The 230,686-nt window shown below is 52.5% G+C and carries 207 protein-coding genes, 3 other RNA genes and 1 other annotated feature (1 of these 211 only partly in view); of the genes, 116 read left to right on the forward strand and 94 right to left on the reverse strand.

All coding sequences use genetic code 11. The features are described from left to right. Nucleotides 1–119 precede the first annotated feature (119 nt). The 7 genes from fbaA (at nucleotide 120) to ABSH60_RS13985 (ending at nucleotide 9,678) form a co-directional block, all read left to right on the forward strand. Complete coding sequence (fbaA, locus tag ABSH60_RS13955) at nucleotides 120–1,199, forward strand: class II fructose-bisphosphate aldolase (RefSeq protein WP_056773197.1); 1,080 nt, start codon at nucleotides 120–122, stop codon at nucleotides 1,197–1,199. Nucleotides 1,200–1,336: 137 nt separating this feature from the next. Then, nucleotides 1,337–2,419 (forward strand): LacI family DNA-binding transcriptional regulator, encoded by a 1,083-nt coding sequence (locus ABSH60_RS13960; protein WP_390974427.1) that lies wholly within the window; start codon nucleotides 1,337–1,339, stop codon nucleotides 2,417–2,419. 137 nt (nucleotides 2,420–2,556) lie between these two features. Beyond that, nucleotides 2,557–5,655, forward strand: coding sequence for a beta-galactosidase (locus ABSH60_RS13965; protein WP_390974429.1), 3,099 nt, complete (start codon nucleotides 2,557–2,559; stop codon nucleotides 5,653–5,655). 60 nt (nucleotides 5,656–5,715) lie between these two features. Continuing rightward, nucleotides 5,716–6,984, forward strand: a complete 1,269-nt coding sequence (locus ABSH60_RS13970; protein WP_056773190.1) for an MFS transporter — start codon at nucleotides 5,716–5,718, stop codon at nucleotides 6,982–6,984. Between the two features lie 134 nt (nucleotides 6,985–7,118). Beyond that, a complete protein-coding gene (mscS, locus tag ABSH60_RS13975) occupies nucleotides 7,119–8,006 on the forward strand; it encodes a small-conductance mechanosensitive channel MscS (protein ID WP_056773188.1) in 888 nt (295 codons plus the stop codon). A gap of 182 nt (nucleotides 8,007–8,188) precedes the next feature. After that, nucleotides 8,189–8,806 (forward strand): arginine exporter ArgO, encoded by a 618-nt coding sequence (gene argO, locus ABSH60_RS13980; RefSeq protein ID WP_122096068.1) that lies wholly within the window; start codon nucleotides 8,189–8,191, stop codon nucleotides 8,804–8,806. A 116-nt stretch (nucleotides 8,807–8,922) separates the two neighbouring features. Further along, on the forward strand, nucleotides 8,923–9,678 hold the full coding sequence (locus ABSH60_RS13985; RefSeq protein ID WP_390974431.1) for an oxidative stress defense protein: 756 nt from the start codon (nucleotides 8,923–8,925) through the stop codon (nucleotides 9,676–9,678). A 67-nt stretch (nucleotides 9,679–9,745) separates the two neighbouring features. On the opposite strand, the gene ABSH60_RS13990 is transcribed toward ABSH60_RS13985, so the two are convergent. Continuing rightward, nucleotides 9,746–10,648, reverse strand: coding sequence for a LysR family transcriptional regulator ArgP (locus tag ABSH60_RS13990; RefSeq protein ID WP_056773177.1), 903 nt, complete (start codon nucleotides 10,646–10,648; stop codon nucleotides 9,746–9,748). Nucleotides 10,649–10,875: 227 nt separating this feature from the next. On the opposite strand from ABSH60_RS13990, the gene rpiA reads away from it, so the two are divergent. After that, nucleotides 10,876–11,538, forward strand: a complete 663-nt coding sequence (gene rpiA / locus ABSH60_RS13995) for a ribose-5-phosphate isomerase RpiA (protein WP_013576792.1) — start codon at nucleotides 10,876–10,878, stop codon at nucleotides 11,536–11,538. A 349-nt stretch (nucleotides 11,539–11,887) separates the two neighbouring features. Then, nucleotides 11,888–13,126, forward strand: coding sequence for a phosphoglycerate dehydrogenase (gene serA, locus ABSH60_RS14000; RefSeq protein WP_122096066.1), 1,239 nt, complete (start codon nucleotides 11,888–11,890; stop codon nucleotides 13,124–13,126). Nucleotides 13,127–13,428: 302 nt separating this feature from the next. Here the strand turns inward: serA and asr are convergent, their stop codons facing one another. From asr to zapA, 4 genes are all read right to left on the reverse strand, one after another. Continuing rightward, nucleotides 13,429–13,842 carry an acid resistance repetitive basic protein Asr gene (asr, locus tag ABSH60_RS14005; RefSeq protein ID WP_015698458.1) on the reverse strand — a complete coding sequence of 138 codons (414 nt, stop codon included), beginning with the start codon at nucleotides 13,840–13,842 and terminating at the stop codon, nucleotides 13,429–13,431. 258 nt (nucleotides 13,843–14,100) lie between these two features. Further along, a complete protein-coding gene (locus ABSH60_RS14010; RefSeq protein ID WP_390974434.1) occupies nucleotides 14,101–14,697 on the reverse strand; it encodes a 5-formyltetrahydrofolate cyclo-ligase in 597 nt (198 codons plus the stop codon). Between the two features lie 38 nt (nucleotides 14,698–14,735). Continuing rightward, a non-coding RNA gene (gene ssrS, locus ABSH60_RS14015) (6S RNA) lies at nucleotides 14,736–14,919 on the reverse strand. A 47-nt stretch (nucleotides 14,920–14,966) separates the two neighbouring features. Continuing rightward, complete coding sequence (gene zapA, locus ABSH60_RS14020) at nucleotides 14,967–15,296, reverse strand: cell division protein ZapA (RefSeq protein ID WP_013576788.1); 330 nt, start codon at nucleotides 15,294–15,296, stop codon at nucleotides 14,967–14,969. A gap of 253 nt (nucleotides 15,297–15,549) precedes the next feature. Here zapA and ABSH60_RS14025 point away from each other — a divergent pair, with 253 nt between their 5' ends. The 12 genes from ABSH60_RS14025 to ABSH60_RS14080 all read left to right on the forward strand — a co-directional run bounded on the left by ABSH60_RS14025 (nucleotide 15,550) and on the right by ABSH60_RS14080 (nucleotide 29,976). Further along, on the forward strand, nucleotides 15,550–16,122 hold the full coding sequence (locus ABSH60_RS14025; RefSeq protein ID WP_056773168.1) for a YecA family protein: 573 nt from the start codon (nucleotides 15,550–15,552) through the stop codon (nucleotides 16,120–16,122). Nucleotides 16,123–16,180: 58 nt separating this feature from the next. Beyond that, nucleotides 16,181–17,497 carry a Xaa-Pro aminopeptidase gene (pepP, locus tag ABSH60_RS14030; protein ID WP_122096064.1) on the forward strand — a complete coding sequence of 439 codons (1,317 nt, stop codon included), beginning with the start codon at nucleotides 16,181–16,183 and terminating at the stop codon, nucleotides 17,495–17,497. A gap of 1 nt (nucleotide 17,498) precedes the next feature. After that, complete coding sequence (ubiH, locus tag ABSH60_RS14035) at nucleotides 17,499–18,677, forward strand: 2-octaprenyl-6-methoxyphenyl hydroxylase (protein WP_122096063.1); 1,179 nt, start codon at nucleotides 17,499–17,501, stop codon at nucleotides 18,675–18,677. A gap of 17 nt (nucleotides 18,678–18,694) precedes the next feature. Beyond that, nucleotides 18,695–19,921 carry an FAD-dependent 2-octaprenylphenol hydroxylase gene (gene ubiI, locus ABSH60_RS14040; RefSeq protein WP_390974437.1) on the forward strand — a complete coding sequence of 409 codons (1,227 nt, stop codon included), beginning with the start codon at nucleotides 18,695–18,697 and terminating at the stop codon, nucleotides 19,919–19,921. Nucleotides 19,922–20,242: 321 nt separating this feature from the next. Beyond that, entirely contained in the window at nucleotides 20,243–21,340 is a 1,098-nt protein-coding gene (gcvT, locus tag ABSH60_RS14045; RefSeq protein ID WP_390974439.1) for a glycine cleavage system aminomethyltransferase GcvT, read from the forward strand. Between the two features lie 54 nt (nucleotides 21,341–21,394). Then, complete coding sequence (gene gcvH, locus ABSH60_RS14050; protein WP_390974441.1) at nucleotides 21,395–21,781, forward strand: glycine cleavage system protein GcvH; 387 nt, start codon at nucleotides 21,395–21,397, stop codon at nucleotides 21,779–21,781. A 107-nt stretch (nucleotides 21,782–21,888) separates the two neighbouring features. Next, nucleotides 21,889–24,762: an aminomethyl-transferring glycine dehydrogenase gene (gene gcvP, locus ABSH60_RS14055; protein ID WP_136376108.1), complete on the forward strand. Its 2,874-nt coding sequence runs from the start codon at nucleotides 21,889–21,891 to the stop codon at nucleotides 24,760–24,762. Between the two features lie 207 nt (nucleotides 24,763–24,969). Beyond that, nucleotides 24,970–25,842, forward strand: a complete 873-nt coding sequence (locus ABSH60_RS14060) for a carbohydrate ABC transporter permease (protein ID WP_056773152.1) — start codon at nucleotides 24,970–24,972, stop codon at nucleotides 25,840–25,842. Continuing rightward, the gene (locus ABSH60_RS14065; RefSeq protein WP_390974444.1) at nucleotides 25,832–26,731 is read left to right on the forward strand and encodes an ABC transporter permease subunit; all 900 of its coding nucleotides are present in this window, start codon (nucleotides 25,832–25,834) and stop codon (nucleotides 26,729–26,731) included. Before ABSH60_RS14060 ends, ABSH60_RS14065 begins: the two co-directional genes overlap by 11 nt. Nucleotides 26,732–26,742: 11 nt before the next feature. Beyond that, on the forward strand, nucleotides 26,743–27,570 hold the full coding sequence (locus ABSH60_RS14070) for a phosphodiesterase (protein WP_122096057.1): 828 nt from the start codon (nucleotides 26,743–26,745) through the stop codon (nucleotides 27,568–27,570). Next, complete coding sequence (locus ABSH60_RS14075; RefSeq protein WP_200930285.1) at nucleotides 27,570–28,676, forward strand: ABC transporter ATP-binding protein; 1,107 nt, start codon at nucleotides 27,570–27,572, stop codon at nucleotides 28,674–28,676. Before ABSH60_RS14070 ends, ABSH60_RS14075 begins: the two co-directional genes overlap by 1 nt. Further along, the gene (locus ABSH60_RS14080; protein WP_390974446.1) at nucleotides 28,669–29,976 is read left to right on the forward strand and encodes an extracellular solute-binding protein; all 1,308 of its coding nucleotides are present in this window, start codon (nucleotides 28,669–28,671) and stop codon (nucleotides 29,974–29,976) included. The genes ABSH60_RS14075 and ABSH60_RS14080 overlap by 8 nt, the downstream gene beginning before the upstream one ends. A gap of 40 nt (nucleotides 29,977–30,016) precedes the next feature. On the opposite strand, the gene ABSH60_RS14085 is transcribed toward ABSH60_RS14080, so the two are convergent. Continuing rightward, nucleotides 30,017–30,625 (reverse strand): HD family hydrolase, encoded by a 609-nt coding sequence (locus ABSH60_RS14085; protein ID WP_056773134.1) that lies wholly within the window; start codon nucleotides 30,623–30,625, stop codon nucleotides 30,017–30,019. A gap of 335 nt (nucleotides 30,626–30,960) precedes the next feature. Between ABSH60_RS14085 and ABSH60_RS14090 the strand changes: the two genes are divergently transcribed. Next, complete coding sequence (locus tag ABSH60_RS14090) at nucleotides 30,961–31,611, forward strand: hemolysin III family protein (RefSeq protein ID WP_056773133.1); 651 nt, start codon at nucleotides 30,961–30,963, stop codon at nucleotides 31,609–31,611. A 52-nt stretch (nucleotides 31,612–31,663) separates the two neighbouring features. Here ABSH60_RS14090 and ABSH60_RS14095 read toward each other — a convergent pair whose 3' ends face one another. Continuing rightward, a complete protein-coding gene (locus ABSH60_RS14095) occupies nucleotides 31,664–32,944 on the reverse strand; it encodes a SidA/IucD/PvdA family monooxygenase (protein WP_390974448.1) in 1,281 nt (426 codons plus the stop codon). Between the two features lie 153 nt (nucleotides 32,945–33,097). On the opposite strand from ABSH60_RS14095, the gene ABSH60_RS14100 reads away from it, so the two are divergent. From ABSH60_RS14100 to ABSH60_RS14110, 3 genes are all read left to right on the forward strand, one after another. After that, complete coding sequence (locus tag ABSH60_RS14100) at nucleotides 33,098–33,979, forward strand: PhzF family phenazine biosynthesis isomerase (RefSeq protein WP_390974450.1); 882 nt, start codon at nucleotides 33,098–33,100, stop codon at nucleotides 33,977–33,979. Nucleotides 33,980–34,144: 165 nt separating this feature from the next. After that, nucleotides 34,145–35,242, forward strand: a complete 1,098-nt coding sequence (ada, locus tag ABSH60_RS14105; RefSeq protein WP_390974452.1) for a bifunctional DNA-binding transcriptional regulator/O6-methylguanine-DNA methyltransferase Ada — start codon at nucleotides 34,145–34,147, stop codon at nucleotides 35,240–35,242. Nucleotides 35,243–35,299: 57 nt separating this feature from the next. Next, nucleotides 35,300–35,836, forward strand: coding sequence for a GNAT family N-acetyltransferase (locus ABSH60_RS14110; protein ID WP_390974454.1), 537 nt, complete (start codon nucleotides 35,300–35,302; stop codon nucleotides 35,834–35,836). Nucleotides 35,837–35,883: 47 nt separating this feature from the next. Here the strand turns inward: ABSH60_RS14110 and ABSH60_RS14115 are convergent, their stop codons facing one another. The 7 genes from ABSH60_RS14115 to gatZ form a co-directional block, all read right to left on the reverse strand. After that, nucleotides 35,884–36,588 (reverse strand): GNAT family N-acetyltransferase, encoded by a 705-nt coding sequence (locus tag ABSH60_RS14115; protein WP_056773123.1) that lies wholly within the window; start codon nucleotides 36,586–36,588, stop codon nucleotides 35,884–35,886. A gap of 155 nt (nucleotides 36,589–36,743) precedes the next feature. Then, entirely contained in the window at nucleotides 36,744–37,598 is an 855-nt protein-coding gene (locus ABSH60_RS14120) for a tagatose bisphosphate family class II aldolase (protein WP_390974456.1), read from the reverse strand. Nucleotides 37,599–37,602: 4 nt separating this feature from the next. Beyond that, entirely contained in the window at nucleotides 37,603–38,652 is a 1,050-nt protein-coding gene (gene gatD, locus ABSH60_RS14125) for a galactitol-1-phosphate 5-dehydrogenase (RefSeq protein ID WP_390974458.1), read from the reverse strand. Nucleotides 38,653–38,697: 45 nt separating this feature from the next. Further along, nucleotides 38,698–40,062 carry a galactitol-specific PTS transporter subunit IIC gene (locus ABSH60_RS14130; protein WP_390974460.1) on the reverse strand — a complete coding sequence of 455 codons (1,365 nt, stop codon included), beginning with the start codon at nucleotides 40,060–40,062 and terminating at the stop codon, nucleotides 38,698–38,700. Nucleotides 40,063–40,065: 3 nt separating this feature from the next. Continuing rightward, the gene (gene gatB / locus ABSH60_RS14135) at nucleotides 40,066–40,350 is read right to left on the reverse strand and encodes a PTS galactitol transporter subunit IIB (RefSeq protein ID WP_390974462.1); all 285 of its coding nucleotides are present in this window, start codon (nucleotides 40,348–40,350) and stop codon (nucleotides 40,066–40,068) included. Between the two features lie 71 nt (nucleotides 40,351–40,421). Then, the gene (gene gatA / locus ABSH60_RS14140) at nucleotides 40,422–40,898 is read right to left on the reverse strand and encodes a PTS galactitol transporter subunit IIA (protein ID WP_390974464.1); all 477 of its coding nucleotides are present in this window, start codon (nucleotides 40,896–40,898) and stop codon (nucleotides 40,422–40,424) included. After that, entirely contained in the window at nucleotides 40,891–42,186 is a 1,296-nt protein-coding gene (gene gatZ / locus ABSH60_RS14145; protein ID WP_390974465.1) for a tagatose-bisphosphate aldolase subunit GatZ, read from the reverse strand. Before gatZ ends, gatA begins: the two co-directional genes overlap by 8 nt. Before the next feature lie 271 nt (nucleotides 42,187–42,457). On the opposite strand from gatZ, the gene ABSH60_RS14150 reads away from it, so the two are divergent. Both ABSH60_RS14150 and exoX read left to right on the forward strand, forming a co-directional pair. Beyond that, complete coding sequence (locus tag ABSH60_RS14150) at nucleotides 42,458–43,240, forward strand: DeoR/GlpR family DNA-binding transcription regulator (RefSeq protein WP_136376422.1); 783 nt, start codon at nucleotides 42,458–42,460, stop codon at nucleotides 43,238–43,240. A 309-nt stretch (nucleotides 43,241–43,549) separates the two neighbouring features. Continuing rightward, complete coding sequence (exoX, locus tag ABSH60_RS14155; protein ID WP_122096047.1) at nucleotides 43,550–44,212, forward strand: exodeoxyribonuclease X; 663 nt, start codon at nucleotides 43,550–43,552, stop codon at nucleotides 44,210–44,212. 116 nt (nucleotides 44,213–44,328) lie between these two features. Here exoX and ABSH60_RS14160 read toward each other — a convergent pair whose 3' ends face one another. The 9 genes from ABSH60_RS14160 to ABSH60_RS14200 all read right to left on the reverse strand — a co-directional run bounded on the left by ABSH60_RS14160 (nucleotide 44,329) and on the right by ABSH60_RS14200 (nucleotide 51,545). Then, nucleotides 44,329–44,859, reverse strand: a complete 531-nt coding sequence (locus ABSH60_RS14160) for a rhodanese-like domain-containing protein (protein WP_390974468.1) — start codon at nucleotides 44,857–44,859, stop codon at nucleotides 44,329–44,331. Further along, complete coding sequence (locus ABSH60_RS14165; protein WP_183848751.1) at nucleotides 44,856–45,173, reverse strand: metalloregulator ArsR/SmtB family transcription factor; 318 nt, start codon at nucleotides 45,171–45,173, stop codon at nucleotides 44,856–44,858. Before ABSH60_RS14165 ends, ABSH60_RS14160 begins: the two co-directional genes overlap by 4 nt. Before the next feature lie 310 nt (nucleotides 45,174–45,483). Next, nucleotides 45,484–47,307 carry a hypothetical protein gene (locus ABSH60_RS14170; RefSeq protein ID WP_390974470.1) on the reverse strand — a complete coding sequence of 608 codons (1,824 nt, stop codon included), beginning with the start codon at nucleotides 47,305–47,307 and terminating at the stop codon, nucleotides 45,484–45,486. Between the two features lie 272 nt (nucleotides 47,308–47,579). Then, on the reverse strand, nucleotides 47,580–49,910 hold the full coding sequence (locus ABSH60_RS14175; protein WP_390974472.1) for a phage/plasmid primase, P4 family: 2,331 nt from the start codon (nucleotides 49,908–49,910) through the stop codon (nucleotides 47,580–47,582). A gap of 11 nt (nucleotides 49,911–49,921) precedes the next feature. After that, on the reverse strand, nucleotides 49,922–50,263 hold the full coding sequence (locus ABSH60_RS14180) for a DUF5375 family protein (protein ID WP_390974474.1): 342 nt from the start codon (nucleotides 50,261–50,263) through the stop codon (nucleotides 49,922–49,924). Then, entirely contained in the window at nucleotides 50,260–50,523 is a 264-nt protein-coding gene (locus ABSH60_RS14185; RefSeq protein WP_390974476.1) for a hypothetical protein, read from the reverse strand. Before ABSH60_RS14185 ends, ABSH60_RS14180 begins: the two co-directional genes overlap by 4 nt. Next, nucleotides 50,520–51,044 (reverse strand): host cell division inhibitor Icd-like protein, encoded by a 525-nt coding sequence (locus ABSH60_RS14190; RefSeq protein WP_390974478.1) that lies wholly within the window; start codon nucleotides 51,042–51,044, stop codon nucleotides 50,520–50,522. Before ABSH60_RS14190 ends, ABSH60_RS14185 begins: the two co-directional genes overlap by 4 nt. Nucleotides 51,045–51,057: 13 nt before the next feature. Further along, nucleotides 51,058–51,288: a hypothetical protein gene (locus tag ABSH60_RS14195; protein WP_390974480.1), complete on the reverse strand. Its 231-nt coding sequence runs from the start codon at nucleotides 51,286–51,288 to the stop codon at nucleotides 51,058–51,060. Beyond that, nucleotides 51,285–51,545 carry an AlpA family phage regulatory protein gene (locus ABSH60_RS14200; protein ID WP_390974482.1) on the reverse strand — a complete coding sequence of 87 codons (261 nt, stop codon included), beginning with the start codon at nucleotides 51,543–51,545 and terminating at the stop codon, nucleotides 51,285–51,287. The genes ABSH60_RS14195 and ABSH60_RS14200 overlap by 4 nt, the downstream gene beginning before the upstream one ends. 567 nt (nucleotides 51,546–52,112) lie before the next feature. On the opposite strand from ABSH60_RS14200, the gene ABSH60_RS14205 reads away from it, so the two are divergent. Together ABSH60_RS14205 and ABSH60_RS14210 are read left to right on the forward strand one after the other, a co-directional pair. Next, nucleotides 52,113–52,898, forward strand: coding sequence for a capsid protein (locus tag ABSH60_RS14205; RefSeq protein ID WP_390974484.1), 786 nt, complete (start codon nucleotides 52,113–52,115; stop codon nucleotides 52,896–52,898). A 9-nt stretch (nucleotides 52,899–52,907) separates the two neighbouring features. Continuing rightward, nucleotides 52,908–53,081 carry an ogr/Delta-like zinc finger family protein gene (locus tag ABSH60_RS14210; protein WP_390975771.1) on the forward strand — a complete coding sequence of 58 codons (174 nt, stop codon included), beginning with the start codon at nucleotides 52,908–52,910 and terminating at the stop codon, nucleotides 53,079–53,081. A gap of 523 nt (nucleotides 53,082–53,604) precedes the next feature. On the opposite strand, the gene ABSH60_RS14215 is transcribed toward ABSH60_RS14210, so the two are convergent. From ABSH60_RS14215 to smpB, 4 genes are all read right to left on the reverse strand, one after another. Next, nucleotides 53,605–56,112 (reverse strand): NB-ARC domain-containing protein, encoded by a 2,508-nt coding sequence (locus ABSH60_RS14215; RefSeq protein WP_390974486.1) that lies wholly within the window; start codon nucleotides 56,110–56,112, stop codon nucleotides 53,605–53,607. A gap of 1 nt (nucleotide 56,113) precedes the next feature. Beyond that, nucleotides 56,114–57,313 (reverse strand): integrase domain-containing protein, encoded by a 1,200-nt coding sequence (locus tag ABSH60_RS14220; RefSeq protein ID WP_390974488.1) that lies wholly within the window; start codon nucleotides 57,311–57,313, stop codon nucleotides 56,114–56,116. A gap of 192 nt (nucleotides 57,314–57,505) precedes the next feature. Next, nucleotides 57,506–57,869: a transfer-messenger RNA gene (ssrA, locus tag ABSH60_RS14225) on the reverse strand. A gap of 49 nt (nucleotides 57,870–57,918) precedes the next feature. Further along, nucleotides 57,919–58,401, reverse strand: a complete 483-nt coding sequence (gene smpB / locus ABSH60_RS14230) for an SsrA-binding protein SmpB (RefSeq protein WP_015698410.1) — start codon at nucleotides 58,399–58,401, stop codon at nucleotides 57,919–57,921. 154 nt (nucleotides 58,402–58,555) lie between these two features. Between smpB and ABSH60_RS14235 the strand changes: the two genes are divergently transcribed. Both ABSH60_RS14235 and ABSH60_RS14240 read left to right on the forward strand, forming a co-directional pair. Continuing rightward, complete coding sequence (locus ABSH60_RS14235; protein WP_056770801.1) at nucleotides 58,556–58,990, forward strand: type II toxin-antitoxin system RatA family toxin; 435 nt, start codon at nucleotides 58,556–58,558, stop codon at nucleotides 58,988–58,990. Continuing rightward, nucleotides 58,983–59,267, forward strand: a complete 285-nt coding sequence (locus ABSH60_RS14240) for an RnfH family protein (RefSeq protein ID WP_136374701.1) — start codon at nucleotides 58,983–58,985, stop codon at nucleotides 59,265–59,267. Before ABSH60_RS14235 ends, ABSH60_RS14240 begins: the two co-directional genes overlap by 8 nt. Before the next feature lie 75 nt (nucleotides 59,268–59,342). On the opposite strand, the gene bamE is transcribed toward ABSH60_RS14240, so the two are convergent. From bamE to nadK, 3 genes are all read right to left on the reverse strand, one after another. Then, nucleotides 59,343–59,687 carry an outer membrane protein assembly factor BamE gene (bamE, locus tag ABSH60_RS14245; protein WP_056770807.1) on the reverse strand — a complete coding sequence of 115 codons (345 nt, stop codon included), beginning with the start codon at nucleotides 59,685–59,687 and terminating at the stop codon, nucleotides 59,343–59,345. A gap of 112 nt (nucleotides 59,688–59,799) precedes the next feature. Then, nucleotides 59,800–61,461: a DNA repair protein RecN gene (gene recN / locus ABSH60_RS14250; RefSeq protein WP_162997860.1), complete on the reverse strand. Its 1,662-nt coding sequence runs from the start codon at nucleotides 61,459–61,461 to the stop codon at nucleotides 59,800–59,802. A 96-nt stretch (nucleotides 61,462–61,557) separates the two neighbouring features. Beyond that, entirely contained in the window at nucleotides 61,558–62,436 is an 879-nt protein-coding gene (nadK, locus tag ABSH60_RS14255) for an NAD(+) kinase (RefSeq protein WP_056770813.1), read from the reverse strand. Nucleotides 62,437–62,573: 137 nt separating this feature from the next. Between nadK and grpE the strand changes: the two genes are divergently transcribed. Then, nucleotides 62,574–63,161: a nucleotide exchange factor GrpE gene (gene grpE, locus ABSH60_RS14260; protein WP_056770817.1), complete on the forward strand. Its 588-nt coding sequence runs from the start codon at nucleotides 62,574–62,576 to the stop codon at nucleotides 63,159–63,161. A gap of 56 nt (nucleotides 63,162–63,217) precedes the next feature. Here the strand turns inward: grpE and ung are convergent, their stop codons facing one another. Then, on the reverse strand, nucleotides 63,218–63,904 hold the full coding sequence (ung, locus tag ABSH60_RS14265; protein ID WP_390974491.1) for a uracil-DNA glycosylase: 687 nt from the start codon (nucleotides 63,902–63,904) through the stop codon (nucleotides 63,218–63,220). A 340-nt stretch (nucleotides 63,905–64,244) separates the two neighbouring features. Between ung and grcA the strand changes: the two genes are divergently transcribed. Continuing rightward, a complete protein-coding gene (gene grcA / locus ABSH60_RS14270) occupies nucleotides 64,245–64,628 on the forward strand; it encodes an autonomous glycyl radical cofactor GrcA (protein ID WP_056770823.1) in 384 nt (127 codons plus the stop codon). A gap of 87 nt (nucleotides 64,629–64,715) precedes the next feature. On the opposite strand, the gene srmB is transcribed toward grcA, so the two are convergent. Then, nucleotides 64,716–66,044, reverse strand: a complete 1,329-nt coding sequence (gene srmB, locus ABSH60_RS14275) for an ATP-dependent RNA helicase SrmB (protein WP_056770826.1) — start codon at nucleotides 66,042–66,044, stop codon at nucleotides 64,716–64,718. 129 nt (nucleotides 66,045–66,173) lie between these two features. On the opposite strand from srmB, the gene ABSH60_RS14280 reads away from it, so the two are divergent. Continuing rightward, nucleotides 66,174–66,947: a methyltransferase gene (locus ABSH60_RS14280; protein WP_390974494.1), complete on the forward strand. Its 774-nt coding sequence runs from the start codon at nucleotides 66,174–66,176 to the stop codon at nucleotides 66,945–66,947. 56 nt (nucleotides 66,948–67,003) lie between these two features. Here the strand turns inward: ABSH60_RS14280 and nadB are convergent, their stop codons facing one another. Further along, the gene (nadB, locus tag ABSH60_RS14285) at nucleotides 67,004–68,605 is read right to left on the reverse strand and encodes an L-aspartate oxidase (RefSeq protein ID WP_183848757.1); all 1,602 of its coding nucleotides are present in this window, start codon (nucleotides 68,603–68,605) and stop codon (nucleotides 67,004–67,006) included. Between the two features lie 214 nt (nucleotides 68,606–68,819). Between nadB and rpoE the strand changes: the two genes are divergently transcribed. From rpoE to rseC, 4 genes are read left to right on the forward strand one after another with little or no spacing between them, the layout of a single operon-like run. Next, entirely contained in the window at nucleotides 68,820–69,395 is a 576-nt protein-coding gene (rpoE, locus tag ABSH60_RS14290) for an RNA polymerase sigma factor RpoE (protein ID WP_056771962.1), read from the forward strand. A 30-nt stretch (nucleotides 69,396–69,425) separates the two neighbouring features. Then, nucleotides 69,426–70,073, forward strand: a complete 648-nt coding sequence (gene rseA, locus ABSH60_RS14295; RefSeq protein WP_056770831.1) for an anti-sigma-E factor RseA — start codon at nucleotides 69,426–69,428, stop codon at nucleotides 70,071–70,073. Further along, entirely contained in the window at nucleotides 70,073–71,026 is a 954-nt protein-coding gene (rseB, locus tag ABSH60_RS14300) for a sigma-E factor regulatory protein RseB (protein ID WP_183848759.1), read from the forward strand. The genes rseA and rseB overlap by 1 nt, the downstream gene beginning before the upstream one ends. Nucleotides 71,027–71,058: 32 nt before the next feature. Continuing rightward, on the forward strand, nucleotides 71,059–71,541 hold the full coding sequence (gene rseC, locus ABSH60_RS14305; protein WP_056770836.1) for a SoxR-reducing system protein RseC: 483 nt from the start codon (nucleotides 71,059–71,061) through the stop codon (nucleotides 71,539–71,541). Between the two features lie 47 nt (nucleotides 71,542–71,588). Here rseC and ABSH60_RS14310 read toward each other — a convergent pair whose 3' ends face one another. Then, a complete protein-coding gene (locus ABSH60_RS14310; protein WP_390974497.1) occupies nucleotides 71,589–72,407 on the reverse strand; it encodes a hypothetical protein in 819 nt (272 codons plus the stop codon). A gap of 421 nt (nucleotides 72,408–72,828) precedes the next feature. Between ABSH60_RS14310 and lepA the strand changes: the two genes are divergently transcribed. The 7 genes from lepA (at nucleotide 72,829) to acpS (ending at nucleotide 79,454) form a co-directional block, all read left to right on the forward strand. Beyond that, nucleotides 72,829–74,631: a translation elongation factor 4 gene (gene lepA, locus ABSH60_RS14315; RefSeq protein WP_056770843.1), complete on the forward strand. Its 1,803-nt coding sequence runs from the start codon at nucleotides 72,829–72,831 to the stop codon at nucleotides 74,629–74,631. Nucleotides 74,632–74,659: 28 nt separating this feature from the next. Continuing rightward, nucleotides 74,660–75,637: a signal peptidase I gene (gene lepB, locus ABSH60_RS14320; RefSeq protein WP_390974499.1), complete on the forward strand. Its 978-nt coding sequence runs from the start codon at nucleotides 74,660–74,662 to the stop codon at nucleotides 75,635–75,637. Nucleotides 75,638–75,905: 268 nt separating this feature from the next. Then, a complete protein-coding gene (gene rnc, locus ABSH60_RS14325; protein WP_056770851.1) occupies nucleotides 75,906–76,586 on the forward strand; it encodes a ribonuclease III in 681 nt (226 codons plus the stop codon). Next, nucleotides 76,583–77,488, forward strand: a complete 906-nt coding sequence (era, locus tag ABSH60_RS14330) for a GTPase Era (RefSeq protein ID WP_056770854.1) — start codon at nucleotides 76,583–76,585, stop codon at nucleotides 77,486–77,488. Before rnc ends, era begins: the two co-directional genes overlap by 4 nt. A 14-nt stretch (nucleotides 77,489–77,502) precedes the next feature. After that, the gene (gene recO, locus ABSH60_RS14335; RefSeq protein WP_056770858.1) at nucleotides 77,503–78,240 is read left to right on the forward strand and encodes a DNA repair protein RecO; all 738 of its coding nucleotides are present in this window, start codon (nucleotides 77,503–77,505) and stop codon (nucleotides 78,238–78,240) included. A gap of 102 nt (nucleotides 78,241–78,342) precedes the next feature. Next, nucleotides 78,343–79,074 carry a pyridoxine 5'-phosphate synthase gene (pdxJ, locus tag ABSH60_RS14340; protein WP_056770860.1) on the forward strand — a complete coding sequence of 244 codons (732 nt, stop codon included), beginning with the start codon at nucleotides 78,343–78,345 and terminating at the stop codon, nucleotides 79,072–79,074. Next, nucleotides 79,074–79,454, forward strand: coding sequence for a holo-ACP synthase (gene acpS / locus ABSH60_RS14345; protein WP_056770863.1), 381 nt, complete (start codon nucleotides 79,074–79,076; stop codon nucleotides 79,452–79,454). Before pdxJ ends, acpS begins: the two co-directional genes overlap by 1 nt. Here acpS and ABSH60_RS14350 read toward each other — a convergent pair whose 3' ends face one another. Then, a complete protein-coding gene (locus ABSH60_RS14350; protein WP_056770866.1) occupies nucleotides 79,455–79,709 on the reverse strand; it encodes a YfhL family 4Fe-4S dicluster ferredoxin in 255 nt (84 codons plus the stop codon). It abuts the gene before it with no gap. A 99-nt stretch (nucleotides 79,710–79,808) separates the two neighbouring features. Further along, entirely contained in the window at nucleotides 79,809–80,657 is an 849-nt protein-coding gene (locus tag ABSH60_RS14355) for a MurR/RpiR family transcriptional regulator (RefSeq protein ID WP_122096037.1), read from the reverse strand. 154 nt (nucleotides 80,658–80,811) lie between these two features. Between ABSH60_RS14355 and murQ the strand changes: the two genes are divergently transcribed. Genes murQ through yfhb form a run of 3 tightly spaced genes read left to right on the forward strand, consistent with a single transcriptional unit; the run spans nucleotide 80,812 to nucleotide 83,744 of the window. Next, a complete protein-coding gene (murQ, locus tag ABSH60_RS14360; RefSeq protein WP_390975774.1) occupies nucleotides 80,812–81,705 on the forward strand; it encodes an N-acetylmuramic acid 6-phosphate etherase in 894 nt (297 codons plus the stop codon). 28 nt (nucleotides 81,706–81,733) lie between these two features. Continuing rightward, nucleotides 81,734–83,101 (forward strand): PTS transporter subunit EIIC, encoded by a 1,368-nt coding sequence (locus tag ABSH60_RS14365; protein ID WP_122096127.1) that lies wholly within the window; start codon nucleotides 81,734–81,736, stop codon nucleotides 83,099–83,101. Nucleotides 83,102–83,105: 4 nt separating this feature from the next. Further along, nucleotides 83,106–83,744 carry a phosphatidylglycerophosphatase C gene (yfhb, locus tag ABSH60_RS14370; protein WP_056770871.1) on the forward strand — a complete coding sequence of 213 codons (639 nt, stop codon included), beginning with the start codon at nucleotides 83,106–83,108 and terminating at the stop codon, nucleotides 83,742–83,744. Between the two features lie 107 nt (nucleotides 83,745–83,851). Here the strand turns inward: yfhb and yiaY are convergent, their stop codons facing one another. Further along, a complete protein-coding gene (gene yiaY / locus ABSH60_RS14375) occupies nucleotides 83,852–85,003 on the reverse strand; it encodes an L-threonine dehydrogenase (RefSeq protein ID WP_390974504.1) in 1,152 nt (383 codons plus the stop codon). 332 nt (nucleotides 85,004–85,335) lie between these two features. Between yiaY and tadA the strand changes: the two genes are divergently transcribed. After that, a complete protein-coding gene (tadA, locus tag ABSH60_RS14380) occupies nucleotides 85,336–85,854 on the forward strand; it encodes a tRNA adenosine(34) deaminase TadA (protein ID WP_056770878.1) in 519 nt (172 codons plus the stop codon). Between the two features lie 11 nt (nucleotides 85,855–85,865). On the opposite strand, the gene mltF is transcribed toward tadA, so the two are convergent. Next, a complete protein-coding gene (gene mltF / locus ABSH60_RS14385; RefSeq protein WP_183848765.1) occupies nucleotides 85,866–87,326 on the reverse strand; it encodes a membrane-bound lytic murein transglycosylase MltF in 1,461 nt (486 codons plus the stop codon). Between the two features lie 278 nt (nucleotides 87,327–87,604). On the opposite strand from mltF, the gene purL reads away from it, so the two are divergent. The 6 genes from purL to ABSH60_RS14415 all read left to right on the forward strand — a co-directional run bounded on the left by purL (nucleotide 87,605) and on the right by ABSH60_RS14415 (nucleotide 96,661). After that, nucleotides 87,605–91,495 (forward strand): phosphoribosylformylglycinamidine synthase, encoded by a 3,891-nt coding sequence (gene purL / locus ABSH60_RS14390; RefSeq protein ID WP_390974506.1) that lies wholly within the window; start codon nucleotides 87,605–87,607, stop codon nucleotides 91,493–91,495. Nucleotides 91,496–91,771: 276 nt separating this feature from the next. After that, nucleotides 91,772–92,395, forward strand: a complete 624-nt coding sequence (pagP, locus tag ABSH60_RS14395) for a lipid IV(A) palmitoyltransferase PagP (RefSeq protein ID WP_390974508.1) — start codon at nucleotides 91,772–91,774, stop codon at nucleotides 92,393–92,395. Nucleotides 92,396–92,654: 259 nt separating this feature from the next. Beyond that, nucleotides 92,655–93,266: a lipid IV(A) palmitoyltransferase PagP gene (gene pagP / locus ABSH60_RS14400; RefSeq protein ID WP_390974510.1), complete on the forward strand. Its 612-nt coding sequence runs from the start codon at nucleotides 92,655–92,657 to the stop codon at nucleotides 93,264–93,266. A 172-nt stretch (nucleotides 93,267–93,438) separates the two neighbouring features. Next, a complete protein-coding gene (agp, locus tag ABSH60_RS14405) occupies nucleotides 93,439–94,740 on the forward strand; it encodes a bifunctional glucose-1-phosphatase/inositol phosphatase (RefSeq protein WP_390974512.1) in 1,302 nt (433 codons plus the stop codon). A 100-nt stretch (nucleotides 94,741–94,840) separates the two neighbouring features. Continuing rightward, the gene (locus ABSH60_RS14410; protein WP_390974514.1) at nucleotides 94,841–95,848 is read left to right on the forward strand and encodes a fatty acid desaturase; all 1,008 of its coding nucleotides are present in this window, start codon (nucleotides 94,841–94,843) and stop codon (nucleotides 95,846–95,848) included. A 15-nt stretch (nucleotides 95,849–95,863) separates the two neighbouring features. Beyond that, nucleotides 95,864–96,661, forward strand: coding sequence for a PhnD/SsuA/transferrin family substrate-binding protein (locus tag ABSH60_RS14415; RefSeq protein WP_390974516.1), 798 nt, complete (start codon nucleotides 95,864–95,866; stop codon nucleotides 96,659–96,661). 48 nt (nucleotides 96,662–96,709) lie between these two features. On the opposite strand, the gene sseA is transcribed toward ABSH60_RS14415, so the two are convergent. The 3 genes from sseA to ABSH60_RS14430 all read right to left on the reverse strand — a co-directional run bounded on the left by sseA (nucleotide 96,710) and on the right by ABSH60_RS14430 (nucleotide 99,058). Next, the gene (gene sseA, locus ABSH60_RS14420; protein ID WP_056770905.1) at nucleotides 96,710–97,555 is read right to left on the reverse strand and encodes a 3-mercaptopyruvate sulfurtransferase; all 846 of its coding nucleotides are present in this window, start codon (nucleotides 97,553–97,555) and stop codon (nucleotides 96,710–96,712) included. Nucleotides 97,556–97,587: 32 nt separating this feature from the next. Beyond that, a complete protein-coding gene (locus ABSH60_RS14425; RefSeq protein ID WP_056770909.1) occupies nucleotides 97,588–98,136 on the reverse strand; it encodes a GNAT family N-acetyltransferase in 549 nt (182 codons plus the stop codon). Between the two features lie 124 nt (nucleotides 98,137–98,260). Then, a complete protein-coding gene (locus tag ABSH60_RS14430) occupies nucleotides 98,261–99,058 on the reverse strand; it encodes a helix-turn-helix domain-containing protein (protein ID WP_390974518.1) in 798 nt (265 codons plus the stop codon). A 137-nt stretch (nucleotides 99,059–99,195) separates the two neighbouring features. Here ABSH60_RS14430 and ABSH60_RS14435 point away from each other — a divergent pair, with 137 nt between their 5' ends. After that, entirely contained in the window at nucleotides 99,196–99,966 is a 771-nt protein-coding gene (locus ABSH60_RS14435) for a class I SAM-dependent methyltransferase (protein ID WP_122096027.1), read from the forward strand. Nucleotides 99,967–100,212: 246 nt separating this feature from the next. After that, nucleotides 100,213–100,761, forward strand: coding sequence for a DUF1190 domain-containing protein (locus ABSH60_RS14440; RefSeq protein ID WP_390974520.1), 549 nt, complete (start codon nucleotides 100,213–100,215; stop codon nucleotides 100,759–100,761). A gap of 98 nt (nucleotides 100,762–100,859) precedes the next feature. On the opposite strand, the gene ABSH60_RS14445 is transcribed toward ABSH60_RS14440, so the two are convergent. After that, a complete protein-coding gene (locus tag ABSH60_RS14445) occupies nucleotides 100,860–101,777 on the reverse strand; it encodes a DUF808 domain-containing protein (protein ID WP_122096025.1) in 918 nt (305 codons plus the stop codon). 403 nt (nucleotides 101,778–102,180) lie between these two features. Between ABSH60_RS14445 and ABSH60_RS14450 the strand changes: the two genes are divergently transcribed. The 6 genes from ABSH60_RS14450 to ppnP all read left to right on the forward strand — a co-directional run bounded on the left by ABSH60_RS14450 (nucleotide 102,181) and on the right by ppnP (nucleotide 106,788). Next, nucleotides 102,181–102,456 (forward strand): DUF1471 domain-containing protein, encoded by a 276-nt coding sequence (locus tag ABSH60_RS14450; RefSeq protein ID WP_056770926.1) that lies wholly within the window; start codon nucleotides 102,181–102,183, stop codon nucleotides 102,454–102,456. A 213-nt stretch (nucleotides 102,457–102,669) separates the two neighbouring features. Further along, the gene (locus tag ABSH60_RS14455) at nucleotides 102,670–103,248 is read left to right on the forward strand and encodes a class I SAM-dependent methyltransferase (protein WP_122096024.1); all 579 of its coding nucleotides are present in this window, start codon (nucleotides 102,670–102,672) and stop codon (nucleotides 103,246–103,248) included. A 265-nt stretch (nucleotides 103,249–103,513) separates the two neighbouring features. Next, nucleotides 103,514–104,038, forward strand: a complete 525-nt coding sequence (gene aroL / locus ABSH60_RS14460; protein WP_390974523.1) for a shikimate kinase AroL — start codon at nucleotides 103,514–103,516, stop codon at nucleotides 104,036–104,038. A gap of 537 nt (nucleotides 104,039–104,575) precedes the next feature. After that, nucleotides 104,576–105,367 (forward strand): IclR family transcriptional regulator, encoded by a 792-nt coding sequence (locus ABSH60_RS14465; protein WP_056770936.1) that lies wholly within the window; start codon nucleotides 104,576–104,578, stop codon nucleotides 105,365–105,367. Nucleotides 105,368–105,628: 261 nt separating this feature from the next. Beyond that, nucleotides 105,629–106,306 carry an AroM family protein gene (locus ABSH60_RS14470; RefSeq protein WP_056770939.1) on the forward strand — a complete coding sequence of 226 codons (678 nt, stop codon included), beginning with the start codon at nucleotides 105,629–105,631 and terminating at the stop codon, nucleotides 106,304–106,306. Nucleotides 106,307–106,497: 191 nt separating this feature from the next. Continuing rightward, a complete protein-coding gene (gene ppnP, locus ABSH60_RS14475) occupies nucleotides 106,498–106,788 on the forward strand; it encodes a pyrimidine/purine nucleoside phosphorylase (protein WP_056770943.1) in 291 nt (96 codons plus the stop codon). 68 nt (nucleotides 106,789–106,856) lie between these two features. Here ppnP and rdgC read toward each other — a convergent pair whose 3' ends face one another. Further along, a complete protein-coding gene (gene rdgC / locus ABSH60_RS14480; protein ID WP_056770946.1) occupies nucleotides 106,857–107,771 on the reverse strand; it encodes a recombination-associated protein RdgC in 915 nt (304 codons plus the stop codon). A gap of 209 nt (nucleotides 107,772–107,980) precedes the next feature. Between rdgC and mak the strand changes: the two genes are divergently transcribed. Beyond that, on the forward strand, nucleotides 107,981–108,901 hold the full coding sequence (gene mak / locus ABSH60_RS14485; RefSeq protein ID WP_056770951.1) for a fructokinase: 921 nt from the start codon (nucleotides 107,981–107,983) through the stop codon (nucleotides 108,899–108,901). A 61-nt stretch (nucleotides 108,902–108,962) separates the two neighbouring features. Here the strand turns inward: mak and ABSH60_RS14490 are convergent, their stop codons facing one another. The 5 genes from ABSH60_RS14490 to sbcD all read right to left on the reverse strand — a co-directional run bounded on the left by ABSH60_RS14490 (nucleotide 108,963) and on the right by sbcD (nucleotide 116,298). Continuing rightward, nucleotides 108,963–109,784, reverse strand: coding sequence for an ABC transporter ATP-binding protein (locus ABSH60_RS14490; protein WP_056770953.1), 822 nt, complete (start codon nucleotides 109,782–109,784; stop codon nucleotides 108,963–108,965). Further along, nucleotides 109,781–110,545 carry an ABC transporter permease gene (locus ABSH60_RS14495; RefSeq protein ID WP_056770957.1) on the reverse strand — a complete coding sequence of 255 codons (765 nt, stop codon included), beginning with the start codon at nucleotides 110,543–110,545 and terminating at the stop codon, nucleotides 109,781–109,783. Before ABSH60_RS14495 ends, ABSH60_RS14490 begins: the two co-directional genes overlap by 4 nt. Before the next feature lie 11 nt (nucleotides 110,546–110,556). After that, the gene (locus ABSH60_RS14500) at nucleotides 110,557–111,579 is read right to left on the reverse strand and encodes an ABC transporter substrate-binding protein (protein ID WP_122096022.1); all 1,023 of its coding nucleotides are present in this window, start codon (nucleotides 111,577–111,579) and stop codon (nucleotides 110,557–110,559) included. Nucleotides 111,580–111,814: 235 nt separating this feature from the next. After that, entirely contained in the window at nucleotides 111,815–115,063 is a 3,249-nt protein-coding gene (sbcC, locus tag ABSH60_RS14505) for an exonuclease subunit SbcC (protein ID WP_390974527.1), read from the reverse strand. Then, nucleotides 115,060–116,298 (reverse strand): exonuclease subunit SbcD, encoded by a 1,239-nt coding sequence (sbcD, locus tag ABSH60_RS14510; RefSeq protein WP_390974529.1) that lies wholly within the window; start codon nucleotides 116,296–116,298, stop codon nucleotides 115,060–115,062. Before sbcD ends, sbcC begins: the two co-directional genes overlap by 4 nt. 216 nt (nucleotides 116,299–116,514) lie before the next feature. On the opposite strand from sbcD, the gene phoB reads away from it, so the two are divergent. The 5 genes from phoB (at nucleotide 116,515) to proY (ending at nucleotide 123,246) form a co-directional block, all read left to right on the forward strand. Continuing rightward, complete coding sequence (gene phoB, locus ABSH60_RS14515; RefSeq protein WP_056770970.1) at nucleotides 116,515–117,204, forward strand: phosphate response regulator transcription factor PhoB; 690 nt, start codon at nucleotides 116,515–116,517, stop codon at nucleotides 117,202–117,204. 21 nt (nucleotides 117,205–117,225) lie between these two features. Then, nucleotides 117,226–118,545 (forward strand): phosphate regulon sensor histidine kinase PhoR, encoded by a 1,320-nt coding sequence (gene phoR, locus ABSH60_RS14520; protein ID WP_183848784.1) that lies wholly within the window; start codon nucleotides 117,226–117,228, stop codon nucleotides 118,543–118,545. 267 nt (nucleotides 118,546–118,812) lie between these two features. Continuing rightward, nucleotides 118,813–119,916: a cobalamin-independent methionine synthase II family protein gene (locus tag ABSH60_RS14525; RefSeq protein WP_136374655.1), complete on the forward strand. Its 1,104-nt coding sequence runs from the start codon at nucleotides 118,813–118,815 to the stop codon at nucleotides 119,914–119,916. A 442-nt stretch (nucleotides 119,917–120,358) separates the two neighbouring features. Beyond that, nucleotides 120,359–121,678, forward strand: coding sequence for a branched-chain amino acid transport system II carrier protein (gene brnQ / locus ABSH60_RS14530; protein ID WP_056770977.1), 1,320 nt, complete (start codon nucleotides 120,359–120,361; stop codon nucleotides 121,676–121,678). 149 nt (nucleotides 121,679–121,827) lie between these two features. Then, nucleotides 121,828–123,246: a proline-specific permease ProY gene (gene proY / locus ABSH60_RS14535; protein WP_136374656.1), complete on the forward strand. Its 1,419-nt coding sequence runs from the start codon at nucleotides 121,828–121,830 to the stop codon at nucleotides 123,244–123,246. Between the two features lie 70 nt (nucleotides 123,247–123,316). Here proY and ggt read toward each other — a convergent pair whose 3' ends face one another. The 3 genes from ggt to ABSH60_RS14550 all read right to left on the reverse strand — a co-directional run bounded on the left by ggt (nucleotide 123,317) and on the right by ABSH60_RS14550 (nucleotide 126,742). Continuing rightward, a complete protein-coding gene (gene ggt, locus ABSH60_RS14540) occupies nucleotides 123,317–125,068 on the reverse strand; it encodes a gamma-glutamyltransferase (protein WP_390974532.1) in 1,752 nt (583 codons plus the stop codon). Nucleotides 125,069–125,334: 266 nt separating this feature from the next. Further along, the gene (locus ABSH60_RS14545) at nucleotides 125,335–125,937 is read right to left on the reverse strand and encodes a peroxiredoxin C (RefSeq protein ID WP_013576674.1); all 603 of its coding nucleotides are present in this window, start codon (nucleotides 125,935–125,937) and stop codon (nucleotides 125,335–125,337) included. A 223-nt stretch (nucleotides 125,938–126,160) separates the two neighbouring features. Then, nucleotides 126,161–126,742 carry an ACP phosphodiesterase gene (locus ABSH60_RS14550; protein ID WP_183848792.1) on the reverse strand — a complete coding sequence of 194 codons (582 nt, stop codon included), beginning with the start codon at nucleotides 126,740–126,742 and terminating at the stop codon, nucleotides 126,161–126,163. 132 nt (nucleotides 126,743–126,874) lie between these two features. On the opposite strand from ABSH60_RS14550, the gene queA reads away from it, so the two are divergent. The 5 genes from queA (at nucleotide 126,875) to secF (ending at nucleotide 132,537) form a co-directional block, all read left to right on the forward strand. After that, on the forward strand, nucleotides 126,875–127,945 hold the full coding sequence (gene queA, locus ABSH60_RS14555) for a tRNA preQ1(34) S-adenosylmethionine ribosyltransferase-isomerase QueA (protein WP_390974535.1): 1,071 nt from the start codon (nucleotides 126,875–126,877) through the stop codon (nucleotides 127,943–127,945). 111 nt (nucleotides 127,946–128,056) lie between these two features. Then, on the forward strand, nucleotides 128,057–129,181 hold the full coding sequence (gene tgt, locus ABSH60_RS14560; protein ID WP_056770989.1) for a tRNA guanosine(34) transglycosylase Tgt: 1,125 nt from the start codon (nucleotides 128,057–128,059) through the stop codon (nucleotides 129,179–129,181). Nucleotides 129,182–129,347: 166 nt separating this feature from the next. Further along, nucleotides 129,348–129,680 (forward strand): preprotein translocase subunit YajC, encoded by a 333-nt coding sequence (gene yajC / locus ABSH60_RS14565; RefSeq protein ID WP_056770992.1) that lies wholly within the window; start codon nucleotides 129,348–129,350, stop codon nucleotides 129,678–129,680. Between the two features lie 27 nt (nucleotides 129,681–129,707). Next, the gene (secD, locus tag ABSH60_RS14570; RefSeq protein ID WP_072158037.1) at nucleotides 129,708–131,555 is read left to right on the forward strand and encodes a protein translocase subunit SecD; all 1,848 of its coding nucleotides are present in this window, start codon (nucleotides 129,708–129,710) and stop codon (nucleotides 131,553–131,555) included. Nucleotides 131,556–131,565: 10 nt separating this feature from the next. After that, the gene (secF, locus tag ABSH60_RS14575; RefSeq protein ID WP_056770996.1) at nucleotides 131,566–132,537 is read left to right on the forward strand and encodes a protein translocase subunit SecF; all 972 of its coding nucleotides are present in this window, start codon (nucleotides 131,566–131,568) and stop codon (nucleotides 132,535–132,537) included. 67 nt (nucleotides 132,538–132,604) lie between these two features. Here secF and ABSH60_RS14580 read toward each other — a convergent pair whose 3' ends face one another. Then, nucleotides 132,605–133,171 carry a DUF3251 domain-containing protein gene (locus ABSH60_RS14580; protein WP_390974538.1) on the reverse strand — a complete coding sequence of 189 codons (567 nt, stop codon included), beginning with the start codon at nucleotides 133,169–133,171 and terminating at the stop codon, nucleotides 132,605–132,607. Between the two features lie 158 nt (nucleotides 133,172–133,329). Here ABSH60_RS14580 and nrdR point away from each other — a divergent pair, with 158 nt between their 5' ends. The 5 genes from nrdR (at nucleotide 133,330) to thiL (ending at nucleotide 137,104) form a co-directional block, all read left to right on the forward strand. Next, a complete protein-coding gene (gene nrdR / locus ABSH60_RS14585; RefSeq protein WP_056771003.1) occupies nucleotides 133,330–133,779 on the forward strand; it encodes a transcriptional regulator NrdR in 450 nt (149 codons plus the stop codon). A 9-nt stretch (nucleotides 133,780–133,788) separates the two neighbouring features. Further along, nucleotides 133,789–134,937, forward strand: coding sequence for a bifunctional diaminohydroxyphosphoribosylaminopyrimidine deaminase/5-amino-6-(5-phosphoribosylamino)uracil reductase RibD (gene ribD, locus ABSH60_RS14590; protein WP_390974540.1), 1,149 nt, complete (start codon nucleotides 133,789–133,791; stop codon nucleotides 134,935–134,937). A 126-nt stretch (nucleotides 134,938–135,063) separates the two neighbouring features. Continuing rightward, nucleotides 135,064–135,534: a 6,7-dimethyl-8-ribityllumazine synthase gene (ribE, locus tag ABSH60_RS14595; RefSeq protein ID WP_056771010.1), complete on the forward strand. Its 471-nt coding sequence runs from the start codon at nucleotides 135,064–135,066 to the stop codon at nucleotides 135,532–135,534. A gap of 20 nt (nucleotides 135,535–135,554) precedes the next feature. Then, nucleotides 135,555–135,968 carry a transcription antitermination factor NusB gene (nusB, locus tag ABSH60_RS14600; RefSeq protein WP_013576663.1) on the forward strand — a complete coding sequence of 138 codons (414 nt, stop codon included), beginning with the start codon at nucleotides 135,555–135,557 and terminating at the stop codon, nucleotides 135,966–135,968. Nucleotides 135,969–136,132: 164 nt separating this feature from the next. Next, nucleotides 136,133–137,104 (forward strand): thiamine-phosphate kinase, encoded by a 972-nt coding sequence (gene thiL / locus ABSH60_RS14605; protein ID WP_122096015.1) that lies wholly within the window; start codon nucleotides 136,133–136,135, stop codon nucleotides 137,102–137,104. A gap of 97 nt (nucleotides 137,105–137,201) precedes the next feature. Here thiL and ABSH60_RS14610 read toward each other — a convergent pair whose 3' ends face one another. The 4 genes from ABSH60_RS14610 to xseB all read right to left on the reverse strand — a co-directional run bounded on the left by ABSH60_RS14610 (nucleotide 137,202) and on the right by xseB (nucleotide 141,386). Further along, nucleotides 137,202–138,176, reverse strand: a complete 975-nt coding sequence (locus tag ABSH60_RS14610; RefSeq protein WP_390974543.1) for an aldo/keto reductase — start codon at nucleotides 138,174–138,176, stop codon at nucleotides 137,202–137,204. A 149-nt stretch (nucleotides 138,177–138,325) separates the two neighbouring features. After that, entirely contained in the window at nucleotides 138,326–140,188 is a 1,863-nt protein-coding gene (gene dxs / locus ABSH60_RS14615; protein ID WP_056771021.1) for a 1-deoxy-D-xylulose-5-phosphate synthase, read from the reverse strand. A gap of 19 nt (nucleotides 140,189–140,207) precedes the next feature. After that, nucleotides 140,208–141,137, reverse strand: a complete 930-nt coding sequence (gene ispA, locus ABSH60_RS14620) for a (2E,6E)-farnesyl diphosphate synthase (RefSeq protein ID WP_056771026.1) — start codon at nucleotides 141,135–141,137, stop codon at nucleotides 140,208–140,210. A 6-nt stretch (nucleotides 141,138–141,143) separates the two neighbouring features. Next, nucleotides 141,144–141,386 carry an exodeoxyribonuclease VII small subunit gene (gene xseB / locus ABSH60_RS14625; protein WP_056771029.1) on the reverse strand — a complete coding sequence of 81 codons (243 nt, stop codon included), beginning with the start codon at nucleotides 141,384–141,386 and terminating at the stop codon, nucleotides 141,144–141,146. 290 nt (nucleotides 141,387–141,676) lie between these two features. Here xseB and thiI point away from each other — a divergent pair, with 290 nt between their 5' ends. Further along, nucleotides 141,677–143,125, forward strand: a complete 1,449-nt coding sequence (gene thiI, locus ABSH60_RS14630) for a tRNA uracil 4-sulfurtransferase ThiI (RefSeq protein ID WP_056771033.1) — start codon at nucleotides 141,677–141,679, stop codon at nucleotides 143,123–143,125. 67 nt (nucleotides 143,126–143,192) lie between these two features. Here the strand turns inward: thiI and yajL are convergent, their stop codons facing one another. After that, nucleotides 143,193–143,801: a protein deglycase YajL gene (gene yajL / locus ABSH60_RS14635; protein ID WP_122096012.1), complete on the reverse strand. Its 609-nt coding sequence runs from the start codon at nucleotides 143,799–143,801 to the stop codon at nucleotides 143,193–143,195. Next, complete coding sequence (gene panE, locus ABSH60_RS14640) at nucleotides 143,764–144,675, reverse strand: 2-dehydropantoate 2-reductase (protein WP_056771038.1); 912 nt, start codon at nucleotides 144,673–144,675, stop codon at nucleotides 143,764–143,766. Before panE ends, yajL begins: the two co-directional genes overlap by 38 nt. Before the next feature lie 241 nt (nucleotides 144,676–144,916). Here panE and ABSH60_RS14645 point away from each other — a divergent pair, with 241 nt between their 5' ends. After that, complete coding sequence (locus ABSH60_RS14645) at nucleotides 144,917–145,408, forward strand: YajQ family cyclic di-GMP-binding protein (protein WP_056771041.1); 492 nt, start codon at nucleotides 144,917–144,919, stop codon at nucleotides 145,406–145,408. Nucleotides 145,409–145,471: 63 nt separating this feature from the next. Here ABSH60_RS14645 and ABSH60_RS14650 read toward each other — a convergent pair whose 3' ends face one another. From ABSH60_RS14650 to ABSH60_RS14690, 9 genes are all read right to left on the reverse strand, one after another. Then, nucleotides 145,472–146,770, reverse strand: coding sequence for a Gfo/Idh/MocA family oxidoreductase (locus ABSH60_RS14650; protein ID WP_390974546.1), 1,299 nt, complete (start codon nucleotides 146,768–146,770; stop codon nucleotides 145,472–145,474). A 153-nt stretch (nucleotides 146,771–146,923) separates the two neighbouring features. Further along, on the reverse strand, nucleotides 146,924–148,288 hold the full coding sequence (locus tag ABSH60_RS14655) for an MFS transporter (protein WP_162997858.1): 1,365 nt from the start codon (nucleotides 148,286–148,288) through the stop codon (nucleotides 146,924–146,926). Nucleotides 148,289–148,475: 187 nt separating this feature from the next. After that, nucleotides 148,476–149,360: a heme o synthase gene (gene cyoE / locus ABSH60_RS14660; protein ID WP_056771048.1), complete on the reverse strand. Its 885-nt coding sequence runs from the start codon at nucleotides 149,358–149,360 to the stop codon at nucleotides 148,476–148,478. An 18-nt stretch (nucleotides 149,361–149,378) separates the two neighbouring features. After that, nucleotides 149,379–149,711, reverse strand: a complete 333-nt coding sequence (locus tag ABSH60_RS14665) for a cytochrome o ubiquinol oxidase subunit IV (RefSeq protein ID WP_056771051.1) — start codon at nucleotides 149,709–149,711, stop codon at nucleotides 149,379–149,381. Beyond that, complete coding sequence (locus tag ABSH60_RS14670; protein ID WP_056771054.1) at nucleotides 149,708–150,325, reverse strand: cytochrome o ubiquinol oxidase subunit III; 618 nt, start codon at nucleotides 150,323–150,325, stop codon at nucleotides 149,708–149,710. Before ABSH60_RS14670 ends, ABSH60_RS14665 begins: the two co-directional genes overlap by 4 nt. After that, on the reverse strand, nucleotides 150,315–152,306 hold the full coding sequence (gene cyoB, locus ABSH60_RS14675) for a cytochrome o ubiquinol oxidase subunit I (protein ID WP_056771058.1): 1,992 nt from the start codon (nucleotides 152,304–152,306) through the stop codon (nucleotides 150,315–150,317). Before cyoB ends, ABSH60_RS14670 begins: the two co-directional genes overlap by 11 nt. A gap of 3 nt (nucleotides 152,307–152,309) precedes the next feature. After that, a complete protein-coding gene (gene cyoA / locus ABSH60_RS14680) occupies nucleotides 152,310–153,269 on the reverse strand; it encodes a cytochrome o ubiquinol oxidase subunit II (RefSeq protein WP_390974549.1) in 960 nt (319 codons plus the stop codon). 436 nt (nucleotides 153,270–153,705) lie between these two features. Further along, nucleotides 153,706–155,184 (reverse strand): muropeptide MFS transporter AmpG, encoded by a 1,479-nt coding sequence (gene ampG / locus ABSH60_RS14685; RefSeq protein ID WP_390974551.1) that lies wholly within the window; start codon nucleotides 155,182–155,184, stop codon nucleotides 153,706–153,708. A 149-nt stretch (nucleotides 155,185–155,333) separates the two neighbouring features. Then, nucleotides 155,334–155,912 carry a lipoprotein gene (locus tag ABSH60_RS14690; protein ID WP_056771066.1) on the reverse strand — a complete coding sequence of 193 codons (579 nt, stop codon included), beginning with the start codon at nucleotides 155,910–155,912 and terminating at the stop codon, nucleotides 155,334–155,336. Nucleotides 155,913–156,254: 342 nt separating this feature from the next. Here ABSH60_RS14690 and bolA point away from each other — a divergent pair, with 342 nt between their 5' ends. The 9 genes from bolA (at nucleotide 156,255) to ABSH60_RS14735 (ending at nucleotide 166,996) form a co-directional block, all read left to right on the forward strand. Beyond that, a complete protein-coding gene (bolA, locus tag ABSH60_RS14695) occupies nucleotides 156,255–156,569 on the forward strand; it encodes a transcriptional regulator BolA (RefSeq protein ID WP_056771073.1) in 315 nt (104 codons plus the stop codon). Nucleotides 156,570–157,005: 436 nt separating this feature from the next. Continuing rightward, on the forward strand, nucleotides 157,006–158,310 hold the full coding sequence (tig, locus tag ABSH60_RS14700) for a trigger factor (RefSeq protein WP_217151326.1): 1,305 nt from the start codon (nucleotides 157,006–157,008) through the stop codon (nucleotides 158,308–158,310). A gap of 416 nt (nucleotides 158,311–158,726) precedes the next feature. Continuing rightward, nucleotides 158,727–159,350 (forward strand): ATP-dependent Clp endopeptidase proteolytic subunit ClpP, encoded by a 624-nt coding sequence (clpP, locus tag ABSH60_RS14705; protein ID WP_056771081.1) that lies wholly within the window; start codon nucleotides 158,727–158,729, stop codon nucleotides 159,348–159,350. A 231-nt stretch (nucleotides 159,351–159,581) separates the two neighbouring features. After that, on the forward strand, nucleotides 159,582–160,856 hold the full coding sequence (gene clpX / locus ABSH60_RS14710) for an ATP-dependent protease ATP-binding subunit ClpX (protein ID WP_056771083.1): 1,275 nt from the start codon (nucleotides 159,582–159,584) through the stop codon (nucleotides 160,854–160,856). Between the two features lie 191 nt (nucleotides 160,857–161,047). Further along, complete coding sequence (gene lon / locus ABSH60_RS14715; RefSeq protein ID WP_056771086.1) at nucleotides 161,048–163,402, forward strand: endopeptidase La; 2,355 nt, start codon at nucleotides 161,048–161,050, stop codon at nucleotides 163,400–163,402. A 215-nt stretch (nucleotides 163,403–163,617) separates the two neighbouring features. After that, nucleotides 163,618–163,893, forward strand: a complete 276-nt coding sequence (gene hupB, locus ABSH60_RS14720; RefSeq protein WP_056771982.1) for a nucleoid-associated protein HU-beta — start codon at nucleotides 163,618–163,620, stop codon at nucleotides 163,891–163,893. A 166-nt stretch (nucleotides 163,894–164,059) separates the two neighbouring features. After that, the gene (gene ppiD / locus ABSH60_RS14725; protein WP_390974555.1) at nucleotides 164,060–165,940 is read left to right on the forward strand and encodes a peptidylprolyl isomerase; all 1,881 of its coding nucleotides are present in this window, start codon (nucleotides 164,060–164,062) and stop codon (nucleotides 165,938–165,940) included. Nucleotides 165,941–166,078: 138 nt separating this feature from the next. Next, the gene (locus ABSH60_RS14730; protein ID WP_183848806.1) at nucleotides 166,079–166,462 is read left to right on the forward strand and encodes a helix-hairpin-helix domain-containing protein; all 384 of its coding nucleotides are present in this window, start codon (nucleotides 166,079–166,081) and stop codon (nucleotides 166,460–166,462) included. 117 nt (nucleotides 166,463–166,579) lie between these two features. After that, nucleotides 166,580–166,996: a YbgC/FadM family acyl-CoA thioesterase gene (locus ABSH60_RS14735; RefSeq protein ID WP_122096008.1), complete on the forward strand. Its 417-nt coding sequence runs from the start codon at nucleotides 166,580–166,582 to the stop codon at nucleotides 166,994–166,996. 53 nt (nucleotides 166,997–167,049) lie between these two features. On the opposite strand, the gene queC is transcribed toward ABSH60_RS14735, so the two are convergent. Further along, the gene (gene queC / locus ABSH60_RS14740; protein ID WP_122096122.1) at nucleotides 167,050–167,748 is read right to left on the reverse strand and encodes a 7-cyano-7-deazaguanine synthase QueC; all 699 of its coding nucleotides are present in this window, start codon (nucleotides 167,746–167,748) and stop codon (nucleotides 167,050–167,052) included. Between the two features lie 96 nt (nucleotides 167,749–167,844). Next, nucleotides 167,845–169,557 (reverse strand): SgrR family transcriptional regulator, encoded by a 1,713-nt coding sequence (locus ABSH60_RS14745; protein ID WP_390974559.1) that lies wholly within the window; start codon nucleotides 169,555–169,557, stop codon nucleotides 167,845–167,847. A 192-nt stretch (nucleotides 169,558–169,749) separates the two neighbouring features. Between ABSH60_RS14745 and cof the strand changes: the two genes are divergently transcribed. Beyond that, on the forward strand, nucleotides 169,750–170,571 hold the full coding sequence (cof, locus tag ABSH60_RS14750) for an HMP-PP phosphatase (RefSeq protein WP_390974561.1): 822 nt from the start codon (nucleotides 169,750–169,752) through the stop codon (nucleotides 170,569–170,571). A gap of 67 nt (nucleotides 170,572–170,638) precedes the next feature. Here cof and ABSH60_RS14755 read toward each other — a convergent pair whose 3' ends face one another. Then, complete coding sequence (locus ABSH60_RS14755) at nucleotides 170,639–171,682, reverse strand: pyridoxal-phosphate dependent enzyme (protein ID WP_390974563.1); 1,044 nt, start codon at nucleotides 171,680–171,682, stop codon at nucleotides 170,639–170,641. A 120-nt stretch (nucleotides 171,683–171,802) separates the two neighbouring features. Here ABSH60_RS14755 and ABSH60_RS14760 point away from each other — a divergent pair, with 120 nt between their 5' ends. From ABSH60_RS14760 to amtB, 5 genes are all read left to right on the forward strand, one after another. After that, nucleotides 171,803–172,258: an Lrp/AsnC family transcriptional regulator gene (locus ABSH60_RS14760; RefSeq protein WP_056771107.1), complete on the forward strand. Its 456-nt coding sequence runs from the start codon at nucleotides 171,803–171,805 to the stop codon at nucleotides 172,256–172,258. 137 nt (nucleotides 172,259–172,395) lie between these two features. Next, complete coding sequence (locus ABSH60_RS14765) at nucleotides 172,396–174,168, forward strand: SmdA family multidrug ABC transporter permease/ATP-binding protein (protein ID WP_390974565.1); 1,773 nt, start codon at nucleotides 172,396–172,398, stop codon at nucleotides 174,166–174,168. Beyond that, nucleotides 174,131–175,960, forward strand: a complete 1,830-nt coding sequence (locus tag ABSH60_RS14770) for a SmdB family multidrug efflux ABC transporter permease/ATP-binding protein (RefSeq protein ID WP_390975776.1) — start codon at nucleotides 174,131–174,133, stop codon at nucleotides 175,958–175,960. Before ABSH60_RS14765 ends, ABSH60_RS14770 begins: the two co-directional genes overlap by 38 nt. Before the next feature lie 339 nt (nucleotides 175,961–176,299). Further along, a complete protein-coding gene (gene glnK, locus ABSH60_RS14775) occupies nucleotides 176,300–176,638 on the forward strand; it encodes a P-II family nitrogen regulator (protein WP_009639071.1) in 339 nt (112 codons plus the stop codon). An 80-nt stretch (nucleotides 176,639–176,718) separates the two neighbouring features. Further along, nucleotides 176,719–178,008, forward strand: coding sequence for an ammonium transporter AmtB (gene amtB, locus ABSH60_RS14780; protein ID WP_056771114.1), 1,290 nt, complete (start codon nucleotides 176,719–176,721; stop codon nucleotides 178,006–178,008). Nucleotides 178,009–178,148: 140 nt separating this feature from the next. Here the strand turns inward: amtB and tesB are convergent, their stop codons facing one another. Continuing rightward, nucleotides 178,149–179,015 carry an acyl-CoA thioesterase II gene (gene tesB, locus ABSH60_RS14785; RefSeq protein ID WP_056771119.1) on the reverse strand — a complete coding sequence of 289 codons (867 nt, stop codon included), beginning with the start codon at nucleotides 179,013–179,015 and terminating at the stop codon, nucleotides 178,149–178,151. 246 nt (nucleotides 179,016–179,261) lie between these two features. On the opposite strand from tesB, the gene ABSH60_RS14790 reads away from it, so the two are divergent. Then, entirely contained in the window at nucleotides 179,262–179,843 is a 582-nt protein-coding gene (locus ABSH60_RS14790; protein WP_122096003.1) for a YbaY family lipoprotein, read from the forward strand. A gap of 52 nt (nucleotides 179,844–179,895) precedes the next feature. Here the strand turns inward: ABSH60_RS14790 and ABSH60_RS14795 are convergent, their stop codons facing one another. After that, the gene (locus ABSH60_RS14795; protein WP_217204989.1) at nucleotides 179,896–180,204 is read right to left on the reverse strand and encodes an MGMT family protein; all 309 of its coding nucleotides are present in this window, start codon (nucleotides 180,202–180,204) and stop codon (nucleotides 179,896–179,898) included. A gap of 193 nt (nucleotides 180,205–180,397) precedes the next feature. Between ABSH60_RS14795 and ffs the strand changes: the two genes are divergently transcribed. Then, nucleotides 180,398–180,494, forward strand: an RNA gene (gene ffs, locus ABSH60_RS14800) — signal recognition particle sRNA small type. Nucleotides 180,495–180,571: 77 nt separating this feature from the next. On the opposite strand, the gene ABSH60_RS14805 is transcribed toward ffs, so the two are convergent. Next, nucleotides 180,572–181,921 carry a solute carrier family 23 protein gene (locus ABSH60_RS14805; RefSeq protein WP_390974569.1) on the reverse strand — a complete coding sequence of 450 codons (1,350 nt, stop codon included), beginning with the start codon at nucleotides 181,919–181,921 and terminating at the stop codon, nucleotides 180,572–180,574. Between the two features lie 70 nt (nucleotides 181,922–181,991). Then, nucleotides 181,992–183,779, reverse strand: coding sequence for an adenine deaminase C-terminal domain-containing protein (locus ABSH60_RS14810; RefSeq protein WP_390974571.1), 1,788 nt, complete (start codon nucleotides 183,777–183,779; stop codon nucleotides 181,992–181,994). A gap of 140 nt (nucleotides 183,780–183,919) precedes the next feature. Between ABSH60_RS14810 and ABSH60_RS14815 the strand changes: the two genes are divergently transcribed. Beyond that, nucleotides 183,920–184,867: a LysR family transcriptional regulator gene (locus ABSH60_RS14815; RefSeq protein WP_056771135.1), complete on the forward strand. Its 948-nt coding sequence runs from the start codon at nucleotides 183,920–183,922 to the stop codon at nucleotides 184,865–184,867. An 83-nt stretch (nucleotides 184,868–184,950) separates the two neighbouring features. Here ABSH60_RS14815 and ABSH60_RS14820 read toward each other — a convergent pair whose 3' ends face one another. From ABSH60_RS14820 to ABSH60_RS14830, 3 genes are all read right to left on the reverse strand, one after another. Further along, nucleotides 184,951–185,154 (reverse strand): HHA domain-containing protein, encoded by a 204-nt coding sequence (locus ABSH60_RS14820; protein WP_056771138.1) that lies wholly within the window; start codon nucleotides 185,152–185,154, stop codon nucleotides 184,951–184,953. A gap of 45 nt (nucleotides 185,155–185,199) precedes the next feature. Next, nucleotides 185,200–185,568 (reverse strand): Hha toxicity modulator TomB, encoded by a 369-nt coding sequence (tomB, locus tag ABSH60_RS14825; protein WP_056771141.1) that lies wholly within the window; start codon nucleotides 185,566–185,568, stop codon nucleotides 185,200–185,202. A gap of 242 nt (nucleotides 185,569–185,810) precedes the next feature. Then, a complete protein-coding gene (locus ABSH60_RS14830; protein WP_056771146.1) occupies nucleotides 185,811–186,164 on the reverse strand; it encodes a hypothetical protein in 354 nt (117 codons plus the stop codon). Nucleotides 186,165–186,520: 356 nt separating this feature from the next. Between ABSH60_RS14830 and ABSH60_RS14835 the strand changes: the two genes are divergently transcribed. From ABSH60_RS14835 to ABSH60_RS14845, 3 genes are read left to right on the forward strand one after another with little or no spacing between them, the layout of a single operon-like run. Next, nucleotides 186,521–187,249, forward strand: a complete 729-nt coding sequence (locus ABSH60_RS14835) for an ATP-binding cassette domain-containing protein (protein WP_390974574.1) — start codon at nucleotides 186,521–186,523, stop codon at nucleotides 187,247–187,249. Next, a complete protein-coding gene (locus ABSH60_RS14840) occupies nucleotides 187,246–188,103 on the forward strand; it encodes a metal ABC transporter permease (protein ID WP_390974576.1) in 858 nt (285 codons plus the stop codon). The genes ABSH60_RS14835 and ABSH60_RS14840 overlap by 4 nt, the downstream gene beginning before the upstream one ends. A 43-nt stretch (nucleotides 188,104–188,146) precedes the next feature. Further along, nucleotides 188,147–189,025 carry a metal ABC transporter solute-binding protein, Zn/Mn family gene (locus tag ABSH60_RS14845; protein WP_390974578.1) on the forward strand — a complete coding sequence of 293 codons (879 nt, stop codon included), beginning with the start codon at nucleotides 188,147–188,149 and terminating at the stop codon, nucleotides 189,023–189,025. A gap of 123 nt (nucleotides 189,026–189,148) precedes the next feature. Here ABSH60_RS14845 and ykgO read toward each other — a convergent pair whose 3' ends face one another. The 4 genes from ykgO to ABSH60_RS14865 all read right to left on the reverse strand — a co-directional run bounded on the left by ykgO (nucleotide 189,149) and on the right by ABSH60_RS14865 (nucleotide 194,031). Beyond that, nucleotides 189,149–189,289 (reverse strand): type B 50S ribosomal protein L36, encoded by a 141-nt coding sequence (ykgO, locus tag ABSH60_RS14850; protein ID WP_015698299.1) that lies wholly within the window; start codon nucleotides 189,287–189,289, stop codon nucleotides 189,149–189,151. A 21-nt stretch (nucleotides 189,290–189,310) separates the two neighbouring features. After that, complete coding sequence (locus ABSH60_RS14855; protein ID WP_390974580.1) at nucleotides 189,311–189,565, reverse strand: type B 50S ribosomal protein L31; 255 nt, start codon at nucleotides 189,563–189,565, stop codon at nucleotides 189,311–189,313. A gap of 121 nt (nucleotides 189,566–189,686) precedes the next feature. Further along, nucleotides 189,687–192,839 (reverse strand): multidrug efflux RND transporter permease subunit AcrB, encoded by a 3,153-nt coding sequence (gene acrB / locus ABSH60_RS14860; RefSeq protein ID WP_056771158.1) that lies wholly within the window; start codon nucleotides 192,837–192,839, stop codon nucleotides 189,687–189,689. A 16-nt stretch (nucleotides 192,840–192,855) separates the two neighbouring features. After that, nucleotides 192,856–194,031: an efflux RND transporter periplasmic adaptor subunit gene (locus ABSH60_RS14865; RefSeq protein ID WP_056771160.1), complete on the reverse strand. Its 1,176-nt coding sequence runs from the start codon at nucleotides 194,029–194,031 to the stop codon at nucleotides 192,856–192,858. Between the two features lie 141 nt (nucleotides 194,032–194,172). On the opposite strand from ABSH60_RS14865, the gene acrR reads away from it, so the two are divergent. Continuing rightward, nucleotides 194,173–194,820, forward strand: coding sequence for a multidrug efflux transporter transcriptional repressor AcrR (gene acrR, locus ABSH60_RS14870; protein ID WP_056771163.1), 648 nt, complete (start codon nucleotides 194,173–194,175; stop codon nucleotides 194,818–194,820). Nucleotides 194,821–194,985: 165 nt separating this feature from the next. Beyond that, nucleotides 194,986–198,381, forward strand: a complete 3,396-nt coding sequence (mscK, locus tag ABSH60_RS14875) for a mechanosensitive channel MscK (RefSeq protein ID WP_390974583.1) — start codon at nucleotides 194,986–194,988, stop codon at nucleotides 198,379–198,381. A 75-nt stretch (nucleotides 198,382–198,456) separates the two neighbouring features. On the opposite strand, the gene rsmS is transcribed toward mscK, so the two are convergent. Further along, a complete protein-coding gene (gene rsmS, locus ABSH60_RS14880; protein WP_072158052.1) occupies nucleotides 198,457–198,630 on the reverse strand; it encodes a pleiotropic regulatory protein RsmS in 174 nt (57 codons plus the stop codon). 95 nt (nucleotides 198,631–198,725) lie between these two features. Beyond that, complete coding sequence (gene priC, locus ABSH60_RS14885) at nucleotides 198,726–199,262, reverse strand: primosomal replication protein PriC (protein ID WP_056771173.1); 537 nt, start codon at nucleotides 199,260–199,262, stop codon at nucleotides 198,726–198,728. 104 nt (nucleotides 199,263–199,366) lie between these two features. Between priC and ABSH60_RS14890 the strand changes: the two genes are divergently transcribed. Then, nucleotides 199,367–199,735, forward strand: a complete 369-nt coding sequence (locus ABSH60_RS14890) for a DUF454 family protein (protein WP_390974587.1) — start codon at nucleotides 199,367–199,369, stop codon at nucleotides 199,733–199,735. Nucleotides 199,736–199,919: 184 nt separating this feature from the next. Next, nucleotides 199,920–200,471, forward strand: coding sequence for an adenine phosphoribosyltransferase (gene apt, locus ABSH60_RS14895; protein WP_056771179.1), 552 nt, complete (start codon nucleotides 199,920–199,922; stop codon nucleotides 200,469–200,471). Between the two features lie 62 nt (nucleotides 200,472–200,533). Here the strand turns inward: apt and ABSH60_RS14900 are convergent, their stop codons facing one another. Then, nucleotides 200,534–202,597: an alpha-amylase gene (locus tag ABSH60_RS14900; protein ID WP_390974589.1), complete on the reverse strand. Its 2,064-nt coding sequence runs from the start codon at nucleotides 202,595–202,597 to the stop codon at nucleotides 200,534–200,536. A 321-nt stretch (nucleotides 202,598–202,918) separates the two neighbouring features. On the opposite strand from ABSH60_RS14900, the gene dnaX reads away from it, so the two are divergent. From dnaX to ABSH60_RS14935, 7 genes are all read left to right on the forward strand, one after another. Beyond that, nucleotides 202,919–204,874, forward strand: coding sequence for a DNA polymerase III subunit gamma/tau (gene dnaX, locus ABSH60_RS14905; protein WP_390974591.1), 1,956 nt, complete (start codon nucleotides 202,919–202,921; stop codon nucleotides 204,872–204,874). Continuing rightward, nucleotides 204,207–204,271, forward strand: a sequence feature (DnaX frameshifting element). (Overlaps the previous gene by 65 nt.) Before the next feature lie 41 nt (nucleotides 204,875–204,915). After that, complete coding sequence (locus ABSH60_RS14910; RefSeq protein ID WP_056771195.1) at nucleotides 204,916–205,245, forward strand: YbaB/EbfC family nucleoid-associated protein; 330 nt, start codon at nucleotides 204,916–204,918, stop codon at nucleotides 205,243–205,245. Then, the gene (gene recR / locus ABSH60_RS14915; protein WP_056771197.1) at nucleotides 205,245–205,850 is read left to right on the forward strand and encodes a recombination mediator RecR; all 606 of its coding nucleotides are present in this window, start codon (nucleotides 205,245–205,247) and stop codon (nucleotides 205,848–205,850) included. Before ABSH60_RS14910 ends, recR begins: the two co-directional genes overlap by 1 nt. A gap of 171 nt (nucleotides 205,851–206,021) precedes the next feature. Then, nucleotides 206,022–207,887, forward strand: coding sequence for a molecular chaperone HtpG (gene htpG, locus ABSH60_RS14920; protein WP_056771993.1), 1,866 nt, complete (start codon nucleotides 206,022–206,024; stop codon nucleotides 207,885–207,887). Nucleotides 207,888–208,070: 183 nt separating this feature from the next. Continuing rightward, entirely contained in the window at nucleotides 208,071–208,715 is a 645-nt protein-coding gene (adk, locus tag ABSH60_RS14925) for an adenylate kinase (RefSeq protein WP_056771200.1), read from the forward strand. Between the two features lie 225 nt (nucleotides 208,716–208,940). After that, nucleotides 208,941–209,903, forward strand: coding sequence for a ferrochelatase (gene hemH / locus ABSH60_RS14930; protein ID WP_056771203.1), 963 nt, complete (start codon nucleotides 208,941–208,943; stop codon nucleotides 209,901–209,903). A gap of 38 nt (nucleotides 209,904–209,941) precedes the next feature. Next, nucleotides 209,942–211,261 (forward strand): inosine/guanosine kinase, encoded by a 1,320-nt coding sequence (locus ABSH60_RS14935; RefSeq protein WP_390974594.1) that lies wholly within the window; start codon nucleotides 209,942–209,944, stop codon nucleotides 211,259–211,261. A 37-nt stretch (nucleotides 211,262–211,298) separates the two neighbouring features. Here ABSH60_RS14935 and ABSH60_RS14940 read toward each other — a convergent pair whose 3' ends face one another. The 6 genes from ABSH60_RS14940 to copA form a co-directional block, all read right to left on the reverse strand. Next, entirely contained in the window at nucleotides 211,299–212,534 is a 1,236-nt protein-coding gene (locus ABSH60_RS14940; RefSeq protein WP_390974596.1) for a diguanylate cyclase, read from the reverse strand. A gap of 158 nt (nucleotides 212,535–212,692) precedes the next feature. Then, nucleotides 212,693–214,384 carry a YbaL family putative K(+) efflux transporter gene (gene ybaL, locus ABSH60_RS14945; protein WP_056771213.1) on the reverse strand — a complete coding sequence of 564 codons (1,692 nt, stop codon included), beginning with the start codon at nucleotides 214,382–214,384 and terminating at the stop codon, nucleotides 212,693–212,695. 230 nt (nucleotides 214,385–214,614) lie between these two features. Then, nucleotides 214,615–215,832 carry an MFS transporter gene (locus ABSH60_RS14950; protein WP_056771217.1) on the reverse strand — a complete coding sequence of 406 codons (1,218 nt, stop codon included), beginning with the start codon at nucleotides 215,830–215,832 and terminating at the stop codon, nucleotides 214,615–214,617. A 42-nt stretch (nucleotides 215,833–215,874) separates the two neighbouring features. Then, the gene (ybaK, locus tag ABSH60_RS14955; protein ID WP_390974599.1) at nucleotides 215,875–216,354 is read right to left on the reverse strand and encodes a Cys-tRNA(Pro)/Cys-tRNA(Cys) deacylase YbaK; all 480 of its coding nucleotides are present in this window, start codon (nucleotides 216,352–216,354) and stop codon (nucleotides 215,875–215,877) included. 248 nt (nucleotides 216,355–216,602) lie between these two features. After that, nucleotides 216,603–217,403: a TraB/GumN family protein gene (locus ABSH60_RS14960; protein WP_056771223.1), complete on the reverse strand. Its 801-nt coding sequence runs from the start codon at nucleotides 217,401–217,403 to the stop codon at nucleotides 216,603–216,605. 77 nt (nucleotides 217,404–217,480) lie between these two features. Then, nucleotides 217,481–219,988, reverse strand: coding sequence for a copper-exporting P-type ATPase CopA (copA, locus tag ABSH60_RS14965; RefSeq protein WP_390974602.1), 2,508 nt, complete (start codon nucleotides 219,986–219,988; stop codon nucleotides 217,481–217,483). Between the two features lie 184 nt (nucleotides 219,989–220,172). Here copA and ABSH60_RS14970 point away from each other — a divergent pair, with 184 nt between their 5' ends. The 3 genes from ABSH60_RS14970 (at nucleotide 220,173) to cueR (ending at nucleotide 222,324) form a co-directional block, all read left to right on the forward strand. Then, complete coding sequence (locus ABSH60_RS14970) at nucleotides 220,173–221,093, forward strand: extracellular solute-binding protein (protein ID WP_390974604.1); 921 nt, start codon at nucleotides 220,173–220,175, stop codon at nucleotides 221,091–221,093. Beyond that, on the forward strand, nucleotides 221,065–221,850 hold the full coding sequence (locus tag ABSH60_RS14975; protein WP_390974605.1) for an ABC transporter permease subunit: 786 nt from the start codon (nucleotides 221,065–221,067) through the stop codon (nucleotides 221,848–221,850). Before ABSH60_RS14970 ends, ABSH60_RS14975 begins: the two co-directional genes overlap by 29 nt. Before the next feature lie 72 nt (nucleotides 221,851–221,922). Then, the gene (gene cueR / locus ABSH60_RS14980; protein ID WP_056771234.1) at nucleotides 221,923–222,324 is read left to right on the forward strand and encodes a Cu(I)-responsive transcriptional regulator; all 402 of its coding nucleotides are present in this window, start codon (nucleotides 221,923–221,925) and stop codon (nucleotides 222,322–222,324) included. On the opposite strand, the gene ABSH60_RS14985 is transcribed toward cueR, so the two are convergent. The 4 genes from ABSH60_RS14985 to ABSH60_RS15000 form a co-directional block, all read right to left on the reverse strand. Beyond that, nucleotides 222,321–222,776, reverse strand: a complete 456-nt coding sequence (locus ABSH60_RS14985) for an NfeD family protein (RefSeq protein WP_056771236.1) — start codon at nucleotides 222,774–222,776, stop codon at nucleotides 222,321–222,323. The two genes, cueR and ABSH60_RS14985, sit on opposite strands and share 4 nt — an antisense overlap. Then, entirely contained in the window at nucleotides 222,776–223,696 is a 921-nt protein-coding gene (locus ABSH60_RS14990) for an SPFH domain-containing protein (protein WP_056771239.1), read from the reverse strand. The genes ABSH60_RS14985 and ABSH60_RS14990 overlap by 1 nt, the downstream gene beginning before the upstream one ends. A 239-nt stretch (nucleotides 223,697–223,935) precedes the next feature. Next, nucleotides 223,936–229,953: a S6 family peptidase gene (locus ABSH60_RS14995; protein WP_390974608.1), complete on the reverse strand. Its 6,018-nt coding sequence runs from the start codon at nucleotides 229,951–229,953 to the stop codon at nucleotides 223,936–223,938. Between the two features lie 330 nt (nucleotides 229,954–230,283). Further along, nucleotides 230,284–230,686: the end of a co-chaperone YbbN gene (locus ABSH60_RS15000; RefSeq protein WP_136374687.1), read on the reverse strand. It continues 455 nt past the right edge of the window; only the last 403 of its 858 coding nucleotides appear in the window; its start codon lies off the right edge, out of view; the stop codon is at nucleotides 230,284–230,286.

Consider the following 230,686-nt stretch of genomic DNA (forward strand, 5'->3'; position numbering starts at 1 on the left):
ACAGGAAGCATAGGGTTTCCTGTTCTTCTTTGCCGCGCGAGGGGCTGCACAGTGGAACTCGCGCGACATAGCAAACCGATTCAATCCATCTACGGCCGACGAATACAGGACAAAGAACTATGTCTAAAATTTTTGATTTCGTAAAACCAGGCGTTATCACTGGTGATGATGTACAGAAAGTTTTCGCTATCGCTAAAGAAAACAAATTTGCTCTGCCAGCGGTTAACTGCGTAGGCACCGACTCTATCAACGCCGTTCTCGAAGCTGCTGCGAAAGTCCGTTCCCCGGTTATCGTTCAGTTCTCTAACGGTGGCGCTGCGTTCATCGCAGGTAAAGGCCTGAAAACTGACGTGCCACAAGGCGCGGCAATCCTGGGCGCAATCTCTGGCGCGCACCACGTGCACCAGATGGCAGAACATTACGGCGTGCCAGTTATTCTGCACACCGACCACTGCGCGAAAAAACTGCTGCCATGGATCGACGGTCTGCTGGACGCGGGTGAAGCTCACTTTGCTAAAACCGGCAAACCACTGTTCTCTTCTCACATGATCGACCTGTCTGAAGAATCTCTGGAAGAAAACATCGAAATTTGCAGCAAGTATTTAGCTCGCATGGCAAAACTCGATATGACTCTGGAAATCGAACTGGGTTGTACCGGTGGTGAAGAAGATGGCGTGGACAACAGCCATATGGATGCATCTGCACTGTACACTCAGCCACAAGACGTTGATTACGCATACGAAAAACTGAACGCAATCAGCCCGCGTTTCACTATCGCTGCGTCATTCGGTAACGTACACGGTGTTTACAAACCAGGTAACGTGAAACTGACTCCAACGATCCTGCGTGATTCTCAGGAATACGTGTGCAAGAAACACAACCTGCCACACAACAGCCTGAACTTCGTGTTCCACGGCGGTTCCGGTTCTACTGCAGCAGAAATCAAAGAATCTGTAGGCTACGGTGTTATCAAAATGAACATCGATACCGACACCCAGTGGGCTAACTGGGACGGCATCCTGCAGTTCTACAAGAAAAACGAAGCTTACCTGCAAGGTCAGTTGGGTAACCCGGAAGGCGCGGACAAACCTAACAAGAAATTCTATGACCCACGCGTATGGCTGCGTTCTGCACAGTCTTCCATGGTGACGCGCCTGGAACTGGCATTCAAAGAACTGAACGCAATCGACGTACTGTAATTCTTACGCTTCCGGTGCTTGACCACCGGAATGTGAGGATCCTAACCAAAGGGGCTTCGGCCCCTTTTTTATTGTCTGCTTTCCGGCCACAATAGCCCGTTATACACAATCCCGCCTGAATCCCCGAAGAGAGAGCCATGAAGCCAAAATCTGTCACCCTGGATGATGTTGCGCGCCACGCCGGTGTTTCCTATCAGACCGTTTCGCGCGTGCTCAATCAGGCGGCGCATGTCTCGTCAAAGACCCGCGATAAAGTCGAGAAGGCGATGGCGGCGCTGAACTATGTGCCGAACCGTGTTGCACAGCAGCTGGCCGGTAAACAAAGTTATACGCTGGGGCTGGCGACCACTGAACTGGCGCTGCATGCTCCGTCGCAGATTGCGTCTGCGGTCAAGACCCGCGCGAATCAGTTAGGGTTTAACGTGGTGATTTCGATGACCGACAACCTGAGCCTTGCCGCCTGCCGGACGGCGGTGAGCGAGCTGATGTCACAGCGCGTCGATGGCGTCCTGATCAACGTGCCCTTGTCGAACGACAGTGCTGATGCCATTGCGCAGATGTGCGGCACCTTGCCGGCGCTGTTTCTGGATGTGGATCCCCAGGCGGATGTGTTTAAAATTCTCTTCGATCCGCATTGCGGCGCAGAGCAGGGCGTTGAGCATCTGCTGGCGCTCGGGCATCAGCAAATTGCCGTGCTGACCGGCCCGCTGGAGTCTGTTTCTGCGCGGCTGCGCTATGAAGGCTGGCTGGAGACGCTGAAAAAGCATCAGGTGACGCCCTGTGCGGTTCAGCACGGCGACTGGAGCGCGGCATCCGGCTACCAGCAGGCATTGTTATTGCTGAACCAGCCTGCGCGGCCTACCGCGATTCTGGTGGCTAACGATCAGATGGCATTGGGCGTACTGCGCGCGGTGCACGAATTCGGCCTGCGCGTACCGGAGCATATTTCGGTTATCGGCTATGACGATACCGAAGACAGCGCTTTTTTCTTCCCGCCGCTCAGTACCATCAAACAGGATTTCCGCCTGCTGGGGCATGAAAGCGTCAACCGCCTGGTTGATCACCTGCATACCCATGGCGACAGCCGCCGTTCATCGCTGTTGCTGCCGACATCGCTGGTTGAACGCCACACCACGGCACCTGTCGGCGAAGCGAGTGTTTCTCAGGAAGCGTTATCGCAGGAGCTGATCCGCATCGCACGTCAGCTCAGCGCGCTGTAATTCTCAAAATCTGAACGACCCGACGCGGAATCTGTGATCCGCGTCCCTTTCCTGCACCCCTCTGCTTTACTTACTGCGCCATGTTACGCATGTTGACTTATATTGTGAGCGCATAACAATTTTGCAGAGGATTAATGATGAGTACATCAGCGGACGAAAAACTGTCATCACTGGCCGCCGTTCTGGCCCGTCGTGACTGGGAAAAACCGGCATCCACGCAGTACAACCGCCTTGCGGCGCACCCGCCATTCAACAGCTGGCGGGATGAAGCCCAGGCCGGTCAGGGCAGTGCATCGCCGAATATCTGCCCGCTGAACGGTGAGTGGACCTTCAGCTATTTCACCCGCCCCGAAGCGGTGCCTGAACACTGGCTGAAGCAGGATCTGGCGGGAGCCGACCGCGTGCAGGTGCCGTCTAACTGGCAACTTGACGGGTATGACGCGCCGATTTACACCAACGTTCAGTATCCCATCCCGGTCAATCCGCCGTTTGTGCCCGAAGAAAATCCTACCGGTTGTTACTCGCTCACAGTTTCTGTGGATAATGCCTGGCTGAACAGTGGCCAGACGCGCATCGTGTTCAACGGCGTCAATTCTGCCTTCTATTTATGGTGTAACGGCCAGTGGATCGGGTATTCGCAGGACAGCCGTTTACCGGCGGAGTTCGATCTCAGCGGCGTATTGCAGGCGGGTGAAAATCGTCTGGCGGTGATGGTGCTGCGCTGGAGCGACGGCAGCTATCTGGAAGATCAGGACATGTGGCGCATGAGCGGGATCTTCCGTGACGTCAGTTTGCTGCATAAACCCTTTGAACAGATTACGGATTACCAGGTGCGCACGCATCTGTTCCACGGCTTTACGCAGGCCGAACTGGAAGTGCAGGTCAGCGCCGCCGTGCCGCAGGAAAACGCGGGTGATTATCAGGTGCGCGTGCAGCTCTGGCAGGGCGATAAATCGATCGCAGAACATCAGCAACCGCTCGGCAGCGACATCATTGATGAACGCGGGGCGGCGTATGACCGCACCACGTTGCGTCTGCCGATCAGCCAGCCAGCATTGTGGAGCGCGGAACAACCTGCGCTTTACCGCGCGGTGGTGTCCCTGATTTCTCCGCAGGGTCAGCTTATTGAAGCCGAAGCCTGCGACGTCGGATTCCGTCAGGTGGAAATCAGCAACGGGCTGCTGAAAGTGAACGGCCAGCCGGTGCTGATCCGCGGCACTAACCGCCACGAACATCATCCTGAAAACGGTCAGGTGATGGATGAGGCGACCATGCGTCGCGACATCGTGCTGATGAAACAGCACAATTTCAACGCCGTGCGCTGTTCGCATTATCCCAACCATCCGTTGTGGTACAGACTTTGTGACGAATACGGCCTGTATGTGGTCGATGAAGCCAATATTGAAACTCACGGCATGCAGCCGATGAACCGTCTGTCGGACGATCCGGTGTGGTTTAACGCCTTCAGCGAACGCGTCACGCGCATGGTTCAGCGAGATCGCAACCATCCGTGCATCATCATCTGGTCACTGGGCAACGAATCCGGCCATGGCGCAAACCATGACGCGATGTACCGCTGGATCAAATCTGTCGATCCGACCCGCCCGGTGCAGTACGAAGGCGGCGGCGCCAACAGCGCGGCAACCGACATTATCTGCCCGATGTATTCCCGCGTTGAGCAGGACCAGCCGTTCCCGGCGGTACCTAAATGGTCCATCAAAAAATGGATCAGCATGCCCGACGAAACGCGTCCGCTGATCCTTTGCGAATATGCCCATGCCATGGGTAACAGTTTTGGCGGCTTCGACAAATACTGGAAAGCGTTCCGCCAGTTCCCGCGTCTGCAGGGCGGTTTCGTCTGGGACTGGGTCGATCAAAGTCTGCTGCGCACCGGCGAAGACGGCGAGCGTTATATGGCTTACGGCGGTGATTTTGGCGATACGCCAAACGATCGTCAGTTCTGCATGAACGGTCTGGTATTCGCCGATCGCACGCCGCATCCTTCCTTGTTCGAAGCGCAGCGCGCCCAGCAGTTCTTCCAGTTCACGCTGACCGGCACCTCGCCGCTGACGGTGGATATTCAGAGCGAATATCTGTTCCGCCACAGCGATAACGAGCAGCTGGTCTGGCGGATTGAACGTGACGGCGAAGTGGTGTCGCAGGGCGAAGCCGTGCTCAATATTGCGCCGAACGGCAAGCAAACTCTGAATCTGGGGGATATTCCGCAGGCGGAAGGGGATTTGTGGCTGAACGTCGCGGTGCATCAGCCGCAGGCGACCGCGTGGTCAGAAGCCGGATATCGCACCGCATGGGATCAGTGGCAACTTCCGCTGGCGCTCAGCCTGCCGGTGCCGGAGAAAATCTCCTCCGCTGCGCCGGTTCTGAATCAGCAGGGCGATGTGATTTCTGTGGTACACGGCGCGCAGCGCTGGCAGTTCAGTCAGCAAAGCGGTTTGCTGGAACAATGGTTTGATGGCGAAACGCCGCGCCTGCTTTCTGCGCTGCGTGATCAGTTTGTCCGTGCGCCGGTGGATAACGACATCGGCGTCAGCGAAGTCACGCGAATCGATCCGAATGCCTGGGTGGAGCGCTGGAAAGCCGCCGGAATGTATCAGCTGGAATCGCGTCTGCTGAATATCTCCGCCGATCAGTTGCAGGACGGCGTGGCTATCGTCACCACCCACGCTTTCCTGGCGGGAGAGGAAACGCGCCTGTTAAGCCGCAAAACGTACCGCATCGACAATCAGGGCGAACTGCATATCAGTGTGGATGTGCGCGTGGCGTCGAACGTCCCGTCACCGGGGCGTATCGGGCTGACCTGTCAGCTGGCAGACACCGCCGAAAAAGCGAGCTGGCTGGGCCTCGGGCCACATGAAAACTACCCGGACCGCCGTCTGGCTGCCCTGCACGGGCGCTGGACGCTGCCGCTCGGCGATCTGTACACACCTTACGTCTTCCCGACGGAAAGTGGTTTACGCCAGAACACCCGTGAGCTGGACTACGCCGGCTGGCAGTTGCGCGGCAATTTCCACTTTGGCCTGAGCCGCTACAGCCTGCAACAGCTGATGGACACCAGCCATCGCCACCTGTTGCGTGAAGAGCAGGGCACCTGGCTGAACATCGACGGCTTCCATATGGGGGTCGGCGGCGATGATTCGTGGAGCCCGAGCGTCAGCCCGGATTTCCTGCTGACCGCCGGTCAGTACCATTACGCCTTCACCTGGAAACGCATCTGACATCCCGCGCCGTGGCGTTAATACGCTGCGGCGCAGCATTCAGTCGCAAGGAAACTGCAAATGAATTACATGAAAAATACCAATTTCTGGATGTTCGGGCTGTTCTTCTTTTTCTACTTTTTCATCATGGGGGCCTATTTCCCGTTCTTCCCGATCTGGCTGCATGACATCAATCAGATCAGTAAAAGTGACACCGGCATTATCTTCGCCAGCATCTCGCTGTTCTCATTATTGTTCCAGCCGGTGTTCGGTTTACTCTCAGATAAACTGGGGCTGAAAAAGCATCTGTTGTGGATCATTACCGGCATGCTGGTGTTGTTTGCGCCGTTCTTTATCTACGTGTTCGGCCCGCTGCTGAAAGTGAATATTTATCTCGGATCGGTGGTCGGCGGCATCTATCTCGGGCTGATTTACAATGCCGGTGCGCCCGCCATTGAAGCCTACATTGAGAAAGTCAGCCGTCGCAGCAGCTTCGAATTTGGTCGTGCGCGGATGTTCGGGTGTGTCGGATGGGCGCTGTGCGCGTCGGTGGTTGGCATTATGTTTACCATCAACAATGAGTTTGTGTTCTGGCTTGGCTCCGGCTGTGCGGTGATCCTCGCGATTCTGTTACTGATCGCCAAACCGGAAGTCACCTCCAGCGCCCGCGTCGCTAACGATCTGGGCGCGAATACCAAACCGTTCAGCCTGAAGATTGCCCTTGAACTGCTCAAGGACCGCAAACTGTGGTTCCTGGCGCTGTATGTTATTGGCGTCTCCTGCACTTATGACGTGTTCGATCAGCAGTTTGCTAACTTCTTTACCTCGTTCTTTGCGTCTTCATCAGAAGGAACACGGGTCTTCGGTTATGTCACCACCATGGGCGAACTGCTGAATGCCTGCATCATGTTCTTCGCGCCGCTTATCGTGAACCGCATCGGGGGCAAAAATGCGCTGTTGCTGGCGGGGATGATTATGTCGGTGCGCATCATCGGTTCCTCCTTTGCCTCTTCGCCGGTTGAAGTGGTGGTGCTGAAAACCCTGCACATGTTTGAAGTGCCGTTCCTGATTGTCGGCTGCTTCAAATACATTACGTCGGTGTTTGAAGTGCGTTTCTCTGCGACGATTTATCTGGTGACCTTCTGCTTCTTCAAGCAGGTGGCGATCATGTTTATGTCAGTATTCGCCGGCAACATGTATGACCGTATCGGTTTCCACGGGACTTATCTGATCCTCGGTCTGGTGGCGCTGACGTTCACCGTCATTTCAGCCTTTACGCTCACCGGACGCGGTCCGTTGCAGGCGTTCAAAACGCCGGAGCCGTTGAAAAATCACCCTGCAAATTCCTAATTTCACGGGGTTATTGCCCCGGAAATTGGCACTTCATCGCATTGTTAGTTAACCTTAAAGTACAGTTGCTGCCCGTTAATCGGGCAGCTTTGGTTTCTTAAAACCCGTCAGGGTATTTTTTTGGGGTACTTTAAATGGATGATTTGAACGTTGTGGGCAGCATTAACAATGCGGGAAACTGGCTGGTGAGAAATCAGGCTTTACTGCTGCATTACGCCGTCAACATCGTCGCGGCAATCTTTATTCTGATTGTGGGGATGATTGTCGCCCGCATCGTTTCCGGTGCCGTCAGCCGGGTCTTAAAAGTTCGTGGCATTGATATCACGGTTTCCGATTTCCTTTCCGCCATGGTGCGCTACGCGATTATCGCGTTCACGCTGATTGCGGTGCTGGGACGGATTGGCGTGCAAACCACGTCCGTGATCGCGGTCATCGGTGCCGCCGGTCTGGCCGTCGGCCTGGCATTGCAGGGTTCGCTGTCTAACTTTGCGGCGGGCGTTCTGCTGGTGATTTTCCGTCCGTTCCGCGCCGGTGAATATGTCGATCTCGGCGGTGTGGCGGGTACGGTGACTCAGGTACAGATTTTCTCGACCACCCTGCGCACACCGGACAACAAAATCATTGTGGTGCCAAACGGTAAAATCATCGCCGGTAACATCATCAACAATTCACGCGAACCGACCAGCCGTATCGACCTGACCATCGGCGTGGGTTATGACTCTGACGTTGATCTGGTGAAGAAGATCCTGTCCGATATTGTGACCGCCGACCCGCGTGTTTTGAAAGATAAAGACGTTGTGGTTCGCCTGAACGAAATGGCGGCTTCAACCCTGAATTTCATCGTGTACGCCTGGACCAGTAACGGTGATGCGCAGAGCGTGAAATGGGATCTGCTGGAATCGTTCAAACGCGCGCTGGATGAAAACAACATCAATATTGCTTACCCGCAGATGGATGTTCACCTTTATCAGGTGGCGAAAGCGGCAACCCAGCCGCAGGAAGAACGACGCACTTTCGACTAACCAATCCTTCCCGGATTCGGATTTTTACAGGCGCCTGCGGGCGCCTTTTTCATGCCTGAAATATCCCCAGGTTGATGATAAGCCGTTCTAATGGGTGATTAGAATTATCCATTTCCTCTTATGGCTGCAAAGCCCTTACACTGCGCGCATTCTCTGTTAATGACTGTTTGAAGGATAACAACGTGCTGGCAATTTTCCTGCAAGGACTGGCGATGAGCGCCGCGATGATTTTACCGATCGGCCCGCAGAATGCGTTTGTGATGAACCAGGGCATCCGCCGTCAGTATCACCTGATGATTGCCGGATTATGCGCCCTGAGCGACATTGCGCTGATTTGCGGTGGCATCTTTGGCGGCAGCGCGCTGCTGAGTCAATCCCCGACATTGCTGTTGCTGGTGAGCTGGGGCGGCGTGGCATTTTTGCTGTGGTATGGCTGGGGCGCATTTCGTACGGCATTCAGCAAAAATCCTGAACTGGCGCAGGCGGAAGTGGCGAAGCAAAGCCGTTGGAAAATTGTGGTCAGCATGATGGCTGTCACCTGGCTCAATCCGCACGTTTATCTCGATACGTTTGTGGTGCTAGGCAGTCTGGGCGGCAGCCTGAACGCAGATGAACGTTCGTGGTTTGCACTCGGCGCAGTCAGCGCATCCATTATCTGGTTCTTCGGGCTGGCGATCCTCGCGGCCATGCTCGCCCCCTGGCTTAACACCGGTAAAGTACAGCGGGTGATTAACGCGGTTGTCGGCACCATCATGTGGGGAATCGCTATTCAGCTGGCGCGCCAGACCGGGATCTTTTAAGTTTTATGACAGAGTAAGTTTTTGTCACTAATCTTAGTTTCTGTTGTAACGGATTATGCTACGGTTTCGCAGTTAATACGTTTATTGCCATATCTTTGATGATTAATGGAGGCACTGTGAAACTGAAAGCATTGACTATTGCAGCGATGTTGGGATTAGGGACATTACCACTGGCGTTGCAGGCGGCAGAATTACCTGCCGGGCCGCACGTCGTGACCTCAGGAACGGCGAGCGTTGACGCCACGCCGGATATCGCCACGCTGGCGATTGAAGTGAACGTCTCTGCGAAAGATGCCGCCAGCGCCAAGAAACAGGCTGATGAGCGAGTGGCAGAGTACTTTGCTTTCCTGCAGAAAAACGGCATTGAGAAGAAAGACATCAATGCAGCGAATTTACGTACTCAGCCGGAGTATGACTACCTGAAAGACGGAACATCACAGCTGAAAGGCTACCGCGCCGTGCGTCAGGTTCAGGTCACCTTGCGTCAGCTGGATAAACTGAATGAACTGCTGGATGGCGCGTTGAAATCGGGCCTGAATGAAGTGCGTGCCGTTGAGCTGGGCGTGGCGAATCCGGATCGTTTCCGCGATGAAGCGCGTCAGAAAGCCATTGATAACGCCACGCAGCAGGCAAAATCGCTGGCCGAAGGTTTCCACACCACGCTGGGGCCGGTCTACAGCATCCGTTATCACGTGGCTAACTACCAGCCGATGCCGGTGGCGCGCATGTATAAAACCGCCGAAGCCGCAGGGCAGAGCGATGTCGCGCAAACCTACGAGCAGCAAAGCATTCACTTCGACGATCAGGTCGATGTGGTGTTCGAATTGCAGCCTCAGGCACCCGCAGCACCCGCACCTGCACCTGCTCAGTAAGAATGATTCTGTAGAAATGAAAAAACCCGCTCAGGCGGGTTTTTTCATTTTTGGTTGAGCAGGAAGGTCAGTCCTGGCGCAGAACCTGATGCCCGTGGGCCAGCAGCGCGTCGGTGACTTTACGCATCATGCGGCTTTCCGGCGCAAAACGGTGCCAGTAAAGCATACGGCGCTGGAACAGGCCCGGCGTCAGGTCGATCAGTTCGCCGCTCTCCAGTTCTTTCTCGATTTGCAGATGCGGGATCATGCAACAGGTAGTGCCCTGACGCGCCAGCTGCACGAAGGCTTCCGACGAGTTAACGATATGGCACGGCACACTGCCCGGCGACAAATCGAAGTTCTGTTGCAGGAAGGCCTGATGCATATCGTCGAGGTGGTCAAACGCCACCGCAGGCGCTTTCAGCAAGGCGGAGCGGGTGACGCCGTTCGGGAAGTAGCGATCGGCAAAGGGTTTGGAACCGACAAACAGATAGTCCAGCGCGCCCAGTTGATCGACCAGACAGCTCGGCAGCGGCTGTGGCTGAATACTCACCGCACCGACCACTTCACCGCGACGCAGACGTTCCTGTGTGCGTGTTTCATCTTCGACCTGCAAATTCAGGCGGATAGGGGAGTCGACCAGCACCGATTTCAGCGCCGGTAACAGCCAGGTCGCCAGACTGTCGGCGTTGACCGCCAGCGAAAGCAGCAGTGGCGTATCATTACTGTCGCTGTTGCTGTCACTGCCCAGCCACTCTTCTTCCAGCAATTCCACCTGATGCAGCAAGGCCAGTAATTTCTGTCCCTGCTCGGTCGGGCGGGGTGGAACGGTACGCACCAGCAGCGGTTGGCCGAATAAATTTTCCAGTTGCTTAATACGCTGAGAGACGGCCGATTGTGTGATGCATAGCTTCTGTGCGGCGCGTTCAAAACCGCGCTCACGGATGACCGCGTCCAGTGCCTGCAACGTTCTATAGTCCGGGCGTTTCATCGGAGTTCTGTCCCTTGGGTTCAATATTATCCGGACACTATGCCACAGTTTGTCAGTTTTTGTGGTGAGGAAAATCTTGGTGTTTGCAGCGCAATTGCACTTAATAAGTGTGAGCTGGTCACGCTCTTGGCTGCCCAATCTGCCGGGACATGCTTTATAATCACCGGCACAATTCGTTTCACCGAACTATTCACGCCACTTTCGGGTTATCAGACAGAGAAGCCATTATGACGCAGGAAGAATTGAAGAAAGCAGTCGGCTGGGCCGCACTGGATTACGTTACGCCGGGCACCATTGTCGGTGTTGGTACCGGATCCACCGCCGCGCATTTCATTGATGCACTGGGGTCCATCAAAGGCCAAATCGAAGGCGCAGTCTCCAGCTCCGACGCGTCTACCGCAAAACTGAAAAGCCTTGGCATCCATGTTTTCGACAGTAACGAAGTCGATTCGCTGGATGTGTATGTCGACGGCGCAGATGAAATCAACGGTTCAATGCAAATGATCAAAGGCGGCGGCGCAGCGCTGACCCGCGAAAAAATCATTGCGGCGATTGCCAAAAAATTCATCTGTATTGTGGATGCCTCCAAACAGGTCGATGTGCTGGGTAAATTCCCGCTGCCGGTGGAAGTGATCCCGATGGCGCGCTCCTATGTTGCACGTGAGCTGGTGAAACTCGGCGGCCTGCCGGAATACCGTCAGAATGTGCTGACAGATAACGGTAACGTGATCCTCGATGTGCATAACCTGAACATTCTGGATGCCGTCGCGATGGAAAATAAGATCAACAGCATTGCCGGTGTGGTGACCGTTGGCCTGTTCGCAAACCGTGGCGCAGACGTGGCGCTGGTCGGGACTTCCGAAGGCGTGAAAACCGTTAAACTGAAGTAATGACGATATAAGCAGAAGATCTGGCTGCTTTTCCCCAAAGCAGCCAGCCTCCGCCTTGTCATCCCGCTGTCATAACGCAATGTTATGAAGATGATAATTTTCTGGTTGAATCATCTTTTCTTCAAAGGCTTTAATTTGGTGACTTATGTCACATTTCAGTATTTCTCCTCCTGAACGTCTGGCGCTGTAAAATCTAACCAGCATGAAATGCTAAAAACCAACAGGCACGGTGAGCCTTCTGCTGCCTGGCAGGCAATCGTTTGTATTGATGATGGCGGATTTTTTGTTATGTTGGCTGTGAGCAATCACCTCGCAGTTCGAATTCAGCCAGAAAATATAGGGTCGGGAAATGGCAAAAGTATCACTTGAGAAAGACAAGATTAAATTTTTGTTAGTGGAAGGCGTCCACCAAAGTGCGGTTGATACACTCCGTGCCGCGGGTTACACCAATATTGAATTTCACAAAGGTGCTTTAGATACAGAATCGCTGAAAGAGTCGATTCGTGATGCGCACTTTGTTGGACTCCGATCGCGTACTCAGCTGACCGAAGAAGTGTTCCAGGCAGCAGAAAAACTGGTGGCTGTTGGGTGTTTCTGTATCGGGACCAATCAGGTTGATCTGAAAGCCGCCACGCGTCGCGGTGTTCCGGTGTTCAACGCACCGTTTTCTAACACCCGCTCAGTAGCCGAAATGGTGCTGGGTGAAATGTTGCTGATGATGCGCGGTATTCCTGAAGCGAATGCGAAAGCGCACCGTGGTATCTGGAACAAGCTGGCCGTCGGTTCATTTGAAGCACGCGGCAAACGTCTGGGTATCATTGGTTACGGCCATATCGGTACGCAGCTGGGCATCCTGGCAGAAAGCCTCGGGATGCGCGTGTTCTACTACGACATCGAAAGCAAATTGCCGTTGGGTAATGCGCAGCCTATTGCTTCGTTGCAGGAACTGCTCAATACCAGCGACGTCGTGACGCTGCATGTGCCCGAAACCGCCGGGACAAAAGACATGATTTCTGAAGTGCAGCTGGCGCAGATGAAGCCGGGCGCGCTGCTGATCAACGCCTCGCGCGGAACGGTCATCGACATTCCTGCTCTGTGCAATGCACTGCGCAGCAAACATCTTTCCGGTGCGGCGATCGACGTCTTCCCGGAAGAGCCAGCGACCAACAGCGATCCTTTCAATTCTCCGCTGTGTGAATTCGACAACGTGCTGCTGACGCCGCACATTGGCGGTTCGACCATGGAAGCGCAGGAAGGTATCGGCCTCGAAGTGGCAGGCAAACTGGCGAAATACTCTGACAACGGTTCAACACTGTCAGCGGTTAACTTCCCCGAAGCCTCTTTGCCAGCACACACTGAGAAAGCCAGCCGTCTGTTGCATATCCACGAAAACCGTCCGGGCGTGCTGACCAGCATCAACCAGATTTTTGCGGAGCAGGGCATCAACATCGCCGCGCAGTATCTGCAAACCAGCCCGGAAATTGGTTATGTGGTTATCGATGCGGAAACAGATATCGCGACGCTGACTACCGCGTTACAGCTGATGAAAGCGATACCGGGAACCATTCGTGCCCGTTTGCTCTACTGATCGTATCAGCCATAAATGACAAAGCCGCCGAAAGGCGGTTTTTTTGTGTCTGCATAAAATGGGGTGTCAGGCGTTTAAGCGTCCTGGAAGGCGCTTCACGTTTCAGAAGTAAAAGGAGAGGGTGATCAATCCGCAGAGGATCATGGATGAAAAGGTGATTTCGAACAGGTAGCGGCGCAGCATCATCTGTCAGTACCTCCGGATAGACACTGGAGAAAAAAACACCCGGCGAACCGGGTGTTAAATTATTCAGTCTTGATAAATGTGAGCAGATGCGTTCACAAAGACTTCTGGTTTACTTCTTATGCTGCTGGTGTTGCTTTTGCAGCCGGAGCAGCTTTCTTAGCATGTTTCACGTGTTTCTTGGCAGCCTGGGCTTTCTGAGCAACCGGAGCCGCTTTCTTAGCGTGTTTCACGTGTTTCTTGGCAGCCTGGGCTTTCTGAGCAACCGGAGCTGCTTTCTTAGCGTGCTTCACGTGTTTTTTAGCCGCTTGTGCTTTCTGAGCCACTGGCGCTTTTTTGGCTGCTTTTTTGTGTTTCTTGGCTGCCTGAGCTTTCTGAACAGGTTTCTTGTGGGCTTTATGCTTGGTGGCATGAGCCGGAGCTGCCGTTGTTGTGGTCGCAGCAGGCGCCGGAGTTGCTGTAGTTTCAGCAGCGAAAGCGACAGAAGACAGGCCCATTGCAGCGGCTACAACCAGAGCTAATACTTTTTTCATCGTTTATTCCTCAAGAATTTTGGTTTGTGTGTCTACCCCACTGCGGGGCCGATGAGAGAATAGTATGCGTGTCGGCTCAGGTTGTCCGTGAGTGAATGGTTTCGGCGTGTAACGCTATGTATAAATGAAAAATAACATGTATTTCAATGCGTTGATTGGGTTGTATGTATTGTGGCTGGTTTTTTAGAGACTTAGTTACAACATACTGAAGAGGGTGGTACGCTGTCATGTGCAGGCATCAGGATCCGGGACGGTTTTTTACCACGTCCATATTTTTCCGGGTGTAATGACTTCCGGCAAAGGTACGTCCCAGTGCTCGGCTGGCAACGCATCGACCTGCTGACAGTCATGCGCTAACCCAATCGGATAGGGCCCGCCATCCTGCCAGTGCTCCAGCGTGCGGTCATAAAAACCTCCGCCCATACCCAGGCGCTGCCCGTGATTGTCGAACGCAACCAGCGGCGTCAGGATAATATCCAGTCGTGAGAGTGGAATCACCTGCGTGACATCCAGACCTGGTTCGAGGATCTTCAGACGATTGCGAACCAGCGGTGTATCCGGCGCATAGCGCAGAAACAATAAATGATGAGGCGAAAACGGATGCAGAACCGGCAGGCAAAGTTGTTTGCCTTCCTGCCATAAACGCGCAATCAACGGGGCGGTATCCAGCTCACCGTCAAAAGACAGAAACACAGATACTGTTTTAGCTGCCTGAATTTTGGGATGCGAAACGATACGTTCTGCCGCCTGAAGGGCGAAATCAGCTTGCTGCTCGGGTGTCAGGTTTTTTCTGCGTTGGCGTATTTCGGTGCGAAGGTGTTGTCTTGCTGAAGCGTACTGGGGTGTGTGCGACATAGATACATTGACCAGGATGGGATGTACCGAAAGAAAGGGGAATCTCCGAGATGCCGTCGCAGGCTGTAACCCTTGAACCCATGGTTCAAGGTGAACGTGCTGTCGCAATCTTTAGGCTTCTCGGACGGACCGAGCATGCGCACCGATTACGGATCATCACATTCTGTTGGTACTAATTATCGGCTCAGGGGACGGGCCCGCTGGCGAACATCTCAGAGAAATTTTTTACCGTTTCTGACGACCTGTGACCAGTCAGTCAGCAACGCGTGTTATTCGAAAGGCGCCCCTTCACGTTCAGAGATCCGGCCTTGTTCGAGCAGTGCCTGCTCGATGGTTTGTTGCAGCATCCGGATACGTTGTTCCATATTGGATGCGTAATCGCGAGTTTTCAACCTTTCCTGAGCAAGTTCGTGACATACGTTCAATGCCGCGATGAAAACCAGTTGCTCTGTATTGGTGACTCTAGTGCGAACTTTCAGATCTTGCAACCGCTGATTAAGATCTTCAGCTGCCAGATTCAGTGCTTCCTGTTGTTCTGGCGGACAATTCACTCGTAAAGAGCGACCAAAAATTTGAATATCTACCGGTTGTGCAGACATGCCACCTTCCTGCTAATTTATTCGTCCGCCCCAACGTGACCACTACGACCTGGCGCAGGATGTTGGAAGCGGGCGCCACTATAACTATCTCAATACCAGGTTACAACCCCATGGCTGGCTGACTGCTGCCCGATTGTTCAGAGCAGGTCATTCATACCTTAGTACGCCCAATCACAGGCTGCTAATCTGGTACTACGACAGACCTTGGTGGTAGCATAACACGAACTTATCCAGCCAACGATGGCGAATGCGCATGTCTATTGAGAATACTTACCCTACTTACGATTCGTTGGATCAAAACCTGAAACAACAATCGGTTGCTTTAACAGCGGCAGAAATGCACGGGCTGATTAGTGGTTTACTGTGCGGTGGCAACCGCGACGGTAGCTGGTTGACTCTGGTGCATGATCTTACCAACGAAGGCATGGCCTTCCCACATACGCTGGCCGATTTGCTGCAGCAATTGCGTAAAGTGACGTCTGATACGCTGGAAGACGACAGTTTCGAATTCAAAATCATGATGCCTGACGATGAAAAAAGCATCTTCGAACGCGCGGATGCGCTGGCCGGCTGGGTCAACCATTTCCTGCTTGGCCTGGGCATGATGCAACCTAAACTCGCCAAAGTGAAAGGCGAAGTCGGTGAAGCCATCGACGATTTGCGCAGCATCGCGCAATTAGGTTACGACGAAGATGAAGATCAGGAGCAATTAGCGCAGTCTTTAGAAGAAGTCGTGGAATACGTCCGCGTGGCGGCCATTCTGTGCTTTGGCGAATTTGGCCACAGCCTGCCGACCGCCCCGGAAAGTCCGCGTACATTGCATTAAGTTTTTCATGAATTGTTTCATAACAACACATTAAAACGATTTCAGGAGAGCAGGTGAGATGACTCAGCAAGAATTTGAGAATCGTCGTCAGGCGCTTTTAGCAAGGATGGCTCCGGGCAGCGCAGCAGTGATTTTTTCCGCCCCCGAAGCACCGCGCAGTGCTGACAGTGAATACCCGTATCGTCAGAGCAGTGATTTCTGGTATTTCACCGGTTTCAACGAGCCGGAAGCGGTACTGATTCTGGTCAAAAGTGATGAAAATCATAACCACAGCGTGCTGTTCAACCGCGTGCGCGATCTCACTGCTGAAATCTGGTTCGGGCGCCGTCTGGGGCAGGATGCTGCACCGGCGAAGCTTGGTGTCACCAAAGCGCTGCCTTTTGATGATATCAATGACCAGTTGCATCTGCTGCTCAACGGCCTCGATGTGGTTTACCACGCGCAGGGCGATTACGCTTATGCCGATGAAATCGTTAACCGTGCCATGGAAAAACTGCGCAAAGGCTTCCGTCAGAACTTGTCTGCACCGGCCACCGTCACTGACTGGCGTCCGTGGGTGCATGACATGCGTTTGTTCAAGTCTGTTGAAGAAATCAGCGTGATGCGCCGCGCAGGGCAGATCACCGCCCTGGCTCATACCCGTGCGATGGAAAAATGTCGCCCTGGCATGTTTGAATACCAGCTTGAAGGCGAAATTCATCACGAGTTTACCCGTCACGGTGCGCGTTATCCTTCCTACAACACCATCGTAGGCGGCGGCGAAAACGCCTGCATCCTGCATTACACCGAAAACGAATGCGAACTGCGCGACGGCGATTTAGTGCTGATCGACGCAGGTTGTGAGTACAAAGGCTACGCAGGTGACATCACCCGCACCTTCCCGGTAAACGGCAAGTTCAGCAAAGCACAGCGCGAAATCTACGACATTGTGCTGGCATCTGAATACAAAGCCCTCGACGTGTTAGGGCCCGGCAGCAGTATTCAGGCCGCCACCGAAGCCGCTGTTCGCGTGATGATTGAAGGTTTGGTCAAACTCGGCGTAATGAAAGGCGACGTTGAGACGCTGTTCGCAGAGCAGGCACATCGCCAGTTCTTCATGCACGGTTTATCTCACTGGCTGGGGCTGGACGTTCATGACGTCGGCCACTACGGCTCTGTTGACCGCAGCCGTACCCTGGAACCGGGCATGGTGCTGACCGTTGAACCGGGGCTGTATATCGCGCCGGATGCGGACGTACCGGAAGCGTACCGCGGCATCGGTATCCGTATTGAAGACGACATTCTGATCACCGCCACCGGCATTGAAATCCTGACCGGCGATGTAGTGAAAGAAGCCGATGATATTGAAGCATTAATGGCGGCGGCACAGAAATAATATGAGCATCGTAATTGTTGGCGGCGGAATGACCGGTGCCACATTGGCGCTGGCGATTTCCTCGCTGACGCAGGGGCGTTTGCCGGTGCATCTGGTGGAAGCCACTGCGCCGGAAAACCACGGGCATCCGGGGTTCGATGCCCGCTCGATCGCACTGGCGCAGGGAACCTGTCAGCAACTGGCTCGCGTGGGCATCTGGCCTGCGCTGGCGAAAATTGCCACGCCAATCCGTGATATTCACGTCAGCGATCGCGGCCATGCGGCTTTTGTGCATCTCAATGCCGCCCATTACGGCGTCGAAGCGCTGGGGCAGGTGGTTGAGCTGCATGAAGTCGGCAAACGTCTGTTTACCTTACTGAAAAATGCGCCCGGCGTGACGTTGCACTGTCCGGCGAAAGTGACCGATGTCGCGCGTTCGCAGGACTCCGCCAGCGTCACGCTCGACAGCGGAGAAACGCTGACAGCGCAATTGCTGGTGGCCGCCGACGGTTCGCACTCTTCGCTGGCAAAAGCCTGCAACATTGGCTGGCAGCGTGAGGATTATGGTCAGGTTGCCGTCATCGCCAACGTGGCAACCAGCGAACCGCACAACCATCGTGCTTTCGAGCGTTTCACCCAGCACGGGCCGTTGGCGCTGCTGCCAATGTCTGATGGCCGCAGTTCGCTGGTCTGGTGTCACCCGCGCGAAGCGAAAGAAGAAATCGATAACTGGAGCGAAGCGCAGTTCCTCAGCGAGCTGCAAAAAGCCTTCGGCTGGCGTCTCGGCACCATGAAACAGGCCGGAAAACGTTTCAGTTATCCGCTGCAATTACAGAAAGCCAACAGCCATATCAGCCACCGTCTGGCGCTGGTGGGCAACGCGGCACAAACGCTGCACCCGATTGCCGGGCAGGGCTTTAACCTCGGCCTGCGCGACGTCATGACGCTGGCGGAAACGCTGGCCAATGCGGCGATGACGGGCTCTGACGTCGGCAGTTACCGCGTACTGAGCGATTATCAGCAGCGCCGTCAGCCCGATCAGCAGGCAACCGTCGGTGTGACCGATGGCCTGATCCACCTCTTTGCCAACCGCTGGCTGCCATTAATGGTCGGACGCAATCTCGGTTTACTGGCGATGGAAGGCATTACGCCGCTACGCGATGCGTTCACCCGCCGGACTTTAGGTTGGGTAGACCGTTAAGCCTTACAGGAAAAATTATGCAATCTTTTGATGTGGTTATCGCCGGTGGCGGAATGGTCGGTCTGGCGCTGGCATGTGGTTTACAGGGCAGCGGTTTACGCGTTGCTGTGCTGGAAAATCAGCAACCGGATCTCGATTCACCGTTGCCGGAACAGCCGGGTTTACGGGTTTCGGCGATCAACGCTGCCAGTGAACGCCTGCTGAAATATATCGCCGTATGGGACAGCATCATTGCTCAGCGTGCCAATGCCTATCAGGGGATGGAAGTCTGGGATCGTGACAGCTTCGGTAAAATTGCATTTCGTGGCGAAGAATACGGTTTCAGTCATCTCGGTCACATCATTGAAAATCAGGTGATCCACCGCGCTTTATGGCAACGTGCGGAAAAATCTTCCGACATCACCCTGCTGGCACCGGCAACCCTGAAAAATGTGGCGTGGGGCGAAAACGAGGCATTCATTACCCTCAATGACGATCGCCAGCTCACCGCGCGCTTAGTGGTCGGCGCAGATGGCGCACAGTCGTGGCTGCGTCAGCACGCCGACATCCCTTTGACCTTCTGGGACTACCGTCATCATGCACTGGTGGCGACCATCCGCACGGAAGAACCGCACCAGTCTGTTGCACGCCAGGTCTTCCACGGCGACGGCATTCTGGCTTTTCTGCCGCTGGCAGATGCGCATTTGTCTTCCATCGTCTGGTCAGTATCGCCGGAGGAAGCACAGCGACTGAGCGCGCTGGCGCCGGAAGAGTTCAACAAAATTCTCGCCAGCACCTTTGACCTGCGCCTGGGTGTTTGCGCAGTAGAAAGTGAGCGCGTGACCTTCCCGCTGACCGGCCGTTATGCCCGCAGCTTTGCCGGTCAGCGTCTGGCGCTGGTCGGCGATGCGGCGCACACCGTGCATCCGCTGGCCGGTCAGGGCGTGAACTTAGGCTTTATGGATGCCGCTGAACTGGCGTCTGAAATCAAACGCCTGCAAAAAGAAGGCAAAGATTTCGGCCAGCACATGTACCTGCGCCGTTACGAGCGCCGCCGCAAACACAGCGCAGCGTTGATGCTTGCCGGGATGCAGGGGTTCCGCGAACTGTTTGCCGGGGATAATCCGGCCAAAAAACTCCTGCGCGATATTGGCCTGACGCTGGCGGATTCGCTGCCGGGGGTGAAACCGAAACTGGTCCGTCAGGCGATGGGGTTGAATGATTTACCAGAGTGGTTACAGGACGATTCGCTTCGATTGAAATAATCTAATTTCAGCCAGGTTTTTCCATTACATTTTCTAATCCGGGGCCGGATTTCTCATTCTGCAAATGGTGAGAAATCCGGCCTTGTCGTTATATAACATCGATACTTTTGATGTTTATTTGTAGATTTTGCGCCACAAACCCCAGTTTGCCAGTCAAAAACTCTGCACAATGCCCTTGTGAAATCACTGACATTCCTCCTGCTCCACCTATTTTAACTTATGGTTAGTGAGCTTATTCAGTGGTAAGTTCGAACAAAGGGTATCGTTTGCGCTCCCTGTCATTTTCAACTTTCAGGCAGCCTTTTCGTCATGAGGAATAAGATGGTTAAGCAGACTCAGCTTTATGAACAACATGTTGCATGCGGCGCGCGTATGGTCGATTTCCACGGCTGGATGATGCCTTTGCATTACGGCTCCCAGCTGGATGAACACCACGTTGTGCGTCAGGATGCCGGTATGTTTGACGTCTCTCACATGACCATTGTTGACCTCCACGGTGCCCGTACCCGTGAATTCCTCCGTTACCTGCTGGCGAACGATGTCGCCAAACTCACCGTACCGGGCAAAGCGCTTTACACCGGCATGCTCAATGCGTCCGGCGGCGTGATCGATGATCTGATTGTTTACTTCCTTACTGAAGATTATTTCCGCCTGGTGGTCAACTCCGCCACCCGTGACAAAGATCTGGCATGGATTTCGCAGCATGCAGAACCTTACGGCGTTGAACTGACCGTGCGTGACGATCTGGCGCTGGTTGCCGTGCAGGGGCCGCAGGCGAAAGAAAAAGCAGAAACCTTGTTTAGCGCCGAACAAAAAAACGCTGTCGCGGCCATGAAACCTTTCTTCGGCGTACAGGCGGGCGATCTCTTCATCGCCACCACCGGTTATACCGGCGAAGCGGGTTATGAAATCGCGCTGCCGCAAGAGCAGGTGGCGGATTTCTGGCAGAAACTGCTGGCGGCAGGCGTGAAACCGGCCGGTCTGGGCGCACGCGATACGCTGCGTCTGGAAGCCGGCATGAATCTTTACGGTCAGGAAATGGACGAAGGCGTATCACCGCTGGCGGCCAACATGGGCTGGACCATCGCCTGGGCACCGGAAGACCGCAACTTTATTGGCCGTGACGCACTGGAAAGACAGCGCGAGCAGGGCACCGAACAGCTTGTAGGACTGGTTCTGACCGAAAAAGGTGTATTGCGTAACGAGATGCCGGTGCATTTCACCGACGCCGCAGGCAACACGCATCAGGGCGCGATCACCAGCGGTTCTTTCTCTCCGACGCTGGGCTACAGTATTGCACTGGCGCGCGTTCCGGCAGGCATTGGCGAACAGGCCATTGTACAGATCCGCAATCGCGAAATGCCGGTAAAAGTCACCAAACCAGGGTTTGTCCGTAACGGCAAACCGCTGGTGCAGTAACGTATTTAATTGAGCAGAAATAGAAAAATTTAAAACGTTTTCAGGAGATTATCGATGAGCAATGTCCCGTCAGATTTGAAATACGCGTCATCCCACGAGTGGGTACGTTCAGAAGGTAACGGCGTTTACACCGTAGGCATCACCGAACACGCTCAGGAATTACTGGGCGACATGGTTTTCGTTGATCTGCCTGAAGTTGGCCGTGAAGTCGCCGCAGGCGAAGACTGCGCCGTGGCGGAATCCGTTAAAGCCGCTTCAGACATTTACTCGCCAATCAGCGGCGAAATCGTTGCAGTTAACGCTGAACTGGAAGGTTCCCCGGAGCTGGTCAACAGCGAGCCCTACGGCACCGGTTTCCTGTTCCAGATTAAAGCGTCAGACGAAAGCGAACTGGCTAACCTGCTTGATGCAGAAGCCTATGCCGCCTCTGTCGAAGAATAATCAAGACTGCACGACCGCCCCGTAACCCGCTTGCGGGGCAAATCAAAACCCGTAGCTTTTGTCAGTATCCCAAGACACCTCCAGCAGATTCCAGGAATGCGTAGCAAATGACTCAGACTCTCAGCCAACTCGAACACAGCGAAGCCTTTATTGGCCGCCATATCGGCCCGTCTTCTCAGCAGCAGCAACAGATGCTGGAAGCGGTCGGCGCGGATTCCTTAAACGCGCTGATCCAGCAGATCGTTCCGGTCGATATCCAGTTGCCGGGGCCACCGGCCGTCGGCGACGCCGTAACGGAACATCAGGCGCTGGCTGAGCTGAAAGCCATTGCCAGCCAGAACCAGCGTTATAAATCCTACATCGGTATGGGTTACAGCGCGGTGCTGACACCGCCGGTTATCCTGCGCAACATGCTGGAAAATCCGGGCTGGTATACCGCGTACACCCCTTATCAGCCGGAAGTGTCTCAGGGCCGTCTTGAAGCGTTGCTCAACTTCCAGCAACTGACGCTGGATCTGACCGGTCTGGATCTGGCTTCTGCCTCGTTGCTCGACGAAGCGACTGCCGCCGCCGAAGCCATGGCGCTGGCAAAACGTGCCAGCAAACTGAAAGACGCTAACCGTTTCTTCGTGGCTGACGACGTGCATCCGCAAACGCTGGACGTGGTGCGCACCCGTGCAGAAACCTTCGGTTTTGACATCATCGTCGATAAAGCCGAAAAAGTGCTCGAGCTGGAAGGCGTGTTCGGCGTGCTGTTACAGCAGGTGGGCACCACCGGCGAAGTGCACGATTACACCGCGCTGCTGGGCGAACTGAAATCCCGCAAAATCATTACCAGCGTCGCCGCTGACATTATGGCGCTGGTGCTTCTGGCCGCACCGGGCAAGCAGGGCGCAGACGTGGTCTTTGGTTCCGCGCAACGCTTTGGTGTGCCGATGGGCTACGGCGGTCCGCACGCGGCTTTCTTCGCCTGTGTAGACGAATTCAAACGTTCCATGCCGGGCCGTATCATCGGGGTTTCCCGTGATGCTGCGGGCAAAACGGCACTGCGTATGGCGATGCAGACCCGCGAGCAACATATCCGCCGCGAAAAAGCCAACTCCAACATTTGTACCTCACAGGTGTTACTGGCCAACATTGCCAGCCTGTATGCGGTGTTCCACGGCCCTGAAGGCCTGAAACGCATTGCCTCACGCATTCACCGTCTGACCGACATTCTGGCCACTGGCCTGAAACAGGGCGGCCTGACGCTGCGCCACAACACCTGGTTCGATACGCTGACCGTGGAAGTGAAAGACAAGGCCGCCGTGCTGGAACGCGCGCTGAGCTTCGGCCTGAACCTGCGTACCGACATTCACGGCGCAGTGGGTATCACTCTCGACGAAGCGACTTCCCGTGAAGATGTGCAAATCCTGTTTGCCGCCCTGCTGGGTGACGACAACGGTCTGGATATCGATAAGCTGGACAAAGCGGTATCCACCGACAGCAACTCGATTCCTGCGGCGATGCTGCGTGTGGACCCGATCCTGACCCATCCGGTCTTCAATCAGTACCACAGCGAAACCGAGATGATGCGTTATATGCACCGTCTGGAGAAAAAGGATCTGGCGCTGAATCAGGCGATGATCCCGCTGGGTTCCTGCACCATGAAACTGAATGCTGCAGCCGAAATGATCCCGATTACCTGGCCGGAATTCGCTGAACTGCACCCGTTCTGCCCGACAGAACAGGCTGGCGGTTATCAGCAAATGATTGGTCAGTTGTCACAATGGCTGGTTCAGCTCACCGGTTACGACGCGGTGTGTATGCAGCCAAACTCGGGTGCGCAGGGCGAATATGCCGGTTTGCTGGCGATTCGTCGCTACCACGAAAGCCGTAACGAAAGCAGCCGCCATATCTGTCTGATCCCAAGCTCCGCGCACGGGACCAACCCGGCATCCGCGCAGATGGCGAGCATGACAGTGGTGGTGGTGGCTTGTGACAAACAGGGCAACATCGACCTGAGTGACCTGCGTGAGAAAGCCGCGAAAGCGGGCGATGAGCTCTCTTGTATCATGGTGACGTACCCGTCAACGCACGGCGTTTACGAAGAAACCATCCGCGAAGTTTGCCAGATTGTGCATCAGTACGGCGGTCAGGTTTACCTCGACGGCGCGAACATGAACGCACAGGTCGGCATCACCACGCCGGGTTACATCGGCGCGGACGTTTCGCACCTTAACCTGCATAAAACCTTCTGTATCCCGCACGGCGGCGGCGGCCCAGGCATGGGTCCGATTGGTGTGAAATCGCATCTGGCTCCGTTTGTTCCGGGTCACAGCGTGGTGCAGATTGACGGCGTACTGACGCAAAACGGCGCGGTTTCTGCGGCTCCGTTCGGCAGCGCGTCCATCCTGCCTATCAGCTGGATGTACATCCGCATGATGGGCGCGGAAGGTCTGAAACAAGCCAGCCAGGTTGCTATCCTGAATGCGAACTACATCGCCACCCGTCTGAAAGACGCGTATCCGGTGCTATATACCGGCCGTGATGGCCGTGTGGCGCACGAATGTATTCTGGATATTCGTCCGCTGAAAGAAACCACCGGCATCAGCGAAATGGATATCGCCAAACGCCTGATCGACTACGGATTCCACGCCCCGACCATGTCCTTCCCGGTGGCCGGTACGCTGATGGTTGAGCCAACCGAATCTGAAAGCAAAGTGGAACTGGATCGCTTTATCGATGCGCTGCTGGCAATCCGCAGCGAAATCGACCGCGTGGCGAAAGGCGAATGGCCGCTGGAAGACAACCCGCTGGTGAACGCACCGCACGTGCAGAACGAGCTGGTCAGCGACTGGAACCACCCGTACACCCGCGAAGTGGCGGTATTCCCGGCCGGTTACGACAACAAATACTGGCCGACCGTGAAACGTCTTGATGACGTGTACGGGGACAGAAACCTGTTCTGTTCCTGCGTACCGATGTCAGATTACGAGTAAGATTTCCGTCGGCTCTCTCCCTTTCACGGGGAGGGAGCCGATTGCATTCCTGGTCCTCGTTTTTGCCATTCTGGCAGCACACCCCGCTCAATTTTGTTCAGTAACATTCGCTTATTTTTCATTCAAATAACCATCACATTCCCGCCATGTGACTGACATAAATTCAGGACAGGATAGGCACCTTAACTCGCTGACCGGTATCCTGTAATGCGCCGCATGTTGTTCCCCTACCTGATTTTGCTGCCCACGCTGATTTTTCTGTTTTTATTCACCTATTACCCCTTATTTCAGTCAGCGACGGACAGCCTGTTTGACAGCCGTCTGTCGTCGGATGCCCCGCCGTTTGTCGGCCTGCAAAACTATCTGCGTCTGATTCAGGATTCGGTATTCTGGCGTGCGCTGCTTAATAACCTCGCCTACATCCTGATGACCGTCGTGCCCGGTATTGTGCTGGCGCTGCTGCTGGCGGTGGCGCTGTGGGAAAACACTTCGCTGAACCGCTGGCTGCGTACCGCATTTTTCTTCCCGATGATTATCCCGCTGGTCAGCGCCGCCACGCTATGGCTGTTCATTTTCATGCCCGGCATGGGGCTGCTGGATTACACCCTGGCGAAAGTGTTCGGGCCGATGAATAACAATTATCTCGGCATGAGCAACAGCGCGCTGATTGCGCTGAGCGTGATTGGCGTGTGGAAATTCGCCGGTTATTACATGCTGTTTTTCCTCGCCGGATTGCAGTCAATCCCGGCCTCAGCCCGCGAAGCTGCGCTGATGGAAGGGGCGTCGCGTCCGCAGGTTTTCTTCTACATTACGCTGCCGCTGCTGCGCCCGACCATCAGCTTTGTGGTCACCATCGCGCTGATTTATTCCATTACGCAGATCGACCACGTCGCGGTGATGACGCAGGGCGGACCGAATAACGCCACCACCGTGCTGCTGTATTACATCCAGAGCCTGGCCAATGACACCCACGATTTAGGCAAAGCCTCGGCGGCGACCTTCCTGACGCTGGTGTTGCTGTTTGGTTTTTCGATGCTGAACCTGCGGGTGCTGGAAAGAGGGGCGCACTATGAGCGTTGAAACGTCTGAAGCGCCGGTGATGACCGGCAAAAAATCGCGGGAGGCTGCACGTTCGCCGTCGATGTTATTGCGCGGTGCGCGTCGTTCGACGCTGCCGGTTTTACTGCTGTGCGCGGCCTTTTTATGGATGGCGCCTTTCCTGTGGATGTTGTCTTCGGCGTTCAGCGAAAGCAGTTTTTCGCCGGATATGGCTTCGCTGCTGCCGCGCTTCCCGCTGACGCTGCAAAACTTCCGCGATGCGTGGGACAGCGCCGACTGGCTGCGGCTTTACGCCAACACGATCTTCTTTTCCTTCGGCACCTTTCTGGTTCAGCTGGTGACCATCACCACCGCCGGTTACGTGTTCGCATATCACGAATTTCGCGGCAAACAGACGCTGTTCTACCTGCTGCTGATCCAGCTGATGATCATGCCGGTCATCATGATGGTGCCGAACATGATGATCCTCAAACAGTTCGGCCTGCTCAACACATTGACCGGCGTGATGATGCCGTACTTCGCGTCGGCGTTTGGCGTGTTTCTGATGCGTCAGGCGTTTCTCAGTATTCCCCGTGAAATCGAAGAAGCCGCGCTGATGGAAGGTTGCCGCTGGTGGCAGGTGGTGTTCCGCGTACTGATCCCGATGTCGTGGCCCGCCATTCTCGCCTTTGCCACCGTCAGCATTACCTATCACTGGAATGAATATCTCTGGCCGCTGATGGTGCTTAACGATCCGGACAAACAGGTGCTGACCGTCGGGCTGGTGTCTTTTGCGATGGGCGCGGAATCGGGCGGGCAGTGGGGCTTAATCACCGCCGGAACGCTGATGGTGTGCCTGCCGCTGATGCTGGCGTTCATTATTTTTCAGAAACAGTTCCTGAAAAGTTTCGGCTTTTCCGGGATCAAATAAAGGAGTCATCCATGTTTTTAGCTCAGATTTCTGACATGCACTTTCGCAGCCAAGGCCGCAAACTGTATGACTTTATCGATGTGAACGGCTGTAACGCCGAAGTCGTCAGCCAGCTGAATGCGCTGGAAGAACAACCGGATGCGGTGGTGATCACCGGCGATATCGTCAACTGCGGTCTGCCGCAGGAATACGAGGTGGCGCGCCGCACGCTGGGTAATCTGCGTTATCCGCTGTTTATCATTCCCGGCAACCACGACGACAAAGCCCAGTTTCTGGAAGCGCTGCATCCGTTGTGCCCGCAGCTCGGCACCGACCCGCAGAATATGCGTTACGCCATCGATGATTTCGCGATGCGTCTGCTGTTTGTCGATTCCAGCCTGGCGGGAGAATCGAAAGGATTCCTGACGCTGGAAACGCTGGCGTGGCTGGAAGGTCAGCTGGAGCAGGGCGGTGATAAACCGACGGCGGTGTTTATGCACCATCCGCCGGTGAAAGTCGGTTCGGCGCAGATGGACGCCATTTCCTGCGAAAACGGCGACCAGCTGCTGGCGCTGATCGACCGCTTCCCGTCGCTGGTTCGCGTGTTCTGCGGCCACACGCACCGCCTGATTTTCACCCAGTACAAACAGGCAATCATCACCACCATTCCCGGCACGGTGCATCAGGTGCCGTATTACCACCACAATCCGGCGCCGTTTTATAACCTCGAACCGGCGGCCTGCGTGATGCACCGTCTGGTGGATCAAACCGGGCTGGTCAGCTATCTGCACCCACTGTCGCAGTATCCGGGGCCGTATCTTTACGACGCGCAAATCAGTTGCCCGGTGGATGATCAATGATGTCTGGCATTCGTCTGGAAAATATCACCAAACAGTTTGAAGGCAGCACGGCGGTGAATCAGTTGTCGCTGGAGATCGCCGACGGCGAATTTCTGGTGCTGGTCGGGCCGTCGGGTTGCGGAAAAAGCACCCTGCTGCGTCTGCTGGCGGGGCTGGAAGAGGTCAGCGACGGGCGCATTATGCTCGACGGCAATGACATCTCTGCGCTGCCGCCGCGCGAACGTAATTTCTCAATGATCTTCCAGAACTACGCGCTGTTCCCGCACATGACCGTCGAGCAAAACATCACGTTCGGTATGCGCATGCGCAACGAACCGAAAGATCAGCATCAGGCGCGTGTGGATCGCGTGGCCGGGCTCTTGCAGCTGGAGCCGCTGCTTAAACGCAAACCGGGCAAACTCTCCGGCGGGCAGCGCCAGCGTGTGGCGATGGCGCGCGCCATTGTGCGTGATCCCAAGCTGTTTCTGATGGATGAACCGCTGTCCAATCTCGATGCACGGCTGCGTACGGAAGTGCGCGACGGCATCATGCAGCTGCACCAGCAGCTGAAAACCAGCACCGTTTACGTCACGCACGATCAGATGGAAGCCATGACTATGGCGGACAGGATCGCCGTGCTGGATAAAGGCCATTTGCAACAAATCGGCGCACCGGAAACGCTGTACGCGCATCCGGCCAACCTGTTTGTCGCTGGATTTATCGGCACGCCGTCAATGAATCTGTTTTTGCTGCCGTGCGCCGCTGGCGTGCTGACAGTCGAAAACCAGCCGGTACGTCTGCCGCAGACGGAACATGCGCAGGCGCTTGCTGACGTGTATCTGGGCATCAGACCCGAACACATCAGCGACCGGCCGGTGGAAGGCGAAAGTCTGCAATTGCAGGCGACGCTGACCTATCGCGAACTGCTCGGCGCGGAGTATCTGTGCCACGCCGACACGTCGCTTGGCAAAATTCGTTATGTTCGTAAAAACCAGCTGCGGGAAAACAGCCGGGACATTCCGCAACCCGGCGACCGCATCACCTTGTATTTCTCTTTGCACGACCTTCATCTTTTTTCAGGCCAAAACCAGCAGAATCTGCACCAGGAGAATCACCTTCATGCGTAAAACTCATGCGCTGGCGCTCGCCATCGGCTTCATTGCCGCAGGCACGGCGTCCGCCAAGGAAAATATCGATTTCATGTTCCCTGCGCCGGTTGACGGCAAGCTGACCATGGAAATGACCCGCGTTATCAAAGAGTTCAACCAGTCACAAACGGATATCGAGGTGCGCGGGATTTTCACCGGCAACTACGACACCACCAAAGTCAAAGCCGAAGCGGCGGCTAAATCCGGTCAGCCTCCGGCACTGGTGATCATGTCCGCCAACTTCACGGCGGATCTGGCGATCAAAAACGAAATTCTGCCGATGGACGAACTGTTCCGATTCGGCGATCAGAAAGCCACGCCGTTCCTGACGCAAAACTTCTGGCCCGCCATGCGCCAGAACGCCCAGCTTAACGGCGTGACGTACGCGATCCCGTTCCATAACTCGACGCCAATCCTCTATTACAACAAAGACATGTTCGCCAAAGCGGGTATTACCGCGCCGCCGAAAGACTGGGATGAATTACTGGAAGATTCGAAAAAGCTGACGGATGCGGCAAAAGGGCAGTGGGGCATCATGTTGCCATCGACTAACGATGACTACGGCGCCTGGATTTTATCTGCACTGACCCGTGCCAACGGCGGCCAGTATTACAACGCCGATTATCCGGGCGAAGTGTATTACGACAAGCCGTCCACGCTGGGCGCGCTGCACTTCTGGCAGAATCTGGTGTATCGCGACAAAGTGATGCCGTCGGGCGTGCTCAATTCTAAACAAATCAGCGCGGCGTTCTTCTCCGGTAAACTCGGCATGACCATGCTCAGCACCGGGGCGCTGGGCTTTATGCGTGAAAACACCAAAAATTTCGAACTGGGCGTGGCGATGATGCCCGCTAAAGTGCGCAACGGCGTGACCATCGGCGGAGCGAGTCTGGTGAGCTTTAAAGGCATTTCTGACGGGCAGAAAAAAGCGGCTTACACCTTCCTGCAATATCTGGTCAGCCCGAAAGTGAACGGCGCCTGGAGCCGATTTACGGGCTATTTTTCACCGCGCATGGCGTCTTATGACACACCGGAAATGAAGGACTATCTGGCGAAAGACCCGCGAGCGGCGATTGCGCTGGAACAGCTGAAATACGCCTATCCGTGGTATTCGACCTATGAAACCGTGGCAGTGCGTCAGGCGATGGAAAATCAGCTGGCGGCACTGGTGAATGACGAGAAAGTCACGCCGGAAGCCGCAGCGGTACAGGCACAGAAAGACGCCGACACTCTCATGAAACCTTACGTGGAATCGACGTCGCTGGCCGTGCCGAAGTAGTTGGTCTTGCGCCTTCCCCTCTCACTAGGGGAAGGTTTTATTACTTCAGCCAGCCCTGCTGATGGGCGTTATCGAGATGGCCGCGGATGTGCTGCCACAGTTCAGGATGGATATCGGCGATAAAGGCATTACGCGCTAACACCTGCTCCAGACGGATATTATTTTCCACCCAGCTCTGGCCCTGATTACTCAGGTTCATGACCATCGGCATCACGCGGTCGATCACCAGCGCAAAGCGCGCTTCTGCGGTTTCGCCCGCTTCGTATTCATTCCATAACGCCAGGAACTGCGTATTCAGCGGCGCAGGCAGCAGGCCGAACAGGCGTTTTGCGGCAATGATTTCCTGATCGTGAACCGCCGCACGGGCAGCGAGATCGTAAACCAGCACATCACCGGCATCGATTTCGACGATATCGTGGATCAATGCCATACGAATGACCTTGTTAATATCAACGTCTTGTGGCGCATAAGGCGCCAGAGACATCGCTGCCACGGCGAAATGCCAGCTGTGTTCCGCGGAGTTTTCCTGACGATCGGTGCCTAACACTTTGGTGCGACGCTGCACGCTTTTCAGCTTGTCGATTTCCATCAGGAACTGAAAAACGTCGGTCATGGCGCCGAAATTCAGCGGGGAAGTTGCTACAGACATGGTCAAACCTTAGTCATATTGACGGCATTGTTAATGGCGTTATCAGAGATTTCCGGTACACCTTAATCCCTTGATGACAAAAAATCATGTTTTTGGGTGCGGAATAATCCGTCATCTGAAGAATGTAATAGGGAGGGATTATAAACAAAGTGAATGAATTGAAGGGGCTCCGGTGATGAGCCTCCTGAAATGAGGATCCTGCTAAGAGCCTGTTACAGGGGGAAATACTCCATTTTAGCGTACAGGTGTACACTGGAATCATTCTCAGCTACTCTGCGGGTCAGGATATTTTATAACCTGCCATTTTATTGTTATGCCTCGAGGGTTTTCATCGTATGGGTAAGACGTCTCCATCACCACAGGGATATCCGTGGGCTGAAGAGATTGCCAACAGCCTGAGTCACGGCGTTGGTTTGGTTTTCGGGATTGTCGGGCTGGTGCTTTTGCTGGCTCAGGCTCTGGCTGATAACGCCAGCGCCGTCGCAATCACCAGTTACAGCGTGTACGGCGGCAGCATGATTTTGCTGTTTTTAGCCTCCACGCTCTATCACGCCATTCCGCATCAGAAAGCGAAATACTGGCTGAAAAAGCTGGATCACTGCGCCATTTACCTGCTGATTGCCGGAACTTATACGCCGTTCCTGCTGGTCGGCTTAAATTCCCCACTGGCGAAAGGGATGATGGCGGTGATCTGGGGGCTGGCGCTATTTGGCGTGATTTTCAAACTGGTATTCGCCCACCGGTTTGAAGTGCTTTCATTGATCACCTACCTGACCATGGGCTGGTTGTCGCTGGTGGTGATTTATCAGCTGGCGATGAAACTGCAGCCTGGCGGCGTCTGGTTGCTGGCGATTGGCGGCGTGGTGTACACGCTGGGCGTGATTTTCTATGCCTCGGAAAGGATCCGCTACGGTCACGCCATCTGGCACGGATTTGTGCTCGGCGGGAGCGCCTGTCACTTTCTGGCGATCTATTTCTACGTGTAGCGTTTAAGCCGCAAGAGAGAAGCGGAGCCGTGGCTCCGCTTTTTTGTGCCTGCTATTTACCTGCCCACCACTGCACCAGCGAAGGCACCGGTTGCAAATCGTAATGTGCTTCCCCCAGCAGATGATTGAGGATTTTCGCCGAGCGCCAGGCGGTCAGCGTCAGTTGCCCTTCCGCGCTGCCATGGCTGTGAATACCGGCATTAACCGCGTAAATGCGGTTCTGTTCAGGGCCGTCCCAGCGCAGATTGAAATTCGGCTGCAGCGGCAAATGCTGCTCACGATCGTAAGGGATCCTCCCGAGCATGGGCGCAAGATACTCCGGCAAACCGGGGCGATAGCCGGTCGCCAGGATCACAATATCGGCACTGAAATGTTCTTCGCAGTTTTCCAGCCCGTGTCTTGCCTGCAAACTGAAATCTCCTGCGGCATTGCGCGCGATATGATCGAGCGCGCGGTGCGGCAGTAAACGTACATTGCGCGGCTGATGCAGGACGTCAAAACGGTGATAAAGCTGCTTATAGATATCTTCCAGCGTGTGGTAGCTGATGCCGTCGGAAGGCAGTTTTTGCGTGGCAATCTCCCGCTCGCGCACCTCTTCGGGCAGGGTATAAAAATAATTCACATATTCAGGCGTGAAGTATTCATTGGTGAAAATCGATTCATCCAGCGGCTGAAAATTCGGGCGTCTCGACAGCCAGCTCAGCTCGGCGAATTCGCCCCAGTGGCCGCTTAGCGCATTGAGAATGATATCGGCACCACTTTGCCCGCCACCGACGACGGCAATACGTTTACCGGTGAAATCGGGTTCACGCAGTTCAATTTCAGCGGCATGAAAACAATTCTCCCCCAGCGCCGCGCGGGCCGCTTTGGGGATCCACGGCGCATGACCGGTGCCGAGGCAAATATTGCGCGCGCGGTGCTCGCCTTTTTCACTCTGCACCACAAACTCCTGCCGCTTATCGTCGAAATTGATACTTTCTACCGGCGCAGAAAAATGCAAATCGGGGATGCGGTCGCACGCCCAGCGCAGGTAGTCGGAAAACTCATCGCGGCTGATGATCAGCTGTTCCGTTGCCAGAAAGCGGTAAATTTTCTTCTGTTCCACCAGATAATTGATGAAGGAAAATTCGCTGCGTGGGGCGACGGTGGTCACCAGATCTTGTAAGACATAGGTCTGCATGGTGGCGGTTGGCAACAACATGCCAGGGTGCCAGCTGAATTCCGGGTTTGCATCAAAGAAGGCGGTGTTGAGTTTCTCCGTATCTTTTGCCATCGCGGCCAGGCTCAAATTGAAGGGGCCGATGCCAATACCTATCAAATCCTTCGCGGGCATCTTTCTGTTCCTTGTGTTTTATAAAATGTTTTGGAAAGTGCCTTAAGCATAGATCAGCCATTGGCGACTGACATTTTTCTCGATAACTTATCGAAATATTCCTAAACTCAGTCACTTCGCTATTTATTCCTCAATGATTAAAAAGGATTAGCTATGACCCGCCTGCGCCGTTTTAAACAAGTTGATGTGTTCACCGCCGAGCCGCTCAAAGGCAATGCGCTGGCTGTGATCCTGGATGCCGAAGGTCTGACAGACGACGACATGTTCGCCATGGCCCGCTGGACCAACCTTGCGGAAACGGCATTTGTGCTCACACCTACGTCACCGGAAGCTGATTACCGCGTGCGGATTTTCACCACCGATAAAGAACTGCCATTCGCCGGGCATCCGACTCTCGGCACGGCGTATGCGCTGTTGCAAAGCGGGTTGAAACCAAAGCATTCAGGATATCTGGTGCAGGAGTGCGGTGTCGGGCTGGTGCAGGTGAAACAGCTGGCAGAAGGCGGACAGGCATTTTCCGCGCCTCCGGCGGTTTTCAAACCGCTGGAAGAAGAGCACTTCGCCTTGCTGGCGACCGCACTGCGCGGGGGCAAAATCCAGGCCGATGTGACGCCGGTTGCGGTCGACATGGGCATCATCTGGCTGGTGGTGCGGATGGAAAGCGCGCAGGATTGCCTGAATATTTCTGCCGATGCAGCAGCCGTCAGTCAGCTCCAAAAACAGCTGGGAGTTAATGGCATCGCGGTTTACGGTTTGCACGACGACAGCGTTGCGGCAGATTATGAAGTGCGGGCGATTATTGATGAGGACGGTGTGCTGAAAGAGGACCCGGTCACCGGCAGCGCCAATGCCTGTCTGGCAAGGGTTCTGAAAGCGGCAAACTTCCCGGATGGCGCACACATGGCAGATACGTACCGCGTACGGCAGGGCACAAAACTTCAGCGCGAGGGCCGTGTGACGGTCACTTTCGTTGACGGCGAACCCTGGATCGGAGGGGATTCCGTTACCCTGATCGACGGCACGTTAGACCTGTAATCCGCCGTCAGTCTGGCGTCGCACGGCGACTGCTCACGCATGACGGGCCAGGAGCGTCATGCGTGTTCGCCGGCATGGCTGAATGAGAAAGCAAGAGCCGGAGGGCAGGCGGCAGATCCCCGGTTTATGCTGATGTTTATCCAGTCAGTCAATGTGAGGCAAAAAATGTCAGGCAAAACTGAAATCCTTCCCCGGTCAGTAACGATCAACAATGACAGCATCCAGAGTGAGGATCCGCGCTGGCTGGCGGTGATTAACTGCGATGCCAGCGCAGATGGCAAATTTGTATACGCGGTAAAAACCACCGGTATTTACTGCGCGCCTTCCTGCCCGTCGCGACAACCTAAAGCGGAAAATATTGTCTATTTCGACAGTGCTGAAGATGCCGAGCAGGCAGGCTTCAGGCCATGTAAACGCTGTCGCCAGGGGCTGATTTCACTGGCGCAATTTCACGCGCAGCGTGTGGCGCAAGCCTGCCGTCTGCTGGAAGCATCGACGGACGTACTGACGCTGGATCAGCTGGCCGGCACTGTTGGCATCAGCGCTTACCATTTCCACCGTCTCTTCAAAGCCCACACTGGGGTGACGCCGAAAGAGTATCAGCAGGCGCAGCGTGCGCGCCGTGTACGCGAAAAGCTGCCGGATACCGCCACGGTCACCGAGGCCATTCACGCGGCCGGATATCCTTCCGACGGGCGTTTTTATGAGGCGTCCGCGGCGACGCTGGGCATGACGCCGCAGGCTTTCCGCTCGGGTGGGCGTGATGTGCGCGTCTGGTTTGCGATTGCAGAATCTTCGCTCGGCGCGATCCTGATCGCTGAAAGCCAGCGGGGGATTTGCGCGATCTTACTCGGCGATGACCCGGCGGCATTGATTATTGAGCTGCAAAATCGCTTTCCGCAGGCTGAATTGCTGGGCGGCGACCCGGACTTTGAACAGCGTATCGCTTCGGTCATTGGTTTCATCGAAGCGCCGCAGTTGGGGCTGGATCTGCCGCTGGATATTCGCGGCACGGCATTTCAACAGCGAGTCTGGCAGGCATTGCGCGAGATCCCGGTCGGCTCCACTGCCAGTTACGCGGATATTGCCCGCAAAATTGGCGCACCCAAGTCAGTTCGCGCCGTGGCCGGAGCCTGTGCCGCAAACGTGCTGGCGGTGGCGATCCCTTGCCATCGGGTGGTAAAAACCGACGGTCATATTTCTGGTTATCGCTGGGGCGTCGAGCGCAAGCGTAGTTTGCTGGCGCGCGAGGAAAAAAGCTGACTATACTGGCCTGAGCGTTATTTTTCCGATACTTACCCAGATAAAGTGAGGGATCCTGTGCCTGTTTTAACATTCCGCTTTGCGCAGCCAGCCGATATTGATGCGCTGGCTGCATTACACGTTGCTATCTGGCGTGATACCTATCGCTCTCTGGCACCCGCAGAGGCGTTTTCCGCGCTCGACGTGCCGCGTCGTAAAATTTTCTGGCAGGACAAGTTTGAACATCCCGCCGAATCACAATGCATTTTACTGGCCGAGGCTGACGGGAAGCTGGCGGGATTTTGTCTGGCGTCTGCTTCATCCAATCCTGAATTTGGGGAAATGGCTGAAATTAAATTCCTGTATGTTTCTGGTGATTTTAAACGTCAGGGCATAGGCAAGCGTTTAATCAGCGACGCTGCCCGATATCTCGCGGCAGCGGGCTATCGCGCTGCCGGGCTGGGCGTGGTAGAGGGCAACGAATCCGCCATCCGTTTTTATGCCGCTCTGGGTGGCCGGGAAGTGGGACGCTATACCGATGCCGGGCCACTATGGCGTTCACGCAATATCATTTACGCCTGGCCAGATATTACAGTGCTTTCCGCCAGGCAATAATCTTTTGCTAAAACATGTCCCGCGTCAGTGAAAATGCGGGACCTGTTTTACTTTCTCAGTGCTTCCAGTCGCTGTTTCTGCTGGCCTTCAGGTGTGAAATTCTCCGCGCTCAACCACTGTTCAAACATGCTTTTTGACGCCGGCCATTCATGATCGAGCAGCGAGAACCAGAGAGTGTCGCGATTGCGACCTTTGTTGACCAGCGCTTGTCTGAATGTTCCTTCGTATTGGAACCCAAAACGCTCTGCGGCCAGTTTTGACGGTTCATTCAGGCTGTGACATTTCCACTCACAGCGGCGATATTTAAGGGTTTCAAACAGATAGCGTTGCAACAGGTAAATAGCTTCCGTGCCAAAACGTGAGCGTTTCATCAGCGGCGACCAGTTTACCCAACCAATTTCCGCAACGCCGTGGACGGCATCGATACGCATCAAAGCAACGCTGCCGATTGCCCGCTGTGTGGCGAGGTCGATGACGGCGAAAAACAGCGGATCCTGGCTTTTCTCCTGCTGAGCAATAAACGCATCACAATCTGACTGCGTGGCAGGGCGATCCACCGAGAAATAAGTCCAGTCACGGTTGTCATCAATGCTATGCCAGGCGTTAAACAAATCCTGACTGTGGCGTTCACTTTTCAATGGCTCAAGGCGGCACCAGAGGCCATCAAGCTGGACGTGCGTCGGTTTTTCTCGCGGTTGCCAGTCGGGCAGGGCATCTCCGATGGGCTGACCAAAGTGGTTGAGCGTTGTCATAGCGGTTTCCATTCACTTTCGAAGAACACCCATAAAATCAGAACGTATTGATGACCGCAACCGGCGCGATAATAAAAGTCTGGTAAGCGGAGAAATCTCTCCGCTTTGTTTCCTTATCCCGCTCGCTGAGTGAGCCGGTTTATAAACGCTGGCATTTATAATCGCCCGGCACTGCCGCAAATTCTGATCTTCTCCTCGACCACTTTCTGCATGGCACGTTTTCCCGGCACAATATATTTACGCGGATCGTTGGCGTCAGGATGTTCAGAAAAATACCCTTTCACCGCATCGGCAAAGGCGATCTTCAGCTCCGTGGCAACATTGACTTTACAGATCCCCAATTCAATCGCCTGATGGATCATATGCTCCGGGATCCCCGAGGCACCGTGTAACACCAGAGGAATATCGACCTGCTGGCGAATTTGCCCCAGCCGGGTGAAATCCAGTTTGGGCTCTCCCTGATACAAGCCGTGAGCAGAACCGATCGCGACGGCGAGCGAGTCAATACGGGTCGCTTCCACAAAGTGTTTTGCCACAACCGGATCGGTGAAAAAGCTGTCGCCGTCTTCCACCACCAGATCGTCTTCCTGCCCGCCAAGACGCCCGAGCTCAGCCTCTACGCTGGCGTCAAATGCGTGACAAAAGCGTACCGTCTGGCAGACCTTTTCGATGTTTTGCGCCAGGGGTAGGTGTGAAGCATCGACCATGACGGAGCGGATCCCCGCGCGGACTTTTGTCTCTATATCGGTCTGTTCTTCATGGTGATCCAGATGCAGCGCCAGCGGAATGCCGTATTGGCGTGCCGCTTCCTGACATATCGACAGCAGATAATCGGTTCCCGCATAGCTAAATGTTCCCGGTGTCCCCGCCAGAATCACTGGCGAGCTCATGGCCGCTGCGGTTTCTGCCACGACCTGAACGGTTTCGAGATTGTGGACGTTAAAGGCTGGCACCGCATAACCTTCGCGTTGTGCCGCCAGCAGCATTTCCCTGTTTGAAATGAGATACATTGCTTCAGCTCCCTGTCATATCCAGCAGAATTTTTCCGGTCATGGGTTTGCCCGCCAGCGCAGTCACATCCGCAACGAACTCCTGCGGATTGCCAACGCTCGCGATAAGCGGCTCAAGGTTCAATTTGTTTTCGGCAAACAGCTGCGTTGCCTGCTGCCATTCACTGCCTGGCCACGGCGCAGAGTAATTCATCCAACTGCCCAGCAACGTCAGCTCTTTGCGCAGGATATGGCTGAAGGTGGCGACGTTAAGCGTCAGTTCCTTATGCAAGGTACCGACCAGAACGACCTGCGCTTTGGGCCCGGCTATATCCAGCGAGAGTGCCACGGTCTGCGGGGTACCGGCGGTTTCAATGATCAACTGGTCAAAGCGACGTTCGTGGTTATGCTGACGGATTTCTTCAGCATTCATTTCAGCGCTGTTGCAGGCATGGCTGGCACCGGTTCTCAGTGCCAGATCCAGGCGTTGCTGATTGATATCAATCGCTGTCACGGATTTTGCGCCTGATGCCGCAGCCGCCTGGATGATCAACTGGCCAATAGTACCCGCTCCAATCACGATCACCTCTTTACCCTCACATCCCCCCGCGAGTTTTAATGCGTGCAGGCCGACGGTAATGGGCTCCAAAAATGCGCCCTGAATAAGTGAAGAACTTTCGGGAAGCCGGAATAAATTTTTACGGGAAACCACGACAAACTCTGCGTGGCCGCCGTCGCGGCGTGACCCAATAAACTGATAGTGCTTACACTGTGAGTAAGCCTCTTTACGGCATTTTTCACACTTAAAACAGGGTAATAACGGCACGCAAGCCACAGCATCACCTTCCTGAATATCATCAACATCTTTTCCGATACTGACCACGTGGCCGCTGAATTCATGTCCCAGCGTAATGGGATAAAAATGTGCACCCTGGGAGAAAATACGTGGAATGTCGGATCCACAGAGGCCGGAATAGGCAATGCGCACCAGCACATCATCCGGGGCGTTCAGCACAGGCATCGGGCGTTCTTCCACGGCCATCGCCCCGCCAGCATTTACAACGACAGATTTCATAGTCGATTTCCTTATGGCGGGGGAATTCCCCCGCCGGATGAAGATTTACGTGTTAGCCTGAGCTGCGGCCAGTTTTTCAGTTTTGGTGAAGTTGTTGGCACGACGCCATGTGAGGAATACTCCAATGGCATAAAGCGTGCCGATGATGCTCAGCCCGGCAACGTTTTTCAGTGTGCAAAGTTGAATCAACAGATAGGTGACAGGTGACCCGCCCTGATCCATCGACGCCACTCTGCCGCCTGCGCTTAGCGCACCGGCATTTGCAGCCAGCTGGGTGTGCAAATCGATAGTTTGCGTGGCAATCCACAACGTGATGCTCATGATGATGCAGCCTGAGATCAGCGTGCGGAACAGGTTGCCCTGATGTACAGCAACGGCGATGGCGACAAAGAAACCGATGGTGGCGAGGTCCCCAAACGGAAGCACCTGATTTCCCGGAACCAGCACGGCGATCAAAATTGTCAGCGGGATAAAGATCAGGCTGGCTGAGACGACGGCGGTATGACCGAGTAACAGCGCCGGATCCAGACCAATCAGGAACTCTTGTCCTCCAAAGCGCGCCTGCAGGCGGGTACGGGCATGGCGTGCAATCGGCGTTAAACCGTCCATGATGGGTTTGATCACCCGTGGCATCAGCAACATAACCGCCGCCGTTTTAACGGCCAGCTGTAATACGCCCTTGATGTCATATCCGGCGAGATAACCGATGATCAGGCCCATCACAAAACCGACAGTGACCGGCTCGCCAAACGGACCAAAGCGTTTCTGAACATCATCTGCGCTGAAGTGGATCTTGTTCAGCCCTGGGATTTTATCAATGAGAGTATCTACCAGCACGGCGATCGGGCCGAGATAGGCCGAGGAGCCGTGAGGAATAGCGATACCTTCGAGATTGAAGAAGTCCCGCGTATCTTTGGCAAACCAGTCACCCAGCTTGTAGATAAACGCCGCATGAACCACCACCCCCATGATCCCCAGCCAGTACGAGCCCGTCGCGAGATGCAACATTGCGCCGGTGAAGGTCATATGCCAGATGTTCCAGATATCCACGTTGACCACGCGCGTCATGCGGGTCAGCAACATAATGATGTTCACACCGATAGCAATCGGAATAGCAACCAGAGCAATTTGGGATGCCCAGGTCATCGGTGACGATCCCGGCCAGCCGATATCCACGACTTGTAAATTGATTTCAAAATGCTCAGCCATCGCTTTCGCTGCAGGCCCGATGGAATCCAGCATCAGACCAATGACCAGCCCGATACCCACAAACCCAATGCCAATGTGAATGGCAGATTTAAACGAATCGCCTAATTTCATCCCTAATATCAGCGAGAAAATGATGATTACGCCGGGCAACATGACGGTTGGCCCGAGATCGAGGATGTAGCGCATTATTTCGGTAAACATGGCTCACTCCTGCAGCAGGGTCAGTATTTGTTCGCGCAAAGCTTCCATACCGACGCCGGAAATAAACGGCATGCCATGTACGACGGGAATACTGCCGAACGTGCGGTCAACTTTGGCCGTGGTACAAATCAGGTGGACGCCGTCCATGTAGGTTTCAATTTCCGTCACGCGGCACTGCACGAGATCCACTTTGATGCCGTGTGCTTCGCATAACTCTTTGATTTCTTCTGCCGCCAAGGTTGAGGTGGCAACGGCTCCGCCACAGGCAACAATAATTTTTCGTTTCACGGTAAGGCTCCTTGATGGTCTGTTTTTTGGTGTTATTTTTTTGTAAGGCTTTGGGTACAGGGGATTCAGGTTTACACGGCGGCAGCTTTCTCCTGCGCCGGGACAAAAACGTGTTGTTTGAACAGTTCTGCCAGCTGGTCTTCAGGCACAGTGAGCAGGCTTTCGTAAAACGTAGGTTCCTGCAGCTGGCTGAATAATTTGCGCAATAACACCAACTGCTCAGAGGGATGGGTGACGATCAACGCAATAATCAGCGAAGCCGCGACAGTGCCTTCATCATCAGCCTGGAAAAACTCCACTGGTGCGTCCGGACGGATCAGATAAATGGACGGGGTTCGGGCGTGCATGGCTTCGCAATGCGGAATAGCCACCGCATGGTGTTCGAGCTGAATACCGGTTGGAAATTCCGCTTCACGAATCAATAACGCCTGCGGATAGCTGGTTTGTACAACGCCCGCATGCACCATAGATTCACCGATGTGCGTCAGTGCTTCGTGGTAATCCTCGAAGGCGATGCCTGTTTTTACAAACACCCGGCAGTTATGCATGGTTGCATTCTCCACAGGCCGTCACTTGTGGCGTGCAGCCGAAGTGATAGGCACGTAATACATCCTGGATTTTGTCGATGATCAGTTCATGAGGATGGCTGGCAAGTTCACCGGACATCACCCGTTCGAACTGAGCTGGCAGGTACTGACTCAGTAAACCAAGCGGGATATCAAGTGACTGGAGATTGCCGATCAGGACTTCCATCGCGCGATTAATACGGGCGTGTGGCCAGTAGTAGCGAATGCGGTCGGAAAGGCTGAAGTGCAGGTCGATAAGTGACAGGCTGAACGTCGGATTGTAATACTTCTTCCAGTAGCCAGGCTCATCAAGCATCACGCCGTCGATCACTGTGAGGATCTGGCTGCGGGATTCAGGCGCAACCAGGACTTGTTCGATATTGGCCAGCGCGAATACAGCCTCACGCAGCGCGAACGTCAGTGCCGGACCCACTTTGAGGATCGCGTAATGGTCTTTTACCAGATGTCGGTATGAATCACGGGTCTGGTAATCGGTAGAGTGCGCTTCATAAACCAGCGGGGTGTCATCGATAAAAGCTGATAAATCCTCTGCCAGAGTGGGCTGATAATGGATCACCCGGCTATGGTCAAATTCAACTCCTGGCTGAACTACGACGGCGATAATCCGATCAATGGCGCTTTCCAGCCCTGCTTCACGGAATGCCTGATAGTGCATATCCAGCGTCGCTTTGGCATCTTTGGCTTCGGTCACATGAACATGCTTGATAGCGGACGCTTCGCCACCGGGTACCGGAACTTCTGTCCCGATAACGTACGTCAGCACCTGTTTCTGCTGTGGTGTCGCGACTTTTTCCGCGACCTTGCATAAACGGGCTGCGCGCTGAGCCACAACGAGAGGATCAAGCGGGACAGGATCGTCCGCACAGGACATCGAGGCATCGAGATGGATCTTGCTGAATCCGGCTTCGACGTACCGTGCGATCAGGACTTCCGCTTTGCTCATTGCACTTTCAGCATTTTCACTCTGCCAGCAGTTTGGCCCGAGATGGTCACCTCCCAAAATAAGACGCTGAACCGGAAACCCCAATTTCTCCGCTATTGCGAGAACGAAATCGCGAAAATCAATCGGCAGCATACCGGTGTAACCGCCGTACTGATTAACCTGATTAGATGTAGCTTCAATCAGCACCTTACATTCACTGTGCAGATCTTCTCTTAGCGCGGCCTCGATCACTAAAGGATGAGCTGAGCAGACTGAGCATATCCCGATACTTTCGCCACTCTTATGCTTCCTGATTATTTCTTTCATTTTTCCTCCGTTTGTTTTCGAAGATATTCGTGTCTTTTCGAAAGTCTAACAATAGCGTTGTTTGTGTTTCGTGATGATGATCGTAATATTTCGTAAGTCATTTCATTCGTTTTCTTTCATTTTGGATTGAGTGGCGAGAGAGGGGGATGCTTTCTGGCGAGGCCGGCGGCAAGCTAAGCGTGCTGTATTTCACATCCCCGTTAATTTTTTATCCTCACTTCGATATCTTTTGTTTACACTGTGCGAAATAGGACGTTTTGGACTAAACAGGATGAATACTTACGATCGTCGCAATAAAATTGTTGAATTAGTGAATCAGAAAGGCACCGTTCAGGTTGCTGAGCTTTCGAATGCTTTCGGTGTGTCTGAGGTGACTGTTCGTGCGGATCTGACCCTGCTGGGTCAAAAAGGCGAACTCACCCGGTTTCATGGCGGCGCGGCAAAGCGTGAAGACAAGGCAAGTGACGGGCAGGATAAGCCGCAGGACGAATTGATTCTCGAAGAGCGTTATCTTCAGGCCAGCGATCCTAAAAAGCGCATTGCGCAGGCTGCGGCAGGCATGGTGAAGCCCGGCGATACGGTGATCCTTGATAGCGGCAGCACCACTATGTTGCTGGCTGAGGAACTGGTGAAATCCGGCGATATCACGGTCATTACTAATAACTTACCGGCGGCTTTTGTATTGTCTGAGAACCCGGATATCACGCTGGTTGTTTGTGGCGGAACACTGAGGCACAAAACGCGTTCATTGCATGGCAATATCACGGAGTATGCCTTGCAGGGCATCGTGGCTAACCTGATGTTCGTGGGAGCCGATGGTCTGGATGCGGCGACCGGAATCACGACGTTTAATGAGGGCTACAGCATCAGCGGGATTATGGCCGATGCCGCTCAGCGCGTTGTCGTCGTCACCGATTCCACTAAATTTGGTCGTCGCGGGTATAACCTGGTGCTGCCGATGGAAAAAATCGACACCATCATTACGGACACGGATATCAGCGATGAGGCCCAAAAGGCTCTCAGAGACACAGCGATAGACCTCATTCTTGTTTAACTCCTTTCAGGTTGCAGACGTCTTCCTGGTGATGAATGTAATCCACCCGGAGAATCTGGGGAACGGGCAGTTTCAGACGCTGCGTTGAGTATCGAAAACAATGTGAGTCGTTGCAGTAGCAGGCAGATTAATTTGAGAGATAAATTCAGGAAAGGGTGGTCGGCGCGTTGTTTCTGTGCGGTCGTTCCTGGATTTAGCAGTGAACGATGGCCACGGTTTACTTTTCAATGATTCAGCGGTTGGCAGAGTGAGTTCATTCCTTTACGCTTACATTTTTAGTCGGCGTTTGCTGGTCATCTGGAGTGGAATATGTTGCGCGTTATCGATACGGAAACCTGTGGATTGCAAGGTGGTGTGGTTGAAGTTGCTTCTGTCGATATCGTAGATGGACAGATCGTCAATCCGATGAGCGATCTGGTGCGTCCCGACCGTCCTATTAGCTATCAGGCGATGGCAATTCATAAAATAACTGAAGCCATGGTGGCCGATAAACCCTGGATAGAGGACATCATTCCTCGTTACCACGGCAGCCCATATTATGTTGCCCATAACGCCAGCTTTGACCAGCGTATGCTCCCTGAGATGTCAGGTGAATGGATTTGTACTGTCAAACTTGCGCGACGTTTATGGCCCGGCATCAAGTACAGCAACATGGGGTTATACAAATCCCTCAAGCTGCAAGTGGAAACGCCTGCGGAGCTTCATCATCACCGTGCGCTTTTTGACTGCTATATCACGGCGGCGTTATTGATTCGGATTATGGATGAGTCAGGCTGGACACCTGAACAGATGGTGACGATCACCGGGCGTCCTGCGCTGGTGAGCACAATGATGTTCGGTAAGTATCGTGGTAAAAAAATTGAGGAAATCGCGCAAGATGATCCGGCATATTTGCGCTGGATGCTTAATAACATCAAAGAATTAACGCCAGATTTGCGAATGACGCTCAAGCACTATTTAGAAGCACAGTAAATGCTCTGCCAATCTGCTTCTTCCGCAACGAAGGACAGATGTAAAAAGAATTACTGGCAATAACTGCACAGAAAGCCGCACATCTCACGGGCTGCGGCTTTTTAAAAACCCCATACTTATTTTTTAATCTTGTTCCACGGCATGTTGGAAAGCAGGATCGCCATTCCACACCAGCCGCTGATACCCGCAAAAAGAAGGCCCGCACCGATGAATCCGGACAAAAGAAATAAGCTTGTATCGATTGTGTATCCCATCAGGATCCCGATAAGGATAAGCGTTCCGGCTGCGATTTGAACTTGTCGCATGATCGGAAGCGGCTGTTTTTTATCCTCTACGGTTGGAAGATTTGCGCTTTTCCAGGCGTTAATTCCTCCTGAAAGCAACAGTACGGGGACGGGTGCCGCAGCTCTGACAAGTGCCTCGGCATTTTGAGTTGTCCGGGATCCTGCTAAACAGTGAAAAATGACCGGATGTTGTATCGGAAGATTTTTAATGCTTTTTCCCAATACGATGTCAGACAGCGGGAAAGAGTGTGCTCCGGGAACGTGTTCACGCAAAAATTCTGCAGGTTCACGGATATCGATCAATGTGCTGCCATTGTTCATAAGCTCTTGTGCTTCAGATGGACTTACGGTCTTCACGATCATTTCACATCCTCAGGGCAGTAAATGTCCTTTAACGTTGCGATAACTTTTCGAATCGATTCATTTTTGATGAAGTAATTCCTTCTTTGCTCATCTCTGGAACATTCAATCAAATCCTCTTCCTTCATCCTTGCCAGATGCTGGGAGGTCGCGGAAGGACTCAACCCGGTCAGCCTGCTCAGATCGCCCGCAGAAGTGCCTGGCGAGTCAATGAGCATGCAAAGAATCATTAATCGATTGGTGTTACTCATGGACTTAAGAAGTTGCGCCGCCTGAGCCGCGCCTTCTTGCAGAAAACGGATTTCGGTATTTTTCATTTTTTAATTTAGAGTTTACTAATTTAAGTAAATTCTAAATTAGCCGGGGAGATAGATCAATGAAATTTTTTGGGGCGTAAGAGGTACACAAATGCGGTTTGATAACGGGCAATAAAAAAGCCGCAAACCCTTGCGGGCTGCGGCTTTCTTTGCGGTAACGGTCTTATCTGGTAATAACCGAAACCTTGTTTGGTGGGCTGGGGGAAGTTGAGATAAAAAGCTAACTTAATGTTTTAAATGGTTAATTATGAATTCAGGTTTTTGGTGTATACCTAAACGTATACCAATCTTATCATTCAGCTTTGTTTCATTAGGTTATCTTAACCGATTTGCGACTAGTATCATCATGACCGATTATATAAAATTCGGCTCCAGATGCTCTTATTGCTGATTCAGCGCTTACTAAGAGGACGTCTAATTGCTTTTTGATGTTTGATTGGGCGTTTTTAGTGTAGTAACTTTTCATTGTGTGAGGTTGTACAATTATTACTCTAAATTGAATCTTGCTTTCTCGCTCAATTGATTCTATCGCATCTATAAATAAACTATGCTCACTAGTTATATTATCTTTCCAGCAATACTTGGATTCTGCTTTATCGGCACGTTCTTTTAAGTCTGTAGCTAATTTTTTTCTATTAATATATCTAAGGTTTTTAATTGCTTGGTTTAGTACAATGTCGTGCGCTCCGACTGAAATTCTTCTGTCAGTGCTATTAGTATTGGCGGCTTTTATGTGAATTAGAGAAATGTAAGTTTTATCATTGTGTTGATCAATATGTATAAAATCAGCTTTTTCCCCTGCACCATCGTCACAAAAAAGCCAGCCAGTTGGTCTGTCTGTTGTCAGAAAATTTTCACCAGAATCCCAAAGTCCACTCCAATGATGCTTAATCCAGCAAAAGAGTGATTTTTGACAACCTATTTTATCAAGTGCAACGTTACCATCGAGTTCAGGTTTTTCTTTTAATATATCAAAATCCTCAAAATCCGCCCAGATGAATTTATTATAGGAAACATCTCGATATTCTGTTTTGAATGCTCTACTATTAACAATAGCATGGCCAGATTCATACCAGCATTTTATTAGTTCTGGATACTTAAAAACATTGTAGAAATACTCCAGCTCTTTACTCGCGCCTCGTTTAGGGTGTACCTCTATTAATTCAAATTGGATTTCATAATCGTTGACTTTGGGAAGTATGATTATATCTCCAATATTTTCTTTGTATTTTGATACTTCTAGTTTTATTAGTGGGGAGTTAAGAGTGTCCATTATTTTATAAGTGAAATCACTATGAATTTTACGTAGCCTGTCAATTTTGCTCTCGCTCAATCCATGGCTATAAAATTCTGGCTCTAAGAATGACAAGTCATAAATTCCTTGTATTCCTTTCATATCAGCAACAGGTGTGGCTAGAATGCTTATTGGATTTTCAACCTCGTCTTTGTTTTTGTCTATTTTATCTATTATCTCAAGCACTCTGTTTTCAAATGTCTCCCAATCTTTACATGGTCCTCTCCATAAAGAGGATTTGTATGGATTTAGGCCAATTGTTGTCTCTGTCCCTTCAAGTGACGTACGAACTGCTGACATAGTGAAAGATTGGTCTTCAAGAGGGTTTAAAGTCTCGGCGACACTTTCTCCACCTAAAACTTTTGAATCGGCTTTAAAACTTTCTCTGCCATGTATTCCTAGAAGCCATAGCATTTTTATTTTATCTTCATTAATAAAAAGATAATTTAGATGGCTAATATTAATTACTTTTATATCTGGTAATCGCGAAGTGAAAAAATATGTTCTTACCTCATCTTTCATACCTTTTTCAGACATGTAAAAAGCAAATGTATTGTTAAGATTGAAAGTTATGAATATGTGATTCTCAACATCAGTTAAGTTATTCCCTGCGAACCAGCTAGGATTTTTTAAAACTTCATAATGAGAATAATAGATTAAAGATTCACCCGCATCGTCGTGTTTTGTAGGGTGCATTTCTACAATTTGCTCTTTACGGCCCTCTTTCTCAATGATTTCTGCTATGGCTGCATGAATTTCTCCAGCATCAGTAGTTGCTTGGCTTGAACCTAAAAGGATTGAAAGAAAGGGCTTTATTTGCAGCTTATCAATTCCGTCCATAAGAATCTTCCTGCTTTGTTAGTTGATTTTTTTTAATGTAACCTACATAAGGTTAAGTGATCAAACAATGATCAGAATCTAAATCTAGAAATAAAAAAATGATTGTTTGAAAAAGTGTTCACACTGTTCACTTTTTTGATTTAAATGTTATTTTTCAAGTTTTTAGGTGGTGGTTAGATTATCCTTAACTGTCCATAACTAATCACTTTTAAGTGTTCAGTAGGTGTTTCCTATATGAAAAAACCGGCTGGAGCCGGTTTTCATGTGAACGTTTAAGGTGTTTCGCACTTAGGCAGCCAATCCACTTCGCAGTCTTCACTTAAGATCAGATTGGTTTGCACACCCTGATTGGTCTTTTTCTTCAAGAATTCAATTTCATACTCTTTCAGCGTTTGCGGTACAGCCCGACCAAAGGCAGTCAGATTCATTGTTCGTTGATGTCCCCGTGCCTCCATAAATGATAAATAGGCATGGTAAAGATACCTACGTGGATTCGACGGATGAATATTCGCATTACCGATAAAGAGGCCGTTAGGTGAACTGACTGCCAGCAGGTAACCGCAAAAATCCACCAACGGATCAGCACTGCGTTTTATCTCCAGTGCTTCATCGGAATTCTGCTGTGCCTGTAACAGCTCGCGTGCGTCCCTGTGAACGGCAAAGCGTTGCATCAGGTGGCGAACAATGACGGCCAGCTCCTGACCTATTTTCTCTATCAGCTGTGGGTCTCGTTCATTGGCCTGTATCACCTCGGGGAACGTGATGATCACTCGCCTGCGCGATACACCGCCGCTTCGGTCACTGAACTGCATCGGGTTGTTGTTCACCGCAAGGATCACCGCCGGAATATGTGCTGAATAAGCATCACGGTATTTCGGGTCAATCGCTACTGCATCGCCGCCAGTGATCGCTTTAATTCCTGCGCCGTCACCGCTCCATTTCTCCTGGTCGGGTAAGATAATCAGCGAATATCCCACCAGGGAAGCCCGTTCGCGGGAAGACTCCAGCGTTTCGATGCTGGCAGAAGTGGTATTGTCATTCCCTGCAAGCATGCGTGCTATGGCTGCCATGACGCTTTTACCACTGCCGCCTGGTCCTGTCACCTCAAGGAACAATTGCCAGTCATACCGGTTTGCCAGAACCATGAAAAGCGCCGCGAGAATGCGTTCTTGCTTTTCGCTTTGCTGGTTTGCCGCCCGCGTTAGCCATTGCCAGAAGTGAGGAGCATGCTCGGCAAGATTTTCCCCAGGCTTGGCCTGCGAATAATCCACACTGTTGACGGTACGCAACCAGTTATCTTTGCGGTGAGAGCTAAAAATTCCGGTGCGGGTGTCAAAAACGCCATTGCGAAAACCAATTAAGTGACGTGCGGGCTTGCTCATTTCAGGCACCATGAGCTTTAGGGTTTCGATCATGCCGCTAATGAGGGGCGCTGAAAAAGGCGCTTGTGCTTTCTGAAATAGAGCGGCAATTTCACGGCTGAGGATCCTGTGCGGCAATACCTGCCAAGCCCCATTCTCATAGCGGCAAAGATCTTCCCCCACCGGCGGCATAGCCAGACTGTGTTCATAATGGACTATCAGCAGTTCACACTTCTCACTCTGGCTCATGGCCTTGAGATCGGCATCACTGACCGTTTCAAAGGGGCTCTTAGGAGATTGCTGAGTAAAAGCGCGGAGCTGTTCTAGCGCTTTGTCACGACCTTGCTGCATATATACATCGTTCCAGTCACCGGCGATTAAGGGGAGCGCAACCTTCCCACTGACCAGATTTGCGGCTTCTTTCGCTTTCTTCTGTCCTGTGCCGTTCTCATCATTATCTGCCGCCATAATCAGCACGGCATCAGGGTATTTCTCCCGAAGGCACACAGCCAGATGAGGGAAGTTATTGGCACTCAGTGCCACATACACGGTTTCGCCCGTCAGCGCATGTATTGTCATACCGGTTGCATAACCTTCTGCCACCCAGATAACGGCGTTGTCTTTCCCTTCAAAATGATGAGCGGTGCCGGTAACCTGTCCACCCGCAAGCATGCGTTTAGCTCCCGATCCGTTAATGAGCTGGGCGTTGACCAGGTTGCCTGACAAATCATAAAGCGGAATGACCAGGTCACCCGCCGCGAAATCTACGCCGCCCACGCGCAGGCCGTTGCCCTGTAAGGTCAGTGCCTCCTTATCCGCCCAGCCTTTTTTCTCCAGATAGGCACTGCCTGCCGCTTTGCGGGCGGCATTCTCCAACATTTTCGCCTGCACGGCTGCCTTCTGGCGGGCATCGTCTTTTTGCTGCTGTACTGCGGCCTCGTCGTGATGAACCGCAAGAGGCTGAGTCTCTCCCAGAATTTCAGCCACCTTCACGGCGGCCTCTTTCGTGGTGATATCCAGCGTTTTCGCAACCAGATTTAATCCGTCACCGGCACCGCAGTGGTTACATATCCAGGTTCCTCTTCCTGCCTGATTATCGAAGCGAAAGCGGTCTTTCCCCCCGCAAACGGGGCAGGCTGAATGATGCCCGTGAGGGGGAACGTTTATACCCAGCGCGGGCAGAAGCTGAGGCCAGCGCCCTGTCGCGGCGCTCACGGTGTTTTTTACAATCATTTGTGTCATATGCGCCTCTGTCAGTGCAGCGTGGTTTCAGGAGTGGTGTGAAGAAAAGGCCGGAACAGTTCATCCATCATGGATTCTCCCAGCGGTGTCAGGCGGGGCTTTGCCACCAGAATATCGGGCTGCACCATGTCGCGGAGCATTGCGCAGGCGATGTCCATACCCAGCTTTGTACCGTGCTGACGGACGTAGTAGCTTTCGACTTCCTTCGCGATGGTCATTTGCAATTCATCAAGCGTGTAGCCGGTTTCAACGCCATAGGCGGTACAGGCGTCGAGGTAGGCCTGTGCCAGGGCGCGCCGGTAGAGGGCGGTGAGCACTTCAACCGGCAGGCAGGATTGCTGAGTCATATTCATTCGTAGACATCCTCCATTTGCGTTTTTATGACGGTTTCGCAGGTATCTACTACTTTGCCGAGCTGATCTGTGAGCATTGCAACCACAGAGGCCATGGAATTCAGCTGATCCCCGCTGGGCACGTGCCCTAATGAGTCCTGCGTATCAAGCATGTCGAGGAACAATATGCCGACGTTGTGCGCATGTTGCAGGCGCAGGAAATCAGCATGCGGGATAGGATAATGGGTGTTGGGGAAATAGAAGGAAGCGAGCTTGTTCATGCGGCCTCCTGAGCGGGCAGGCGACCGGCAAAGCACAGCACATAGTCACGGGCAAACTGGCGACGGGCAGAATGTTCATTGTCGGCGGCGTAACGAAGCATACAAACCGGCGCTTTAGGTTCAGCACGGCGCACGGCGGCGAACAGGAACGTAAATTTAGGATGTGGGGTGGTGAGGGTTGTAGCCATGGTGGCAGCCTCCAATAAGTATTGGTTATTGCTACCACCGAAGTTTCCACGCTTATGGGTGGTAGCCCAGACGGGGGTGGAAATACCGGCCTTATTGGAAACCGGCCTGACCGAGGTCAGCCCCACCTGAGCCACCATTGCTTGATAAGCACAGCGGTTAAGTAACCACTGAGCAAATAACAGGTGCGCTAAGGCATCGACATAAAAAAACACGCCAGGCGCGTGTTGTGTCGCCAATAAGTAACTCGGGTTTCCACGCCCGGCTGCCGATTTTGCGGCAGCACAAAAACTATAGAGCAGGGGCTCGCCAGAGAAAAGCCTTTTTTGAAGCATTGGCCGTTTCTCCTTAGCAATCGGTCAGGACTTGATCGGACTGCTGCGGATTTGATCGGAAGTGTGAATCATCCCCTGAACTAACGTTTTCGGCTGTTACGGATAACACGCCCAGGGTAATGCTGGTAAATGCAGGCAAGGAATTTTTTCTGCCGCAGGCGGCAGCCATCAGGCCTTCAGCCAGATAGGCCGCCTCTTGTATATTGAGCTGGATATTATGATGACCGACAGACAGAGAAATCATTGCATGGTCTCCTGAGCGCGTGCGGCGATGCGGTCATTCATCCAGCCCTCTATTTCGGAAGCCAGCCAGGCCACGTTCTTGCCGCCGAGAGAAATCTGGGCGGGAAATTGCTGACGACTGATTAAGTCGTAAAGGGTGGAGCGGGAGAGGCCGGTAGTGTGGATCACTTCCGGCAGTCGCATAAAGCGATCGCGCGGGTACGCCGGTGGCATCACAGGGGCAGAGGAAGGGGACGTATTTTGAGCGGCGGAGAGCATGGTGCTACCTCATATTTGTATCCGGCTGGACACGTCCAGTACCGGCTGTTTCGTTAAGGAGCCCCCTATTGTGAGAATATTTTTGCTTTTAGCAACAAGTGGTTGCCGCCAAAAACTTTGAAGGAGAGTGCATGATTTTTATCTGGTGACACCCGACGAAATGCCAATTAATGCCAATTAGTGCCAACTAATGCCATTGCTGCTTGATGGGTTATTTAATGAATACATAGAAAGCCATTCTAACGATTGAAATGAAATTATTAATAGGTATAAACATCCATTTATTTTGGGCTAGCCAGAAAAAGGCGTTTGAAGACAGTGAATAGTAGTGAACAGTGAGTGAATACCTTTAGGTAAGGTGTTCACTGATTAACTTAATGATTTAATGAAATTTTATTTTAGAGTGAACAGTGGTGAATAGTATTTATAGAAATATAAACCCTCTCCACTTTCCTGGCTTACGTTTCACTCCGTTGTACCAGCGCTGAGCAAACGCTATCAGATAGAAATGTTGTGCCAGCCTCCCCACAATATCCTCACATTGACAACACATTGCTGAGGTATGCCATGAAACCCGATTCAACCAAAATCGTCGAAGCCGTTATCCAGGACTTTCTTCAGGTCAAAGCCGGTCACAACGAAAAACCATCATCAGGAAACGCGGAAGGTGCTATCCAACACTTTGAGCAGGCCAAAGTGGCGTTTGCGGAGAAAAAGCAGGCACTTGATGAAATTGAAAGTTCGATTGCGCGATGCGCCCAGGAAAAAGAAACGGCGAACAGCGAAATCAAAGAGAACGAAGAGAGCTGGCGTTCGCGTTTTCGCAAGTCACGCGGGGTTATGACTGACGAACTCAAGAACGCGCACAGTCAGCGGGCTATTCAGCAGGGATTAGTTAAAGAGTTCGATGACCTGATTGAAGAATTGAATGTCGAGAAACAGTCGGCGATGTTGCATTGTGCTAATGCTGGTGGAGCGTTGATTAGCGCCCACCGCAGAGCACTGAATGCCTATGCTGATACACAGTGGCGTATGGCCATCAACCATCTCAGTCCGGCGCTTGTGCGTGCTGTAAAACTTAAACTTCTGGCGTTATCCACCGTAAGTTATCAGGAAACACAATCCGGTCATTATGTAGAGCCCGCCAAAATTATCAGCGTTGAAATTGGCAACGCGTTAGTCGGTGCGGCACACATCGGTCAGTTCAACATGGATGCAGAACCTATGTTGGAGAAAATCGGGATGCATTCTCCTGCGCTGCCTGGTGTCGATATGAAGCTATTGCAAAGCCCGATAAAAAGGCAATTACTGGCACAAAAACTCTCCAAGAGAGTCGATTCAAACAAGGAGTAACAGCAAATGATGCGCTGCCCGCTTTGCAGCTCTGTTTCTCACATTCGCACAAGCCGTTATATCACCGAACAGACAAAGGAGTCTTATTATCAGTGCACCAGGTTGGCATGCTCATGTGCATTTAAAACAAATGAAAGTGTCAGTAAAATCGTTAAAAGAGAAAGTCTAAAGCAGAAAATATAAATTTCGGCTTGTCTCAACCCCCCAAAAAATAATCTCAAATGCCGCTTAGAAATAAGACGGCATTTTTCGTTAATTCGGTGCAAAGCCGTCCCTCCTGACAGTTTTTTCTCTGGCTAGCCCGTCCTTGTGAGCTCTGCATGCATAGGATGCATGGTTTTGCATGCAATCTGGAATGCTCTAAATGGCTCAAAACCCTTGCTATACTGGCTTTCAGAGACTTTTCTTCATGCATCAAAACCAGTGAGCTAAGTCAGCAGCGGGCAGGCGGGGATAATTGCGCGCGCAGGTGTTTAATGGGGTTAATGTTTAACTAAAAGTAGAAGGGATTGGAGTGGGAGTATTGCGTGCAGACAAGTAAAAAGTGTTTATAACACCCATCAAATTGTTAAAGTATTATACCTTCATGCTTTTTGAATAAATGTCCCGGTCTTGAAGTGTTTATATTAATCTTTTTTATAGGCTAGATTGTTAGCGCGAAAGTTTAATAAAAATAAACAGACGCGCCATTCGAACTTCTATTGATTCACTCATTAATCTCGAAAGATAAATCTTTCAAGGATGCATTGGGTTTTCTAAGTGATTTTATAGATTTGTTAAATCTATCTTTTAGTTTTATGACTTGCAACTTAGCTCTTTGTGTTTTAGCTTCACTTTCAGCCTCAAGAATGCACCTGTGAGCATTTTTGAATATAAATGCCCTGATGTCGCCATGATCTACTAATTCCATCATGAAGTTATAAGACTGAACCCAGCTAATTGACATGTCATTTTCTAAATTCTTCCAAATAAGATTGTGTATCTCATTTGATTCTGATTTGTGCTCGTCTTTATTTTTATTTTGTGGGTCTTTTATAGCTTTTGATAAATAGATGCTTGCATCAGTTAAATCAGTTATTTTATCAACGCCAGTGCGAAGTGATGACCGAAAAACTAAACTTTTAGCTAAATAATAAGACCATTTGTATATTTTGAATTTATCTATACTTAGAGCGATTTTTGAAACCTCAATTTCACCAGCTGTTGATCCTAAGATATTTTCACAGTTATACCAAAAATCAAAAAGCATTTCTTTATCTTGACCATTATCGTAGGCGCTTCTTAATATTTTTCTTGCCTCTTCATAATCTGGTTTCCTCGATTGAATAATGCATCTAGCATGTGCTAGTAATAAGTCAGAGTTCTGAGGTTGCCTTTGCAGTTCTGTGGTAATAGTTTTTATCGCTTCGGGTTCTCTATCTTCTTTCATAAGTGCGATTGCTTGGCTAATTGCTAATCCAATACGTTTAGTATTCCCTTTCTTACCAGTAGTATTTAGACCAAGTCTTGATTTTTGAATATTTGATTTTAGTTTGGCATGGTCAGTTGCTAGTTTTTCTTGAATTCCTTTTATAATTAATTTTGTTGTTGTTGAAATGGAAAATCTATCTTCATTGTCAATGAATTTTGGTGCATTCACGAGAAACAAAGAATGAAGTTCCATAAGTACATCATTTAATCTTAACTTGCCAAATCCACATGCTTGCTGTAATTCAGTTTTAGAACAGCTATCAAAGTAGAAGATGCATAATATAACTCTCTTGGAATCAAAACTTAACCCCATTATTTCTCTTTGTAAGGCTGCGCTTCGTGCATCTTCACCAGCCTGTCCTTTCCATTCAGTAACGGCGGAATCAAAACTATCTCCAAGCCTACACAGTCTAAGAATAGATTGAGTTAGTAAAGGTGAACCATCAGTAGCGGAATATATGTTTTGTGCTTGTCTATTTGTAGGTTTTTGGAGATTGTATTTTATAACATTTGAATCCAAAAACTCTTCATAATCATCTTTTTCAAGGCCTCGAATTTCAATGCATGAATCGTCTGAGTAAGAAAATCTGTTGCGTGTTGTGATCAAAAATCGAATGTTATTTTGACCGAACTGTCTGCAAGCATCAACAATTTGTAATTGTTCTTTTTGCTCAAGAGAGTCAACGTTATCGACTATTATCAGGCTGGGGAATATTGGTAAAGCACTTCTAAGTTTTATTTTTATATTCTGAATCGAAGTTGATTCGAGCTCATCTGTATCAAGTGCACAATACTCTGCAAGAGCTAATAAAAAGCTATTATAATCTGAAAAATCCACTTGCCTTAATTCGTAAAAGCTATCATCTATACCAGAGAATTGTTTATCCTTGGCACTTAACCATACTATTCGTTCAAAACCAATAGGTGTTGATTCTAAGAAGTCTTGGCAAAATCTATAAGCGATGGATGTTTTACCTTTGCCACCATCACCAGCTAGTATTTTTGTGTATTCAAATGGATCGGATAACCATTCCCATAGTTGGGAAAGAGTATCCTTTCTTCCGACGAAGTCTGAGAAAATCATTTTTTTGTCTGGGAGGTTATGATCTATAGTTATATTTATTTGCTTGGTTTTTAATAGAGTTAGTTCCCTACTAGAGAACAAAAACTGCCAATCCTCAGAGTATACTGCTTTTTTACATTCATCGAGTTTTCTAAAATAAACATCATTCTCATTAAAAATTAATTTTTTATCCGGTGTGGATTGATTGTTCTTTGAATTTTTTATCATTTTAGCTGGAGATCTATCCTCTTTATCCCTTTTAGGAATATGGATGACTCCAATATTGAACTCATTACTTCCAATTGAAATTGTTGTTTCAGTATAAGAAAAATCAACAGTTTTATCCAGATAGTTACTCAATAGGCTCCGTATCTGTGCAATGTTTATTTTCTCCAAATCAATCGAGACAGGTATGAATTTTTTATCTTTTACTATCTCTTGGACTCCATAGATAAGGTATCCCCCATGGCTATTGTAAAAGCTACTTATCTGCTTTATCACTTTTGAGAGAGATGCATCATCATTTTCAAGTTCATATTTATAGTCCCACAAAGCAGACTCTTTACTGACAAATTGATTGCCTAAAAATAGTAATGACATTATCTCAGGAGCTGAGGCGCCTTTCTTGATACATTCATATATACTACTTTTAATTTCGCTAATGCTATATTCCGTATTCATTTCAGCTCATTTTATAATTTTTAATTAATAATGCCCACCAATCCATCAACTCTTTACGTTGCTCTAGATAAACTGAGCGATTGTAGGCTCGTCTTACTTCGTTTCTATCATAATGGGCTAGGGATGCTTCAATTACATCAGCATTTAAACCAGCTTCATTCATTGCTGTACTAGCAATAGAACGTAGACCATGTGCGACTAATTTTCCACCATAACCAATACGTTTCAAAGCGGCATTTGCCGTTTGGCTATTCATTGGCTTGCGCGGATCATTACGGCTAGGGAATACGTACTGATGATTGCCACTGATTGGGCGCATGATTTCCAGCAGCTCTAAAGCTTGTTCTGATAAGGGAACGATATGCTCGCGCTTTGCCTTCATCCGTTCTGCCGGAATACACCACTGCTTGTTCTCTATATCGATCTCTGCCCAAGCTGTTGCTGAAGCTTCAGCGGGGCGTATGAGCGTCAGTAACTGCCACTCAAGCAGACAGCGAGTTGGTACTGATAAATTACTCATAGCTATTGTGCGCATTAGCTTGGGCAGTTCTTCAGGCCGTATGGTCGGCATATGCTGCTTCTTCGGGCGCTCGAAAGCATTACCAATACCTGAAGCTGGGTTTGCCTCAATCAGTCCAACATTCACCGCATAAATCATTATCTCGTTGATGCGCTGAACCAACCGCCTGACCGTCTCTAATGCTCCGCGTGCTTTGATTGGTTCCAACACTTGGATCAAAGTGCGTGCTTTCAGCTCCTGAACAGGAACATATTCAATACTTGGCAGGATGTCTTTCTCAATGGAACGCCAGATATCTTTAGCGTGGTCTGCGCTAACGTGACTTTGCTTCAGCTCGAACCACTTACGGGCAACATTTACGAAAATGCTTTCCTGAGCGATTTGCAGCTTCTCAGCTTCTTCCCCAGCTCTTGCTTGTGGATCAATTCCTTTGACTAACATCGCAAGCTTTTCTGCACGCACTTCTCTGGCATCAGCAAGTGAAAGGGCAGGATAAGCGCCGAGGCTAATCATTGTGCGTTTTGAAGTGCCAGGCACCTGATAGCGAAAGCGCCAAATTTTCTTACCGGTGGTTTTGACCAGGAGAAAGAGTCCGTCACCGTCATGCAAGGTGAGGTCTTTATCGGTGGCTTTGGCTTTTTGTACTTCGGTGTGGGTGAGGGGGCGTGTAGTCCGCGCCATGCAAGGATCTTCCCTAATTGGTATACGTTTATTGGTATATATCTTAGCGTATACCAATTCGTATACCAATAGACGCCGGTTTCGGGCGGATCTTCTCGGACTTCTACAGACACAAAAAAGCCCGCAAACCTAGAAGGGATGCGGGCTTTCAGGACTTCTCCGGACTTATCTGGTAATACCCGGATCATTATTTGGTGGAGCTGGGGGGATTTGAACCCCCGTCCAGAATTACTACACCGTCGGCACTACATGCTTAGTCCAATCTTTACATTCGCCGGTTAGCTGCGGATGGACACGCCACTAACAAACTATCCTGATTGGGTTTAACGCTTTCACCCCAGGCAAGGTGTCCACGCGATCTCTTTTGGGTTTGACCTCTCTTGATCCCCGTCCTAAGAGCGGAGGCTAGGGAGAGAGGGCTCTAAGCAGGGTATTAAGCTGCTAGGGCGTAGTTTTCGTCGTTTGCGACTATTTTTTTGCGGCTTTTTACGAGGCCAACCGCCCCTCGGCATGCTCCTTGGGCTTCGCAAATCCTGTCGAATCCAGAATCAGCCCCAAGTACTATTTCGCAGTATACCAGCAAAACACCAAGCTAAGCCAGAGACTTAGCGATTTGCGTGCTTCATGATACGTGCTTTGTCTACTTTCCACTCACGATCTTTAATGTCATCGCGCTTGTCGTGCTCTTTCTTACCTTTAGCCAGACCGATTTTCACTTTCGACCAGGCATTTTTCCAGTACATGGAAAGTGCGACGACGGTGTAGCCATCGCGACTGACTTTACCGAACAGCGTTTCAAGTTCACGTTTGTTCAGCAGTAATTTTCTTGTACGTGTAGGGTCGCAGACGATATGACTCGACGCCACATTAAGAGGTTGAATGGTTGCGCCAAACAAAAAGGCTTCACCGTCGCGGAATGTGACGTAGCTGTCAGTGATGTTTGCCTTACCAGCGCGCATCGATTTGACTTCCCATCCCTGCAAAGCAAGCCCCGCCTCGAATTCATCTTCGATGATATATTCATGGCGAGCGCGTTTGTTCATCGCGATAGTCGCGGAACCGGGTTTATGTGCTTTTTTCTTTGTCATAGTGATACTTATTATACTGTAAGCGTTGCCGAATGAAATCCCCACGCGTCTGAGACTGTGGTTTTTCCTGTTTTGGCTCACTGTGCTTCGTAGTTTTTATTACCGGGCGGATAAATGGTATTATCTGTACGTTTTATGACACCTGGAAAATGATATGCCACAGATAAGTCGTTCTGCGCTTGTGCCGTTTAGCGTGGAGCAGATGTACACGTTAGTGAATGATGTTGATGCTTACCCGCAGTTTCTGCCGGGTTGCACTGGTAGCCGTATTTTGGATAACAGTGATACGTCGATGACCGCCGCTGTTGACGTCTCGAAGGCGGGTATCAGCAAAACCTTTACGACGAAGAATACGTTAATCAGTAATAAGCGTATTGATATGCAACTGGTTGATGGTCCATTTCGTAAGCTTACCGGGGGCTGGGATTTTATCGAGCTTAGCCCGGAAGCCTGTAAAGTGCAGCTCAGCCTTGATTTTGAGTTTACGAATAAACTGATCGAATTAGCATTCGGTAAAATCTTTAAGGAACTTGCTGGCAGTATGGTTCAGGCATTCACCCTGAGGGCAAAAGAGGTCTACAGTGTCTGAGATCCGTGTTGAAGTGGTGTACGCGTTACCGGAGCGTCAGTATCTGAGAACCGTTAAGCTGGAAGAGGGGTGTAATGTTGAACATGCGCTGCAGGCCTCGGGCTTACTTGAATTACGCAAAGATATAGACCTGAAAAAGAACAAATTCGGTATCTACAGTCGCCCGGTGAAACTGACGGATATCGTCAATGATGGCGACCGTATCGAAATTTACAGGCCGCTGATTGCTGACCCGAAAGAGTTACGGCGCATTCGCGCAGAACGCTCCAAAAAATAAGGCGCCTCAGGCGCCTTATTTTTTTACCCTGAAAGATGATGTTTGGTGATTACCAACGACCATCACACCGGGCGATTATTTTTGGTCGGACAATGTCGGTTTGTTATCGATATTAGTCAGCGTGCCTGATGCGTTAAAGGTCAGAGTCAGGGTTTGCTGAGTGACGCCTTCATGGCCCGGTTCCTGACGGAACACGTAGAACCAGACATCGCTGCCAAACGGGTCGTGCAGCATCGGTGTGCCAAGAACATAAGCCACCTGCTGCTTAGTCATACCGGTGTGAATTTTTTGAACATCAGCAGGAGACAGGTAATTCCCCTGGTTAATGTCAGGCCGATAAACCACCTTTTCCAGAGTGGAACAGCCCGCAGTAAGCATTACAAGAGCTACAGCGGCGGCAGTTAGCGTTTTACAGCGCATAGTCATTACATTCCTTTAGGGCATAAGATGCCGATGATAATAGACCTTTCATCAGTTTGAAACCTTTGCGGGGCACCTGTATGACCGCTGAACTGTAAAAAAGTTGAGCTTTTTACGCTGCGAGCAACTCTTTTGCATTAGCCAGGGTGTTTCGGGTGACTTCACTTCCGCCCAGAAGACGCGCCAGTTCCTGCAAACGCGCCTTTTTATCCAGGCGATTCATTTGCGTTTCTGTCACTTCGCCGTCGGTTTCTTTGCTAACAAAATAATGCTGATGACCACAACCTGCAACCTGCGGTAAGTGCGTCACGCACATCACCTGTGTTGATTCACCTAACTGACGCAGTAAGCGACCTACAATGGCAGCCGTAGGACCACTGATACCCACATCTACTTCATCAAAAATCAATGCCGGCGTTTCCATTTTTTGCGCGGTGATCACCTGAATAGCCAGCGCGATACGTGAAAGCTCGCCGCCGGATGCCACTTTGGCTAAAGCCTGCAATGGCTGACCCGGATTGGTAGTGACCTGGAACTCAAGGCGATCAGCACCTTCCATATTTAAATGCTCAGGCTCGAACTGGACCTGAATTTTAAATTTACCGTGCGGCATGGACAATGCCTGCATGCTTTGCGTGATCAGGTGCGTTAACTCATCAGCAAAATACTGACGTTTTTCGTGCAACTGCCCGGCAATCGCGATGGCCTGCTGATAATGATGTTGGACAGCCTCACTCAGTTCTGCCTGATTGGTTTCCTGATCATCAAGCGCCTGCTGTTCTTCGAGTAACTGGCGGTGATGCTCGGGTAACTCCTCTGGGCGGACATGATGTTTGCGCGCTAAATTCATCTGGCGGGATAAGCGCTGTTCAAGTTCAAACAAGCGGTTTGGATCCATATCCAGACGTTCACTGTAGTGGCGAAGTTCGTCGCTGGCCTCGCTGATTTGAATCGAGGCATCATCCAGCATGACGATCAGCTCATTCATTTTGCTGTCGAGCTCGGCCAGTTCGGCGAGTTGATGACGAGCGGTGTAAAGCAGGCTGACAATATTCTGGTCTTCGCCATCCGCCAGTAAGTACAGCGCACTCTGACTGAGTGAGAGAAGCTGCCCACTGTTTGCCAGGCGTTTGTACTCTTCATCGATTTGCTCGTATTCACCCGCTTGTGGTGAGAACTCATTGAGCTCTTTCAGCTGATATTGTAATAACTGACGGCGGGATTCACGTTCGTTGATTTGTTGCTGATACAGCGCCAGCTGGCGGCAACTCTGATGCCAGTTGTGATATGCCTGACGCATTTCAGCCAATAGCAAAGGTTGATCGGCGTAGGCGTCCAGCAGATGTTTTTGATGCTCGGGTTTGAGCAGAAGCTGATGAGCATGCTGGCCATGGATTTGAATCAGGTGCTGACCCAGCTCACGCAACTGTGACAGGGGCACCGGTGTACCATTGATAAAACCACGCGAGCGTCCGTCATTACTGATTGTACGGCGCAGCAGGCAATCATGCCCTTCATCAAGCTGATTTTCTGCCAGCCAGACTTTAGCGGAAGGGGTGTCGGCAAGGGTAAAGCGCGCGCAGATATCTGCGCGGCTTGCGCCAAGGCGTACCATACTGCCGTCGGCGCGATTCCCCAGACAAAGTCCGAGCGCGTCAATAGCAATGGACTTACCAGCACCGGTTTCCCCGGTGATTGCCGTCATCCCTGCATGAAAATCGATTTCTAACTCACGGACAATAGCAAAGTTACTGATAGTTAATTGCGCCAGCATGATCACCTTCCTGTACATAACAACAGACCTGTAATTACATACAGTATAAACTGGTTTTATATACAGTAAAGGGGCTGGCGAATTATTTTTTAGGGATCAGAACAATTTTTTCGACCATCCGAGTTTAGTGCTCAATGTATTGAAATAGCTATAATCTTTCGGATGAATCAGGTTTAAATGGAACTCACTGCGGCGGATCACCACTTCTTCGCCTGGTTGAATTGGCAACGCGATTTGGCTGTCACAACTGATTTCCAGGTCGGTGCTCATGTGCGAGAAGCGCAGGCAAATCGTGCTGTTGCTGTTGATCACCAGCGGTCGGGCTGAGAGCGTATGCGGGAACATGGGCACCAGCGCTATCGCTTCGAGAGTCGGGGTCAGGATTGGCCCGCCGCCGGACAGCGAATACGCGGTCGAACCGGTCGGTGTTGAAATAATCAGCCCGTCCGAACGTTGTGAAAACGCGAATTTGTCGTCGATATAGACTTCAAATTCAATCATGTGTGCGACTTTTCCGGGGTGCAGAACCACTTCGTTGATGGCCGTGCTCACACGACATTGCTGATCTTTGCAGCGCACCATCGCTTCGAGCAGGAAGCGTTGCTCGCTGATATATTCGCCCTGCAGAACGTCATCCAGTTGCTGTAACGCGTTATCGGGATCCAGATCGGTCAAAAATCCCAGATTGCCGCGGTTGATGCCGATAACTTTGATGTCGTAACGCGCCAGCACGCGGGCTGCGCCCAGCATATTGCCGTCGCCGCCCACCACCACGGCCAGATCTGCTAATTTGCCGATTTCTGCCAGACTACCGGTTTGTGCGCCTTCAAGAGCTAAATCTTGCGCCACCTGCCGCTCGACAATCACCTGATAATTTTTTGAAATTAGCCAGTGATAGAGCATTTCGTGGGTGGCAAGTGCGGAAGGATGGCGAGGGTGTCCGACGATCCCAATGCACTTAAATTTTTTATTCATCGCTGTGGTTATCCTCAGCAGGGTGTGATGACTCCTGCATTATGACCGGTTTCATTCAAAACCAAACCTTGAAACCCCGGTTTTGATCCCCATAATAAGCCAACTAGCAAGATTAATGCTAAAACGCGGAGATATTCATGAGTAGTAAAGAACATAAGACACCTGACGAGCAAGTCTCTGAAGAACTGAATCAGGAACAAGAGCTGCATGCGGAAGCGGAAACTCAGGCGGCAGATGTCGTTGACCCGCGCGATGAACGCATTGCTGAATTAGAAGCACAGCTGAAAGAAGTCCAGCAGCGTGAGCGTGACAGCCTGCTGCGTGCTAAAGCGGAAGTGGAAAACGTCCGTCGCCGCACCGAGCTGGATATTGAGAAAGCACATAAATTCGCCCTGGAAAAATTTTCCGGCGAATTGCTGCCAGTGATTGATAACCTGGAACGTGCGATCGATTTGGCTGATAAATCTAACCCTGAGCTGACCGGTCTGATTGAGGGGGTAGAACTGACCCTGAAATCAATGCTGGATGCGGTTCGTAAGTTCGGTATGGAAGTGGTGGGTGATATTCACGTGCCATTCAACCCTGAACTGCACCAGGCGATGACGATGATGGAATCCGAAGAGCTGGAACCTAATCACGTTATCATGGTGATGCAGAAGGGTTATACGCTGAATGGGCGTCTGTTACGTCCTGCGATGGTTGCGGTGTCTAAAGCCAAAGCCTGATTCTGTTTTCAACAGACTGATTTAATGAGAGAGGCACCTTTGCGGGTGCCTCTTTTTTATGCCTGATCGGGTAATACCGGCGTCCAGTTAATCGGCGCGAGGTCTTGTTGTTCGAGTAAAGCATTTGCCTGTGAAAAATGCCTACATCCCAGAAACCCCCGGTGTGCAGAAAGTGGGGAAGGGTGTGGCGCTTTCAACACATGATGACGGTTTCGGTCGATAATATTGCCCTTCTTCTGCGCGTGAGAACCCCAGAGTAAAAAGACAATCCCTTCGCGATTTTCATTCAGCGCCGCAATGACCCGATCGGTGAACGTTTCCCAACCCAGCTTGGCATGTGAATGTGCCTGTCCGCCTTCCACGGTTAATACCGTGTTGAGCAGCAGCACGCCCTGATCGGCCCAGCTCTGTAAGTAGCCGTGACCAGGGCGCTCAAACCCCGGAATATCGGTCACCAGCTCTTTATACATATTCACCAGCGAAGGAGGAGCAGGAATGCCGGGACGCACTGAAAATGACAGTCCATGAGCCTGATTCGGACCGTGGTAAGGATCCTGCCCGAGAATGACGACTTTCACATCCGCCAGTTCCGCTGAACGGAATGCATTAAACACATCCTGTTGCGGTGGATAAATGGTCTTGCCCGCAGCCCGTTCCGCTGCGACAAACTTCAATGTATCAATGAAGTAAGGTTTTTCTTTTTCCTGACCAATCACGTCATGCCAGGTGAGAGTGGTGGACATTGACGCTCTCCTTTTTAAGGTTATTTTGATGGGCGTAGCTTACCTGCTCGTTCATCACAGTGAAACCCGCACCTCCCTTTACCCATAGTTATCTGCGGCTTGAGGATTTGTATGCAAATTTTATTGATAATTTACAAAAATAATTTAAGCGAAAGGCTTGGAAAAATTGATGTAAAACATAAATATGCCGTGATGAGGAAATGACCACACTGAAAAGATTGATATTAGTCAAAGATTGCGGGGTGTAGTGCTGTTATATCTGAGAGCAGGAACAACAGGTTGCTGTAAGAATCTGATACCCATCAATTAACAGTATCGTAGCCAATTATGGAGGCAATATATGATCACCGGGATCCAAATTACCAAAACCAACAACGAAGCACTGAAAAACTCTTTCTGGTTGCTGGATGATGAAAAAGCGGAAGCTCGCTGCGTATGTGCGAAAGCAGGTTATGCGGAAGACCAGATCGTGGCTGTAAGCGAACTGGGCCAGTTTGAATACCGTGAAGTGCCAATGGAAATTCAACCGACTGTACGCGTGGAAGGGGGGCAACACCTGAACGTAAACGTACTGCGTCGCGAGACTCTGGAAGATGCTGTGAAGCATCCTGAAAAATACCCACAGCTGACTATCCGCGTTTCCGGCTATGCGGTACGTTTCAACTCACTGACTGCAGAACAGCAGCGTGACGTTATCACCCGTACCTTCACAGAAAGCCTGTAATTAAAGAGTTTTCCGGGTGTGATGCCCATAAAAAAACCGCCTGAAAAGGCGGTTTTTTTTCATCAGTATCAGTTAATTAACGGATACTTATTTTGACGTGTCTTTCGCAGCATCAGGTTTTACGCGGCGTTTGCCGACGTTTTTACTGTCGCGATGGCGAACTTTGACTTTCACTTTCGATTTTTCCTGCGACGCTTTCTGCTTCTCTTTGCGCTTCGCCAACACTTTCTTCGATGGCTTACCGGTAGTCTTCTCGCTTGGCGCTTTCGTTTTCGGGCGAAGTTCATCAATCACGCGGGCTTTCAATGGCTCGTTCAAATAACGCCCAATTTTGCCCAGCAGCAGATGGTCATGCGCTTCGACGAATGAAATGGCTGTGCCTTTACGGCCCGCACGGCCGGTACGGCCAATACGGTGCAGATAGATATCCGCAGTCAGTGGCAGGTCGAAGTTAAAGACGTGGCTGATGTCATTGATATCCAAACCGCGCGCGGCGATATCGGTGGCAACGAGCACGTTCACGCGGTCTTCAACCATGCGCTTAACGGCTTCAGTACGCTTGACCTGAACCATCTCGCCTTCCAGATAGCAGGAGTTGATCCCTGCTTCACGCAGCCATGCAACCAGCTCGTGTACACGTTCACGCTTACGCACGAAGATCACTGATTTAGTGACATCTTCCTGTTTGAGCAGGTGGATCAACATCTGTGTTTTGTGTGGCACATCATCGACGCGGTAATACCATTGCAGGATCTTCTTGCGCTCGCGACGTGACGGATCGGCTTCGATCTCGACCGGCTCGGTCAGGATACGTTCGGCGAATTCACGGATGGCTTCCCCTTCAAGCGTTGCGGAGAACAGCAACGTCTGTTTACGCCAGCGTGCTTCGGCTGAAATCGTTTCGATATCCTGAGCAAAACCCATGTCCAGCATGCGATCGGCTTCATCAAGGATCAGCGTTTCAATGGCGCGGCAATCGAAGTTTTCTTCTTTGATGTATTGCAGCAAACGGCCGGTCGTCGCAACGACGATGTCCTGGTTTTCACTGAAGACTTCAGCGTGGTTCATATAAGCCACACCGCCGGTGATCGTTGCGATATCCAGATCGGTATGCTTAGCCAGTTCGCGAGCCTGATCGGCAACCTGCATGGCCAGTTCACGCGTTGGCGTGAGGATCAGAATACGTGGCGGACCAGATTTCTTACGCGGGAAATCCAGCAAATGCTGCAATGCAGGCAACAGGAATGCCGCTGTTTTGCCGGTGCCGGTAGGAGCCGAACCCAACACATCGCGTCCGTCCATTGCAGGCGGAATTGCCTCTGCCTGAATGACAGTCGGGCGGGTATAGCCTTTTTCGCCTAAGGCGTCTAACAGGCGTTCATCGAGTTCGAGTTCGGAAAAATTCGTTACAGTCATGGTCTACCTCTACTTGGGGCGCCGATTATAGACGTGTTAGACGCGATCTTCACCTATTTAAGCGGTTTGTGTGCCTTTTCCTCTGCATCTCTTTGCCCTATGCTACGTCAGTTTTCGTTCACAGGCCTGATGGCAGGCGCAATTACGGTGAAATTAGTGACAAAAGAAGCCAGTTCCACTCAGCCTTTACGACGTAATGGATTTACCTTTAAACAGTTCTTTGTCGCCCATGACCGTTGTGCGATGAAAGTGGGTACAGACGGTGTCCTGCTGGGCGCTACAGCTCCTGTGACGCAGGCACGACGTATTCTGGATATCGGCTGCGGCAGCGGTCTTATTGCGTTGATGCTGGCACAGCGTAGCGGCCCGCAAACGCAAATTGATGCGGTTGAACTGGAATCCGCAGCCGCCGGACAGGCCGCTGAGAATTTCCATGAGTCTTGCTGGGCGAAAAGGCTGGCTGTGTTTGAGCAGGATATCAATCTCTTTGCAGAAGCACACCCCGCAACCTATGACCTGATCGTCAGCAATCCGCCGTATTTTGAGTCGGCAGTGGCCTGCCGCGATGGGGCCCGTAATGCGGCGCGCTATACCGAAACGCTGACTCACGATGCTCTGCTTGAGTGCGCCGCAAAGCTCATCACGCCTGACGGTGTGTTCAGCGTTGTGCTGCCTTATGAGATTGGTATGGCATTTGAAACCATGGCCCATCAGAAAGGCTGGTTCAGCCACTGGCGGATGGCCGTACGGGATCGTCCGGGTAAACCTTTAAACCGGCTGCTGCTCACGCTCTCAAAGCAACCCGCAGAATTGCGGGATCAAGAACTGGCACTGCGAAAATCTGAAGGGATCTACAGCGAAGAATTTTGCGCATTGATCACGGATTTTTATCTGAATTACTGAGAAGAGTGCAATAAAGGCAAAAATGAGAAAAGTGCGTTCCTTCGCACTTCGCGCCATCAGGGCTGGAGGATGGTTGGCTGTGGATTTTCCTGTAAATCAGGATAATCCAGGGTGTAGTGCAGCCCGCGGCTTTCCTTACGTTCCATGGCGCTACGCACAATCAGTTCGGCGACTAACACCAGATTGCGCAACTCGAGCAGGTTATTTGAAATGCGGAAGTTTGCATAATACTCATCAATTTCCTGTTGCAGGGTCATGATGCGACGCAGCGCGCGTTCGAGGCGTTTCGTGGTACGCACGATCCCGACATAATCCCACATAAACAAGCGCAACTCATGCCAGTTATGCTGGATCACGACCTGTTCATCGGAGTTGTCCACACGGCTTTCGTCCCATTGCGGCAGGTTTTTCGCCAGTTTGACGTGAGGCAGGCGCTTGATGATATCTTCAGCCGCTGACCAGCCGTAAACCACGCATTCCAGTAAGGAGTTCGAGGCCAGACGGTTTGCGCCATGCAAACCGGTGTAACTGACTTCACCGATAGCGTAGAGGCCGTCAAGATCAGTTCGCCCATGCTGATCAACCATTACGCCGCCACAGGTGTAGTGCGCTGCAGGAACAATCGGAATCGCTTCTTTGGTCAAATCAATGCCCAGTGAGCTCAGTTTTTCATCAATCATCGGAAAGTGATGTTTGATGAATTCCGGTGGGCGGTGGCTGATATCCAGATACATACAATCTGCGCCGAGACGCTTCATTTCATGGTCGATAGCTCTGGCAACCACATCGCGCGGAGCCAGTTCGCCACGTGCATCAAAGTCCGGCATAAAGCGTGAGCCGTCGGGGCGTTTAAGCACGGCACCTTCGCCGCGCAAGGCTTCAGTCAGAAGGAAATTGCGTGCCTGAGGATGATAGAGGCAGGTCGGATGAAACTGGTTGAATTCGAGATTAGCAACACGACAGCCCGCGCGCCAGGCCATGGCAACGCCATCGCCGGAGGAAATATCCGGATTGGTGGTGTACTGATACACTTTTGCTGCACCGCCCGTTGCCAGAACGACGGCTTTGGCTCGCAGCGTCTCGACATGCTCTTTATCACGGTTCCAGACGTACGCGCCCACCACCCGCTGAGTACCGGCTAATCCAACTTTGCTGGAGGTAATTAAATCCACCGCATTATAGCGTTCCTTAACACAAATATTGGGGTGCGCTCTTGCTTTACTTACCAGCGTAGTTTCTACTTCTTTACCTGTTGCATCAGCAGCATGCAGGATCCTGCGGTGGCTGTGGCCACCTTCCCGGGTCAGGTGATAACGCTCTTCTGAGCTGGCGTTCGTTTCGGTATCAAACAGGACTCCCTGGTCGATTAACCATTGAACACAATGGCGAGCATTGCTGGCGATAAACTCAACAGCTTCTTTATCGCATAAACCAGCGCCAGCAATTAATGTGTCTTCGACGTGTGAGGCAATGCTGTCTGCTTCATCGAAAACGGCGGCGATACCACCCTGAGCGTAAAATGTGGAACCTTCGTTGAGGGGGCCTTTACTGAGAACAGTAACGTGACAGTGGTCTGCAAGTCGCAAAGCCAAAGAAAGGCCCGCAGCACCACTTCCGATTATCAATACATCGCTAACAAATTCAGATGAAGGTTGCATAACGTATGATGTTTGCAGAAGAAGAGGGAAATTCATGTTAGCCTAAACCTCCGTGCAAAAGCCACGGGCATGAGACTTCAATAGAAAAAACAATGGCGATGTGGAACTTAAGGTTCCATGTGAACTCCAAGCAGTACTTGCTCAGGAATATAATGATGAAAGCTGGCAGTACGACTTTATGCGCGGAGATAGTTTTGGGGAGATTTTACCTCGGATGAGCGAGCAGTTAGCCGATCAAGTTCTGGTTGAGCGGGTCCAGAAGGGTGATCAAAAATCGTTCAATTTACTGGTTATCCGTTACCAGCATAAGGTAGCGAGCCTGGTATCCCGCTACGTGCCACAGGGCGATGTGCCTGATGTGGTTCAGGAATCTTTCATTAAAGCCTATCGTGCACTGGAATCTTTCCGTGGCGACAGTGCTTTTTATACCTGGCTGTATCGAATTGCAGTCAATACAGCGAAAAATTATTTAGTCGCTCAGGGACGGCGTCCACCATCGAGTGATGTGGATGCAAACGAAGCCGAAAATTTCGAAAGTGGCGGCGCCCTGAAAGAAATATCGAACCCTGAGAACTTGATGTTGTCAGAAGAGTTACGGCAAATAGTTTTCCGTACTATTGAAGCACTCCCGGAAGATCTTCGCATGGCGATTACTCTGAGGGAGCTGGATGGATTAAGCTACGAAGAGATAGCGACCATCATGGACTGTCCGGTGGGTACGGTACGATCCCGAATATTCCGTGCCCGGGAAGCAATTGATAACAAAGTTCAACCGCTCATCCAGCGTTAGAGATGACGGACACAGGAAGGGTACTTAGGCATGCAGAAAGAAAAGCTTTCCGCTCTGATGGATGGTGAAGCCATTGATTCCGAACTGTTAAGTTCGTTATCAACAGACCGTGCGCTTCAACAAAACTGGCAGAGTTATCATTTGATACGCGATACCTTGCGTGGTGATATTGGGAATGTGGTGCATCTGGATATCGCAGATCGTGTGGCCGCTGCGCTGGCAAACGAACCGGTTAAACTGGTGCCTGGCTCTGCAACCGAATCGCAACCTCAACCTCATACCTGGCAAAAAATGCCGTTCTGGCAGAAGGTGCGCCCTTGGGCAAGCCAGCTGACTCAGGTCGGTGTCGCAGCCTGTGTGTCGCTGGCGGTGATTGTCGGTGTTCAGCACTACAATCAGCCTGACGCTACCGGTGCTTCGCCAGAAACCCCGGCGTTCAATACCCTGCCTATGATGGGCAAAGCTTCCCCTGTCAGCTTCGGTGTACCAAGCGAAGGTAACTCGGCCAGCGGGCAACAGAACGTGCAGGAACAACGCAAGCGTATCAACGCTATGTTGCAGGACTACGAATTGCAGCGCCGCTTGCACTCTGAGCAGCTACAACTTGAGCCTGTTACTCCACAGCAAGCCGCTGTTCAGGTCCCTGGAAATCAGTCTTTAGGAACGCAAACGCAGTAATGAAGCAAATTTGGTTTGCCGTTTGTTTAGTGACAGGCGGCCTGCTTTCTTCTGGTATCGCCTCGGCTGAATCACCTACCGAGGCTTTATTACAAGAGATGGGCAAGGCCAGCCAGTCGCTGAATTATGAAATGGGTTTCATCAACATCACGAAGCAAGGAATTGATTCCTATCGCTATCGTCATGCTATATCTAACCGAAGCTCTCTGGCTCAGTTAGTGTTGATGGATGGTCCGCGCCGTGAAATTGTCCAGCGTGGAAAAGACATCAGCTACTTTGAAACCGGGTTACAACCCTTCACCCTGGATGGCGATCATATCGTTGATTCGCTGCCTTCAATTGTTTTCAGTGATTTCTCCCTGCTCTCAAAATATTACGATTTTATCGCCGTAGGACGTGCGCGTGCCGCTGACCGTTTGAGTCAGGTCATCCGCGTCGTTTCTCGCGATGGAACTCGTTTTAGCTATGTGATTTGGGTGGATGAAGAAACGAAATTGCCGATGCGCGTTGATCTGTTGGATCGCGATGGTGAAACGCTCGAACAATTCCGGGTCATCAGTTTCAGCGACGCTGATAAACAAGTCATCACCTCCTTAGGCGATCTCGAGAAAGCAAATCTGCCTCCTGTGCTTTCCTTACCTGCTTCCGAGCAGGTGAAATTTGCATGGCAGGTTAAATGGCTTCCGGCGGGTGTCACCGAAGTGGCGAGCAGTCGCAGAACCTTGCCAAATATGCCGGTGACGATAGAGTCTCGTTTGTATACTGATGGGCTTTTCAGTTTCTCTGTTAACGTCAGTGCAACCACCAATGGCCCTTCTGAGCAGTTGATCAGGCAGGGGCGAAGAACAGTGCAAACAGAAATACGTAATGGAAATGAAATCACGGTTGTGGGTGAATTACCGCCTTCAACGGCCAAACGTGTTGCTGACAGCATAGTCTTCGCTGCAAAATAACGCTTTCTACTAAAGAATTTTCGGGTGATCACATGATGAAAGAATGGGCCACGGTGGTTTCGTGGCAAGACGGCATTGCTACACTGCGTTGCGAAACGCAGGCGGGGTGCAGTAGTTGCCATTCACGGTCAGGCTGTGGTGCCCGTGTGCTCAACGAATTAGGGCCGCAAACTGAACATAATTTGCAGGTCAACATCTCTGAACGCCTTGAGCCAGGGCAAAAAGTCGAACTGGGTATTCCTGAAGGAAGTCTGCTGCGTTCTGCTTTTCTGGTGTATATGACGCCGCTGTTTGGTGTGATACTGGGTGGCGGTGTGCTGCAGTCACTGATGAACGCGGATGTTTACGCAGTGGTTGGGGCGGTACTTGGCGGCGGGCTTGGTTTTTTGATTGCTAAAACCCTGGCAGCTAAAGTCGATGGCAAGTCAGGTTATCAGCCCGTTATTTTGCAGGTGGGTCTTCCCCCCAATGCATTCCGTTATGCCACAGATCACGATCAGCAACTTCCTTCCTGATTTGAGGCTGTTATATCGGGTGATATAACGGCCTTTATATTCTCACTCTAATGCCTGACCGGGATCCGGTTCTGAATCATATGTTCGATCAGTGCGATAAAAAGATCGGCGCTGGACAATGATGTGTAGGGCACGGAGAACAAAATTCTGCCATGTTTATCGAGCAGTCTGACCAGCGGACTGTTGCTGCCACCACTGATAAACTGAATATCCTCTATCGGTACTGTTTTACCGCCATCTGCATTGAGTGCCAGCGCGCTAAGTCTGATTTTTTTCTCATTCATCATCATAAGCTTATTACTGAAAAACTGTTTTAAGCCGCAGTGTGAATGGGTCATGCTGGTGAAATGGATATCCCCGCCCTGAGCCAGAGTATTTAATGCCCACGGGCCCCGAAAAATCAGTTGTTCGGTTTTAATGATCTCGATTAACCGTTCTGAGTTCGCAATATTTGGGGTGATACGGTGCCAGATTCTGCTATTTTCTTCGCGAAACAGCATGGTATTTAAAATCCGTCGCGTATATTTTCCCGTCCTGAAACGATATATATCCATAATCCTTTCAAAAGGGATGAACCTGTTTTTCTTATCTTCCTGACTTATAACCAAAATGCCATTTTCATGTAGCTGATATATTTGCTGAGGCCTGATCAGGCGTCGTAAAAAGATCAGCACAACGCCCAGCGCAATACTCAGCAGTGCAGTAAAGAAAACGCTGTAGAGACTGTTAGTTGAGTGATCAACGGTCAGCAGTAAGGCAAGTTGCACTGCTCCGGCGACCAGTAAGAGAATTGACAGGACCAGAGTGATCCACGAGTTGGCTTTGGCAAAGCCATGCTGACTGAGCAGCCGCCCTTCATTGATCATGATGATAACCTTGTGACCGGATTGAGTTAAAAAATAAAAGATGCTTAAGGAAGAATGGGGCAGTTGAATGATATTTTTGAAATCATATTTTCTTTTTATAACAACATATTAGGTTTTAATAATGCATTTTGTATATGGGCATTTTCCTAAAGCGTATGTTGTCTTAGCGTGATGCGCAGAGGTTCGCAGTAAAATCGTGAGGTCCCTTTCAGGGAAGCTGGCAGGAGGGATCCGCTGTCAATGTGAGTTCAGCCTGTTGGCAAAGCTTGCATAATCTGGACTTAGGGGATGTCGAGACTAGGTTTTCACAGTGCTGGCATGTAGAATGCTGCGACTCAGGCGAAAGACAGCCAACCTACAAACCGTCGCTGTATGTTCATGGCGAATGATCCAGAAATACCAAGGCAGAAAAACTTTTATAATGAAGCATATACGAAATTTCTCCATTATTGCCCACATTGACCACGGTAAGTCGACGCTGTCCGACCGTATTATTCAAATTTGCGGTGGGTTGTCCGACCGTGAAATGGAATCGCAGGTCCTCGACTCGATGGATCTGGAGCGCGAGCGTGGCATCACCATCAAAGCCCAAAGCGTGACCCTCGATTACAAAGCGAAAGATGGTCAGGTCTATCACCTGAACTTTATCGACACGCCGGGCCACGTTGACTTCTCTTATGAAGTTTCCCGTTCACTGGCGGCGTGTGAAGGCGCGTTGCTGGTCGTGGATGCAGGGCAGGGCGTAGAGGCTCAGACCCTGGCTAACTGCTACACCGCGATGGAAATGGATCTGGAAGTCGTTCCTGTTCTGAACAAAATCGACCTGCCAGCCGCCGATCCCGATCGTGCTGCTCAGGAAATCGAAGATATCGTGGGTATCGATGCGACGGATGCGGTGCGTTGTTCCGCAAAAACCGGTGTTGGTGTCCCTGAAGTGCTCGAACGTCTGGTGCGTGATGTTCCCCCGCCAGAGGGCGACCCTGACGCGCCTTTACAGGCTCTGATCATCGACTCCTGGTTCGATAACTATCTTGGTGTCGTCTCTCTGGTGCGTATCAAAAACGGCACCATGAAAAAAGGCGACAAGATTAAAGTGATGAGTACCGGACAGGTCTATAACGCCGACCGTCTGGGTATTTTCACGCCAAAACGTGTTGATAAAGATATTCTTAATTGTGGTGAAGTGGGCTGGCTGGTATGTGCGATTAAAGACATCCTCGGCGCACCGGTGGGCGATACTCTGACACTGCAACGTAATCCTGCGGATAAAGTCCTGCCTGGTTTTAAGAAAGTGAAGCCACAGGTTTATGCCGGTCTGTTCCCGGTCAGCTCCGACGATTATGAAAACTTCCGTGACGCGCTGGGCAAACTCAGCCTGAACGATGCTTCTCTGTTCTATGAACCAGAAAGTTCTACAGCGTTAGGCTTCGGCTTCCGTATTGGTTTCCTGGGTCTTCTGCACATGGAAATCATTCAGGAACGTCTCGAACGTGAATACGATTTAGACCTGATCACCACGGCTCCGACGGTAGTTTACGAAGTGGTGACCACAAGTAACGAAACCATTTACGTGGACAGCCCGTCTAAACTTCCAGCGCTGAATAATATTCAGGAACTGCGTGAACCTATTGCTGAATGCCACATGCTGATGCCTCAGGAATATCTGGGTAGCGTCATTACGCTGTGCATTGAGAAACGTGGTGTTCAGACCAACATGGTTTACCACGGCAACCAGGTTGCGCTGACCTACGAGATCCCTATGGCGGAAGTGGTTCTTGATTTCTTTGACCGTCTGAAATCAACGTCCCGCGGTTATGCTTCACTTGATTACAATTTCAAACGTTTTCAGGCTTCTGACATGGTACGTGTTGATGTTCTAATCAACGGCGAACGTGTGGATGCCCTGGCGCTGATTACTCACCGTGGTAACTCACAAGGTCGCGGTCGCCAGTTGGTTGAGAAAATGCAGGAGCTCATCCCGCGTCAGCAGTTTGATATTGCTATCCAGGCGGCGATTGGTGCACATATCATCGCCCGCTCAACGGTTAAACAGTTACGTAAAAACGTTTTGGCTAAGTGCTACGGCGGTGACGTAAGTCGTAAGAAAAAACTGTTGCAGAAACAGAAAGATGGTAAGAAACGCATGAAGCAAGTGGGTAACGTCGAGTTGCCTCAGGAAGCGTTCCTGGCCATTCTCCATGTGGGCAAAGACGGCAATAAATAAATCCTTAATTGAGTTGTAGGGAGTATGCATGGCTAACATGTTTGCCCTGGTTCTGGCGATTGCAACGCTGGTGTCAGGGATTATTTGGTGCCTTGATCGTTTTAAACTGGCACCCGCTCGTCGGGCTAAAATTGCGAAAATTAAGGCCGAAACCGGCGGTGCCGTTGACGATACAACGCTGAACAAGGTGGCGAAGCAGCCAGGTTGGGTAGAAACCTGTGCTTCAGTATTCCCGGTTTTGCTCGTCGTGTTTGTGGTGCGTTCATTCATTTATGAACCCTTCCAGATCCCGTCAGGCTCCATGATGCCTACGCTGTTGATCGGCGATTTCATCGTGGTAGAAAAATATGCCTACGGTCTGAAAGATCCTATTACTCAGACTAAACTTATCGAAACGGGCGAGCCGAAACGTGGCGACGTGGTGGTGTTCAAATATCCGCTGAATACCAAGGTGGACTATATTAAACGTCTGGTGGGCTTGCCGGGTGATCGTGTGACTTACGATCCTTTCAGTAAGCAAGTGACTATTCAGCCAGCCTGTCAGAGCGGCAGTAATTGTAATACCGCGCTGGCCGTGACTTACGACACCGGCGTTGCCAGTGATTTCGTTCAGACATTTGGGCAGTCTTCGGGTGGCGAAGCAAGCAGTGGCTTCTTTGAAACACCGCCAACGGCGAATGTTCCTCAGGACGGCGTCCGTTTGGTGCAGTTCAATGAAACACTGGGAAATGTGACGCACCATATTCTGACTGTGCCTGGCGCACGTGACCAGTTGGGTGCTTATTACCGCCAACCAGGGCAGCCAATGGGCACCTGGGTTGTCCCTGCCGGCCATTATTTCATGATGGGCGATAACCGTGATAACAGCGCAGACAGCCGTTATTGGGGCTTTGTGCCAGAAAAGAATTTAGTGGGTAAAGCGTCTGCTATTTGGATGAGCTTTAAAAAACAGGAAGGTGAATGGCCTACCGGCGTTCGTTTAAGCCGTATCGGTGGAATTCATTAACGCGTGTTGCTGCCCCTGAGTTATTCGAGTTGCAGGAGGATAATACCCCTGCAACTTCAGTGATCGCGGGCACATTAGCGCAGCATTAAATGTCCACACGTTGTAGAATAACCCTTCGGGCGATAAAAGTTGGCTCTCCTGATTTTAATTTTTTATTAAAAAGCACTGAGAGCCACTGCAAACGAAACAGCTTTGGATTGGCTTAGGGCGAAGCAGGCCTGTTCCGTATGCTGAAGTTTTTGACGCATTCTTGATCTATTGGTAACTCATGAATCCCATCGTAATAAACAGGCTTCAGCGGAAGCTGGGCTACACTTTTCAACAGCAGGAACTTCTATTGCAGGCACTGACTCACCGCAGCGCAAGCAGTAAACACAATGAGCGTTTAGAGTTCCTGGGTGATTCCATTCTTAGTTATGTGATTGCTAACGCGTTGTACCAACGTTTTCCTCGTGTTGACGAGGGCGATATGAGTCGTATGCGAGCCACGCTGGTTCGTGGAAATACGTTAGCTGAAATGGCACGTGAATTCGATCTCGGTGAATGCTTGCGTTTAGGGCCGGGCGAATTAAAAAGTGGTGGTTTCCGCCGTGAGTCAATTCTTGCGGATACGGTGGAGGCACTCATTGGCGGCGTGTTCCTGGACAGTGATATCCAGAACGTCGAAAAGCTGATTCTCGATTGGTACCGTAGTCGTTTAGACGAAATCAGTCCCGGTGATAAGCAGAAAGACCCAAAAACCCGTTTACAGGAGTTTTTGCAAGGTCGTCATCTGCCGTTGCCTTCTTATCTGGTTGTGCAGGTTCGCGGTGAAGCGCACGACCAAGAGTTTACCATCCACTGCCAGGTCAGTGGCTTGAGCCAACCGGTTGTAGGAACCGGCTCAAGTCGCAGAAAAGCCGAGCAGGCGGCAGCGGAACAAGCGCTGATACAGCTGGAGCTTGAATGAGCGAAGAAAAGAATTACTGTGGTTTTATAGCCATTGTTGGCCGACCAAACGTCGGCAAATCAACCTTGCTGAACGAATTACTGGGGCAGAAAATCTCCATTACTTCGCGTAAACCGCAAACCACCCGTCACCGTATCATGGGGATCCACACTGAAGGCCCATATCAGGCCATCTATGTTGATACCCCGGGGCTGCACATGGAAGAAAAGCGGGCGATTAACCGCCTGATGAACCGTGCTGCGAGCAGTTCCATCGGTGATGTTGAGTTGGTTATTTTTGTTGTTGAAGGCACCCATTGGACGCCTGACGACGAAATGGTCGTGAACAAACTGCGCGATATCAAAGCGCCGGTGCTGCTGGCGATCAACAAAATCGATAATGTCACTGACAAATCGAAGCTGTTGCCGCACCTGCAGTTCCTCAGCGAGCAGATGAACTTCATCGATATCGTCCCAATGTCGGCGGAAAAACGTATCAACGTGGATACCATTGCCAGCATTGTTCGTAAGCGTCTGCCGGAAGCGATTCATCACTTCCCTGAAGATTACATTACTGACCGTTCACAGCGCTTTATGGCTTCTGAAATCATCCGTGAAAAACTGATGCGTTTCCTCGGCGAAGAGCTGCCTTACTCAGTGACCGTTGAAATTGAACGTTTCGTGAGTAACGAGCGTGGCGGTTACGATATCAATGGCCTGATTCTGGTAGAACGTGAAGGCCAGAAAAAAATGGTTATTGGTAATAAAGGCTCAAAAATCAAGACGATCGGTATCGAGTCACGCCAGGACATGGAAAACATGTTTGAAGCGAAGGTTCATCTTGAATTGTGGGTTAAGGTCAAATCCGGCTGGGCAGATGATGAACGTGCGCTGCGTAGCCTGGGTTATGTAGACGACTTATAATAAGGTCCGCGCCTATGGAAGGCTGGCAACGCGCATTTGTTTTGCATGGGCGACCTTACAGTGAAACCAGTCTCATGCTGGATTTATTCACTGAGGGACAAGGGCGGGTGCGCATACTGGCTAAAGGTGCGCGTGGCCGCCGGTCCAATCTGAAAGGCTGCCTGCAGCCTTTTACGCCATTACTGGTTCGCTGGAGCGGGCGGGGAGAAGTGAAAACCCTGCGTAACGCCGAGCCGGTGTCTCTCGCACTTCCTCTGTCTGGTTTGATGCTTTACAGCGGCCTCTATGTCAATGAGCTGGTTTCCCGTGTTCTTGAGCAGGAAGCTAACTACTCCTCGTTATTCTTCGATTATCTCAATTGTTTGCAAAATCTTGCGGGCGCCACGGGCTCTCCGGAATATGCCTTGCGGCAGTTTGAACTCGCGCTATTGCACCATCTTGGCTATGGCGTCGATTTCCTGCATTGTGCAGGCAGCGGCGAAGAAGTCACTGATACCATGACCTACCGTTATCGCGAAGAGAAAGGGTTTATCGCCAGCCTGGTTATCGATAATACCAGTTTCACCGGCAAAGACCTGAAGGCGCTTGCCAGCCGTGATTTCCCCGACGTCGCTACCTTGCGTGCCGCCAAACGTTTTACGCGCATCGCATTGAAGCCGTATCTCGGCGGTAAGCCACTGAAAAGCCGTGAGCTGTTTCGCCAGTTTCAGGTTAAAAAACCCGTTGCACCTTCTGACAATTCTGCCAGCTAATTTACCCCCCGCACTACACGCCGTAGCGTTCAAGGGTGTAAACTGCGGGAATGGTTTTTTGATCCACCCGTAAATTAATCCATTCTAAAATCTGGAGTTGTTATGGCCGAGTTGCTGTTGGGCGTTAACATTGATCATGTCGCGACACTGCGTAATGCACGCGGTACGGCTTACCCTGATCCCGTTCAGGCTGCGTTTATTGCAGAACAAGCGGGTGCTGATGGCATCACCGTTCACCTGCGCGAAGACCGCCGCCACATCACCGATCGCGATGTGCGCCTGCTGCGTCAGACTATTCAGACCCGCATGAATCTCGAAATGGCAGTGACGGATGAGATGGTTGGCATTGCCTGTGAAATCCTTCCTCACTTCTGCTGTCTTGTGCCGGAAAAGCGTGAAGAAGTGACCACGGAAGGCGGTCTGGACGTTGCAGGACAGATCGATAAAATGACCGTCGCCGTGTCGCGACTGAGTGAGGCCGGTATTCTGGTTTCTCTGTTTATTGATGCGGATTTACGTCAGATCGATGCCGCGGTTGCCGTCGGTGCCCCTTATATCGAAATTCATACCGGCGCTTACGCAGAAGCGAAGACGGATCTTGAGCGTGAGGCAGAACTTCATCGCATCAAACAAGGTGCTGCGTACGCCGCAGGTAAAGGGCTGAAAGTGAATGCCGGCCACGGGCTGACATATCACAACGTACAGCCGATCGCCGCGATGCCGGAAATGCACGAACTGAACATTGGTCATGCGATTATTGGTCAGGCCGTGATTGATGGTTTGTCAGGTGCAGTGCGCGAGATGAAAAATCTGATGCGGGAAGCACGTCGTTAATGACTATTTTAGGTTTAGGTACGGATATTGTTGAGATAACCCGTATCGAAGCAGTGATTGAACGCAGTGGCGACCGGCTGGCAAAACGTATTTTATGCGCCAGCGAATGGGCTGTTTATCAGCAGCATCAGCAGCCGGTTCGCTTCCTGGCAAAACGTTTTGCCGTGAAGGAAGCCGCCGCCAAAGCGCTGGGAACGGGGATCCGTAACGGTCTGGCGTTTGAGCAGTTCGAAGTGGTAAACGACGTGCTGGGAAAACCGGGGCTGATTTTTCACGCCCGCGCGGCGGAAATGGCGGCGGAACTCGGGGTAAAAGCCGTACACGTGACGCTGGCCGATGAACGCCGTTATGCCTGTGCTACCGTGATTATCGAAAACTGATTACACGGCGTGATGCAGCACCACAAATTTATCCCACAGCTGCTCGTTGGATTCGGTGTGTTGCGGATTGATGATAATCGTATTATCGATCGGGCAGACACTCTGGCAGGTCGGCTTATCGTAATGGCCGACACATTCTGTACAGCGATCGCTGTCAATTTCGTAAATCTCGTTGCCCATCGAGATCGCCTGATTCGGACACTCCGGTTCGCACATGTCGCAATTAATGCATTTGTGTGTGATCAGCAGGGCCATAATGTGTCTCATCTCTCAATAATCAGGGCGCGCATTATATCAGAATTGCGCTGGCGTAGGTTCCACGCCAGCGCCTATCCTTGTCTGAACTGATCCTGATCAAATCAGCTTCTTTACCAACTCTTCGCTGTGGCGGATACGCTCCGGCGCATGCTCGGTATCCTGCTGAACCAGCGCCACAAACAGCAAATCGGTCAGGGAATATTGCGCTGTCGTGGCAGAGAGCGCGGCACCACGGGTCGCCGGCAATTCGGCAACGGTGTACAGGCAGTGATCGGCCTGTTGTTGCAGCGTATTCGGCGTAAAACCGGTGATCGCCAGCACTTTAGCCCCACTTTCTCTGGCCACCCGCGCCGCCAGATTAATCTCGCTGCGCTCGCCGCTGGAGGAAATCGCCAGCAGTAAATCTTTTTTAGACAGTGCCTGAACCGTCGCGATAAGCACATGGGTGTCTGATTCGGCGATGGCCGTTACGCCAATTTTCAGCAGCTTATAGGCCAGATCTTTCGCCACCAGACCTGATGCGCCGATCCCCGTCAGCACGATTTTTCTGGCCTCGCTCAGCATCGACAATCCGATTTGCAACCGTGGCTCGCCGTTGATATCCAGCGTGGCGCGCAACGCCGCCTGTTTTTCCGCCAGCAGTTTCTCTCCGACCACCTGCAGACTGTCGGTGCTCAGGATCTGATTATGTACCGTGACCGGTGGGCTGTTTTTAGGCGATGCCAGAGATTCGCTCATCGCCAGCTTCAGCGCCGGAAAACCTTTATATCCCAATTTCTGCGCGAATTTCACCACGCCTGACTGGCTGACGCCTGCCATCTCAGCCAGCTTCTGTGAACTCAGATGGCGCGCTTCTTCCGGCTGATCCAGTAAAAAATCAGCCAGCTTGCGATCATTTTGTGCCAGCGATGGGTAAAGCTGGCGGATCCGAATCATACAACTCATGGTGGGTTATCCCCGTGCCTCAAAATACCAACATCACGTTTTACTGATTATGTTATCTAAAGTAGCAAATATTCCTCGCATTGATGAATAAAATATTCAAGTATTGGATGATTATTTTGAATTAAAAATTCAGGAGTGTGCCATGAGCAATGCCATGAACTTAGGTTCCCTTATCTCAGAAAGCCGTAATCCGGAAACAATGAATCTGGATGAGATGTCCACGCTGGAGCTGGTGACCTGCTTTAATCACCAGGATCGCAAAGTGCCCGAGGCGATAAGCCTCGTTCTGCCAGCCATTGCTCAGGCCGTTGACCACGCCGCGGCCTCTTTGACTGCCGGGGGGCGCCTGATTTATCTCGGTGCAGGCACCAGCGGTCGTCTGGGCGTGCTGGATGCGTCAGAGTGTCCGCCGACGTTTGGCGTAACGCATGGCGTGGTTGTCGGGCTGATAGCCGGTGGGCCCGGCGCCATGCTCAAAGCGGTAGAAGGCGCTGAAGACGATGAAAATCTGGGCATTGAAGATTTAAAAAATCTAAACCTGACGGCGAAAGATACGGTTGTCGGACTGGCGGCCAGCGGACGCACGCCGTATGTGATTGGCGCGCTGCGTTATGCCACCGCGCTGGGGTGTGCGACGGTGGCGATTTCCTGTAACCCGGACTCACCGATTGCCCGCGAAGCCAATATCGCCATTTCTCCGGTGGTTGGCCCGGAGGCGCTGACCGGCTCCACCCGTCTGAAATCCGGTACCGCACAGAAACTGGTACTCAATATGATTTCAACCGGTGCCATGGTGAAAACGGGCAAGGTTTATCAGAACCTGATGGTGGATGTGAAAGCGACCAACGTCAAACTGGTGGATCGTGCCTGCCGGATTGTGGTGGAGGCCACCGGCGCGGAACGAACTGCTGCAGAACAGGCGCTCGCGCAAACTGATTTTGAAGTAAAACCGGCGATTCTGATGCTGTTGGCGGGCATTGATGCGCAACAGGCGCAAGCACGCCTGACCAGACATAACGGATTCCTGCGTCTGGCTCTGGCTGATTAAGCATAAGGGGATAAGTATGGCGACGGAGATGAATAAAACTCACCTGCTGGCTTCCAGAATTTTGCAGGGTGTGGGCGGCGAAGCAAACATCAGCAAGCTGGAAAACTGCATGACGCGCGTGCGTGTGGAAGTGCTGGATGAGCAGCTTTTAGATCTGACCAGCCTGAAAACGCTCGACGGCATTAAGGGCTATCTTAAGCAGGGCGATCAGCATCAGTTTATTGTCGGGCCGGGAGCGGCGGCAAAAGTCGTCGATGCCATGCGCTTACAGCTGACGCCTGCCCGCCAAAACGGCGGTGGTGAAACGGATATTGCCCGTAACAAGGCGAATGCAAAAGCCAAATACTCCGCGCCGATGAGCGGGGCGCTGCGAAAGCTTGCCGACGTCTTTATTCCGCTTATCCCCGCATTCATTGCTTCCGGTCTGATCATGGGCATCATCAACCTGCTCAAGCGCCCCGACATCGCCGGATCGATTGCCACCGATTATCCGAATATTCTTGGATTACTGGCCGTGTTCGGCGGGGCCGTTTTTGCCATCATGAACATTCTGGTCGGCGTCAATGCGGCGCGGGTGTTTGGAGGTTCGCAGGCGATGGGCGGCGTAATGGCCGGTATTCTCTCCAGCCCTGCGCTGGCGCAGATCACCTTATTCGGCGAAACGTTGCAGCCCGGTCGCGGCGGGGTAATTGCCGTACTGCTGGTGGTGGCGCTGATGTGCTGGCTGGAAAAACGTCTGCGTGAGGGGTTACCGGAGTCCGTGGAGCTTATCCTCAACCCGCTTATCACCACGCTTATCACCGCGACACTGGCGATTATTATCCTGCAACCGCTCGGGGGGTACATCTCGGACGGCATTGCGCACGGTGTCAATATTGCTATCGATAAAGGCGGTTTACTGGTCGGCGCCATTCTGGCCGGGGCATTTTTGCCGCTGGTACTGTCAGGTTTGCATCAGGGATTAGTGCCGATCCACGTAGAACTGATTCAGGCTCACGGTTCCAATCCTTTGCTGCCGATTCTGGCAATGGCGGGTGTCGGGCAGGTTGGCGCGGCGATCGCTGTTTATATGAAAACCCGTAATGCCCGTCTGAAAAAAGTGATTAAAGGTGCGTTACCGGTCGGGATCCTGGGGATTGGCGAACCGTTGATTTTTGGTGTCACGCTGCCGCTCGGGCGGCCTTTCATCGGCGCCTGTCTGGGCGGTGCCGTCGGCGGCGCACTCATCTGTTACTGGAAAGTCGCCACGGTGATCACCTTCGGGATTTCAGGATTGCCGCTGGCACTGACGATCGTTTCTGGAAAAGTGATGTTGTATCTGGCAGGTTTAGTCATTACGGTATTAGCTGGTTTTATATTTACCTGGATGATGGGGTTCAACGATCCCGAGGAGTAACGGATTGACTACGAAGCCTGACCAACGGGTAGTTTTTTTTGATCTTGATGGCACATTGCATCAGCAGGATATGTTTGGTTCCTTTCTGCGCTTCCTGCTTTGGCGTATGCCGCAAAATTTGATTCTGGTGGTGCCCTTATTGCCGCTGATTGGGCTGGGGCTATTTTTTCAGGGGCGCGCCGCGCGCTGGCCTATGAGCCTGCTGCTGTGGGCAATCACTTTCGGGCACAGCGAGGCGCGTTTAAAGGCGCTGGAATTACAGTTTGTTAACGCCTTCCGCCAGAAGGTGGTGGAGTTCCCGGTTGTGCAGCGGCGCCTGCGCGAATATCTCGAGAGTGATGACACTGAGGTCTGGCTGATTACCGGCTCGCCGGAAAATCTGGTGCGACAGGTTTATGACACGTCGCTGTTTCTGCCGCAGGTAAAACTGGTAGGCAGCCGGATCGCCCGTGCGAAAGGGGGATGGGTGTTGCCGTTACGTTGTCTGGGAGAAGAGAAGGTCGTGCAACTGGAAAGCCGGATCGGTTCGCCGCTGAAACTCTACAGCGGCTACAGCGACAGCAAACAGGACAATCCGTTGCTGTTCTTTTGTGAACACCGCTTTCGTGTCAGCAAGCAGGGGGAATTACAACAGCTGGAGTAAAGCGTGACGTTCTGTTTCGCGCAAAAAGAAAAGGCCGGTTATCCGGCCTTTTCTGCACTTTCTTTTCCTCAACGCCCCCGTCAAGTTCGAGAAATTCTTTCAGTGAATCACATTGCCGCTTTAAAAATACCGACAATGTCCTGATGTGTCCCCTGAATCGGGTTAGTCAGTGCACAGGCATCGTTGAGGGCATTGGTCGCCAGCGTAGTAAAATCTTCCTCTTTCACCTTCAAATCGCGCAACCCCGCTGGGATCCCCACGTCGCGCGCCAGCTGGCGGATGGCATCGATACAGGCTTTGGCACCTTGCTCATCACTCATGTCCGCCACATCGATATGCATCGCCGCGGCCACTTCTTTCAGGCGCGGGCTGGCGACGCGGGCATTGTATTCCTGCACGAACGGCAGCAGCACAGCGTTACAAACACCGTGTGGCAGGTTATAGAAACCGCCAAGCTGATGCGCCATGGCATGCACGTAGCCGAGTGACGCATTGTTAAAGGCCATTCCGGCGAGGAACTGCGCGTAAGCCATGTTCTCACGGGCCTGCATATTGGCGCCGTCTTCCACGGCGGTACGCAGTGACTCTGCAATCATGGTGACGGCTTTCAGCGCGCAGGCATCCGTTATCGGGTTCGCCGCGCTGGAGACGTAAGCTTCAATGGCATGAGTCAGGGCATCCATCCCGGTGGCAGCCGTCAGCCCTTTAGGCATTCCGACCATCAGATGAGGATCGTTGACGGACATCAGCGGTGTGACGTTTTTATCGACGATAGCCATTTTGATGTGGCGTTCTTCATCAGTGATGATGCAAAAACGGGTCATTTCTGATGCAGTACCGGCTGTGGTGTTAATGGAAATCAGCGGCAACTGAGGTTTTGCCGAGCGGTCTACGCCCTCATAATCTTTAATGTCACCGCCATTGGTGGCGAGCAGCGCAATGCCTTTAGCACAGTCATGCGGAGAACCGCCGCCGAGTGAAATCACGCAGTCACAGCCATCGCGTTGCAGAACGTCCAGGCCTTCGCGCACATTGCGGGTGGTTGGGTTAGGGTGCGTGCCGTGGTAGACGCTGCTTTGTACATCGCTTTGCGCCAGTAATTCCTGAACCTGTTTAACGACGCCGATATCGAATAACACTTTATCGGTAACGATCAATGCATGATGAAAACCGTGTTGGGAGATGGCGGTGGCCGCCTCGTTGAGTGCGCCGGAACCGATGACATTGACAGAAGGGATAAAGAAAGTTGCAGTAGCCATAATGTATTTCCTTATTGTTAATTCTTAGTGGGTACAAGGAAATCTTATGATTGTTACCGGTAACACGATTTGATCTGACGCAATATTTGCTGTTTTTTATCGCAAAAAACCAGTGCTAATCCTCATGAATATTAAGGTTATTATCTGTTTCGCTCAGTGTTTTTCAAAGGGAGTCCGCGATGCGGCATCAGGTAAACTCCATCAGAGATATTACTCATTCATCAGATCAATTTGTTTGGCTGAATACACCTGGCTGCCGTGGGCGGGGCGGCTGAACAAAGGTATAATGACCGCAGGAAATATTGGCTGAGGTTGAAGTGACAGAGACAGTGATGAACGAGACAAAGGGTGACGAAGAATGGATGCAATATGCCATGACTCTGGCTCTGAAAGCGCAGGATGAAGGCGAAGTGCCGGTGGGCGCTGTATTGGTTTTGGATAACCGGGTCATTGGCGAAGGCTGGAACCGTTCCATCGGGCATCACGATCCGACTGCACATGCCGAAATTATGGCGCTGCGCCAGGGCGGCTGCGCGGTGCAAAACTATCGCCTGATTGATGCCACGCTGTATGTCACTCTTGAGCCTTGCGTGATGTGTGCCGGCGCGATGATTCACAGCCGGATCCGCCGTGTGGTGTATGGCGCGGCAGATGCTAAAACCGGTGCCGCCGGATCACTGCTCGACGTGCTGCGCCATCCGGGCATGAATCATCAGATAGAGATTACCTCCGGCGTTCTGGCGCAGGCGTGTTCGGAACAGCTGAGCGCTTTTTTCCGTTATCGCCGCAGTCAGAAAAAAGCCCTCAGACTGGCGCAACGCGCTGCTGAACAAGGCGCAGAACCCGAATAACCCCGCCTGCCTTACTCTGCCAGCGCTTCCTTCGCTTCCACCGCCGGATAGCCCTGGCCTAACTGGGCCTGCAATGCCGCCTGCTGTGCCAGCTGTTTCTCTTTTTCCGTCAGATATCCCACCAGGCTGAGCTGATAGCGGCGGATATTTTCCACGTAATTATAAGCCTGCGTCCCGCGCGCATACCCGTAGGTGGTGCGGCCCGCGTAGCGTTTCTGATTAAGCATAGGCAGACGCTGCTTCACATCCGCCCAGCTGTCGGGGTTGCCTTTCTGCTGCGCCGTCAGTTTGCGGGCATCCAGCATGTGGCCGTAACCCATGTTATAGGCCGCAAGGGCAAACCAGATTTTCTCGTCCTGCGGAATGCTGTCCGGCATTTTCTCCATCAGTCGCGACAGATAGAGCGCGCCGCCACGGATACTTTGCTCGGCGTCGGTCCGGTCATCCACGTCCAGCCCCGAGGCGGTGGCACGGGTTAGCATCATCACACCGCGCACGCCGGTGGGTGATTTGGCCTGCGGATCCCAGTGTGATTCCTGATACGCGATGGCGGCGAGTAAGCGCCAGTCGATATCCTGCGCGTATTTTTCGAACAATGGCTGCAAGTCAGGCAGCGTTTTGTCGATGGCGTTCAGGAAAGTGCGTGTATCGACGTAATCGAAATCGCCGACGTGGCCGAGGTATTTCTCCTCGAGCTTTTGCAGAGTGCCGTCGTCGGCAATCTGGCTGAAAAAGTCGAGCATAGCGGCGGAGAGGCTGTCGTCGTCGGGCTGCTTGCGGTAATACCAGGTGACGGGTTCATCTTCGGTAACGTCAAACGCGACGGCAAGGCGTGGATAGACACGCTGCATCAGCGCGATGGTCACTGAATCGCCCAGCGTGTAATCCAGTTTGCCATTTTCCACCTGCTGCAGAAGGTCGCGTGGCGACATCTTGTCAGTGGTGCTCCACGTCAGGTTGGGGAATTTTTTGCCTGCGGCTTCCAGTGTCGGGATGTGCGCGGTTCCGGCGGAAACCACCAGAGTGCCTTTAATGTCGGCAAAACTTTTTGGCCGGGCGGAGCCCTGCCGGTAAACCAGTTGCTGGGAGATGGAATAGTATTCCGGCCCGGCGCGGTAGTTTTTCAGCCGTTCATTGTTGTAGACCAGACCGGACGCCAGCATGTCGGCTTTATCGTGATCGAGTTCGTTGAACATCGCGTCGACGGTGGTGTGCTGAGAGACGACGAGCTTCACCCCCAGATAATCTGCGAAGCGTTTTGCCAGTTCGTAATCGAAGCCGAGATTACCTTCCGGTGAGTCCATAAAAGTCAGTGGAGAATTGAGCGTGCTGACGCGCAATTCTCCACGGGATTTTATTTGATCCAGCTGGTCACCTTCACCCCGATGCCACGGCACGGCAGGCCATAAGGCCAGCGCCAGCAACAGGGCGGCAATTCCCATGAGGAAATAATTAAATTTTAGTCGCTTCAAATAGTTATCTCGCTGCGGCGCTCTTGTTTTTTTACGATATGCTGTGCAGTTTGTATGGTTATATCCCCAGTGCTGACGCATTTTGCTCAACAAAACGACAGTCTGCAACTTTATTCATAATACCCGCACGAAATGCCTGCCTATAAATGAATATCAATATTCACTGCGCAAACGGTTTCGTCAGGCGAAGGCTTTCTTTATAATAGGCCGCGTTTTCCCCCTGTTGCGCCCAATGAAGCACTGTGGTCAGTGTCTTCGAAGACGAGAGATCTGTGATTATGGAAATACTGCGTGGTTCGCCCGCTTTGTCGGCTTTTCGCATTAACAAATTGTTGTCCCGCTGTCAGGATGCCCGCCTTCCGGTCAGCGATATCTACGCCGAATATGTACACTTTGCCGATGTCAGCGCGCCGCTGAGTTCGGACGAACAAACCAAGTTACAACGCCTCCTGAAATACGGTCCTTCTCTCGCTGAACACGCTCCAACCGGTCGTTTACTGCTGGTCACGCCACGCCCTGGCACCATTTCTCCCTGGTCTTCCAAAGCCACTGACATTGCACACAACTGCGGTTTGTCGCAGGTTCTGCGTCTGGAGCGCGGTCTGGCCTTCTACGTGCAGGCTCCGCAGCTGAGCGAAGCGCAGTGGGCACAGCTGGGCGCTTTATTGCATGACCGGATGATGGAAACGCTCTTCGGCAATCTGGAAGACGCCAGTGCGCTGTTTGCACAGCATCAGCCTGCGCCGGTGCAGCACGTTGATATTCTCGGCGAAGGCCGCAGCGCGCTGGAAACGGCCAACATCAAACTGGGTCTGGCGCTGGCGCAGGACGAAATTGATTACCTGATGGAAGCCTTCACGTCGTTGGGGCGCAACCCGACTGACATCGAGCTGTATATGTTCGCGCAGGCTAACTCCGAACACTGCCGTCATAAAATCTTCAACGCTGACTGGATTATTGACGGCGAAACGCAGCCGAAATCCTTGTTCAAGATGATCAAGAACACCTTCGAACAGACGCCCGATCACGTGCTGTCCGCGTATAAAGACAACGCCGCCGTGATGGAAGGTTCACAGGTCGGCCGTTTTTACGCCGATGCGAAAGACGGTCTGTACGATTTCCATCAGGAGCAGGCGCACATTCTGATGAAGGTCGAAACGCATAACCACCCGACGGCGATCTCTCCCTGGCCGGGTGCGGCAACCGGCTCCGGCGGTGAAATCCGTGACGAAGGCGCAACCGGTCGCGGTGCAAAACCGAAAGCCGGTCTGGTCGGTTTCTCCGTTTCCAACCTGCGTATTCCGGGCTTTGAACAGCCGTGGGAAGAAGATTTCGGTAAGCCGGATCGTATCGTGACCGCGCTGGATATCATGACCGACGGCCCGCTGGGCGGCGCTGCGTTCAACAACGAATTCGGTCGTCCGGCACTGCTGGGCTACTTCCGTACTTATGAAGAAAACGTCAACAGCCACAACGGCCCTGAACTGCGCGGTTACCACAAGCCGATCATGCTGGCCGGGGGTATCGGCAACATCCGTGCCGATCACGTGCAGAAAGGTGAAATCACCGTTGGCGCGAAACTGATTGTGCTCGGCGGCCCGGCGATGAATATCGGTTTGGGCGGCGGTGCGGCTTCTTCGATGGCCTCAGGTCAGTCGGATGCGGATCTGGATTTTGCTTCCGTACAGCGCGATAACCCGGAAATGGAACGTCGTTGCCAGGAAGTGATCGACCGCTGCTGGCAGCTCGGCGAAGACAACCCGATTCTGTTTATCCATGACGTCGGTGCCGGTGGTTTGTCCAACGCCATGCCGGAACTGGTGAGCGATGGTAACCGTGGCGGTCGTTTCCAGCTGCGCGACATCCTCAACGACGAACCGGGCATGAGCCCGCTGGAAGTCTGGTGTAACGAATCTCAGGAACGTTATGTCATGGCCGTCGCACCAGCACAGCTGGCGCAGTTTGATGCCATCTGTAAACGTGAGCGCGCACCTTACGCGGTGATCGGTGAAGCCACTGAAGAAATGCATCTGACTCTGGAAGATAGCCATTTCGACAACCAGCCGATTGATATGCCGCTCGACGTTCTGCTGGGTAAAACGCCGAAAATGACCCGCGACGTCACCACGCTGAAAGCCAACGGCGACGACCTGAATGCGGAAAATATTCAGATTGCTGAAGCGGTAAACCGCGTTCTGCATCTGCCGGCGGTTGCCGAGAAAACCTTCCTGATCACCATCGGCGACCGTACCGTCACCGGTATGGTGGCGCGCGACCAGATGGTGGGGCCGTGGCAAATCCCGGTTGCTGACTGCGCGGTCACGACCGCCAGCCTCGACAGCTACCACGGTGAAGCGATGTCACTGGGCGAACGTGCGCCAATCGCCTTACTGGACTTCGCCGCCTCGGGTCGTATGGCCGTGGGCGAAGCGCTGACCAACATCGCCGCTGTCGAAATCGGCAGCCTGAAACGCGTTAAGCTTTCAGCGAACTGGATGTCTGCCGCCGGTCACCCTGGCGAAGATGCCGGATTATATGCCGCGGTGAAAGCGGTGGGTGAAGAGCTTTGTCCGGCGCTGGGCATCACCATTCCGGTGGGCAAAGACTCCATGTCGATGAAAACCCGCTGGCAGGAAGGCAATGAACAACGCGAAATGACCTCACCTCTTTCTCTGGTGATTACGGCATTTGCCCGCGTTGAAGACGTGCGCCACACCGTGACGCCGCAACTGCGCACGGATAAAGGTGACACCGCGCTGCTGCTGGTGGATCTGGGTGCCGGCCATAACGCACTGGGTGCGACGGCGCTGGCGCAGGTTTACCGTCAGCTCGGCAACACGCCTGCCGATGTGCGCAGCGCAGAGCAACTGGGTGGCTTCTTCAACGCCATGCAGGCGCTGGTGTCTGAGCAAAAATTACTGGCTTACCATGACCGTTCCGACGGTGGTCTGCTGGTGACGCTGGCTGAAATGGCCTTCGCCGGGCATTGCGGCCTGACTGCCGATATCGCGGCGCTGGGTAACGATTCGCTGGCAGCCTTGTTCAACGAAGAACTGGGCGCGGTGATCCAGGTGCGTGCATCAGACCGTGAAGCGGTTGAGAAAACGCTGGCTGATTTTGGTCTGGCGGATTGCACACATTATCTCGGCACCGCAGAAACCGGCGATCGCTTCATCATTTCTTCCGGCAGCAAGCCGGTGTACAGCGAAAGCCGTACCACGCTGCGTACCTGGTGGGCAGAAACCACCTGGCAGATGCAGCGTCTGCGCGATAACCCGGAATGTGCCGATCAGGAACATCAGGCCAAAACTCAGGATCTCGATCCGGGTCTGAACGTCAAACTGACATTTGCTCCTGACGAAGACGTGGCGGCGCCGTACATCGCGAAGGGCGCGCGTCCGAAAGTGGCGGTACTGCGCGAGCAGGGCGTTAACTCCCACGTTGAAATGGCTGCCGCTTTCCACCGTGCAGGTTTTGATGCGGTTGATGTGCACATGAGCGATTTGCTGGCCGGTCGCCGTGATTTGCAGGATTTCCACACGCTGGTGGCGTGCGGCGGGTTCTCTTACGGTGACGTGCTGGGCGCGGGTGAAGGCTGGGCGAAATCAGTTCTGTTCAACGACCGCGTGCGTGAAGAGTTCGAAGAGTTCTTCCACCGTCCGCAAACGCTGGCGCTGGGCGTATGTAACGGCTGCCAGATGATGTCGAACCTGAAAGAGCTGATCCCGGGGGCTGAACACTGGCCGCGCTTTGTGCGTAACCTGTCTGATCGCTTTGAAGCACGCTTCAGCCTGGTGGAAGTGACCGCCAGCTCGTCGATGTTCATGCAGGGCATGGCCGGTTCACGTATGCCAATCGCTGTTTCCCACGGTGAAGGCCACGTGGAAGTGCGTGATGCGGCGCATCTGGCACAAATCGAGCACAGCAACCTGGTGGCGCTGCGTTTTGTGGATAACAACGGTCAGGCGACGGAAGCCTATCCGGCGAACCCGAACGGCTCTCCGAACGGGATTACGGCGGTGACCAACCTGTCAGGCCGCGTCACCGTTATGATGCCGCACCCTGAGCGCGTATTCCGTACTGTCAGCAACTCCTGGCATCCGGAAGAGTGGGGCGAAGACAGCCCGTGGATGCGCATGTTCCGCAATGCGCGTAAACAGCTCGGTTGATGCTTAACCGGTGTCAGTAATAAAAATCCGCAGTGCGAAAGCCTGCGGATTTTTTTATGTCAGGGCATCTCTGAAAGAAAGCAGTCATCTGTCAGCGCCACCAGACGGAACTCATTTTTCTGCGTTCAGCCGATCATCATCGTTCTAAGGTGCTGTTTTTTAACGGCATAAAAAGATCTATTTATTCGATTTATGTTTTCTTAATATATCATTCAGTATTCATATTTATTTGACGTCATATAATGTCCTGGTCAACTCAACAGGGCAATAACGCCAATGAAAAATAATCATTTCGTGAATATTCGCGCAGTAGTTTCATATTCTTTTTTCACCCTTTCGTTATTAGGTGCCGGTTATGTTCAGGCCGGTGAAAGTCATATTATCCCCCCCGCTCAGGCAGTCTCCGGGCAGGAAAATAACGACGGATTGTGGTCAACATTTAAAAATAATATTGCTGAAACCTGGAAAGCACCCCAGCAGCAAGATCTGTTTCTTCCGGTATTAACCCGCCATAACCGGCACACGCACAGTAAAAAACAAATTGATGGTTATAATGAGCATCCCTGGGGCGGTGGATACGGGGTGTCACGTTATGACGAAAAAGGAAACTGGCATGCACTTTATGCCATGGCATTTAAAGATTCTTTTAATAAATGGGAGCCCGTAGCCGGTTACGGTTATGAAAAAATATGGCAACCCCTGAGTGATAAAGAGTTTCGTTTAGGTGCCGGGTATGTTGCCGCTGTATCGGCGCGTGATAATTATGATTACGTTCCTTTCCCGATGGTGCTGCCTTTGGTGTCAGCAGGCTACTCAAGGCTGACCTTCCAGGCCACTTATGTGCCCGGCGGCAACAGTAAGGGGAACGTATTGTTTGGCTGGTTCCGCTTTCAGTTCTAAAACTTTCTTCAATTAACTATACAGTACATTAAGATTATTCCTGATGTGTTTTATGATTCCTGTTTTGCTGAATCAGCTCACATAAGACGTTTATCTAAACGAGGCCTAAATAAATTACGGATAAATCTGATAATAGAAATCTTAAATGCTGTAAATTCATCGAATTGAAAATGTGCAGATGTTTTTGTTATACCTTCGTTTAATTTATTGAGCCATGATTTGTTTATGATGCACCCCTAAACAGGGAGTTATTGTGAATATGTCTATCAACAAATTAATCTGTTATATGGGTGTTGTATTATCGCTGGGATTGAGTTCACCGGTTTGGGCAACCAACAGCGGTGTTAATCCGACGAGCACACCCAATTGGGATGGAAAGGAATCTATTTTTCCAGGCATGTGGGATACGTTCAAAGAAAACGTGGCCGAAACCTGGAACGCGCCTGAGGCGCAGGACGTTTATCTGCCGGTGATTACCTGGCATAACCGTCTTACCTACGATAAAGAAAAAACCGACAAATATAATGAGCGCCCGTGGGGCGGCGGTTATGGTATTTCCCGGTACGATGATAAAGGGAACTGGCACGGCATTTATTTCATGGCGTTTAAAGACTCGCATAATAAATGGGAACCGATTGGCGGTTACGGTTGGGAAAAAATATGGACGCCCGCAGAAGACAAAAATTTTCGGGTAGGTCTGGGCTATACCGCGGCGGTGACGGCGCGGGATGATTACGAATATATCCCCATTCCCATCGTGTTGCCGCTGGCCTCCGTCGGCTATAACAAACTGACCTTTCAGGCGACCTATATTCCGGGCACCTACAATAACGGCAATGTTTTCTTTGCCTGGCTTCGCTATCAGTTCTGATCCGGTTTCTTTGTGACTGAACAATACACAGGGCGCAGGTTGTGAACCTGATCCCCCACTTCTGATGAATATTCCACTATGCTGAAAATTCACCGCAGGAATCAATCCGTTGGTTTCTGCGGTGTTTTTGTTTTCAGGGAATCTGTAAAACTATTCATTAAGAGGATCACTCGTGAAAAAAGCATCCCGTTATCTTGCGTTGTCAGCCTTTGCCTGCGTTTTACCGCTCATCTTACCGGCCGCTCAGGCTGCACAGTCTGATAATCTCGAACTGCAACAAGTGCTGGTGCTCAGCCGCCACGGCATCCGCGCGCCGCTGGTGAATTATGGTGATGTGCTTGCCGAATCCACCACGCACACCTGGCCGGTGTGGAAAACCGAAGGCGGATTACTGACGCCAAAAGGCGGCCAGATTTCTGAACACATGGGGCATTATTTCCGCGCCTGGCTGGCAAAGGACAAACTGCTGCCCGCCACCGGATGCCCGGAAAATGCACAGGTCTTTACCTACGCCAACAGCCTGCCGCGCACCATTGATACCGCGAAGCATTTCACCACCGGGGCTTTCCCTGGCTGTGATGTCACGGTACTTAACCGCGTTGAAGTCGGCAAAATGGATCCGGTGTTTAACCCGATCATTACCGCAGAAGTGAACGATACCTTTAAAACCGGCGCACTGAATTCCATTAACCAGCACGCAGGCGAGGGCGGTCTGACGGGGTTGAATCAGCGCCTCAAGCCAAACTACCAGTTGCTGGAAAGCATCCTCGATTACAAAAACAGCAAGATCTGTAAAGAGAAGCAGCAGTGCGATCTGGCTTCTCAGCCATCGGAAGTGGTGCTGACGCAGGGCAAAGAGCCGGGAATTACCGGGCCTCTGCGAATGGCGACCGGCGCGACCGATGCGTTCATGTTGCAGTATTACGAAGGTTTCCCGATGAAGGATATTGCCTGGGGAAAAATCAGTACGCCTGAGCAATGGACACAGCTGGAAAATATCAAAAATCTGTATCACGAGACGCTGTTTGGCTCTCCGGCCATTGCTGCGAACGCGGCTAAACCGCTGCTGACCTTTATTGCCGGTGCACTGGATCCACAACACGCCAATACCGCCGATGAGAAAGCGGCTCAGCAGGCAAAACTGGCGGTGCTGGTCGGGCATGATTCCAATATCGCTTCTCTGCTCGCCGCACTGAAAACGCAGGATTACCAGTTGCCTGGCCAGTACGAACGTACGCCGATCAGCGGCACCGTGGTCTTCCAGCGCTGGCATGACAAGCAGGCCAATAAAGATCTGATGAAAATCGAATACGTTTATCCGACGGCGAAGCAGATCCGTAACAATGTGGCACTGAGCCTTAAAAATCCGCCTCAGCGTGTGACGTTGCAAATCGACGGCTGTACTGTCGATAAACAAGGTTTCTGCCCGATGGAGGAATTTACTCAGGCATTGCAAAAAGATATACAGGGCTGAGTGCTTTAGCCGCTGGCTGGCAATAGATAGTGTTTTAAGTTAGTTAGCGGCGTCTTCCGGCTGCCCGATAATGTGTCAGGTCTTTTTACTCTGGCACATTATGGCGTCCTCTTCGTTTTACCTCAGCGCCCGTCAGCGGGCCGACATCGCCTCCCGCTCCCGCCATGTCTGGTGGCGGCTGGAAATTCCCACCTGGCTGCTGATTGTCTCAGTCTACGGCGGCTGGTTTGCGACGGTGTTTTACTGGCATCAACTCGGGCCATGGTTGGGCACGCCGCTGCTTCTCTGGTTCACCACCTGGTATATGTCGCTGCAACATGAACTCATCCACGGGCATCCGACCCGCAAACCCTGGCTGAACCAGCTGTTTGGCACCTTGCCGCTGGCGGTCTGGTATCCCTACGGCCTGTATCGCGATACGCATTTACAACATCACCGCAATGAACATCTCACGCTGCCCGGCGATGACCCGGAGGGCTATTATTTCAGCCGCGCCAGCTGGGAAAATCTGTCGCCCGCCATGAAAGGGGTTGTCCGCCTGCGCAATACCTTGCCGGGAAGGATGCTGCTCGGCCCGCTGTCAGATATTGTGAGTACGCTGACCGGGGCGCTGCTGGCTGTACTGCGCGGAGAGTGGCGCCCGGTGATTATGTGGCTGGTGCATGGCGCGATGCTGGCGGTGTTACTTGGCTGGATGGCGCAGCGCGGGCTGTCGCCGCTGTATTTTGTTCTGGCCGTAAGTTATCCGGCATTGAGCCTGACCAAAGTCCGGTCCTTCTTTGAGCACCGCGCAGAACATGCACCGCAAGCGAGATCGACACTGAATGAAGCGGGTTTTGTGTGGCGTCTGCTGTTTCTCAATCTGAACTATCACCTGGTGCATCACGATTTGCCGGGGGTGCCGTGGTTTGCGCTGCGTCAGGTTTATTTTTCCGACCGCGAAGCGTACAAAGCGCGCAGCGAGGGGTTTGTGGTGAAAGGTTACCGGCAGTGGTTTCGCGACCACACGCGTTCGCCGGTAAAAGTGGAAAGCCATCCTTTTGCGCCGGATGCAATAGCGGCGCAACCGCAGCGCAGCGACTATGATTATCAGCAGGAAACCCTCTGACGGAGTCGCCGGATAATGCTGATGTCCTTACCGATGTACGCCATTTCACCTGCCGACGTGGAGGCCTTCGCCAGCGTTTTGCGCGATAAACTCCGGCGGCTTGGCCTGTCTGATACCCCCGATACCCTGAGCTGGCCGCAGGATTTACTGGCTCACTGGCAAATGCCTGATTTACTGCTCAGCCAGACCTGCGGATTTCCGCTGGTAGAAAGCCTGCCAGAGGTGCAACTGGTCGGCACATTCAGCTATCTCGCACCGGGCTGTGATGGTTTTCGCTATCGAAGTTTTTTAGTCGCGCGCGAGGACGATCAGGGGCGCCATCTCGCCGATTTCCGCCACCGGCGTCTGGCCTTTAACAGCACTGATTCTCAGTCTGGCTACAACAGCCTGCGTGCGCTGGTTGCGCCGCTGGCACACACCGGGCAATTCTTTTCTGCCGCCAGCGCCACCGGCAGCCACCGGGAGTCGCTGCACGTAGTTCAGCAGAATAAAGCGGATATCGCGGCGGTGGATTGCGTCACCATGGCGTTGCTGCAGCGCTCAGAACCGGACGCGCTTCGCGGCCTGATTGTGGTCGGACAAACGGCGGCCGTTCCCGGCCTGCCGCTTATCACTTCGCCACACACCTCCCCCGGACATCTGCTCCTGTTGCGGCAGGCGCTGCGTGAAATCGCGCAGGAACCGGTCAGCCAGCCGCTGCTGATCGAGGCGTTCACGGAAGTCCCGAGGCGGGCTTACGGCGTGATCACCCTGATGAAAGAGATTGCTCAGTCGTTTGGCGTGAGCGAGCTCACCCTGCAAAAAACGGCGTAAAAAAGCCGGGCTTCTCAGCCCGGCGAGGGTGTACGCGCTTCACCGGTTTCAGTGCGTTTCAATAGGGTAATCTTCGTTTACGTCACCCCATTCCGCCCAGGAACCGTCGTACAACGACACCTCTTTCACACCCAGCGCATCCAGCCCGAATGCCAGTGCGGCGGCAGTCACACCCGATCCGCAACTGGTGATCACCGGTTTATGCAGATCCACGCCCAGACGTTCAAAGGTTGCTTTCAGCGCATCCGGCGCTTTCAGGTGCCCGTCCTGCGTCAGCTCAGTAAAAGGCACGCTGATACTGCCGGGGATATGGCCGCCGTGCAGACCCGGACGCGGTTCCGGCGCTTCAGCTTTAAAGCGTGCCAGCGAACGGGCGTCGATGATTTGCACCTTGCCGAGTGACGCTTTGACCTGCTGCGCGTCGACCACCACCGGACGTACCAGTTTTGCGTTAAACGTTGAAGGCACACGGGTGTGTTCGCCGCTTTGTGTCGGTTTGCCTTCGGCAATCCAGGCATTCAGCCCCCCGTCCAGCACGCGTACACTTTTCGCGCCGAAGCTGGTCAGCATCCACCAGACGCGCGGTGCGGAGAACAAATCGCCTTCATCATAAAGCACGATAGTTTGCGTGTCGGCCACGCCTAAACGGCTCATCGACGCGGAGAACGCCTCCGCCGTCGGCATCATATGCGGCAGGCCGGTTGAGCAGTCGGAGATGGCGTCCACTTCCACGTAAATGGCGTTGGGAATGTGCGCTTCGAGATATTTTCCATGGAAATCAATCGGCGGCGTAATGCCGGGCTTGGATTTACGACAATCGATAATGACGACGTCCGGTGAATTCAGATTCTTCGCCAGCCAGTCGGTAGATACGGTATGGGTAGAAAAAGTCATGTTCAGTGCCTTATCTTTTTTGTGAAGCCAGCTCAGAGATCGCCTGGGATCAGGGAATAGACCCAGGCGTCGCGCGGCTGACCATGATAATAAAGCCGGTTGCGGTGCAGGCCTTCGGAAGTGGCACCTGCTTTTTCCGCCACGCGGCGGCTGCGGGCATTGCCCTCCATCGCCACAATTTCCAGTCGCGTCAGTTCGAGTTCGGTAAAGGCGAAACGTGCCGCGGCTCTGACCGCCAGCGTTGCCAGACCGCGCCCGGTGTAACCGGTGCGGATCCAATAGCCGAGATTGGCGAACTTATATTCATGAACGATGCGGTTGAGGCTCACGCTGCCAATCAGATTACCGCTGGCGCGCTCAAACAAACAGAAATTGAACTCAGCGCCGCGATGGCGTTTCAGTTCACTGTCTGCGAGATATTTGCGGCTGTCATCCGCCGTGTAGCTTTCGGTGCACCAGGTTTCCCAGGCGCCAATTTCATTGACCGAATCCTGAATCGCCGCAACGTGCAGCACGGCCTCAAGTTCGGTCGCCACACGAATCTCGATGTCGTCATCCTGATAAATCTGGCGTGTCATCATGATCATTATCCGTCAGTGGAGAAATAATACGGGGAATCAATCGAATCAGCCTCACACATACGGCAATGATATGTCAATTGCCGGCAACGCCGATTTAGTGAGGTAAAACAGGGCTGTCAGCCCGTCAGTTATCCCCTTCAGGCACCAGCATAACCAGCTTACATTCGGCATATCCCGCCGGGAAAAAGGTCTGCTGGCGGTAACTTTTTCCCCCTTCACGTGGATGATTAAAATGCCGCTCGCCGCCTTCGCGCGCCAGCACCTCCTGCTGCGTCCACCACTGATCAAACCCGGCGCTGCGTTCACGCAGGCTGATAACGGTCTGACGCACCGCATCTGAATGCGCGTAATGGCTGGTTTCGGCGCGAAATTCAGCGACCACCCGCTTGGCGCGCTCCGCCCAGTCGGTGACCAGCTGACGTGCTAAGGGATTGAGAAACATAAAATCCAGCAGATTAGGCTGAGGATCCACATCCAGCCAGCCGCTGAACAGGGCACCGGCTGGCGGATTCCACGCCAGCACGTTCCAGCTGCTGTCGAGCAGGTAGGCAGGGCATGTCAGCTGATTGACGCAGTTTTTCAGGCCAACGCCCGGTGCCGTGGGCGAGGGCACCGCCTGCGGGTCTTTCATCGAGGCTAAACTGAACAGATAGTCACGGGCGGCCGGTTCCATCCGTAATGCTTTGGCGAGACTGTCGAGCGTAGTGGCAGAGATTGACACATCGCGCCCCTGTTCAATCCAGGTGTACCAGGTGGCGCTGATACCGCTGATTTGTGCCAGCTCCTCGCGGCGCAGTCCGCTGGTCCGGCGGCGCGAGGACCCCGGCAGGCCGACCATTTCGGGCGTGGTACGTTCGCGGTGCGTGCGCAAAAATAAACCCAGCGCCTTCGGGCCGCTGAGCGACTCTGTATTATCCATCATTGTTTTCTCAGACAGGAATCAACTCATACCAGTATAAACGCTCATATTGTACCCGTATAGAACAATGCCTATAGTGATTTTGAGGTCACGCGAAACCCGAATTCCTGTGACAAAAAACAAGACAGACAGGAGCAATGATGAACATGAAAAATACCCACAGTCAGGCGGTTGATAAGCAATTTGGTTCACAGGCGCAGGATTATCTGACCAGCGCGGTTCACTCGCAGGGCAAAGATTTGCAACGTCTGGCGACGCTGCTGGCGCCATATAAAGAGGCACAGGTGATCGATTTAGGCTGTGGCGCAGGCCATGCCAGTTTTGTTGCCGCAGGTGCGGTGAAAAATGTGATTGCCTATGATTTATCCGCGCAAATGCTGGATGTGGTCGCGCAGGCGGCCAGCGACAAACAGCTGAATAACATCACGGTAAGGCAGGGCGTGGCGGAATCGCTGCCGTTCGACGACCACAGCGCGGATGTGATAATCAGCCGTTATTCTGCACACCACTGGCATGATGTCGGACAGGCGCTGCGTGAAGTGGCGCGTGTGCTGAAACCGGGCGGAAAATTCATCATGATGGACGTCGTGTCGCCGGGGCATCCGCTGCTGGATATTTACCTGCAAACCGTCGAGGTGCTGCGCGACACTTCGCATGTCCGCAATTATTCGCCGGGTGAATGGCTGAAGATGGCGTCTGAGGCTGGTCTGATCGCCGGCGAGGTCACAACCGACCGCCTGCCGCTGGAGTACACCAGCTGGATCGCAAGGATGCGCACCCCGGAACACTTCGCTGTGGCTATCCGTGAGCTGCAAAAAGTGATGTCAGATGACGTGGTAAAACATTACGAGATACAGCCCGACGGCACCTTTACCAGCGATATTATGATGCTGGTGGCCTCGAAGAACTGAAATCAGTGACGCTTGCTCATTGTCTTTCCTGACCGGCAGGGGCAATGAGTTTAAGCAGGTTTTGATATTGTTATTGTGAAATATTCATGAGGAATATATATAACGGATTGTGGGGTAATTACTATATAAATAAATTATGGTTTAATAAATAACACGGCCAGTGAATAAATTGGCAGTGAACTCTTCCCCGAAAGCTTATAAACTCCATGGGTTTTTTATACCTCATGTGTTTATAAGGATATTTCCATGGTTTTTAATTACTTTATCGAACTGTATGGTCGTGTTATTAACAGGTTTACACGTGAGAGTGCTGTCTGTTTTATTATGACTTTAGCAATACTGGCTTATTTTTACATTCCTGTTGGAAATAGGATCCCCATCTATATAAGTGCTAAAGATTGCGAGTCATCCAGCAGGCCACTGGCTCTTTGTCAGGTCGCTGAGTCTTCGGCTTACGATGATATTTATAAAAATACACGAACTTTCAAAACATTAGAGGAATGTAAAAAAGTCTACCGTTATGGAGGATGTACTGATTATAGTGGGGGCTGGAGTTATCCGAGGTACAAGCCAGTTTTGGCTGGCTTTTCTGTGACCCTGGAAGAGCCCGAAGCGAATGATCATTCATGGGGGACAGTTAAAGGCAGTAAATATGAAGCGTACTATATTCGTGCCTATTACCCTGATGGTTCCAGAACGTATCGTTCACCCCATTCAGAAAAAAGTTTCAAACGCATTGGGGAATTGCCTGCCCGTCACTCACATTACCGCAGCAGTTCTCATCTTTTACACTAACCGTTGTCAATATTTTCACGAAAAAATATGGTTAAGTGAAAATAACCTCTGCAGGTTCATCATCTTCGCTGCAGAGGTATTATCGAAATATGGCGATTTTATTTCTTACCAAACATTTTCTGCCCAATCATTACCAGCGCCAGTACGGCCGCGCCGACAATCAGACCGACAACTAAATCCGTTGCACCGGTAATCAGCGTATTGACCCAGCTTTCATGGCCGTGCGTCAGAGGCTCAATCAGGCTGTGCATAAACGGCAGCCCGTGGCTGATAATGCTGCCACCGACCAGGAACATGGCGACAGTCCCCACCACTGACAGCGTTTTCATCAGCCACGGGGCGAGATTCACGATGCCGCGCCCAAATGCGCGTACGCCGTTCATGACGCTACTTTCGCCGGACAGTTTGCTCAGGTATAAACCGGCATCGTCGATTTTCACAATCGCCCCCACCAGACCGTACACGCCAATGGTCATCGCGACGGCGATCAGCACCATGACAGTGACCTGATTGATGAACGGTGCGGCGGAGACGATACCGAGAGAAATCACAATGATTTCGGCTGACAAAATGAAGTCAGTCCGGACGGCGCCTTTTACTTTCTCTTTTTCGAGCTTTTTAGCGTCGGCTTCATTTTTTACCTGCTCAGCCGCCGGTTTTTCTTCTTCATGATGCTTGCCGGGCATCAGTTTATGCGCGATTTTTTCGAACCCTTCGTAACACAGGTACGCGCCCCCAATCATCAGCAGCGGCGTAATTGCCCAGGGAATAAAGGCGCTGATAAGCAAAGCCAGTGGCACCAGAATGGCCTTATTCAGCATGGACCCTTTAGCCACCGCCCAGACGATGGGCAGCTCCCGGTCAGCCTTAACCCCCGTGACCTGCTGCGCATTGAGCGCTAAGTCGTCTCCCAGTACGCTGGCCGTTTTCTTGGCCGCGACTTTACTCATCGCCGCTACGTCATCAAGAATTGATGCAATGTCATCGATCAAAGCCAGAAGGCTACCACCTGCCATAATTTATGCTCTCCATAAAAGCGTTTTACGTTTCTTGTTAAAATGAGTTCCGCCCGCGCGGAAACCCGAATCTGCGTTCCTGACTGTGCAGGTGATCAAGGAAGCAGAAAATTCATAAAAAATAATCATATCAGTGATTGCACTCCGCCGTCGATTCGTGCGAATGTTGTGCCGGTCCTAAATAACTTTGAAAACTCTTCATCATTTCTCCATAAAATATCTTTGATTCTCCTCAGCTTATCAGTGTCTACATATTTACTTTCATTCCCTCCTTATTTTTACCACAAAGGTTAAACTTCTTTACGTTGCATTACGCCTGCTTTCATTCGTTAAGCGATAATTATTTCAACGGATTGCTTCCGCTCCATTAATTAACGAAACTAACGAAAGAAAGGTGCGTAATATGAAACTCTTACCTGCAATTACTGCTGTTGCCATTACTGTTGCTTCATTCTCTGCGCTGGCCGCTTCCCCAATCACTGCACAGCAGGCTGAAAGTGGGACTTATCAGTCACTGGGTATGGTTTCTGTCAGTGCCCCAAGCACCGTCCCAGGCAGCATGACGGATGCGCTGAACCAGATCGCCAGCGATAAAGGCGCAACACATTACCGCGTTGTCGGTGCCGGTACGCCGGGTGACTCCAGCCTGAACCGTGCAAATGTTGAGTTGTATAAATAACATCTGACTGACTTCAGAGAGTGTGTGAGAAGGCCAATGTCACCTGACATTGGCCTTTTTATTTGTGCACGGACCTGCGCATGCCTCATTTTTTGGGAGTTATCCCATGTGATTTGTTTTTAATTGTTCCTCCTGACGTTTATTCCCCTTAATAATCATTTCTTAAGAATTTTTCTGTTATATAAGGGTCTATGTTTTCAGGAGGTGGTTAATATGTTGAATGCCGCGAGAATGACGATTAAGAACACCGGTCTTTCGATCCAGAATCAATTTTTTTATTTGCAGAATTTTATTAGTTCACCACGGACCATGGGAACGCTGATGCCGTCGTCTCCCTGGTTGTGCCATGCCATGCTCAACCAGATCGACTGGACAACATCCTTACATATCGCGGAGTTAGGGGCTGCTGATGGCGTACTGACCCGACGTATTTTGAACCGTATGCGTGCTGATGCCCGGCTTGATGCCTTTGAGATCCAGCCTGCGTTTATCCGTAAACTGAATCTGATCGACGACCCGCGTCTGCAGGTTATGGCGCATTCTGCGGAACATCTCACGGGCGGCTACGACGCCGTGTTTTCCTGCCTGCCTCTGCTCTCAATACCCACGCGGATCAGCATGAGAATTTTGCAAAGAACGCAGCAGCAACTGAAGGAGAAGGACGGGGTGCTGGTGCTGTTCCAGTACAGTCATCTTTCTGAAAAAATGCTCTCACGCTACTTCACCTGGAAAAAAATTCGTGTGGTGAAGAATTTCCCGCCGGCTCTGGTCTATATTTGTAAACCACACTGATACAGCACTTTACCGCCTGACCCTGCTGAGAATATTGCGCTGCAAGGATTTATCAGTATCATGCCAGGGGTGGCGTAAATAAAACGCTACAGAAGCTTCACCGGCAGGTGACAAAAACCTGCCAGTGAGGCTTTTTTGTTGTACTATTTCGCGAGTACACCGCGTCGGCATTTCAACGTACGATTTTTGACATTTATCCTTCAGGTCAGTGATGGATTTTCATCAGATGAGCAACGAGGCTCCCAGGGAATTAAGGACAGCGTTAATGACACAACCCATTTTCATGGTAGGCGCGCGTGGCGCGGGCAAAACGACGGTTGGAAGTGCTCTGGCCAATGCGCTGGGCTATAAATTTTCCGACACCGATCTGCATTTGCTGCGCACCTCTGGCCTCAGTGTGGCTGATATCGTTGACCGTGAAGGCTGGCAGGGTTTTCGCCGCCGTGAAACCGAGACGCTGAAAACGATCAGCTCACCGCTCACCGTGGTGGCGACCGGCGGAGGCGTGGTGCTCTCTGCCGAAAATCGTGAGTTTATGCGTCAGGCCGGCACCGTGATTTATCTGCGTTCACCGGCCTCTACGCTTGCCAACCGTCTGGAAGATGCGCCGATGGAAGACCAGCGTCCGACGCTGACGGGCAAGCCGATTACTGAGGAAATGATGCAGGTGCTGAATGAGCGTGAAGCGTTGTATCAGCAGGCCGCTCATCATGTCGTGGACGGCACGCAGGATCCCGCACAGGTCGTCAATGCCATCATGGATGCTCTGGCCTTACAGATGGCGCGCTGAACGCCTGGCGTGGACATAAAAAAACGAGCTCTGATGGCTCGTTTTTTTATGCGCGGACAGCCAGGATTTTGGCAGGCGTAAACAAAACGGGCCACCAGATGTGCGGTGCGTCACGACCGGGCGATATTGCTCTGATGAATGCATAGGCGTAAAGTAATAACTCAGGTGATTACTTTACACTTCCACAACGGATCCCATGATGAAACCCCTGATGTCATTCTTTCACCAGCATAGCAAAGCGATGCCCGCTATCTGGTCGATCACAATTATCCTCGTTGAAGCCTCTATTGCGCTGTATATTTTGCGTAATCTTTAATCGCTACATTCTGCTGGGTTTTACATCCGTCACCTCATAAATACTCGGCATTATTCCCCCTCCTTCTCTTTATTAAATGGTCTTAGGATTATCTTTAAGCATATTCCTTAACCGCAATTTCATTTGCGCAAAAATAAACGCCTTGACGCTGACACGTATCAGCACTATTTTTCAAACAACTTAACAGGAACCTTGTTCCACATATCGGAACTTCTCTCTTTATGAGCACATTAGAGAATGCGACGTCAGTGCTGAAGTTATTTTCCCGGCAGGGTGTCAGTCAGGGGCATCCGGGTTTGTCATTCAGTGATGTGGTGAGCAGTTTACAATTGCCAAAAAGTACGGTTTCCCGGTTATTAATGACGATGGAAACGCAAGGGCTGTTAGAGCGTGATCCGGACAGCCGTTTATATCGCATAGGAAAATTATTACTGGCGGTATCCAGCCATTATCTTTCGACGCCGCTGGTGGATGCGACATCACCTTATATGACGCAACTGAGCCAGCTGACCCAGTGCACCGGATACGTGTCGATACTGGAAGGGCGCGACATTATGGTCATGCGCATGTTTCCCGGCAGGACGTATCTGCAGGTGATGACACCGGCGGGCAGCCTGCTGCCTGCGCATGAAACGGCCATTGGCCGGGCGATCCTGGCCCGCTACAGCGACGAAGAAGTGCGCGAGCGTTACAAGGGTATTTATCACGTGAACTCGGCGAATTCGCCGAAAAGCATCGATTTATTATTAGTGCGCCTGGCTGAAATCCGGCAGACCGGTTTGTCTTTTGCCAACAACGAAACGTTGCAGGGCATCAGTTCTTTAGCCACCAGCATTTTTAATAAACACCGCAATGAAATTGTTGGATTAGGTTTGTCGTTCTCTTCACCTTCTGAAGGAAAGGGCATACCGGACGGAATAAAAGACGGTTTGATTGCCGTTACCCGAAAAATTGCTGAGAAACTCGGTGATGATGACTGGGGAAATAATCTGAAGTTGTCCGATTTGCAGTAAATACGTCAGGCGTGACTGCTGACGTTAAAAGTAAAGCGAGTACCAGACCGACACCAGGGCTTATTTTTAGCCAGTACGACACAATGACTGTTCCAATGATGAACAGCGTTCGTAACCGTTTTAGCTCGTGCGCGTTTGCGCCGGTTACGTGTTTTAAGAGGATTTTGTGATGAGTTTAGCCAACACATTGACGATATCTGAGTTTCTCCGTTCACTGCGTCTTTCAGGGCTGTATGGCCTGAAAGATGGGAAATCACGCTTATGATGACTTCTTTTGCGACCCTGACCATTGGACAGGCACCGCGCAGCGATATTATGCCGCTGCTGACGGCGCATCTGCCGGACGAACCCGTGACACACTTCGGGTTACTGGACGGCCTAAGCAGGGAGCAAATAGAGCAGCGTTATGCGCCGCAAGAGGGCGATGCAGTGCTGGTCGCCGTTTTGCTGGATGGTTCGCAGATTTTACTGTCTGCGGCCAACGCCGAACGCGGATTGCAGGAAAAAATCGATCAGCTGGAAGCGCAGGGATGTACCACGATTTTGCTGCTGTGCGGTGGCGAGTTTGGTCAGTTACACGCAAGCAGTGCATTGCTGATCGAGCCTGAACGCATGATCCCTCCGTTGATCGGTGCGATGGTGGGGACGCATCGCGCAGGAATCGTGGTGCCGGTGGAATCGCAGATTGGCTGGCAGGCCAACAAATGGCGAAAACTGGAAAAACCACCGTGCTTTGCGGTGGCCAGCCCGTATTTAACGGACGATCAGGCACTGACGGAAGCGGCCAAACGCTTTGCTGAGCAGGGGGCGGAAGTGGTGGTGCTCGATTGTATCGGCTACAACCATCATCACGTTAAAGTGCTTGAGCAACATCTCGATGTGCCGGTGCTGCTGGCGAATGTGCTGATGGTGCAACTGGCGGCAGAACTGGTGGCGTAAGCGGTGACGGGCTGCGGTGATTGCAGAAAGCTGACTCCCCACAATGGCACTGTGCAGGCGTAAAATCAAATCAGTGATGACGCTTTGCGGGCGGTGTCGTCTGGTGCGGATAAACCTGTAATAATCAGTGACAGCCGCGGGTTTTTGCCCCTAATATGGAAGCTCTTAAATTTATCGCAAAGGGCCAATCAATGTTGAAAAATAATGAGTATTTTGACGGGAAAGTAAAATCGATTGGTTTTGACAGCGAAAGTACGGGTGCCGCCAGCGTTGGCGTGATGGCCGTCGGTGAATACACATTTGGCACAGCAAAACCGGAAGAAATGACGGTCATCAGTGGCTCGCTGAAAGTGCTGATCCCTGGCTCTCCGGACTGGCAGGTGTTTAAGCCAGGCGAAACCTTCTACATTCCGGGCAAAAGTGAATTCAACTTGCAGGTGGGTGAAACCACCTCATACCTGTGTAAATACCTGACCAAGTAATTCCTTCAGACACAATAAATGTAAAAAAGGCGCCCAATGAGCGCCTTTTCTGCATTTGGCATGCGGTGTTAGCGTTGCGCTTCGCCGCCCAGCGCTTCGATCAGATTCTGAATCAGCGCCGCCAGTTCTCCGGTCATCAGCACGAAATCAGCGTCAAAGCGGCCTGCGAAATCTTCGCGGTCGATATCTTCGTTTTGATCACGGATAACGTCACTGAATTTCAGACGCTTGATGCTGCCGTCATCGGCCAGTACCACGGCGATGCGTTCCTGCCAGTCTACCGCCAGCTTGGTCACCAGTTTGCCGTTCTCAATGTGGGTGGCGATTTCATCGCTGACCAGCGCCTGTTTCTTACAGCGGATCACGCCGCCTTCTTCCAAAATCGCTTTCAGCTCGGCTTCGTCCTGCAAAGTAAAACCGGCCGGCGTGTCGCCGGAACGCACCCATTCCGTCAGCGTCAGTTCGATCGGGCTTTCCATCGTTAATGGCACGACCGGCAGTGAACCGAGGCTTTTGCGCAGCAGCGCCAGCATGTCTTCGGCTTTTTTGGCGCTGGCGGCATCGACCATGATCAGGCCGTTCACGGTATCGATCCACATGAACGTCTGGCTGTAGCGGCTGAATGCGCGCGGCATCAGGCTGTGCAGCACTTCATCTTTGAGGGAATCTTTTTCGGTTTTCTTCAGCTTACGGTGTTGTTCACCTTCGAGCTGGTCGATCTTGGCCTGTAACTCCTGCTTGATCACCGGAGAAGGCAGGATTTTTTCTTCTTTACGGGCGCAGATCAGGATCTGGCCGCCGTTGACGTGAGTCAGCGCGTCGCCACCGTGAGAACCCATCGGCGAAACCCAGCCGGTTTTTGCCATGTCCTGGCTGCCGCACGGGGTAAAGGTGAAAGCGCTGAGCTGTTTTTCCATTTCGTCAGCAGATAACGAAACTTCACGGCTCAAACGGTAAACCAACAAATTCTTAAACCATAACATGGCGTTATCCCTGTTCCGGCGCACTCGTGGTACGCTGAATAAATGAATGCAGGGCGGCATGATAACCAATTGAGAGTCCGTCGTCGTTAAGAAATCACCGCGCCCTGTAACATTGCATAACAGCTTATTCTGGTGACGGACGCCCCTGGCTTCTAAACTGAATAAACACAAAAAAACTGACCCTGCAAAGTGTAAAAGGAGAACAACACGTGCGAATTGGCATTGATTTAGGCGGCACAAAAATAGAAGTCATTGCGTTATCTGATGAAGGTAAAGAGCTGTTTCGCAAACGGGTCGATACGCCGAGAAATGACTACGAACGCACGCTGAAAGCGATCGAAGGGCTGGTGCTGGACGCCGAGAAAGCCACCGGTCAGCGCGGCAGCGTGGGGCTTGGCATTCCCGGCACGCTTTCTCCGTTTACCGGGAAAGTGAAGAACTCAAACTCCGTGTGGCTGAACGGACAACAGCTGGATGAAGATCTGGCGCTGCTGCTCAACCGTGAGGTGCATATTGCCAACGACGCCAATTGCCTGGCGGTGTCTGAAGCCACCGACGGCGCAGGCGCGGGCCGTCAGACCGTGTTTGCCGTGATCATCGGCACCGGCTGCGGTTCCGGCGTGGCGCTGCACGGCGTGGCGCACGCAGGCGGCAACGGTAATGCAGGCGAATGGGGGCACAATCCGCTGCCGTGGCAGGATGAAGAAGAAATCCAGTTCGCCCGCGAAGTGCCGTGTTACTGCGGGAAATCCGGCTGCGTCGAGACGTTTGTTTCCGGTACCGGTTTTGCCGAGGACTACTTCCGTCTCTCAGGCCAGCGTCTCAAAGGTGCAGAGATTATTGCGCTGGTGGAGCAGGGCGACGAAACCGCTGAACTGGCACTTGGCCGCTACGAACGTCGTCTGGCAAAAGCGCTGGCGAACGTGGTGAATATTCTCGACCCGGATGTGATTGTGTTCGGCGGCGGCATGAGTAACGTCGATCGTTTGTATCAGACCGTTCCTCTGCTGGTGAAGCAGTGGGTATTCGGGGGGGAATGCGAAACCCCTATCCTCAAAGCCGTTCACGGCGATTCCAGCGGCGTGCGCGGTGCCGCCTGGTTGTGGCCGCAGTCTCGTTTTGCGTTGTAAGCCATCATCAGCTTTCAGGGGCGCAGAATTTGCGCCCCTGATTTCATTCATCACTCCCCAGTCAAAGCGCCATCTCCCGTTTAAAGACGTCCAGCGTATGCGCTTTCACACGGATAAACTCCGGGTGGCTCATGATTTCTGAACCGCGCGGGCGGGGAAGATCGAAGGGTACGATTTCCGCAATCTGCGTTGGCCGTCGCGTCAGCAGTAAGATTTCATCCGCCAGAAATACCGCATCTTCCAGATCGTGAGAGACAATCAGCATGGTGACGCCGGTTGCCAGCTGCACTTCCTGCAATTTATCGCGGATAAACAGCGTCATTTCGAAATCCAGCGCCGAGAAAGGCTCGTCGAGGAACATCACTTCCGGGCGTGTCGCCAGCGCGCGCATGATGCACACGGTTTGCTGCTGGCCGCCGGAAAGCTCGTACGGATAGCGTTTCAGGTCGAAGCGGATATCAAACATCTGCGTCAGTTCTTCAACCCGCGCGTTGACCTCGGCCTTACTCATGCCGTGGCGCACCAGCGGATAGGCGATGTTGGCGCGCGCGCTCATCCACGGAAACAGCGCGTCGCGGTAGTTCTGAAACACATAGCCGATGGTGGTCTGCGCCAGCGTCTTGCCGTCAAACAGAATGTCGCCTTTATCAACCGGAATCAGCCCGGCAATCATGTTCATTAACGTTGATTTACCGCAGCCGTTCGGGCCGAAGATCGAGACGATTTTTCCGCGCGGCAAATCCAGATTGAGATCGGTATACAGCGGCTGTCCGGCAAAGGCTTTGGTCAGGCCGCGAATGGTCACATGGGTATCCGGTCGCGTGGCGTATTGCGGCAGCTGCGGGCCTTTGTAACCGGGGTTCAGCGAGAGAGGTTGCGTCATGCTTTGCTACTCCAGTGGACAGTTTTTTTCTCGATCAGCAAAAAGGCCAGGTTCAGTAAATAGCCCAGCGCACCGGTGATCAGGATCGAGGCGTACATGTCTTTGATGTTGAAGACCTGCTGGGCATCAATGATCCGATGGCCGAGACCGGTTTCCGAACCGATAAACATTTCGGCGACAATCACGATCACCAGCGCAATCGACACACCGGTACGCAGACCCACGAACGTCTGGGCCAGGCTTTCCATCAGCAAAATGTCTTTGAAAATGTGCCAGCGGGAAATCCCCATTACCCTGGCTGCCATCAGACGGGTTTTCTTGGCGTTCATCACGCCGTAGGCGCTGTTAAACAGAATGACCAGCACGGCGGCAAAGGCGGCGATGGCAATTTTGTTGGCATCCGTGATGCCGAAAATCAGCATGAACAGCGGGATCAGCGCGGATGAGGGCGTGGAGCGGAAGAAGTCGATCAGAAATTCCAGGCTGCGATAGACCTTTTCGTTACTGCCCAAAATCACGCCGAGCGGGACGCCAATGACTGCGGCGAAGCCGAACGCCACCAGCGTGCGGTATAACGTCGCGCCGATGTCGGTGCGCATGGAGACATCCGAAAACGACTGAAACATAAAGCCCAGCGTGTCGACGGGAGAAGGCAGCAGTACCGGATTCAGCCATTTGGCGCTCACCGCCAGTTGCCAGAACAGAAACAGCAGGACAGGGCCGATCAGTGGCAACAATCTTGAAGACCATGGTGATGTCATCATTTTTCCCCTTATCCCTGATAGATCAGCGAAGCGACATCCACCGGTTTGCTGAAGATTTTTCTTTCGGTAAAGACGTCATAAAATTTTTGGAACCATTGCAGATTCTCGCCTTTTAACCCCGGATACATCACGAAGCCCGGCAGCGGCACTTCTTTCACCAGCGCCGGTTCGATGCTGGTGTAACCGGCGACGTTTTCACGGGCTTTATCAGGATGCGCCGCAATGAATTCCACCGCTTTCTGATAAGCGGCAATAAACTTTTTCGTCTCTTCAGGTTTGCTGGCGATAAAGCTGGAGTTCAGCGCCGCCGCGCCGCCAAACCACGGGGCGTCCGCATTGCCGAGCACGTATTTCGAAATCACGCCGGTTTCCAGCGTGCGGGAGAGGTTTTTCATGCGTCCGACGGTGCCGGTGGGTTCGAGCGTATACACACCGTCGATTTGTCCGGCGGCCAGCGCAGGCGCGTGTTGCCCGACCGGCAGTTCAATCACGGAAGGATTGGTGAATCCATTTTTCTCCAGAATGATCTTCGCCATGGTGACGTTCTGGATCCCCGGACCGCAGGCGATCTTTTTGCCTTTCAGATCGCTGATTGCTTTCGCCGTGCTGTTCAGCGGCACCAGAAATTCATCCAGCACCAGCTGATGATTGGACGGGTTCGAGCAGATGATTTTGAACAGATCCGGCGAGGTGATCGCCCCCAGCCCGAGTGCGCCGGTGGCCGTACCGTTGGCGCAGCCGTGGATCCTGCCGGTGATCATCCCTTCAACAATTTGCTGCGCGCTGGCAAATTTAACGCCTTTCACGTTCAGCCCGGCCTCTTTGAAGAACCCTTGTTCGAGAGCGACATAGAGAGGCAAACCGCCGACGATAGGCCAGTAGCCGATGCGAATTTCATCATCATCAGCGGCGAAAACGGTGGTCGGGATCATCCCGCCGAGTGTCATGACACCGCCGGTAATCGCCAGCCATTTCATCATCTGGCGGCGTTGTGTATTGACCGGAAGGTTTTCAGGTTTGTCGTTTTTCATCGGCGTTCCCCTTGGCTGTTTTGCAGGCAGTGCAGCTTGTACTGCAACTTGTATACATAACAGTAAGCACAGGGCGTGCCAGATCGTTACCCGAAGGAAATAACCGATAATTCAGCAGGTTGACAGGTTGTGACGCACCGCAACGGTGCGATTATTGTGCGGATGTGCAGAGAGGGGATCCACCGCAGGGCAACCGGTAGCAAGATTGCTAGCGGGATGGCCTGCGGGTTGACGTTCAGACTTTAAATTCGTTGCTCAGGCGGCTGACACCCAGCCCGTTCACTTTGGTGACTTTGATTTGCACCGGAATGCGATCTTTCATGGCTTCCACATGGCTGATCACACCGATGGTTTTACCTGAGGCATTCAGGCTGTCGAGGGCGTCGAGCGCGGTGTCCAGCGTGTCGGCATCGAGCGTGCCGAAACCTTCGTCAAGGAATAGCGAATCGATACGGGTTTTATCGCTCACCAGATCGGAGAGCGCCAGCGCCAGTGCCAGACTGACCAGGAAACTTTCGCCGCCGGAGAGCGTGCGGGTATCGCGCACCGCATCGGCCTGCCAGGTATCGACCACCTGCAACTCCAGCGCATCGCTGGTTTTGCGCTGCAACAGATAACGGCCATGCAGTTTTTCCAGCTGACGGTTCGCCAGATACACCAGGTGATCGAGCGTCAGACCTTGCGCGAATTTACGGAATTTCGCGCCGTCGCTGGAGCCAATCATCTGATTCAGATAGCCCCAGTCGTCACACGTCAGCTGTGCCTGCGCAATCTGAGCGATCAGCGCCTGTTGGTTGCCGCTTCGCGCTTTATCGTCGTTGAGTTTATTGGTTATTTCGCCCAGACGTTGCTGTAAAGCTTTCAGCTGTTGCGCCAGTTCCGCCTGCTGCGCCGTCAGGGCTTCGAGATCGTTTTCTGTTTCACTCAGATGTGCAGGGCGGGCAAGGCGATGTTTTTCCCGCTGTGCTTTGGCATCGCTCAGCAATGCGTTCGCCTGCGCCAGCTGTTGTTGCAGATGTTCTTTGCGCTGCTGAAGTTGCTGACGCAGTGCATCGTCGAGCAGGGCCAGTGTCACCGCGGCTTCATCGTTAAATCCGCTGGCGCTCAGCGCTTGTTGCCACACCTGTTCCGCCCGCTTCAATTGTTCCGTAGCCTGCAACTGTTGCTGCTGCGTACTCGCCAGCTGACCGGCCAGCTGATCGCGCAGTTCCTGCGCTTTTTGCAGCGCGCCCTGTGCGTCACTGACCGCTTTTTCCGCCGCCTGTTGTTGCTGATGTAAGTGCTCGCGAACCTGCGCCACCTGGCGGTCACCGAACAGTTCAAGGCGTTTGGCATTCAGTTCTGAAAGAGATTTCTCACCTTCCGTGAACAGCTTTTGCAGCCGCGCAAAGTCCTGCTGAGTTTTCGCCTGCGTCTCTTCCAGTCGGGTAATGCGTTCGGTCAGCAACACGCTTTGCTGCTGCACTTTCTGCTGCGCGTTCAGCGCGTCATTCAGGGCATCTTTCGCCTGCTGCAACGCCCGCGCCAGCTGTTCGTGCTGGTTAATCAGATCCTGTGACTGCTGTTCTTCTTCGTCGCGTTCCGCCAGCCACTGCTGAATGGCCAGGGTATCCTGCAATCCGAATGTCAGATTCAGCGGCGCGCTGAGCCGCTGCCAGTTTTCGGTATGCGCATTCAGTTGCTGGCTTTCCTGCTCCAGCTGGGTTTGCACGCGTGTTTGCTGTTCTTTCAGACTTTTGATTTTCGCTGCCAGCTCAATGCCGCTGGCTTTTGCCGCATCGAATTCCAGCTGCATTTTCTCGACGCGTTGCGCCGTTTCAGAAGGTTTAACCTCCTGATAGTGTTCAATGGCCGGATGGGATGTGGAACCGCACAGCGGGCAGGGTTTGCCGCTTTGCAGATTGGCTCGTTCAGCTTCAAGGCTGACGATCAGCATTTCTTGTTTATGTAGCGCTTTAACATCGTTCAGATGTTCGAGCTGTTTCTGACATTGCTGGCGGATCGCGCCCAGACGCTGTTCTTCTTCGGCCAGCTGCGTCTGATATTGCACCAAATCTTTTTGCTGTTGCTGCACACGCTGGTTCAGCTGCGGGTAAATCTGCGCGAGTGAATACAGCTGTTGCCGCACCGGACGCAGCTGCGCCAGCTCTGTTTGCCGTTTCTGCCATGCTGCCAGCGGATGCTGTTTTTCCAGCTCAGCCTGACGCTGTTGTGCGGCGTTCAGCGCCTCGGTCAGCGCGGTCTGGCGGGTCTGATGCTGGCGGCTTTCTTCGTCCAGTTTCTGACGTTCGGCGGTCATTTGCACCCGCGTCGCGTTATGCTCACTGACCAGTTTCTGCACGTCACTGACTGACTGCTGCGTGTCGGCCAGTGATTTACGCCACTGGATAATTTCGCCATCCAGCGGCAGGATTTTTTCTTCAATCAGCGTCTGCGTCTGACGCTGCTCTTCCGCCTGTTTCAGGCGTGCCGTTTGCGCCTGATCCACCGCCAGAGTCAGCGGCGTCATCTGTGCAATTTGCTGTTCCTTTTGCTGCGTGAGCTGCGCCAGTTGCTGCACAAGTCGTTGCGATTCATCCTGACAACGCTGGCGATCATTGAGTAACGGACGCAGTTTTTCTGCCGGTTCGCTGCGTGCCAGTTGCTGCAATTGCGGCGCGGCAGCCAAATTTTCCTGCTCTGCGGCGGTCAGTTGCTGCTGAGACTGCTGAAGTTTTTGCTGTACCTGCTGCCACTGTTGCAGCCAGTTAAGATCCTGCTGGCGCTGCTGCGCCTGCCGGCTGAGGCTGATTTCCTGTGCGTTCAGCTCAGTCAGTTCTGTTTCCAGCGCCTGGCGCTGTTCTTCGCTAAGCAGTTCGATACCGGCCATGCGTTGATGCAAACCGTCCAGGGTGACGCGTGCCTCTTTATGCTGTTCAAATACGCGTTCTGACAGCAGACCGTAGATTTCGGTGCCGGTGAGTTCTTCCAGCAGCTCGGCGCGGTCGTTGGCGTCGGCATTCAGAAACGCCGCGAACTGGCCCTGCGACAACATCATCGATTTGGTGAAACGGCCAAAATCCAGTCCGGTCAGTTCGGCGATGGCATCGAGTTTATCGCGCACTTTATCTGCCAGAATTTTGCCGTCGGCCAGCAAGGCCAGCTCGACTTTTGGCGCCTGTAAATTGCCGTCCGGTGAGTTTTTCGCGCGGCGCTGGCTCCAGAATGCGCGATAGCCGATGCCTTTCACTTCAAACTCCACTTCGGCCAGTGACTCGGCGGTATGGCGGGTCATCAGTTCATTCTGACTTGGCGTGACGTTCAGGCGTGGCGTCTGATGATATAGCGCCAGACAAATGGCATCGAGCAGGGTGGTTTTCCCCGCGCCGGTCGGGCCGGTGATGGCGAATAAACCGTTGCTGGCGAACGGCTCGGCGGTGAAATCAATTTTCCATTCGCCTGCCAGCGAGTTCAGGTTTTTTAAACGCAGGCTGAGAATTTTCATTGTGCGCTGCCCTCCGTGCTCTGACCGCTGGTGACCTGTTCGACAACCTGGGCGAACAGCGTGCGCATCCGCGTCTGGCGCGGTTCATCCGTATCCGCTTCCAGCGACAATCTGCGTTCAAAAACGTCGCTGACGCTCAGCTCGCTGAGGGTTTCTTTTTCCTGCTGTTCGATGCTGTGAATCCGTTGTTCTTTACTGCGGCGCAGTAACACGACCTCCACCGGCAGTTCGGCGGTCAGCGCCTGAATGCGGCGCTGAATATCGCTGAGATAATCCTGCGTCGCCACTTCAATATCCAGCCAGACCGGTTTTGTAGCATCGCCTCCGGTGAAGTGCGCCAGCTGCTGTTCAATCTCCGCCAGCGAGCCTTTGATGATTTGCATCGGCTGGAAAACGGGGATCTCCAGCGTGTCGATGGCGTTGAGCGTGGCACCGTCGAAATCCAGCAGATAGACGCTTTTGACTTTGCTCAGCTCATCAAAACTGAGCGGAATAGGGGAACCGCTGTAACGGATATGTTCCGTTTTCGCCACGCACTGCGCGCGGTGGATATGGCCGAGCGCCACGTAGTCCACCGGCGGGAACGCCTGCGCCGGAAAGGCGTCAAGAGTCCCTATATAGATGTCGCGCACGGAATCAGAGGTGCTGACGCCAACGGTGGTCAGATGGCCGGTGGCGATGATCGGCAGCGGCAGACCCAGTTGGTCGCGTTTGGCCTGCGCAGCGTGCCACAGCGCATCATAATGCGCGGCAATGGCTTCCTGTAAGGCCAGCTGTTTGTCGCTGCCGGATTGCCCTGCCTGACTGGCGATTAAATCGCGCGGGCGTAAAAAGGGGATCGCGCAGAGTACGGCTCCCGGCGTACCATTGCGCTGATTTAACACCAGCACTTGCTCAGACAGATCTTCGCCGACGGTGGCGATCACCCGGGTATTGAGACAGGAAAGCAGCTCGCGGGACTCATTTAACGTGGCGACGGAATCATGATTACCGGCCAGCACAATCAGCTGACAGCCGGTGCGTTGTAATTCCACCACGAAGCGGTTATACAGTTCGCGGGCATAGCTCGGCGGTGAGCCGGTATCGAAAATGTCACCGGCCACGATCACGGCATCAACCTGATGATTTTCCACCTGTTCCGTCAGCCAGCGCAGAAAGGCCTGGTGCTCGGCGGCGCGGCTTTTGGTAAAGAAATACTGGCCAAGATGCCAGTCTGAGGTGTGGATCAGGCGCATGAAACTCCCTGTGGTTCGCGGTGCGGTAACAATGGCGCAAAGTATAAACGCCGACGGGGGACGATGTCCTGAGAAAATCGGACGTATTTCAGCAAGATGGCTGTTAAATTGCCGGGTAATGAACCATCCTTTCTATTCATAAATCTGTCACAAAACTGACGCATAATGGCGCCCGCAATCAAATAAAAGATCGCTAACCTATTGGCAGGACCTACGATGGCTAGACGTATATTAGTGGTTGAAGACGAAGCTCCTATTCGTGAAATGGTGTGTTTTGTACTGGAACAAAATGGCTATCAGGCTGTTGAAGCTGAAGATTTTGATTCCGCAGTGGCCCAGCTGGTCGAGCCTTATCCTGAGCTTATCCTGCTCGACTGGATGTTACCGGGCGGTTCCGGTATTCAGTTTATTAAGCACCTTAAACGTGAAGCCCTGACCCGCGAAATCCCGGTGATGATGCTGACCGCACGCGGTGAAGAAGAAGATCGGGTGCGCGGCCTCGAAGTGGGTGCCGATGATTACATCACCAAACCGTTTTCTCCGAAAGAACTGGTTGCCCGCATCAAAGCGGTAATGCGCCGCATTTCTCCGATGGCGGTGGAAGAGGTGATCGACATGCAGGGGCTGAGCCTGGATCCTTCCTCTCACCGGGTGATGGCCAACGAGCAGGCGCTCGACATGGGGCCGACCGAATTCAAATTATTACACTTCTTTATGACCCACTCAGAACGTGTTTACAGCCGCGAACAGTTGCTGAATAACGTCTGGGGCACTAACGTTTATGTGGAAGATCGCACCGTGGACGTGCATATTCGTCGTTTACGTAAAGCGCTGGAAACCAGTGGACATGACAGAATGATTCAGACTGTCCGTGGCACGGGATACCGTTTCTCAACGCGTTATTAATCCCCACAGCGGAGAATCTGTGTGTTAGAACGTTTGTCATGGAAACGGCTGGCCGGCGAATTTTTCCTCTTTTGCCTGCCAGCGATCATTCTCGGCATTTTTGTCGGCCATTTTGGCTGGCTTCTCTTTGCGTCGCTGCTGGCGGCGCTGGGCTGGAACTATTACAACCAGCTTAAACTCTCACATTGGCTGTGGCTTGACCGCAGCATCACCCCGCCAAACGGGCGCTGGAGCTGGGAGCCGCTGTTCTACGGGCTGAACCAGATGCAGATGCGTAACCGTCGTCGTCGTCGCGAATTAGGGCAATTGATTAAACGTTTTCGCAGCGGTGCAGAATCGTTACCTGATGCGGTGGTGCTGACCACCGAAGAGGGCAATATTTTCTGGTGTAACGGTCTGGCGCAGGAACTGCTGGGCTTTCGCTGGCCGGAAGACAACGGGCAGCACATCTTTAACCTTTTGCGCTATCCGGAGTTTCGCGCCTGGATCCAGGCCCGGGATTTCAGCCGTGCACTGAATCTTCAGCTGAATAATGAGCATTACGTGGAGTTTCGCGTGATGCCTTATTCTGAAGGGCAATTACTGATGGTGGCGCGGGATGTCACGCAAATGCGTCAGCTCGAAGGCGCGCGACGCAACTTCTTCGCTAACGTCAGCCATGAGCTGCGTACGCCGCTGACCGTTTTGCAGGGCTATCTGGAAATGATGGAAGACGCCAAGCTGGAAGAGCCGTTTCGTTCCAAAGCGCTGGATACCATGCAGGAGCAGACGCGACGCATGGACGGGCTGGTAAAACAGTTGCTGACGCTGTCGAAAATAGAAGCCTCTGCCAATATGGATTTGCACGAGAAAGTCGATATTCCGGTGATGCTCGGCATGCTGGAGCGTGAAGTGCAAACGCTGAGCGGCGGCCAGCATGAGGTTGTATTCCGTATAAACGACAAGCTGAAGGTCTTTGGCAACGAAGATCAACTGCGCAGCGCGGTTTCCAATCTGGTGTACAACGCGGTGAATCACACCCCGGCGGGCACCCGCATTGAAGTCAGCTGGCAGCAAACGCCGCACGGCGCGCAGTTCCAGATAAGCGACAACGGGCCGGGTATTGCGCCTCAGCACCTTCCGCGCCTGACCGAACGTTTCTATCGCGTAGACAAAGCGCGCTCCCGCCAGACCGGTGGCAGCGGGCTGGGCCTGGCGATCGTCAAACATGCCCTGAGCCATCACAACGCCAGGCTGGAAGTCATGAGCGAAGTGGGTGTCGGCACCCGCTTTATGTTTACGCTGGCGCCGCGGTTGATTGTTCCGCAAGACGCCGGTGCGCAAGCTTCCATTAAGCCTTAACCCTCTCAAGCCTGTTATCTGTGGATTTCAGGCTTTCTTACTCTCTTCCAAATGAACATTTCCTCTAAATGAACATTCTTCCCGCTAACGTGAATTTTATTCATGTCTCATGAAGATTCCTCTGTTGCTGATAAGCGTGCTGCATGACACTATCCAATCAAAGACGTTTAGACATCCAGATGTCTATATATAACGCAACGCAATTATTTACTTTGTAAATCATTGGTATTCCGCCATACGCCGCGGGGTGCCTAAAAGGAGTCATGCATGCAACGTACAACCCCTCCATTCCGCGCCGACGTTGTCGGCAGTTTTCTGCGCCCGCTGGCGATTAAAGAAGCGCGTAAACAGTTTCAGGCTGGCGAGATTGATGCCGCTCAGCTGCGCGCTGTGGAAGACACTGAAATTCGTCGCGTGGTGGATTTGCAGCGTGAAGCCGGTCTGCAGGTGGTCACTGACGGCGAATTCCGCCGGGCGTGGTGGCACTTCGATTTCTTCGAAGGGCTGGACGGCGTGGAAGGTTACGACGCGGTGCAGGGGATCCAGTTCAACGGCGTACAAACGAAAGCACGCAGCATTAAAGTGGTGAGTAAACTCGGTTTTGGCGCACACCCGATGCTGGAAGATTTCCGCTTCCTGAAAAGCATCAGTGGCAGCGCGGTGCCAAAAATGACCATTCCAAGTCCGAGTGTGATGCATTTTCGCGGTGGCCGTGACGCCATCAGCAAAGAGGTTTACCCCGACCTGAAGGAGTATTTTGACGATCTGGCACAGGTTTACCGTGACGCCATCAGGGCGTTTTACGATGCCGGTTGCCGTTATCTGCAACTCGACGATACGGTCTGGGCGTACCTGTGTTCAGAAGATCAGAAGAAGCAAATCCGCGAACGTGGGGATTCTCCGGAAGAGTTAGCACGCACTTACGCAGACGTGCTGAATAAAGCCATCGCCGGGAAACCTGACGATCTGGTGATTGGTCTGCATGTTTGTCGTGGCAACTTCCGCTCCACCTGGATTTCAGAAGGCGGCTATGAGCCGGTCGCGGAGATCCTGTTTGGCGGCGTGAACATCGATGCTTTCTTCCTTGAATATGACAACGAGCGTTCCGGTGGTTTCGAGCCGCTGCGCTTCATCAAAAAAGGCCATCAGCAGGCGGTTCTGGGATTGATCACCACAAAATCCGGCGAACTGGAGCTGGCGAAAACGGTGGAAGCGCGTCTTGCAGAAGCGGCTGAGTATCTGGATATCAACCAGATTTGCCTCAGCCCGCAGTGTGGTTTCGCCTCGACAGAAGAGGGCAACAGCCTGACCGAAGCCCAGCAGTGGGAAAAATTAAAACTGGTCGTGGATATCGCTGCGCGCGTCTGGTAAAGGCGTCGCCGGTTATTTATTGACCTCATTAATCTGCTGGATATCGTGCGTGAAATTGCCCGTTCGTGGTGATTTCACGCACTTTTTGCCTTTTCGGGGCATATCTTGTGCTTACTTCGTTCAAAAATCATACATATCATATTGCGTGTTTGTGGCTGTATTTAGTGATAACCGCTGCTCTCAAGCATTAATCTGGTTGAAGACTCTGCTTTTTGGATCTCGGCTTGCCTTTCTGCGCTATAAACGTTTACCTTAGCCCCCGCTGTCGCTCGATACTCCCTGCATAACAACGTAATCATCTGCATATCATCAGGCGTTTTAGGCTCCTTCCGGCTTCATTTTGGTGCTCTCTGGCTTTGTTCGCCATTCATCCTTCTGACCGAGCAGCACGACGACAGCAACGGACACTTTATTCATTTGAACAGGCAACACGACACCAATCATGAGTACTCGTTTAACAAATAAAGATATTCTGGCGTTAGGTTTCATGACCTTCGCTTTATTCGTCGGGGCCGGAAACATTATTTTCCCGCCAATGGTTGGCCTGCAGGCCGGTCCTGAAGTCTGGTGGGCTGCTGCCGGGTTTATGATCACAGCCGTCGGCCTCCCGGTGATGACCGTCATTGCTCTGGCGCGTGTCGGGGGCGGTGTTGACGCCCTGAGCTCTCCGATTGGCCGTGGTGCCGGTATTTTGCTGGCCACCGTCTGCTATCTGGCCGTGGGCCCGCTGTTTGCTACGCCACGCACCGCGACCGTCTCCTTTGAAGTGGGGATCGCGCCGATGACCGGTGACGGCCCGCTGCCTCTGCTGATTTATAGCGTGATTTATTTTGCGCTGGTGATCGGCATTTCCCTGTATCCGGGCCGTCTGCTCGATACCGTCGGGCATTTCCTCGCGCCGTTGAAAATGGTTGCGCTGGCTGCGCTGGGCGTTGCCGCACTGCTGTGGCCTGCCGGGCAGACAATGCCTGCGGTCGATGCTTATCAAACGGTTCCCTTCTCAAGTGGCTTCGTAAACGGGTATCTGACGATGGATACGCTGGGAGCGCTGGTGTTCGGGATTGTGATCGTTAATGCCGCCCGTTCACGCGGTGTGTCTGATGCTAAGTTGCTGACCCGTTACACAATTCTGGCAGGGTTGATCGCCGGTTTAGGTCTGGTGCTGGTCTATCTCAGCCTGTTCAAACTTGGCGAAAACAGTGCATCGCTGGTGCCTGGCGCGACTAACGGCGCGGTGATCCTGCATGCTTATGTGGCACATACCTTTGGTGGCGTCGGCAGCTTCTTCCTCGGCGCGCTGATTTTCATCGCCTGTATGGTGACGGCGGTTGGCCTGACCTGCGCCTGTGCGGAGTTCTTTGCTCAGTACCTGCCGCTGTCTTACAAAACACTGGTGTTCATTCTGGGTCTGTTCTCAATGCTGGTGTCCAACCTCGGCCTGAGCCATCTGATTCAGATTTCAATTCCGGTGCTGACCGCCATTTACCCGCCATGTATCGCGCTGGTGGTCTTGAGCTTCACCCTGCGCTGGTGGAATAATACGACGCGCATCGTGGCGCCGGTCATGCTGGTCAGTCTGGTGTTCGGTATTGTTGATGGCATCAAAACCTCGGCCTTTGCTGATATCATGCCTGCCTGGACTGCGAACCTGCCACTGGCTGCACAAGGTCTTGCCTGGTTACCGCCGTCAGTATTAATGCTGGTACTGGTGGGGATCTATGACAAAATCAGTGGCCCGCGCAGCGTCACGGCGCATCAATAATTATCGGGTGAAAGTTCCACAGTAGTTGAGTGAATTGTTCGCCAATCAGGCCACGGAAACCATTTCCGTGGCTTTTTCATTGGCAGGGTGCAGGTGTTTTTTTTGAATTGGCATTGTGATTTTTAAAATACAGAGACGGGTTAAGGTACATGCAAGAATCAGCTGAACAACCAACCGGGCAGCCAGAAGCGCCGGGCACGAAGCTAAAACGCGGTCTGACAACGCGTCATATTCGCTTTATGGCATTGGGATCAGCCATCGGAACCGGGCTGTTTTATGGATCGGCGGATGCCATCAAACTGGCAGGGCCCAGCGTATTGCTGGCATATCTGGTCGGCGGCATCATCGCCTTTATCATCATGCGCGCACTTGGCGAAATGTCGGTGCATAACCCACAAAGCGGTTCGTTCTCACGTTATGCCCAGGACTACCTCGGGCCAATGGCGGGCTATATCACCGGCTGGACCTACTGTTTCGAAATCCTCATTGTGGCGATCGCCGACGTTACCGCCTTCGGCATATATATGGGCGTCTGGTTCCCGGATGTGCCGCAGTGGACGTGGGTGCTCAGCGTCGTGCTGATCATCGGCGCGATCAATTTAGTCAGTGTGAAGGTGTTCGGCGAGCTGGAGTTCTGGTTCTCCTTCTTCAAAGTGCTGACGATTATCATCATGATCGTGGCGGGTTTTGGCATTATCTTCTGGGGCATCGGCAATGGCGGCCAGGCAACAGGTATCCATAATTTGTGGAGCCACGGCGGATTCTTCAGCCAGGGCATCATGGGGACTATCCTGTCGTTACAGCTGGTGATGTTCGCTTATGGCGGCATTGAAATCATTGGTATTACGGCCGGTGAAGCGGAAGATCCGAAGAAGTCGATTCCGAAAGCCATTAACTCAGTTCCGCTGCGTATTCTGGTGTTTTACGTGGGCACTCTGTTTGTCATCATGTCGATTTTCCCGTGGAATCAGATCGGTACGCAGGGGAGTCCGTTTGTACTGACATTCCAGCATATGGGGATCACCGCCGCGGCAGGTATTCTGAACTTCGTGGTGATCACTGCGTCGCTTTCGGCGATCAACAGCGATGTGTTTGGCGTGGGTCGTATGCTGCACGGAATGGCAAAGCAGGGGCAGGCGCCTAAAATGTTCAGCAAAGTGTCGCGTCTGGGCACACCGTGGGTCACGGTGCTGGTGATGATGGCCGCGTTACTGATTGCGGTTTACCTCAACTACATCATGCCTTCGAATGTGTTTTTGGTGATCGCGTCTCTGGCGACCTTCGCGACCGTCTGGGTGTGGATAATGATCCTGTTCTCCCAGATTGGTTTTCGTCGCAAGCTGAGCAAGCAGCAGGTTAAAGAGCTCGAGTTCCCGCTGCGTGGCGGCGTGTATACCTCGGTGTTCGGTATTATCTTCCTGGTGTTTATCATCGGCCTGATTGGTTACTTCCCGGATACCCGCGTGTCGCTTTACGTCGGTATGGTGTGGGTTGCCGCCCTGCTGATAGGGTACGCCTTCAAGCTGCGTAATGACCGCAAGAAGCAGGCAGTGGCACTGAGCAAGTAAGCAAGCACTTACCTTTCGGTAAAAAAAAGCCCCCGATATCTTCAAGGTATCGGGGGCTTTTTGTTGTCAGTTAATAGCCGATGGCCGCGCCTGCTGGTCGCCGCACATCATTCGCGCCATAGAGATAACCTTCGCGAACCTTGCCTGATACCGCCGAGTCATTACCTGAAGTGGCAGAGGTGACACCTGCCGCCCCCGGTAACCCCACCATAATCAACTCCGTCGCGCCCCAGGGCGTCTGTTCCACCATTTTATAGCCCATCTTCTGCAGGATGTTCAGGCTGTCCGGAGAAACGCCGCGCTGCTCGTAATACACTTCGTCCGGCAGCCATTGGTGGTGGATACGTGGTGCATTCACGGCTTCCTGCGGTGCCATGCCGTGGTCGATGACATTCAGCGCGGACTGCAACGTAATGGTGATGATGCGTGAACCGCCCGGCGATCCCAGAACCATAAAGATTTTACCGTCTTTAGTCACCAGACTCGGGCTCATCGACGATAGTGGGCGCTTACCGGGGGCGATGGAATTTTTAACGCCCTGGACCAGACCGAAGAGGTTTTTCTCACCGACTTTTACCGTGAAATCATCCATCTCGTCGTTGAGGAAAAAACCGGTGCCGGGCGCGATCACCACAGAACCAAACAGACCGTTGATGGTGTAGGTGGTGGAGACGGCGTTACCCATTTTATCGACGATGGAATAGTGCGTCGTTTCCGGTTTTTCGTGCGGTTCCATGCCCGGCTGAACGGCAGTCGATGGGGTGGCTTTATCCGCTTCTATCTTCTTACGGATTTCTTCGGCGTAACTTTTGCTGATCAGACGATCGACAGGGTTTTTCACAAATGCCGGATCGCCGAGGTAAGTATTACGATCCATGTAAGCATGACGCATGGCTTCGGTCATGACGTGAATCGACGCCGCTGAATTGAACCCCATGCTTTTCAGATCATAGCCTTCCACAATGTTGAGGATTTCGCACATTGTGACGCCGCCGGAGCTTGGCGGTGGCGCAGACACGAATTTATAGCCACGGTAGCTGCATGAAACCGGCGTATCTTCGGTGACTTTATAATTTGCGAAATCCGCCGCCGTCAGGATGCCGCCGCCTTTTTTAGAGGCAGCTTCGACCGCCTGCGGGATTTTTCCTTTATAGAAAGCGTCCGGGCCATTTTTCGAGATGGCTTCCAGCGTGTCGGCTAAGTCGGTTTGCACCAGTTTATCGCCGGGCTGCAACGCGGTGCCATCTTTGCGCAGGAAGATGCGCGCTGCTTCAGGATCCTCTTTGAAGCGATCGACCTTGGTGTCGAGAATATCGGTATCGGCGCGGGTCAGTTCGAAACCCTGACGTGCGAGTTTTATGGCCGGTGCCATGACCTGCTGACGTGTCAGCGTCCCGTATTCCTTCTGAACGGTATCCATGCCCAATACCGTGCCCGGCACGCCAGCGGCCAGATAGCCGTAAAGGCTTGCGCCTTTTTTCACATTCCCGTCGGCATCCAGATACATATTGGCGCTGGCGGCCGCAGGTGCCATTTCCCGGAAGTTAATAAAAGTGTCTTTTCCGTCGGCCAGATGCACCGTCATGAAGCCACCGCCGCCAATGTTGCCACAACATGGGTTGACGACGGCCTGCGCGTAACCGACAGCCACGGCGGCATCAATGGCGTTACCGCCCATTTTCAAAATATCGACGCCGACCTGTGAGGCCAGATATTGCGAGGTGACGACCATGCCGTTTTTGGCTTCCACCGCAGGACTGGACGCGGCGTACAGCGGCAGGCTGGTCAGCATGGTGAGTGCGATGAGTGATTTCCGTAACATATAGGCTCCTGTTTTAACCCTGTCTTTTAAGTCATAACCTTCAGGTTATTGTGTGATATCACTTTTTTTATGACGACTGTGTTCCGTTCGCCTGAGGAAATGATGCAAAGCGCACGCCATTGTGAACAAAACATGTCGTTTTCAGCGTAGACGTAAAAGAGGAGCGTAAGGAAAGGAAGGGATAAAAATGTGATCCCGCCGGACGGCAGGCATAAAAAAACGGCCAGCAAAGCTGACCGTTATTGAACGTGAAATCCGTGAAGGGATTACAGGTTTGACGCGTTTTCAGACAGGTATTTAGCCACGCCATCCGGAGATGCGCCCATGCCTTTTTTGCCTTTTTCCCACTGAGCCGGGCACACTTCGCCGTGCTCTTCGTGGAATTGCAGCGCGTCAACCATACGCAGCATTTCGTCGATGTTACGACCCAGTGGCAGATCGTTCACTACCTGGTGACGTACAACGCCTTCTTTGTCGATCAGGAAGGAACCGCGCAGTGCAACGCCAGCGTCCGGATGTTCGATACCGTAAGCTTTCTGAATTTCGCGTTTGATGTCAGCAACCATCGCGTACTTAACAGGACCGATGCCGCCTTTCTCAACAGGGGTGTTACGCCATGCGTTGTGAACGAACTCGGAGTCGAAGGACACGCCTACTACTTCTACGCCACGATTCTGGAATTCTTCGTAACGGTGATCAAACGCGATCAGTTCAGAAGGGCAGACGAAAGTGAAGTCCATTGGCCAGAAGAAGATAACAGTTGGTTTGCCTGCAGTGTGTTTTTTGAAGTTGAAGTTTTCAACTACTTCGCCGCTGCCAAGTACTGCTGCTGCGGTGAAGTCAGGGGCTGGGCGAGTTACCAGAACCATAATATTACTCCTTATGAAACCCAAAAGGGCGTCGTAGGTGAGAGGAAAGGGTGAACAAAACGACTGCCAGTATAGGGGCAAGCCCGAAGTGAATAAACCCCATCGCGCCAATCAATCAGATAGCATCCGGCTATCAGTTTTTGAAGTATGTCCCATCGTTCTTTAACAACAGACACTTAATTGCAAAATATTGTGTTCATTCTCACAAATTCAACGCGGTTTGTCAGATTTGCCGGTCTTTCGCCTGCTGCATCATGACCGGATAAAACTGCCAAAAAAGCTGTTCGAGGGCGTCGTAATTCAGTTCGATATCATGGAATGAGCCGGTCAGTGCACTGAGCTTTGGCCGACGGCTGGCCATGCCGCGTAATACGTCACCTATAAAAGGCAGCGCAGCATAACGTTCCATCCAGCGTTCCGGCCACAGATAAGCATTCAGATTCTGGAAACGCTCAGGCATTTCAGGCAGCTGCGGTTCAATTTCCTGCTGACAATCGTCAAGAAAGTCTTCCAGGGATTGCTGCGGATGAATGCTGGCCCAGTGGCGGGAGAGAAAATGGTCCCACACGACGTCCAGAGTAATGGGTGATACGCGGCGAAAATCATCACGGAAATAGCTGCGCGCAATTCTGACTTCCGGCAGGGAATCGGTGAGGGTATCGACGCGGCGGTGCATGCGGATCCCGCTGACGATGTCATCGGAATATTGCCCTTCAGGGTTGCCGCGAACGAAGTCCGCGAGCAGATTGCCTAACAGGGAGCTGTCGGCCAGAGAGGCCAGATGGAGGTGAGCTAAAAAATTCATTGGCCGAGTATAACGCAGTAAATGTGATCCCTGACAGGGTGGCCGCCTTTATTCGCGCAGAAGCTTGCAGGGGATGCCTCGTCCCACTAGACTAAGCCGCCTGTTTTTGTCGTTAAAGTGAAGTGAAAAACCATGCGTGTTGCCGATTTTTCTTTTGAACTCCCTGAATCCCTGATTGCCCGCTATCCGCAAACCCAGCGCAGCGGCTGTCGTTTGTTGTCTCTGGACGGGCCGGGCGGTGAGTTAACGCACGGCGTGTTCACCGATATTCTCGATAAAATCCTGCCTGGAGATTTGCTGGTATTTAACAATACCCGTGTGATCCCTGCCCGCGTGTTTGGCCGTAAGGTCAGCGGCGGCAAGATTGAAGTGCTGGTCGAGCGGGTGCTCGATTCGCACCGCGTTCTGGCGCACGTTCGCGCGTCCAAATCCCCTAAACCGGGGGCAGAATTGCTGCTCGGTGATAAAGAAGACATTAAAGCCACCATGGTGGCCCGTCACGATACGCTGTTTGAGCTGGAATTTAATGAAGATCGTGATGTCTTTACTCTGCTCAACGAAATCGGCCATATGCCGCTGCCGCCGTATATCGACCGCCCTGATGAAGATGCCGACCGCGAACTGTATCAGACCGTCTACAGCGAACGTCCGGGTGCTGTCGCCGCGCCGACCGCTGGTTTGCATTTCGATGAGCCGCTGATGGATGCGCTGAAAGCCAAAGGCGTGGAGTTTGCTTTTGTGACGCTGCACGTAGGCGCGGGCACCTTCCAGCCGGTGCGCGTGGACACTATCGAAGACCACATTATGCACGCCGAGTATGCTGAAGTGCCGCAGGACGTGGTCGATGCCGTGCTGGCGTGTAAAGCGCGCGGTAATAAAGTCGTGGCCGTGGGCACCACCTCTGTGCGTTCGCTGGAAAGTGCCGCGGAAGCCAGCGAAGATGCGCTGATTGCGCCATTCTTCGGCGATACTAAGATCTTCATCTATCCGGGTTATCACTATCAGGTGATTGATTCCCTGATCACTAACTTCCATCTGCCTGAATCGACGTTGATCATGCTGGTGTCGGCGTTTGCCGGTTATAAAAATACGATGAATGCCTACCATCAGGCTGTCGCAGAGCAGTACCGTTTCTTCAGTTATGGTGATGCAATGTTCATCAACCGTAACCCGCTGGCGCCGCAGGAAGTGGTCGGCCAGTAACGTTTTTGTAACTACCCGCCCGGACGCACTCGGTGTATCCGGGCTTTCTTTTCCGGGCGTCATGCCACGGACTTAACCTCATCAGACTGTTTCTCTGATGCTGGAGGCAATGTGAAGTACGAATTAAGCACTACCGATGGCCGCGCACGTCGCGGACGTCTGGTCTTTGAACGTGGCGTGGTCGAAACCCCGGCATTTATGCCAGTGGGCACTTACGGCACCGTAAAAGGCATGACCCCGGAAGAAGTTAAAGATACCGGCGCACAAATCCTGCTGGGCAACACTTTCCACCTGTGGCTGCGCCCGGGTCAGGAAATCATGAAACTGCATGGCGATCTGCACGATTTCATGAACTGGCACGGCCCGATCCTCACCGATTCCGGCGGCTTTCAGGTGTTCAGCCTGGGGGCGATGCGTAAAATCAAAGAAGAGGGTGTGCATTTCCGCAATCCGATCAACGGCGATCCGGTCTTCCTGAGCCCGGAAAAATCCATGGAGATCCAATACGATCTCGGTTCTGACATCGTGATGATCTTCGACGAATGTACGCCGTATCCTGCTGACTGGGATTACGCAAAACGCTCCATGGAGATGTCTTTGCGCTGGGCAAAACGCAGCCGCGATCGCTTCAACGAATTGAATAATAAGAATGCTTTGTTCGGGATTATTCAGGGCAGCGTTTACGAAGATTTACGAGATGTATCATTAAAAGGGCTGGTAGATATCGGCTTTGATGGTTACGCTGTGGGCGGTTTGGCGGTAGGCGAGCCGAAAGAGGACATGCACCGTATCCTTGAGCACGTTTGCCCGCAAATCCCGGAAGACAAACCTCGTTATCTGATGGGCGTCGGCAAACCGGAAGATTTGGTGGAAGGCGTGCGTCGCGGTGTGGATATGTTTGACTGTGTTATGCCAACGCGTAACGCGCGTAACGGTCACTTATTTGTCACCGATGGCATCGTCAAAATCCGAAATGCCAAGTATAAATCTGATACGACAACGCTGGATGAACACTGTGATTGCTACACATGTCGCAATTATAGCCGCGCCTACTTGCATCATCTCGACCGTTGCAACGAAATTCTGGGTGCCCGTTTGAATACCATCCACAATTTGCGCTATTACCAGCGTTTGATGGCCGGTTTACGCCAGGCTATTGAAGAGGGTAAATTAGAGCTCTTTGTGACAGACTTCTACGAGCGTAAAGGCAAACCGGTTCCGCCTTTAAACTTCTGATTTCTTAGTCGTGTCGGCATCTCCGAAAGGCGGTGCCGATTTTATCATTTGTTGAGCCGTCATAATGGGGTATTGTGCGAGACGTTTCATCGCCAGACTCCATTTTGGAAATACGGTTTTTTTTACAACAACTATTTTGCTTCACAACAACAATGAGGGAATTTAAATGAGTCTTTTCATTTCAGATGCTGTCGCAGCTTCCGGCGCACCGTCACAGGGAAGTCCTTACTCTCTGGTTATTATGCTGGTGGTTTTTGGTCTGATTTTCTATTTCATGATCCTGCGCCCGCAGCAGAAACGTTCTAAAGAACACAAAAAACTGATGGATTCCATCGGTAAAGGTGACGAAGTGATGACCACCGGTGGCCTGATCGGTCGCGTAACGAAAGTGGCTGAAACTGGCTATGTCGTCATCGCACTGAACGACACTAACGAAGTGATGATCAAGCGTGACTTCGTGGCAGCTGTCCTGCCAAAAGGCACGATGAAGTCTATCTAATTTTCGATTTTCCCGAAGGGAACTGCCGTGTTAAACCGTTATCCTGCGTGGAAGTATCTGATGCTGATCGTTGTGGTCATCGTCGGGCTGCTTTATGCACTTCCCAACCTTTATGGTGAGGATCCGGCTGTTCAAATCACTGGTGCTCGGGGTTCCGACGCCAGTGAAGCAACGCTGGACCAAGTCCGTAACGTATTAGATCAAAGCAAAATCCAGATCAAATCAGTTGCTCTGGAGAATGGCGCTATTCTTGCCCGTTTCAAAGACACGGATGTACAGCTTCGTGCACGTGAAGCGCTGACTGAAGCGCTGGGCGACAAGTTTGTTATTGCACTTAACCTGGCACCGGCAACGCCGCGCTGGTTGAGCATGCTGGGCGCCGAGCCGATGAAGCTGGGCCTCGACTTACGTGGTGGTGTGCACTTCCTGATGGAAGTGGATATGGATACTGCGCTGAGTAAGCTGCAAGAGCAGACGATGGACAACATGCGCAGCGATCTGCGCGACAAGAATATTCCTTATGCCACGGTGCGTAAGCTCGACAACTATGGCGTTGAAGTGCGTTTTCGTGATGCTGCCACCCGCGATTCTGCGGTCAGCTACCTGAGCCCACGTCACCGCGATTTAGTGATCACCAACAGCGGCGATAACGCCATTCGCGTGGTGATGACTGATGCTCGCATGAATGAAGCCCGCGAGTATGCCGTTCAGCAAAACATCACCATCCTGCGTAACCGTGTAAACCAACTGGGTGTGGCCGAGCCGCTGGTACAACGTCAGGGTTCTGACCGTATCGTCGTTGAGCTGCCGGGTATTCAGGATACGGCGCGTGCGAAAGAAATTCTGGGCGCCACGGCGACACTGGAATTCCGTCTGGTGAATACCAATGTGGATGCCACTGCTGCAGCGTCTGGCCGCGTGCCGGGTGACAGCGAAGTGAAAAATACCCGTGAAGGCCGCCCGGTTGTCTTGTACAAACGCGTGATCCTGACCGGTGACCATATCACTGACTCCACATCCAGCATGGATGAGTACAATCAGCCGCAGGTTAACATCTCTCTCGACAGCGCTGGCGGTAACGCCATGTCTAACTTCACTAAGGATAACATCGGTAAACCGATGGCTACCCTGTTCGTGGAGTACAAAGACAGCGGTAAGAAAGATGCCAATGGCCGTTCAATTCTGGCGAAACAAGAAGAAGTTATTAACGTGGCGACGATTCAGTCACGTCTGGGTAACAGCTTCCGTATCACCGGTGTAAACGATCCGAATGAAGCCCGTCAGCTGTCTCTGCTGCTGCGCGCCGGTGCGTTGATCGCGCCAATCCAGATTGTTGAAGAACGTACCATCGGCCCGACCTTAGGGATGGAAAATATCAAGCAAGGTCTGGAAGCCTGTCTGGCAGGACTTGTGGTCTCAATTATCTTCATGCTGTTCTTCTATAAGAAGTTCGGTCTGATTGCGACCTCTGCGCTGATTGCTAACCTGGTGCTTATTGTTGGGATCATGTCTCTGATACCTGGGGCAACACTCACGATGCCGGGTATTGCGGGTATCGTATTAACCCTTGCCGTAGCGGTGGATGCCAACGTACTGATCAACGAACGTATTAAGGAAGAACTTAGTAACGGACGTTCAGTGCAGCAGGCCATTGATGAAGGTTACAAAGGCGCGTTCAGCTCCATCTTTGATGCCAACGTCACGACGCTAATCAAGGTCATCATCCTGTATGCCGTCGGCACCGGGGCAATTAAAGGCTTTGCGATTACAACCGGTATTGGTGTAGCGACGTCAATGTTTACCGCAATCGTCGGTACTCGTGCCCTCGTAAATCTGTTGTACGGCGGCAAGCGCATCAAAAAGCTGTCTATCTGAGGAGTGCGTTGTGGCACAGGAATATACTGTTGAACAATTAAACCACGGCCGTAGAGTCTATGACTTTATGCGCTGGGATTACTGGGCTTTCGGTATCTCTGGTTTCCTGTTGATCCTTTCTATCGCCATTATCGGTGTGAAAGGTTTTAACTGGGGTCTGGATTTCACCGGCGGTACGGTTATTGAAATCTCGCTGGAAAAACCTGCGGATTTGGACATGATGCGTGCTTCGCTTGAGAAATCAGGCTTTGCAGAACCGCTGGTACAGAATTTTGGTAGCAGCCGCGACATCATGGTTCGTATGCCACCGACTAAGGGTGAAACAGGCGGCCAGGAACTGGGTGCTAAAGTTCTTAGCGTGATTAACGAAACGACCAGCCAGAATGCCCAGGTGAAACGTATCGAGTTCGTTGGCCCAAGTGTAGGGGCTGATTTGGCGCAAAATGGTGCGATGGCGCTGTTAGTGGCATTGATCGCAATCCTGGTTTACGTCGGTTTCCGCTTCGAGTGGCGTCTGGCAGCAGGTGTTGTTATCGCGCTTGCTCACGACGTTGTGATCACCATGGGCGTGCTCTCGTTGTTCCATATCGAGGTTGACCTGACCATCGTTGCTTCACTGATGTCGGTTATCGGTTACTCGCTTAACGACAGCATCGTCGTATCGGACCGTATTCGTGAGAACTTCCGCAAGATCCGTCGCGGGACATCTTACGAAATCTTTAACGTGTCGTTGACCCAGACGTTGCACAGAACATTGATCACATCCGGTACCACGTTAGTCGTGATCCTGATGCTGTATTTGTTTGGTGGTGCATTGCTGCGTGGTTTCTCACTGACCATGTTGATTGGTGTTTCAATCGGTACGGCTTCATCGATATATGTTGCTTCGGCGCTGGCCCTGAAACTGGGTATGAAGCGTGAACACATGTTGCAGCAAAAAGTGGAAAAAGAAGGTGCAGATCAGCCTTCGATTCTGCCTTAATCTGCTGATGGTTCAGTGATCAAAAAACCCCGCGCTGCGGGGTTTTTTTTGCCTGAAATTCGGGATGTTATGGCTGAACTGTGGCGGCAGAAGGCGGTACCGTGGCGACAATATTGTGCAGATGGACAAAGCCCAGCGTTTCCATCGTGACCTGACTGAATTTCACCTCGAAGGTTTTCACCGGTCCGGGCAGCAAATCCGCTTCCACGTTGATGTTTTGGGTTTGCATATCGACGGTCAGCGGTTTGCCGGTGACCGGATCCAGCTGGCCCCAGCTCAGTGACGCGGTAAATGGCGGCAGCGGATTGCCGGCATCGTTTTTCACTTCTAACACCGCTTGTAACCCGCTGGCATCCGGTGCCACGCGCAGCAACGTCACAGTCAGCTCACCCAGATCACTTTTCAGCAGGGCAGGGCTCTTAGCCGCAGGCAGCAAATAGACGCCATTGCTGGACTGCCGGTTCAGCGTGGTTTGCTGTTCAAGTGCAACCGCCAAATCGGTCAGCCGTTGCAGTTTGTGATTCAGCTGACCCACTTCCGATTTCAATTCCGGCAGCTGTGGATTTTGCTGCGCGCAGCCCTGCAGGCTCAGCAACGTGGCGCCGATAAGCCAAAGGCGAGGGTGTTTCGTCATATCAGAGATTTCCTTTCTTCTGCCCGATGCAACATCCGTCCGGGCACTAATAGAGAGCCTAAGTTTAACCCGATGTCGATGAAAGTAGCGACAGCCTTTGTTGTCTGCACACTTCGGGTTAAACTGATGTCCAATTGAGTTCGCGATCAGGAAGTGCTATGCATTGCCCATTTTGTGCTGCTGTTGATACTAAAGTGATTGATTCCCGCCTGGTGGGTGACGGATCGCAGGTTCGCCGTCGCCGTCAGTGCCTGGTGTGCCATGAACGTTTCACCACTTTTGAAGTGGCGGAACTGGTGATGCCGCGTGTCATTAAAAGCAATGAAGTCCGCGAACCCTTCAACGAAGATAAATTACGCGGCGGCTTACTGAAAGCGCTCGAAAAACGGCCGGTCAGTTCTGACGATGTTGAAACCGCCATCAGCCACATTAAGTCGCAGCTGCGTGCCACCGGCGAGCGTGAAATTCCCGCGAAGATGATCGGCAATCTGGTGATGGATGCCCTGAAAGGGCTGGATAAAGTGGCCTACATTCGTTTCGCATCGGTCTATCGCAGCTTTGAAGATATTCGTGAATTTGGTGAAGAGATCGCCCGTCTTCAGGATTAAGGAAAACTGATGTTCCCCGAACAGCCTGCTGCACCACAATCTGCTGAATTACCCTCCGATGAACGCTATATGGCGCGCGCTTTCGAGCTGGCGCGTCGCGGGCGTTTTACCACCACACCGAATCCCAACGTCGGTTGTGTCATTGTCTCCGGGGGTGAAATCGTCGGTGAAGGCTACCATTTGCGCGCCGGTGAGCCTCATGCCGAAGTCCATGCGCTGCGCATGGCCGGTGAAAAAGCCAGAGGCGCGACCGCCTATGTGACACTCGAGCCGTGCAGCCATCATGGCCGCACGCCGCCTTGTGCCGATGCTTTACTGGCGGCAGGCATCACCCGGGTTGTGGCAGCGATGCAGGATCCTAATCCGGAAGTTGCCGGGCGAGGGTTATACCGTCTGAAGCAAAATGGCGTGGATGTCAGCCATGGGCTGATGCATTCGCAGGCGGAAGCCGTCAATCTTGGCTTTCTGAAACGCATGCGCACCGGTTTCCCTTACGTACAACTGAAAATGGGCGCATCGCTGGATGGCCGAACGGCGATGGCCTCCGGCGAAAGTCAGTGGATCACCTCGGCGGCGGCGCGCGCTGACGTGCAGCGTTTTCGCGCAGAAAGCTCAGCGGTTCTGAGCACCAGCGCCACGGTGCTGGCCGATAATCCGTCGCTGAATGTGCGCTGGCGCGAACTGGGCAGTGATGTGCAGGCCGTTTACCCTGAGCAGAGCCTTCGCCAGCCGCTGAGAATTATCCTCGACAGCCAGAACCGCGTGACGCCACAGCATCAGCTGGTGAATGTACCCGGCGACGTTCTGCTGGCCCGTCTTGAAAAAGATCAGCTGGCCTGGCCTGATTCCGTTGAACAATGGTGCGTTCCGGGACGCGAGAATCGCATCGATCTGGTTCTGCTTATGATGCAACTGGCGAAACGTCAGGTAAATTCCATCTGGGTGGAAGCCGGCGCTCAACTTGCCGGGGCCTTATTACAAGCGGGTCTGGTTGATGAATTAATCGTTTATATGGCACCTAAGTTATTGGGTGATAATGGCCGCGCACTGTGCGAACTGCCCGGATTGCAGCATCTGAAAGATGCGCCGGAATTCGTTTTCAGTGATGTCCGGCAGATTGGCCCGGACCTGCGTTTACGTCTGAAGCCGGTGTACTGAGCATTTTACTCCTCCTCTGTTTGCACGGGTTTGAAAAGCCCGTGTCCAGACAGGGTAATTTTATGATAGAATCCGCCCCCCTGCGGCTGGGGTTGAGAAACTCCTGAACCCACTTTAAGGAAAACTATGAACGTTATTGAAGGTGTTGTAGCCACGCCTAACGCGCGCGTAGCGATCGCGATTGCTCGTTTTAACAATTTCATCAACGACAGCCTGCTTTCCGGTGCTATTGATGCGTTGAAACGTATTGGTCAGGTCAGCGATGACAACATCACCGTAGTCTGGGTCCCGGGCGCATACGAATTGCCTCTGGCAACCCGTGCTCTGGCTGAAAGCGGAAAGTACGACGCCGTTGTTGCGCTCGGTACAGTGATCCGCGGGGGCACAGCCCACTTTGAATTCGTCGCGGGCGAATGCAGCTCTGGCCTGTCCAGCGTTGCCATGAACAGCGAAATCCCGGTTGCCTTTGGTGTGCTGACGACAGAAAGCATCGAACAAGCCATTGAACGCGCAGGGACAAAAGCCGGTAACAAGGGTGCAGAAGCTGCACTGACCGCGCTTGAAATGATTAATGTTATCAAGGCTATTAAGGCCTGAATCTAGTTAAGGGGAAATCCGTGAAACCTGCTGCTCGTCGCCGCGCCCGTGAATGTGCCGTTCAGGCGCTTTACTCCTGGCAGTTGTCGAAAAATGACATCGCCGATGTTGAATTAGAATTCCTGACCGAGCAGGATGTCAAAGATGTAGACATTGCCTATTTCCGCGAACTGCTGGCTGGTGTAGCAAACAGTGCAGAGAAACTCGATGCATTGATGGCGCCATACCTGTCACGTCAGCTGGATGAATTAGGCCAGGTGGAAAGAGCGATCTTGCGTCTGGCTCTGTTTGAGCTGAGCAAGCGCCAGGATGTCCCTTATAAAGTGGCCATCAATGAAGCGATCGAACTGGCGAAAACCTTCGGCGCTGAAGACAGTCACAAATTTGTGAACGGTGTGCTGGACAAAGCGGGCCCGCATATTCGCAAGAAATAATGTCAGCAAGGGTCAGCCCGACGGATAAATGATCACACTCATTTTCACCCGATTACTGACTTCGTTGATACTCTTGTGATGTCACCTCGCTTATCCTTTGTGTGACACCCTTCTTAAGGCCGGTTTTCCGGCCTTAAGTCATTCTAACGATTTGGAATTGTATTATGGCATCCGGCGAATTTGACGTAATCAATCGCTACTTTAACCGGTTCAGAACCGCCAGACAGGATGTTCAGTTAGGCATTGGTGATGATTGTGCCTTACTGACGGTTGGCGAAAAACAACTCCTCGCCGTCAGCACTGATACGCTGGTCGAAGGCATCCATTTCCTGAAAACCATTTCTCCGGCCGATCTCGGCTACAAAGCGCTGGCGGTGAATCTCAGTGATTTAGCGGCAATGGGCGCGGATCCTGCCTGGGTTTCTCTCGCGCTGACGCTGCCCGAGGTCAATGCTGACTGGCTACAGTCTTTCAGTGACAGCTTGTTCGAGCAACTCAATTACTACGGTATGCAACTGATTGGCGGTGATACCACCCGCGGTCCGTTGAGCATGACGTTAACCATTCAGGGGCTGGTGCCGGTCGGTCGCGCATTGACGCGTTCTGGTGCCGGTGTGGGCGACTGGATTTTCGTAACGGGTACGCTGGGCGACAGTGCCGCGGGTCTGGCCGTTGTGCTGGAACAGCTGAACATCACTGATGATAAAACGCGTGAGTTCCTGCTCAAACGCCATCTGCGGCCTTCGCCGCGCGTTCTGCAAGGCCAGGCGTTGCGTGATCTGGCGACGTCGGCGATCGATCTCTCCGACGGGCTGATTTCCGATTTGAAGCACATTCTGAAAGCCAGTGATTGCGGCGCGCGCCTGGATCTGGATGCCATTCCGTTCTCTGATGCCATGAAGTCACTCGGCGATCCGGAACAGGCACTGAAATGGGCACTGACCGGCGGCGAAGATTACGAACTGTGCTTCACCGTGCCGGAAATCAATCGCGGCGCGGTGGACGCGGCGCTGAGTCATCTTGGCGTTGATTTTACCTGCATCGGCCAGATTGCTCCCCTTTCCGAAGGCCTCAAACTGATGCGGGCCGGATCACCGGTGCAACTGGAATGGCAGGGTTTCGACCATTTTGCCTGAGCCGATGTTCTGACGGTGTGTAAGAAGTAAAAAAGGCGCTGCATGTTGATTCTGCAGCGCCTTTTCTGTTTTTTAACCTGAGAGAGATTCGCCCGTTTTACTCAAATCCGACAGCCTGATGCGGCACATAAGCCATTTCAAGTTCGGCGATTTCTTCAATCGATAGTTTGATGTTCAGCGCAGCAATCGCATCGTCGAGATGGGCAGGGCGGGAAGCGCCGATGATAGGGGCGGTGATCACATGTTTGCTGAGGATCCACGCCAGCGCAATCTGCGCGCGCGGAACAACGTGATCTTCCGCGATTTTACCCACACGTTCAGCTATTTTACCGTCGGCTTCATCCGTGGCATCGTACAGCGTGTTGGCAAAACTGTCAGACACCGAACGGGCGGTGGTTTCTCCCCATGGGCGCGTAAGCTTACCCCGCGCCAGCGGACTCCACGGCAGAACCGCGATGTTTTCTTCCAGACACAACGGGTACATTTCTTTCTCTTCTTCACGCTGGATCAGATTGTACTGATCCTGCATCGAGACGAAGCGCGCCCAGCCATTTTGCTGTGAAACATCCAGCGCCTGCTTAAACTGATGGGCATGCATGGAAGAAGCCCCGATAAAACGCGCCTTACCGGCTTTCACCACGTCATTGAGTGCTTCAAGCGTTTCTTCAATTGGCGTGTTGTAATCCCAGCGGTGGATTTGTAGCAGATCGACATACTCCATGCCGAGGCGGCGCAGACTGTCGTCGATAGATTGCATAATCGACGCGCGGGACAATCCGCCTTCCAGGCCGGTAATCGGATAAAACACTTTGGTGGCGACGACGATCTGGTCGCGTTTCGCGAAGTCTTTCAGCGCCCGCCCGACGATCTCTTCGCTGCTGCCATCGGAATAGCTGTTGGCGGTGTCAAAAAAGTTAATGCCTGCATCCAGCGCCTGTTTAATGATTGGGCGACTGCTTTCTTCAGGTAAGGTCCAGGCATGCCTGCCGCGATCCGGTTCGCCATACGTCATACAACCCAGACACAGTTGCGATATTTTCAGACAGGTTTTTCCCAACGTGGTGTATTGCATTGCATCTCTCCGTAAAAGCCTGCGTGATAACCGGCAGGCGTTAAAAAATGATTAGCATGCTTAACTGTAGCTCACAGAATGGCGGGATTGGGGAAGACAGGAGGATGTGGGGAAAGAAACCCCTCTTTCAGGCGAAAGAGGGGAAATGATCAGGCCAGCCAGTCGGTGATTTGACGGTCAATACCTTCGGCATCGAGCCCGACATCATGACGGATTTCGTCTTGTGTGCCCTGTGGCACAAAGTGGTCCGCCAGACCGATATTCAATACCGGCACTAACATGCGTTTTGCCATCAGCAGCTCATTCACACCGCTGCCTGCGCCACCCATGATGGCGTTTTCTTCCAGCGTCACCAGCACTTCATGGCTTGCCGCCAGTTCGAGAATCAATGCTTCGTCGAGCGGTTTAACAAAGCGCATATCCACGACGGTGGCATTACGTTTTTCAGCCGCTTCCAGCGCATCCGGCAGTAACGTACCAAAGTTCAGGATCGCCACTTTTTCACCTTCGCGACGCACAACACCTTTGCCTAACGGCAGGGATGCCAGCGGTTCACAGGTTGCACCAGTGCCGCTGCCGCGCGGATAACGCACGGCCACCGGGCCGCTGTTGTGATGATAGCCGGTATGCAACATCTGGCGGCATTCGTTTTCATCGCTTGGCGTCATGATGATCATATTCGGAATGCAGCGCAGGAATGACAGGTCAAATGCACCCTGATGGGTCTGGCCGTCGGCACCGACGATACCGCCGCGATCGATAGCAAACAGCACCGGAAGATTTTGGATCGCCACATCGTGGATCACCTGATCGTAAGCCCGTTGCAGGAAAGTCGAGTAGATCGCCACGATCGGTTTGTAGCCGCCAATCGCAAGCCCGGCCGCAAACGTCACGGCATGCTGTTCGGCGATGGCAACGTCGAAATACTGCTGCGGATACTCGCGGGAGAAGCGGACCATGCCGGAGCCTTCGCGCATTGCAGGCGTCACGGCCATCAGTTTGCTGTCTTTGGCGGCAGTCTCACACAACCAGTCGCCAAAGATTTTCGAATACGTCGGCAGGCCTTCTTTGCCTTTAGGCAAAATGCCGGAAGCCGGATCGAATTTTGGCACCGCGTGCCAGCCGATCGGATCTTTCTCGGCCGGCGCGTAGCCTTTGCCTTTTTTCGTCATGATGTGCAGCAACTGCGGACCTTTCAGGTCACGCATGTTTTTCAGCGTTTGCACCAGCGCCACTACGTCGTGACCGTCCACCGGCCCGATATAGTTAAAGCCCAGCTCTTCAAACAGCGTGCCCGGCACCATCATGCCTTTCAGATGTTCTTCGGTACGGCGCACCAGTTCTTTGATCGGCGGGATGCCGGAAAGGACTTTCTTGCCGCCTTCGCGCAGATGCGAATACAACTTACCCGACAACAATTGCGCGAGATGATTATTCAGCGCGCCGACGTTTTCTGAAATCGACATTTCATTGTCGTTAAGGATCACCAGCATATCGGGCTTAATATCACCGGCGTGGTTCATGGCTTCGAATGCCATACCGGCGGTGATCGCGCCGTCACCAATCACGCAGACGGTGCGACGGTTTTTACCTTCGCGTTCGGCGGCAACGGCCATGCCCAAACCGGCGCTGATGGAGGTTGAGGAATGTCCGACGGAAAGCGTGTCGTATTCGCTTTCACCGCGCCATGGGAACGGATGCAGACCGCCTTTCTGACGGATGGTGGAAATCCGGTCACGGCGTCCGGTAAGAATTTTGTGAGGATAGGCCTGATGGCCGACATCCCAGACGACGTGATCAAACGGCGTGTTGTAGACATAATGCATGGCGACGGTCAGTTCAACCGTTCCCAGACCGGACGCGAAGTGCCCGCTGGACTGGCTGACGCTGGCCAGTAAATACTGGCGCAGTTCGTCGCAGAGCCTGGGCAGGCTCTCTTTAGGAAGTGAACGGAGATCTTCAGGATTCTCCGCCAGCGCCAGTGTCGGGTATTTGGCTAATTCAAGACTCATCAGTTGCTCATAGTAAGTATTAATTATCGCGCTCAATAACGAAGCTGGCTAACGCGAGAAGTGGCGCTGTGTTGTAAGAAAGCGCAGCGAGCTGGTCCAGTGCGGAAACGGCTTCCTGATACAGGTCCATGGCCTTGGCCTTTGCGCCGTCGAGCCCCAGCAGGGCAGGGTAAGTGCTTTTACCGAGTTGTTGATCTGCGCCCTGGCGTTTACCCAGCGTGGCGGTATCCCCGATGACATCAAGGATGTCGTCCTGAACCTGAAACGCCAGGCCAATCGCCTGTGCATAGGTATCCAGTATAGGCAATACGGCGCGTCCGGTGTCACCGGCGGCCAGAGCACCCATGCGCACCGCGGCGCGGATAAGCGCACCGGTTTTATGACGGTGTATTTTTTCCAGAGCGTCGAGGCTTATCTGTTGGCCTTCTGCGGCCAGATCCAGTGCTTGACCGCCACACATGCCGCTGGCACCGCTGGCGCCAGCCAGCTCGGACACCATCGACAGACGATCTTTGACCGCCACGTCCGCCATTTCCCCGTCGGTTAAGACAGAGAACGCCAGCGTTTGCAGGGCATCGCCTGCCAGAATGGCATTGGCTTCGCCAAACTTGATGTGACAGGTTGGCTGGCCGCGACGCAGATCGTCGTCATCCATTGCGGGCAGATCGTCATGGATCAGCGAATAGGCGTGGATGCATTCTACCGCAGCAGCGGGCGCATCAAGATTTTTCAAATCCAGCCCGAATAGCTGACCGGTGGCATACACCAGATAAGGTCGCATCCGTTTGCCGCCGAGCAGTGCACCGTAGCGCATGGCTTCAACCAGCGGTAAATCAGCCAGCGGCAGGGCGTCAATGTAAGCGGTCAGTACGCCATCCACGCGTTGTTGCATCGCGCGAAGTTCACGTGAAAACTCGCCAGCCGGAGAAAGAGAAATCGCTTCAGACATAAACCGTTACTCTGCTTCCGGTGTGAAAGGTGTCAGCGGTGCATCTTCATCGCTGTCGAGCAGAATTTGTACACGCTGTTCGGCCTGTTGCAGCTTTTGCTGTCCCTGACGCGCCAGCTGGACGCCTTGCTCGAATTCATTCAGCGCCTCTTCTAAAGGCAATTCGCCTGATTCGAGGCGTGAAACGATCTGTTCCAGGTCGGCCAGAGCAGTTTCGAAATTGGCGGGTGGTGCAGATTTTTTCGGCATAATTCTCTTTCAATATCGTTGATCAGAATCGATGACCAGAGTGCTGAGACGGCAGGGTCGGCTCTCAGCTCCGGGAGACATTCCCGTTAAGCATGGCACTGCTGTTTGGTTTTGCGCGCAGAATATCCATTAAAAGTGATATACTCTGCGCCGCTGAGTTTATTGCTAAGCCCAATGTGGCACAAAACTTATGTTTCACAAACAAACATAAGGCTTAGCAATAATAGGATCCTAGATCCTTATTCAGCGACTTACTACCCCGTTTTTTAACCTGCTAATAAAAGACTGCCATGAAGTTTATCATTAAATTGTTCCCTGAAATCACCATCAAGAGCCAATCTGTGCGTTTGCGCTTCATTAAGATCCTCTCAAGCAGCATTCGCAACATTGTGCGACCGCATGATGAGACACTGGCAGTCGTTCGCCACTGGGATCATATCGAAGTTCGCAGCAAAGACGAAAGTAAACACGATCTTATCCAGGAATTGCTTTGCCGCATTCCGGGCATCCGCTATGTCGAAGAAGTGGAAGACCGCCCTTACACAGACGTTCACAATATTTTCGAACAGGCACTCGAAGCCTATCGTTCTGAAGTCGAAGGCAAAACTTTCTGCGTCCGTGTTAAACGTCGCGGCAAGCATGATTTCAGCTCCGGCGACGTAGAACGTTACGTGGGCGGCGGCCTGAACCAACACATCGAATCGGCGCGTGTGAACCTGACCTCGCCGGAAGTGACGGTGAAACTGGAAATTAACGACGATAAACTGGTGCTGGTGAAAAACCGTCTCGAAGGTCAGGGCGGTTATCCTATCGGTACGCAGGAAGACGTGATGTCACTCATTTCCGGCGGTTTCGACTCCGGCGTATCCAGTTATATGCTGATGCGTCGTGGCTGTCGTGTGCATTATTGCTTCTTTAACCTTGGCGGCGCGGCGCATGAAATCGGCGTGAAACAGGTGGCTCATTACCTGTGGAATCGTTTTGGCAGCTCGCACCGCGTGCGTTTTATCGCTATTGATTTTGAGCCGGTGGTCGGTGAGATCCTCGAAAAAATCGAAGACGGCCAGATGGGCGTCGTGCTGAAACGGATGATGGTGCGTGCAGCGTCTTCTATCGCGGAGCGTTATGGCGTTCAGGCGCTGGTGACCGGTGAAGCGCTGGGACAGGTTTCCAGCCAGACGCTGACCAACCTGCGTTTGATCGACAACGTTTCTGATACCCTGATCCTGCGTCCGCTGATTTCGCACGATAAAGAACACATCATCAAGATTGCCCGTGAAATTGGTACTGAAGATTTCGCCAAAACCATGCCGGAATATTGCGGTGTGATTTCAAAAAGCCCGACGGTGAAAGCGGTGAAAGCCAAAATCGAAGCGGAAGAGGCAATGTTCAATTTTGCCATCCTCGATAAAGTGGTCAGTGAAGCGCGTAACTGTGACATCCGTGAAATTGCTGAGCAGGCTGCTCAGGAAGTGCCGGAAGTGGAAACCGTCGCTGAGTTTGTTTCCACGGATATCGTGCTGGACGTTCGCGCACCGGATGAAGTGGATGCGGATCCGCTGGCGCTGGAAAATGTCGAAGTGAAGGCACTGGCCTTCTATAAACTGGCGACGCAGTTTGGCGATTTGGATCAGAGCAAAACCTATTTGCTGTATTGCGACCGCGGCGTGATGAGCCGTTTACAGGCGCTGTATCTGAAAGAACAGGGCTTTAATAATGTGAAAGTGTATCGTCCCTAGTTCAGCATTCATGATGTAAAAAAGGGGTTCAGCATGGCTGAGCCCCTTTTTGTTTGCCGCTATCCGATCAGGATTCCCGTGCGCCTTCGTCGGTGTAATTATACATTCCCGGTGACAGCACCAGCTGCGCGGCGATTTCAGCTGCTTTGGTTTTCCCCAGCAGCAGATCGATAATCTTCAGGGCAAATTCCATCGATGTGCCCGGTCCCTGGCTGGTCAGCAGATTGACACGTGGATCGAAAATCACCCGGCGATCTGACCATTTTATCGGATCAATTTTATCCCGCAGACCGGGGAAACCGGTCATGTTGCCGACCGGGAACAGATCGTGATATTCCAGAACCAACGCGGGCGCCGCGCAGATCGCTGCCACAATGTTTCCGCTGATGTGCATCTGACGAACTTTCTCCACCAGCAGCGGACTTTCGCTGAAACAGGTCGCACCACCGAGGCCACCCGGCAGAACGATCGCGTCAAAATCGTCGTCTGCGACGTCTACCAGCGCAACGTCGGCCAAAATTCTTACCCCGCGCGAGCAGCGAATTTCCAGACTGCCGTCGCCCGCCACGCTGGCGGTTGTTACGTTAATTCCCGCACGAACCAGCAAATCAATGGTGGTTACCGCTTCAATCTCTTCGCTACCAGGTGCCAGGCAGACCAGAACTGATGCGCTCATAGTCGTTTTCCTTTCTTTTAATGTGTTCAAATATCCGGGTGTTTACAGGCAGGCTCAGCCCATGTTTGCGACCGCGGCGCAGCACGTAACCGGTAATGTAATCAATTTCGGTGTGACGCTGATGCTGTATATCCTGCAACATCGAAGAGTGATTGGCCGCCGTGGTGTCGATCACCTGATAAACAAAACTCAGTAACGACTCGCTGTGGATCTCATAACCTTCGATCGCCATGACCTGCGCCACTTCCTGACAGATTTGCTCGATCTGTTGAGGATAACCGATCAAATCGCCGTTGGTGCATTCATGCAGCGCCGTCAGCGGATTGATCACGCAGTTGACTGCCAGCTTATTCCACAGTGATGGCCTGATATTATCGTGCCAGGCGACATCGGGCAGGGCGTCATGTAACGTATCTGCCAGCGAACTCAGCGCTGCACCGCGCGGCGTCACCGGGCCGATGTGCGTCGTTCCCGCCGCAACGTGCATAATCGCATTGCCTTCGTGTCGGGCAGCGTGCGTGGTGGCGCCCTGTAAAATAGCAAAACGATTGGCAGGCAATTCATCCACCGTCCCCATGCCGTTATGCAACAACAGCAGGGTACAATTATCATTGAGCATCGGCATCAGCGCACTGACCGCGCCGGAAACCTGCCAGGCTTTCAGCGTTACCAGCAGCAGTTCGCTTTGTGCCAGATGCTGCGGATCGTTGGTTGGCATGTTGCGGTTAAACGCCGTGCCATCAGGAGAAATGACGTTTACTGCGCAGAAAGGTTGAGGAATGCGGATCCACCCCTGAACGTCGTGACCTTGCTGATAAAGCGCTGATAGCCAAAGTTGTCCCAGTGCACCGCAACCTAATACTGTTATTTTCATTGTGCCTCCTGGGTGATGCGGCGAAATACGCCGTGGTAATCGGTTGTTGAAAGAATATTCTGCTGTCCGGTTATCTTATTAGTATAGACATTCGTGCTGTAGATCACATTTTCACCTGCACTTTTTGACCATCGGGGCATTTTATGTTCGGTGCTGTGCTGTCGTTTGGCATCGACGGTTGAAGGCGGTATTATGCACGCCATATAACGTGCAATACAAAAAACTACAGGGAGAAGCGATTATGCCGTCTTTTGACATTGTTTCCGAAATCGACATGCAGGAAGTGCGCAACGCCGTGGAAAATGCCAGCCGTGAGTTGCAAACCCGCTGGGATTTCCGCAATATTCCTGCCAGCTTTGATCTCAATGAAAAAAACGAGAGCATCAAAGTGGCCAGCGAATCAGATTTTCAGGTAAACCAGCTGGTCGATATTCTGCGTGAGAAGTTAGCCAAACGTGGCATTGAAGGCGGGGCGCTGGAAATTCCTGAGCAAATGGAGCACAGCGGTAAAACGTACAGCGTTGAAGCGAAACTGCATTCCGGAATTGAATCCGCCCTGGCGAAGAAACTCGTCAAACTGATTAAAGACAGCAAGATTAAAGTGCAGGCGCAGGTTCAGGGTGATGAAGTACGTGTCACCGGTAAAGCGCGTGATGACTTGCAGGCCGTTATGGCGCTGGTGCGCAACGGTGATCTCGGGCAACCGTTCCAGTTTAAAAACTTCAGAGATTAATGGCCTTTTTGTACGGGAAAATGAAAAGGGACGCTTGAGTTAAGCGTCCCTTTTTATGATCAGTTACTTGCGCTCACGCAGTCTTTTCACCAGTTCGAAGTCTTTGAAGTAAATCGGTTTGTCATATTGCATCGACAAGTTTCCGGCTATCCCGGTCAGGATCGACATCGCGCCAGCACGGTGATCGGCAGCGCGCTTTAACGGATCCTCTCTGCGTTCGCCGAACAGATCTTCCAGCATGGCATTATCGCCGCCGCCATGGCCGCCTTCGCCCAGCTGGAATTGTGCCTTCCACGGCTCAGCAAATAGCGGGTAAACGGTGATTTCTGCCTTCTCGATACTGCCTTCGTTTTCGCGTTTACCGCCGGCATTGACGTAGGACATCTCAACGATTTTCATTTCGATGCGCCCCTGAGTGCCGTTAAACACAACGTTCAACCCTTCCCATGGCAGATACGCGTTCAGCGCATACGTGAGCTGGACTTTGTTCTGATATTTCACCAGCACCGACAATGTATCTTCAATGTTGATACCGTCACTGAACACGCTTTGATCGCGGAAATAGTGATCTTCATGTTCAGCATCCAGATACAGCGCTTTGAGCTGTTCGTTGTCTTCCATGTGCAGCGCAAAGGGATCGTTCTGCGCCTGCGGATAGCCGTGAGCGCGGGGATAAAATTCTGTCACGCCGCGCTTCTCGGCGTTCTCTTTGCCGTAAAAACGCAGGTCACCCTGGGCATAGACTTTCTCCGGCGTACTGTTGAGCCAGAAATTCATCAGGTCAAAGTGATGCGTAGATTTGTGCACCAGCAGGCCACCGGAATTGCGTTTGTCACGGTGCCAGCGGCGGAAGTAATCGGCGCCGTGTTCGGTGTTGAGCAGCCATTCGAAATGCACAGACAGCACGTCGCCGATGGTGTCCTGCATCAGCAGTTCGCGGATTTTGCTGTGATGCGGCGCGTAGCGGTAGTTAAACGCCACCCGAACCTGATAACCGGTGGCATCGACGGCATCGAGAATGCGCAGCGCACGATTTTCATCAATGGTCATCGGCTTTTCGGTGATCACATCACAACCGGCATGCAGGGCGCGGACAATATAATCATCATGGGTGCGATCCATACTGGTGACAATCACGATGTCAGGTTTGGTTTCCGTGAGCATGTCGCCAAAATCCGCGGCTTTCCAGGTCGGAACCGGCGCGATGTCATTTTGCACCAGTTGCTGATTGGCATAGTCCATGCGGGTCTGGTTGGTGTCACAGAAGGCCACAAACTTTGCGTTGTGGCGGTATTTACCGGTAATCGCTTCAATGTATAAACCCGAGCGTCCGCCGGTGCCAACTAAAGCATAGGTTTTCATGAGATCCTCAAAAGGCCCGAAAGCCGTCATCACTGACAAAATTTTGTTAAGGAATTCTTGAGGATAATGATTGAGGAAAATTTTTAAGTGAGGAAAGTCACAAGGGGGGAAGAAAATGAAACGCTGTGCCATTTTTTAGCACAGCGTTTGATCTCAGGCGGCGCTGACCAGTTGTTCGAGCGCTTTACGGTTGGTCTGTTTGGTATCGACTTTCACGTAAGCGCTGAATTCTTCCGGGACCACAACGGCCTCGGCCACACCAGGCTGGGCCAGAATGCGTGCCTGCAGGGCGGAGTCTTTTACGGCCAGCTCAGAAAGCGTGATACGCAGGCTGCTGACATACGGCGGCTCGGTCATGGTTGCGCTGACCAGCAGCCAGACAACGGCAATAGCCGCACACAGCAGAAATACCGCGTCGGCACCGGCGTTACCATAAACATATCCGCCTAAACTCCCGCCAATCGCCACGCCGATAAACTGGCTGGTGGAATACAGCCCCATCGCCGTACCTTTATACCCGGCCGGAGATTCTTTACTGATAAGCGAGGGCAGAATGGCTTCCATGACATTAAATGCCAGGAAGAACAGCTGGATACCCGCGATGACGACCCATAAATGCAGGCCCGCCGACCACAGTACCAGCTCAGCCAGTAACAATACGGCCACACAGCCCATAAAGACTTGCTTCATATGGCGCTTTTTCTCGGCATAAATAATCACCGGGATCACTGCAACAAACGACGTCAGCATGGTGACCAGATACACCCGCCAATGTTCAGCCGGCGGGAAACCAGCGTGCTCCATCACTTGCGGTAATACCACGAAGCTCGACATCAGCAGGATGTGCAAACACAGAATGCCGAAATTCAGTTTCAGCAGTTTCGGGTTGTTGAGCACTTTGCTGAAGCTGCCTTTCACCATACTCGATTCCCGGTTCAGAATATGGGTGGCAGGGGAGGGGACTACGGCGACAGTGATGAGGATGGCGACCAGCGTCAGACCGGCGATCGCCCAGAATAACGCGTGTAAGCCCCAGGCGTGAGTGATGACAGGCCCGAGAACCATGGCAATCGCAAAGGTCACACCGAAGCTGATGCCGATAAACGCCATCGCTTTGGTGCGGTTCTGCTCGCGGGTCAGATCTGACAATAACGCCATCACGGCGGCGGCGATGGCGCCGGAACCTTGCAGGGCACGACCGATGATCACGCCCCAGATAGAATCGGTGGAAGCAGCCACGATGCTGCCGATACAGAAGATGATTAAACCAAAGACGATCAGTGGTTTACGGCCAACGCGGTCAGACATCAACCCAAACGGGATCTGGAATACGGCTTGTGCCAGACCATAAATACCGATTGCGATGCCGATCAGCGTTTCGCTGGCACCGGATAACGCCATACCGTAGGTGGTCAGGACGGGTAACACCATGAACATGCCAAGCATGCGTAAAGAAAAAACTGTCCCTAGTCCCCATGTTGCCCGACTTTCCTGCGGGGTCATCTGGTTATCGTTCACATTACTACCTCAAAATAACAATCGTGCATTGTAGTGCTTTTGGCGAGTTAGGGTAAAACGATGGATCTTTAGCAGATATTACGGGTTTGCTTTCCGTCAGAATAAAAGAAAAGGCCAGTATCGCTACTGGCCTTTCAGTGTGCTGATTATCGGAATGAATGACAGCGCGTCAGGCTAACAGCTCATGTTACCAAACGTAGGTTAACATCGACGTCGGTGTTGAACTGAAATCCACAGACATCATGAAACTCAGCGACATGATGGTGATGATAGAGAAGCCAAACAGCTTTCTCGCCCAGACCACATCGTTCTCCGCTTTGTAACCTTTTAATGCCATGCCCAGCCACCAGACGCTCACCGCACCGGCGACAATCAGGTATTTATACCCTGCGTAGCCGCTCAGGGTCAGCATCAGCGTGGCAATCATAAACGCCAGAATGTAGACGGTAATATGATGCTTGGCGACGGAAATGCCTTTGACAACCGGCAGAACCGGGATGCCTGCAGCCTGATAATCTTTAAAGCGGAAGATGGCAATCGCGTACGAGTGCGGCATCTGCCACAGGCTGAAAATCAGAAGCAGGATCAACGCACCGGTATCGAACTGGCCGGAAACGGCACAGTAACCAATGACCGGTGGCGCCGCGCCAGACAAGCTGCCAATCAACGTGCCGTAGACCGAATTGCGTTTCATGTACAGGCTGTAAACGCCGACATAAATCACAAAGCCCATCACCGCCAGCCACATGGCCAGCGGGTTGGCACCGATATACAACAACGCAAAGCCCACAATACCCAGAATAGTGGCGTAAACCAGGGTTGTTTTCGGCGGAATAAGTCCTTTTACCAGGGCCCTGTTCTTCGTTCTTTCCATGATCCGGTCGATGTCGCGGTCGATGAAGTTGTTAAATACACAACCCGATGCGACGACCAGCGAAACGCCCACCAAAGTGGCGAGAAAGAGTGGGAAGTCGATGTTGCCTTTGGCAGCAAGGAGAAATCCCCCGATGACAGAAATTAAGTTGCCGAAAATAATTCCTGGTTTCGTTACTTGCAGGTATTGCTTAATCATCACGTGCAGCTCGGCTCTTTAACTGACCATCATATTGAGGTTGAGGTTATACATAATCCACAATGAGCCCACAACGACGATAAAGATAATCACAGCGGTGAACAGAAATGCCACCAGATTCCAGCGCGCTTCCGATGCAGTGCTTAAGTGCAGGAAGAACACCAGATGGACAACGATCTGGATGACCGCGGATGCAACCACGGTGCCAATGATCAGTGAATGCGAAGCAGTATCGCTCATGACCATGGCAAACGGGATAACCGTCAGGATCACTGACAGGATGAAGCCAATCAGGTATGACTTCACGCTGCCGTGGCTTGCGCCGCCGTGGGAAGTGGCAGAATGACTCATGCTAATACCCCCATCAGATAAACAACGGTGAATACACAGATCCAGACAACGTCCAGGAAGTGCCAGAACAGGCTCAGACACATCAGACGGGTTTGGTTAACGGCGTTCAGACCACGACGGCTCACCTGTACCATCATCACGATGATCCAGATAAGACCGCAGGTTACGTGGATCCCGTGGGTGGCGACCAGCGCAAAGAAGGCTGACAGGAAACCACTGCGATCCGGGCCATAACCTTCTTTGATCAGGTGATGGAATTCGTAAACTTCCATGCAGATGAAGCCAAGACCGAACAGGAAGGTCAGGAACAACCAACCATTGACCGCTTTGACGCTGCCCTTGTTCATGCCCAACATCGCCATGCCGTAAGTAATACTACTGAACAGCAGGAAGAAGGTTTCTACCAGAACGAACGGCAGTTCAAAAATATCTTTACCAGTCGGTCCACCCGCAGTCCCGTGCACCAGTACCGCGTAAGTTGCGAACAAGCTCGCAAACAGTACGCAGTCACTCATCAGGTAGATCCAGAAGCCAAAGACTTTGGTCTCGCCCGCATCGTGGTGCCCATGCTCTGCATGGGCTGCGTCGTGGTTAGTCAGGGTATCAGTTGCCATGTTTCACACCTGCTTTACGGATTTGTTCATGATGTAGATTCTCAATACGTTCGACTTCTTCAGCTGATACGTAGTAATCAACATCTTCGTCGAAGCTTTTCACAATCCAGGAAACCACCAGAGCCAGGAAGCTTAATGCTGCCAGCCACCAGATATCCCAGATTAATGCGAAACCGCAAACCAGACTCAACATAGCGATGATGAAGCCTGCGCCGCTGTTACGTGGCATATGAATTTGTTCATATTTTGCAGGTTGCTTGTACGCGTTGCCTTTCTCTTTCATGTCCCAGAACTCATCGCGGTCGTGAATTTGCGGCACGATAGCGAAGTTATAGAACGGAGGAGGAGAAGAGGTTGACCATTCCAGAGTACGTGCATCCCACGGGTCACCGGTCAGATCACGGTTCTGGTCGCGGTCGCGAACGGAAACGAAGATCATGATCAGCTGGCACAGGATACCGATAGCAATCAGCGCCGCACCGCATGCCGCAATAACCAGCAGCGTGTGGAACTCAGGATCGATATTCTGGCTGACACGACGGGTCATACCCATGAAGCCCAGAACGTACAGCGGCATGAATGCAACGAAGAAACCGATGATCCAGAACCAGAATGAACGCACGCCCCATTTCTCATTCAGCGTGAAGCCGAAGGATTTAGGGAACCAGTAAGTCAGACCTGCGAAGCAACCGAAGACCACACCACCGATAATAACGTTGTGGAAGTGAGCAATCAGGAACAGGCTGTTGTGCAACACGAAGTCAGCACCCGGAACCGCCAACAGAACGCCGGTCATACCGCCCACAGAGAAGGTGACGATAAAGCCAACGGTCCACAGCATCGCCGCATTCAGCGTGATACGGCCCTGGTACATGGTGAACAGCCAGTTGAAGATTTTCACCCCGGTAGGGATGGAAATGATCATCGTCATGATGCCGAAGAAGGCATTGACGTTAGCGCCTGAACCCATGGTGAAGAAGTGGTGCAACCAAACGACGAACGACAACACGGTGATGGCGATGGTTGCCCATACCAGTGAGGTGTAACCGAACAGACGTTTTTTGGAGAATGTTGCCGTGACTTCAGAGAACACACCAAATACTGGCAGAACCAAAATGTACACTTCCGGATGGCCCCAGGCCCAAATCAGGTTGATGTACATCATCATGTTGCCGCCCATATCATTCGTGAAGAAATGGGTGCCCAGATAACGGTCCAGCGTCAGCAGTGCAACAGTCACGGTCAGAATCGGGAAGGACACGATAATCAACACGTTGGTGCACAGTGCGGCCCAGGTAAATACCGGCATTTTCATCAGCGGCATACCCGGTGCGCGCATCTTCAGGATGGTCGCAAAGAAGTTAACACCGGTCAGCAAGGTACCAATACCGGATATCTGTAGACTCCATATCCAATAATCGACCCCCACGCCCGGACTGTATTCCTTACCAGACAACGGCGGATAGGCCAACCAACCGGTCTGTGCGAACTCACCGACACCCAGAGAGATGTTGATCAGTACCACAGCGGCAGCGGTGAACCAGAAGCTGACGTTGTTCAGGAACGGGAACGCAACGTCGCGCGCACCGATCTGTAAAGGAACGACTACGTTCATCAAACCGATAACGAAAGGCATCGCCATGAAGAAAATCATGATCACGCCGTGCGCGGTAAAGATTTGGTCGTAGTGGTGAGGAGGCAGGAAGCCAGGTTCTCCCGCAGACGCGAGCACCTGCTGGCTACGCATCATGATGGCATCGGCAAAGCCACGCAACAGCATGACGAAGGCCAGAATGATGTACATGATACCTAATTTTTTGTGGTCGACGGAGGTGATCCACTCGGTCCACAGGTACTTCCACTTGCCGAAATAGGTCAGCGCGGCAACGACTGCCAGACCGCCCAAAATGATTGCGGCAACGGTGACCATGATAATCGGTTCATGATACGGAACCGAATCAAGCGTTAATTTTCCGAACATCGTTTATTCCTCGGCTCCGGCTGCGTGAGACTGTCCACCCATATCCATGCCTTTCATGTCACTGCCGGCAGGCATTGGCATGGTATGACCTTCTGGCGCTGCCTTCATGTCATGCATGGAGTATTTGCCAATGATTTCTTTGAACAGACCCGGTTTTGCTACAGAGAAGTATTCGACCGGGTTGTCGATGCTCTGTGCTGCCAGTTTGTTGAAGTCATCAGTGGTTGCCAGTTGGTTCGGTGCACTTTTCACTTTCGCTACCCAGGTGTCGAAATCGCCACGGGTTGGGGTCGCAATTGTGTTGAACTTCATGCCAGAGAAACCACGGCCACTGAAGTTTGACGAGATGCCTTTGTAGGTACCGGCTTCATTTGCAATCAAATGCAACTGAGTCTGCATACCGGCCATCGCGTAAATCTGTCCGCCTAACTGAGGAATAAAGAACGAGTTCATGACAGAGTCTGAAGTGACTTTGAATTGAACAGGCACGTCTTTCGGGATAACCAGTTCGTTAACAGTGGCGATGCCCTGTTCCGGATAAATGAACAACCATTTCCAGTCCAGAGAAACGACTTCTACCGTCATCGTTTTTTGGTCAGATACGATTGGCTTGAACGGATCAAGCGCATGGGTGGTCTTCCAGGTAATCGTTGCCAGAATGGCAATGATAATAATTGGAACAGTCCAGACGACGGCTTCAATTTTGTTGGAGTGGGACCAGTTAGGACTGTAGGTTGCTTTTGTATTGGAAGCACGGTACTTCCAGGCAAACGCAAACGCCATGATAATAACTGGAATAACAACGATCAGCATTAAACCGATCGCCGTCAAAATCAGCGTTCTCTGTTCAAGTCCAATTGCTCCCTTGGGATCCATCAATGCCGTATTGCAACCGCTTAACATTAACGCGGAGGCAAATAAGGACAACATCCCAATACTTTTATTGTATTTCTTAAGTCTCATCTAACGACCTCAATAACTAGGGCTCTATTGTCGCTTCAGGTGTGCGGGCATTTTACGGGAAGGTTGCAGGACTGTAAACACGCTTAAACAAGTGTCAAAGCGCTGTTGACACTTTATGTTAACGCAGTCACACATGTCACGGATCGTGACAATTCACAGTGGGCAACAATATGTTGCGTATAGATTTTTTTCTATAGTGATGAAAAACAAGGGGTGACGGAATTTGTAAATATTATTCGCACTGATTATCCGGCCATAAGGTTTAATTAATGTTAAATTAATGTAGATTTCAGGTGAAATAAAAAGCATGAAATGCGTGACGGAAAAAATAGAACTGAGAATATTATTTTTTTGGGCGGTAAATTGTTGAGCAATATTTATAGATGGATTGTTAAATCAAATCCGCCATTCATTTTGAAAATGAATAGCGGGAAAATCATGCCCGGGCAGTGCGGCGCAGGGAAAGAAAATCGAGCAGGCTGCCAAGAACAATCCCCACCAGACAGATCAGCGCGCCGCTTTCCAGAAGCAGTATCGTCAGCGATGGCCACGACGCCCAGCCCAGGCTGTTGAGTATCAGCGTTATCAGCCACAAACCCAGCAGCGAACTGCCAACAATCATGCAACGCAACGCCCAGCGATACGGCGTGCCAAAATGGATCCGCGGCAGGAAACTGTCGGTTTTTTGCGTGTATTCCAGCGTGTCGCGGCAGACTGCCAGCAGCAGCAAGCCGGGTACGGCAGCCACGATAGAGAACAGGTAAAACCACGGCCAGCCGTAGGCTTCAACAAACCAGCCGGCAATCGGACCGACATAAACACGGCCCACGGCAGAAAGAGCGGAAAGTAGCGCAAACTGCGTGGCGGAGAAAGAGCGGTTGCACAACGTCATCAGCAAGGCGACGAATGCCGCAGTGCCCATGCCGCCGCACAGATTTTCGAAGAAAATCGCCGCGCCCATTGAATACAGATGCTTATCGGTGACGGCGAGGATCCAGTAACCCGCATTCGAGACGGCCTGTAAAATCCCAAAAAGCATCAGCGCGCGGAACAGGCTCAGACGCTGCATCAGCATTCCGCCTAACAGGGCACCGATGATTGTCGCCAGAAGCCCCAGCGACTTGTTAATAAGCCCGACCTCTCCGGCGTTAAATCCCACGCCGCGGATCAAAAACGTGGTACTCAGGCTGCCTGCAAACGCATCGCCCATTTTGTACATCACGATCAGCAGTAAAATAAGCCAGGCATTGTTACGGCCAAAAAAGTCTTTTAACGGCGCCACCACGGCCATTTCCATGGTGCGCGGTGCGGGCTGTGAATTTTCAGGCTCCGGCGCCATCAGCGTAGCCAATACGCCGCACAGCATCAGGGCGGCCATCAACCAGTACATGTGCTGCCAGCCGAGATAACGATCGGCCAGCCATAATGCCAGCCCGCCGGACACCAGCATCGCAAGCCTGTAGCCCAGCACCGACACCGCCGCACCGTTTCCGCGCTCTTGCGCAGGCAATAAATCCGTCTTATAGGCATCGAAGACGATGTCCTGAGATGCCGAGGCAAAAGCAATCAAAACCGCCAGGGCCGCCAGCCAGAAGAGATCTCTTGAAGGATCCATAAAGCCCATCGCAAAAATGGCGACCACCAGCAGCAGTTGCGTCAGTACCAGCCAGCCGCGCCGACGCCCGAGAAAAGAGGGCGTGTAGCGATCCATCATCGGCGACCACAGGAATTTGAACACGTACGCCTGCCCGACCAGCGAAAAAACACCGATTGTTTTCAGGTCGACATTCTCGACCGTCATCCACGCCTGCAAGGTGCCAGAGGTCAGCGCCAGTGGCAAACCGGAGGCAAAGCCCAGCAGAAGTAAAATGAGGGTATTTCGCTGTGTGAAAATCTTAAAGTACTGACTGATCATGAAAAGTATGTTCCTGCGGACCGGTGAAAGAGTGGCGCATGGGCATAATAAAGGAAGGGATGATTATCGGGGAGTAAATTCACTGACTTTATAAAGCATTCTGCCCGGACTCGCCGGGCAGAATGTATTGCACAGAGATCAACCGAAGCTTAGCGTGCGTTAGCTTTGATGAAATCGCTGATGCTGGTGTCTGACGCCATGTCGCTGATGACATCGCCCAGCGTGGTATTCACCGCGTTGGTGATCTTCGCGTTGGTGGCTGACAGTGCACCCTGAACATTGTACGTCGAGCGGTAGTTCTTCACCTGCTTGCTGCCGTTTTTGGCGGTAGCAATGATGGAGATGTCTGCTTTCGTGGTGATGTTGTAACGCAGGTTGCCTTCCTGCACGTCTGCATACAGGTTGTTCACCACGATTTGCAGATCGACTGCGCCATCAGCACCGATCATGTAACCACGGGCAGTCATTTGTTTTTCCAGAGATTCCTGCAACAGGAAACGCAGATCGCGGGAAGGTGTCAGGGAAATCAGCTGGCCGTCACGGTTCACTTTCGCCAGTGCCTGATCCTGACGCTGGTCAGCGCCGTTGATGCTGATGGTGATGCCCTGAAGCGTTGGATCCTGCGAAGGCAGAACAATTTTCGGCGACACGTCCAGCGTGTTGGTGCTGGTGGCGCAACCTGCCAGCATCAGCATCGCCAGAACGGGAAAAATGATTTTCTTTAACATGTGTGTTTTCTCAATATTTATAAGGGAATAGTGCTCAAAAATATGCCGACATCATAACATTGCCATTTGCGGGTGGAAGTCCCAACAATCTGGAAAAGCGATTTTTTAGCGTTTTTTTTCATCAGGAAAGCGGATTACGAACTTCATGCGTGGCGAAGCCGCGATTTCTTTGACAGACTGAGCGCCGTTTTTATCAATCATTCTTATAAATTTTTTAATGTGATTAACGTGGACGTCGGAAAACAGCCTATTCTTTAAGGGTAGGAAATGAAAGTGAAGGAATGTTACTGAAGGGAACCCGACGGGCGCAGTTCTCTGCTGATGCGGTGTAAGGAGATAGCGATGATTCGTGAGCAAATAGAAGCAAAATTGGCTGAGGCATTCGAGCCCTCGTTTCTGGAAGTGACTGACGAAAGCTATCGTCATAATGTACCGGCAGGCTCAGAAAGCCATTTTAAAGTCGTTATGGTGTCCGATAAATTCCTGGGAGAGCGTTTTCTGGCGCGGCACCGGGCTATTTATGGTCACTTAACCGAAGAACTCGCAGGCAGCGTCCATGCACTGGCATTACACACCTACACCCGTAAAGAATGGGAAGGGTTACAGGACACGGTACCGGCATCGCCGCCGTGTCGTGGTGCCGGAACAATGGCCTGATCGTCGCGATCTGATTCACAAAAGGCATAAATATCGTCGTTTGACGCAGTATCACTGGAACTTTCCTTGTCAGATGCGGTATTAGTAGATGCGAATTTCATGAAACGGCCCGCGGGCCGTTTTTGTTTTTCTTACGACCGGCAGACGATAAGGGCAGTTTTCGCCTCTGCATCGACCGCATTTTTCGAAGGATCGAGTTCCCGTGTGAGTTTCCCTCCCGTGCAACAGACACCGTCCTCGACTCAATGCGTCTGCGTCGCTATAATGTCGCGTCTAATTTTTCCGGAATGGTTTCGGACGCTCTCGAATACAGGGCTACGTTCTGATACAGAACTGTCCCGGTTCTTAGAAGTCGTTTTCAAGGTAAGTTTGCGCTCATCTTGAGAACGACTTCTGGAGTTGACCGAGCACTGTGATTTTTTTTTGAGGTAACAAGATGCAAGTTTCTGTTGAAACCACTCAAGGCCTTGGGCGCCGCGTAACGATTACTGTTCCTGCTGAAAGCATTGAAAAAGCAGTGAGCAGTGAACTGATCAACGTCTCTAAAAAAGTACGTATTGACGGCTTCCGTAAAGGCAAAGTACCAAGCCACATCATCGAACAGCGTTATGGCGCGTCAGTACGTCAGGACGTACTGGGTGATCTGATGCAACGCAACTTTGTTGATGCAATCATCAAAGAAAAAATCAATCCAGCTGGCGCACCTAACTACATCCCGGGTGAGTACAAGCAGGGTGAAGACTTCAACTTCTCCGTAGAATTCGAAGTGTACCCGGAAGTTGAGCTGAAAGATCTGGAAAACATCGAAGTTGAAAAACCTGTTGTTGAAGTTAACGACGCTGATGTTGATACCATGCTGGAAACTCTGCGTAAGCAACAAGCTGACTGGAAAGAAACGGATGCAGCAGTCACCGCTGAAGACCGCGTTACTGTAGATTTCTCCGGTTCTATCGACGGCGAAGATTTCGAAGGCGGCAAAGCCTCTGATTTCGTACTGGCTATGGGCCAGGGCCGCATGATCCCAGGCTTCGAAGAAGGTCTGGTTGGTCACAAAGCCGGTGAAGAATTCACGATCGACGTGAACTTCCCGGAAGATTACCACGCTGAAAATCTGAAAGGTAAAGCGGCTAAGTTCGTTATTACCCTGAAGAAAGTTGAAGAGCGTGAGCTGCCAGAACTGACCCCAGAATTCATCAAACGTTTCGGCGTGGCTGATGGTTCTGTTGAGGGTCTGCGTGCTGAAGTGCGTAAAAATATGGAACGTGAGCTGAAAGGTGCTGTTCGTAACCGCATCAAAACTCAGGCAATCGACGGTCTGGTCAGCGCTAACGAAATCGACGTGCCAGCGGCACTGATCGACGGCGAAGTTGACGTTCTGCGTCGTCAGGCTGCACAGCGTTTTGGTGGCAACGAAAAACAAGCGCTGGAATTGCCACGCGAGTTGTTCGAAGAGCAAGCCAAACGTCGCGTTGTTGTCGGTCTGCTGCTGGGCGAAGTGATCAGCCAGCACGAACTGAAAGCTGACGAAGATCGCGTTAAAGCGCTGATCGAAGAAATGGCTTCTGCGTACGAAGATCCACAGGAAGTTGTTGAGTTCTACAGCAAAAACAAAGAGCTGATGAACAACATGCGTAACGTCGCGCTGGAAGAACAAGCGGTCGAAACTCTGTTGTCTAAAGCGAAAGTGACTGAAAAAGCCACTACCTTTACCGAGCTGATGAACCAGACTCAACCTGCATAATTTTATTGCACGTTGCTGAATCTGTCCGCAGATTCACCTCCTGAAGCCCGCAGTTTTCACTGCGGGCTTTTTATTTGCCAAAAATCAGGTATTTTTGTTTTGACTGTTGTTTTTGCACTATATTTAGCTCTATAAGGCACAACCTACGTAGAAACGTTCGATATTCATCAGCAACAGTGATGTGAACGGCTCAAATTGGGGGAGAAAGAAAAGAATTATCACGGCAGGCTTGAAAAAGGGGCCTAAATCCCCCAATTGATAAACACGAACTTAGGTAAATTTGTAGTCAGAATCTGACTGATAACGACCGTCAGGCGTGTAAATGGCGACTTGGCCGCTTGAGCATAGTCATGTGTGTCTATCTCAAGTAGAATCGGTTTTAAATAGCGCCAAACAGAATCTATTAGGAGACGGTTATGTCATACAGTGGTGAAAGAGAGCAATTTGCACCAAACATGGCGTTGGTACCCATGGTGGTTGAGCAAACTTCACGGGGCGAGCGTTCATACGACATCTTCTCCCGTCTGCTTAAGGAACGCATCATCTTCCTGACCGGCCAGGTCGAAGACCATATGGCTAACCTGATTGTTGCCCAGATGCTGTTTCTGGAAGCAGAAAGCCCGGAAAAAGACATCTACCTTTACATCAACTCACCGGGTGGCGTGATCACTGCCGGGATGTCGATTTATGACACCATGCAGTTCATCAAGCCGGACGTCAGCACAATTTGTATGGGTCAGGCTTGTTCAATGGGCGCGTTCCTGTTGACTGCGGGTGCGGAAGGTAAGCGTTTCTGCCTGCCAAACTCACGCGTGATGATCCACCAGCCACTGGGCGGTTTCCAGGGGCAGGCGACGGATATCGAGATCCATGCGAAAGAAATCCTGAAAGTGAAATCCCGTATGAATGAGCTGATGGCGAAACATACCGGCAAGACACTGGAAGAAATTGAGCGCGATACAGAGCGTGACCGTTTCCTGTCTGCTGATGAGGCTGTACAGTACGGTTTAGTGGATTCCGTATTTACCCATCGCGCCTGACGGCTCAATTGTGCCGGGCTGATGGTCTATAGTTATACTCATACGGAGGTTATCCGGGCGGATATTTTCCCGTGAAGGAAAAAGAGTACATCACTGATGACACTTTTCCGCCCGATGTGAGTCATAACATGAATGAACAGACATCAGCCATCATGCGGCTGTTGTGTAATATGGTCGTGTCGCAGTGTTATTGTAACGCTGCGGGACTGATACTAGAGAAGAGGTTTACTGATGACAGATAAGCGCAAAGACGGTTCAGGAAAGCTGCTGTACTGCTCTTTTTGCGGCAAAAGCCAGCATGAAGTGCGTAAGCTGATTGCTGGGCCGTCAGTGTATATCTGCGATGAATGTGTCGATTTGTGTAATGACATTATTCGCGAAGAGATTAAAGAAGTCGCGCCACACCGCGAACGCAGTGCTTTACCGACGCCGCACGAAATCCGTCAGCACCTTGACGATTACGTTATCGGTCAGGAACCTGCGAAGAAAGTGTTGGCCGTGGCCGTGTATAACCACTACAAACGCTTGCGCAATGGTGACACCAGCAATGGTATCGAATTGGGCAAAAGTAACATTCTGCTGATCGGGCCTACCGGTAGCGGTAAAACGCTGCTGGCTGAAACCCTGGCGCGTTTCCTGGATGTGCCATTCACTATGGCCGATGCCACCACGCTGACAGAAGCCGGTTACGTGGGGGAAGATGTTGAAAACATCATTCAGAAACTGCTGCAGAAATGTGATTACGACGTTCAGAAAGCGCAACGCGGTATTGTTTACATTGACGAAATCGACAAGATTTCCCGCAAGTCTGACAACCCATCGATTACACGTGACGTGTCCGGTGAAGGTGTTCAGCAAGCGTTGCTGAAACTGATTGAAGGTACGGTTGCCGCTGTGCCGCCGCAGGGCGGACGCAAGCACCCACAGCAGGAATTCCTGCAAGTTGATACGTCGAAAATCCTCTTTATCTGTGGTGGTGCGTTTGCCGGCCTGGATAAAGTGATTGGTCAGCGTATCAACACCAGTACCGGTATTGGTTTTGGTGCTGAAGTTAAAGGCAAAGAGCAAAAAGCCACTGAAGGTCAGTTGCTGGCACAGGCTGAACCGGAAGATTTGATCAAGTTTGGTCTGATCCCTGAGTTCATTGGCCGTTTGCCTGTGGTGGCAACCCTGAGTGAACTGAATGAAGAAGCACTGATTCAAATTCTGAAAGAGCCGAAAAATGCCCTGACTAAGCAATATCAGGCGTTATTCAATCTGGAAGGCGTTGAACTGGAATTCCGCGATGAAGCGCTGATTGCGATTGCTAAAAAAGCCATGAACCGTAAAACCGGTGCCCGTGGCCTGCGCTCAATCGTTGAGGCCGCATTGCTGGATACTATGTATGATCTGCCGTCGCTCGACGATGTGGAAAAAGTGGTGATTGATGAATCCGTCATTGCGGGCCAGTCAGAACCTCTGATGATTTATGGCAAACCCGAGGCGCAGCAAGCGTCTGGTGAATAATTAGCCAAACTATCCAGAGAGTTAGCCACAAAATGGGGGATTTAGTCCCCCATTTTTTTTTCGCACATTCTTATCGTTGAATGTCGGACATTCATCCCCATATACTCAGTTAACGACTTGCTGAAACCCGTCTGACTCGTGTTTCACGAGATTTCCTTAACCTGGCGGAAGCTAAACTAAGAGAGAGCTCTATGAACCCTGAGCGTTCTGAACGCATAGAAATCCCCGTATTGCCTCTGCGCGATGTGGTGGTTTATCCGCACATGGTGATCCCGTTGTTTGTTGGCAGGGAAAAATCGATTCGGTGCCTTGAAGCCGCGATGGATCACGACAAAAAAATCATGCTGGTTGCGCAGAAAGAAGCGTCTACCGATGAGCCGGGCGTTAACGATCTCTTCTCCGTAGGTACGGTTGCCTCAATATTACAAATGCTGAAGCTGCCGGATGGCACTGTAAAAGTGCTGGTGGAAGGGTTACAACGCGCACGCATTACCACGCTTTCTGACAGTGGTGAGCATTTTGCTGCCCAAGCAGAATACCTTGAATCTCCTGCCGTGGATGAACGCGAGCAGGAAGTCTTGGTACGCACAGCGATTAATCAGTTTGAAGGCTACATCAAGCTGAACAAAAAAATCCCGCCAGAGGTGCTGACTTCACTCAACAGCATTGAAGATGCTGCACGTCTGGCTGACACCATTGCTGCACATATGCCCCTGAAACTTGCTGACAAACAGTCCGTACTGGAAATGTTTGATATCACCGAGCGTCTTGAGTATTTAATGGCGATGATGGAATCGGAAATCGATCTGTTACAGGTTGAGAAACGCATCCGTAACCGTGTCAAAAAGCAGATGGAAAAGAGCCAGCGCGAGTACTATCTGAATGAGCAAATGAAAGCGATTCAGAAAGAACTTGGCGAAATGGACGACACGCCTGATGAGCATGAGGCGCTGAAACGCAAAATCGAAGCGGCTAAAATGCCGAAAGAAGCGCGTGAAAAAACAGAAGCTGAACTGCAAAAGCTGAAAATGATGTCGCCGATGTCCGCCGAAGCCACCGTTGTTCGTGGTTATATCGACTGGATGCTTCAGGTGCCATGGAATGCCCGCAGTAAAGTGAAAAAAGATCTGCGTAAAGCGCAGGAAGTTCTGGATACCGATCACTTTGGCCTCGAGCGTGTTAAAGATCGCATCCTTGAGTATCTTGCAGTGCAGACGCGCGTCAGCAAAATCAAAGGGCCGATCCTGTGTCTGGTAGGGCCTCCGGGTGTGGGTAAAACGTCACTGGGTCAGTCCATCGCGCGTGCTACAGGGCGTGAATATGTCCGTATGGCGCTGGGTGGGGTGCGTGATGAAGCGGAAATCCGCGGCCATCGCCGTACTTACATTGGTTCCATGCCGGGCAAACTGATCCAGAAAATGGCGAAAGTTGGGGTGAAAAACCCACTGTTCCTGCTCGATGAAATCGACAAAATGTCTTCTGACATGCGTGGCGATCCGGCTTCAGCCCTGCTTGAAGTGCTCGATCCTGAGCAAAACGTCGCGTTCAACGATCACTATCTGGAAGTCGATTATGACCTGTCAGACGTGATGTTTGTCGCAACGTCGAACTCAATGAACATCCCGGCACCGCTGCTTGACCGTATGGAAGTGATCCGTCTTTCCGGTTATACCGAAGATGAAAAACTGAACATCGCCAAACAGCATTTGTTGCCGAAACAGATCGAACGTAATGCACTTAAAAAGAACGAACTGACGGTAGATGACAGTGCGATTATCGGCATCATTCGTTTCTATACCCGTGAAGCGGGCGTGCGTAGTTTAGAACGTGAGTTGTCTAAACTCTGCCGTAAAGCGGTTAAACAATTGCTGATGGATAAAGCCATCAAGCACATTGAAATTAACGGCGATAATCTGAAAGATTTCCTCGGCGTTCAGAAGGTCGATTATGGCCGTGCGGATACCGAAAACCGTGTAGGCCAGGTGACGGGTCTGGCGTGGACCGAAGTGGGCGGCGAGCTGCTGACTATCGAAACGGCCTGCGTACCGGGCAAAGGTAAGCTGACGTATACCGGTTCTCTCGGTGAAGTGATGCAGGAATCCATCCAGGCGGCGCTGACGGTTGTGCGTGCACGCGCTGACAAACTGGGCATCAACCCTGACTTCTACGAAAAACGTGATATTCACGTTCACGTACCTGAAGGGGCGACGCCGAAAGACGGTCCGAGTGCCGGTATTGCAATGTGTACCGCATTGGTGTCTTGTCTGACGGGTAACCCGGTTCGTGCCGACGTGGCGATGACGGGCGAGATCACCTTGCGCGGTCTGGTTCTGCCAATCGGTGGGCTGAAAGAGAAACTGCTGGCTGCACACCGTGGTGGTATCAAAGTGGTGCTGATCCCTGACGATAACAAACGCGATCTGGAAGAAATTCCAGCGAACGTATTGGCAGACCTCGAGATCCATCCGGTTAAGCGCATTGATGATGTTCTGAACTTCGCACTGCAAAATCCAGCTTACGGTGCATTACCGGTAGCGGCAAAATAGTGACGTCGACTTACACAGTTGAATAAAACTCAGGCTGGCAGGTGAAATCTCACTTGCCAGCTTTTTTTTGTGCCGTTAAGTTAGTCAACGGTCAGAAGGTTTCAGGCTGCTTTCAGTCGCTTGCATAGCCCTGACAAGATTGATATAACAGCAGCGCGGTCACGTCCGAAGGGAAATTCGGCGTGATGAGAGAATTTTAAGAGGGGATGAAAAGAGTGAATAAGTCACAATTGATCGACAAAATTGCTGCCGGTGCTGATATTTCTAAAGCCGCAGCGGGACGTGTTTTGGATGCTGTTCTTGCATCTGTGACGGATACCCTGAAAGCTGGGGAAGAAGTCGCTCTGGTAGGTTTTGGTACGTTTTCAGTGCGTGAACGTTCAGCGCGTACCGGCCGTAACCCACAGACCGGTAAAGAAATCAGCATTGCAGCAGCTAAAGTACCTGGCTTCCGTGCAGGTAAAGCGCTGAAAGATGCCGTTAACGGCTAATTACCCGAAGGGCTGACGTCAAATCTGTGTGAAGCGCATCACTGATGCCTGTTTACTCAGGTCTGGTTGTTAAACAATAACCTGACGTCACCGGGCTGGTAAGGTAAGATACAAGGCGCATCGAAAACGGTGCGCTTTTTTTATTACAGCGGAGTGTTGCCTCACTATGATGGACAATTTACGCGCGGCGTCCAATAACGTCGTGCTCAAAATCATTCTGGCCCTGATTATTCTGTCCTTTATTTTGACAGGGGTGGGCAACTACCTGGTCGGCGGTTCAGGCGACTATGCAGCGAAAGTGAATGGTCAGGAAATCGGTCGTGCACAGCTGGAACAAGCAGTGCAAAACCAGCGTAGCCGACTGCAGCAACAGCTTGGAGATCAATTCTCTGCGCTGGCGGGCAGCGATGGTTATATGCAGCAGTTGCGCCAGGAATCCCTGAACAACCTGATTGACGTCACTTTGCTGGATCAGTATTCCAAAAAGCTTGGCATTGCCGTCAGCGATCAGCAGATCAAAGACGCGATTTTTGCGACCCCACAATTCCAGACTAATGGCCGTTTCGACAACGCCAAATACCTGCAAAGCATCCAGAGCATGGGTTACAGCGCAGATAATTTTGCTCAGTTAATGAAACAGCAATTGATCAGCCAGCAGCTCGAACAAGCCTACGGTCAGACCGACTTTATTCTGCCTGTTGAAAGCACAACGCTCGGCGCGTTGATCCTGCAAACCCGTGACGTGCATACGGCAACGCTGGACACAGACACGCTGGCCGCTAAGCAACAAGTCACTGATGCAGAAGTGCAGGCGTTCTACGACCAAAACAAGAATAACTTCTTGTCCCCTGAGCAGGTGAAAGTCAGCTACATCGAAATGGATGCCGCGGCCATGCAGGGTAAAGCCGACGTGAGTGATGCCGACATCAGCGCGTACTACGACCAGCATAAGAACGAGTTTGGCCAGCCTGAACGTCGTCGTTACAGCGTAATCGTCCTGAAAACTCAGGCTGACGCTGATGCGGTCGCTACCCAACTTAAAAGCGGTTCTGATTTCGCAGAACTGGCGAAAACTAAATCCACCGATGCACTGAGTGCGAAGCAGGGTGGGGATTTAGGCTGGATGGAACCTGAAACCACATTGCCAGAATTCAAAAGCGCCAATCTGACCACCAAAGGTCAGGTTTCCGGTGTGATTAAATCGGACAATGGTTTCTTCATCCTGCGTCTTGAAGACATCAAACCTGAACAGGTTAAGCCTCTGACTGAAGTGCGCGCCAGCATCACTGATAAGCTCAAACAAGAGAAATCACTGGATGCTTACTATGCGCTGCAGCAGAAAGTCAGTGAAGCCGCGACAAACGACAACGAGTCTCTGGCTTCGGCTGAAGAAGTTGCCGGTGTGAAAGCGGTACACACTGACTGGTTCACTCAGAATCAAATCCCGGCAGGCATCAATTTCAAACCTGTTGTGCAGGCGATTTTTGAAGGTGGCCTGATTGGTCAGGACGGTGCTCCTGGCAGTAACTCTGACATCATTACTGTTGATGGCGATCGTGCGTTTGTCATTCGTGTCGATGCGCACAAAGCCGAAGGCGTTAAGCCTTTTGCTGAAGTGAAAGATCAGGTGACTACATTGGTTAAACGCCAGAAAGCACAAGATCAGGCACGCATGGAAGGCGAGAAACTGCTGACAGCCCTTAAAGAGGGTAAAGGCGATGACGCAATGAAAGCCGCAGGTCTGAGCTTTGGTGATGTGCAGAAAGTACAGCGCAGCCAGCAGCCTTCTGCTTTCGAAGAAAATGTCTTCGCATTGCCGCATCCACAGAAAGACCAGGCCGTTTACGGCTTGTCTCAGGATCCAAAAGGGAACAGCGTGTTGATTAAACTCACTGCCGTTACCCCGGGTGCTGTGCCGGAAGCGGATGCCGCACGTTTTGCGCAGGAAATGCAACAAACCTCCTCAAACGTGACCTTTGATGCGCTGCTGACAAACCTGCGTCAGGAAGCAAAAATCAAGTTCGGTTCTGCTGCACAAAACCAGTAAACGCCGCAAAGTTTTGCAACGCGTTGCAACAAACAAAGGCCGCTTTCGCGGCCTTTTCCACATCTGAAAGTTGCCCATTGTCCGGTTTTTATTCCTGATGCACTCTCTCCGTGCTGTCAAACACATGGAGGATACAGCATGAAAAAACTAGGCATTACGTCACTCTCTCTCGCTCTGGCTCTTGGGCTTTCAACGTTACCTGTGATGTTACAGGCCGCACCCAATGCGTCCGGTACTGTTGCCACGACATCTGTGGCACCGGCAACAACGGCGGGGAAAGTGGCGGGTCCGCAGGTGAAAAAAGAGCAGGCCGCGGTGGCTGATGACACCACTGTCAGCATTAATACGGCCACAGCGGAAGAATTTGCCAGGGCGATGAACGGTGTAGGGATGAAGAAGGCGCAGGCCATTATCAGCTACCGTGAAGAGCTCGGGCAATTCACTGATATTGAACAGCTTCGCGAAGTGCCGGGTATTGGCGCTGCACTGTTTGAACGTAACAAGGACCGTCTGAAATTGTGACGGATGTCGCGGCGGCGAACCCTTAACGGTTGCCGCCGTTTTCTTCTGCTAATCTCTTAAGACATCTGACCAGTTTGGTTTGTACCTCAGGCGAGACGCAGGAGTTTTTTAATCACTATGCATACGTTTATTAAAGTTCGTGGTTTTCACATCGATGTTTATCAGCATGTTAACAATGCGCGTTATCTGGAATTTCTGGAAACCGCCCGCTGGGAATGGCTCGACAATCAGTCCGGCTTCCAGTGGATGAGCCAAAACAACATTGCTTTCATTGTGGTAAATATAAACATCAATTACCGCAAGCCTGCGGTGCTCGGGGATGTTTTACGCATCGACAGCAGCCTTCAGCAGTTGAATGGTCGCAGTGGAGTCATTGAGCAGGTGGTGACCCGTGAGGGCGATGTCGTGGCGGATGCTACGCTGACCTTCGTGTGTATTGATTTACGCACACAAAAGGCCTTGCCGCTGGAAGGAGAGTTGCTGGAAAGATTACGTGAACTTGAGCTGGAAAATGACGCGGCCAATCATGAATGACTGACATAACCACGGGCAGCGAAATGGCTGCCCGCGGTTATCCGTCAGGTACTTTAACGCAGACCGGTTTTCTTTTTCAGACTGGCCATCACGCCCGCCTGATCTTGCTGATACTGTTGAAGACCGTTGGCGCGCAGGTGGCAGGCGGCACACTCTCCACACCCATCACCGGCGATGCCGTTGTAACAGGTCAGAGTATGATGGCGAACCAGACTGAGCTGCTGATAATAATCTGCCAGCGCCCAGGTTTCGGCTTTGTTCAGCCACATCAACGGGGTTTCAAAACGCACATCGCGCGCCAGACCCAAAGACACTGCATGATTCAGCGCTTTGACAAACTCATCACGACAATCCGGGTAGCCGGAGAAATCGGTTTCGCACACACCGGTAATGACCGCTTCTGCCTGGATCTGATAAGCGTAAATGGCCGCCAGTGTCAGGAACAGAATATTACGACCCGGTACAAATGTGCTGGGTAAACCGCCTTCAGTTTCTTCACCAAAGCCCGGTACGGGAATGTTATCGCGAGTCAGGCTGCTGACCGCCAGTTCATTGAGCAAACCGACATCCAGCACTTTGTGGGCACGCGCGCCCAACTGCACTGACAGTTTTTGCGCGATCTCAATCTCAGCACGATGTCGCTGACCGTAATCGAAAGTGACGCAATGTACTTCGTCATACTCTTTCAAAGCCTGAATCAGACAGGTTGTTGAATCTTGTCCACCGCTAAAAACCACCACTGCTCTTTTCATTCTGATTTCCTGTTTACTGAACTGACCGCGCATCGGGCAGCAAAATCACGCTCATGGTACTTACCTTTGCCGCCGTAGTGTAGCGAAACAGCTGCTTCAGTCATTTTCAGATTGCAACGGCGGCGGAACCCACGCCTGACAGAAATCGAACCAGCCCCATGCCGTCAGCTGAACGCCGCTGATGCGTGGCGGCGCGCTCACCTGATACTGATAGTTGAACAGCGGTGTAATAATGCTGCGCACCATCCACTGATAAAAATGATCGCGCAGTTCTTCAGACCGCCTGTTTTCCTGCGGGATTTGCTGAATATGGCTCAATCGTCCTTGCTGCAAGATAAGATCTTCTTCGCGCAAAATCCCCGGCCACAACGGATCCTGTTGCAGCCAGTTCTCCAGCGTGGCTTCCGGAGATTCACCGATCAGCCGGTCGCCCAGCAGCAGATCTGCCGATTCCAGTAATTCGCCGTCTTCCCACAACCGGCCTGCGTGATAAACCACTTCCAGCGCACAACCTTCTTCCGCCAGCTTTTCCCGCAATGCCTGAGCCACCAGTTCAAACTCTACGGGCGGGTGGTAAAGCAGACGCAGAGTTTCAGGCAACTGAACATCCATATGGTCGTGAACCGGGATCGGCCAGCCGGGCAGCATTTCTTTACTGGCTTTCACCAGATCATGATCGATCGGCAGATTATCCAGCATGCCGCTGCGCTGGATAATTCGGATGACTTTTTGCGCCTGTGCTTCACTGAGCACGCCGCGTCGCAAGTTAGTAGCAATGTAACAAAAACCAAGACTGGTGCTTCGCCGGACGGGTTTTACCTGCGAAAGCTCGTTCTGTTCGCCAAGAATAATTCTGACCGGATGCTGACAACTGACATTGTCCCGCTGAGCAAAAAGTTGTGGAGTGATCCAAAACTCAATAGCGGCCAGATAGGGATGTTGTAAAGGGTAATAGGTGTGTTGCTCGAGGCGGATAAGCTCAGGGGTGAAGGTGGTCAGGCGAAACGGTCCGGCGCCGATATGCGGATCGTCCGGATGAGCCAACAGACAATTGAGGTCGGCAAAACGGTGTGCCAGCCAGTAATCCGGTTTATCCAGATCGAACTGCAAACACAGCGCATGAGGCTGAGATAATGTCACCACTGACGCCAGATTATGTTTACCGCGTGCTGACTCGCGAAGTTGCTGAAAGCGTGCGACCAGTTGCGCGGTTTTTAACGGTTCACCGTTATGCCAGAAAAGCTGACTGCGCAGAAAAAACTGCCAGGTTTTTCCGTCATTACTGACGTGCCAGTGATGCGCCAGATTGGGCTGCGGTGAGGTATCACCGGGGATAAAGCGCGTTAAACCTGCATGTATAGTATGCGCCAGGTGTTGTTCAGCGCGGCCGGTAAGCGTTAGCGGATCTAAAGGCTGGAGAGGGCGATAATAGGGAATGCGCAGCGTCGGCGCATCTTCCTGCCACTGGCCGCCAAGATGCGGCGCGAGCAGGGTATTCAGATGCGAAGGATCCAGCTGGCTCAGTTGCAGCGCGGCAGAATGTTCACCCTTTTTCAGTAATTCCTGTAAATACGTTCCGCGTAACTCTTCCGGTGTTTTGAGGCAGCTTAGCGATGCGCGTTTTCCGCGACCAGCCTGCGACTGCCAGCGGATCCAGCCGGCATTTTGAAAGTGCATCAGTAGCGTTCGGGTGTGGCGTTCGCTGCAACAGAAGATTTCTGCCAGTTCTGCCACGGTAAATTGAGCCGGATGCGATCCGGTTTTCAGGTACAGACGCTGAAACTGATTAAGCCGATTTTGCAGACGCACGGTAAATACGGAACCTCAGGAGTAGGGTGAATTTTTCCTGTTCAGCATATCCCAGCTGACGCGACCAGACCTGAAGTAAAAAACCAAAGTGTGAGCTAAAACCGGAACAGTATTCATAAAGTGTTCACTATTAGTTCCGTAAATATCAGTCCATACTTTGCGGGTGAAAACAACGCCGCTCAGAGAGGAAATATGTACCGTTTAGCTGCATTTGATATGGATGGCACGCTGCTTTTACCTGATCACACGCTGGGCGACAAAACGTTGTCCACGCTGCGGCAGTTAGCTGAAAAGCCGGTAACGCTGACCTTTGCCACCGGGCGTCATTATCTCGAAATGAAAGATATTCTTGCTAACATCGGCCTGGATGGCTATCTCATCACCGGCAACGGTACCCGTATTCATGATCTCAGTGGCCACCGGCTGCACGCCAGCGATTTACCCGAGGATTGCGCGCACGAATTACTGCATACCTCGTGGGACACGCCAGCCAGTGTGCATGTTTTCCGCGATGACGGCTGGTTCACTTCTCTCGACGATCCGGATTTACTCATTCCGCATCAGTTCAGTGGTTTTCGCTATCAGTTACAGGATCTGCGCTTATTACCGGATTCGGGTAACAGCAAAGTGTGTTTCTGCGCCCCGCATAACGTGTTGTTGTCGCTGGTGCCTCAGCTCGAAGCTCACTTTGGCCCGCGCATCGATTTATGTTTCTCTGCGATGGATTGTCTTGATGTGCAGCCCGCAGGCAGCAACAAAGGCAGCGCGCTTGCATTGCTGACGGAAGGACTGGGGATCAACATGTCAGAGTGTATGGCGTTTGGGGATGCCATGAACGACAAGGAAATGCTCGAGGGCGTCGGGATGGGGCTGATTATGGGGAACGCGTTACCTGTTCTGAAAGAGAAGTCACCGCACTTACAAATTATTGGGCATTGCCGTCATCAGGCGGTGTCTCACTTTTTGCAACACTGGCTGCACACACCAAACCTCACCTATTCCCCCGAATATTAAGGTTTTGCAGCAAGCCGGGTCATCTGTCCCGGCTTTTTTCCTTTCTTACGCTGTATTTAACGCGGAGTTAACTTAGCCCTTCCAGCTGCTGTGCGTATCGTGAAATGTCCCCGATGTTCTTCGCTACCCAACTCTCATCGAAGTATGTATTCAGATAACGTTCGCCGCTGTCGCAGAGCAGGGTGATGATGGAGCCGGTTTCCCCTCTCTCACGCATCTGCGTAGCCAGTTGCAGTGCACCCCAGACGTTGGTACCGGTTGAGCCGCCGACCTTACGCCCCAGCACCTTCTCAAGCCAGTGAAGCGTCGCGATGCTGGCCGCATCAGGCACGCGCATCATGTCGTCTATTACACTTGGTATGAACGATGGCTCAGCGCGAGGGCGGCCAATACCCTCAATACGGCTGCTGCATTGTGCAGTGACGCTGGCATCACGCTGTTGATAATAATCGTAAAATACTGAGTTTTCCGGATCGACGACCACCAGTTCCGTATCGTGCCCCTGATAGCGAATATAGCGGCCCAGCGTTGCGGAAGTGCCGCCGGTTCCCGCGCTCATCACCAGATAACGCGGTATCGGATGCGGCTCATGCGACATCTGTCGGAAAATACTGTCAGCAATATTATTGTTCCCGCGCCAGTCGGTTGCCCGCTCTGCGTAGGTAAACTGATCCATGTAGTGCCCGTTCAGTTCACGGGCGAGTTGCTCGGATGCGGCATAGATCTGCCCCGAGTTCTGGACGAAGTGACACCGGCCACCGTAAAACTCAATTTGCTGGATTTTTCTTGGAGCAGTGCAAGAAGGCATCACGGCGATAAAAGGCAATCCCAGCAGGCGTGCGAAATAGGCTTCAGAGATGGCGGTGCTGCCTGAAGAAGCTTCCACAATAGGCGTGTTTTCACGTATCCACCCGTTGCACAAACCGTACAAAAACAGTGAGCGGGCAAGGCGATGTTTCAGGCTGCCGGACGGATGGGTACTTTCATCCTTCAGATACAGTGAAATTCCGGGAAAGTCGTTGAGTGACAGGCGAATCAGGTGTGTATCGGCGGAACGCTGAAAATCGGCATCGATTTCTTTAATAGCGTGACTAACCCAGGAATTGCGCATGATGCAGGCTCATAAAAGTGTCTTGATGCACACAAGAATAACGTAACTCCCGGAGAAATAAGTTACCCTTTAACCCACGAAGATAAGATTTAATAGAAAAATTTCCTCCCGGAGGCCGGTATGGTAGATAAAATTGACCTTAAATTGCTCTCCCTGTTGCAGAAAGATTGCACATTATCTCTGAATGAACTGGCGGATGCGGTCAATCTCACCACCACGCCGTGCTGGAAAAGGATTAAGCGCCTCGAGGATGACGGCATTATTCGCGGGAAAGTGGCCCTGCTGGACGGCGATCGGCTAGGGCTGAGCCTGACGGCGTTTGTGCTCATCAAAACTCAGCATCACAACAGCGAGTGGTACCAGCGCTTTGTTCAGCAGGTTGAGGCATTTCCTGAAGTGCTGGGTTTCTACCGGATGGCCGGTGAATATGACTATTTACTGCAGGTGCAGGTGTCCGATATGAAAAGCTACGATAACTTTTACAAGCGACTTGTGAACGGCATTCCGGGGCTGAATGATGTGACCTCCAGTTTTGCGATGGAACGCATAAAATCCACCACCGCATTGCCGATTTGATGCAAAAGTTACAGTAAAAAGTTTCATCAGAATCGCCAGTTAACTCTGTTATCCTTGTCGCCTGATGAGAAAAAAGTCCTGCTTCGGGCGCTTTTTCTCAATAAAATCATCATTATTATTTGTATGGAAAACACTGCGTGAGATTGTTCGCCCAATTAGGCTGGTACTTCCGACGTGAATGGCGCCGGTATCTGGGTGCCGTTGCCTTGCTGATTATCATTGCCATTCTGCAATTGATACCGCCCAAGCTAGTCGGTGTCATTATTGATGGCGTCACGACCAAAACGATGTCAACCGGCGTACTGTTTGCGTGGCTTGGGCTCATGGTCGCCACGGCAATTGTGGTGTATTTGCTGCGTTACGTCTGGCGCGTGCTGTTGTTCGGTGCGTCCTATCAGCTTGCCGTTGAACTGCGTCAGGATTTCTTCCGGCAGCTCAGCCGTCAGCATCCGGCCTTCTATTTACGCCACCGTACGGGTGATCTTATCGCCCGGGCAACCAATGACGTCGATCGCGTGGTTTTCGCCGCAGGCGAGGGCGTTCTGACGCTGGTTGATTCGCTGGTCATGGGGCTTGCTGTTCTTATCGTGATGGCGACGCAAATCAGTTGGGAGCTGACGCTTCTGTCGCTGGTTCCAATGCCGGTGATGGCCATTATCATTAAACGCTACGGCGACCAACTTCATCATCGCTTTAAAACCGCGCAGGCTGCCTTTTCCTCATTAAACGATCAGGCGCAGGAAAGCCTGACCAGTATTCGCATGATCAAAGCCTTCGGCCTTGAGAACCATCAGTCTTCCCAGTTTGCTGATGTGGCCGCTGATACCGGTGCGAAAAACATGCGTGTAGCGCGTGTTGATGCCCGTTTTGACCCGACTATTTATGTCTCGATTGGCATGGCTAATTTGCTGGCTATCGGCGGTGGTAGCTGGATGGTGGTTAACGGGCATCTGACACTCGGGCAGTTAACCAGTTTTGTCATGTATCTCGGGTTGATGATCTGGCCGATGCTTGCACTGGCCTGGATGTTCAATATCGTTGAACGCGGTAGCGCCGCCTACAGCCGCATCCGCAGCCTGCTTGAGGAAGCGCCAAGTGTCGTGGATGGTACTGCGCCTCTGCCTGCCGGACGTGCTGTACTCGAAGCAAACATTGCGGATTTCCACTATCCCGACACAACGCATCCGGCCTTGTCCTCTGTGAAGTTCTCCCTGCAACCTGGGCAAATGCTCGGTCTGTGCGGCCCGACAGGTTCCGGTAAAAGTACCTTGCTGGCGCTGCTTCAGCGACAGTTTGATGTCACTGAAGGAGATGTGCTTTATCACGGCCTGTCGCTGAAAACGATCCGCCTGGATGACTGGCGCGCACGTCTGGCGATTGTGAGCCAGACCCCTTTCCTGTTCTCTGACACCGTCGCACAAAATATTGCGCTGGGACGTCCGGAGGCCAGCCGGGAAGAGATCGAGGAAGCGGCGCGGCTTGCCAGCGTTCATGACGATATTCTGCGTTTACCCGGCGGCTATGAAACAGAGGTCGGAGAGCGCGGAGTGATGCTTTCTGGCGGGCAGAAGCAACGAATTTCTATTGCCCGTGCTTTATTGCTGAAAGCGGAAATCTTGATCCTCGATGATGCATTGTCTGCGGTTGATGGCAGGACAGAGCATCAGATCCTGCACAACCTGCGTCAGTGGGGCAGCGACCGCACCGTGATCATCAGTGCCCATCGTCTCTCCGCACTGACCGAAGCCAGCGAGATTCTGGTGTTTAACCACGGCTGTATTTCCCAGCGCGGAAGCCATGAGCAACTTGCCGCTGAGTCAGGATGGTATCGCGATATGTTCCGTTATCAGCAGCTGGAAGCCGCACTGGACGATGTACCGCAGGAACAGGAGCCGGAACAACGTGGCTGAGCAAAAAGTGAGTAAAATTCAAAAGATGTGGCCGACGCTGAAGCGCCTGCTGGGCTACGGCAAGCCTTACAGAAAACCTCTTTCTGTCGCGGTGCTGATGTTGTGGATTGCGGCAGCAGCAGAGGTGACCGGGCCGATTCTGATCAGTTTCTTTATCGACCACTATGTCGCCAAAGGCGAAATGCCGTGGGACAAAATCAGTCTGCTGGCATTGTGCTTTATCCTGCTGCAGTTTCTGGCTGCCGGATTGCACTATTTCCAGGCGTTGCTGTTTAACCGGGCCGCAGTGGGCGTGGTTCAGCGTTTGCGTACCGATGTGATGGATGCTGCATTACGCCAGCCGCTGAGTGCGTTTGATACCCAGCCCGTCGGGCAACTGATTTCTCGTGTCACAAATGATACGGAAGTGATCCGCGATCTGTACGTAACCGTCGTCTCGACCGTATTGCGCAGTATTGCGTTGATCGGCGCGATGCTGGTGGCAATGTTCAGCCTCGACTGGCGTCTGGCCTCGGTGGCGATATGCATTTTCCCGGCGGTTTTCGTCGTGATGGGGCTGTACCAGATTTACAGTACCCCGATTGTTCGTAAAGTCCGAAGCTATCTGGCGGACATCAATGACGGTTTTAACGAAGTCATTAACGGCATGAACGTCATCCAGCAGTTCCGCCAGCAAAAACGTTTTGGCGAACGTTTGACCCGTGCCAGTCAGTCGCATTATCTGGCGCGTATGCAAACGCTCCGGCTGGAAGGCTTTCTTCTGCGGCCATTGCTCAGTTTGTTCTCCTCGTTAATTCTGTGCGGATTGTTACTGCTGTTCGGATTCAGCGCAGAAGGTTCAGTCGGCGTCGGTGTTCTCTATGCTTTCATCAATTATCTGGGGCGTCTGAACGAGCCTTTGATCGAGCTGACCTCGCAGCAGTCGATTCTTCAGCAGGCCGTCGTGGCGGGTGAGCGAATTTTTGACCTGATGGACCGAACCCAGCAGCAATACGGGGCTGACGACAAAAGACTTACCGGCGGCGAGATAGACATTAAAGACGTCAGTTTTGCCTATCTGCCGGACAAATGGGTGCTGGAAAATATATCCCTGCACGTGCCATCGCGAGGTTTCGTTGCGCTGGTCGGGCATACGGGTAGCGGCAAAAGTACGCTGGCGAATTTGCTGATGGGATATTACCCGCTCAATAAAGGAGAGATCCGGGTTAATGGCCGTCGCATTTCCGATCTCTCGCACGCCAGCTTACGTAAAGGGATTGCGATGGTTCAGCAGGATCCGGTGGTGCTGGCTGAGTCGGTTTTCGCCAATGTCACGTTAGGGCGCGATATCGATGAAGCACAAGTCTGGCACGCGCTGGATATTGTGCAGCTTTCGCCTCTTATTCGTGAAATGCCAGAAGGTTTAAACACTCGCCTCGGCGAACAGGGAAATAATCTCTCGGTGGGTCAGAAACAGTTGCTGGCCATGGCGCGCGTTTTGGTGCAGGCCCCGGAGATTTTGATCCTTGACGAGGCAACAGCCAATATCGACTCAGGTACTGAACAGGCGATCCAGCGTGCACTTCGGGCCATCCGCCAGCAAACGACGCTGGTGGTGATCGCCCATCGTCTCTCGACGATTGTCGATGCGGATAACATTTTGGTATTGCATCGTGGTCAGGCAGTGGAGCAGGGCAATCATCTGCAACTGCTGGCTGAAAAAGGCCGGTATTATCAGATGTATCAGCTGCAGCTTGCCGGTCAGGAACTTGCCTCAGCGGAGCAGGCCACACCGGCGACGCAAAACGCCTGATACCCGCCCCAACGCAGCATAGCGCACCGCGTTGGGGTGGTTTTTTCTCCCGATTTCCCCCCACCTTTCTTCTGGCCTGCACCTTCATCTGGCATCAAGTCTTTGGGCGTGATGTCACTGCACTAAAAAGCAGCGGTCGGCACCTTATTGGTGCGCGCGTCATGATAATGATGTGAACGGCCAAGTGTGCGCCTCGTCACGAATATTCTGAAAATGCCGTATTACGCGGTAATCAAACGAATCTCTCTGCAATTTCAACTCTGGCACAGCCTTTGCTTTATCCATTTCGTATCGGGCGCGGTTTTTCCGCGGCAAGCCCTTAATTCGAGGAGTGGCAAAATGAAGCTGGTTACTGTGGTGATCAAACCTTTCAAGCTGGAAGACGTGCGCGAAGCGCTGTCTGCTGTTGGAATTCAGGGCCTGACCGTAACGGAAGTTAAAGGTTTCGGCCGTCAGAAAGGTCACGCTGAACTGTATCGCGGTGCAGAGTACAGCGTGAACTTCCTGCCAAAAGTAAAAATCGATATTGCTATCGCTGACGATCAGCTAGATGAAGTGATCGACGTGATCAGCAAAGCGGCCTACACCGGGAAAATTGGTGACGGCAAAATTTTCGTTGCTGAATTGCAACGCGTTATCCGTATTCGTACCGGTGAAACCGACGAAGCAGCACTGTAATTTCAGGTTCATCTCTTTGAATGAAGAGTTGAGATAAAAGAGCTTAGAAAAACAGTTTTGAGAACAGGGGTGGGCTACTAATGAAAAAACTTTTATCCATGATGGGGCTTGGCGCGGTTGCATTGTTGCCTTCGCTTGCCATGGCAGCAGCGCCAGCAGCTGCTAACGGTGCTGACAATGCCTTTATGATGATTTGTACTGCACTGGTGCTGTTTATGACCGTGCCCGGTGTGGCGCTGTTCTACGGCGGCTTACTGCGTTCTAAAAACGTGTTATCTATGCTGACTCAGGTCATCGTGACGTTCGCGCTGGTCTGCGTTCTGTGGATCCTCTACGGTTACAGCCTGGCCTTCAGCGAAGGCAACGCGTTCTTCGGCGGTTTCGGTAATGTGATGATGAAAGGCATCGGCCTTGATTCGGTCACCGGCACCTTCTCGCAGATGATTCACGTGGCGTTCCAGTGTTCATTCGCCTGTATCACCGTGGCGCTGATCGTGGGCGGTATCGCTGAACGTGTACGTTTCTCTGCAGTCTTGATTTTCACTGTGATCTGGCTGACCTTCTCCTACATTCCGATGGCTCACATGGTTTGGGCGGGTGGTTTCCTGGCAGCAGACGGTGCGCTGGACTTTGCCGGCGGTACGGTGGTTCACATTAACGCTGCCATCGCGGGTCTGGTCGGTGCTTACCTGTTGGGTAAACGTGCAGGATTTGGCAAAGAAGCATTCAAGCCACACAACCTGCCAATGGTCTTCACAGGTGCTGCGATCCTTTACGTTGGCTGGTTCGGTTTCAACGCCGGTTCAGCAAGCGCTGCAAGTCCAATTGCGGCTCTGGCTTTCCTCAACACCGTTATCGCAACGGCTGGCGCAATCCTGTCATGGACATTTGTAGAGTGGATGGTTCGCGGTAAACCTTCCCTGCTTGGCGCAAGCTCCGGTGCCATCGCGGGACTGGTTGCCATCACGCCAGCCTGTGGTACGGTCGGCGTGGGTGGTGCGTTGATTATCGGTCTGGTCGGTGGTGCTACCGGTCTGTGGGGTGTGGTTACCCTGAAAAAATGGCTGCGTGTTGATGACACCTGTGACGTATTCGGTGTGCATGGCGTGTGCGGTATCGTAGGCTGCCTGCTGACCGGTGTATTCACTTCCAGCTCACTGGGCGGCGTGGGTTATGCAGAAGGCGTCACCATGGGCCATCAGGTCTGGGTACAGTTCTTCAGCGTCTGCGTTACGCTGGTCTGGTCAGGTGTTGTTGCCTTCATCGCTTATAAAGTAGCTGACATGCTGGTCGGTCTGCGTGTTCCTGAAGAACAGGAACGTGAAGGTCTGGACGTCAACAGCCACGGCGAAAATGCTTACAACCAGTAATCTCAGTCATATACCTTCAGAGAAGGCAGTGCGCTAACGCTTTCTGAACGGCAGTACCAAAACTAAAAATAATGATGAATAGCAAAAGGGGCGATATCACTATCGCCCCTTTTTAATGCCTGATTTTCAGACCGAAAAGCTTATTCTGCCGTTCTCTGACGGATCACACCTTCCTGCACCGTAGTGGCAACCAGCACCCCTTCGCGGGTGTAGAACTGACCGCGTACAAAACCACGGGCACCGGAAGCTGATGTGCTTTCAACCGCGTAAAGAAGCCAGTCGTCCATACGGAATGGCCGGTGAAACCACATCGAATGATCGATGGTCGCGACCTGCATTCCTGGCTCCAGAAAACCAATTCCGTGCGGTTGCAATGCGGTCGGCAGGAAATTGAAGTCTGAAGCATAACCGAGCAGATACTGATGGATGCGCAGATCGTCAGGCATTTCGCCGTTGGCGCGGAACCACACCGCGCGGTGCGGCTCTTCTTTAGTGCCTTTCAGCGGGTTATGGAATTTCACCGGGCGCATTTCAATCGGCCGGTGACGGAGGAATTTATCACGAATTTTTTCAGGGATCAGATGCGCAAGATTTTTGGCAATGTCTGACTCCGAAATCAGTGACTCCGGCGGCGGTACATCAGGCATGGTGTTTTGATGTTCAAAACCCTCTTCATGACTCTGGAAAGAGGCTGTCATGTAGAAAATAGGTTTACCGTTTTGTACCGCTTTCACACGACGGGCACTGAAACTGTTGCCGTCGCGCAAGTTTTCCACGTCATAGATGATCGGTTTACTGCTGTCACCCGGACGTAAAAAGTAACTGTGGAATGAGTGGATCCCGCGATCAACCGGCACCGTCTGTTTGGCTGCGTAGAGTGCCTGCCCGACAACCTGCCCGCCAAAGACCTGGCGCAAGCCCAGATCCTCACTTTGACCACGAAACAGCCCTTCTTCGATTTTTTCCAGATCCAGAAGATCCAGCAGATTTATTAACGCCTGACTCATAGTGGCCTCATGAAAGTTACCGGTTAATTCATGCCTGATGCAGCCCGTAAGCGCAGCAAAAGCACAGGTCTAACCTGTTAATGATAGAGGATCTTACGGGCGCTCAGAAGACCTGTTTAGCCACCGGGAGGAAAAATTCAGATTATTGTGCCATGATTAACAGGTACGCTGGTTAAAGAAACCATTTTCATGTCGGCGTTTATTACAGCTTGTCGACAAGCGAATAATAAAAAGGGAGTACGATCTATGAAACTTTGGCAGATAGTAGGTGGAACCGCGCTGTCTCTGACTCTTGCCGGATGCGCACAGCATCATGAGGCACCCGCGCAGCAGGCTCCGGTGAATACGGCAGCCAGTCCGGCCACCCAACCCGCGATAACGGGGCCAAACGTATCCGGTAGTGTGTTTATCGCTCAGCGTGTGGCGTTGCCGCCTGACGCGGTACTGACCGTGACATTGTCCGATGCCTCTGTTGCTGATGCACCATCGCGTGTGATCTCGCAGAAAGTGGCGAGAACGCAGGGTAAGCAGGCACCATTCACGTTTATCCTGCCGTATAACCCGCAGGACATTCCACCGAACTCACACGTTATCCTGAGTGCGGCGGTGACCATCAATGGTCAGATGACCTTCGTGACCGACTCCATTAAAGAAGTGATTAACAATGGACAGGGTACACGTGCGGATCTGCAACTTGTCCCGGTTGTCTCCGTTCCTGTTGCCACCAAGCCGGGTGCATTAGGGCCACTGAGCAACCCGTCTGAGCCGACAGGATTAGGCACCGCTCCGGCACCGGTCAGCGCAGTCGCTCCGTCGCCTGCTTATTAATGTCTGCTGCCGTTACAATAAACACCGCTTCGGCGGTGTTTTTTTATGCGAATTACCACTTCCAGCCATACTTCTCTAAATCGATTTTGCCTTTTCTAAAGACGACGCCTTCGGCCAGAAGCGCCTGACGCTGGCGCTTAAAATCTTCACCCTGCAATGAAATCTCGCCGTGGCGGTTAATCACGCGGTGCCAGGGAAGGGTGCTGCCTTCGGGCAATTTCTTCAGCACGCCGCCAACCTGACGGGCAGCGCGTGGCGATCCTGCCAGTTGTGCCACATTACCGTACGTTGTGACCTGGCCTGCGGGGATAGCCGCTATAATTTGAAATACGCGCTGACGAAAGTTATCCGGCTCCGACATTACATCCTCCTCAGTGTCTGCCGGACAGTATGACGTAATTTTGCGTCTCAGACAGGCGAGTTTCGGCGCTGTTGTTTAAGAAAACACCGGTTGTCGGCGGTTAACTTGCTTTTGCGGTGGGCATCACTGATAATGCCCACCGCTTCAGTTCTCCCGTAAAGAGAAGTGAAGCCAACAACGACAATGGGGGCCCTGTTGGTTCTCCCGCAACACTAACTTGTTAACTCGGTCAGGTCCGGAAGGAAGCAGCCATAGCAGGTGTCGTGTGTGCCGGGATGTAGCTGGCAGGGCCTCCACCATTTCAGGCCCCGCAAACTTTACGCCTTCTCTTTTCAATTCCAGACCTCATCCTCTTTTTTCTTTTGTTTCAGTGATGCACCAGCGTCGTGAAGTAATACACCAGCGGGATCGCCAGGATATACAGCCCTGTCGGCACTTCGCGCATTTTTCCTGCCACCACGTTGATGATGATGTAAAACAGCAATCCGCCCGCGATGCCCGTACCAAAACTGTTGGAAATCAGGGTAATCATCACCATGAGCAGCACCGGTAAAGCATCGGTGAAATTCGCTAAGTCCACTTTGCGTAAATTACTGAACATATTCAGGCCGATGAGGATCAGCGCCGGTGCGGTCGCTTCTTTGGGGATCATCATTGCCACCGGCGTGAACAGCAGCATCAGCAGGAACATCACCGCCGCCGCCAGCGCCGTCAGACCTGTTTTCCCGCCCGCTTCAGCCGCCGCTGAGGATTCGATTAATGCGGTTGCCGCAGGAATACCGACAACCGGACCCAGCGCCGCAGCAATCGAATCCACCATAAATGGCCGGTTGATGTGCGGCATGTTGCCGTGTTCATCCAGCAGTCCGGCTTCACCGCCCACCGCCAGCGTGGTGCCCATGGTTGAGAAGAATTCTGAGGCGAAAAAGATAAACAGAAATGGCAGGAAGGCGATATTGATGGCGCCAGTCAGGTCGACTTTCCCCCAAAGCGGGGCGAGAGAATGTGGCAAAGCGATCCACTGTTCAGGTAAATGCGTTACGCCAAACGGGATCCCGGCTACCGTTGCCAGCAGAATCGCCCAGAGAATAGCGCCGGGGATTTTACGAGCCTGTAAACCCACCGCCACCAGCAAACCCAGCAAAGCAATCAGCGCACCCGGAGAAGTGAAATCGCCCAGTGCCAGCGCGTGCGTTTTGGCATTGGCCAGCACCAGGCCTGCATTACGAAAACCCAGCAGCGCGACGAAAATACCGATCGACGCCGTCAGACCCAGTTTGATGGATTGCGGAACCGAGCGGGTGACGACTTCACGCAGGCCGAATACCGTCATCACAAAAAATAAGATCCCGGACCAGCAGGCAATGCCCAGCGCGATTGGCCAGGTGATACCGTCTCCGGCCAGCGTGATACCGACCAGTACCGAACCGCCGATGCCAGGGCCAACCATAAACGGCAGATTCGCGTAGAACGCCATCAGTAAAGAGCCCAACACAAAAACCAAAATGACGCCGGTGGTGGCGGCGCCTTTATCCATGCCACCCGCCGCCAGCAGACCGGGGATCACTATCAGCAAATAAGCCGCTGCCAGAAAACCGGTGATCCCGGCCAGACATTCGGTTTTCGCTTTCGTATCCCGCTGACGAAGCTGAAAGCGGCGCTGCAACCAGCTTTCACCCGATGAGGCTGTCACATTTTTCACAGAACTGTCGGTCATAAAATTCCCCTGAATATCGTCATTAATGAGTGGTGCGTGCTGTTTTTTTTGTGTTTCTTATTAATAAAGATCAGATCTCGTCGGGCCAGATTTCCAAAACAGGATCAACAATCTCGCGCAATCCGCCATCCGTCAGCCCTAAATCCGTCAGATGTGGCCCTGCATTACAGGCGAGACAGGTTCCTTCGATCGCTTTAAAGACCCGGTACGGCGGCTCCCAGTCAGCGATCTGCGCGCTAAGCTCGCGAAGGTTTTTAAACTGTGCGGCCAGCACATCTGCGGGTAAATCTGAGAGCATTCCGGCAATCGGCATATCGACACTGGCCAGCAACGTCGCGTTCTGGCTCAGCGCCATACCGCCGCCGCTGGCGGTCAGCTGATTGGCGGCCAGCATCATATCGGCGGGATGACGGCCAATAACCACGAGATTATGTGAGTCATGGGAGTAAGAGGTGGCTATCGCTCCGCGTAATTCTCCCCAGCCTTCCAGCAATGCCATTTTCGGCGTGGCTTCATGACGCCCATGCCGGTGCTGTACCCAAATCAGGCTGAAACCTTCCGGAATTTGTACGACTCCGCTTTTGACTTCCACAATCACTTCGCTCCATTGCGTGAAGCGAGCGCCCTTGATGTTACGTAAGCGCGCCTTACCATTTTTCAGTCCGGGGATTTTTAAATGAAAATCAGCTTCGGCCACTTTTTGCAGACGCATGGTGTCGCGTGGCGGGATAACGTCACTGGCGGCAGCGGGGCTGAATAACATTTTCCCGTGTTCTGCAACGCAGTTTCCGGCGACATACACTTTGCGCGGGTTGAGCGTCTCAAGAGAGTCGAATGCAATAATGTCAGCAGTGCGGCCTGCGGCAATCAGCCCGAGGTCTGAGCGGCGCATACGGATGGCGGCGTTAAATGTTGCCATTCTCAACACGTCTTCAGCACGTAAGCCAAAGGAGATCAGCAGTTTGACCAGCGCGATCAGTCCGCCTTTTTCCAGCAGATGATCCGGTGGCACGTCGTCAGTACACAGCGTAATTTGCGAGGAAAGATGCGGTAAGGCCAGCAGAGCGGCAGCAATATCCGGCAGCAGATAAGGATGAGAACCACGAATTTGCAGAGTCAGGCCTGCGCGCAATTTCTCCAGCGCATCTTCCGCCGAGGTCAGTTCATGATCGGAAGTCACACCTGCCGCCAGATAGGCCTGGAGCTGCTCGTCTTTAAGCCCGCGCGCATGGCCTTCGATCAGTTTGCCGCTGCGTAATCCGGCATCAAGGATTTCCATCATGCGTTCGCTGCCGTTCAGCACGCCATACATATCCATGACTTCCGCGACGCCGGCAACTTCCGGCCAGCTCAGCATGGTTTGCATTTCCTGGCCTTTGAAATCCGCTCCCGACATTTCCAGACCCGGCGTTGAGGGCACGCTGGAAGGCGCCGCGCAAATCACACGTAATGGCAAACCCCGGCTGGCTTTAACGGCGTACTCAACGCCGGCCACGCCCAGCACATTTGCCAGCTCATGAGGATCCCAAAACACGGTTGTCGTCCCCTGAGCGACAACGATCTCCGCATATTTTTCAGGGGGCAGGTGGGAGCTTTCAATGTGAACATGGGTATCGATAAGGCCGGGTGAGAGATAATGACCTGATAAGTCATCAATATTTTCCGACCGGGTAAATTTTCCACGCGGGTGGACACTGGCAATCATGTGACCGACCAGACCCACGTCTGCATCACGGATCTCACCCGTCACCATGTCGACGATCTTTGCGTTGATCAGCAAATGGTCAAAAGGAATTTTCCCTAATGCGGCATCAATCGCCCGCTGGCGTAAGGGCAGGGAAGCGAGGTTCTCGGTCATAGCAGTTTCCGGATTTGCAGAATGATGTGGCTAATGTAGGGAGAGGAAGGGGCTTTGCACAGATGATTTATTTTATCCGATTATAAGATGCGGTTATGCTGGGCAAACGTTTTCTATTTTGACCGGAACCTCTGCACATTATGTCTGAACCCTGGCGTCGTCTGCCTGCGCTGTCTCTCAAGCAAATTCAATATTTTGTGACGCTGGCGCAATTGCGCAGTTTTACTGAAACGGCGAACCGGCTGGCAATCAGCCAACCTGCGTTAAGCAGTGCGCTGCGACAAATTGAATCCGTGTTGGGTGGGAAGTTATTGCACCGGACGGCACAGAACGTCAGTCTCACTGAGCAGGGTGAAGCTGTGCTGCCGTATGCAGAACGCTTATTGAATACTGCTCACAGCGTGTTCGATGATATGCAGCAAATTATGCACCAGGGCGGAGATGGAACTTTACGTATCGGATTAGTGCCTTCAGTCAGCACATTATTATTTCCGGCGGTGCCACAATTATTATCTGAATATTTCCCTGATATGCGTGTGGAATTCCATGACCTGACAAATGACGCATTATTATTGGAACTCGAGAACGGTTCTGTTGATTTTGGTATCGGCGCTACCGACAGTACCGTACCGGAATCGATAGCAATATATCCGCTGCTCGAAGATCCGTTTGTCGTGGTGATCAGGCGTGATGATGCGCTGGCAGAAGGGCATAACATCCCGTGGCGGCAACTGGCAAAAAGAGACATTGCGTTGTTTTCAAAAGGGAATGTGAGCAGGCTGGTGACGGCGATGAATGAGAGTCATCGTCTGAATTTACGCGTCAGTTACCGGGTAGATTTTCAGGAAACGTTATATGGATTGGTGCGGTCGCGCATGGCATTAGCGATTTTACCGGAATTATACACGGCAACGCTGAACGATAATGAATTAACGGTCATTCACTTGCAGCAGCCGATGTTAAGTCGAACGGTCGCTATGATGCGTAAACCGGTTCCATTACGATCGGCAAAAACAGAACAGTGTTTTCAATTTCTCTTAAAGACGTTTCATCAACGAATCAAAGAAAAGAATGAAAGAGTGCTGTGAGGGAAATTGTTTAACAACGCTAACGTAGTATTGCTGAAATAATAAACACTGAGCCGCACGATAATTCGGCTCAGTGCAAGCACTTAGCGTACAAACTTCCATACGGCAACGGGGATTTTATCGTATAGCTTATTCATCGTCAGTTCAGCCAGACGATGGTCAGCTGCCGAGTAAAACAATTCGAGTTCGTCGTCGGAAAGCTCATACTTATTTTTTTCAATAACACGTTCAAGCGTATCAATAGTGGTGCATTTTCTTAAACGCATCAAATAGTCGATTTTGTTCATCGTAGCCTTTTCATTTTGTTCTGATGACAACATATAAATTATTACTCAAGTCTTCATTAGGGTACAGATGTAGTCCCCTGAGAACATTCTGAATAATCGCTTTTTGGTCTTTTGCCATTGGCGTAAATCAGAATCGTTAATTCCATAATTACTGAAGAGGGTGTAGGTATCATCCAGATACTCTTCAACCAGATCACTTAAATGGTTATCGTCGGGGTACTTAATTTTAAAACTCATCACAAAAGATGCAATGTGTTCTATCAGTTCGTTGAGTTGCAGGTTAACAGCTGATGTAGGGTCATTGACCCAACCATGATGACTGTCACCCAGTGTCGCAATCCCTTCATCATACAACATTTCATTCAGGAATCGTAACTGAGCGATATCGTGCCGCTTAGGCGAGTACTCATCCATATCATCCCCTCCGTAATGGTTTATTCGGTGTTGATAACACTCTGTGAGTAAACAACAAAACTTAATGGCTTACAGGAAACAGCTCTCACTACACTTTTTAAGAACTACACATCATGAGTTAAACATCATTAACAATCACAATAAAACGGACTCAGACAGGAGGTTTTACATGGGATAATTCTACAGTCAACGGTTTAAATATAATTCATTTTTAGAACGCTGTGCAAACGTATTACTCAAACTTACAATTCGTCTGAAGTTGTTCCTCTGGACATATCAATAATATCAAACTCAAGCCCTTCAGGGGTGACTGAGAATGTGACATTTTGCGTTGTGAATTCATCAGCATTAATGTCCAGGCATCCATTGAAAATCGTCCATTTGAACCTGTAACTCATTGAATATATGCTTTCGCCTGTTTGAGTTATAGACACGATTTCCATGGAATTCGGCTCATAACGGGCATTTTCAGAAAAATAAGATAAATCGCCAATTAAAGGTTCTTCAATTTCAGATAAAGAACGTTCAATAATCTCTTGTAACGTTTTAAGAGACGGATTTTGCCCATAAATATTACCGGGAATGATTTTCCGCACGCCTTTTATCCTCTAAACCTGTATCTCTTCATTATTACATACTTTGAGTATTCTGTGGATTTAGTGGAAAAAAAAATTTCCAATGCCTTTACGCATAGTCAGTTGATTTTCATCATGTTTAGGATATGTACATTATTTTTTACCCTTTTCTTACAGTTTTGGGGGACTTCACCCCGTTAAGAAACTGAAACAGTTCATGTATTGATAAAAATGCCCTCATGTGATGTTATATTATAACTATTTGGGGGCGCCATGACTAAAACACTCTTTACCATTTCTTCGCCACTACGCTGCATGGGAGTTTTGGCCGTGCTCGTTGTTCTCTGGACCGCAATTTACTGGGCGATTTCGCTACCATGATTCTCGTTAACAACCTTGAAGTCGGCTATGACCGCCGCGCTGTTGCCATGCCGCTAAGTGGACGATTTTTAACGGGTTCGCTGACGGCGGTGATTGGCGCGAACGGTGCCGGTAAATCAACTTTCTTAAAAACAGTGGCAGGCCTGCAACAGGCGATTACGGGAGATTTTACTTTCAGTCAGGGCCAGCGGCCGCGCCTGGTCTACTTACCTCAGCAGACTGAACTGGATCGCGGATTTCCCATCAGCGTTGTGGATCTTGTCGCCATGGGGTGCTGGCCGCAGAGCGGTTTATTTGGGGGTATTAACCGGCAGTCGGCGGCAAATGTTGCGCAGGCGCTGGAAACCGTTGGCATGACCGGAATGGAACATTACCCGGTAGGTTCGCTCTCCGGCGGACAGCTGCAACGCACCTTGTTTGCCCGCTTGCTGGTCCAGCAGGCGCCGCTGATTATGCTTGATGAGCCTTTTACCGGCATTGACAGCCAGACCACCGCGCTGTTGTTAAACGTGATTGCGCAATGGCATCAGGAAGGTAAGACCGTCATCGCGGTTTTGCATGATATTTCTATGGTAGCGCGGCATTTTCCTGACGTGCTCTACCTCAGTGCTCAGCAGAATCTGTGGGGAAGCGCCCGCGAGGTTCTGAGCCATTTCCCCAACCCGTCGCATGCCTGTGTCTCGGTAGAACCTTTCGCCCTGGCGGCGGGAGTCGCAAATTCATGATGCTTTTCCATTTGCTTGCCGACCCGTTTATTGAATTCGGATTCATGCGCCGGGCTTTGATTGCGTGTATTGCGTTATCGATAAGCGCCACGCCTTTGGGTGTTTTCCTTCTGTTACGTCGCATGAGCCTGGTGGGTGACGCGCTTTCTCATGCCGTTTTACCGGGCGCGGCGATCGGTTATCTGATTTCGGGTATATCACTGGTGGCTATGGGCATTGGCGGATTTATTGCCGGGTTGGCGGTCGCGATGTTGTCGGGGCTGGTGAGTCGTAAAACGCAATTGAAAGAAGATGCCAGCTTTGCCGGGTTCTATCTTGGTTCGCTTGCTCTGGGCGTCACCTTGGTGTCGTTGCGGGGGTCGAGCGTTGACCTGCTGCATGTGCTTTTTGGCTCCATTTTGGCCATCGATTCTTCCGCGATGATCATGGTTGGGATCATCAGCAGCGCGTCATTACTGATGCTTGCCTGCATTTATCGCGCACTGGTGATTGAGTCTTTTGACTCGTTATTCTTGCGGGTCAGCGCCGGAAAATGGCTGGCGGTGATCCACGGCATTTTTCTGGCGCTGGTGGTGATCAATCTGGTGGCCGGTTTTCAAATCCTCGGCACGCTGATGTCCGTCGGGTTGATGATGTTACCCGCGGCCAGCGCGCGATTCTGGGCACGGGATTTACCTCACACTCTTCTGAGCGCGATGATTATCGGCATCCTCTCCAGCGTTGTCGGGCTGATCTGGTCTTATTACGCCTCATTGCCCGCCGGACCGGCGATCGTCCTCAGCGCAACGGTGATTTTCTTTATTTCAGTATTATTTGGAAGGCGGGGCGGGATGTTAACGGCCTCGCGTTGTTAGCAGTAAAACAATGAAAATGCAGTACCACAATTAAGGGGACATGATGAAAGTATTACCTGTATCACTCGCAGTAGCTGCCCTGCTGTCGAGCCCGCTGGCGATGGCGAAAACCGTGAATGCGGTCACCAGTTTTTCTATTCTGGGTGACATTGTTCAGGAGGTGGGAGGCGAGCACGTGAAGGTCACTTCGCTGGTGGGACCGGATGGTGATCCGCACAGTTTCGAGCCCTCGCCGAAGGACAGCAAAGCCATCAACGCCTCTGATGTCGTTTTCGTCAGTGGCTTAGGGCTGGAAGGTTGGATCGATCGTCTGGTGACGGCATCGGGCTACAAAGGCCATCTGGTGACCGCATCTGAAGGTGTCAATTCCCGTAAAATGGAAGAAGACGGAAAGCAAATCACGGATCCACATGCCTGGAACAGTATGGCAAATGGTGTGATTTATGCGACTAACGTGATGAATGCGTTGATCAAAGCCGATCCGCAAGATGCTGATTATTTCCGTCAGCGTGGTAAGGCCTACATTGAACAACTGCAAAAACTGGATTCGTGGGCGAAAACCGAGTTCTCCGGTATTCCTCAGTCAAAACGTAAAGTCCTGACAAGCCATGATGCTTTCGGTTATTTCGGCCAGGAATATCATGTGAGTTTTATGGCGCCGGTTGGCTTTTCAACTGAATCGGAAGCCAGCGCCAGCGGTGTGGCGTCTTTGATTAAGCAGATCAAAGATGAGAAGGTAAAAACCTATTTCATCGAGAATCAGACCGATCCGCGCCTGGTGAAGCAGATTGCTGCCGCCAGCGGAGCACAACCGGGTGGGGAGTTGTATCCGGAAGCGCTGTCAGGGCCACAAGGCCCGGCAACGACTTACGTCAAAGCGTTCAAACATAACGTTGAGACCATTGTCGCCAGCATGAAATAAGATCTACCCTCCCCACAGTTTGTACGTGGGGAGATTTACATCATGTCTTAGCATAGAAAAAGCCCCGTCGGGCAAGCGACGGGGCTTTTGTTTTTTCAGGCGTAAGGCCGTATGAGACAGCGCTTAGCGTTTTTTCTTCTTGCCTTGCACGGCTTTAAACCGTGGATTGCTTTTGCAAATCACATAAATCCGTCCTTTACGACGAACAACGCGGCAATCCGGATGACGTTTTTTAGCCGAACGTAGTGAACTCAGAACCTGCATAAAAATTCTCCCTGATGCTGATTACTTCTTACCGAGGAAGCTGCCGAAACGCTGGTTGAAGCGTGCGGTGCTGCCTTCTTTTGAATACTCTTTCTGCTTACCGGTGTAGTACGGATGCGATGCGGAAGACACTTCAATAGTGATATAGGGGAAAGTGACACCTTCCAGATCAATGGTACGGTCAGTCGAGATGGTCGAACCGACTTTGAAGTATTCGTTAGCGCTGGTGTCGTGAAATACAACCGCGCGGTAAGCAGGATGGATAGCGGGTTTCATAATGCCTCTAAATGTTATGTTATACTATAACAATAAGTATGCACCCATCTGTTTTCATGTTCAAGCATCAGACGAAAAAAAAGGCCGCATAAGCGGCCTTTCGTCAGGGTAGGGGATCCGGTTACAGCGTCGGATGCTCTACTTTATGCGTATGTTCAATGTCTTCATTCTTCTTACCGAAGCGGCGGCGAACCACCACGAAGAAGACCGGAACAAAGAAGATCGCCAACAGCGTTGCCGTGATCATCCCGCCCATAACGCCGGTACCTACGGCGTTCTGAGAACCGGAACCTGCGCCGGAGCTGATAACCAGCGGCATTACACCGAGGATGAAGGCCAGTGACGTCATCAGTATCGGACGCAGACGCATACGGACGGCTTCCAGCGTTGACTCGATCAGCCCTTTACCTTCTTTATCCATCAGGTCTTTGGCGAACTCAACAATCAATATGGCGTTCTTCGCTGACAGCCCTATGGTGGTTAACAGACCCACCTGGAAGTAAACGTCGTTGCTCAGACCGCGCATCGTTGCTGCCAGAAGCGCACCCACAACACCGAGTGGAACGACCAGCATGACCGAGAACGGAATCGACCAGCTCTCATACAACGCCGCCAGACACAGGAAGACGACAATCAGCGAGATAGCGTACAACGCCGGAGCCTGGTTACCGGATAAACGTTCCTGATAAGACAGACCCGTCCAGTCATAGCCGATGCCGCTTGGCAGTTTAGAAGCCAGAGACTCCATCATCGCCATGGCATCACCACTACTCTTGCCCGGAGCTGGCTGACCAAGGATTTCCATCGATGGCAAACCGTTATAACGTTCCAGACGCGGTGAACCGTATTCCCATTTCGCGCTGGAGAACGCGGAGAACGGCACCATCTGACCCGCGCTGCCGCGGACGTACAGATTGTTAATGTCCGAAGGCAACATGCGGTACTTGTTTTCAGCCTGCACGTACACTTTCTTCACGCGACCACGGTCGATGAAGTCGTTGACGTAGCTACCACCAATCGAAGCACCTAACGTGGTGTTGATGTCGGAAATAGACACGCCAAGCGCCGTAGCTTTTTCCTGATCAATTTCGATTTTATATTGTGGAGTATCTTCCAGACCGTTCGGACGAACCTGAGTCAGCAAGTCCGGATGCTCAGCAATCATGCCCAGCAACTGGTTACGTGCCTGCGTCAGTTTGTCATGCCCAAGGTTAGCCTGGTCAATCAGCTGGAAGTCGAAGCCTGTCGCCGTACCCAACTCAACAATTGCCGGTAAGTTGAACGGGAACACCAGTGCATCTTTAATGGTGCTGAATGCGCCCATTGCACGGCCTGCAATCGCAGGAACTTTGTTTTCAGCGCCGCTACGCTCAGACCAGTCTTTAAGACTGACGAACGCGATACCGGTGTTCTGACCACGACCCGCGAAACCAAAGCCGTTAACGGTAAACACGGAGTTCACGTTGGCTTTTTCTTTCGTCAGATAGTAATCGCTGACTTCATCGAGCACTTTCTGTGTACGTTCCTGGGTCGCACCTGCAGGCAACTGTGCCATGGTCAGGAATACGCCCTGGTCTTCTTCCGGAAGGAAGGAGGTTGGCAGGCGAATGAACAGGAATGCCATGCCGACAACGATCAGCAGGTAAATCACCAGATAACGACCCGTGCTGCGCAGAATGTTACCCACGCTGTCGGTGTAGTGGTGCGTACTTTGCTCAAATTTCTTGTTAAACCAGCCGAAGAAACCTTTCTTCTCGTGGTGCTCGCCTTTAGCAATCGGCTTAAGCATGGTCGCACAAAGCGCCGGCGTCAGAATCATTGCCACCAGAACCGACAGCACCATGGCAGATACGATGGTGATGGAGAACTGACGATAGATAACCCCGGTCGAACCGCCGAAGAAGGCCATCGGGATGAATACTGCGGACAGCACCATCGCGATCCCCACCAGTGCACCCTGGATTTGCTCCATGGATTTCTTGGTAGCTTCTTTCGGTGGCAGCCCATCTTCAACCATGACGCGCTCGACGTTCTCGACCACGACGATGGCGTCATCGACGAGCAAGCCTATCGCGAGCACCATCCCGAACATCGTCAGGGTGTTTATCGAATAGCCAAACGCAGAAAGGACGGCAAACGTACCGAGCAATACCACCGGAACGGCAATCGTTGGGATCAGCGTTGCGCGGAAGTTTTGCAGGAACAAGAACATCACCAGGAATACCAGGACGATGGCCTCGAACAGTGTTTTACCCACTTCTTTAATCGAGATTTTTACAAACGGCGTGGTGTCATAAGGATAAACAACTTCCAGGCCTGCCGGGAAGAACGGCTGCAGTTTAGCCAGCGTTGCCTTAACCGATGCTGCTGTATCAAGGGCGTTCGCGCCGGTCGCCAGTTTGATACCCAAACCGGAAGCAGGTTGTCCGTTGAAGCGGGCAATAACGTCGTAGTTTTCACCACCCAGTTCAATCTTCGCCACGTCTTTCAGGCGAACCTGAGAGCCGTCCTGATTCACTTTCAGAATGATTTTACCGAACTCATCGGCGGACTTCAGACGTGTCTGCGCCACGATAGAGGAGTTCAGCTGCTGACCAGGAACCGGCGGTGTACCACCGAGCTGACCTGCTGCAATCTGGTTGTTCTGGATTTTAATGGCATTGATGACATCAACCGGCGTCAGCTGGAAGTTGTTCAGTTTGTTTGGATCCATCCAGATACGCATTGCGTACTGAGCACCAAACAGCTGAACGTCACCTACGCCTGATGTACGGCTGACCGGGTCTTTGATGTTCGAACCCACGTAGTCGGCGATATCATCCTGCGTCATTGTGCCGTTATTAGAAATAAAGCCTGCGACCATCAGGAAGCTGCTGCTCGATTTCTCTACGGAAATACCCTGTTGCTGAACTTCCTGCGGCAGCAACGGCGTTGCCAGCTGCAGTTTGTTCTGAACCTGAACCTGTGCGATATCCGCATCGGTACCGGAAGCAAACGTAAGAGTGATCTGGACAGTACCTGAAGAGTCACTGGTCGACGACATGTACATCATGTTGTCGATACCGTTCATGTTCTGTTCAATAACCTGGGTGACCGTATCCTGAACCGTTTGCGCATCGGCGCCCGGATAAGTTGCGGTCAGCTGGATAGCCGGTGGCGCAACCGTTGGATACTGTGCGATAGGCAATTTAAGAATTGCCAATGCCCCTGCCAACATGATGATGATGGCGATCACCCATGCAAAGATGGGACGATCTATAAAAAACTTAGCCATGAATTACCGGCTCCTATTAAGACTTCGTCGCTGTATCGGATGCAGCTGCTTTTTGATCAACTTCCTGTGCAGTAACCTGTACGCCCGGCTTAATTTTTTGCAGACCTGTTACGATGACTTTATCGCCACTTTTCAGGCCATCGGTCACAACCCATTTATCGCCGATTGCTTGTGTGGTCGTCACGGTACGAAGCTCAACTTTGTTGTCAGCACCAATCACCATCGCCGTTGCATCACCACGTGGGTTACGGGTAATACCTTGCTGAGGAACCAGCAGAGCGTTGTTGTTTACGCCTTCATCCAGACGCGCGCGCACAAACATACCTGGCAGTAGTGAGTCCTGTGGATTCGGGAAGATGGCACGCAGCGTAATAGAGCCCGTGGTTTCATCAACAGTCACATCAGAGAATTCTAATGTACCCGCCTGTGAATATTCCTTACCGTTGTCCATCAGCAGTTTGACTTGTGCTTTACCGTTGGCTTGTTTCAGGGAGCCGTCAGCCAGTTCCTGTTTCAGACGCAGGAAATCGTTGCTCGACTGAGTCACGTCAACGTAGATAGGATCGAGTTGTTGCACGGTCGCCAGCGCAGTCGCCTGACCGTTTGACACCAGCGCACCTTCAGTCACAGACGAAATACCGATACGTCCGCTGATAGGGGAGGTGACTTTGGTGTATGCCAGATTGATACGGGCGGTTTCGACGGCCGCTTTAGCACTGACCACGGCAGCATCAGCTTGCGCAGCGGTTGCGACTGCGGTGTCGTAATCTTGCTTACTGATGTAGTTGGTGCCGAGCAGAGGTTTGTAGCGATTCACGGTCACGCGGGAAATCTGTGCGTTGGCCTGAGCTTTAACCAGATCGCCTTTAGCGCTGTCATACGCGGCCTGATAAGTGGCTGGATCAATTTGATATAAAGAGGTGCCAGCTTTGACTTCGCTGCCTTCAACAAAGTTGCGTTTCAGAATGATACCGCCAACTTGCGGACGTACTTCAGCAATGCGGAAAGCAGCAGTACGACCTGGAAGTTCGGTAGTCACATTCAGCGGTTCAGTTTTCAGGGTAACGACGCCAACCTGCGGAGCATGGGGTGCGCCTTGTTGAGCTTCTTTATCGTTACATCCTGTAAGTGCTATGCTTCCGGATAGCATCAGAACTACCGCCAGAGGCGTTAACCCTCTGTTTTTGTTCATAAATAAACCTCAAGTGTCCGATTTCAAATTGTCCAATGGATCACAACATTCCAAATCCATTGCTGCGCTTTTAGTATGTGCATGCTATGTTACATACATTCAAGAATGTATGTAAATCAAACTCCCCTGAAAGATAAACCTATGGCACGAAAAACCAAATCACAGGCGCTGGAAACCAGACAACAGATTCTGGATGCTGCTGTGCGAGAGTTTTCTGCCCGTGGGGTATCGTCGACATCACTGACTGATATTGCGAATGCAGCCGGTGTGACGCGGGGCGCAATTTATTGGCATTTCAGGAACAAAGTAGAACTGTTTAACGCGATTTGGGAAGCCTATGAATCCCGTATAAAAGTGCTCGAAGTAGAGTATCAGACAAAGTTTCCGAATAATCCACTGCGCATTTTGCGCGAAATCTTAATTTACATTCTTGTTTCTACGGTGACCGATACACAACGTAAAGCACTGATGGAGATTATATTCCATAAATGTGAATTTGTTGGGGAGATGACGTCGGTACACGAAGCGCGCAAATCACTTTATATGGAAGGGTACGGTAAAATTGAACGTATTCTGCTGCGCTGCATAGATGAAAAACAGTTGCCCGCCGAACTGGATACCCGCCAGGCGGCCATTATCCTGCGCGCTTACATCACGGGTCTGATGGAAAACTGGTTGTTTATACCGGAAAGCTTTGATTTAGAAGCCAATGCCGGCAGATTCATCGATACCTATCTTGATATGCTTCGCCATTCCTCCTATCTCATTGCAACTAAAACGCCGCATTAATCATTTCTGTTAAAAATAATAAGCCTGCAATCTTTATCCCTTATTCTGTGTAAAATATCGCCCCCTGCATGTTGTATTCTGAAACGCTTTTCCCCTTCCTTTCAGACTGAAGGCTGCTATTGTCGTCACCATCTATTCATTCGGTAAATGAGTTGAAGTTTACGTATGTTGATCCGGTTTCTGACCGCACCTTCTGACCGCACATTAACCCGGAAAAAACACGGGATAATTCGTATTTACTCGCTCATTATGTGCGCAGCACTTTTACTTTTCTCGCTTCCTTCTCTGGCGGCAAGTAACGATGTTCCCTCCCGCAATGAAGTGCAAAACCAGCTCGATACCCTTAACCGGCAAAAAAATCTCACGCCGGTTGATAAATTGTCACAACAGGATTTGATTCACACCCTCGAGTACCTTGATGCGCTGGATCGCGTGAAGCAGGATGCCACGCAATTGCATCAGCAGGTGACCGAAGCGCCGCAGAAATTGCGCGCGGCAATGGACGGGCTCGATCAACTCAAAAACAGCGCGAAAGACGACGTGAATAAAGCGCAGCTTTCTTCTCTGGCCCTGCGTCAGCTGGAAAACCGTCTTAACGATACCCTCGACGATCTCCAGTCTTCACAGGAAGATCTCTCGACGTTCAACACCCAGTTAATCTCGCTGCAAACCCAGCCGGAAAGGGTACAGAACGCCATGTATTCCTATTCCATGGCCATCCAGAAAATCCGCAATCAGCTTAACGGGATGTCGCCAGGGCAGCAGGATTTACGTAATACGCAGCAAACCATGCTGGTGACCCAGCAGGCATTGCTGAATGCGCAGATTGATTTGCAACGTAAAAGTCTTGAAGCCAACACCACGTTGCAAGATTTACTGCAAAAACAACGTGATTACACCAATGCGCATATCAATCAGCTAGAACATACCGCTCAGTTATTACAGGAGGTGGTGAACGGTAAACGCCTGATCCTCTCCGAGCGCACCGCGAAAGAAGCCCAGACGCCGGACGACACCTCCAATATCCAGAACGACCCGCTGGTGGCGCAGGAGCTGGACATCAACCGCAAGCTGAGTGAGCGTCTGATTGCCGCGACCGAAGAGGGCAATCAGCTGGTTCAGAACAACATCACGGTGAAAAACTGGCTGGACCGTTCAGCGCAGGCGGAGCACGACCTGAAAGAACAGATTAACGTGCTAAAGGGCAGCCTCCTGTTGTCGCGCATCCTTTATCAGCAGCAGCAAAATACCATCCCGCCTTCAGGGCTGGTGACCGACATGAGTACGCGTATTGCAGATTTACGCCTCGAACAGTTCAAAATTAACCAGCAGCGTGATGCGCTGTTTCAGGGTGACAGCTACATTCAGGGCGTGGTCAGCAACAGTAAAGAAACCATTAATGAAGATATCAGCGACGCGTTGGACCAGATCGTCGATATGCGCCGTGAATTGCTGGATCAGCTGAATAAACAGCTCGGTAATCAGCTTTCGCTGGCGATTAATTTGCAGATTAATCAGCAGCAGTTGCTCAGCATCAACCAGTCTTTGACGGAAACGCTGACGCAGCAGATTTTCTGGGTAAGCAGTAATAAGCCGATGAACTGGGAGTTCATCAAATCGCTGCCCGGTGACGTCAAAAACCAGCTGAGCAGTCTGAGCATCAGCATTCCCCGTGGCGAGCTGATGCTGGGCGCGATTCACTCGTTGCCGGTCACCGTTCCGTTGCTGGTGGCGAACCTTGTGCTGCTGTGGCGAAGAAAATACATCAATCAGCGGATCGAAAGCCTGAGTAACGATGTCGGGCAGCTCAGGCGCGACAGCCAGATGCACACGCCGCAGGCGCTGTTGCTGATGGTGCTCAACGTGTTGCCGGGCGTATTGCTGATGCTCGGTGTTGGCTACTGGTTTTCGCAGTGCGATATCGCACTCAACGACTTCTTGTGGACGCTCTCGCAGCGGCTGGCCGTTTTCCAGCTGGTGATGGGATTCTGCTATCGCATACTGAAACCCGGTGGAATCAATGAGCGCCACTTCGCGATGCCCGCGACGACGTGTGCGCATTATCGCCGCTCGGTGATCCGCCTGAGTCTGGTGATGTTGCCACTGATTTTCTGGTCGGTACGTGGTGAAAAAGCGCCGCTCGGTCTGGTGGATGACATCATCGGTCAGGTGGTGATTTTCCTGACGCTTATTGCGCTGACGGTGCTGGTCTTTCCGATCGCGCGCGACGGCTGGCGAGATAAAGACTCACACAGCATTCGTCTGGTCATGGTGACGGCCATCGCGCTGGCGCCGGCTTTCCTCGTCGGGCTGGTGGTCACGGGGTATTTTTACACCACACTGCGTCTGGCCGGGCGCTGGCTTGACAGCCTGTATCTGCTGATATTCTGGAACATTATCTACCTTACCGCGCTGCGCGGACTGAGCGTGGCGGCACGGCGTCTGGCGTACCGACGTGCGCTGGCACGGCGTCAGACCACGGCGGTCAAAGACGGCGTGGAAGGAAATGAACCGGTCGAAGAACCTCCCCTGGGGCTGGATCAGATCAACCAGCAGTCATTGCGACTGACCACCATGGTGCTGTTCTTTATTTTCGCCTCGGTGTTCTATTGGATCTGGTCGGATTTACTGACGGTCATCTCGTATCTCGACAGTATTTCGCTGTGGCATTACTCCGGCACGGTCGCGGGCACGGTGACACAGCAAACCGTGACGCTGGGGAATTTACTGCTCGGCTTCCTGGCGGTAATTGTCGCTTATGTGCTCACGCGTAACTTACCGGGCTTGCTTGAAGTGGTGGTTCTCTCGCGGTTGCAACTGCGGCAGGGCACCTCGTACGCAATTACGACGATCCTCACCTATTCGATCACGGTGATCGGTGCCGTGACTGCGCTCGGATCGCTCGGTGTCTCCTGGGACAAATTACAATGGCTGGTGGCCGCGCTGTCGGTCGGTCTTGGTTTCGGCTTACAGGAAATTTTTGCCAACTTCGTCTCCGGCCTGATCATCCTGTTTGAGCGGCCAGTACGTATCGGCGATACCGTGACTATCGGCAGCTTCTCCGGCACGGTCAGCCGGATCCGGATCCGCGCCACCACCATCACTGACTTTGATCGCAAAGAAGTGATTATTCCCAACAAAGCCTTCGTGACCGAAAGGCTGATCAACTGGTCGCTGACAGATACCGTGACCCGCGTGCTGATAAAAATCGGCGTGGCGTACGGGTCAGACCTCGACAAAGTGAAAGAGATTTTATTGCAGGCGGCGCATGAAAACCCGCGGGTAATGAACGATCCTTCGCCGCTGGTATTTTTCCTTAACTTCGGCGCAAGCACGCTGGATCATGAATTGCGCGTGTATGTCCGTGAATTGGGTGACCGCAGTTACACCGTCGATGAGCTGAACCGCAGCATTGATAAACTTTGCCGTGAAAACGGCATCAATATCGCCTTCAATCAGCTCGAAGTGTATCTGCATAATCAGGACGGCAATGAAATTCAGGAAGTGAAGCGGATGATGAGGCAGCCGGGAGATGAACCGGACGCGGTCACGCAAGGTTAGGCAGGAGGTGCAAATCAGGGGAAAGTATCAGATCCCCTGACCAGCCACACGTCGGCGCTCAGCGAGGCTGGCGGTTTACAGATAACTCACTGAAAGCGAACTTTTGCTGTTTTTCAGCTTTTCCTGATAATCGCGCTGCACAATTTCCAGTGCGGCAAGGGCGGTTTCAGGGGCGATTTCATTGCACTCGAGCAGGTAAATCAGATCGACAGCAAGCTGAAGTTCGGGAGGCGCATTTTCTACTGACATATTGGCCAACATTATAATTAGCAGGTTTTGGACTTATCATTATAGATAACAAAAGGCCGGGTTAGCAGGCCGGATTAAAAAAATGTGATAAAGATTCAAAAACCTTTTTCCTGTCTTTCAATCTGACGCTCGATTTTTGCCAGCGCCTGGCGGCAACGCATAAGCCGTCCCTCTAATGCCGCCAGCTCCTTTTGTACGCGTTGCTGATCGCTGAACGTCGACAGTTGTCCCAGCGTCGTTTCCCGGTCCTCAATCATCGCAATCAGCCGACGCTCAAACTGCTGTGTTTCCGCCAGTTTGGTGTAGTTATCATGACTTTTACGTTCCGGGGTCTGATGCGTTTTACGCAGGGTCTGGGTGGCGAGTTCGCGTTGCATGGCGGTGATTTGTGCCACCAGCCGCTCTGCGATAAAAGCCACCTGAGCGGAACGCTTTTCTGCCACTTCCTGATTCAGCTGACGCAAATTATTTTTGATTTCTGCCAGATAATCCCGCAAACGTGTGCCTTTGGTGGAAAAAAGGGCGATATCGAAGCGCGCCTGCGTGGCGGAGACATGGCCGATAGGTTCAATTTCCCGCGACAGTGTTTCGATCTGCTGATCAAGGACATGTAAAATTCGTTCTGTGCTCACGGGAAATCTCCATTGATAGTTCGCAAATATGACAGCTTTGCCGCGTCAGTTTACACTGGCCGGAGCAATACTTGCCGTGGTTTATCCGAATTAAAAGGAATTGAATGAAACGCGTACTACTGATTATCGCTGGCTGGATCTGCGTGGTGCTGGCGACGCTGGGTGTGGTGCTGCCATTACTGCCCACCACACCGTTTCTTTTGCTGGCCGCCTGGTGTTTTGCCCGTTCGTCGCCGCGTTTTCATCACTGGCTGCTGCACCGTTCCTGGTTCGGTGGCTATCTGCGCCACTGGCAACAACATCGCGCATTGCCGAAAGGGGCAAAACCCAAAGCGGTTGCCCTGATTCTGGTCACTTTCGCCGTCTCGATATATTTTGTGCCGTTATTATGGGTGCGTATTTTATTGCTCTGCATGATGTTTATGCTGCTGTTTATGATGTGGCGATTACCAGTGGTTGACCTTGAGCAATAAAAAAGGCGATCATGTCCGGCTGCGGGTTGCTTTTTAAAGCGGCTTTGCATAGATTTGGGCATCTCGTACGTCGGTGCGCTCCCAATTTCCTTCCTTAGACGACATGCTTTTTACAAGGCATGACGGGGGACATTTGACCGCCCGCGTTTAAGTATGAACAGCAGCTATATCAGGCAATGACATTATGACCGCTACCGCACAGCAGCTTCAGTTTATTAAAGACAGTATTAAAACCATCCCTGACTACCCTAAGCCAGGCATACTGTTCCGCGACGTCACCAGCTTGCTGGAAGACCCGAAAGCGTACGCTGAAAGCATTAAATTACTGGCCGATCGTTACCGCGATGCCGGTGTCACCAAAGTGGTGGGCACCGAAGCACGTGGTTTCCTGTTTGGCGCCCCGGTGGCATTGGTTCTGGGCGTAGGCTTTGTGCCCGTGCGCAAACCGGGTAAATTACCGCGTGAAACCATCAGCGAAACCTACGATCTGGAATACGGCACTGACAGTCTGGAAATCCACGTGGATGCCATTCAGCCGGGCGAAAAAATTCTGGTGATCGACGATCTGCTGGCAACGGGTGGCACCATTGAAGCCACCGCGAAACTGATCCGCCGTCTGGGTGGGGAAGTGACCGATGCTGCTTTCATCATCAATCTGCCGGAACTGGGCGGTGAAAAACGCCTGAACTCCCTGAACATTCACTGTTACAGCCTGGTTTCTTTCGACGGGCATTGATTGATATAAACAGTTGATGTGAACTGGCCTCGCCGTTAACGCGAGGCCTTTTGCTTTCTGCGTTACTCTTTTCCGTTTTCTCCCGCCCAGACCACCATCACTTTATCGTCATCATGCTGACGGCTGAAGGCGTAATATTGTGCCGTCTGCTGCGATTTCTGTACCCCTGCGCCGACCGCCGGATGCCGCTCCCTGAATATGCCCAGCTTTTGCCAGTGCGTGAGCAGCGCCTGTTTCGCGCCGGTCAGTTCATGCCAGTTCATGTCTGATCGCGTTCCCTGCAAAGGGTCCGAGCCCGTCGGGCCAGACTGTCGTCCGCTTTCGTCGCCGTAAAAGATCTGTACCGCGCCGGGTGCCAGCAGGAGCACATCGGCAGCGCGTTGCTGCAAAGACAGAGATCCTTTGGCATCAGCCGCAAAAAACAGCCGGGTATCATGGGATGAGAGATAACTCAGCACATTAAATTCCTGCATTTTTTCTGCCATCTGCTGATAAGTTGCATCGATATTGGCAAAACAGCTCAGCGCCGCCGCGGCCTGATCCTGAAAATCAAAGTTAATCATTGCGTCAAAGCCATTGTCGTAATAATCACTTTTCATTACGCCGTGACCCCAGGCTTCACCGGTCATCCAGAATGGCGTGTCATCCAGCGCCTGGGACGGATTGGCGGCTTTCCACTGTTTCAGCGCTTCGGCTGAGCGGGCTTTAAGTAAGGCCAGCGTCGGTTTTTCCACGTGTTTAGCGGTATCGACACGGAATCCGTCAATGCCGTAATCCCGTACCCACTGGCTGAGCCAGGTCACCAGATAATCACGCGGCGTTGCCCCCGGAATTTCACGGGCGGCGGTATCAGGTTTGTGACGATAGAAAACGGGCAGGCCGCTGGCTTGTGTGGATTCGGTTTTGATATCCGGCAGGAACGCCAGCGACATGGTCAGATCGTCATAACCGGGTGAGTCATAATCGCCAATGTCGGTGCGGATCCATTTTTTGCCCCACCACGTGCTCCAGCCGTCTTTGTCGCTGAAATTGATGTCATCATTAAAACTGTGCCAGTTCTGGCCGGGGCCGGGTTTCCAGTCGGTCCAGTTTTTGCCGAGCGTTTTTTCGATGTCGCTGCCTTTCAGATATAACGAGCCGAAATGATAGGTTTGCATATCCGCCAGCGTGGCGTAGCCAGTGTGATTGACCACCACGTCAAACAAAATGCGGATCCCGCGTTTATGGGCCTCGCTGACCAGTTTTTGCAAGTCCTCGCCGGTGCCCATATTGGCGTCCAGTTTTGTCCAGTCGAGGGTGTAATAGCCGTGATAGGCATAATGCGGGAAATCACCTTTGGTGCCGCCGCCGACCCAGCCGTGGATTTGTTCCAGCGGAGAACTGATCCACAGCGCGTTGACGCCCAGTTGTTGCAGATAATCCAGCTTGCCGGTCAGCCCGGCCAGATCGCCCCCGTGGAAGGTGCCGATTTCCTGCATTCCGTCACTGTGACGGCCATAGCTGTGATCGTTATCCGGATTGCCGTTTTCGAATCTGTCGGTCAGCACGAAATAGACCGTGGCGTTTTTCCAGCTAAAGGCGGCGGTTTTTTTGTGCTCCGCAGATTCGAGCAACAGCAGGCCGCCGCTGGCCGGATCGGGTGTCATCGTGATGTGACCGCCGGTGACCTGTGCGGTCTGGCCGGAATAACAGTCGCGCACCGTTTCGCCGTCGGCAAATGTGCCGGAGACATCGACGTTCAGCGGTTTGCCATCCCATCGCGGACAGGTTTTTGTCACGGCGGCGACACTTTCCTGCACCGTTTTCAGGCTCAGCTGAAGCGTGGGGGTGCCGCTGCGGGTATCAATCCGCACCTGATAATCGCCTGCGCGGAACTGTTTCCAGTTAACCGGTGCATTGTTTTCACAAGGTTGCAGCGACAGCATCTCGTTAAGCTTTACCGCGCCGGTGGGTTGCCAGCACTGATTATCCTGATGTAATTCCAGTGCGCGCTGACCTTTGGGTAGCGCGGCGTGGCTGATGAATATTCCGCTCACCGGTTCGGCAAACGTGGGGAACCCTTGCAGCGTCCAGCTGTGGGCAGCAGGGGAAACGAGCAGTAATAACGGCAGTGTCAGGCGTTTCATGGCTCTCCTTACGCGGGGCAGGAAGCATTATCGGAACAGAGGTGAATTGAGTGTAATCAGTGCACAAAATTTGCCCTCATCCCCTGACGCGAATTATCAGGAGGAGGACGAAGGCGGAGAAACTGCGGCGCGCTGCGCAAAAAGTAAAGTAATAGGAATGATGGCGACCCTGCTGGTACACTAAGGAGTGGCAGTCTGGCTCCGGCATCATTATGCTGAGTCCTCAGTCTCCGTTTCGCAGACCAGCGCAGAAAGACGGGTTAAACGATGTTTTTTCGTGTATCGTCAAATTATTCATTATAAATCAACGATGAAGTGTTAATGAGCTATCAGGTTCTTGCCCGTAAGTGGCGCCCCCAAACTTTTGCCGACGTCGTCGGACAGGAACATGTGCTGACCGCACTGGCTAATGGCCTGTCGCTCGGGCGCATCCATCACGCCTACCTGTTTTCCGGTACCCGTGGCGTGGGGAAAACCACCATTGCCCGTCTGCTGGCGAAAGGACTGAACTGCGAAACCGGCATCACCTCCACGCCATGCGGCGTGTGTGACAACTGCCGCGAGATCGAACAGGGCCGTTTTGTTGATCTGATCGAAATCGACGCTGCCTCCCGGACGAAAGTCGAAGATACCCGCGAATTACTGGATAACGTCCAGTACGCGCCGGCCCGTGGCCGCTTCAAAGTCTATCTGATTGACGAAGTTCACATGCTCTCGCGTCACAGCTTTAATGCGCTGTTGAAAACGCTGGAAGAGCCGCCCGCGCACGTCAAATTCCTGCTGGCGACGACCGATCCGCAGAAATTACCGGTCACGATTTTATCGCGTTGTTTGCAGTTCCATCTTAAAGCGCTGGATCCGGAACAAATCCGCAAACAGCTCGAAAACGTATTAACTCAGGAAACCATTGCCACTGAACCGCGCGCGCTTCAGCTGCTTTCCCGTGCTGCCGACGGCAGTATGCGTGATGCACTGAGCCTGACCGATCAGGCCATCGCCATGGGTCAGGGCGCGGTGACCACCGAAACCGTGGCACAAATGCTCGGTACCCTCGACGACGAACAGCCACTGGCGATGCTGGAAGCGCTGGTCAGCGCTGATGGCGGCCAGATGATGGCGCAGGTCGAGCAAGCTGCGTCCCGTGGCGTGGACTGGGAAAATCTGCTGGTAGAAACGCTGGCGCTGCTGCACCGCATTGCCATGGTTCAGCTGTTGCCGTCAGTGCTTGATAATCATTATGCGGCGATTGAACAACGCCTGCGTGAACTGGCGCGTGTCATTCCGCCGGCTGACGTTCAGCTTTATTACCAGACCTTACTGATTGGCCGCAAAGAGCTGGCGTACGCGCCGGACAAACGCATGGGCGTTGAAATGACGCTGCTGCGCGCGCTGGCCTTCCATCCGAAAGTGATCATTGCTGAGCCGGCCGCGGCACCTGCTTACGTTGCGCCGCAACCTCACGCCCCCGCGCCGCGCGCCGCAACAACGCAGCAGCCGTCGCCGCAGCAGGGCCACAATGATTCGCCACCGCCGCACGGCAGCGCAGAACCGGCTTCGATGCCGGATTCCACCGCACAGCTGTTGCAGGCGCGAACACAATTACTCAGGCAGCAGGGGAGTACCACCCCAAAAAAAGCTGAGCCGGCAGCGCCAGGAAAAGCGCGGCCGGCAAACTCAGCACTGGAGCGCCTCGCTTCGGTGACTGAACGTGCGCAGACACAGGCCAGCGCGAAGAAAGAGCCCGCTGCGCCGGTCAAAGAAGAAGCGTACCGCTGGAAAGCGCTGACTGAGCCGGAAGAGTCCTCCGAGCCAGTGGCCACGCCGAAAGCCTTGCGAACGGCTCTTGAGCATGAAAAATCGCCGGAACTGGCTTCCCGTCTGGCAGAAGAAGCGATTGAACGTGATGAATGGGCGGCCGAAATCAGCCGTCTGACCATTCCGAAACTGGTTCAGCAACTGGCGCTGAATGCGTACCGGGAACAGCCGGAACCGGGCAAGATCTGCCTGCACCTGCGTTCTTCGCAAAAGCATCTGAATTCGCCGTCCGCGCAGAAAGTGCTGGCGGAGGCCTTATCGGCGCTGCATCAGACACCGGTTGAACTCACCGTGCTGGAAGATGATAATCTGGCGGTGAAAACGCCGCTTGAGTGGCGACAGGCCATTTATGAAGAAAAACTGGCGCAGGCGCGTCAGTCAATTATTGCGGATAACAACATTCAGACACTGCGCCGGTTCTTCGACGCGGAGCTGGATGAAGAAAGTATCCGCCCAATTTAAACGCCGCGATTGTGACGCGGCCATTGCTGAGAGAGAAGACTATGTTTGGAAAAGGCGGCATTGGTAACCTGATGAAACAGGCCCAGCAAATGCAGGAAAAAATGCAACAGGCTCAGGCAGAAATCGCTCTGCTGGAAGTCACCGGTGAATCAGGCGCTGGCCTGGTAAAAATCACCATCAACGGTGCGCATAATGTGCGTCGCGTTGAAATCGATCCAAGCCTGCTGGAAGACGATAAAGACATGCTGGAAGATTTGATCGCTGCGGCGTTCAATGATGCTGCACGTCGTATCGAAGAAACTCAGAAAGAAAAAATGGCAGCCGTGTCTGGCGGCATGCAGTTGCCACCAGGCTTTAAGATGCCGTTCTGATGCAAACCAGCCCTCTCCTTGAATCTTTAATGGAGGCGTTGCGTTGCCTGCCGGGCGTTGGCCCGAAGTCTGCGCAACGTATGGCATTTCAGTTGCTGCAACGCGATCGCAGCGGCGGAATGCGGCTGGCGCAGTCTTTAACGCGTGCGATGTCTGAAATCGGCCACTGTGCCGATTGCCGTACGTTCACCGAGCAGGAAATCTGTACGATTTGCGCCAATCCACGGCGTAAAGAAAACGGCCAGATTTGCGTGGTGGAAAGCCCGGCAGACATTCACGCGATAGAACAAACCGGTCAGTTCTCTGGTCGCTATTTTGTGCTGATGGGCCACCTGTCACCGCTTGATGGCATCGGGCCGGACGACATTGGTCTGGGCCGCATGGAAGAGCGTCTTGAAAGTGAAAACATTCAGGAAGTGATCCTTGCGACTAACCCGACGGTCGAAGGTGAAGCAACGGCCAACTACATCGCTGAAATGTGCGGCCAGTACGGCGTGCTGGCGAGCCGTATCGCGCACGGTGTGCCGGTCGGTGGCGAACTGGATATGGTGGACGGTACCACGCTGTCACATTCCCTCGCCGGACGTAATCCCTTCAAGTTCTGACTGTTATGGATCGGGCGCAGCGCAGCGCGCCCGGTTTACTTTCTCCTGTCCTGCTGAATTTCTTCTAAATTATTTTGCCGCATGCTTGAAAACCCCCGTCCCTAACCCCACTTATTCCTCAACGTCTGATTTGGTCAATAACAGTATCTGGATTGAGGTAATTTGATGAGTATGAAAGGACAAGAGACACGCGGATTCCAGTCTGAAGTAAAACAACTTCTTCATCTGATGATCCATTCTCTGTATTCAAACAAAGAAATTTTCCTGCGTGAGTTAATCTCCAACGCTTCCGATGCGGCTGACAAACTGCGCTTTCGCGCGCTGTCCACGCCTGAGTTATATGAAGGCGATGGCGAACTGCACGTGCGTCTGGCGTTTGATAAAGAAAAACGCACCCTGACGCTGAGCGACAACGGTATCGGTATGAGCCGCGATGAAGTCATCGACAACCTCGGTACTATCGCCAAATCCGGCACCAAAGCTTTCCTGCAATCTGTCGGTTCTGAGCAGGCGAAAGACAGCCAGCTGATCGGCCAGTTTGGCGTCGGTTTCTACTCTGCCTTTATCGTGGCCGATAAAGTGACCGTGCGCACCCGTGCGGCCGGTGCCAGCGCCGACGAAGGCGTGTTCTGGGAATCTGCCGGTGAAGGTGAATATACCCTGGCGGATATCGAGAAAGCCGATCGCGGGACTGAAATCACCCTGCATCTGCGCGAAGATCAGGACGAATTCCTTGATGACTGGCGCGTGCGCTCCATCATCAGCAAATACTCTGACCATATTGCGTTGCCGGTTGAAGTTGAAACCCGTAACGAAGAAGACGGCACTGTCACCTGGGAGCAAATCAACAAGGCGCAGGCCCTGTGGACCCGTGGCAAGTCTGAAGTCACCGACGAAGAATACGTTGAGTTCTACAAACATATCTCCCATGACTTCAGCGATCCGCTGAGCTGGAGCCACAACCGCGTTGAAGGTAAGCAGGAATACACCAGCCTGCTGTACATCCCTTCACAGGCGCCGTGGGATATGTGGAACCGCGATCACAAGCACGGCCTGAAACTGTATGTTCAGCGCGTGTTTATCATGGACGAAGCCGAGCAGTTCATGCCGAACTACCTGCGTTTCGTGCGTGGTCTGATAGATTCCAACGATCTGCCGCTGAACGTGTCCCGTGAAATTCTTCAGGACAGCCGCATTACTCAGAACCTGCGCAGTGCGCTGACCAAACGTGTTCTGCAAATGCTGGAGAAACTGGCGAAAGACGACAACGAAAAATACCTGCAATTCTGGAAACAGTTTGGTCTGGTATTGAAAGAAGGCCCGGCAGAAGACGGCGCGAACAAAGAAACCATCGCCAAACTGCTGCGTTTCGCCAGCACCCGCAACGACAGCAGCGAGCAGACTCTGTCGCTGGAAGAGTATGTGGCGGGCATGGTGGAAGGTCAGGACAAGATTTATTACATCACAGCCGACAGCTACGCCGCGGCGAAGAGCAGTCCGCATCTGGAACTGTTCCGTAAGAAAGGCATCGAAGTTCTGTTGCTGTCTGACCGCATCGACGAATGGATGATGAGCTATCTGACTGAGTTCGATGGCAAAGTCTTCCAGTCCGTCAGCAAGGCTGACGACACACTGGACAAACTGGCTGACGAAAGCGAAGAGCAGAAAGAAGCGGAAAAAGCGCTGGAGCCGTTCGTCGAGCGCGTGAAAACGCTGCTGGGTGAGCGTGTGAAAGAAGTGCGTCTGACGCACCGTCTGACCGATACGCCAGCCATTGTGACCACCGGTGCTGACGAGATGACCACGCAAATGGCCAAACTGTTTGCCGCTGCCGGTCAGGAAGCGCCAGAAGTGAAATACATCTTCGAGCTGAACCCTGAACATGCGCTGGTGAAACGTGCATCTGATGTGGCTGACGAAGACCAGTTCAGTGAGTGGATCGAACTGTTACTGGATCAGGCGCTGTTCGCAGAACGCGGCACGCTGGAAGATCCAAACCTGTTTATTCGCCGTATGAATACGCTGTTGCAGGCGTAATCTGCTGAAATAAAAGTGAAAAGGGCGTCGTGAAAACGAGGCCCTTTTTTTATGGTCGCCCCCCTAATCTGCCGCGTTAACCCCAGTGCCCGTAGGGGTTGTTCCTTGAGCAAAAGCGCTCAGAATGGTATGGTTGACCGTTTTTCGAGATTCATAAAAATTACATGCAAGGGGATTTACGCAATGCGTATCATTCTGCTGGGCGCTCCGGGCGCAGGTAAGGGTACTCAGGCCCAATTCATCATGGAGAAATTTGGTATTCCTCAGATTTCTACCGGTGATATGTTGCGCGCCGCTGTGAAGGCCGGAAGTGAGCTCGGCAAGAAAGCAAAAGAGATTATGGACGCCGGTAAACTGGTGACGGACGAACTGGTTATCGCTCTGGTGAAAGAACGTATTCAGCAGGAAGATTGCCGTAACGGTTTCCTGTTAGACGGTTTCCCTCGCACCATTCCGCAGGCTGATGCCATGAAAGAAGCGGGCATCAAGGTCGATTACGTGCTGGAATTCGACGTACCTGACGAACTGATTGTGGATCGCATCGTCGGTCGTCGCGTACATCCGGGCTCTGGCCGTGTGTATCACATCCAGTACAATCCGCCAAAAGTGGAAGGTAAAGACGATGTGACCGGCGAAGACCTGATCACCCGTAAAGACGATCAGGAAGAAACCGTGCGTAAACGCCTGGTGGAATACCATGAGCTGACTGAGCCACTGGTGTCCTACTACGGTAAAGAAGCAGAAGCAGGCAACACCCGCTACGTCAAAATAGACGGCACCCAGCAGGTTTCTGCCGTGCGTGACGAACTCGCGGCTATCTTAAGCTGATTCCCGCTGCACCGGTTCTGTTAACGGGGTGACTTAGGTCGCCCCGTTTGTTTTTACGCCATCCCCTGCCAGAAATAGTCACAATTCGCATTGATAGCCATTGCCGTTGTTCCGATCGCCTTTGTTTTCGTTACAATGACGTGCGCTTCTTCCTGAGCTACCGTAAACGGGAGCGCCCATGATTTTTCACTCTGGCTTCAACGCCATCAATTTAGGAAATTCAGCATGACGCAGACCAAATTCGGGGTCCTCCTGGTTAATCTCGGAACACCTGAAGCACCGACGCCTAAGGCCGTAAAAAAATACCTGGGTGAGTTTTTGAGTGATATCCGCGTCGTAGATACACCCCGCCTGCTCTGGTGGCCAATCCTGAATCTGGTGATTTTGCCTTTGCGTTCTCCGCGCGTATCCAAGCTGTACAAATCCGTGTGGATGGAAGAAGGCTCGCCGCTGATGGTTTTCAGCCGTCGACAGCAAAAAGCCCTGGCTGAGCGCCTGCCGGGTACGCCGGTTGAACTGGCAATGAGCTACGGCAAGCCGGGTATGAAAGATCCGATCGAAAAACTGCTGGCGCAGGGTGTGACCAAAATGGTGGTGCTGCCGCTGTATCCGCAATATTCCTGTTCCACCAGTGCCGCCGTTTTCGACGGCGTAGCGCGGGTGCTGAAATCACAGCGCCGTCTGCCGTCCCTCAGCTTTATTCGTGATTACGCCACCCATCCGGCCTACATCTCCGCGCTGAAAGCCAGTATCGAACGTTCTTTCGCGCAACATGGCGAACCGGACCGTCTGGTGTTGTCCTTCCACGGTATTCCAAAGCGTTTTGTGGCGGAAGGTGATGATTACGAACAGCGCTGCCGCGACACCGCGCAGGCGCTGACCGATGCGCTGCAACTGCCGACCGGCAAAATTATGCTGACTTTCCAGTCGCGCTTTGGCCGTGAACCGTGGCTGACGCCGTACACGGACGAAACCCTCAAAGGCCTTCCGGCTCAGGGCGTTAAGTCTATCCAGATTATCTGTCCCGGCTTCGCCTCGGATTGTCTGGAGACGCTGGAAGAGATCAAAGAAGAGAATCGTGAGATTTTTATGCATGCAGGCGGCGAGCGCTTCGAATATATTGACGCCTTAAACGACCAGCCGGAGCATATCGATCTGCTGCAACAACTGGTCACTCAGCACTTCTGATGGAAGGCTGAGCTTTTTGAATTTCCTGAGAACAAGCAATGAAATTTCCTGGTAAGCGTAAGTCAAAACACTATTTTCCGGTCAGCGCGCGTGACCCTTTACTGCGCGATTCTATGCTGCAGGCGATGCAGCCGGAATCCGAGGGCGGGGCATCCTATATTGTTGGTATCGATCAGACGATGGTGGATATCGAAGCGCGCGTGGATGAAAGTTTTGTTGCCCGTTACGGTCTGACGCCCGGCGAGTCCAATATTCTTGATGATGACATGTCGGAAGCGCTTTACCAGGAACTGATGGCAAACGCGCTGATTACGCACCAGTTTGCAGGCGGCACCGTGGGCAATACGCTGCACAACTATTCCGTGCTGGCCGATGACCGCTCGGTTCTGCTGGGGGTGATGTGTAACAACGTCAGAATCGGTGATTACGCCTACCGCTACCTGTGCAACACCTCAAGCCGTGTAGATCTAAACTTCCTGCAGGGCGTCGATGGCGCGATCGGCCGATGCTTTACGCTTATCAGCGACACCGGCGAACGTACGTTTGCCATCAGTCCGGGCAAGATGAACGGACTGAAAGCCGAAAGCGTACCGGAAGACGTCATCGCCGGCGCCTCCGCGCTGCTGTTGACCTCATACCTGTTACGCAGCAAACCCGGCGAGCCTATTCCGCAAGCCACCATGCAGGCGATTGAGTACGCGAAAAAATATCATGTGCCGGTGGTACTAACGCTCGGCACGCAATATGTGATTGCAGATGATCCGCAGGCATGGCGCGATTTCCTGCGCGATCATGTCTCGATTCTGGCGATGAACGAAGATGAAGGATTTGCACTCACCAGCATGAAAGATCCGCTGATGGCCGCCGATAAGGCGCTGGACTGGGTCGATCTGGTGTTGTGTACCGCCGGGCCGAACGGCCTGTTTATGGCGAGTTATACCGAAGAAGCGTTCAAGCGTACCACGCAGCATCCCCTGCTGCCGGGGGCGATTGCCGAATTTAACCAATACGAATTCAGCCGTGCGATGCGCCGTGAATGTTGTGAGCAACCGCTGAAGATTTATTCCCACATCGCGCCTTACATGGGCGGCCCGGAAAAAATCATGAATACCAACGGGGCAGGCGATGGCGCGTTATCGGCGCTGTTGCATGACATTGCGGCGAACGGTTTTCACCGCACGTCCGTTCCCAATTCCAGCAAGCATTCGCGCGAGTATCTGACCTATTCCTCGCTGGCACAGGTGTGTAAATACGCCAACCGTGTGAGTTATCAGGTGCTTAACCAGCATTCACCGCGTCTGACGCGTGGCCTGCCGGAACGTGAAGACAGTCTGGAAGAGAGTTACTGGGAACGCTGAGTGAAGCGGGCGGGGTGACCCCCGTCCGGCTTTCTGATTATCCTGCCTGCACCTGATTACGGCCTGACGTTTTGGCGCGATACAGCGCGTCATCCACACGTTTAAACAGGCTGGTAAAATCTTCCCCCGCTTCGTACTGCGCCACGCCCACGCTGACAGTCAGCGCAGGCATTTCCGGCTGCGATAACTGCTGCACTCTTTCACGCAGGGCTTCGGCAGCGATCATCGCGCCTTCCAGAGGCGTCAGCGGCAGCAAAATCAGGAACTCCTCACCGCCCCAGCGGAAGACCGTATCGCTTTCGCGGATCCCGGTTTCCAGCGTTCTGGCCAGCATCACCAGCGCATCATCGCCTTTGTTATGCCCGTACTGATCGTTGATCGTTTTGAAATGATCGGCGTCCACCAGCATCAGGCTGAAATTGTGTGTCCGCTGCGGATTTTGCGTGCGCGCATTCTCCACCAGTTGCATGAACTGACGACGGTTACCCAGCCCGGTGAGCGGATCACGAAGCGCTGCATGTTCCAGTTCCTGCTCAAGCCGTTTTTGCTCAGTGATGTCGTGAATGATGCACAACATCAGCCGTACCGCGTTCAGCTCCACCGGCCCGGCATAGGTCTGGACGTGGCGCAAATTGCCGTCCGCCAGTTTATGCACGAACGTCAGCGGCTTGTGCCCGCCGGGCAGTCGGGCAATTTCATGCATCACCGGCAATACGTCCAGCCCCATCGCATTGATTTCCCAGGTGTGTTTCATGCAGATTTCGTCGCGCGTATAGCCATAGAAACGGGTGGCGGCCTGATTGGCATCGACAATCTGCCCATTATTGGCGGGATCGATTAACAACATCGGGGCGCTGTTGGTCTGAAAGAAACGCTCATAGAAACCACTTTCATCGCGGCGATAGCGTGTGTTGCTGGGAACGGGTACCGGAACATTGGCGGCGGACGTGTGGGCACCTTCGAAGACAATGGCATGTTCACTGCCATCCAGCGGTATCGAGGATAAGCGGCAGGTCAGCGGAAATGCGCGGCCTTCTTTGTGGATCGTCCAGATTTCGACAATCTGATCGCCTTTCGCCAGATTCGGCAAATAGGCATCGAGAGACTGGTGAGAATGAACGGAAAACTGGCCGTTACGCAGCGGCCCCAGCAGGCTGTTGCCTGCCAGCTTTCTGGCGGCGATATTGGCAAAAAGGATGTGCTGACTTTGCGCCGAAACAACCCAAATCGGCGTACTCAATATGTTTAACGTTTCCAGATGGGGTAACGACATTGCGACGACCGATCAATATTTGGCATAGCCACAGAATACCGCGAAATGATCTGATTTGGCGTTTTTTATGTTACAGAGGTAAAAGGGAAAAAAACGGGCAATAAAAAGGGTGCAGCCGCAGGACTGCACCCCTGATTCATTACGTTGTTAAGGCGTCATCACACCGGACAAAATGGCCGTTTCTCGTCTTCGGTCATGATGTCGATTTGCAGCATACCCAGCATGCTGTTGGCGATCTCACGTTCGCCCATCACCACGCGATCGGCGCCGCGTTCGAGAATGTAGGTCACTTCGTCATCGTAATGCGCGCGGGCAATAATTTCGATATTTGGCCGTTTGGTGCGGGCGGAAGCGACAATTTCTCCGGCTTCGTAACCGTTAGGAATGGTCACCAGCAGCCAGCGCGCGCAGTCGAGACGCGCCAGATCCATGATTTCCTGATTGGCCGCGTTGCCCAGCACCGTACTGATACCTTGTTCGCGCAGCGCTTCAACGCGCGGGCGGGAGTTTTCAATCACCACCAGCGGAATACCGGCGGCCTGAAGTTTCTCACCGAGCAGGCTGCCGACGCGGCCATAGCCGACCAGCAGCGCGTGATTGCACAAATCGAACGGGATTTGCTTCTCGTCTTCCACCGCTTCTTCGACGCTCTGATCTTCGATGGTTTCTGTTTTCGCCAGATATTTTTCCAGCAGCGTAAACAACAGCGGGTTAAACATTATCGACAATATGGCCCCCGCCAGCACCAGATTGCGGCCATGCTCGGAGAGCAGCCCCAGCGAAATCCCAAGGCCGGCAAGAATAAAGGCGAACTCACCAATCTGCGCCAGGCTGACGGAGATGGTCAGCGCGGTGCGTCTGGAGTGCCCGAACATCATCACCAGCAGGAAGGCGGCGATGGATTTACCGAATACGATAATCGCCAGGGTTGCGATCACCGTCAGCGGCTCGCGCACCAGAATCATCGGGTCGAACAACATGCCCACCGACACGAAGAACAGCACCGCAAAAGCGTCGCGCAGCGGCAGGGTGTCGTGCGCGGCACGCTGGCTCAGTTCGGATTCGTTCAGCACCATCCCGGCGAAGAACGCACCGAGCGCGAACGAGACATCAAAGATTTCAACCGCGCCGTAAGCGATACCCAGCGCCAGCGCCAGAACCGACAGCGTGAACAGTTCGCGTGAACCGGTGCTGGCGGTTTTCGCCAGGATCCACGGTACCACGCGGCGTCCGACCACCATCATCAGCACCATAAACGCGATCACTTTACCGATAGTCACCGCCAGGCCGGTCAGCAGTTCCACCGGGCTGGAGTGATGACTTTCCAGCATACCGCTGAAGGCCGGCAGCAGCACCAGCGTCAGCACCATCACTAAATCTTCAACAATCAGCCAGCCGATGGCGATTTGCCCGCGCTGACTTTCAATAAGTTGCCGTTCTTCCAGAGCGCGCAACAGCACCACGGTACTGGCAGTAGACAGGCAGAGCCCGAACACCAGCCCGGTGGCGAGGTCCCAGCCCATAAGGTGTGATAACCCCATCCCAAGCAGCGTCGCTACCGCGATTTGCGCTACAGCGCCGGGAATGGCTATCGCCTTTACGGCCAGTAAATCTTTCAGAGAGAAATGCAACCCGACGCCAAACATCAGCAAAATGACGCCAATTTCAGCCAGTTCGGGAGCAAGAGAGGTATCAGCAACAAAGCCAGGTGTGAAAGGTCCGGCCAGCACGCCCGCGGCGAGATAGCCAACCAGAGGAGAAATACGTAAACGATTGGCGATCATGCCAAAAAGAAAGGCCAGTACCAGGCCACCGACAATCGTGGTAATCAAGGGCGTAGAATGATGCATTCAGACTCCTTCTGGTGATGCACAAAGCAATGTGTTGCAGATTGTTTCTAAGTTTATGGTAAAAATCGTTCCGGCGTTGAGGAATTTTGGCCTTTTTTGCAGTAAATCCCCCGCAGACAACAAAAAAAATCCCAACGGATGATTTAAATGGGTTTTATCCGACAAAGCTCAAGGGGAGAAGGGGTAAGAAGCTGCCGGCAATTGGGTTGCCGGCAGCGAAAGGCAGGCTATCAGGCGCGGTGATTTTCCAGATTCGGCAGGAAGGCGGTGAATATCCCAAGCAACGGCAGGAAGGCACAAATCTGATACACCAGCTCAATGCTGGTGATGTCTGCCACATACCCCAGTACCGCAGCGCCCAGACCGCCCATACCAAAGGCCAGCCCGAAGAACAGCCCGGAAACCATACCGACTTTTCCTGGCATTAACTCTTGTGCAAACACCAGAATCGCCGAAAACGCCGAGGCGAGGATCACGCCGATAATCACGCTCAGTACGCTGGTCCACATCAGGTTGGCGTGTGGCAAAAGTAGGGTAAATGGCGCGACGCCGAGAATTGAAGCCCATATGACGTATTTGCGCCCAATCTTATCTCCCACCGGCCCGCCGATGATGGTGCCTGCTGCGACGGCAAACAGGAAAACAAACAGGTGAATCTGAGCACTTTGTACCGATACACCAAATTTATGGATCAGGTAGAAGGTGTAATAACTGCTGATACTGGTCAGGTAGAAATATTTTGAAAATACCAGTATCAGCAGAATGCCCAGCGACATTGCCACCGTTTTGCGGGGCAGGACGGTGATGTTCATTTTCACCGGCCCGCGCTTTTTGGCGATCTGATTCTGCTGGCGGTACCACTTGCTGATTTGCAGTAACACCACAATGCCCAGTAACGCCGCCAGTGAGAACCAGGCAACGTTGCCTTTACCGTAAGGCGCAATGATCAGCGCCGCCAGCAACGGCCCCAGGGAAGCCCCGAAATTTCCACCGACCTGGAACAGCGATTGCGCCAGGCCATGACGTCCGCCGGAAGCCATACGCGCCACGCGGGAAGACTCCGGGTGGAAAACCGAGGAGCCGGTGCCGACCAGCGCGGCGGCCAGCAGAACCACCGGGAAACTCTGCGCGACAGCCAGCAACAGCAGGCCGGAGAGGGTGAACCCCATGCCGACGGGCAGGGAGTAGGGCTGCGGGTGTTTATCGGTGTAATAACCGATCAGCGGTTGCAGCAAAGAAGCCGTGATCTGATAGGTCAGCGTGATCATGCCTATCTGGGTGAAGCTGAGCGAAAACTCATTTTGCAGCAACGGATAAATCGCGAGGATCAGCGACTGGATCATGTCATTAAGCAGATGAGAAACGCTGATCGCCGCCAGAATAGAAAACGCAGTCTTTTTGACTGCGTCTTTCTGCGGGCTGTCCGGCGTTGCCGTATTGTCGGTCATGGCGCGTAAACCTTAATGTTCTGTGCAGAAGGGGGCCGGGGGTCAGTCGACTTTGGCGATCTCAGCAAACTGGCCTTTCAGTAACCGGCAAAGATCGCCTGCCGCCAGCTCAATATCAAGCCCGCGTTTACCGCCTGAAACATAAATGGTGGAAAAAGTCTGCGCCGGACTGTCGATCACCGTCGGCAACAGTTTTTTCTGCCCGAGCGGGCTGATGCCGCCGACCAGATAACCGGTCACGCGCTGCGCGATGGCCGGATCCGCCATGTCGGCTTTTTTCGCCCCGAGGGCTTTCGCCACCTTCTTCAGATCCAGCATGGACGCCACCGGCGTTACCGCCACGGCCAGGTTTTTAGCGTCTCCGTTCAGGGAAACCAGCAGGGTTTTGTAGACCTGACGCGCATCCAGCCCCAGCTTTTTCACCGCTTCATCGCCGAAGTGGGTTTCGTCGCTGCTGTGCTCATACGAATGAAGAGTGAAGCTGACTTTATTTTTTTCCAGAAGAAGTACCGCTGGGGTCATGATCTTTCATCTCTGATTACTTTTTTGTTCGAAAAATCGTCGGCAGTTCAATTCGATGAAATTTAACAATAAAGTATGATTATTAAGCGAGGGAGAAATAGTAGTGCAATGAATGGTTATTGCCAAGACCCAACACAGGTTGTTACCCTGTGCCCGCCGGTGTCGCGTCCGCAAGGGCAGGCACTGTAGCTATAAAAATAAAATGAAATTCCTCTTTGACTGGCCGGCCTTAAAACCCGGCCATTTTTTTATCCTTTCAGCAGCTCCGGCAGGTTCCCCTCACCATACAAATGCAGCGCGCCGACGGCCACCACGTAATGCCCCGGCGGCAGTTCCAGCAGCAGTTGCTTCCAGCGAATATTTCGCTGATTCATCAGCACGTCGTAAAGATCGCCGCTGAAAGTGTTCGGCAGCTGATCTAACGCCATCACCGGTTTGGTATCCAGCCACCAGCTGATCATGGTTTGCAGCAGCCGGGCGTTGGTATGCCAGTGCGTCAGCGTATCTTCCAAAAGCCCCAGACCGTCGTCGGGAAGTTGCTGCAACAACGCGAACTGTTCCTGCGGCCCCTCCAGCTCAATGACCGGGGTGTTTTGTAGTTTGGCTTTTTGCAAAAGCTGATAATCAATGCCGTAATTTCCGCGTAACCCGAGGCGCTGAGCCTGAGTGGCCTGCAACATCAGCGCGACCTGCCACGAGGGCAGCGGATTCAGCGTCCACATCGAGACGCCCAGCTCTTCGCATAAGCGTTCGACGTGCAGATAGTGTGATTCAGGAAGGCGTTCCGCCAGCGGAGGAAACTCACCTGACATCGCAAAAGGAGACTCGGTGCCACTGATATCGGCCTCGACGATCAGCGCATCGGCTTTTTGCAGGCGGCGTAATAACTGCGCGGGCAAAGGCTGCATGTCCTGGGTGCCCATATGAATGCTGCCCACCAGATGTAAAAAGCGGTTGCCGGGAAGCTGAATATCAAGGGCGGGATAGGAATACTCGACGGGGAACAGCCTGCGGAGCCAGCTGAATGCCTGATTGAAAAACTTCGCCATATCGCATGGTCTCCCGAAAAATGAAAGACCATGCTAACGCGTCAGCGGTTGAGCGAACAGAGGAAACGTCTTGTTTTTTAGGCCGGTTTTTTCGGTGTGAACCTTAACAGTCGGTTCGCGTTCGCCACCACAGTGATGGATGACAGAGCCATCGCCGCGCCCGCAATCACCGGGCTGAGCAACGTACCGGTCAGCGGATACAGCACGCCGGCGGCCACGGGTATCCCAATCACGTTGTAGATAAAGGCGCCGAGCAGGTTCTGTTTCATATTGCGCAGCGTGGCCTGAGACATCGCCAGTGCATCGGCAACGCCGTGCAGGCTGGGGCGCATCAGGGTAATTGCGGCGGTTTCAATAGCCACATCGCTGCCACCGCCCATTGCAATGCCGACGTCCGCCTGCGCCAGCGCGGGAGCATCGTTAATGCCATCGCCAATCATTGCCACCTGCTGGCCTTTGGCCTGCAAGGCTTTGATGGCATCAGCTTTGCCTTCCGGCCGCACACCGGCAATCACCGTATCGATACCCGCCTGTGCAGCGATAGCCTGCGCGGTGCGCGGGTTGTCGCCGGTCAGCATCACCAGCTGATAACCGAGCTGATGCAGACGCTGCAAGGCGCTGACGCTGTCCTCGCGCAGCGGATCGCGCAGGGCGAACAGCGCAGCGAGGTGCCCGTCAACCGCCAGCAGAACCGGCGTTGCGCCTTGCGCGGTCATTGCATTGAGCAACGCGTCGGTAACCAGAACGTCAATGCCGTTTTCCTGCATCAGCGCCTGATTGCCCAGCAGCAGCGTTTTGCCTTCCGTTTCACCCCGCAGACCCAGACCGCCGAGCGTGCGGAAGTTCTGCACGTCGGGAATGGCCTGATCTTGCGCTTTTTCGACAATGGCCTGCGCCAGCGGGTGATGCGATCCCTGTTCCAGCGCGGCAGCAAAGCGCAGCGCCTGAGGCTCGCTGATATCACCAAACGTATGAATATCCGTCACTTTCGGCTGGCCTTCGGTCAGCGTGCCGGTTTTGTCGAAAACCAGCGTGGAGAGGGTGCTGGCTTTTTGCAGCGCATCGGCATCACGTACCAGCACGCCAAATTCCGCCGCGCGGCCCACACCCGCAGTAATCGACATCGGCGTTGCCAGTCCCAGTGCGCAAGGGCAGGCGATGATAAGCACCGTGGTCACAATCACCAGCGTATACATCAGCTGTGGCTGAGGGCCAAAGAAATACCAGATAGCACCGCTGAACAGCGCAATCAGCACCACCGCAGGCACGAAAACGGCAGAGATTTTGTCGGCCAGTTTGCCGATTTCCGGTTTACTGCTTTGCGCCTCGCGCACCAGTTTGATGATGCGCGACAGGGTGGTCTGGCTGCCAATGGCGTCAGCGCGAAACAGCACGCTGCCATCTTTTACCAGCGTTCCCGCATGTACTTTTTCACCCTGCGATTTCTGCCGCGGAACCGGTTCACCGGTCAGCATGGCCTCATCCATCCAGGCTTCGCCGCTTTGAATTTCACCGTCAACCGGCACACGATCGCCGGTGGTCAGGCGCAGCGTCATGCCCTGCTGAACCTCGGCCAGCGGCAGGTTTTTTTCCCCCTGCGCGGTGACCACGCGGGCCGTGGGCGGCGTGAGATCCAGCAATCGTTCAAGCGCCTGAGACGAACGCTGGCGTCCGCGTTGCTCCAGCGCGTGGCCGAGATTGATCAGGCCGATAATCATGACGCTGGCTTCAAAGTAAAGGTGGCGGGCCTGCATCGGGAACGCCTCCGGCCACAGGCAAACGGCGAAGGAGAATATCCACGCCGCGCCGGTGCCGAGCGATACCAGCGTGTCCATATTGGCGCTGCCGTGCATCAGGCTGTTCCACGCGCTGCGGTAAAAATGCCCGCCCGCGACAACCATGATCACCAGCGTCAGAATGCCGACGATTAACCAGGCAGTCTGGCTGGCGTCGGTGACCATCATTTCACCGCCGAGCAGCCCCCACAGCATCAGTGGAATACCGGCGGCCAGACCGAGAGCGGCCTGCCAGCTGAAACGGATCATGCTGCTGCGCGCGGTCTGTTGCTGACGCTCGCGGCGTTTGGTTTCATCAATAATAATTTCAGCGCCGTAACCTGCGCGTTCAACGGCGGCAATCAGCGCTGCCTGATCAACGTCACCGCTGACCAGCGCACTGCGTTCCGCCAGATTGACCCGCGCCCGTTCGACGCCGCTGACGCCTTCCAGCGCCTTCTGCACTTTACTGACGCAGCTGGCGCAGCTCATGCCGCTGAGTAAAAGCTGCACGCTTTCATCAGATGCCGGAACAGATGACGCCGCCGCTGACAGGGGTTCCGGCAAAACGTTCGCCTTATCGGTCAGCGGCTCAGATTTTGGGGAGGCGTCCTCCACAACCTGCGCTTCATAACCGGCGTTAACAACGGCATCGACCAGGCTCTGGCTGCTGGCATCGCCTTTGACGATGGCTTTATCCAGAGAGACTTCAACGGCAGTGGTGCCTTCCACAGCTTCCAGCGCTTTACGCGTTGAAGCCACGCAGTGCCCGCAGGACAAGCCTTGCAGCGATAATACGGTCGTCGTCATGATGAATTTCCTCAGGGTTAACTTCACTAAGGACAGAGGATAAACCTTCCAGCAAGGGGAAGGTCAAGCCTGCATTTTTCGCTTTCGCGTTCTTGTTCATTAACAGTTTATTTAGGAATCTCCCTCTCTGATGGATTATCGTTATCTACCTAACTATATAACGGTGGGTAATAAGGGAAAGACAATGGCAAAGATGCAAACAACGTTTCTGCTGATGGCCGGTTTGCTGGCGGCACAGTCCACACAGGCGGCGGAGGATTTTCGTGTGACGTACGCCGGTTCGATGGGCGTGGTGATGGATAAATTTCTGGGTCCAGATTTTGCAAAGCAAAAAAATGTGAATTATCAGGGACAGGGGCAGGGCGCTTACGGCATGGCGAATCTGCTGGCGTCTAAAAAAGTGGTGGCGGATGTTTTCGTTTCTATCACGCCGGGGCCGGTTGAAATCCTGCAAAAAGCCGGGCTTGCCGGGCAGGCTGTTCCGGTTGCCAGCACCAGCATGGTGATCGCCTACAATCCGAAAGGCAAATACGCCGAAAAATTCACCGCGATTAAAGACGGTAAAGCGGGCGCAGAGCCGTGGTGGAAAGTGTTACAGACGCCGGGGCTGCAATTCGGTCGTACCGACCCGGTCAGCGATCCGCAGGGGCAGAACATCATTTTCACCCTGATGCTGGCGGAAAATTATTACAAACAACCGGGGCTGGAAAAAGCAGTGCTGGGGGATGTGCAAAATCCTAAACAGATTTCCGGTGAAGGCGGATTACTGACCCGCCTGGAAGCAGGGCAGGTTGATGCGGCCTCAGGTTACGAAAGTGCCACTGTTTCTGCTCACTTGCCGTACATCAAATTGCCGGATGAAATTAACCTCAGTAATCCGCAGATGTCGAAAGACTGGTACAGCAAGGTCACTTTCAACGTGATAGACGCGACCGGAAAAGAGAAAACCCTGAGCACGCAACCGCTGGTCTTCTACGCCGTGGTGCTGAACAACGCCCCGCACCCTGAACTGGCCAAAGAGTTCATCCGCTACCTGCAAAGCGCGGAGGCGCAGCAGCTGTTTAAACAAAATGGCTATGACAAACCGAAAGGCGGAAACCTCTAAGTTGCGCACGTCAGGTCTGGCGGTTCCCGCGCTGGCGTTGCTGCTGGTGCCGTTTATTACACTGTTGTTCCTGACGCCGTGGTCGGATTTTCATCTGGCTTACGGCGACAGGCACGCGGTGGCGGTGTCTCTCGGGCTCAGTCTGGTGTCGGTAGGGCTGATTATTCTGCTCGGACTTCCGGTGGCTTACTGGCTGGCAAAAACTGCATCGCGCTGGCGTGTTCTGGTGGAAATGCTGGTGTTGATCCCGCTGCTGACGCCGCCGCTGGCGATGGGGATTTTGCTGGTGTCGGTGTACGGACCTTACGGCTCGGTGGGTGAAATACTGTCTGCCATCGGCTTGACCCTCAATAATAATGCGCCAGCCTTTGTGTTGGCGCAGATTTATGGCGCGTTACCCTATTTCATTTTATCCGCCAGAAGTGCGCTGGAAGCCGTGCCGAAAGATGTCGAAGAAGCCGGGAATACGCTCGGTGCCTCACCGTTTCAGGTTTTGGTTCGCCTGACATTGCCGCTGGCCTCACGCGGAATTGCCGCTGGCGTGGCGATAGCCTGGGTGCGTGCCATCGGGGAGTTTGGCATCGTGATGGTGTTCTGCTATTTCCCGCAGGGCATTCCGGTCAAAATGTTTATCAACCTGCAAAACGACGGCGTGACGTCGGTCTATTCCCTGTTGTGGATCCTGCTGATTGTCACCTTGCCGCTGCCAATGTGGCTGCTTCTGCGCACTAAAAAACAGGCCATTCATCACCGCTGATTTCTGCGAATGGGCATACCAGGCGTATGATGGTGACCTGTTGCGCAAAAACCAGCACGTCGTGGAGGCGAAATGAATATCAGTGATGTGGCAAAAAAAACCGGGCTGACCAGCAAAGCGATTCGTTTTTACGAAGAGAAGGGGCTGGTGACCGCGCCGATGCGTGGTGACAACGGCTATCGCCGCTATGCGCAAAAACACATTGAAGAGCTGACGCTGCTGCGACAGGCGCGACAGGTCGGGTTCACGCTGGATGAGTGTCAGGAGTTGATCGCGTTATTTCATAATCCGGAGCGGCACAGTGCGGATGTGAAAGCGAGGACGCTGGAAAAGGCCGCAGATATTGCGCGGCACATTGAAGAACTGAACGTGATGCGCCAGCGTCTGCTGACGCTGGCGGAATCCTGTCCGGGTGACGACGGCGCCAGTTGCCCGATCATCGACAACCTCAGCGGCTGCTGCCACACCCGTTAACGGCGGTGAGGCTCCACGCGCAGCGTCGCGCCTTCCACGCCGGTGATCATCACTTCGTCACCGACGTTGAGCGGCGAAGTACACACCGCGCGCCAGCTGCTGTCACCGACTTTTACACGGGTGAAGTGATTCTCCGCAGGCTCAATGACGGTGGCAAAGGTACCGACCATCTGCTGCCCGCGCTGGTTTAATGAAGCATTGGCACTGTTTTTATCCATGCGCTGGTTGAGCCATTTCCACCACAGCCAGGCTGCGATAACGGTGAGCAGTGCAAAAGCCACACCTTGCCATTCCCACGGCAGGGGCAGGATCCAGGTGATTAACCCTACCAGCGCGGCTGCCACTCCGCTCCACAGTAAATAACCGCTCGCCCCGACCAGCTCAGCCGCCAGTAACAGACCGCCGAGCGACAGCCAGAACAGATGCGGCGTCGCCATCAGGTTTTGCAGCATTATTTTTCGCCTTTTGATTCTTTCAGTAATTCAGCGATACCACCAATCGAGCCCATCAGGCTGCTGGCATCCAGCGGCATCATGATCACTTTGCTGTTGTTGGCAGAACCGATTTTTGTCAGTGCGTCGGTGTATTTCTGTGCCACAAAGTAATTGATGGCATGGACGCTGCCGGCAGCGATGGCTTCTGACACCATTTTGGTCGCCTGGGCTTCGGCTTCTGCCGCACGCTCACGGGCTTCGGCCTGCAGGAACGCTGACTGCCGCTCACCTTCCGCTTTGAGGATCTGCGACTGTTTTTCACCTTCAGCCCGCAGGATCGCCGACTGGCGCACACCTTCAGCTTCAAGAATATCGGCGCGTTTCGTACGTTCGGCTTTCATCTGCGCGTTCATGGCAGAAATAAGCTCTGCCGGTGGACGCACGTCGCGAATTTCGATGCGGGTAATTTTCACGCCCCACGGATTAGTCGCTTCATCGACGATATGCAGCAAACGTGCGTTGATGTTGTCGCGTTGTGACAGCATCTCATCGAGTTCCATTGAGCCAAGTACGGTACGGAAGTTTGTCATTGTGAGGTTCACAATGGCCTGCTCCAGGTTGCTGACTTCATAGGCTGCGCGCGCGGGGTCGATCACCTGAATAAAGCAGACGGCGTCGATGGCGACATTGGCGTTATCGCGGGAAATCACTTCCTGAGACGGAATATCCAGTACCTGTTCCATCATGTTGATCCGGCGACCAACGCGATCAACGAAAGGCACCACCAGGTTCAGCCCCGGCATCAACGTTTTGGTGTAACGCCCGAAACGTTCGACGGTCCACTGGTAGCCCTGCGGCACGATTTTGATGCCGGCAAAAACCACCAGCACGGCAAGGACGATCAGGATAAGGATTGGAATGGGAATGAGATCAAACATAGATGAAACTCCTGTAAATTGAGTCCTGAATATTCCGGCTGGAACATCCCGATAAAATATCTCCCTGGCGCACTCACCAGACGGTCAGGCGCATGGCGAATTGTCGCACAATTCAATAAGGCTTCGTATTAATAAAGAAGATCGCTGTGAATGAACATAATGAAAAGGCCGCGAAAAATCGGCGGCCTTTGAGGAGTGCTGATGTCATAAAGCAGGGTGAATTTCTGCTTCCTCTGTCATCAGAAACTGTATTTCACCTGAGCCATGCCTTCCTGATACTGATATCCCTGCTGATGGCTGCCGGTGTAACTGAGCGTTGCCCGCAGATTCGGTGTGAGTTTCACCTCAACGCCAGCGGAATACTCCGCAATATCACGGCCTAACGTATTGCCGGAAACAGTGAATGGCGTGCCGTCATTGCTGTAGACCTGACTGTCGTTGTCATTCATCAATTCCCTTCGGTAGGTCAGGTTCAGATTCGGAGTGACTTCTTTGCCCGCAACAACATAGGTGTTGGAAACGCTGACGCCGATGTTCGGCTGCACGCTGGTGTAGCGATCGGCGTCACCGCGAACTTTCATCTTGCCGATGACTGAATCGAACATTTCATTATTCGCTGACATGCTTTCATCAAAGCCAGAATAATAAACGTTCAGGCCTTCTATGCCGATTTGAGGAACGATGCTCATGTCACCCAACGTCAGCGGTAAGCTGGCGCTGAGGGCCGTGGTTATCGCCTCGGCGGACACTGAGCTTTTACCTTCGCCCAGAGAGATGCCGCTGCGGGTGACCTGACGTGTGGTATCGGTAGGGGAGTGCGTATATCCCAGCGAGCCGGACAGCACGATGTCACTTAATTTTTCGGATGCAAACACATTCACGGCGTAGCGACTGGCAGAAGATGAGGCGCCGTCGGATGAGAGGTCATAATCCGAGTAATCGACAGAGACGCCCACGCGTGTGGCGTGACTCTCAATATATCCGCCGATAGAAATGCCATTAATATCCGCACTCAGGCCGGAACTGCCGGAACCCTTGCTGGTGTGCGGCATAATCCACATCGCATCGTCACTGAAGCATTGCCCGGACATATCGCAGCCCGATTTAACGAACGGATTTAATGCCCAGTCCACCTGGTGTAGGCTCCATTGCGTGGATTTCTGCAAACCGATAGCCATCAGTTGCGGGTCGTAGGCGTGAATATTTGACGGACGCACGACAAACCTTGGCTGCGGCGTAACATCATCAGTCGGATCGGCAGGGATAACCGGATCAGCGGGGTCAATAGGGTCAATCGGATCGACAGGGATAACCGGATCAGCGGGGTCAATCGGGTCGACCGGATTAACAGGGTCTACAGGATCAACCGGGTTAACAGGGGTAACCGGATCAACCGGATTAACCGGGTTAACAGGATTAACGGGATTAACCGGGTTAACAGGATTAACCGGATTAACCGGATTAACAGGATTAACCGGGTTCGCCACTGTCGTCAGGGTCACGCCGTTGGCCGCATAAGTCAGCGACTGACTCATCACGTCGTTGCCCACCTGAAGGTTATCGGCAAACACACCGGTGACGCCGCCCGCGGCGGTCAGAATTTCATACGCCTGTTCAGTGTATGTGCCTGGTGCGAAGAGCGTTTGCACGTGTCCGGCAAGTTCTGCCATCCCCGTAACGGCAAGTTTTGAAGCACCCAGCAGGGGATCGATATCGATGAACAACGTCGCATCCGCCGTCTGGGTGTATTTGCCTTTAACGTTGAAGGTGTTCCCTGCACCCGCCGGGCGTACAAGGCCGCTGTTGGAGACATTTCCGCCAACCGTACCGTAACCCTGCAATGTGCCGAAAGGATTAACCTCTATATTTCCGGCTAACTGCGCGCTGGCATGCAGGGCATCACCCACCACCAGCGTGCCGTCTTCAACCACTGTTTTTTGGTTGAACGTATTCACCGCATTGAGAACGACGCTGCCCGTGCCTTGTTTAACGAGGCTGCCGGATGTGCCGCTGATGGCGTTATTGAGGATCAGGTTTTCATCGCTGGCGAACCCCAGGTTCCCGCCGGTCATTTTAATTTTGCCACCGGTTAAGGAGTCGGCATTCGTGAATACCAAATCGCCGGCTTTAATCTCCAGTTCATTCATATAGAGATGATTGTTACCGCTTAATGTGAGTTTTCGGGTTCCTTCTTTAATAATCTTCCCAGCCCCCTGACTCTCCATGCTGGCTGATAATGAGGTGTCCATTTCCGGCAACAGACGTAAAGTACTCTTGTTTTGTATATAAATTTTTCCGGTAAAGGCCGATGTATCGCCAAGTAACCCTACGGAATGACTGCCCGCAATAGTGAGTATCCCTTTGCCCGTCAGTGAGCCAAAAATGCGGAACATAATGTTAAATGCGGTGTTGTTTCCCACTAACGTTCCGCTGGTGGCGACATTAATCTCACTACGAAGTTTTGCACCGCCTCCGCCACCATTGCCGTTCGTGCCTGAAGCGATGATACCGCCATCGAGTACCAGTGTTTTTGAAGGCCCGGATGTTTGATCCACATCTCGCAACTCGAGGGTGGTTCCGTTTCCGACCGTGAAGGAGCCGGTGCTATGACTTAGCAGACTGTTGTTAGCGTTCCATTCCAGTTTACTTTTATTGAACGTGATATCGCCGTCATCAAAAGCGGATGCGTCTAACCTCGTCAGCGTATTATTGACAGTAAGGTGATGGCCGTTTAGCCGGTAAGAGCCAATGGTTGCTCTGTCCGATGTCCCGTAGAGGGTCATCGCACTGTCATTTTGAAGGTTAATCCCCCCAATGCTGACAGCTCCGGAGTGCGTATTGAGCAAACTGCCAGAATTCAGGGTTAGGGTGTTTTCAATACTGTGGCCATACAAATCGAGCACTGCATCTTTCGCGATGGTCACGGCATTCGTCTTCAGACCAAAGGCATGGCTGCCATTGAGCCGCGTTTTCCCGGCGGTTAACAACGTCTCTCCGCTGAAGGTATTTTCCCCGGCCACAATGAGCGTACCGAGCCCCATTTTGTTCAGGTGAATATGGGAACCGGAAATGGAACTGTTCAGTGTGGTATCTGAATTAACCAGAAGATTCAGTGTGGAATCGCTTTGAGTTTGCGAGGAAGTAATTTTTGACAGAGTGCTGCTTTTCTCAATATTCAGGGAAGCAGTATGGCCGTTCAGATCGAGAACGCCGCCATCTTCTAACATTACGTGTGCTTTGCCGCCAATCGCCTCATCAACGCCCATTTTCAGGGTCATGTCACTTTTGGCTGAAGCTATATTGCTGGCGTTAAAACCGCGCACGTTGACCATGCTTTCCAGATCAGAGGCATGGTTGAGGGTGATAATACCGCCCTGGTTATCTTGCGCATCAATGCTGAGATCGCTGTTTTTATCCAGAGCGCTGTTTACCAGCACATTACCGGTACCTGAGAAGTAATAGCCGTTTTGGGCGGCAATCAGCGGCTGGTCGATCGTCAGCGTCTCGCCTGCCAGCGCACCCAGCGCTAACCGCTGGAAATTGCTGAGGTCGTAACCAAAACGTTGCGCCTGATCGATGTTGATCATCCCGGCAGAATCCTGGGAGATATTTGAGATAAATTTCGAAGTGGCGGTCGCGCCGTAACCCACGCTCAGGGTGCCATTGCCGAGGGAATCATCAAAATCACCGATAAGGGTAATTCCGCGCCGCAAATCAATGTCGCCCACCCAGTTGGCGTTGTGACTTTCTATACGAACAATGCCGCTGCTTTCCCCGTTCCCGAGGAACAGCGAGTCTCCCGTTGTGAGGTTGCCTTTGATGCCGACTTCGCCATCACCGCCGCCCAGATAGAATGTATCAGCGCCCGCAGTCAGGTTTTGCCCGAAAGTACCCAGCGACAAATAGCCGCTGCTGCCGATATACAACTCATCCTTCAGGCTCTTCATATCAGCGGCAGAGGTGATTGAACCGCTCAGCGCCAGCACGCCGCGGGATGCGGCAGAAATGGTGTTTAAAATGGAAGCAATGCTGCCGGCGTTGTTGCCTGCATCGAGCACGCCGGTTTTTTCGATGGTCCAGCCGTCACGCTGTGTACCCAGGCTGGCGAGAGTGTTGACGATCACGCGGCCTTCTGAAATCAGGCTGCTTCCGGTGAGCGCATTGATGCCGGTGAGGAAAAGAGTGCCTGCACCTTCTTTGATAATCCGGCCTTGCCCGCTTAAATCGGCGTTGATTTGTACCCTGAATTTGTCATCAGGCGTGACGCGCAGGGTTGAGTTTTTGGTGGTTAAATTCACGCTGCCATCTAAATAAGCGCCTTCAAGCACGCCCTGAGCATCGCTGCTCGTCTCACCACGGGAATCGACGATCAGAGTCGATTTATCATCAAGCACAAAACGTCCGCGTGCCGTGGCGTTGCGGGCTACGGTGAAACTGGCATCAGTAAGATTGACCAGGCTGTCGCCCAGATCAAAGCTGGCTTTCTCATACTGGGTCGGATCGATATATCCACCGGCATGCAGCGTCAGCGCGCCCTGAACCGCCAGATTACCGGAGGTGATATCCATTCCGCCGCGTGTATCGATATAGCCTTTCAGTGTCCAGGAAGAATCTTTCGTCGCTGGCGCATACACCAGATGCAGCAGCCCGTCGCTCAGTGAGCCGCCGTCGATGAAGTTCCCGAGGAACGTTTTTGGTCCGCTGCCGGTGAAGGTGAAGGTGGACTGCGCGCCGGATTTGGTGGCGGCAATGGTCGCGCCGTTGTCCATATGGATAATGTCATTCCAGCTCAGCGACTGACCGTAGAGATCAAGGATCCCGCCGCGCGTGCCGAAGCCAACCTGCGTCCCCACCAGCTGATCGGCGGCCCCCAGTCGGACGATAGCCCGTCCGCTGCCGATATGCAGGGTTTTCAGCGCGGAACCGCCCACGCGTTGCAGAATAGTCAGGCCGTCGCCAACATTTAATCCGGCCTGATTATTCCCGTTACCGGCAATAATCAGCGTGCCATCGCCAATTTTACGCCAGATATCGCCGACGCCGCCGGTAAGTAAACTGGTGACGACCGCACCCGCGTTGATAATATAGCCCGCGCTGTTTAACCGGCGGTTATTATCGCCGCCGTCGGAAAGAATGTAATCGGAATTAAAGGTTATCGATCCCGCGCCTAAATTCAGGTTTTTTTCCGTGAGCTGGATAGTGCCGCCCGCGCCACCAAATATAAGGTTCTTGTTACTTTTGAAGTCATTATTGACCAATGCGGAAGCGGCGATATCTGTGCGTATTCCGTGGTAAAGAATATCGTTACCATTGAGCGTCAAATAACCTTCGCCACTTTTACTGTCTTGTGCGCCTGCGTAAATAATATCCGAGCTATTTAACGTGCTAATCGCCGCATCGTTAAAGCTTTCCATGGTGTCCAGCGTCCATTGCGGGGCTGTCCTGAAAAAACTCGTCTTTCCGTAGCCTTTCGTTCCGCCGCCAGCCGAGTTGATCGCCACCAATTTCCAGCTCTGAGATTTTGTATCCCATCCCCATACGCCACTGCCACTGTCACCGCCCAGAGTGCCGACATCAAGAGCGGTCTTCTGCGCTTCTGTCAGCGTTATTCTTAGGTTGTATACCTGGCCATTAAGGCTCACGGTTTCTATGATGTTTGTGCCGCCTGCCATTGGCCCATAACCCAGATCCTGAATCGTATTTTTGTCCAGAGCAACGGCAAAAGTCCCGCCACCCACACGGGCAATAACAAGTCCTTGTTTTATTTGCGACGTATCGGTAAATAATTCTGAAGGGGCCGCATCGGTCACGAGGGTGCGCAGACGTGTAATTTTATAATCGTCAGTTGTCTCAACATCATAAGCGCGTTTGGTCACCTCGTTCATTAAGGTGTAGCTTTCGGCTTTCTCTGCACCGCTGAAAAGGGTGGCATCTAATTGCTGGAATCGTTTGCCGAAAGTGAGATTGTCCGTATAACCAACATGGACAGCAGAGGGGGCGACCTGTGCAGAGATGAGCGTTGAAAAACCGCCATCAGCATTCGAACTGAAATCAGGGATAACGTTAAGCGTACCACTCATGGAACCGTCAATATGATAGACCGGAACGTTGACGGCGCCGGGGAAAAATACGCCACGGTTCTCCGCGTAATCCCGGTAAACCTGAACATTGATATCATCGCGCATTAAGGCAGCTGACGCATCACTAATTTGCCCCATGAATAATATTGAAGAAATCAATCCCTTTTTAAACTTCATATAAAAAACTCCATGTAAATAATATTACTCATGCTCGATGGATAATAACGGTTTTATTGAATTGTTTTTGCTGATAATTATTTTCAGGTTCTGCGTTGATCGTTTAATTATTTTGCGAATAACATCTGCCTTCGATGTTTTTAGGGCGGCGAGAATATCACGTGATTGTAAGGATGTATTCTTCTTTAAGAGAAAATAAATACATTCACATATCAAATTGAATGCGCTGAATATATTTTCTATTGTGATGGGTTATGTAACTTCTTCTTAATATGTGGAAATAAAAAAGCCGGCGCAAGGCCGGCATTTTTAAATTAAAATTCTGATGAATCAGTAAAGCAAGGAATATAACTGACGTCGATATTTCGCAGCCAGGGCATCACCGGTGCCAAGTGCGGCCAGGATATCCATCAGCGTTTTACGCGCCGCGCCGTTAGCCGCGGCTAAATCTTTCTTCAGCGGCGCCATCAGCAGTTCCAGCGCTTCTTCGTTACGGCCAACCTGATGCAGTTGCAGGCTGAGTTTAACAATGAGCTCTGCATTATCAGGATCCTGCGACAGCTCCTGCTGAAGTTGCTGAATCTCAGGGGTATCCGCTGCCTGTTTGAGCAGCTCAATCTGCGCGACCAGCCCCTGATAGCGGGAATCTTTGTCCTGCAACGGAATGGTGGCCAGTACGGCCTCAGCGTCATCACTACGGTTGAGATGAATGTGCGTTTCGGCCAGCAAGAGG

The sequence above is a fragment of the Rahnella sp. R3(2024) genome (assembly GCF_042920125.1).
GTDB classification, from domain to species: Bacteria; Pseudomonadota; Gammaproteobacteria; order Enterobacterales; family Enterobacteriaceae; genus Rahnella; species Rahnella rivi.

Bases quoted from the DNA above. Each gene is read 5' to 3' on its own strand.
- fbaA (WP_056773197.1), top strand. From the start codon at position 120: ATGTCTAAAATTTTTGATTTCGTAAAACCAGGCGTTATCACTGGTGAT.
- ABSH60_RS13960 (WP_390974427.1), top strand. From the start codon at position 1,337: ATGAAGCCAAAATCTGTCACCCTGGATGATGTTGCGCGCCACGCCGGT.
- ABSH60_RS13965 (WP_390974429.1), top strand. From the start codon at position 2,557: ATGAGTACATCAGCGGACGAAAAACTGTCATCACTGGCCGCCGTTCTG.
- ABSH60_RS13970 (WP_056773190.1), top strand. From the start codon at position 5,716: ATGAATTACATGAAAAATACCAATTTCTGGATGTTCGGGCTGTTCTTC.
- mscS (WP_056773188.1), top strand. From the start codon at position 7,119: ATGGATGATTTGAACGTTGTGGGCAGCATTAACAATGCGGGAAACTGG.
- ABSH60_RS13990 (WP_056773177.1), bottom strand. From the start codon at position 10,648: ATGAAACGCCCGGACTATAGAACGTTGCAGGCACTGGACGCGGTCATC.
- rpiA (WP_013576792.1), top strand. From the start codon at position 10,876: ATGACGCAGGAAGAATTGAAGAAAGCAGTCGGCTGGGCCGCACTGGAT.
- serA (WP_122096066.1), top strand. From the start codon at position 11,888: ATGGCAAAAGTATCACTTGAGAAAGACAAGATTAAATTTTTGTTAGTG.
- asr (WP_015698458.1), bottom strand. From the start codon at position 13,842: ATGAAAAAAGTATTAGCTCTGGTTGTAGCCGCTGCAATGGGCCTGTCT.
- ABSH60_RS14010 (WP_390974434.1), bottom strand. From the start codon at position 14,697: ATGTCGCACACACCCCAGTACGCTTCAGCAAGACAACACCTTCGCACC.
- zapA (WP_013576788.1), bottom strand. From the start codon at position 15,296: ATGTCTGCACAACCGGTAGATATTCAAATTTTTGGTCGCTCTTTACGA.
- ABSH60_RS14025 (WP_056773168.1), top strand. From the start codon at position 15,550: ATGTCTATTGAGAATACTTACCCTACTTACGATTCGTTGGATCAAAAC.
- pepP (WP_122096064.1), top strand. From the start codon at position 16,181: ATGACTCAGCAAGAATTTGAGAATCGTCGTCAGGCGCTTTTAGCAAGG.
- ubiH (WP_122096063.1), top strand. From the start codon at position 17,499: ATGAGCATCGTAATTGTTGGCGGCGGAATGACCGGTGCCACATTGGCG.
- ubiI (WP_390974437.1), top strand. From the start codon at position 18,695: ATGCAATCTTTTGATGTGGTTATCGCCGGTGGCGGAATGGTCGGTCTG.
- gcvT (WP_390974439.1), top strand. From the start codon at position 20,243: ATGGTTAAGCAGACTCAGCTTTATGAACAACATGTTGCATGCGGCGCG.
- gcvH (WP_390974441.1), top strand. From the start codon at position 21,395: ATGAGCAATGTCCCGTCAGATTTGAAATACGCGTCATCCCACGAGTGG.
- gcvP (WP_136376108.1), top strand. From the start codon at position 21,889: ATGACTCAGACTCTCAGCCAACTCGAACACAGCGAAGCCTTTATTGGC.
- ABSH60_RS14060 (WP_056773152.1), top strand. From the start codon at position 24,970: ATGCGCCGCATGTTGTTCCCCTACCTGATTTTGCTGCCCACGCTGATT.
- ABSH60_RS14065 (WP_390974444.1), top strand. From the start codon at position 25,832: ATGAGCGTTGAAACGTCTGAAGCGCCGGTGATGACCGGCAAAAAATCG.
- ABSH60_RS14070 (WP_122096057.1), top strand. From the start codon at position 26,743: ATGTTTTTAGCTCAGATTTCTGACATGCACTTTCGCAGCCAAGGCCGC.
- ABSH60_RS14075 (WP_200930285.1), top strand. From the start codon at position 27,570: ATGTCTGGCATTCGTCTGGAAAATATCACCAAACAGTTTGAAGGCAGC.
- ABSH60_RS14080 (WP_390974446.1), top strand. From the start codon at position 28,669: ATGCGTAAAACTCATGCGCTGGCGCTCGCCATCGGCTTCATTGCCGCA.
- ABSH60_RS14085 (WP_056773134.1), bottom strand. From the start codon at position 30,625: ATGTCTGTAGCAACTTCCCCGCTGAATTTCGGCGCCATGACCGACGTT.
- ABSH60_RS14090 (WP_056773133.1), top strand. From the start codon at position 30,961: ATGGGTAAGACGTCTCCATCACCACAGGGATATCCGTGGGCTGAAGAG.
- ABSH60_RS14095 (WP_390974448.1), bottom strand. From the start codon at position 32,944: ATGCCCGCGAAGGATTTGATAGGTATTGGCATCGGCCCCTTCAATTTG.
- ABSH60_RS14100 (WP_390974450.1), top strand. From the start codon at position 33,098: ATGACCCGCCTGCGCCGTTTTAAACAAGTTGATGTGTTCACCGCCGAG.
- ada (WP_390974452.1), top strand. From the start codon at position 34,145: ATGTCAGGCAAAACTGAAATCCTTCCCCGGTCAGTAACGATCAACAAT.
- ABSH60_RS14115 (WP_056773123.1), bottom strand. From the start codon at position 36,588: ATGACAACGCTCAACCACTTTGGTCAGCCCATCGGAGATGCCCTGCCC.
- ABSH60_RS14120 (WP_390974456.1), bottom strand. From the start codon at position 37,598: ATGTATCTCATTTCAAACAGGGAAATGCTGCTGGCGGCACAACGCGAA.
- gatD (WP_390974458.1), bottom strand. From the start codon at position 38,652: ATGAAATCTGTCGTTGTAAATGCTGGCGGGGCGATGGCCGTGGAAGAA.
- ABSH60_RS14130 (WP_390974460.1), bottom strand. From the start codon at position 40,062: ATGTTTACCGAAATAATGCGCTACATCCTCGATCTCGGGCCAACCGTC.
- gatA (WP_390974464.1), bottom strand. From the start codon at position 40,898: ATGCATAACTGCCGGGTGTTTGTAAAAACAGGCATCGCCTTCGAGGAT.
- gatZ (WP_390974465.1), bottom strand. From the start codon at position 42,186: ATGAAAGAAATAATCAGGAAGCATAAGAGTGGCGAAAGTATCGGGATA.
- ABSH60_RS14150 (WP_136376422.1), top strand. From the start codon at position 42,458: ATGAATACTTACGATCGTCGCAATAAAATTGTTGAATTAGTGAATCAG.
- exoX (WP_122096047.1), top strand. From the start codon at position 43,550: ATGTTGCGCGTTATCGATACGGAAACCTGTGGATTGCAAGGTGGTGTG.
- ABSH60_RS14160 (WP_390974468.1), bottom strand. From the start codon at position 44,859: ATGATCGTGAAGACCGTAAGTCCATCTGAAGCACAAGAGCTTATGAAC.
- ABSH60_RS14165 (WP_183848751.1), bottom strand. From the start codon at position 45,173: ATGAAAAATACCGAAATCCGTTTTCTGCAAGAAGGCGCGGCTCAGGCG.
- ABSH60_RS14170 (WP_390974470.1), bottom strand. From the start codon at position 47,307: ATGGACGGAATTGATAAGCTGCAAATAAAGCCCTTTCTTTCAATCCTT.
- ABSH60_RS14175 (WP_390974472.1), bottom strand. From the start codon at position 49,910: ATGACACAAATGATTGTAAAAAACACCGTGAGCGCCGCGACAGGGCGC.
- ABSH60_RS14180 (WP_390974474.1), bottom strand. From the start codon at position 50,263: ATGAATATGACTCAGCAATCCTGCCTGCCGGTTGAAGTGCTCACCGCC.
- ABSH60_RS14185 (WP_390974476.1), bottom strand. From the start codon at position 50,523: ATGAACAAGCTCGCTTCCTTCTATTTCCCCAACACCCATTATCCTATC.
- ABSH60_RS14190 (WP_390974478.1), bottom strand. From the start codon at position 51,044: ATGCTTCAAAAAAGGCTTTTCTCTGGCGAGCCCCTGCTCTATAGTTTT.
- ABSH60_RS14195 (WP_390974480.1), bottom strand. From the start codon at position 51,288: ATGATTTCTCTGTCTGTCGGTCATCATAATATCCAGCTCAATATACAA.
- ABSH60_RS14200 (WP_390974482.1), bottom strand. From the start codon at position 51,545: ATGCTCTCCGCCGCTCAAAATACGTCCCCTTCCTCTGCCCCTGTGATG.
- ABSH60_RS14205 (WP_390974484.1), top strand. From the start codon at position 52,113: ATGAAACCCGATTCAACCAAAATCGTCGAAGCCGTTATCCAGGACTTT.
- ABSH60_RS14210 (WP_390975771.1), top strand. From the start codon at position 52,908: ATGCGCTGCCCGCTTTGCAGCTCTGTTTCTCACATTCGCACAAGCCGT.
- ABSH60_RS14215 (WP_390974486.1), bottom strand. From the start codon at position 56,112: ATGAATACGGAATATAGCATTAGCGAAATTAAAAGTAGTATATATGAA.
- ABSH60_RS14220 (WP_390974488.1), bottom strand. From the start codon at position 57,313: ATGGCGCGGACTACACGCCCCCTCACCCACACCGAAGTACAAAAAGCC.
- smpB (WP_015698410.1), bottom strand. From the start codon at position 58,401: ATGACAAAGAAAAAAGCACATAAACCCGGTTCCGCGACTATCGCGATG.
- ABSH60_RS14235 (WP_056770801.1), top strand. From the start codon at position 58,556: ATGCCACAGATAAGTCGTTCTGCGCTTGTGCCGTTTAGCGTGGAGCAG.
- bamE (WP_056770807.1), bottom strand. From the start codon at position 59,687: ATGCGCTGTAAAACGCTAACTGCCGCCGCTGTAGCTCTTGTAATGCTT.
- recN (WP_162997860.1), bottom strand. From the start codon at position 61,461: ATGCTGGCGCAATTAACTATCAGTAACTTTGCTATTGTCCGTGAGTTA.
- nadK (WP_056770813.1), bottom strand. From the start codon at position 62,436: ATGAATAAAAAATTTAAGTGCATTGGGATCGTCGGACACCCTCGCCAT.
- grpE (WP_056770817.1), top strand. From the start codon at position 62,574: ATGAGTAGTAAAGAACATAAGACACCTGACGAGCAAGTCTCTGAAGAA.
- ung (WP_390974491.1), bottom strand. From the start codon at position 63,904: ATGTCCACCACTCTCACCTGGCATGACGTGATTGGTCAGGAAAAAGAA.
- grcA (WP_056770823.1), top strand. From the start codon at position 64,245: ATGATCACCGGGATCCAAATTACCAAAACCAACAACGAAGCACTGAAA.
- srmB (WP_056770826.1), bottom strand. From the start codon at position 66,044: ATGACTGTAACGAATTTTTCCGAACTCGAACTCGATGAACGCCTGTTA.
- ABSH60_RS14280 (WP_390974494.1), top strand. From the start codon at position 66,174: ATGGCAGGCGCAATTACGGTGAAATTAGTGACAAAAGAAGCCAGTTCC.
- nadB (WP_183848757.1), bottom strand. From the start codon at position 68,605: ATGCAACCTTCATCTGAATTTGTTAGCGATGTATTGATAATCGGAAGT.
- rpoE (WP_056771962.1), top strand. From the start codon at position 68,820: ATGAGCGAGCAGTTAGCCGATCAAGTTCTGGTTGAGCGGGTCCAGAAG.
- rseA (WP_056770831.1), top strand. From the start codon at position 69,426: ATGCAGAAAGAAAAGCTTTCCGCTCTGATGGATGGTGAAGCCATTGAT.
- rseB (WP_183848759.1), top strand. From the start codon at position 70,073: ATGAAGCAAATTTGGTTTGCCGTTTGTTTAGTGACAGGCGGCCTGCTT.
- rseC (WP_056770836.1), top strand. From the start codon at position 71,059: ATGATGAAAGAATGGGCCACGGTGGTTTCGTGGCAAGACGGCATTGCT.
- ABSH60_RS14310 (WP_390974497.1), bottom strand. From the start codon at position 72,407: ATGATCAATGAAGGGCGGCTGCTCAGTCAGCATGGCTTTGCCAAAGCC.
- lepA (WP_056770843.1), top strand. From the start codon at position 72,829: ATGAAGCATATACGAAATTTCTCCATTATTGCCCACATTGACCACGGT.
- lepB (WP_390974499.1), top strand. From the start codon at position 74,660: ATGGCTAACATGTTTGCCCTGGTTCTGGCGATTGCAACGCTGGTGTCA.
- rnc (WP_056770851.1), top strand. From the start codon at position 75,906: ATGAATCCCATCGTAATAAACAGGCTTCAGCGGAAGCTGGGCTACACT.
- era (WP_056770854.1), top strand. From the start codon at position 76,583: ATGAGCGAAGAAAAGAATTACTGTGGTTTTATAGCCATTGTTGGCCGA.
- recO (WP_056770858.1), top strand. From the start codon at position 77,503: ATGGAAGGCTGGCAACGCGCATTTGTTTTGCATGGGCGACCTTACAGT.
- pdxJ (WP_056770860.1), top strand. From the start codon at position 78,343: ATGGCCGAGTTGCTGTTGGGCGTTAACATTGATCATGTCGCGACACTG.
- acpS (WP_056770863.1), top strand. From the start codon at position 79,074: ATGACTATTTTAGGTTTAGGTACGGATATTGTTGAGATAACCCGTATC.
- ABSH60_RS14350 (WP_056770866.1), bottom strand. From the start codon at position 79,709: ATGGCCCTGCTGATCACACACAAATGCATTAATTGCGACATGTGCGAA.
- ABSH60_RS14355 (WP_122096037.1), bottom strand. From the start codon at position 80,657: ATGAGTTGTATGATTCGGATCCGCCAGCTTTACCCATCGCTGGCACAA.
- murQ (WP_390975774.1), top strand. From the start codon at position 80,812: ATGAACTTAGGTTCCCTTATCTCAGAAAGCCGTAATCCGGAAACAATG.
- ABSH60_RS14365 (WP_122096127.1), top strand. From the start codon at position 81,734: ATGAATAAAACTCACCTGCTGGCTTCCAGAATTTTGCAGGGTGTGGGC.
- yiaY (WP_390974504.1), bottom strand. From the start codon at position 85,003: ATGGCTACTGCAACTTTCTTTATCCCTTCTGTCAATGTCATCGGTTCC.
- tadA (WP_056770878.1), top strand. From the start codon at position 85,336: ATGAACGAGACAAAGGGTGACGAAGAATGGATGCAATATGCCATGACT.
- purL (WP_390974506.1), top strand. From the start codon at position 87,605: ATGGAAATACTGCGTGGTTCGCCCGCTTTGTCGGCTTTTCGCATTAAC.
- pagP (WP_390974508.1), top strand. From the start codon at position 91,772: ATGAAAAATAATCATTTCGTGAATATTCGCGCAGTAGTTTCATATTCT.
- pagP (WP_390974510.1), top strand. From the start codon at position 92,655: ATGTCTATCAACAAATTAATCTGTTATATGGGTGTTGTATTATCGCTG.
- ABSH60_RS14410 (WP_390974514.1), top strand. From the start codon at position 94,841: ATGGCGTCCTCTTCGTTTTACCTCAGCGCCCGTCAGCGGGCCGACATC.
- ABSH60_RS14415 (WP_390974516.1), top strand. From the start codon at position 95,864: ATGCTGATGTCCTTACCGATGTACGCCATTTCACCTGCCGACGTGGAG.
- sseA (WP_056770905.1), bottom strand. From the start codon at position 97,555: ATGACTTTTTCTACCCATACCGTATCTACCGACTGGCTGGCGAAGAAT.
- ABSH60_RS14425 (WP_056770909.1), bottom strand. From the start codon at position 98,136: ATGATGACACGCCAGATTTATCAGGATGACGACATCGAGATTCGTGTG.
- ABSH60_RS14430 (WP_390974518.1), bottom strand. From the start codon at position 99,058: ATGATGGATAATACAGAGTCGCTCAGCGGCCCGAAGGCGCTGGGTTTA.
- ABSH60_RS14435 (WP_122096027.1), top strand. From the start codon at position 99,196: ATGAACATGAAAAATACCCACAGTCAGGCGGTTGATAAGCAATTTGGT.
- ABSH60_RS14440 (WP_390974520.1), top strand. From the start codon at position 100,213: ATGGTTTTTAATTACTTTATCGAACTGTATGGTCGTGTTATTAACAGG.
- ABSH60_RS14445 (WP_122096025.1), bottom strand. From the start codon at position 101,777: ATGGCAGGTGGTAGCCTTCTGGCTTTGATCGATGACATTGCATCAATT.
- ABSH60_RS14450 (WP_056770926.1), top strand. From the start codon at position 102,181: ATGAAACTCTTACCTGCAATTACTGCTGTTGCCATTACTGTTGCTTCA.
- ABSH60_RS14455 (WP_122096024.1), top strand. From the start codon at position 102,670: ATGTTGAATGCCGCGAGAATGACGATTAAGAACACCGGTCTTTCGATC.
- aroL (WP_390974523.1), top strand. From the start codon at position 103,514: ATGACACAACCCATTTTCATGGTAGGCGCGCGTGGCGCGGGCAAAACG.
- ABSH60_RS14465 (WP_056770936.1), top strand. From the start codon at position 104,576: ATGAGCACATTAGAGAATGCGACGTCAGTGCTGAAGTTATTTTCCCGG.
- ABSH60_RS14470 (WP_056770939.1), top strand. From the start codon at position 105,629: ATGATGACTTCTTTTGCGACCCTGACCATTGGACAGGCACCGCGCAGC.
- ppnP (WP_056770943.1), top strand. From the start codon at position 106,498: ATGTTGAAAAATAATGAGTATTTTGACGGGAAAGTAAAATCGATTGGT.
- rdgC (WP_056770946.1), bottom strand. From the start codon at position 107,771: ATGTTATGGTTTAAGAATTTGTTGGTTTACCGTTTGAGCCGTGAAGTT.
- ABSH60_RS14490 (WP_056770953.1), bottom strand. From the start codon at position 109,784: ATGACGCAACCTCTCTCGCTGAACCCCGGTTACAAAGGCCCGCAGCTG.
- ABSH60_RS14495 (WP_056770957.1), bottom strand. From the start codon at position 110,545: ATGACATCACCATGGTCTTCAAGATTGTTGCCACTGATCGGCCCTGTC.
- ABSH60_RS14500 (WP_122096022.1), bottom strand. From the start codon at position 111,579: ATGAAAAACGACAAACCTGAAAACCTTCCGGTCAATACACAACGCCGC.
- sbcC (WP_390974527.1), bottom strand. From the start codon at position 115,063: ATGAAAATTCTCAGCCTGCGTTTAAAAAACCTGAACTCGCTGGCAGGC.
- sbcD (WP_390974529.1), bottom strand. From the start codon at position 116,298: ATGCGCCTGATCCACACCTCAGACTGGCATCTTGGCCAGTATTTCTTT.
- phoB (WP_056770970.1), top strand. From the start codon at position 116,515: ATGGCTAGACGTATATTAGTGGTTGAAGACGAAGCTCCTATTCGTGAA.
- ABSH60_RS14525 (WP_136374655.1), top strand. From the start codon at position 118,813: ATGCAACGTACAACCCCTCCATTCCGCGCCGACGTTGTCGGCAGTTTT.
- brnQ (WP_056770977.1), top strand. From the start codon at position 120,359: ATGAGTACTCGTTTAACAAATAAAGATATTCTGGCGTTAGGTTTCATG.
- proY (WP_136374656.1), top strand. From the start codon at position 121,828: ATGCAAGAATCAGCTGAACAACCAACCGGGCAGCCAGAAGCGCCGGGC.
- ggt (WP_390974532.1), bottom strand. From the start codon at position 125,068: ATGTTACGGAAATCACTCATCGCACTCACCATGCTGACCAGCCTGCCG.
- ABSH60_RS14545 (WP_013576674.1), bottom strand. From the start codon at position 125,937: ATGGTTCTGGTAACTCGCCCAGCCCCTGACTTCACCGCAGCAGCAGTA.
- ABSH60_RS14550 (WP_183848792.1), bottom strand. From the start codon at position 126,742: ATGAATTTTTTAGCTCACCTCCATCTGGCCTCTCTGGCCGACAGCTCC.
- queA (WP_390974535.1), top strand. From the start codon at position 126,875: ATGCGTGTTGCCGATTTTTCTTTTGAACTCCCTGAATCCCTGATTGCC.
- yajC (WP_056770992.1), top strand. From the start codon at position 129,348: ATGAGTCTTTTCATTTCAGATGCTGTCGCAGCTTCCGGCGCACCGTCA.
- ABSH60_RS14580 (WP_390974538.1), bottom strand. From the start codon at position 133,171: ATGACGAAACACCCTCGCCTTTGGCTTATCGGCGCCACGTTGCTGAGC.
- nrdR (WP_056771003.1), top strand. From the start codon at position 133,330: ATGCATTGCCCATTTTGTGCTGCTGTTGATACTAAAGTGATTGATTCC.
- ribD (WP_390974540.1), top strand. From the start codon at position 133,789: ATGTTCCCCGAACAGCCTGCTGCACCACAATCTGCTGAATTACCCTCC.
- ribE (WP_056771010.1), top strand. From the start codon at position 135,064: ATGAACGTTATTGAAGGTGTTGTAGCCACGCCTAACGCGCGCGTAGCG.
- thiL (WP_122096015.1), top strand. From the start codon at position 136,133: ATGGCATCCGGCGAATTTGACGTAATCAATCGCTACTTTAACCGGTTC.
- ABSH60_RS14610 (WP_390974543.1), bottom strand. From the start codon at position 138,176: ATGCAATACACCACGTTGGGAAAAACCTGTCTGAAAATATCGCAACTG.
- dxs (WP_056771021.1), bottom strand. From the start codon at position 140,188: ATGAGTCTTGAATTAGCCAAATACCCGACACTGGCGCTGGCGGAGAAT.
- ispA (WP_056771026.1), bottom strand. From the start codon at position 141,137: ATGTCTGAAGCGATTTCTCTTTCTCCGGCTGGCGAGTTTTCACGTGAA.
- xseB (WP_056771029.1), bottom strand. From the start codon at position 141,386: ATGCCGAAAAAATCTGCACCACCCGCCAATTTCGAAACTGCTCTGGCC.
- thiI (WP_056771033.1), top strand. From the start codon at position 141,677: ATGAAGTTTATCATTAAATTGTTCCCTGAAATCACCATCAAGAGCCAA.
- yajL (WP_122096012.1), bottom strand. From the start codon at position 143,801: ATGAGCGCATCAGTTCTGGTCTGCCTGGCACCTGGTAGCGAAGAGATT.
- panE (WP_056771038.1), bottom strand. From the start codon at position 144,675: ATGAAAATAACAGTATTAGGTTGCGGTGCACTGGGACAACTTTGGCTA.
- ABSH60_RS14645 (WP_056771041.1), top strand. From the start codon at position 144,917: ATGCCGTCTTTTGACATTGTTTCCGAAATCGACATGCAGGAAGTGCGC.
- ABSH60_RS14650 (WP_390974546.1), bottom strand. From the start codon at position 146,770: ATGAAAACCTATGCTTTAGTTGGCACCGGCGGACGCTCGGGTTTATAC.
- cyoE (WP_056771048.1), bottom strand. From the start codon at position 149,360: ATGATTAAGCAATACCTGCAAGTAACGAAACCAGGAATTATTTTCGGC.
- ABSH60_RS14665 (WP_056771051.1), bottom strand. From the start codon at position 149,711: ATGAGTCATTCTGCCACTTCCCACGGCGGCGCAAGCCACGGCAGCGTG.
- ABSH60_RS14670 (WP_056771054.1), bottom strand. From the start codon at position 150,325: ATGGCAACTGATACCCTGACTAACCACGACGCAGCCCATGCAGAGCAT.
- cyoB (WP_056771058.1), bottom strand. From the start codon at position 152,306: ATGTTCGGAAAATTAACGCTTGATTCGGTTCCGTATCATGAACCGATT.
- cyoA (WP_390974549.1), bottom strand. From the start codon at position 153,269: ATGAGACTTAAGAAATACAATAAAAGTATTGGGATGTTGTCCTTATTT.
- ampG (WP_390974551.1), bottom strand. From the start codon at position 155,184: ATGATCAGTCAGTACTTTAAGATTTTCACACAGCGAAATACCCTCATT.
- ABSH60_RS14690 (WP_056771066.1), bottom strand. From the start codon at position 155,912: ATGTTAAAGAAAATCATTTTTCCCGTTCTGGCGATGCTGATGCTGGCA.
- bolA (WP_056771073.1), top strand. From the start codon at position 156,255: ATGATTCGTGAGCAAATAGAAGCAAAATTGGCTGAGGCATTCGAGCCC.
- tig (WP_217151326.1), top strand. From the start codon at position 157,006: ATGCAAGTTTCTGTTGAAACCACTCAAGGCCTTGGGCGCCGCGTAACG.
- clpP (WP_056771081.1), top strand. From the start codon at position 158,727: ATGTCATACAGTGGTGAAAGAGAGCAATTTGCACCAAACATGGCGTTG.
- clpX (WP_056771083.1), top strand. From the start codon at position 159,582: ATGACAGATAAGCGCAAAGACGGTTCAGGAAAGCTGCTGTACTGCTCT.
- lon (WP_056771086.1), top strand. From the start codon at position 161,048: ATGAACCCTGAGCGTTCTGAACGCATAGAAATCCCCGTATTGCCTCTG.
- ppiD (WP_390974555.1), top strand. From the start codon at position 164,060: ATGATGGACAATTTACGCGCGGCGTCCAATAACGTCGTGCTCAAAATC.
- ABSH60_RS14730 (WP_183848806.1), top strand. From the start codon at position 166,079: ATGAAAAAACTAGGCATTACGTCACTCTCTCTCGCTCTGGCTCTTGGG.
- ABSH60_RS14735 (WP_122096008.1), top strand. From the start codon at position 166,580: ATGCATACGTTTATTAAAGTTCGTGGTTTTCACATCGATGTTTATCAG.
- queC (WP_122096122.1), bottom strand. From the start codon at position 167,748: ATGAAAAGAGCAGTGGTGGTTTTTAGCGGTGGACAAGATTCAACAACC.
- cof (WP_390974561.1), top strand. From the start codon at position 169,750: ATGTACCGTTTAGCTGCATTTGATATGGATGGCACGCTGCTTTTACCT.
- ABSH60_RS14755 (WP_390974563.1), bottom strand. From the start codon at position 171,682: ATGCGCAATTCCTGGGTTAGTCACGCTATTAAAGAAATCGATGCCGAT.
- ABSH60_RS14760 (WP_056771107.1), top strand. From the start codon at position 171,803: ATGGTAGATAAAATTGACCTTAAATTGCTCTCCCTGTTGCAGAAAGAT.
- ABSH60_RS14770 (WP_390975776.1), top strand. From the start codon at position 174,131: ATGTACCGCAGGAACAGGAGCCGGAACAACGTGGCTGAGCAAAAAGTG.
- glnK (WP_009639071.1), top strand. From the start codon at position 176,300: ATGAAGCTGGTTACTGTGGTGATCAAACCTTTCAAGCTGGAAGACGTG.
- amtB (WP_056771114.1), top strand. From the start codon at position 176,719: ATGAAAAAACTTTTATCCATGATGGGGCTTGGCGCGGTTGCATTGTTG.
- tesB (WP_056771119.1), bottom strand. From the start codon at position 179,015: ATGAGTCAGGCGTTAATAAATCTGCTGGATCTTCTGGATCTGGAAAAA.
- ABSH60_RS14790 (WP_122096003.1), top strand. From the start codon at position 179,262: ATGAAACTTTGGCAGATAGTAGGTGGAACCGCGCTGTCTCTGACTCTT.
- ABSH60_RS14795 (WP_217204989.1), bottom strand. From the start codon at position 180,204: ATGTCGGAGCCGGATAACTTTCGTCAGCGCGTATTTCAAATTATAGCG.
- ABSH60_RS14805 (WP_390974569.1), bottom strand. From the start codon at position 181,921: ATGACCGACAGTTCTGTGAAAAATGTGACAGCCTCATCGGGTGAAAGC.
- ABSH60_RS14810 (WP_390974571.1), bottom strand. From the start codon at position 183,779: ATGACCGAGAACCTCGCTTCCCTGCCCTTACGCCAGCGGGCGATTGAT.
- ABSH60_RS14815 (WP_056771135.1), top strand. From the start codon at position 183,920: ATGTCTGAACCCTGGCGTCGTCTGCCTGCGCTGTCTCTCAAGCAAATT.
- ABSH60_RS14820 (WP_056771138.1), bottom strand. From the start codon at position 185,154: ATGAACAAAATCGACTATTTGATGCGTTTAAGAAAATGCACCACTATT.
- tomB (WP_056771141.1), bottom strand. From the start codon at position 185,568: ATGGATGAGTACTCGCCTAAGCGGCACGATATCGCTCAGTTACGATTC.
- ABSH60_RS14835 (WP_390974574.1), top strand. From the start codon at position 186,521: ATGATTCTCGTTAACAACCTTGAAGTCGGCTATGACCGCCGCGCTGTT.
- ABSH60_RS14840 (WP_390974576.1), top strand. From the start codon at position 187,246: ATGATGCTTTTCCATTTGCTTGCCGACCCGTTTATTGAATTCGGATTC.
- ABSH60_RS14845 (WP_390974578.1), top strand. From the start codon at position 188,147: ATGAAAGTATTACCTGTATCACTCGCAGTAGCTGCCCTGCTGTCGAGC.
- ykgO (WP_015698299.1), bottom strand. From the start codon at position 189,289: ATGCAGGTTCTGAGTTCACTACGTTCGGCTAAAAAACGTCATCCGGAT.
- ABSH60_RS14855 (WP_390974580.1), bottom strand. From the start codon at position 189,565: ATGAAACCCGCTATCCATCCTGCTTACCGCGCGGTTGTATTTCACGAC.
- acrB (WP_056771158.1), bottom strand. From the start codon at position 192,839: ATGGCTAAGTTTTTTATAGATCGTCCCATCTTTGCATGGGTGATCGCC.
- ABSH60_RS14865 (WP_056771160.1), bottom strand. From the start codon at position 194,031: ATGAACAAAAACAGAGGGTTAACGCCTCTGGCGGTAGTTCTGATGCTA.
- acrR (WP_056771163.1), top strand. From the start codon at position 194,173: ATGGCACGAAAAACCAAATCACAGGCGCTGGAAACCAGACAACAGATT.
- mscK (WP_390974583.1), top strand. From the start codon at position 194,986: ATGTTGATCCGGTTTCTGACCGCACCTTCTGACCGCACATTAACCCGG.
- rsmS (WP_072158052.1), bottom strand. From the start codon at position 198,630: ATGTCAGTAGAAAATGCGCCTCCCGAACTTCAGCTTGCTGTCGATCTG.
- ABSH60_RS14890 (WP_390974587.1), top strand. From the start codon at position 199,367: ATGAAACGCGTACTACTGATTATCGCTGGCTGGATCTGCGTGGTGCTG.
- apt (WP_056771179.1), top strand. From the start codon at position 199,920: ATGACCGCTACCGCACAGCAGCTTCAGTTTATTAAAGACAGTATTAAA.
- ABSH60_RS14900 (WP_390974589.1), bottom strand. From the start codon at position 202,597: ATGAAACGCCTGACACTGCCGTTATTACTGCTCGTTTCCCCTGCTGCC.
- dnaX (WP_390974591.1), top strand. From the start codon at position 202,919: ATGAGCTATCAGGTTCTTGCCCGTAAGTGGCGCCCCCAAACTTTTGCC.
- ABSH60_RS14910 (WP_056771195.1), top strand. From the start codon at position 204,916: ATGTTTGGAAAAGGCGGCATTGGTAACCTGATGAAACAGGCCCAGCAA.
- recR (WP_056771197.1), top strand. From the start codon at position 205,245: ATGCAAACCAGCCCTCTCCTTGAATCTTTAATGGAGGCGTTGCGTTGC.
- htpG (WP_056771993.1), top strand. From the start codon at position 206,022: ATGAAAGGACAAGAGACACGCGGATTCCAGTCTGAAGTAAAACAACTT.
- adk (WP_056771200.1), top strand. From the start codon at position 208,071: ATGCGTATCATTCTGCTGGGCGCTCCGGGCGCAGGTAAGGGTACTCAG.
- hemH (WP_056771203.1), top strand. From the start codon at position 208,941: ATGACGCAGACCAAATTCGGGGTCCTCCTGGTTAATCTCGGAACACCT.
- ABSH60_RS14935 (WP_390974594.1), top strand. From the start codon at position 209,942: ATGAAATTTCCTGGTAAGCGTAAGTCAAAACACTATTTTCCGGTCAGC.
- ABSH60_RS14940 (WP_390974596.1), bottom strand. From the start codon at position 212,534: ATGTCGTTACCCCATCTGGAAACGTTAAACATATTGAGTACGCCGATT.
- ybaL (WP_056771213.1), bottom strand. From the start codon at position 214,384: ATGCATCATTCTACGCCCTTGATTACCACGATTGTCGGTGGCCTGGTA.
- ABSH60_RS14950 (WP_056771217.1), bottom strand. From the start codon at position 215,832: ATGACCGACAATACGGCAACGCCGGACAGCCCGCAGAAAGACGCAGTC.
- ybaK (WP_390974599.1), bottom strand. From the start codon at position 216,354: ATGACCCCAGCGGTACTTCTTCTGGAAAAAAATAAAGTCAGCTTCACT.
- ABSH60_RS14960 (WP_056771223.1), bottom strand. From the start codon at position 217,403: ATGGCGAAGTTTTTCAATCAGGCATTCAGCTGGCTCCGCAGGCTGTTC.
- copA (WP_390974602.1), bottom strand. From the start codon at position 219,988: ATGACGACGACCGTATTATCGCTGCAAGGCTTGTCCTGCGGGCACTGC.
- ABSH60_RS14970 (WP_390974604.1), top strand. From the start codon at position 220,173: ATGGCAAAGATGCAAACAACGTTTCTGCTGATGGCCGGTTTGCTGGCG.
- ABSH60_RS14975 (WP_390974605.1), top strand. From the start codon at position 221,065: ATGACAAACCGAAAGGCGGAAACCTCTAAGTTGCGCACGTCAGGTCTG.
- cueR (WP_056771234.1), top strand. From the start codon at position 221,923: ATGAATATCAGTGATGTGGCAAAAAAAACCGGGCTGACCAGCAAAGCG.
- ABSH60_RS14985 (WP_056771236.1), bottom strand. From the start codon at position 222,776: ATGCTGCAAAACCTGATGGCGACGCCGCATCTGTTCTGGCTGTCGCTC.
- ABSH60_RS14990 (WP_056771239.1), bottom strand. From the start codon at position 223,696: ATGTTTGATCTCATTCCCATTCCAATCCTTATCCTGATCGTCCTTGCC.
- ABSH60_RS14995 (WP_390974608.1), bottom strand. From the start codon at position 229,953: ATGAAGTTTAAAAAGGGATTGATTTCTTCAATATTATTCATGGGGCAA.